Origin of the sequence: Georgenia sp. H159, assembly GCF_035607575.1 — a bacterium.
GTDB lineage: Bacteria > Actinomycetota > Actinomycetes > Actinomycetales > Actinomycetaceae > Oceanitalea.
Window position 1 is genome coordinate 281,309 of the sequence record NZ_JAYDZY010000001.1, and the last position, 230,686, is coordinate 511,994.

At 72.3% G+C, this 230,686-nt stretch carries 200 protein-coding genes, 5 tRNA genes and 2 riboswitches (2 of these 207 cut by a window edge); of the genes, 158 read left to right on the forward strand and 47 right to left on the reverse strand.

The annotated features are described in order from the left end of the window. The 3 genes from VR894_RS01375 to VR894_RS01385 form a co-directional block, all read right to left on the reverse strand. A protein-coding gene (locus tag VR894_RS01375) for a SelB C-terminal domain-containing protein (protein WP_324649508.1) crosses the window boundary here: on the reverse strand, window positions 1–1,644 show its 5' portion. 111 nt of this gene lie to the left of the window's left edge; only the first 1,644 of its 1,755 coding nucleotides appear in the window; it begins with the start codon at window positions 1,642–1,644; its stop codon lies beyond the left edge, outside the window. Beyond that, the gene (selA, locus tag VR894_RS01380; protein ID WP_324649509.1) at window positions 1,644–2,945 is read right to left on the reverse strand and encodes an L-seryl-tRNA(Sec) selenium transferase; all 1,302 of its coding nucleotides are present in this window, start codon (window positions 2,943–2,945) and stop codon (window positions 1,644–1,646) included. Before selA ends, VR894_RS01375 begins: the two co-directional genes overlap by 1 nt. Window positions 2,946–2,966: 21 nt before the next feature. Then, window positions 2,967–3,061, reverse strand: a tRNA-Sec gene (locus VR894_RS01385). An 80-nt stretch (window positions 3,062–3,141) separates the two neighbouring features. Here VR894_RS01385 and selD point away from each other — a divergent pair. From selD to VR894_RS01410, 5 genes are all read left to right on the forward strand, one after another. Next, window positions 3,142–4,137: a selenide, water dikinase SelD gene (selD, locus tag VR894_RS01390; RefSeq protein WP_324649510.1), complete on the forward strand. Its 996-nt coding sequence runs from the start codon at window positions 3,142–3,144 to the stop codon at window positions 4,135–4,137. 88 nt (window positions 4,138–4,225) lie between these two features. Then, on the forward strand, window positions 4,226–7,561 hold the full coding sequence (gene fdh, locus VR894_RS01395; RefSeq protein WP_324649511.1) for a formate dehydrogenase: 3,336 nt from the start codon (window positions 4,226–4,228) through the stop codon (window positions 7,559–7,561). A 1-nt stretch (window position 7,562) separates the two neighbouring features. Further along, window positions 7,563–8,555, forward strand: a complete 993-nt coding sequence (locus VR894_RS01400; RefSeq protein WP_324649512.1) for a 4Fe-4S dicluster domain-containing protein — start codon at window positions 7,563–7,565, stop codon at window positions 8,553–8,555. Beyond that, on the forward strand, window positions 8,552–9,589 hold the full coding sequence (gene nrfD / locus VR894_RS01405; RefSeq protein ID WP_324649513.1) for an NrfD/PsrC family molybdoenzyme membrane anchor subunit: 1,038 nt from the start codon (window positions 8,552–8,554) through the stop codon (window positions 9,587–9,589). Before VR894_RS01400 ends, nrfD begins: the two co-directional genes overlap by 4 nt. Before the next feature lie 53 nt (window positions 9,590–9,642). Further along, the gene (locus tag VR894_RS01410) at window positions 9,643–11,631 is read left to right on the forward strand and encodes an ABC1 kinase family protein (RefSeq protein WP_324649514.1); all 1,989 of its coding nucleotides are present in this window, start codon (window positions 9,643–9,645) and stop codon (window positions 11,629–11,631) included. A gap of 15 nt (window positions 11,632–11,646) precedes the next feature. On the opposite strand, the gene fdhD is transcribed toward VR894_RS01410, so the two are convergent. After that, on the reverse strand, window positions 11,647–12,477 hold the full coding sequence (gene fdhD, locus VR894_RS01415; RefSeq protein WP_324649515.1) for a formate dehydrogenase accessory sulfurtransferase FdhD: 831 nt from the start codon (window positions 12,475–12,477) through the stop codon (window positions 11,647–11,649). A gap of 154 nt (window positions 12,478–12,631) precedes the next feature. On the opposite strand from fdhD, the gene VR894_RS01420 reads away from it, so the two are divergent. Continuing rightward, on the forward strand, window positions 12,632–14,128 hold the full coding sequence (locus VR894_RS01420; protein WP_324649516.1) for a S1C family serine protease: 1,497 nt from the start codon (window positions 12,632–12,634) through the stop codon (window positions 14,126–14,128). Window positions 14,129–14,309: 181 nt separating this feature from the next. Here the strand turns inward: VR894_RS01420 and VR894_RS01425 are convergent, their stop codons facing one another. Together VR894_RS01425 and VR894_RS01430 are read right to left on the reverse strand one after the other, a co-directional pair. Beyond that, on the reverse strand, window positions 14,310–15,602 hold the full coding sequence (locus tag VR894_RS01425; protein ID WP_324649517.1) for an isochorismate synthase: 1,293 nt from the start codon (window positions 15,600–15,602) through the stop codon (window positions 14,310–14,312). 16 nt (window positions 15,603–15,618) lie between these two features. Further along, on the reverse strand, window positions 15,619–16,308 hold the full coding sequence (locus VR894_RS01430) for a demethylmenaquinone methyltransferase (protein WP_324649518.1): 690 nt from the start codon (window positions 16,306–16,308) through the stop codon (window positions 15,619–15,621). 144 nt (window positions 16,309–16,452) lie between these two features. On the opposite strand from VR894_RS01430, the gene VR894_RS01435 reads away from it, so the two are divergent. The 18 genes from VR894_RS01435 to htpX all read left to right on the forward strand — a co-directional run bounded on the left by VR894_RS01435 (window position 16,453) and on the right by htpX (window position 37,581). Then, window positions 16,453–17,745, forward strand: a complete 1,293-nt coding sequence (locus VR894_RS01435) for a geranylgeranyl reductase family protein (RefSeq protein ID WP_324649519.1) — start codon at window positions 16,453–16,455, stop codon at window positions 17,743–17,745. 73 nt (window positions 17,746–17,818) lie between these two features. Beyond that, a complete protein-coding gene (locus VR894_RS01440; protein WP_324649520.1) occupies window positions 17,819–18,178 on the forward strand; it encodes an NADH-quinone oxidoreductase subunit A in 360 nt (119 codons plus the stop codon). 10 nt (window positions 18,179–18,188) lie between these two features. Further along, on the forward strand, window positions 18,189–18,743 hold the full coding sequence (locus VR894_RS01445) for an NADH-quinone oxidoreductase subunit B family protein (protein WP_324649521.1): 555 nt from the start codon (window positions 18,189–18,191) through the stop codon (window positions 18,741–18,743). After that, complete coding sequence (locus VR894_RS01450; protein WP_416380787.1) at window positions 18,740–19,546, forward strand: NADH-quinone oxidoreductase subunit C; 807 nt, start codon at window positions 18,740–18,742, stop codon at window positions 19,544–19,546. Before VR894_RS01445 ends, VR894_RS01450 begins: the two co-directional genes overlap by 4 nt. Then, window positions 19,546–20,883 (forward strand): NADH-quinone oxidoreductase subunit D, encoded by a 1,338-nt coding sequence (locus VR894_RS01455; protein ID WP_324649522.1) that lies wholly within the window; start codon window positions 19,546–19,548, stop codon window positions 20,881–20,883. Before VR894_RS01450 ends, VR894_RS01455 begins: the two co-directional genes overlap by 1 nt. Beyond that, entirely contained in the window at window positions 20,883–21,704 is an 822-nt protein-coding gene (nuoE, locus tag VR894_RS01460) for an NADH-quinone oxidoreductase subunit NuoE (protein WP_324649523.1), read from the forward strand. Before VR894_RS01455 ends, nuoE begins: the two co-directional genes overlap by 1 nt. Then, window positions 21,701–23,017 carry an NADH-quinone oxidoreductase subunit NuoF gene (gene nuoF / locus VR894_RS01465; RefSeq protein ID WP_324649524.1) on the forward strand — a complete coding sequence of 439 codons (1,317 nt, stop codon included), beginning with the start codon at window positions 21,701–21,703 and terminating at the stop codon, window positions 23,015–23,017. Before nuoE ends, nuoF begins: the two co-directional genes overlap by 4 nt. Beyond that, a complete protein-coding gene (locus VR894_RS01470) occupies window positions 23,014–25,647 on the forward strand; it encodes an NADH-quinone oxidoreductase subunit G (RefSeq protein ID WP_324649525.1) in 2,634 nt (877 codons plus the stop codon). The genes nuoF and VR894_RS01470 overlap by 4 nt, the downstream gene beginning before the upstream one ends. Beyond that, window positions 25,644–27,029: an NADH-quinone oxidoreductase subunit NuoH gene (gene nuoH, locus VR894_RS01475; RefSeq protein WP_324649526.1), complete on the forward strand. Its 1,386-nt coding sequence runs from the start codon at window positions 25,644–25,646 to the stop codon at window positions 27,027–27,029. The genes VR894_RS01470 and nuoH overlap by 4 nt, the downstream gene beginning before the upstream one ends. 91 nt (window positions 27,030–27,120) lie before the next feature. Next, window positions 27,121–27,747 carry an NADH-quinone oxidoreductase subunit NuoI gene (gene nuoI / locus VR894_RS01480; RefSeq protein ID WP_324650035.1) on the forward strand — a complete coding sequence of 209 codons (627 nt, stop codon included), beginning with the start codon at window positions 27,121–27,123 and terminating at the stop codon, window positions 27,745–27,747. Continuing rightward, a complete protein-coding gene (locus VR894_RS01485) occupies window positions 27,744–28,706 on the forward strand; it encodes an NADH-quinone oxidoreductase subunit J (RefSeq protein ID WP_324649527.1) in 963 nt (320 codons plus the stop codon). Before nuoI ends, VR894_RS01485 begins: the two co-directional genes overlap by 4 nt. Further along, window positions 28,703–29,002: an NADH-quinone oxidoreductase subunit NuoK gene (gene nuoK, locus VR894_RS01490; protein ID WP_324649528.1), complete on the forward strand. Its 300-nt coding sequence runs from the start codon at window positions 28,703–28,705 to the stop codon at window positions 29,000–29,002. The genes VR894_RS01485 and nuoK overlap by 4 nt, the downstream gene beginning before the upstream one ends. 17 nt (window positions 29,003–29,019) lie before the next feature. Then, window positions 29,020–30,978 (forward strand): NADH-quinone oxidoreductase subunit L, encoded by a 1,959-nt coding sequence (gene nuoL, locus VR894_RS01495; RefSeq protein WP_324649529.1) that lies wholly within the window; start codon window positions 29,020–29,022, stop codon window positions 30,976–30,978. Window positions 30,979–30,992: 14 nt separating this feature from the next. After that, entirely contained in the window at window positions 30,993–32,582 is a 1,590-nt protein-coding gene (locus VR894_RS01500) for an NADH-quinone oxidoreductase subunit M (protein WP_324649530.1), read from the forward strand. Beyond that, the gene (gene nuoN, locus VR894_RS01505; RefSeq protein ID WP_324649531.1) at window positions 32,579–34,141 is read left to right on the forward strand and encodes an NADH-quinone oxidoreductase subunit NuoN; all 1,563 of its coding nucleotides are present in this window, start codon (window positions 32,579–32,581) and stop codon (window positions 34,139–34,141) included. Before VR894_RS01500 ends, nuoN begins: the two co-directional genes overlap by 4 nt. Continuing rightward, window positions 34,138–35,142, forward strand: coding sequence for a polyprenyl synthetase family protein (locus tag VR894_RS01510; RefSeq protein WP_324649532.1), 1,005 nt, complete (start codon window positions 34,138–34,140; stop codon window positions 35,140–35,142). The genes nuoN and VR894_RS01510 overlap by 4 nt, the downstream gene beginning before the upstream one ends. Window positions 35,143–35,335: 193 nt before the next feature. Further along, the gene (locus tag VR894_RS01515; protein ID WP_324649533.1) at window positions 35,336–36,706 is read left to right on the forward strand and encodes an FAD-dependent oxidoreductase; all 1,371 of its coding nucleotides are present in this window, start codon (window positions 35,336–35,338) and stop codon (window positions 36,704–36,706) included. 2 nt (window positions 36,707–36,708) lie between these two features. Continuing rightward, window positions 36,709–37,581 (forward strand): zinc metalloprotease HtpX, encoded by an 873-nt coding sequence (gene htpX / locus VR894_RS01520; protein ID WP_324649534.1) that lies wholly within the window; start codon window positions 36,709–36,711, stop codon window positions 37,579–37,581. A 34-nt stretch (window positions 37,582–37,615) separates the two neighbouring features. Here htpX and VR894_RS01525 read toward each other — a convergent pair whose 3' ends face one another. Next, entirely contained in the window at window positions 37,616–38,119 is a 504-nt protein-coding gene (locus VR894_RS01525; RefSeq protein ID WP_324649535.1) for a YajQ family cyclic di-GMP-binding protein, read from the reverse strand. A gap of 99 nt (window positions 38,120–38,218) precedes the next feature. Here VR894_RS01525 and VR894_RS01530 point away from each other — a divergent pair. From VR894_RS01530 to VR894_RS01565, 8 genes are all read left to right on the forward strand, one after another. Further along, window positions 38,219–38,300: transfer RNA gene (locus VR894_RS01530), tRNA-Tyr, on the forward strand. A 160-nt stretch (window positions 38,301–38,460) separates the two neighbouring features. After that, window positions 38,461–38,533: transfer RNA gene (locus tag VR894_RS01535), tRNA-Thr, on the forward strand. Between the two features lie 60 nt (window positions 38,534–38,593). Next, window positions 38,594–38,667, forward strand: a tRNA-Met gene (locus VR894_RS01540). 31 nt (window positions 38,668–38,698) lie between these two features. Then, window positions 38,699–38,884, forward strand: coding sequence for a 50S ribosomal protein L33 (gene rpmG, locus VR894_RS01545; protein ID WP_324649536.1), 186 nt, complete (start codon window positions 38,699–38,701; stop codon window positions 38,882–38,884). A gap of 18 nt (window positions 38,885–38,902) precedes the next feature. Then, window positions 38,903–39,376 carry an FAS1-like dehydratase domain-containing protein gene (locus tag VR894_RS01550; RefSeq protein ID WP_324649537.1) on the forward strand — a complete coding sequence of 158 codons (474 nt, stop codon included), beginning with the start codon at window positions 38,903–38,905 and terminating at the stop codon, window positions 39,374–39,376. After that, a complete protein-coding gene (locus VR894_RS01555) occupies window positions 39,376–39,789 on the forward strand; it encodes a MaoC/PaaZ C-terminal domain-containing protein (RefSeq protein ID WP_324649538.1) in 414 nt (137 codons plus the stop codon). Before VR894_RS01550 ends, VR894_RS01555 begins: the two co-directional genes overlap by 1 nt. Beyond that, a complete protein-coding gene (locus VR894_RS01560; protein ID WP_324649539.1) occupies window positions 39,786–41,015 on the forward strand; it encodes an MFS transporter in 1,230 nt (409 codons plus the stop codon). Before VR894_RS01555 ends, VR894_RS01560 begins: the two co-directional genes overlap by 4 nt. A 35-nt stretch (window positions 41,016–41,050) precedes the next feature. After that, a complete protein-coding gene (locus VR894_RS01565) occupies window positions 41,051–42,163 on the forward strand; it encodes a UDP-N-acetylmuramate dehydrogenase (RefSeq protein WP_324649540.1) in 1,113 nt (370 codons plus the stop codon). Here VR894_RS01565 and VR894_RS01570 read toward each other — a convergent pair. Then, window positions 42,160–43,182, reverse strand: coding sequence for an adenosine deaminase (locus VR894_RS01570; protein WP_324649541.1), 1,023 nt, complete (start codon window positions 43,180–43,182; stop codon window positions 42,160–42,162). The genes VR894_RS01565 and VR894_RS01570 overlap by 4 nt on opposite strands. Window positions 43,183–43,262: 80 nt before the next feature. Between VR894_RS01570 and VR894_RS01575 the strand changes: the two genes are divergently transcribed. The 3 genes from VR894_RS01575 (at window position 43,263) to VR894_RS01585 (ending at window position 45,601) form a co-directional block, all read left to right on the forward strand. Beyond that, on the forward strand, window positions 43,263–44,474 hold the full coding sequence (locus tag VR894_RS01575) for an aminoglycoside phosphotransferase family protein (RefSeq protein ID WP_324649542.1): 1,212 nt from the start codon (window positions 43,263–43,265) through the stop codon (window positions 44,472–44,474). 115 nt (window positions 44,475–44,589) lie between these two features. Beyond that, a complete protein-coding gene (locus VR894_RS01580) occupies window positions 44,590–45,021 on the forward strand; it encodes a hypothetical protein (protein WP_324649543.1) in 432 nt (143 codons plus the stop codon). Between the two features lie 97 nt (window positions 45,022–45,118). Then, entirely contained in the window at window positions 45,119–45,601 is a 483-nt protein-coding gene (locus VR894_RS01585; protein ID WP_324649545.1) for a hypothetical protein, read from the forward strand. A gap of 112 nt (window positions 45,602–45,713) precedes the next feature. Here VR894_RS01585 and VR894_RS01590 read toward each other — a convergent pair whose 3' ends face one another. From VR894_RS01590 to VR894_RS01600, 3 genes are all read right to left on the reverse strand, one after another. Further along, window positions 45,714–46,388: a response regulator transcription factor gene (locus tag VR894_RS01590; protein WP_324649546.1), complete on the reverse strand. Its 675-nt coding sequence runs from the start codon at window positions 46,386–46,388 to the stop codon at window positions 45,714–45,716. Next, window positions 46,389–47,894 carry a sensor histidine kinase gene (locus VR894_RS01595; protein ID WP_324649547.1) on the reverse strand — a complete coding sequence of 502 codons (1,506 nt, stop codon included), beginning with the start codon at window positions 47,892–47,894 and terminating at the stop codon, window positions 46,389–46,391. It abuts the gene before it with no gap. A gap of 97 nt (window positions 47,895–47,991) precedes the next feature. Continuing rightward, window positions 47,992–49,218 (reverse strand): pyridoxal phosphate-dependent aminotransferase, encoded by a 1,227-nt coding sequence (locus tag VR894_RS01600; RefSeq protein WP_324649548.1) that lies wholly within the window; start codon window positions 49,216–49,218, stop codon window positions 47,992–47,994. Between the two features lie 201 nt (window positions 49,219–49,419). Here VR894_RS01600 and VR894_RS01605 point away from each other — a divergent pair. The 44 genes from VR894_RS01605 (at window position 49,420) to VR894_RS01820 (ending at window position 91,275) form a co-directional block, all read left to right on the forward strand. After that, window positions 49,420–49,492: transfer RNA gene (locus VR894_RS01605), tRNA-Trp, on the forward strand. A 60-nt stretch (window positions 49,493–49,552) separates the two neighbouring features. Further along, window positions 49,553–49,822: a preprotein translocase subunit SecE gene (gene secE / locus VR894_RS01610; RefSeq protein ID WP_324649549.1), complete on the forward strand. Its 270-nt coding sequence runs from the start codon at window positions 49,553–49,555 to the stop codon at window positions 49,820–49,822. 45 nt (window positions 49,823–49,867) lie between these two features. After that, entirely contained in the window at window positions 49,868–50,686 is an 819-nt protein-coding gene (gene nusG / locus VR894_RS01615; RefSeq protein WP_324649550.1) for a transcription termination/antitermination protein NusG, read from the forward strand. A 91-nt stretch (window positions 50,687–50,777) separates the two neighbouring features. Further along, window positions 50,778–51,209, forward strand: coding sequence for a 50S ribosomal protein L11 (gene rplK, locus VR894_RS01620; protein WP_324649551.1), 432 nt, complete (start codon window positions 50,778–50,780; stop codon window positions 51,207–51,209). A gap of 100 nt (window positions 51,210–51,309) precedes the next feature. Further along, on the forward strand, window positions 51,310–52,026 hold the full coding sequence (gene rplA, locus VR894_RS01625) for a 50S ribosomal protein L1 (protein WP_324649552.1): 717 nt from the start codon (window positions 51,310–51,312) through the stop codon (window positions 52,024–52,026). A 338-nt stretch (window positions 52,027–52,364) separates the two neighbouring features. Further along, complete coding sequence (gene rplJ / locus VR894_RS01630; protein WP_324649553.1) at window positions 52,365–52,889, forward strand: 50S ribosomal protein L10; 525 nt, start codon at window positions 52,365–52,367, stop codon at window positions 52,887–52,889. A gap of 80 nt (window positions 52,890–52,969) precedes the next feature. Further along, a complete protein-coding gene (gene rplL / locus VR894_RS01635; protein WP_324649554.1) occupies window positions 52,970–53,362 on the forward strand; it encodes a 50S ribosomal protein L7/L12 in 393 nt (130 codons plus the stop codon). Window positions 53,363–53,697: 335 nt separating this feature from the next. Further along, entirely contained in the window at window positions 53,698–57,213 is a 3,516-nt protein-coding gene (gene rpoB, locus VR894_RS01640) for a DNA-directed RNA polymerase subunit beta (RefSeq protein WP_324649555.1), read from the forward strand. Between the two features lie 92 nt (window positions 57,214–57,305). Further along, window positions 57,306–61,196 (forward strand): DNA-directed RNA polymerase subunit beta', encoded by a 3,891-nt coding sequence (locus VR894_RS01645; RefSeq protein ID WP_324649556.1) that lies wholly within the window; start codon window positions 57,306–57,308, stop codon window positions 61,194–61,196. 354 nt (window positions 61,197–61,550) lie between these two features. Then, the gene (rpsL, locus tag VR894_RS01650) at window positions 61,551–61,925 is read left to right on the forward strand and encodes a 30S ribosomal protein S12 (RefSeq protein ID WP_110852524.1); all 375 of its coding nucleotides are present in this window, start codon (window positions 61,551–61,553) and stop codon (window positions 61,923–61,925) included. After that, a complete protein-coding gene (rpsG, locus tag VR894_RS01655) occupies window positions 61,925–62,395 on the forward strand; it encodes a 30S ribosomal protein S7 (protein WP_324649557.1) in 471 nt (156 codons plus the stop codon). Before rpsL ends, rpsG begins: the two co-directional genes overlap by 1 nt. A gap of 48 nt (window positions 62,396–62,443) precedes the next feature. Further along, window positions 62,444–64,546 (forward strand): elongation factor G, encoded by a 2,103-nt coding sequence (fusA, locus tag VR894_RS01660; protein WP_324649558.1) that lies wholly within the window; start codon window positions 62,444–62,446, stop codon window positions 64,544–64,546. Between the two features lie 115 nt (window positions 64,547–64,661). After that, window positions 64,662–65,855, forward strand: a complete 1,194-nt coding sequence (gene tuf, locus VR894_RS01665; RefSeq protein ID WP_324649559.1) for an elongation factor Tu — start codon at window positions 64,662–64,664, stop codon at window positions 65,853–65,855. A gap of 760 nt (window positions 65,856–66,615) precedes the next feature. Then, window positions 66,616–66,924 (forward strand): 30S ribosomal protein S10, encoded by a 309-nt coding sequence (gene rpsJ / locus VR894_RS01670; RefSeq protein WP_110852528.1) that lies wholly within the window; start codon window positions 66,616–66,618, stop codon window positions 66,922–66,924. 10 nt (window positions 66,925–66,934) lie between these two features. Further along, window positions 66,935–67,603 (forward strand): 50S ribosomal protein L3, encoded by a 669-nt coding sequence (gene rplC / locus VR894_RS01675; RefSeq protein WP_324649560.1) that lies wholly within the window; start codon window positions 66,935–66,937, stop codon window positions 67,601–67,603. Window positions 67,604–67,605: 2 nt separating this feature from the next. Next, window positions 67,606–68,262: a 50S ribosomal protein L4 gene (gene rplD, locus VR894_RS01680; protein ID WP_324649561.1), complete on the forward strand. Its 657-nt coding sequence runs from the start codon at window positions 67,606–67,608 to the stop codon at window positions 68,260–68,262. Next, a complete protein-coding gene (gene rplW, locus VR894_RS01685) occupies window positions 68,259–68,564 on the forward strand; it encodes a 50S ribosomal protein L23 (RefSeq protein ID WP_324649562.1) in 306 nt (101 codons plus the stop codon). Before rplD ends, rplW begins: the two co-directional genes overlap by 4 nt. A 34-nt stretch (window positions 68,565–68,598) precedes the next feature. Further along, complete coding sequence (rplB, locus tag VR894_RS01690) at window positions 68,599–69,435, forward strand: 50S ribosomal protein L2 (RefSeq protein ID WP_324649563.1); 837 nt, start codon at window positions 68,599–68,601, stop codon at window positions 69,433–69,435. A gap of 18 nt (window positions 69,436–69,453) precedes the next feature. After that, window positions 69,454–69,735: a 30S ribosomal protein S19 gene (gene rpsS, locus VR894_RS01695; protein ID WP_324649564.1), complete on the forward strand. Its 282-nt coding sequence runs from the start codon at window positions 69,454–69,456 to the stop codon at window positions 69,733–69,735. 52 nt (window positions 69,736–69,787) lie between these two features. Further along, window positions 69,788–70,189 (forward strand): 50S ribosomal protein L22, encoded by a 402-nt coding sequence (rplV, locus tag VR894_RS01700; protein WP_324649565.1) that lies wholly within the window; start codon window positions 69,788–69,790, stop codon window positions 70,187–70,189. Then, on the forward strand, window positions 70,189–71,010 hold the full coding sequence (rpsC, locus tag VR894_RS01705; RefSeq protein WP_324649566.1) for a 30S ribosomal protein S3: 822 nt from the start codon (window positions 70,189–70,191) through the stop codon (window positions 71,008–71,010). Before rplV ends, rpsC begins: the two co-directional genes overlap by 1 nt. 5 nt (window positions 71,011–71,015) lie before the next feature. After that, a complete protein-coding gene (gene rplP, locus VR894_RS01710; protein ID WP_324649567.1) occupies window positions 71,016–71,435 on the forward strand; it encodes a 50S ribosomal protein L16 in 420 nt (139 codons plus the stop codon). Next, window positions 71,435–71,674: a 50S ribosomal protein L29 gene (gene rpmC / locus VR894_RS01715; protein WP_324649568.1), complete on the forward strand. Its 240-nt coding sequence runs from the start codon at window positions 71,435–71,437 to the stop codon at window positions 71,672–71,674. Before rplP ends, rpmC begins: the two co-directional genes overlap by 1 nt. A gap of 8 nt (window positions 71,675–71,682) precedes the next feature. Further along, window positions 71,683–71,967: a 30S ribosomal protein S17 gene (rpsQ, locus tag VR894_RS01720; RefSeq protein ID WP_324649569.1), complete on the forward strand. Its 285-nt coding sequence runs from the start codon at window positions 71,683–71,685 to the stop codon at window positions 71,965–71,967. 130 nt (window positions 71,968–72,097) lie between these two features. Then, window positions 72,098–72,466 (forward strand): 50S ribosomal protein L14, encoded by a 369-nt coding sequence (gene rplN / locus VR894_RS01725; protein WP_324649570.1) that lies wholly within the window; start codon window positions 72,098–72,100, stop codon window positions 72,464–72,466. Between the two features lies 1 nt (window position 72,467). Beyond that, window positions 72,468–72,809, forward strand: coding sequence for a 50S ribosomal protein L24 (gene rplX / locus VR894_RS01730; protein WP_324649571.1), 342 nt, complete (start codon window positions 72,468–72,470; stop codon window positions 72,807–72,809). A gap of 1 nt (window position 72,810) precedes the next feature. Then, complete coding sequence (rplE, locus tag VR894_RS01735) at window positions 72,811–73,377, forward strand: 50S ribosomal protein L5 (RefSeq protein WP_324649572.1); 567 nt, start codon at window positions 72,811–72,813, stop codon at window positions 73,375–73,377. Between the two features lies 1 nt (window position 73,378). Beyond that, window positions 73,379–73,564 carry a type Z 30S ribosomal protein S14 gene (locus tag VR894_RS01740; RefSeq protein WP_043498176.1) on the forward strand — a complete coding sequence of 62 codons (186 nt, stop codon included), beginning with the start codon at window positions 73,379–73,381 and terminating at the stop codon, window positions 73,562–73,564. A 58-nt stretch (window positions 73,565–73,622) separates the two neighbouring features. After that, window positions 73,623–74,021: a 30S ribosomal protein S8 gene (gene rpsH / locus VR894_RS01745; RefSeq protein WP_324649573.1), complete on the forward strand. Its 399-nt coding sequence runs from the start codon at window positions 73,623–73,625 to the stop codon at window positions 74,019–74,021. Between the two features lie 18 nt (window positions 74,022–74,039). Next, complete coding sequence (rplF, locus tag VR894_RS01750; RefSeq protein WP_324649574.1) at window positions 74,040–74,579, forward strand: 50S ribosomal protein L6; 540 nt, start codon at window positions 74,040–74,042, stop codon at window positions 74,577–74,579. Beyond that, the gene (rplR, locus tag VR894_RS01755; RefSeq protein WP_324649575.1) at window positions 74,579–74,950 is read left to right on the forward strand and encodes a 50S ribosomal protein L18; all 372 of its coding nucleotides are present in this window, start codon (window positions 74,579–74,581) and stop codon (window positions 74,948–74,950) included. Before rplF ends, rplR begins: the two co-directional genes overlap by 1 nt. Window positions 74,951–74,984: 34 nt before the next feature. Next, on the forward strand, window positions 74,985–75,656 hold the full coding sequence (gene rpsE, locus VR894_RS01760) for a 30S ribosomal protein S5 (RefSeq protein ID WP_324649576.1): 672 nt from the start codon (window positions 74,985–74,987) through the stop codon (window positions 75,654–75,656). Continuing rightward, window positions 75,656–75,838, forward strand: a complete 183-nt coding sequence (gene rpmD, locus VR894_RS01765) for a 50S ribosomal protein L30 (RefSeq protein ID WP_324649578.1) — start codon at window positions 75,656–75,658, stop codon at window positions 75,836–75,838. The genes rpsE and rpmD overlap by 1 nt, the downstream gene beginning before the upstream one ends. 2 nt (window positions 75,839–75,840) lie before the next feature. Continuing rightward, complete coding sequence (gene rplO, locus VR894_RS01770; protein ID WP_324649579.1) at window positions 75,841–76,320, forward strand: 50S ribosomal protein L15; 480 nt, start codon at window positions 75,841–75,843, stop codon at window positions 76,318–76,320. A gap of 151 nt (window positions 76,321–76,471) precedes the next feature. After that, window positions 76,472–77,776, forward strand: a complete 1,305-nt coding sequence (gene secY / locus VR894_RS01775; RefSeq protein WP_324649580.1) for a preprotein translocase subunit SecY — start codon at window positions 76,472–76,474, stop codon at window positions 77,774–77,776. Further along, the gene (locus VR894_RS01780; protein WP_324649581.1) at window positions 77,773–78,348 is read left to right on the forward strand and encodes an adenylate kinase; all 576 of its coding nucleotides are present in this window, start codon (window positions 77,773–77,775) and stop codon (window positions 78,346–78,348) included. The genes secY and VR894_RS01780 overlap by 4 nt, the downstream gene beginning before the upstream one ends. After that, entirely contained in the window at window positions 78,348–79,175 is an 828-nt protein-coding gene (gene map / locus VR894_RS01785) for a type I methionyl aminopeptidase (RefSeq protein WP_324649582.1), read from the forward strand. The genes VR894_RS01780 and map overlap by 1 nt, the downstream gene beginning before the upstream one ends. 115 nt (window positions 79,176–79,290) lie before the next feature. After that, complete coding sequence (locus tag VR894_RS01790) at window positions 79,291–81,660, forward strand: LuxR C-terminal-related transcriptional regulator (RefSeq protein WP_324649583.1); 2,370 nt, start codon at window positions 79,291–79,293, stop codon at window positions 81,658–81,660. A 107-nt stretch (window positions 81,661–81,767) separates the two neighbouring features. Next, on the forward strand, window positions 81,768–84,176 hold the full coding sequence (locus VR894_RS01795) for a LuxR C-terminal-related transcriptional regulator (RefSeq protein ID WP_324649584.1): 2,409 nt from the start codon (window positions 81,768–81,770) through the stop codon (window positions 84,174–84,176). A 128-nt stretch (window positions 84,177–84,304) separates the two neighbouring features. Further along, entirely contained in the window at window positions 84,305–85,324 is a 1,020-nt protein-coding gene (locus VR894_RS01800; RefSeq protein WP_324649585.1) for a glycosyltransferase, read from the forward strand. A 173-nt stretch (window positions 85,325–85,497) separates the two neighbouring features. After that, entirely contained in the window at window positions 85,498–86,910 is a 1,413-nt protein-coding gene (locus VR894_RS01805; protein WP_324649586.1) for a hypothetical protein, read from the forward strand. Window positions 86,911–87,207: 297 nt separating this feature from the next. Beyond that, window positions 87,208–88,662 (forward strand): lipopolysaccharide biosynthesis protein, encoded by a 1,455-nt coding sequence (locus tag VR894_RS01810; RefSeq protein WP_324649587.1) that lies wholly within the window; start codon window positions 87,208–87,210, stop codon window positions 88,660–88,662. 35 nt (window positions 88,663–88,697) lie between these two features. Continuing rightward, window positions 88,698–89,429 (forward strand): aspartate/glutamate racemase family protein, encoded by a 732-nt coding sequence (locus VR894_RS01815; protein WP_324650036.1) that lies wholly within the window; start codon window positions 88,698–88,700, stop codon window positions 89,427–89,429. Beyond that, window positions 89,419–91,275 carry an asparagine synthase-related protein gene (locus VR894_RS01820; RefSeq protein WP_324649588.1) on the forward strand — a complete coding sequence of 619 codons (1,857 nt, stop codon included), beginning with the start codon at window positions 89,419–89,421 and terminating at the stop codon, window positions 91,273–91,275. Before VR894_RS01815 ends, VR894_RS01820 begins: the two co-directional genes overlap by 11 nt. Here the strand turns inward: VR894_RS01820 and VR894_RS01825 are convergent. The 7 genes from VR894_RS01825 to VR894_RS01855 are packed head-to-tail and all read right to left on the reverse strand — an operon-like array spanning window position 91,236 to window position 103,188. Then, entirely contained in the window at window positions 91,236–92,213 is a 978-nt protein-coding gene (locus VR894_RS01825; protein ID WP_324649590.1) for a glycosyltransferase family 2 protein, read from the reverse strand. The two genes, VR894_RS01820 and VR894_RS01825, sit on opposite strands and share 40 nt — an antisense overlap. A gap of 5 nt (window positions 92,214–92,218) precedes the next feature. Further along, window positions 92,219–93,064: a glycosyltransferase family 2 protein gene (locus VR894_RS01830; protein ID WP_324649591.1), complete on the reverse strand. Its 846-nt coding sequence runs from the start codon at window positions 93,062–93,064 to the stop codon at window positions 92,219–92,221. Continuing rightward, on the reverse strand, window positions 93,061–94,299 hold the full coding sequence (locus VR894_RS01835; RefSeq protein WP_324649592.1) for a Coenzyme F420 hydrogenase/dehydrogenase, beta subunit C-terminal domain: 1,239 nt from the start codon (window positions 94,297–94,299) through the stop codon (window positions 93,061–93,063). The genes VR894_RS01830 and VR894_RS01835 overlap by 4 nt, the downstream gene beginning before the upstream one ends. Continuing rightward, window positions 94,296–95,624 (reverse strand): polysaccharide pyruvyl transferase family protein, encoded by a 1,329-nt coding sequence (locus VR894_RS01840; RefSeq protein ID WP_324649593.1) that lies wholly within the window; start codon window positions 95,622–95,624, stop codon window positions 94,296–94,298. The genes VR894_RS01835 and VR894_RS01840 overlap by 4 nt, the downstream gene beginning before the upstream one ends. A gap of 52 nt (window positions 95,625–95,676) precedes the next feature. Further along, on the reverse strand, window positions 95,677–100,776 hold the full coding sequence (locus tag VR894_RS01845; RefSeq protein ID WP_324649594.1) for a kelch repeat-containing protein: 5,100 nt from the start codon (window positions 100,774–100,776) through the stop codon (window positions 95,677–95,679). Between the two features lie 2 nt (window positions 100,777–100,778). Beyond that, complete coding sequence (locus tag VR894_RS01850; protein WP_324649595.1) at window positions 100,779–101,672, reverse strand: glycosyltransferase; 894 nt, start codon at window positions 101,670–101,672, stop codon at window positions 100,779–100,781. A 31-nt stretch (window positions 101,673–101,703) separates the two neighbouring features. Beyond that, complete coding sequence (locus VR894_RS01855) at window positions 101,704–103,188, reverse strand: sugar transferase (protein WP_324649596.1); 1,485 nt, start codon at window positions 103,186–103,188, stop codon at window positions 101,704–101,706. A 737-nt stretch (window positions 103,189–103,925) separates the two neighbouring features. On the opposite strand from VR894_RS01855, the gene VR894_RS01860 reads away from it, so the two are divergent. Together VR894_RS01860 and VR894_RS01865 are read left to right on the forward strand one after the other, a co-directional pair. Next, the gene (locus tag VR894_RS01860; RefSeq protein WP_324649598.1) at window positions 103,926–104,648 is read left to right on the forward strand and encodes a hypothetical protein; all 723 of its coding nucleotides are present in this window, start codon (window positions 103,926–103,928) and stop codon (window positions 104,646–104,648) included. Continuing rightward, complete coding sequence (locus VR894_RS01865) at window positions 104,645–106,162, forward strand: O-antigen ligase family protein (RefSeq protein ID WP_324649599.1); 1,518 nt, start codon at window positions 104,645–104,647, stop codon at window positions 106,160–106,162. The genes VR894_RS01860 and VR894_RS01865 overlap by 4 nt, the downstream gene beginning before the upstream one ends. A 6-nt stretch (window positions 106,163–106,168) precedes the next feature. Here the strand turns inward: VR894_RS01865 and VR894_RS01870 are convergent, their stop codons facing one another. Further along, complete coding sequence (locus tag VR894_RS01870; protein WP_324649600.1) at window positions 106,169–107,077, reverse strand: glycosyltransferase; 909 nt, start codon at window positions 107,075–107,077, stop codon at window positions 106,169–106,171. Between the two features lie 229 nt (window positions 107,078–107,306). Between VR894_RS01870 and VR894_RS01875 the strand changes: the two genes are divergently transcribed. The 12 genes from VR894_RS01875 to VR894_RS01930 all read left to right on the forward strand — a co-directional run bounded on the left by VR894_RS01875 (window position 107,307) and on the right by VR894_RS01930 (window position 123,702). Then, window positions 107,307–111,950, forward strand: coding sequence for a vWA domain-containing protein (locus tag VR894_RS01875; protein WP_324649601.1), 4,644 nt, complete (start codon window positions 107,307–107,309; stop codon window positions 111,948–111,950). Between the two features lie 630 nt (window positions 111,951–112,580). Continuing rightward, window positions 112,581–115,265, forward strand: a complete 2,685-nt coding sequence (locus VR894_RS01880) for a hypothetical protein (protein ID WP_324649602.1) — start codon at window positions 112,581–112,583, stop codon at window positions 115,263–115,265. A 69-nt stretch (window positions 115,266–115,334) separates the two neighbouring features. Beyond that, window positions 115,335–116,741, forward strand: coding sequence for a SpaH/EbpB family LPXTG-anchored major pilin (locus tag VR894_RS01885; RefSeq protein ID WP_324649604.1), 1,407 nt, complete (start codon window positions 115,335–115,337; stop codon window positions 116,739–116,741). 25 nt (window positions 116,742–116,766) lie between these two features. Continuing rightward, window positions 116,767–117,804 (forward strand): class C sortase, encoded by a 1,038-nt coding sequence (locus tag VR894_RS01890; RefSeq protein WP_324649605.1) that lies wholly within the window; start codon window positions 116,767–116,769, stop codon window positions 117,802–117,804. Window positions 117,805–118,129: 325 nt separating this feature from the next. Further along, complete coding sequence (infA, locus tag VR894_RS01895) at window positions 118,130–118,351, forward strand: translation initiation factor IF-1 (protein ID WP_324649606.1); 222 nt, start codon at window positions 118,130–118,132, stop codon at window positions 118,349–118,351. A 56-nt stretch (window positions 118,352–118,407) separates the two neighbouring features. Continuing rightward, window positions 118,408–118,521 (forward strand): 50S ribosomal protein L36, encoded by a 114-nt coding sequence (rpmJ, locus tag VR894_RS01900; RefSeq protein WP_043501488.1) that lies wholly within the window; start codon window positions 118,408–118,410, stop codon window positions 118,519–118,521. Window positions 118,522–118,658: 137 nt separating this feature from the next. Continuing rightward, entirely contained in the window at window positions 118,659–119,033 is a 375-nt protein-coding gene (gene rpsM, locus VR894_RS01905; protein WP_324649608.1) for a 30S ribosomal protein S13, read from the forward strand. Between the two features lie 69 nt (window positions 119,034–119,102). Beyond that, window positions 119,103–119,510 (forward strand): 30S ribosomal protein S11, encoded by a 408-nt coding sequence (gene rpsK / locus VR894_RS01910; protein WP_324649609.1) that lies wholly within the window; start codon window positions 119,103–119,105, stop codon window positions 119,508–119,510. Between the two features lie 140 nt (window positions 119,511–119,650). After that, window positions 119,651–120,664, forward strand: coding sequence for a DNA-directed RNA polymerase subunit alpha (locus VR894_RS01915; RefSeq protein ID WP_324649610.1), 1,014 nt, complete (start codon window positions 119,651–119,653; stop codon window positions 120,662–120,664). 30 nt (window positions 120,665–120,694) lie between these two features. Beyond that, a complete protein-coding gene (gene rplQ, locus VR894_RS01920) occupies window positions 120,695–121,312 on the forward strand; it encodes a 50S ribosomal protein L17 (protein ID WP_324649611.1) in 618 nt (205 codons plus the stop codon). Between the two features lie 241 nt (window positions 121,313–121,553). Beyond that, on the forward strand, window positions 121,554–121,805 hold the full coding sequence (locus tag VR894_RS01925; RefSeq protein ID WP_324649612.1) for a PqqD family protein: 252 nt from the start codon (window positions 121,554–121,556) through the stop codon (window positions 121,803–121,805). Between the two features lie 19 nt (window positions 121,806–121,824). Beyond that, entirely contained in the window at window positions 121,825–123,702 is a 1,878-nt protein-coding gene (locus tag VR894_RS01930) for an ABC transporter ATP-binding protein (RefSeq protein ID WP_324649613.1), read from the forward strand. On the opposite strand, the gene VR894_RS01935 is transcribed toward VR894_RS01930, so the two are convergent. The 4 genes from VR894_RS01935 to VR894_RS01950 form a co-directional block, all read right to left on the reverse strand. Next, window positions 123,690–124,667 (reverse strand): hypothetical protein, encoded by a 978-nt coding sequence (locus tag VR894_RS01935; RefSeq protein WP_324649614.1) that lies wholly within the window; start codon window positions 124,665–124,667, stop codon window positions 123,690–123,692. The genes VR894_RS01930 and VR894_RS01935 overlap by 13 nt on opposite strands. Next, a complete protein-coding gene (locus VR894_RS01940; RefSeq protein ID WP_324649615.1) occupies window positions 124,664–125,119 on the reverse strand; it encodes a lasso peptide biosynthesis B2 protein in 456 nt (151 codons plus the stop codon). Before VR894_RS01940 ends, VR894_RS01935 begins: the two co-directional genes overlap by 4 nt. Continuing rightward, window positions 125,116–126,303, reverse strand: coding sequence for an asparagine synthase-related protein (locus VR894_RS01945; protein WP_324649616.1), 1,188 nt, complete (start codon window positions 126,301–126,303; stop codon window positions 125,116–125,118). The genes VR894_RS01940 and VR894_RS01945 overlap by 4 nt, the downstream gene beginning before the upstream one ends. A gap of 86 nt (window positions 126,304–126,389) precedes the next feature. Further along, window positions 126,390–126,542 (reverse strand): lasso RiPP family leader peptide-containing protein, encoded by a 153-nt coding sequence (locus VR894_RS01950; RefSeq protein ID WP_324649617.1) that lies wholly within the window; start codon window positions 126,540–126,542, stop codon window positions 126,390–126,392. 326 nt (window positions 126,543–126,868) lie between these two features. On the opposite strand from VR894_RS01950, the gene VR894_RS01955 reads away from it, so the two are divergent. Then, window positions 126,869–128,002, forward strand: a complete 1,134-nt coding sequence (locus tag VR894_RS01955) for a nucleotidyltransferase family protein (protein WP_324649618.1) — start codon at window positions 126,869–126,871, stop codon at window positions 128,000–128,002. A 75-nt stretch (window positions 128,003–128,077) separates the two neighbouring features. Then, entirely contained in the window at window positions 128,078–128,824 is a 747-nt protein-coding gene (locus tag VR894_RS01960; protein WP_324649619.1) for an alpha/beta hydrolase, read from the forward strand. Here the strand turns inward: VR894_RS01960 and VR894_RS01965 are convergent. After that, window positions 128,796–129,599 (reverse strand): ROK family protein, encoded by an 804-nt coding sequence (locus VR894_RS01965; protein ID WP_324649620.1) that lies wholly within the window; start codon window positions 129,597–129,599, stop codon window positions 128,796–128,798. The two genes, VR894_RS01960 and VR894_RS01965, sit on opposite strands and share 29 nt — an antisense overlap. A 27-nt stretch (window positions 129,600–129,626) precedes the next feature. Between VR894_RS01965 and VR894_RS01970 the strand changes: the two genes are divergently transcribed. From VR894_RS01970 to VR894_RS01995, 6 genes are all read left to right on the forward strand, one after another. Next, window positions 129,627–130,532: a tRNA pseudouridine synthase A gene (locus VR894_RS01970; protein ID WP_324649621.1), complete on the forward strand. Its 906-nt coding sequence runs from the start codon at window positions 129,627–129,629 to the stop codon at window positions 130,530–130,532. A gap of 53 nt (window positions 130,533–130,585) precedes the next feature. Next, complete coding sequence (locus VR894_RS01975) at window positions 130,586–131,053, forward strand: DUF5709 domain-containing protein (protein ID WP_324649623.1); 468 nt, start codon at window positions 130,586–130,588, stop codon at window positions 131,051–131,053. A 218-nt stretch (window positions 131,054–131,271) separates the two neighbouring features. Beyond that, complete coding sequence (gene rplM / locus VR894_RS01980; protein ID WP_324649624.1) at window positions 131,272–131,715, forward strand: 50S ribosomal protein L13; 444 nt, start codon at window positions 131,272–131,274, stop codon at window positions 131,713–131,715. Window positions 131,716–131,759: 44 nt separating this feature from the next. Next, window positions 131,760–132,251: a 30S ribosomal protein S9 gene (gene rpsI, locus VR894_RS01985; protein WP_324649625.1), complete on the forward strand. Its 492-nt coding sequence runs from the start codon at window positions 131,760–131,762 to the stop codon at window positions 132,249–132,251. Window positions 132,252–132,400: 149 nt separating this feature from the next. Beyond that, window positions 132,401–133,753, forward strand: coding sequence for a phosphoglucosamine mutase (gene glmM / locus VR894_RS01990; RefSeq protein WP_324649626.1), 1,353 nt, complete (start codon window positions 132,401–132,403; stop codon window positions 133,751–133,753). Window positions 133,754–133,834: 81 nt separating this feature from the next. Next, window positions 133,835–134,578: a DedA family protein gene (locus VR894_RS01995; RefSeq protein WP_324649628.1), complete on the forward strand. Its 744-nt coding sequence runs from the start codon at window positions 133,835–133,837 to the stop codon at window positions 134,576–134,578. Between the two features lie 7 nt (window positions 134,579–134,585). Here the strand turns inward: VR894_RS01995 and coaA are convergent, their stop codons facing one another. Continuing rightward, the gene (gene coaA, locus VR894_RS02000) at window positions 134,586–135,557 is read right to left on the reverse strand and encodes a type I pantothenate kinase (RefSeq protein ID WP_324649629.1); all 972 of its coding nucleotides are present in this window, start codon (window positions 135,555–135,557) and stop codon (window positions 134,586–134,588) included. 120 nt (window positions 135,558–135,677) lie between these two features. Here coaA and glmS point away from each other — a divergent pair, with 120 nt between their 5' ends. The 8 genes from glmS (at window position 135,678) to rimI (ending at window position 143,222) form a co-directional block, all read left to right on the forward strand. Then, a complete protein-coding gene (gene glmS / locus VR894_RS02005; protein ID WP_324649630.1) occupies window positions 135,678–137,528 on the forward strand; it encodes a glutamine--fructose-6-phosphate transaminase (isomerizing) in 1,851 nt (616 codons plus the stop codon). A 4-nt stretch (window positions 137,529–137,532) separates the two neighbouring features. Continuing rightward, window positions 137,533–137,883 carry a holo-ACP synthase gene (locus VR894_RS02010; protein ID WP_324649631.1) on the forward strand — a complete coding sequence of 117 codons (351 nt, stop codon included), beginning with the start codon at window positions 137,533–137,535 and terminating at the stop codon, window positions 137,881–137,883. Window positions 137,884–137,924: 41 nt separating this feature from the next. Next, the gene (locus tag VR894_RS02015) at window positions 137,925–139,463 is read left to right on the forward strand and encodes a bifunctional ADP-dependent NAD(P)H-hydrate dehydratase/NAD(P)H-hydrate epimerase (protein ID WP_324649632.1); all 1,539 of its coding nucleotides are present in this window, start codon (window positions 137,925–137,927) and stop codon (window positions 139,461–139,463) included. 67 nt (window positions 139,464–139,530) lie between these two features. Beyond that, entirely contained in the window at window positions 139,531–140,679 is a 1,149-nt protein-coding gene (gene alr, locus VR894_RS02020) for an alanine racemase (RefSeq protein WP_324649633.1), read from the forward strand. Further along, window positions 140,676–141,224, forward strand: a complete 549-nt coding sequence (gene tsaE / locus VR894_RS02025) for a tRNA (adenosine(37)-N6)-threonylcarbamoyltransferase complex ATPase subunit type 1 TsaE (protein ID WP_324649634.1) — start codon at window positions 140,676–140,678, stop codon at window positions 141,222–141,224. Before alr ends, tsaE begins: the two co-directional genes overlap by 4 nt. Further along, entirely contained in the window at window positions 141,221–142,027 is an 807-nt protein-coding gene (locus VR894_RS02030; protein ID WP_324649635.1) for a hypothetical protein, read from the forward strand. Before tsaE ends, VR894_RS02030 begins: the two co-directional genes overlap by 4 nt. A 32-nt stretch (window positions 142,028–142,059) precedes the next feature. Further along, complete coding sequence (gene tsaB / locus VR894_RS02035) at window positions 142,060–142,764, forward strand: tRNA (adenosine(37)-N6)-threonylcarbamoyltransferase complex dimerization subunit type 1 TsaB (RefSeq protein ID WP_324649636.1); 705 nt, start codon at window positions 142,060–142,062, stop codon at window positions 142,762–142,764. Then, on the forward strand, window positions 142,761–143,222 hold the full coding sequence (gene rimI / locus VR894_RS02040; protein WP_324649637.1) for a ribosomal protein S18-alanine N-acetyltransferase: 462 nt from the start codon (window positions 142,761–142,763) through the stop codon (window positions 143,220–143,222). Before tsaB ends, rimI begins: the two co-directional genes overlap by 4 nt. Window positions 143,223–143,237: 15 nt before the next feature. On the opposite strand, the gene VR894_RS02045 is transcribed toward rimI, so the two are convergent. Further along, a complete protein-coding gene (locus tag VR894_RS02045) occupies window positions 143,238–143,849 on the reverse strand; it encodes a malonic semialdehyde reductase (RefSeq protein WP_324649638.1) in 612 nt (203 codons plus the stop codon). Between the two features lie 94 nt (window positions 143,850–143,943). Between VR894_RS02045 and tsaD the strand changes: the two genes are divergently transcribed. After that, entirely contained in the window at window positions 143,944–144,987 is a 1,044-nt protein-coding gene (tsaD, locus tag VR894_RS02050) for a tRNA (adenosine(37)-N6)-threonylcarbamoyltransferase complex transferase subunit TsaD (protein WP_324649639.1), read from the forward strand. 109 nt (window positions 144,988–145,096) lie between these two features. On the opposite strand, the gene VR894_RS02055 is transcribed toward tsaD, so the two are convergent. Together VR894_RS02055 and VR894_RS02060 are read right to left on the reverse strand one after the other, a co-directional pair. Further along, entirely contained in the window at window positions 145,097–146,233 is a 1,137-nt protein-coding gene (locus VR894_RS02055; RefSeq protein ID WP_324649640.1) for a glutamate--cysteine ligase, read from the reverse strand. A 43-nt stretch (window positions 146,234–146,276) separates the two neighbouring features. Beyond that, window positions 146,277–147,476: a class I SAM-dependent methyltransferase gene (locus tag VR894_RS02060; protein WP_324649641.1), complete on the reverse strand. Its 1,200-nt coding sequence runs from the start codon at window positions 147,474–147,476 to the stop codon at window positions 146,277–146,279. Between the two features lie 215 nt (window positions 147,477–147,691). Between VR894_RS02060 and groES the strand changes: the two genes are divergently transcribed. Then, entirely contained in the window at window positions 147,692–147,988 is a 297-nt protein-coding gene (groES, locus tag VR894_RS02065; protein ID WP_324649642.1) for a co-chaperone GroES, read from the forward strand. Between the two features lie 144 nt (window positions 147,989–148,132). On the opposite strand, the gene VR894_RS02070 is transcribed toward groES, so the two are convergent. After that, window positions 148,133–148,423 carry a WhiB family transcriptional regulator gene (locus VR894_RS02070; RefSeq protein ID WP_324649643.1) on the reverse strand — a complete coding sequence of 97 codons (291 nt, stop codon included), beginning with the start codon at window positions 148,421–148,423 and terminating at the stop codon, window positions 148,133–148,135. A gap of 241 nt (window positions 148,424–148,664) precedes the next feature. Here VR894_RS02070 and VR894_RS02075 point away from each other — a divergent pair, with 241 nt between their 5' ends. The 3 genes from VR894_RS02075 to VR894_RS02085 all read left to right on the forward strand — a co-directional run bounded on the left by VR894_RS02075 (window position 148,665) and on the right by VR894_RS02085 (window position 152,098). Continuing rightward, on the forward strand, window positions 148,665–149,585 hold the full coding sequence (locus tag VR894_RS02075; RefSeq protein ID WP_324649644.1) for a MerR family transcriptional regulator: 921 nt from the start codon (window positions 148,665–148,667) through the stop codon (window positions 149,583–149,585). Window positions 149,586–149,627: 42 nt separating this feature from the next. Further along, window positions 149,628–151,136 carry an IMP dehydrogenase gene (gene guaB / locus VR894_RS02080; protein WP_324649645.1) on the forward strand — a complete coding sequence of 503 codons (1,509 nt, stop codon included), beginning with the start codon at window positions 149,628–149,630 and terminating at the stop codon, window positions 151,134–151,136. A gap of 221 nt (window positions 151,137–151,357) precedes the next feature. After that, complete coding sequence (locus tag VR894_RS02085; protein WP_324649646.1) at window positions 151,358–152,098, forward strand: exonuclease domain-containing protein; 741 nt, start codon at window positions 151,358–151,360, stop codon at window positions 152,096–152,098. A 93-nt stretch (window positions 152,099–152,191) separates the two neighbouring features. Here VR894_RS02085 and VR894_RS02090 read toward each other — a convergent pair whose 3' ends face one another. Further along, complete coding sequence (locus tag VR894_RS02090; protein WP_416380788.1) at window positions 152,192–154,030, reverse strand: phosphoenolpyruvate carboxykinase (GTP); 1,839 nt, start codon at window positions 154,028–154,030, stop codon at window positions 152,192–152,194. Window positions 154,031–154,153: 123 nt separating this feature from the next. On the opposite strand from VR894_RS02090, the gene VR894_RS02095 reads away from it, so the two are divergent. Beyond that, complete coding sequence (locus VR894_RS02095) at window positions 154,154–155,599, forward strand: helix-turn-helix domain-containing protein (RefSeq protein WP_324649647.1); 1,446 nt, start codon at window positions 154,154–154,156, stop codon at window positions 155,597–155,599. 395 nt (window positions 155,600–155,994) lie between these two features. Here the strand turns inward: VR894_RS02095 and VR894_RS02100 are convergent, their stop codons facing one another. Then, the gene (locus VR894_RS02100; protein WP_324649648.1) at window positions 155,995–156,414 is read right to left on the reverse strand and encodes a Rieske (2Fe-2S) protein; all 420 of its coding nucleotides are present in this window, start codon (window positions 156,412–156,414) and stop codon (window positions 155,995–155,997) included. Window positions 156,415–156,452: 38 nt separating this feature from the next. On the opposite strand from VR894_RS02100, the gene VR894_RS02105 reads away from it, so the two are divergent. The 4 genes from VR894_RS02105 to aspA all read left to right on the forward strand — a co-directional run bounded on the left by VR894_RS02105 (window position 156,453) and on the right by aspA (window position 160,870). Further along, a complete protein-coding gene (locus VR894_RS02105; protein WP_324649649.1) occupies window positions 156,453–157,601 on the forward strand; it encodes a GuaB3 family IMP dehydrogenase-related protein in 1,149 nt (382 codons plus the stop codon). A 9-nt stretch (window positions 157,602–157,610) separates the two neighbouring features. Further along, a complete protein-coding gene (locus tag VR894_RS02110; RefSeq protein ID WP_324649650.1) occupies window positions 157,611–157,880 on the forward strand; it encodes an HPr family phosphocarrier protein in 270 nt (89 codons plus the stop codon). A gap of 75 nt (window positions 157,881–157,955) precedes the next feature. Next, window positions 157,956–159,317, forward strand: coding sequence for a class II fumarate hydratase (locus VR894_RS02115; RefSeq protein WP_416380801.1), 1,362 nt, complete (start codon window positions 157,956–157,958; stop codon window positions 159,315–159,317). After that, a complete protein-coding gene (aspA, locus tag VR894_RS02120) occupies window positions 159,314–160,870 on the forward strand; it encodes an aspartate ammonia-lyase (RefSeq protein WP_416380802.1) in 1,557 nt (518 codons plus the stop codon). The genes VR894_RS02115 and aspA overlap by 4 nt, the downstream gene beginning before the upstream one ends. Before the next feature lie 3 nt (window positions 160,871–160,873). On the opposite strand, the gene VR894_RS02125 is transcribed toward aspA, so the two are convergent. The 3 genes from VR894_RS02125 to VR894_RS02135 all read right to left on the reverse strand — a co-directional run bounded on the left by VR894_RS02125 (window position 160,874) and on the right by VR894_RS02135 (window position 166,752). Further along, a complete protein-coding gene (locus VR894_RS02125; protein ID WP_324649653.1) occupies window positions 160,874–162,061 on the reverse strand; it encodes an acetate kinase in 1,188 nt (395 codons plus the stop codon). Beyond that, window positions 162,058–164,130, reverse strand: coding sequence for a phosphate acetyltransferase (gene pta / locus VR894_RS02130; RefSeq protein ID WP_324649654.1), 2,073 nt, complete (start codon window positions 164,128–164,130; stop codon window positions 162,058–162,060). The genes VR894_RS02125 and pta overlap by 4 nt, the downstream gene beginning before the upstream one ends. A 138-nt stretch (window positions 164,131–164,268) precedes the next feature. Beyond that, a complete protein-coding gene (locus VR894_RS02135) occupies window positions 164,269–166,752 on the reverse strand; it encodes a phosphoketolase family protein (RefSeq protein WP_324649655.1) in 2,484 nt (827 codons plus the stop codon). A 99-nt stretch (window positions 166,753–166,851) separates the two neighbouring features. Between VR894_RS02135 and VR894_RS02140 the strand changes: the two genes are divergently transcribed. After that, a complete protein-coding gene (locus VR894_RS02140) occupies window positions 166,852–167,688 on the forward strand; it encodes an SURF1 family protein (protein ID WP_324649656.1) in 837 nt (278 codons plus the stop codon). 111 nt (window positions 167,689–167,799) lie between these two features. After that, window positions 167,800–168,270, forward strand: coding sequence for a nitroreductase family deazaflavin-dependent oxidoreductase (locus VR894_RS02145; RefSeq protein WP_324649657.1), 471 nt, complete (start codon window positions 167,800–167,802; stop codon window positions 168,268–168,270). Between the two features lie 8 nt (window positions 168,271–168,278). On the opposite strand, the gene VR894_RS02150 is transcribed toward VR894_RS02145, so the two are convergent. Together VR894_RS02150 and VR894_RS02155 are read right to left on the reverse strand one after the other, a co-directional pair. Continuing rightward, window positions 168,279–170,012, reverse strand: coding sequence for an ABC transporter ATP-binding protein (locus tag VR894_RS02150; RefSeq protein ID WP_324649658.1), 1,734 nt, complete (start codon window positions 170,010–170,012; stop codon window positions 168,279–168,281). Beyond that, complete coding sequence (locus tag VR894_RS02155; protein WP_324649659.1) at window positions 170,012–171,787, reverse strand: ABC transporter ATP-binding protein; 1,776 nt, start codon at window positions 171,785–171,787, stop codon at window positions 170,012–170,014. The genes VR894_RS02150 and VR894_RS02155 overlap by 1 nt, the downstream gene beginning before the upstream one ends. Before the next feature lie 112 nt (window positions 171,788–171,899). Between VR894_RS02155 and VR894_RS02160 the strand changes: the two genes are divergently transcribed. The 4 genes from VR894_RS02160 to VR894_RS02175 all read left to right on the forward strand — a co-directional run bounded on the left by VR894_RS02160 (window position 171,900) and on the right by VR894_RS02175 (window position 175,719). Beyond that, a complete protein-coding gene (locus tag VR894_RS02160; protein ID WP_324649660.1) occupies window positions 171,900–172,316 on the forward strand; it encodes a DUF3817 domain-containing protein in 417 nt (138 codons plus the stop codon). Window positions 172,317–172,318: 2 nt separating this feature from the next. After that, window positions 172,319–173,911, forward strand: a complete 1,593-nt coding sequence (guaA, locus tag VR894_RS02165) for a glutamine-hydrolyzing GMP synthase (protein WP_324650038.1) — start codon at window positions 172,319–172,321, stop codon at window positions 173,909–173,911. Continuing rightward, entirely contained in the window at window positions 173,908–175,077 is a 1,170-nt protein-coding gene (locus tag VR894_RS02170; RefSeq protein WP_324649661.1) for a glycosyltransferase family 4 protein, read from the forward strand. Before guaA ends, VR894_RS02170 begins: the two co-directional genes overlap by 4 nt. A gap of 129 nt (window positions 175,078–175,206) precedes the next feature. Further along, window positions 175,207–175,719, forward strand: coding sequence for an aromatic ring-opening dioxygenase LigA (locus VR894_RS02175; RefSeq protein WP_324649662.1), 513 nt, complete (start codon window positions 175,207–175,209; stop codon window positions 175,717–175,719). Between the two features lie 80 nt (window positions 175,720–175,799). Here VR894_RS02175 and VR894_RS02180 read toward each other — a convergent pair whose 3' ends face one another. Together VR894_RS02180 and VR894_RS02185 are read right to left on the reverse strand one after the other, a co-directional pair. Beyond that, window positions 175,800–176,006 (reverse strand): hypothetical protein, encoded by a 207-nt coding sequence (locus VR894_RS02180; RefSeq protein WP_324649663.1) that lies wholly within the window; start codon window positions 176,004–176,006, stop codon window positions 175,800–175,802. Further along, entirely contained in the window at window positions 176,003–177,715 is a 1,713-nt protein-coding gene (locus VR894_RS02185; protein ID WP_324649664.1) for a PspC domain-containing protein, read from the reverse strand. Before VR894_RS02185 ends, VR894_RS02180 begins: the two co-directional genes overlap by 4 nt. A 145-nt stretch (window positions 177,716–177,860) precedes the next feature. Between VR894_RS02185 and VR894_RS02190 the strand changes: the two genes are divergently transcribed. The 12 genes from VR894_RS02190 (at window position 177,861) to VR894_RS02245 (ending at window position 191,173) form a co-directional block, all read left to right on the forward strand. Further along, window positions 177,861–179,105 carry a PspC domain-containing protein gene (locus tag VR894_RS02190; protein WP_324649665.1) on the forward strand — a complete coding sequence of 415 codons (1,245 nt, stop codon included), beginning with the start codon at window positions 177,861–177,863 and terminating at the stop codon, window positions 179,103–179,105. 1 nt (window position 179,106) lies between these two features. Next, window positions 179,107–179,787: a response regulator transcription factor gene (locus tag VR894_RS02195; protein WP_324649666.1), complete on the forward strand. Its 681-nt coding sequence runs from the start codon at window positions 179,107–179,109 to the stop codon at window positions 179,785–179,787. Window positions 179,788–179,858: 71 nt separating this feature from the next. After that, on the forward strand, window positions 179,859–180,668 hold the full coding sequence (locus VR894_RS02200) for a class I SAM-dependent methyltransferase (RefSeq protein WP_324649667.1): 810 nt from the start codon (window positions 179,859–179,861) through the stop codon (window positions 180,666–180,668). 9 nt (window positions 180,669–180,677) lie between these two features. Continuing rightward, window positions 180,678–181,019 carry a hypothetical protein gene (locus tag VR894_RS02205; protein ID WP_324649668.1) on the forward strand — a complete coding sequence of 114 codons (342 nt, stop codon included), beginning with the start codon at window positions 180,678–180,680 and terminating at the stop codon, window positions 181,017–181,019. A gap of 7 nt (window positions 181,020–181,026) precedes the next feature. Further along, on the forward strand, window positions 181,027–181,512 hold the full coding sequence (locus VR894_RS02210; RefSeq protein WP_324649669.1) for a DUF456 domain-containing protein: 486 nt from the start codon (window positions 181,027–181,029) through the stop codon (window positions 181,510–181,512). A gap of 40 nt (window positions 181,513–181,552) precedes the next feature. Next, window positions 181,553–184,003: a DNA helicase PcrA gene (gene pcrA, locus VR894_RS02215; RefSeq protein ID WP_324649670.1), complete on the forward strand. Its 2,451-nt coding sequence runs from the start codon at window positions 181,553–181,555 to the stop codon at window positions 184,001–184,003. Between the two features lie 115 nt (window positions 184,004–184,118). After that, window positions 184,119–186,062 carry an acyltransferase family protein gene (locus tag VR894_RS02220; RefSeq protein WP_324649671.1) on the forward strand — a complete coding sequence of 648 codons (1,944 nt, stop codon included), beginning with the start codon at window positions 184,119–184,121 and terminating at the stop codon, window positions 186,060–186,062. Next, the gene (locus VR894_RS02225; RefSeq protein WP_324649672.1) at window positions 186,059–186,658 is read left to right on the forward strand and encodes a DNA-3-methyladenine glycosylase I; all 600 of its coding nucleotides are present in this window, start codon (window positions 186,059–186,061) and stop codon (window positions 186,656–186,658) included. The genes VR894_RS02220 and VR894_RS02225 overlap by 4 nt, the downstream gene beginning before the upstream one ends. A gap of 51 nt (window positions 186,659–186,709) precedes the next feature. After that, the gene (locus VR894_RS02230; RefSeq protein WP_324649673.1) at window positions 186,710–187,315 is read left to right on the forward strand and encodes a class I SAM-dependent methyltransferase; all 606 of its coding nucleotides are present in this window, start codon (window positions 186,710–186,712) and stop codon (window positions 187,313–187,315) included. 150 nt (window positions 187,316–187,465) lie between these two features. Next, window positions 187,466–188,626: an ADP-forming succinate--CoA ligase subunit beta gene (gene sucC / locus VR894_RS02235; RefSeq protein WP_324649674.1), complete on the forward strand. Its 1,161-nt coding sequence runs from the start codon at window positions 187,466–187,468 to the stop codon at window positions 188,624–188,626. 17 nt (window positions 188,627–188,643) lie between these two features. Beyond that, the gene (gene sucD, locus VR894_RS02240; RefSeq protein ID WP_324649675.1) at window positions 188,644–189,564 is read left to right on the forward strand and encodes a succinate--CoA ligase subunit alpha; all 921 of its coding nucleotides are present in this window, start codon (window positions 188,644–188,646) and stop codon (window positions 189,562–189,564) included. A 328-nt stretch (window positions 189,565–189,892) separates the two neighbouring features. After that, window positions 189,893–191,173 (forward strand): DUF6350 family protein, encoded by a 1,281-nt coding sequence (locus VR894_RS02245; RefSeq protein WP_324649676.1) that lies wholly within the window; start codon window positions 189,893–189,895, stop codon window positions 191,171–191,173. Between the two features lie 19 nt (window positions 191,174–191,192). On the opposite strand, the gene VR894_RS02250 is transcribed toward VR894_RS02245, so the two are convergent. Together VR894_RS02250 and VR894_RS02255 are read right to left on the reverse strand one after the other, a co-directional pair. Beyond that, a complete protein-coding gene (locus tag VR894_RS02250) occupies window positions 191,193–191,741 on the reverse strand; it encodes a type 1 glutamine amidotransferase domain-containing protein (RefSeq protein WP_324649677.1) in 549 nt (182 codons plus the stop codon). A gap of 76 nt (window positions 191,742–191,817) precedes the next feature. Next, complete coding sequence (locus VR894_RS02255) at window positions 191,818–192,237, reverse strand: hypothetical protein (protein WP_324649678.1); 420 nt, start codon at window positions 192,235–192,237, stop codon at window positions 191,818–191,820. Window positions 192,238–192,276: 39 nt separating this feature from the next. On the opposite strand from VR894_RS02255, the gene purN reads away from it, so the two are divergent. From purN to purH, 3 genes are all read left to right on the forward strand, one after another. Further along, window positions 192,277–192,882: a phosphoribosylglycinamide formyltransferase gene (gene purN, locus VR894_RS02260; RefSeq protein ID WP_324649679.1), complete on the forward strand. Its 606-nt coding sequence runs from the start codon at window positions 192,277–192,279 to the stop codon at window positions 192,880–192,882. Window positions 192,883–192,911: 29 nt separating this feature from the next. Continuing rightward, window positions 192,912–193,502, forward strand: a complete 591-nt coding sequence (locus tag VR894_RS02265) for a DUF6434 domain-containing protein (RefSeq protein ID WP_324649680.1) — start codon at window positions 192,912–192,914, stop codon at window positions 193,500–193,502. A gap of 4 nt (window positions 193,503–193,506) precedes the next feature. Beyond that, window positions 193,507–193,602: riboswitch (ZMP/ZTP riboswitch) on the forward strand. Between the two features lie 30 nt (window positions 193,603–193,632). Beyond that, window positions 193,633–195,201: a bifunctional phosphoribosylaminoimidazolecarboxamide formyltransferase/IMP cyclohydrolase gene (gene purH, locus VR894_RS02270; RefSeq protein WP_324649681.1), complete on the forward strand. Its 1,569-nt coding sequence runs from the start codon at window positions 193,633–193,635 to the stop codon at window positions 195,199–195,201. 213 nt (window positions 195,202–195,414) lie between these two features. Here the strand turns inward: purH and VR894_RS02275 are convergent, their stop codons facing one another. Then, entirely contained in the window at window positions 195,415–196,686 is a 1,272-nt protein-coding gene (locus tag VR894_RS02275) for an NAD(P)/FAD-dependent oxidoreductase (RefSeq protein ID WP_324649683.1), read from the reverse strand. A gap of 24 nt (window positions 196,687–196,710) precedes the next feature. On the opposite strand from VR894_RS02275, the gene VR894_RS02280 reads away from it, so the two are divergent. The 13 genes from VR894_RS02280 (at window position 196,711) to VR894_RS02340 (ending at window position 216,826) form a co-directional block, all read left to right on the forward strand. Further along, the gene (locus VR894_RS02280; RefSeq protein ID WP_324649684.1) at window positions 196,711–196,977 is read left to right on the forward strand and encodes a hypothetical protein; all 267 of its coding nucleotides are present in this window, start codon (window positions 196,711–196,713) and stop codon (window positions 196,975–196,977) included. 40 nt (window positions 196,978–197,017) lie between these two features. Next, entirely contained in the window at window positions 197,018–198,412 is a 1,395-nt protein-coding gene (locus tag VR894_RS02285; RefSeq protein ID WP_324649685.1) for a hemolysin family protein, read from the forward strand. Between the two features lie 131 nt (window positions 198,413–198,543). Further along, window positions 198,544–199,761, forward strand: a complete 1,218-nt coding sequence (locus tag VR894_RS02290) for an NADP-dependent isocitrate dehydrogenase (protein ID WP_324649686.1) — start codon at window positions 198,544–198,546, stop codon at window positions 199,759–199,761. Window positions 199,762–199,784: 23 nt separating this feature from the next. After that, window positions 199,785–200,768, forward strand: a complete 984-nt coding sequence (locus VR894_RS02295; protein ID WP_324649687.1) for a malate dehydrogenase — start codon at window positions 199,785–199,787, stop codon at window positions 200,766–200,768. Window positions 200,769–201,002: 234 nt separating this feature from the next. After that, the gene (locus tag VR894_RS02300; RefSeq protein WP_324649688.1) at window positions 201,003–201,734 is read left to right on the forward strand and encodes an AIM24 family protein; all 732 of its coding nucleotides are present in this window, start codon (window positions 201,003–201,005) and stop codon (window positions 201,732–201,734) included. A gap of 162 nt (window positions 201,735–201,896) precedes the next feature. After that, window positions 201,897–207,914: a pullulanase-type alpha-1,6-glucosidase gene (pulA, locus tag VR894_RS02305; protein ID WP_324649689.1), complete on the forward strand. Its 6,018-nt coding sequence runs from the start codon at window positions 201,897–201,899 to the stop codon at window positions 207,912–207,914. A 164-nt stretch (window positions 207,915–208,078) separates the two neighbouring features. Beyond that, window positions 208,079–208,936, forward strand: coding sequence for a formyltetrahydrofolate deformylase (purU, locus tag VR894_RS02310; RefSeq protein ID WP_324649690.1), 858 nt, complete (start codon window positions 208,079–208,081; stop codon window positions 208,934–208,936). A 248-nt stretch (window positions 208,937–209,184) separates the two neighbouring features. Then, the gene (locus VR894_RS02315; RefSeq protein WP_324649691.1) at window positions 209,185–209,673 is read left to right on the forward strand and encodes a GNAT family N-acetyltransferase; all 489 of its coding nucleotides are present in this window, start codon (window positions 209,185–209,187) and stop codon (window positions 209,671–209,673) included. A 29-nt stretch (window positions 209,674–209,702) separates the two neighbouring features. Further along, window positions 209,703–209,791: riboswitch (ZMP/ZTP riboswitch) on the forward strand. A 54-nt stretch (window positions 209,792–209,845) separates the two neighbouring features. Further along, window positions 209,846–211,144 carry a serine hydroxymethyltransferase gene (glyA, locus tag VR894_RS02320; RefSeq protein WP_324649692.1) on the forward strand — a complete coding sequence of 433 codons (1,299 nt, stop codon included), beginning with the start codon at window positions 209,846–209,848 and terminating at the stop codon, window positions 211,142–211,144. Then, window positions 211,141–212,016, forward strand: coding sequence for a bifunctional methylenetetrahydrofolate dehydrogenase/methenyltetrahydrofolate cyclohydrolase (locus VR894_RS02325; protein ID WP_324649693.1), 876 nt, complete (start codon window positions 211,141–211,143; stop codon window positions 212,014–212,016). The genes glyA and VR894_RS02325 overlap by 4 nt, the downstream gene beginning before the upstream one ends. Window position 212,017: 1 nt before the next feature. Continuing rightward, on the forward strand, window positions 212,018–213,223 hold the full coding sequence (locus VR894_RS02330; RefSeq protein WP_324649694.1) for an MFS transporter: 1,206 nt from the start codon (window positions 212,018–212,020) through the stop codon (window positions 213,221–213,223). Between the two features lie 192 nt (window positions 213,224–213,415). Next, entirely contained in the window at window positions 213,416–215,866 is a 2,451-nt protein-coding gene (ggt, locus tag VR894_RS02335; RefSeq protein WP_324649695.1) for a gamma-glutamyltransferase, read from the forward strand. Window positions 215,867–215,959: 93 nt separating this feature from the next. Then, window positions 215,960–216,826 carry an exodeoxyribonuclease III gene (locus tag VR894_RS02340; protein ID WP_324649696.1) on the forward strand — a complete coding sequence of 289 codons (867 nt, stop codon included), beginning with the start codon at window positions 215,960–215,962 and terminating at the stop codon, window positions 216,824–216,826. Between the two features lie 284 nt (window positions 216,827–217,110). On the opposite strand, the gene galK is transcribed toward VR894_RS02340, so the two are convergent. The 3 genes from galK to VR894_RS02355 are packed head-to-tail and all read right to left on the reverse strand — an operon-like array spanning window position 217,111 to window position 220,359. Beyond that, window positions 217,111–218,343 (reverse strand): galactokinase, encoded by a 1,233-nt coding sequence (galK, locus tag VR894_RS02345; protein WP_324649697.1) that lies wholly within the window; start codon window positions 218,341–218,343, stop codon window positions 217,111–217,113. Next, window positions 218,340–219,533 carry a galactose-1-phosphate uridylyltransferase gene (gene galT, locus VR894_RS02350; protein ID WP_324649698.1) on the reverse strand — a complete coding sequence of 398 codons (1,194 nt, stop codon included), beginning with the start codon at window positions 219,531–219,533 and terminating at the stop codon, window positions 218,340–218,342. Before galT ends, galK begins: the two co-directional genes overlap by 4 nt. After that, the gene (locus VR894_RS02355) at window positions 219,526–220,359 is read right to left on the reverse strand and encodes a DeoR/GlpR family DNA-binding transcription regulator (RefSeq protein WP_324649699.1); all 834 of its coding nucleotides are present in this window, start codon (window positions 220,357–220,359) and stop codon (window positions 219,526–219,528) included. The genes galT and VR894_RS02355 overlap by 8 nt, the downstream gene beginning before the upstream one ends. Before the next feature lie 179 nt (window positions 220,360–220,538). Here VR894_RS02355 and VR894_RS02360 point away from each other — a divergent pair, with 179 nt between their 5' ends. Further along, window positions 220,539–221,831 (forward strand): YihY/virulence factor BrkB family protein, encoded by a 1,293-nt coding sequence (locus tag VR894_RS02360; RefSeq protein ID WP_324649700.1) that lies wholly within the window; start codon window positions 220,539–220,541, stop codon window positions 221,829–221,831. 48 nt (window positions 221,832–221,879) lie between these two features. Here VR894_RS02360 and VR894_RS02365 read toward each other — a convergent pair whose 3' ends face one another. Genes VR894_RS02365 through VR894_RS02375 form a run of 3 tightly spaced genes read right to left on the reverse strand, consistent with a single transcriptional unit; the run spans window position 221,880 to window position 225,304 of the window. After that, on the reverse strand, window positions 221,880–222,623 hold the full coding sequence (locus tag VR894_RS02365) for a succinate dehydrogenase/fumarate reductase iron-sulfur subunit (RefSeq protein WP_324649701.1): 744 nt from the start codon (window positions 222,621–222,623) through the stop codon (window positions 221,880–221,882). Beyond that, entirely contained in the window at window positions 222,620–224,590 is a 1,971-nt protein-coding gene (locus tag VR894_RS02370; protein ID WP_324649702.1) for a fumarate reductase/succinate dehydrogenase flavoprotein subunit, read from the reverse strand. Before VR894_RS02370 ends, VR894_RS02365 begins: the two co-directional genes overlap by 4 nt. A gap of 21 nt (window positions 224,591–224,611) precedes the next feature. Next, window positions 224,612–225,304 (reverse strand): succinate dehydrogenase cytochrome b subunit, encoded by a 693-nt coding sequence (locus VR894_RS02375; protein WP_324649703.1) that lies wholly within the window; start codon window positions 225,302–225,304, stop codon window positions 224,612–224,614. Between the two features lie 79 nt (window positions 225,305–225,383). Here VR894_RS02375 and VR894_RS02380 point away from each other — a divergent pair, with 79 nt between their 5' ends. The 4 genes from VR894_RS02380 to VR894_RS02395 all read left to right on the forward strand — a co-directional run. Beyond that, window positions 225,384–226,475, forward strand: coding sequence for a mannose-1-phosphate guanylyltransferase (locus tag VR894_RS02380; protein ID WP_324649704.1), 1,092 nt, complete (start codon window positions 225,384–225,386; stop codon window positions 226,473–226,475). 38 nt (window positions 226,476–226,513) lie between these two features. Continuing rightward, entirely contained in the window at window positions 226,514–227,803 is a 1,290-nt protein-coding gene (locus VR894_RS02385) for an amidohydrolase (protein WP_324649705.1), read from the forward strand. Window positions 227,804–227,956: 153 nt separating this feature from the next. Further along, window positions 227,957–229,084, forward strand: a complete 1,128-nt coding sequence (locus VR894_RS02390; protein ID WP_324649706.1) for a BMP family ABC transporter substrate-binding protein — start codon at window positions 227,957–227,959, stop codon at window positions 229,082–229,084. A 142-nt stretch (window positions 229,085–229,226) separates the two neighbouring features. Then, window positions 229,227–230,686, forward strand: the 5' portion of a protein-coding gene (locus VR894_RS02395; protein WP_324649707.1) for an ABC transporter ATP-binding protein. The gene runs 118 nt beyond the window's last position; the window shows 1,460 of its 1,578 coding nt (coding positions 1–1,460); the start codon lies at window positions 229,227–229,229; the stop codon falls past the right edge of the window.

Genomic DNA, 230,686 nt, shown 5'->3' on the forward strand with positions numbered 1-230,686 from the left:
TCGCGCCTCGCTCACCGTGAAGGGCTGAGGGAGCCCGCCCAGCCGCTCGACGGCGAGGTCGTCCGCGCCGGCGAGGAGCAGCACCCCGGGAGCGGGACGCAGCAGGAGGCCGGCGCGCACGGCTGCTGCCTGGACCTTGGCGTCCAGCCCGAGCGCCGCGAGCTCGTCGGCGCCCGGAGCCGCGAACGGGTCCGGTGCCAGCCGGCCGCGCAGGGCGCCCACCGCCGTGAGGACGTCGGCAGGGACGGCGTCGGCGTCGGGGAGCCGCACCCGGCCCGCCTCCACGCGGAGCGACGGGACCACCACGGCCGCGACGACCTCCGGGCCCGGCAGCCCCAGACGCTCGGCGAGCGCCGCGAGCGTGAGCGGCGGCTCCAGCGGCGCGGACGACGCATGTCCCCGCACGACGTCCTCCGCCGCCCGGGCTGCCTCCGCGGCGCGGGCGGGGCTGAGCAGCCAGTCCTCGGCCGCCACCACGCCGTCGGGCAGGTCCCCGGCCGGCACACCGATCCGGGTGAGGAGCGCGGCGGAGACCACACCCCGCCGGTCGAGCTCGGCCGCGAGGTCCGCCCGGCCGTCGGCACCGGCCAGGGCCCGGGCGCGTGCCCGCGCGGCACCCCGCCGCCCCAGCGGCGGGGGAGCGGGGTCGAGCACCGTGACCGCCCACAGCCGCCGGGTGCCCGGGTCGCGCAGGAGCGCACGGTCCCCGACGCGCAGCGGCAGCGGGCGTCCCACGGTGAGGCGGGACAGCCCCTCGCCCAGGGGTCGGTGGTGGGCGGCGAGCACCGCGGAGCCGATGTGGAGCAGCGGCCGCTGCGGCGGCTCGCCGGTGCCGAGCCGAGCGGGGCCGAGCCGCACGTCGAGCACCTCGGTGTGGTGCCACGCCCCCGGGGTGACGAGCACGTCGGAGCGCTCCACGTCGCCGGACAGGTTGAGGGCCACCCGTGCCACGCCGGTCGCCACCCCCACCGGCCGCCCGAGCGACTGAACCTCGCGGACCCGGTGCTCACCGTGCGCCGACCGCAGCCTGTCCCCGGCACCCACCCGGCCCGCCGGCAGCGTGCCGGTCACGACGGCACCGGCGCCCGTCATGGTGAAGCTGCGGTCCACCCACAGCCGGACGGGCTCCTCGGGTGAGGGCTGCGGCAGGCCCGCGACCATGTCCCCGAGCGCACGGCGCAGCTCGTCCAGGCCGTCCCCGGTGCGCGCGCTGACGGCCACCGCGCGGACGCCCCGGAGCGAGGTCGCCCCCAGCTCCGCCAGCGCCCGCGCGCGGGCCGGGGCGGGGTCCGCGAGGTCCGCGCGGGTCACGGCGAGGACCCCGTGCTCCACGCCGAGCGCGTCGAGGGCGGCGAGGTGCTCGGCGGCCTGCGGCATCCACGGGTCGTCCGCGGCGACGACGAACAGCACGGAGGGCACCGGGCCGAGGCCGGCCAGCGTCGTCGTGATGAACCGCTCGTGGCCGGGGACGTCGACGAAGGCGACCTTACCGGCGCCGGGCAGCGTCGTCCACGCGTAGCCGAGCTGGATCGACAGGCCGCGCCGCCGCTCCTCCTCCAGCCGGTCCGGCTCGGTGCCGGTGAGGGCGGTGACGAGGGCGGACTTGCCGTGGTCGACGTGCCCCGCCGTGGCGACGACGTGCATCACGTGCGCCCGGAGGCGGCCACCGCCCGGAGCGCCCCGAGGAGCACGGCGTCCTGCTCGGGCGGCACGGCGAGCAGGTCGAGCAGCAGCCGGCCGCGGTAGGAGCGACCGAGGACGGGCGTCCGGCCGGTCCTCAGCGGGACCGCCCAGGCCTCGTCCACGGCCACCGCGGCGCTCGCGAGATCGACGCCGGGTGCGCCACCGCCTCCGACGGCAGCCACGCTCTCCACCGCCTCCGCCGCGAAATCCGGCGCCAGCGCGGAGGCGAGTGCCCGCGCGCGGCGCAGCAGCTCCGCCGGGTCGGTGCCGAGGGCCGCCGGCACCGGGGGCGGGGGCCCGACGAGGGTGGCCTCGAGAGCCGCGAGGGTGAGCTTGTCGACCCGCAGCGCGCGGGCGAAGGGGTGGCGTCGCAGGGCCGCGACGGCGCCGGCGTCACCGAGCAGCAGCCCGCACTGGGGGCCGCCGAGCAGCTTGTCCCCGGACGCGGTCACGACCGTGGCCCCCGCGCGCAGCGCCGCCGCCGCCGAGGGCTCGTCCGGCAGCCGCGGGTGCGGCGCGAGGAGACCCGAGCCGATGTCGGCGACGACGGGCACCGGCAGCGTCGCCAGCCGGTCGACAGGCACGCTCGAGGTGAAGCCGGTGACCCGGAAGTTGGACGGGTGGACCTTGAGCACGAAGGCGACGTCGTCGTCGACGGCGTCCGCGTAGTCCTCCAGCCGCACCCGGTTCGTCGTGCCGACCTCCCGCAGCCGGGCCCCGACGGACTCGACGAGCTCGGGGATGCGGAACCCGTCGCCGATCTCGACGAGCTCGCCGCGGGCGACGACGACCGAGCGGCCCGCCGCCCAGGCGAGCGCCACGAGGGCCAGGGCCGCGGCCCCGTTGTTGACGACGTGCACGCCGCCCGCGTCCGGCACGGCCCGCGCGAGCGCCTCCAGTGCACCCCGCCCGCGTCTGCCACGCCGCCCGGTGGCGAGGTCGAGCTCGACGTCCGTGGTCCCGGCCGCGACCTCCAGCGCGCGCACGGCAGCGGCCGACAGCGGCGCCCGGCCGAGGTTGGTGTGGACGAGCACGCCGGTCGCGTTGACGACGGGTCGCAGCGTCGTCGTCGTCGCCGGGAGCCTCCCGAGCGCGACGGCGACGACGTCCGCCGGCTTGACCCGTCCCTGCCGGCACTCCTCGATCGCCTGCCGGGCGGCGTCTCTCACGAGGGTCGCCCCGAGGCGCTCGGCCGCCTCGGCGAGTGCGGGGTCCGCGAGGACGGCGTCGGTGCGCGGCGTCGCGCGCCGAGGATCGGGCACCACGGGCCTCCCTGGGGTCGGTGGCGGAGGCGGACGGGAATCGAACCCGCCTGGCCGAGCTGCTCGACCACTACGGCTTTGAAGACCGCGCCCGTCACCAGACGAGGTACGCCTCCGCGTGCAGCCTAACCAGCAGCACGCCCCGCCACCCGCGAACCGGGCCCCGGCGGCGGGGAGGCGACGTAAGGTCGCCCGTGTGACGACCCTCACCTACCCCGAGCTCCGCCTCACCCAGCACGCCTCCGGAGGAGGGTGCGCGTGCAAGGTGCCGCCCGGCGAGCTCGAGCGGGTCCTCGGGGCACTTCCCGTGACCGCCCACCCCGACCTCCTCGTCGGGATCGAGAACGGCGACGACGGCGCCGCCGTCCGCATCGACGGGAGCCGCGCCGTCATCGCGACCGCCGACTTCTTCACCCCCGTCGTCGACGACCCCTACGACTGGGGACGCATCGCCGCCGCGAACGCCCTGTCCGACGTCTACGCGATGGGCGGGACGCCGATCGTGGCGGTCAACCTCCTGGCCTGGCCGCGGGACCGGATCCCCTTCGACGTCGCCGCCGAGGTGCTGCGCGGCGGCGCGGCGGTCTGCGCGGAGGCCGGCACCGTCCTCGGCGGCGGCCACAGCGTCGACGACCCCGAGCCGAAGTACGGGCAGGCGGTCACCGGGATCGCCGACGCCGACCGGCTGCTGCGCAACGACGCGGGGCGGGCCGGCCTGCCGCTCACCCTCACCAAGCCGCTGGGCCTGGGGGTCCTCAACAACCGGCACAAGGCCACCGGGGAGCACTTCGCGGAGGCGGTCGCCGTGATGACGGCCCTCAACCGGGACGCCTCGGTGGCGGCGCTCGCCGCGGGTGTCCGGGCCGCGACCGACGTCACGGGGTTCGGGCTGCTCGGCCACCTGTACAAGCTGGCCCGCGCCAGCGGGGTGAGCGCCGTCGTCGACTCCGCGGCGGTGCCCTACGTCGGCGGCGCCCGGGAGTCCTACGCCGCCGGCTACGTGCCCGGCGGCAGCCGGCGCAACCTGCAGTGGGTGCGCCCGCACCTCGCCTCCGACGTCGACGACGACGAGCTCGTCCTCCTCGCGGACGCCCAGACCTCCGGCGGGCTGCTCGTCGTCGGGGAGCTGCCCGGCCACCCCGTCATCGGCGAGCTCGTCCCCGCCGAGGAGTGGACCGTCCGCGTGCGCTGACGCGGCCCGGCGCCGCCCGGACCGGGACTGCGATCTTGCCGAGCGGTGGAGGACAGGACGGGCGCCATGTGCGGTGCGTCACGCCGCGATGGGCGCTACGGTGGCCGGACTCGGGAGGGGGTGGGCAGTGGCGACGTTCCTCAGCTGGCCCGTGCTGCGCCAGCTCACCGGCACCGACGTGCTCGGGCGCGGCAAGGCCGCCCGTTCGCGGCGCACCGAGGAGCTCGTCCCCCGCACCGCCACCGCGGACCGCGTGGCCCGTAGCGTCTGCCCCTACTGCGCCGTCGGCTGCGGGCAGCGGGTCTTCGTCAAGGACGAGAAGGTCGTCCAGATCGAGGGTGACCCGGACAGTCCCATCTCCCGGGGCCGGCTGTGCCCCAAGGGCTCGGCGAGCAAGAGCCTGGTGACGAGCCCCGACCGGCTGGAGAAGGTCCGCTACCGGCGTCCCTACGGCACCGAGTGGGAGGACCTCGACCTCGGCACCGCCGTCGAGATGATCGCCGACCGCGTCCTGACCACCCGGGCGGCGACCTGGCAGCAGACCGACGCCGACGGCCGCCACCTGCGCCGCACCATGGGCATCGCGGCGCTCGGCGGGGCGACCCTGGACAACGAGGAGAACTACCTCATCAAGAAGCTCTTCACCGCGATGGGCGCGGTGCAGATAGAGAACCAGGCCCGTATTTGACACTCCGCCACGGTCCCCGGTCTGGGGACCAGCTTCGGCCGAGGAGGGGCCACCAACTTCCAGCAGGACCTCGTCAACGCGGACTGCATCGTCATCCAGGGGTCGAACATGGCCGAGGCGCACCCGGTGGGCTTCCAGTGGGTGATGGAGGCCAAGCGGCGCGGCGCCAAGGTGATCCACGTCGACCCCCGGTTCACCCGCACGAGCGCGCTCGCGGACACATTCATGCCGATCCGCGTGGGTACCGACATCGTCTTCCTCGGCGCGGTCATCAACTACATCCTCAGCAACGAGCTCGACTTCCGGGAGTACGTGCTCGCCTACACGAACGCCGCGTCGATCGTGTCGGAGGACTTCCTCGACACCGACGACCTCGACGGGCTGTTCTCCGGCTTCGACCCCGCGACCCGCACCTACGACACCGCGACCTGGCAGTACGCCGGCGCCGAATCCACCGGCGAGGACGAGGGGGAGGCCGCCGCGGACCGCGCGACCGCCTCCGGTATGCAGCACGAGTCCCACGGCATGCCGGTGCCCGAGGAGCCGCAGCGCGACGAGACGCTGCAGGACCCGCGCACCGTCTACCAGGTGCTCAAGCGCCACTTCGCGCGGTACACCCCGGAGCTCGTCGAGGAGACGTGCGGGGTCAGCCCCGAGCAGTTCCACGAGGTCGCCGAGGCCTGGGTGGCGGCCTCGGGCCGCGAGCGCACCACCGCCCTGGTGTACAGCGTGGGCTGGACCCAGCACAGCGTGGGTGCCCAGTACATCCGCACCGGCTCGATCATCCAGCTGCTGCTCGGCAACATGGGGCGCCCCGGCGGCGGGGTCATGGCACTGCGCGGCCACGCGAGCATCCAGGGCTCCACGGACATCCCCACGCTCTTCAACCTGCTGCCCGGCTACCTCGTCATGCCCGACGCCGCGCAGCACCCCGACTTCGGGGCGTGGGTCGAGGACATGAGCATGCCCGGCAGGAAGGGCTTCTGGGGCAACGGCGCCGCCTACGCCGTCAACCTGCTCAAGGCGTACTGGGGTGAGGCCGCCACCGCCGAGACCGACTGGTGCTACGACTACCTGCCCCGAATCGACGGGGACCACGGCACCTACCGCACGGTGCTCGACATGATCGCCGGCACCGTCAAGGGCTACTTCCTGCTCGGGCAGAACCCCGCCGTCGGCTCCGCCCACGGCAAGGCGCAGCGGCTGGGCATGGCCCAGCTTGACTGGCTCGTCGTCCGGGACCTCTACGAGATCGAGAGCGCCTCCTTCTGGAAGGACTCCCCGGAGATCGAGACCGGGGAGATCGTCACCGAGGAGTGCGCCACCGAGGTGTTCCTCCTGCCGGCCGCCTCCCACGTGGAGAAGGAGGGCACCTTCACCCAGACCCAGCGGATGCTCCAGTGGCGTGAGCAGGCGGTCGAGCCCACCGGTGACCGTCGCTCGGAGCTGTGGTTCTTCTACCACCTGGGCCGGATCCTGCGGGAGCGGCTGGCGGCCGAGAACCTCGAGCGCGACCGCCCGCTGCTCGACCTCACCTGGGACTACCCGGTCCACGGCGAGCACGACGAGCCCAGCGCCGAGGCCGTCCTCAGGGAGATCAACGGCTTCGAGGTGGCGACCGGGCGGCCGCTGTCCACGTTCACCGAGATGCGGGACGACGGCTCCACCGCCGGCGGCTGCTGGATCTACACCGGTGTCTTCGCCGACGGTGTCAACCAGGCCGCCCGCCGCAAGCCCGGCTCCGAGCAGAGCCTGGTCGCGCCGGAGTGGGGCTGGGTCTGGCCCGCGAACCGGCGCATCCTGTACAACCGTGCCTCGGCCGACCCGGAGGGCCGCCCGTGGAGCGAGCGCAAGGCCTACGTCTGGTGGGACGAGGAGCTGGGGGAGTGGACGGGCCACGACGTCCCGGACTTCGAGCGGACCAAGCCGCCGTCCTACCGCCACGAGCCCGGCGCCGTCGGTGTCGACGGCCTGGACGGGACCGACGCGTTCATCATGCAGGGCGACGGCCGCGGCGCCCTGTTCGTCCCGAGCGGGCTCATCGACGGCCCGCTGCCCACGCACTACGAGCCCGTCGAGTCACCCTTCCGCAACGCGCTCTACGGGCAGCAGGCCAACCCCACCCGCATCGAGTACCGGGAGGCGGTCAACCCGATGCACCCCAGCCCGCCGACGGCAGGTGCGGACGTCTTCCCCTTCGTCTTCACCACGAGCCGGCTCACCGAGCACCACACCGCCGGCGCGATGAGCCGCACCCTGGAGTACCTGGCCGAGCTGCAGCCCGAGATGTTCGTCGAGGTCTCCCCTGCGCTCGCGCGGGAGCGTGGGCTCGAGCACCTGGGCTGGTGCCACGTGGTCACCGCCCGGGCCGCGGTCGAGGGACGCGTGGTGGTCACCGACCGGCTGCGCCCCCTGCGCGTCGCCGGCCGTGTCGTCCACCAGGTGTGGCTGCCCTACCACTGGGGGAGCAAGGGGCTGGTCACCGGCGACTCGACGAACGACCTCTTCGGCATCAGCCTGGACCCCAACGTGCTCATCCAGGAGACCAAGGCCGGCACCTGCGACATCCGCGCCGGCCGCCGGCCGCGGGGCCGGGAGCTGCTCGCGCTGCTCGACGGCTACCGCCGTCGCGCCGGGACGGACACCGCCCGCCCGATCGTCACCGCCGACCCGCGGGCCGTCACCCGCTCCGACGGTGGGGACGCCGCTCCGTACCGACCACTGGAGGGCAGCTGACATGGCCGGGAGGAACAGCCTCTTCGGGCCGGTGGACCCCGCGCTGGACGCGGGGTACGTCGACCCGCCGCCGCGCAAGGGCTTCTTCACCGACACGAGCGTGTGCATCGGCTGCAAGGCCTGCGAGGTCGCCTGCAAGGAGTGGAACCTCATCCCGGGTGGGGAGGACTACGACCTCCTGGGCATGTCCTTCGACAACACCGGCGCCCTGGGGGCCAACACGTGGCGCCACGTCGCCTTCATCGAGCAGCAGCGGCCCACGGTCAACCTCGGGATGCCCGGCAGCGGGCCGCCGGCCCCGACCGGCGGCCATGGGACGAGTATGCCGACCGGCACCGTGGGCTCCGCCTCGCAGACCGACACGGGCAGCGAGGACGGCCCGCTCATGGCCGACGAGGAAGGCGCGCAGGCCGACTTCCGCTGGCTCATGTCCTCCAACGTGTGCAAGCACTGCACGCACGCCGGCTGCCTGGACGTGTGCCCGACCGGGGCGCTGTTCCGGACCGAGTTCGGCACCGTCGTCGTCCAGGACGACGTGTGCAACGGCTGCGGGTACTGCGTCCCGGCCTGTCCCTACGGCGTCATCGAGCGGCGTCGCGGCCCAGCGGGCGCGCTCAACGTCGGTATCGCCCAGAAGTGCACGCTGTGCTACGACCGGCTGGGTGACGGGCTGCAGCCGGCGTGCGCGCAGGCCTGCCCGACGGCGTCCATCCAGTACGGGGACGTCGACGAACTCCGCGAGCGGGCCGAGCGGCGCCGCGCCGAGCTGCACGAGCAGGGGGTGGCCGAGGCGCGGCTCTACGGCCACGACCCCCACGACGGCGTAGGCGGCACCGGTGCGTTCTTCCTCCTGCTCGACGAGCCGGAGGTCTACGGGCTGCCGCCGGACCCTGTCGTCCCGACGCGCTACCTGCCACAGATGTTCAACCGGGCCACCGCCGCCGCCGGCGCACTGCTCGCCGCCGCGGCGCTCTCCTTCGTGGGGAAGCGGTGAGCGCGTCGAGCAGGCGCCCGCGCACGCGGCGCGACCGCGCCGAGGCTCAGCCCGTCCCGGAGGCCGAGTTCACGTCCTACTACGGGCGCCAGGTGGTCAAGCCCGCGCCGTGGGACGTGCGGATCCCGCTGTACATGTTCGCCGGCGGCCTCGCCGCCGGCGGCTCGCTGCTCGCGGCCGGTGCCCAGCTCACCGGCCGTCCGGCGCTGCGCCGGACGGGCCGGCTCTCGGCGGCCGGGGCGCTCGGCGTCAGCCTCGCCGCGCTCGTCAGCGACCTCGGCCGGCCCGAGCGCTTCCTCAACATGCTGCGCACCGTCAAGCTCACCTCGCCGATGTCCGTGGGCACCTGGCTGCTCAGCCTCTACGGCGCACCGGCCGCCGTGGCCGCCCTCGACGAGGTCGTCGGGCTGCTCCCCGTGCCCGCGGACGCCAGGGCGGTCCGGCTGCTGCGGGTCGTCGGGCCGCCCGCCGGTGTGGCGGCTGCGCTCACCGCGCCGCCCGTCGCGGCGTACACCGCCGTGCTCCTCTCGGACACGTCCACCCCGTCCTGGCGCGAGGCCTACCGCGAGCTGCCCTTCGTGTTCTGCGCGTCGGCGGCGGCGGCCGCGGGCGGCATGGGCATGGCGGTGACGTCGGTCGCCCAGGCGGCGCCCGCCCGCCGGCTGGGGGCGCTCGGCGCCGTCGTCGAGCTGGTGGCGGAGCAGGTGATGGAGCGCTCGATGGGCCTGACGGCGGAGCCGCTGCACACGGGCAGGGGCGGGTCCTACATGCGTGCCGCCAAGGTGCTGACGGCGGCGGGAGGGCTCGGTGCGCTGGTCCTCGGTGGCCGCCGGTGGGGTGCCGTCCTCAGCGGGGCGGCGCTGGTCGGGGGGTCGTTCTGCACCCGGATGGGGATCTTCGAGGCGGGTCAGGCCTCGGCCCGCGACCCGAGGTACACCGTCGTCCCCCAGCGCGAGCGGCTCGAGCGCGGTGAACCGGTGCGCTTCACCCCGCGAGGCGCAGGAGCTCACACGGACGCGGAAACCGGGGCCTGACACCGCCCCGGGGCGCCCCTAGACTCGGCCCGAGCCGACGAGAGGGACGCGACGTGGAGGTCATCACCGGCGGGATCACCATCCTGCTCCTGGGCTTCGTCACCCGCCGGCTGCTCGGTGTCCCGGTGGGCTGGCCGCGCACGATCGTCGTCAGCCTCACCGTCCTCAGCGTCATGGGGGGCGTCGGTGCGCGCCTGGGCAACGACCTCGGCTGGATCGACGCCCAGCGCCAGCTCACGCCCGGCACCGACCCGCTGGCGATGTCCCTCGTCTACGTCCTCGTCATGGCGTGGTCGGTCGCGGTCGGCCTGGGCGTGCTCGTCATCCTCGAGGCGATGGTGCCGACCGGCAGCCTTCCGTCGCCGGTCGGCGTGCTGCGCGACCTCCCGGCCCGCCAGCGACGGTCCCGTCGGTACGTGCGGATCGTCGCGATCGCGGCACGCCACGGGCTGGGGGGTTTCCTCCGCGCCCGCGGTCCTGTCCGGGTCGGTGACGACGCGCCCCGGGTGGCGCGCTCGCTGCGACTGGCCATGAGCGACGCCGGGGTCACCTTCGTCAAGCTCGGGCAGATGCTCTCCACCCGCCCCGACGTCGTCGGCCCGGCCTTCGCCGACGAGCTGGGCAGGCTGACGTCCCAGGTCGCGCCGCAGCCGTGGGCGGAGGCGGAACGGACGCTGCGGGAGGAGCTCGGCGCGCCCCCGGCCGAGGTGTTCGCCCACATCGACCCCGAGCCGCTCGCCGCCGCCTCGGTCGGCCAGGTGCACGCGGCCCGGCTGCACGACGGCTCGTCCGTCGTCGTCAAGGTCCAGCGCAGCGACGCGCGCCGGCAGGTCACGGCCGACCTGGACATCATGCGTCGGCTGGCGCGGCAGCTGGAGCGGAGCACCCGGTGGGCTCGCAGCCTGCGCGTCGTCGCTCTCACCGAGGGCTTCGCCGCCAACCTCGACGAGGAGCTCGACTACCGGGTCGAGGCCGAGAACACCGAGGCCGTGCGCAGGGCGACCACCGGGACCGTCCAGGTGCCCCGCGTGCACCACGACCTCTCCGGCCCCCGGGTGCTCGTCATGGAACGCGCACGGGGCCGGGAGCTGAGCCGCGCCGGCACCGTCCTGGCGGGACTGGCACCGCCGGTTCGCGGCGAGCTCGCCCGTGCCCTGCTCGCGGCGGTCCTGCGGCAGATGTTCGGCACCGGGGTCTTCCACGCGGACCTCCACGCCGGCAACGTCCTGCTCGACGACGACGGCACGCTCACCCTGCTCGACCTCGGCTCCGTCGGGCGCCTGGACAAGGTCGCCCGCACGGCCCTCGGCCGGATGGTCCTGGCCGTCGACCGCGGCGACCCCGTGGCGGCGACGGACGCGCTCATCGACGTCCTCGGTCGGCCCCACGACCTCGACGACCGGGAGCTGGAGCGTGAGCTCGGCATCCTCGTCGTGCGTTACGGCAGCGGGCCGGCCGGTTCGACGCGCCTCTTCGGTGACCTCATGTCCGTCGTCGTCCGGCACGGTTTCGCGGTACCCGCCCAGGTCGCGGCCGCCTTCCGGGCGCTCGCGGCGCTGGAGGGGACGCTGCGGCTGCTCGACCCGGACGTCGACGTCGTCGGAACGACCCGTGCGCTGGGTGAGGACCTCTTCGGCGACCGGCTCGAGCCCGCGCAGCTGCGCGCCGGCCTGGAGGAGCAGCTCATGCGTGTCCTGCCGGTGCTCGAGCGCCTGCCGCGCCGGATCGACGCGATCGCCGACGCCGCCCAGCACGGCGAGCTCCGCCTGGGCGTGCGGGTCCTCGCCGACCCCGCCGACCGCTCCTTCCTCACCGGGATCGTCAGCCAGCTGGTCATGACCCTGCTCGCCGGGGCGGCGGCGGTGTGCGCGGTCCTCCTCGTGCTCGCCGACGGCGGTCCCCTGCTCGCCGAGGGGGTGCGGCTGCTCCCGGTGCTCGGCGTCACGCTCTTCCTCTTCGCCTTCGTCCTCGCCGCCCGTGCGCTCGCACTCGCCTTCCGCCACACCGGCGAGCACGAGTGGGGCGCGCGGCCACGCCCGTGACCCGGGACGGGGCGCTCACACGATGCGCTCGGCCCCGGCGTAGACGTTCGCGGAGTCGCCGCGGCTGAAGCCCACGAGCGTCATCCCCACCTCCGTCGCGAGGTCGACCGACATCGCCGACGGCGCGCTCACCGCGGCGAGCACCGCGATGCCGGCCATGTGCGCCTTCTGCACGAGCTCGAAGGACGCGCGGCCGGAGACCTGCAGGACGCAGCGCCGCAGCGGCAGGCCCCGCTCGCGCAGCGCCCAGCCCACCACCTTGTCGACGGCGTTGTGCCGGCCCACGTCCTCGCGGAGGCAGACGAGCTCGGCCCGCCCCGCGTCGTCGAGCCGGAACAGGGCGGCCGCGTGCACGCCCCCGGTGTCCGCGAACAGCCGCTGCCGCTCCCGCAGTCGCTCGGTCATGGCGAGCAGCTCGGCGAGGGGCACCCGGACGTCGTCGGCGAGCGGGAAGCGGGAGGCGCGGGTGACGGCGTCGATCGAGGCGGTCCCGCAGATGCCGCACGAGCTCGAGGTGTAGACGTGGCGCTCGTGGGAGCTGTCGGGTGGCGCGACACCCGCGGCCAGCCGGACGTCGACGACGTTGTAGCTCAGTGTCCCGTCGGCGTTGACACCCGGCCCGTAGCCGACGGCAGCGACGTGGTCGGCCTCCCAGACCACGCCCTCGGAGACGAGGAAGCCGAGGGCGAGATCGAAGTCCTCGCCGGGTGTGCGCATGGTCACCGTCCACGCCCGGCCGTCGACCCGCAGCTCCATCGGCTCCTCACCGGCGAGGACGTCGCTGCGGCCGCGGCTCGTGCCGTCGAGGTTCATCCGCACGACACGATGACGCCTGGTCCGTCGCACCCGTCCTCCTCGCCCGCGGCCGTGGGTGCCGATCGTATCCGCGGCGCCGCCGTGCCCGCCCGCTGTCGACGTGCTCAGCAAGCTCCCAGGCTCCCGTCAGAACGACACCAGGTCGGCGGTGTTCCCTGGTCCCAGGACGCACGAAGGAGGAGACATGTCGGAGCACAGCACGGACGGCGCCGCGCGCCTCGCCCGGATCGAGCGGGAGCGCCGCGAGCACGAGGCGAGGGTGCGCGCGGAGACGGCCCGCGAGGCCGGCGGCGCCCGGGAGGCCGCGCCGGTCACCGCCCCGGAGGCGCACCGGCCCGCGGTGACGGCGGAGCAGGAGTCGCGCGATCAGGAGCCGTACCGGCCCGCGGCGACGGAGCGGGCCCGCCGCGAGCAGGAGGAGGTCGACGCGCTGCTGCTGGGCGGGAGCGCGCCCGGCGAGTCGCCTGCCGCGACCCCCGGCCCGGCCGCGTCCCCCGCCGCACCGGACCCCGCGACGCGGGTGCCCTTCGCCGGTGAGCGGCCGGTGCTGCACCAGGTGCCCCCGCGCCAGACGTCCCCGTACCAGGTTCCGCGGGAGCGACGGCGCGGCTGGGTGGCGGTCGGCGGGGCGGCGGCCACGGCCGCGCTCCTCGCCAGCCTCGGCACCGCCACGGTCACCGGTGCCTTCGAGTCCCCGGCCCTCGACCCGTCGACGACGGCGGCCCCCGCCCAGGTGGTCCCCGCGAGCTCGACGTCGACCACCCCGGACTGGCAGGCCGTCACGGCCGCGGTGCGGGACTCGGTCGTCGCGCTCGACGTCGTCACCGGCCGGGGCCAGGGGCAGGGCTCCGGCGTCATCATCGACACGGACGGCACCATCCTCACCAACAGCCACGTCGTCGCCGGCGCTCGCGAGGTGACGGTCACGCTGGCCGACGGCCGGCTCCACGAGGCGGAGCTCGTCGGCCAGGACGAGACGACCGACCTCGCGGTCGTCCGCCTCGTCGACCCACCCGCCGACCTCACCCCCGCGACGCTCGGCAGCTCCGCCGACCTCGCCGTCGGGCAGGCGGTGCTCGCCGTCGGCAACCCGCTGGGGCTGGACTCCACCGCGACCACCGGCATCATCTCCGCCCTCGACCGGCCCGTGGTCACCCAGAGCCGGACCGAGTCCGTGGTGACGAACGCGATCCAGGTGGACGCGGCCGTCAACCCGGGCAACTCCGGCGGGCCGCTGTTCGACGCCCGCGGGGAGGTCATCGGCATCAACAGCTCGATCGCGACGCTGTCCGGGGGTCAGCCCGCAGGCAGCATCGGCCTCGGCTTCGCGATCCCGGTGGACCAGGCCGCCGACGTCGCCGACCAGCTCGTCGAGGACGGGAGGGTCGAGCACGCCTTCCTCGGGGTGGCACTCAGCGACGCCACGGCCGAGGCCGACGGCATCACCCGTGCGGGCGCGCGCATCGAGAACGTCGAGCCCGGGTCGCCCGCCGCGGACGCCGGCCTCGAGCGGGGCGACGTCATCACCGCGGTCGACGGCCGCCCGGTCGACAGCTCTGCCGCCCTCACCGGCTACGTGCGGCAGTACTCCGCCGGTGAGGAGGCCGTGCTCGACGTCGTCCGGGACGGCGAGGTCCGCGAGCTGACGGCCGCCCTGGCCACCCGCGAGGTCCGCGCCTGACGCTCTGCGGTGCCCGACGACGGCTGCCGCCGGGCACCGGATGGGTCGCCCCTTCGGCTCCTCCTGACCTGCGCAGAGGGGCGGACGAGTACCGAAAGGGGCGACACACGCTGACGCAGGACCACGCTGACGCAGGACCACGCTGACGCAGGAATGCGCGGGAGCGGGGCTGCGCGGGCGCTCAGGACGTGAGCGCGGAGCGCATGGGGCGCAGCTTGGCCTCCGACTCGGCCGTCTCGGCGACCGGGTCGGAGGCCGCGACGATCCCGCAGCCGGCGAAGATGCGCACCGCACGGGGACCGGTGACCTCGCCGGAGCGCAGCGCGATGCCCCACTCGCCGTCACCGTCGGCACCCATCCAGCCGACGGGGGCGGCGTAGCGGCCGCGGTCCATCCGCTCGGCGGTCGCCAGGACCTCGACGGCGCGCGAGGTCGGGGTGCCGCCCACGGCGGCGGTCGGGTGCAGCGCGGCGGCCAGCGCCAGCGAGCTCGGCCCGTCGGACGAGGATCGGTCGATGACGCCGGTGACGTCGCTCGCCAGGTGCATGACGTTGGGCAGGTGGAGCACGAAGGGCGACTCGGGCACGTTGAAGCTCGAGCAGTACGGGCCCAGCGCGTCGGCGACGGACTCGACCGCCAGCTCGTGCTCCCCGAGGTCCTTGGACGAGCGCGCGAGCTCGGCGGCGTGCCGGAGGTCCTCGGCGTCGTCACCCGTCCGCTGGATCGTGCCGGCGAGCACGCGGCAGGCCACGAGGCCCTGGTCGCGGCGCACGAGCAGCTCCGGGGTGGCCCCGACGAGGGAGTCGACGGCGAAGGTCCAGCACGTCGGGTACTGGTCGGCGAGGTTGCGCAGCAGGTGCCGGACGTCGAGGTCCGCGGTGGTGCGGGCGACGACGTCGCGGGCCATGACGACCTTCTCGACCTCACCGGAGCGGATCGTGGCGATGACCTCGGCGACCGCCTGCTGCCACTCCTCGCTGGTGAGCGCGCCGTCGGTGAAGCTCACCTCACCGGGCGCCGTGACGGGCGTGACGTCGCCCCGGCTCTGTGCGAGCGAGGGCGTCGGCCCCAGTCCCGCGGGCCCGACGACGGTCAGCCAGCTGCGGCCGTCCCGGCGGCCGACGACGACCTGCGGCACGATCAGCGTGCCGCCGGACGCCGACCGGCGCGAGAAGGAGAAGGAGCCGAAGGCCACCGGCCCGGTGCCGGGCACGCGGACGTCGTCGCGCACCACCATCGACGCGGCCGTCCGTCGCCACCAGGCGTCCGCGTCGATCATCCGGGTCCGGCCGAGCGTGTCGACACGGGCCGCCACCCCCCACCCGACCAGGCCGTCACCGCGGCGCACCCAGCTCGCCGTCGTCGCGGCGTCGGGAGCCGGGAGGAGGTCGAGGAGGTCGCCGGGGTCGGCGATCGGGACGGTGCGCGCGAGCAGGGGGGCGCGCGCCGGGTCCCCGGCGGGTGCAGTGGACATCGCGGTGATCCTACGGTCAGCGGGTGGCGCGGTGCAGCGCGACGATGCCGCCGGAGAGGTTGCGGTAGGCCACCGAGCGCCACCCCGCGGCGGCGACGAGCCGCGCGAGCCCGCGCTGGTCCGGCCAGTCGGTGATGGACTCCGCGAGGTAGCCGTACGCGGGGGTGTTGGAGGAGACCAGCCGCGCCACCCGGGGCAGCACGTGCGTGAGGTACCAGGTGTAGAGCACCCGGAAGGGGCCGAACGTGGGCCGGGAGAACTCGCAGACGACCAGACGCCCGCCGGGCCTCGTGACGCGACGCATCTCACGCAGCGCGCGCTCGGTGTCGACGACGTTGCGCAGCCCGAAGGAGATCGTCACGACGTCGAAGGACTCGTCGGCGAACGGCAGCCGGGTCGCGTCACCGGCGACGAAGCTGAGGTCGGGCCGGCGGCGCTTGCCCACCCCGACCATCCCGGTGGAGAAGTCGCACGGCACGACGTCGATCCCGGCGTCGGCATAGGCCTCGCTGGAGGTGCCGGTCCCCGCGGCGAGATCGAGCACACGCATGCCCGGCTCGGCTGCGACGGCCCGCCGCGTCGCCACCCGCCACGCGCGGTCCTGCCACAGCGAGAGGATGTCGTTGGTCACGTCGTAACGACTCGCGACGGCGTCGAACATCCGGGCCACGTCGCGCGGCTGCTTGTCCAGGTCGGCTCGGCTCATGCGGGCCATTGTCCCAGGGCGGCGGGGTGCCGGCGGGTTAGGTGAGCCTTAGCAGATTGCCCGCCGCGACCTTTGTAGACTGCGTAGGCATCCCGGCGCCCGCTCTGGCGCCGGTGAGCGCCACAGCGAACCGGGAGTAGTGACGTGCGCCAAGCCCACGATGACGCCGATGTCATCGTCGTCGGCGCAGGCCCCGCGGGGGCGGCCACGGCCCACTACCTCGCGCAGACGGGCCTCGACGTCCTGCTCCTGGAGAAGGCGACCTTCCCGCGCGACAAGATCTGCGGCGACGGCCTGACCCCGCGTGCGGTCGCCGAGCTCATCCGCATGGGGGTGCCCACGCCCGAGTCGGAGGGATGGATCCGGAACTGGGGGCTGCGCACCTACGGCGCCGGTCACCGCATCGAGATCCCGTGGCCGGAGCTCGCGGAGATGCCCGCCTACGGGCTGGCGCGCTCGCGGATGAACCTCGACGAGACCCTCGCCCGGCACGCGCAGGCGAGCGGTGCGCGGCTCCACGAGGGGGTCGCCGTCACCGGGCCGGTGCGCCACGAGCGCTCCGGGCGCATCCTCGGCGTCACCGCACGGATCGTCGACGGGAACGGCCGCCGCACCGGTGAGGAGCGCACCTACCGGGCTCGCGTCGTCGTCGACGCCGGCGGGGTCTCGGCACGTCTCGCCACGACGATGGGGATCGAGAAGAACGACAACCGCCCGATGGGCGTGGCGATCCGCACCTACTTCAGGACCCCGCGCCACGACGACCCCATGATGGAGTCGCACCTCGAGCTGTGGGACGGCGAGCCGGGCAGGTCCAACCTCATGCCCGGCTACGGCTGGATCTTCGCCCTCGGTGACGGCACCGCCAACGTGGGCCTCGGCTCGCTCAGCTCGACCGCCAAACCGACGAAGCTGGACTACCGGGCGCTGTTCGCGCAGTGGATGCGCAACGCGCCGCCGGAGTGGGAGTTCACCCCCGAGAACCAGGTCGGTGACCTGCGCAGCGCGGCCCTTCCGATGGCCTTCAACCGCAAGCCGCACTACTCGCAGGGTCTCCTGCTCGTCGGCGACTCCGGCGGCATGGTCTCCCCGTTCAACGGCGAGGGCATCGCCTACGCGATGCAGTCGGGACGGATCGCGGCCGACGTCGTCGGGCAGGCCCTCGCCCGGCACACGCCCTACGCGATGGAGAAGGCGCTGCGGACCTACCCGACGATCCTCGCCGAGGAGCTGGGCGGCTACTTCACCCTCGGGCAGGGCTTCGCGCGGCTCATCGAGCGCCCGGAGATCATGCGCGCCTGCGTGAAGTACGGTCTCCCCAGGCCAGTGCTCATGCGCTTCGTCATGAAGCTGCTGTCCGACGGCTTCGATCGTCGTGATGGCGACTGGATGGATAGGCTCATCGCGGCACTGAGCAAGGCGGCACCGGCATCGTGAGCCGACCAGAGATGCACACCACCGGCCGGGCGGGCCTGGCACCGACCGCGCACCGAGCAACAGCGGAGGCACGATGAACCCCTTCGTCCCCATCCTCGTCATGGCGGCGGTCGCTGCCGCCCTGGCGATCGGCGGCCTCGCGGCGAGCGCGGTCATCGGGCCCAAGCGCTACAACCGGGTCAAGGTCGCCAACTACGAGTGCGGGGTCGAGGCCACGCCGCGCGCCACGGACGCCGGCCGTTTCCCGATCAAGTACTACCTGGTGGCGATGACCTTCATCGTCTTCGACGTCGAGGTCATCTTCCTCGTGCCGTGGGCCATCGCCTTCACCGAGCTGGCGGCCTTCGGCCTCATCGCCGCGCTCGCATTCATCGCGATCATCACGGTGCCCTTCGCCTACGAGTGGCGGCGCGGGGCACTGGAGTGGGACTGAGGAGATAGACATGGGTCTGGAAGAGAAGCTCCCGGCGGGGTTCATGCTCACGACGGTCGAGAAGGCCGTCGGGCTGGCCCGCAAGGGCTCGATGTGGCCCGTCACCATGGGCCTGGCCTGCTGCGCCATCGAGATGATGGCCACCGGCACGCCCCGCTTCGACATCTCCCGCTTCGGCATGGAGGTGTTCCGCGCCTCGCCCCGCCACGCCGACCTCATGATCGTCTCCGGCCGCGTGAGTCAGAAGATGGCGCCGGTCGTGCGGCAGATCTACGACCAGATGGCCGACCCCAAGTGGGTCATCTCCATGGGGGTGTGCGCCTCCAGCGGCGGCATGTTCAACAACTACGCCGTCATCCAGGGCGTCGACCACCTCGTGCCCGTCGACATCTACCTGCCGGGCTGCCCGCCCCGCCCGGAGATGCTCATCAACGCGATCATGGCGCTGCACGACCAGGTCAAGCACACACCGCTCGGCGCCAACCGGGAGGCCGCGGTCCGTGCCGCGGAGGAGGCTGCGCTGGCAGCCACCCCGACCCACCAGATGAAGGGGCTGCTGGCGTGAGCGAGCGCGACGACGAGAAGCAGGCCGCCGCCGACACGGTCAAGCCGGGCACCGGCGAGGTGGGCGCGCAGTCGGCCACGGCCGCCGCGCTCGAGGCGGGCGCCCAGAACATCCCCGCCGGCCCCGTCGGTGGCCGCACCGAGCTCGAGGTCGTCGACGTCCGGCGCGGCATGTTCGGCGTGCACGGCTCCGGCGACACCTCCGGGTTCGGCGGGCAGGTCACCACCATCGCCATGCCGCCGGCCTCCGAGCGGCCCTACGGGGGCTGGTTCGACGAGGTCGTCGACATCCTCGTCGAGCTGCTCGAGGGGGAGGGCATCGACCCCGACGCCGCGATCGAGAAGGTCGTCGTCGACCGCGGCGAGCTCACCGTCTTCGTCGCCCGCGACCACCTGCGACGCATCGCCCAGTGGCTGCGCGACGACCAGGACCTGCGTTTCGAGATGTGCCTGGGCGTCTCCGGCGTGCACTTCCCGCACGACGCCGGCCGCGAGCTCCACGCGGTGTACGCCCTGATGTCCCTCACCCACAACCGGCAGCTGCGCATCGAGGTCACCGCACCCGACGCCGACCCGCACGTGCCCACGGTCGTGGACATCTACCCGGGCAACGACTGGCACGAGCGGGAGACCTGGGACCTCATCGGCATCGTCTTCGACGGACACCCCTCACTCGCACGGACCGCGCTGCCCGACGACTGGGTCGGCCACCCGCAGCGCAAGGACTACCCGCTGGGCGGGATCCCGGTCGAGTACAAGGGCGGGACCATCCCGCCGCCCGACACCCGGAGGTCTTACAGCTGATGGCCACCAACCTGCACGCCACGGGGCCTGCGCTCGACTCTCACACCGGACCGGAGTTCACCGCCGACGGCGGGGACTGGGCGTCCATCGCCGCCGAGGCCGAGCGCCTGGGCGAGGAGCGCATCGTCGTCAACATGGGCCCGGTGCACCCCTCGACCCACGGGGTGCTGCGCCTCATCCTCGACATCGAGGGTGAGACGGTCAACGAGATGCGCGTCGGTACCGGGTACCTGCACACCGGCATCGAGAAGAACATGGAGTACCGCACCTGGACCCAGGGCGTGACGTTCTGCACCCGCATGGACTACGTCGCCCCGCTGTTCCAGGAGGTCGCCTACTGCCTCGGGGTGGAGAAGCTCCTCGGCATCACCGACGAGATCCCCGAGCGGGCCACCCTCATCCGGGTGCTGCTCATGGAGCTCAACCGCATCGCCTCGCACATCGTGGCGATCTCCACGGCCGGCAACGAGCTCGGCGCGACGACGATGATGACGATCGGCTTCCGTGCCCGTGAGGAGATCCTGCGGATCTTCGAGCACATCACCGGCCTGCGGATGAACCACGCCTACATCCGTCCCGGTGGCGTGGCACAGGACATCCCCGCCGACACCGTCGCGATGGTCCGTGAGCTGCTGCCGAAGGTCCGCCGCGACATCGGCGAGCTGCAGGACCTCACGATGGCCAACCCCATCTACAAGCTGCGCCACGAGGACGTCGGGTACATCTCGCTCTCCGCGGCCCTGGCCCTGGGTCTGACCGGGCCGTGCGTCCGGGCGGCGGGCTACCCGCTCGACCTGCGCCGGATGCAGCCGTACTGCGGGTACGAGACCTACGACTTCGACGTCATCACCGAGGACGCCTCCGACGCGTTCGCCCGCGTGAAGGTCCGCTGGGCGGAGTGCTACGAGTCGATGAAGATCGTCTACCAGGTGCTCGACCGGCTCGAGGCCACCCCCGGCCCGGTCATGGTCGCGGACAAGAAGGTGGCCTGGCCCGCGCAGCTGTCGATCGGCAGCGACGGGCAGGGCAACTCGCTGGACCACATCCGCGAGATCATGGGTACCTCGATGGAGTCGCTGATCCACCACTTCAAGCTCGTCACCGAGGGCTTCCGGGTCCCGGCCGGGCAGGTGTACCAGACCGTCGAGCACCCCAAGGGCGTCATGGGTGTGCACCTCGTGTCCGACGGCGGCACACGGCCCTACCGTGCGCACTTCCGTGACCCGTCGTTCTCCAACCTGCAGTCACTGTCGATCATGACCGAGGGGGGCCAGCTGGCCGACGTCGTCGTCACGCTTGCGTCCCTCGACCCTGTTCTCGGAGGGGTGGACCGCTGATGAGCGTCACCGGATACGCGTCGGACGTGGAGGGGCGCCTGCGTGAGGAGGCTGCCCAGATCGTCGCCCGCTACCCCCAGGCGCGCTCCGCGCTGCTGCCGATGCTGCACCTCGTGCAGTCGGAGGACGGCTACGTCAGCGCACGCGGCATCACGCTGTGCGCCGACATCCTCGGCCTGACCCGCGCCGAGGTCTCGGCCGTGGCGACCTTCTACACCCAGTACAAGCGCCACCCCAACGGTGAGTACACCGTCGGCGTCTGCACGAACGCGCTGTGCGCCGTCATGGGCGGCGACATCATCTACGAGACGGTCTCGCAGCACCTGGGGATCGGGCACGACGAGACAACCGAGGACGGCCGGATCACCCTCGAGCAGGTCGAGTGCAACGCGGCGTGCGACTACGCGCCGGTCGTCGTCGTCAACTGGGAGTTCTTCGACAACCAGACCCCGACGTCGGCGGTCGAGCTCGTCGACGAGCTGCGTGCCGGCCGGTCGGTGAGCCCCACCCGCGGCGCGGCCACGGTGGGCACCTTCAAGGAAATCTCCCACGTCCTCGCGGGCTTCGAGGACGGTCGCGCCGACGAAGGGCCCGCAGCGGGCCCGGCAACGCTCGCCGGCCTCACCCTGTCCCGCGAGAACAACTGGCGCGCCCCCGCGATGGGTGGCCAGGCGGACGGCGGTGCGGGGGACACCACCAGCGACGTCCCCGACCCGTACGGCAGCGCCGAACGGCCGCCGACCACCCCTGACGACACCGACCCGGCGGGCAAGCGCGGCCCGGCGGGCGAAGGCGCCACGGCCGAGGAGGGCAAGCAGTGAGCACGACGCAGCTGACGCCGGTCCTGTCCGACACCTGGGACGCGGAGCGGCCCTGGAACCTGGACACCTACCGGTCCCGCGGGGGCTACGAGGCCCTCGCCACGGCCTTCAGCATGGACCCACGTGACATCGTCGAGACCGTCAAGTCCTCGGGACTGCGCGGTCGCGGCGGCGCCGGGTTCCCCACCGGCCTCAAGTGGTCCTTCCTGCCCCCGAACGACGGCGGACCGCGGTACCTCGTGGTCAACGCCGACGAGTCCGAGCCGGGCGCCTGCAAGGACATCCCGCTCATGATGGCCAACCCGCACGCCCTCATCGAGGGGGTGGCGATCACCTCGTACGCCATCGGTGGGCACCACGCCTTCATCTACCTGCGCGGCGAGGTCGTCCACGTCTACCGACGACTGCTCGCCGCCGTGCGGGAGGCCCGCGAGGCCGGCCTCATCGGCAAGGGGATCGGCCCGAACGGTGACTACGACCTCGAGATCACCGTCCACGCCGGTGCCGGCGCCTACATCTGCGGTGAGGAGACGGCGCTGCTCGACTCGCTCGAGGGGCTGCGCGGCCAGCCGCGGCTCAAGCCGCCGTTCCCCGCAGTCGCGGGCCTGTACGCCCGCCCCACCGTGGTGAACAACGTCGAGTCCGTCGCCAGCGTCCCGGGCATCGTCCGCGGCGGCGCCGAGTGGTTCACGTCGATGGGGACCGAGAAGTCCGCCGGTCACGGCTTCTTCTCCCTCTCCGGTCACGTCACCCGGCCCGGTCAGTACGAAGCGCCGCTCGGCATCACGATGCGCGAGCTCCTCGACATGGCCGGCGGGGTCCGGGCGGGACACCGGCTGAAGTTCTGGGTGCCAGGCGGGTCCTCGACCCCGATCCTCACCGAGGAGCACCTCGACGTGCCGCTCGACTACGACTCGGTCGGGGCCGCCGGCTCGATGCTCGGCACCCGCTCCCTCATGGTCTTCGACGAGACGGTCTCCGTCGTGCGGGTCGTCTCCCGGTGGACCGACTTCTACCAGCACGAGTCCTGCGGCAAGTGCACCCCCTGCCGCGAGGGCACGTACTGGATGAAGCAGGTCATGCACCGGCTCGAGGCCGGCAAGGGCCTGCCCAGCGACATCGACCTCCTGCTCGACGTCTCGACGAACATCGCCGGGCGCTCGTTCTGCGCCCTCGGTGACGCGTCCGCCGTGCCGATCCAGAGCGGCATCCAGCACTTCCGCTCCGAGTTCGAGGCGGGCACCCACACGCCCGCCGCCGAGCTCTTCCCGTACGAGGCCTCGGCCGTGTTCTCCGAAGTAGGTGCCCGATGACGACGACCGCTTCCAGTCCCGCGACGGTGGGGGAGGAGCTCCTCACCGTCACGATCGACGGTGTCGAGGTCGAGGTCCCCAAGGGCACGCTCGTCATCCGGGCGGCCGAGCGCGTGGGCATCCAGATCCCGCGGTTCTGCGACCACCCGCTGCTCAAGCCCGCCGGTGCCTGCCGCCAGTGCCTCGTCGAGGTCTCCACCCCGGACCGGGAGGGCAACCTGCGGGCCATGCCCAAGCCGCAGACCTCGTGCACGCTCGAGGCCACCCCGGGCATGGTCGTGGCGACCCAGCACACCTCCGCCGTCGCCGACAAGGCGCAGCACGGGATGATCGAGTTCCTGCTGGTCAACCACCCGCTCGACTGCCCGGTCTGCGACAAGGGTGGGGAGTGCCCGCTGCAGAACCAGGCGATGAGCAACGGCCGGGCGACCAGCCGGTTCGTCGACGTCAAGCGGACCTTCCCCAAGCCGCTGAAGATCTCCAGCGAGATCCTCCTGGACCGCGACCGCTGCATCCTGTGCCAGCGCTGCACGCGCTTCTCCGACCAGATCGCCGGTGACCCGTTCATCGCGCTCCAGGGCCGGGGCGGCGGCACGCCGGGACGCGAGGTCCACGCGACGCACGGCTCCCAGATCGGTACCTTCGACGCCGACGTCCTCGACTTCGCCTACGCGGGCGGGGACGCGCCGCACGACACCGACGGGTCGCTGAGCGGTCCGCTCCAGGGTGAGCCCGGTGTCGAGGTGGGCCTGTCCGTAGGCCCGATCGGCGTCGCGGAGACCGACACGACCGGTCGTCCCTTCTCGTCGTACTTCTCCGGCAACACCATCCAGATCTGCCCGGTCGGCGCGCTCACCTCGGCGACCTACCGCTTCCGCTCGCGGCCCTTCGATCTCGTGTCGACGGAGTCTGTCGCGGAGCACGACGCCGGCGGGTCGGCCATCCGCGTCGATCACCGCCGCGGCGTCGTCGTGCGCCGCCTCGCGGGGGACGACCCCGAGGTCAACGAGGAGTGGATCACCGACAAGGACCGCTTCGCCTTCACGTGGCAGAGCGCCCCGGACCGCCTCGAGTACCCCCTCGTGCGGGACGAGGACACCGGCGAGCTCGTCGAGACCAGCTGGTCCGAGGCGCTGCACCTCGCCGCCCGGGGACTCGAGCGCGCCCGCGCCGCCGGTGGCGTCGGCCTCCTGCCCGGCGGCCGGCTCACCCTCGAGGACTCCTACGCCTGGTCGCGGTTCGCCCGCACCGTGCTCGGTACCAACGACGTCGACCACCGCGCACGCCCCGCGTCCGCCGAGGAGGCCGGCTTCCTCGCCCGCCGCGTCGCCGGCGCCCCGATGGACGTCACCTTCTCCGCCCTCGAGGAGGCCGGGCACGTCCTGCTCGTCGCCCTCGAGCCCGAGGAGGAGAGCGGCACGATCTTCCTGCGGCTGCGCAAGGGGGTGCTCGCCGGGAAGGTCGCCGTCACCACCCTCGCGCCCTTCGCCACCCGCGGGACGACCAAGCTGCGTGCCTCGCTGCTGCCCACCGCGCCCGGCGCCGAGCCGGGCGTCCTGGACGCCATCAGCCCCGACTCCGAGGACGTCGCCCTCGCGACGGTCGCCGAGGCCCTGGCCCAGCCGGGCACGGTCATCCTCGTCGGTGAGCGGGCCGGCGCGCTGCCGGGCGTGCTGAGCGCCGTCGAGCGGCTCGCCGACCGCACGGGTGCCCGCCTCGCGTGGGTCCCGCGCCGCGCCGGTGAGCGTGGCGCCGTCGAGGCCGGACTGCTCCCCGGGCTGCTGCCCGGGGCGCGGCACGTCTCCGACGCCGAGGCCCGGGTGGACGCCGCGGCCGCCTGGGGCGTGGACCGCCTGCCCGCCGAGGAGGGCCGGGACCTGCCCGCCATCCTCGCGGCCACCGCGGCCGGTCGACTGGCCGGCCTCGTCGTCGGCGGTGTCGACGTGCGCGACCTGCCCGACCCGGCGCTGGCCCGCGAGGCCCTGGCCGCGGCCGGGTTCGTCGTCCAGCTCGAGGTGCGCCGCAGCGAGGTCACCGACCACGCCGACGTCGTGCTGCCGGTCTCCCCGCCGGTCGAGAAGGGCGGGACGTTCGTCAACTGGGAGGGACGCCACCGGCCCTTCGGCCAGGTGCTCGTCTCCCACCATCAGCCCGACCACCGGGTGCTCCACGCCCTGGCCGCCGAGATGGGGGTGCAGCTCGACTGCGGCTCGCTCGACGACGTCCACGCGCAGCTCACCGAGCTCGCGGGCTGGCAGCCCGCCCAGGCCCCGGTCACGGCGCCCGCGACGGCGGAGCCCGCCCCGGCCGCCGGTGCCGGCCAGGCCGTTCTCGCGACCTGGAAGCTCATGCTCGACGACGCCCGCGGCCAGGACGGTGAGCCGCACCTCGCGGGCACGGCCCACCGGCCCGTGGTCCGCCTGTCGCCGGCCCGCGCGGCCCGGCTCGGTGCCGTCGACGGCGCCGCGGTCACCGTCCGCGGCCCGGCCGGTAGCATCACCCTGCCGCTGGCGGTGACGACCATGTCCGATGACGTCGTCTGGCTCCCGGAGAACTCCCCGGGGTCCCACGTGCACGAGATGCTCGGTGCCAGCGCCGGTGCACTCGTCGACCTGGAGGTGACGCGATGATGTTCGCGCCCATGGTGGTCAGCGACCCCACGGCCGGTCCCACCGCCGACTTCAGCAACGACACCTGGTGGATCTGGGTCATCAAGGCCGTGGCGATCATCGTCATGCTCCTCGTGTTCGTCATCCTGGCGATCTGGGCCGAGCGCAAGGTGCTGGCCCGGATGCAGACGCGGCCCGGGCCCAACGTCCACGGCCCGATGGGTCTGCTCCAGCCGGTCGCCGACGCGCTCAAGCTGCTCCTCAAGGAGGACATCAACCTCAAGGGAGCCGACCGCTTCGTCTACCTGCTCGCGCCCTTCATCGCGGCGCTGTGCGCGTTCCTCATCTACGCGGTCATCCCGTTCGGGCCCGAGGTGTCGATCTTCGGGGTCGAGACACCGCTGCAGCTCGCGGACTCCTCCGTCTCGGTGCTCTACATCCTCGGCATCACCGCTCTGGGCGTGTACGGCATCGTGCTCGGTGGCTGGTCCTCCAACTCGACCTTCCCGCTGCTCGGCGCGGTCCGCTCCTCCGCGCAGGTCATCTCCTACGAGCTGGCGATGGCCCTGGCGCTGGCCTCGGTCTTCCTCGTCTCCGGCTCCGCCTCGACCTCGCAGATCGTCGACTCCCAGACCCGGCTGTGGTGGGGGATCGTCCTGCTGCCCGCGTTCATCGTCTACCTCGTGTCGATGGTCGGTGAGGTCAACCGGCTGCCCTTCGACCTGCCCGAGGCCGAGGGCGAGCTCGTCGCCGGCCACATGGTCGAGTACTCCTCGATGAAGTTCGCCTGGTTCTTCCTCGCCGAGTACATCAACATGTTCAACGTCTCGGCGGTCGCGGCCACGCTCTTCCTCGGCGGCTGGCGCGCGCCCTTCCCGATCTCGGCGATCAACGACGGCATGTTCAACGAGGGCTGGTGGCCCCTGCTGTGGATGGTCGCCAAGATCTGGCTCGTCATGTTCTTCATGTTCTGGCTGCGCGGCACGCTCCTGCGCTTCCGCTACGACCAGTTCATGAACCTCGGCTGGAAGATCCTCATCCCCGTCGCGCTGGCCTGGCTGGTCGCCGTCGCCGTGGTGCAGGGACTGCTCCAGTTCACCGGCCTGGACCTGCGCAACCTGCTCTTCGTCCTCGCCGCGGTCCTCGTCGTCGTCCTCGTCCTCACCCTCGTGTGGCCGGAGAAGAAGACGGAGCCGGAGGCCGAGGCAGCGGGCCCGTCCGACGGCACGAGCGGCGACGTCGTCGTCGACTCGCAGTTCGACGCCTTCGCCGGCGGCTACCCCGTGCCCCCGATGCCGGGGCAGCAGCTCCCGCCCTCGCCCCGGCGCCGGCTGCGCGAGCAGCAGGCGACCACCGCCACCCAGACCATTTCGGCACCCGCACAGGAGGCCACCGATGAGTAAGCGGCAGGATCACGAGCCCGGCAAGGAGCGCCTGCGCAAGCAGCTCGCCAAGCCGGACAAGAGCCGCGGTGAGGTCGGTAAGCGGCTCCCCATGGAGTACGCGCCGGACAAGAAGGGAGCGATCGGCGAGCTCCTCGCCCCCGTCGCGGGCTTCGGCGTCACCTTCTCCTCGATGTTCCGTCCCACGGTCACCGAGCAGTACCCCTTCGAGAAGGTGCCCACCCAGCCGCGCTACCACGGGCGTCACCAGCTCAACCGGTACGCCGACGGCCTGGAGAAGTGCATCGGCTGCGAGCTGTGCGCGTGGGCCTGCCCCGCGGACGCGATCCTCGTCGAGGGCGCGAACAACGCGCCCGACGCCCAGTTCTCGCCCGGTGAGCGCTACGGCCGCGTCTACCAGATCAACTACCTGCGCTGCATCTTCTGCGGGTACTGCATCGAGGCCTGCCCGACGCGCGCCCTGACGATGGGCAACGACTACGAGCTCGCCGGCCCCACCCGCGAGGGCATGATCTACGAGAAGCAGGACCTCCTCGCCCCGCTCGCGCCCGGCATGCTCGCTCCGCCGCACCCGATGGTCGAGGGCAGCGACGACGACGACTACTACCGCAACGAGATCACCGGCCCGACCGAGACGCAGGTCGGCTGGGTGCGCGAGCGCCGCCCGGAGGACCCGAGCCTCGAGACGGTCCGCCCGGTCAAGGGGGCCACGGCATGACGCTGCCGATGAGCCTGGCCGAGACCGGCCTGACGAGCACGGGGGAGGAGGTCTTCTTCTGGGTCGTGGCGCCGCTCGCGGTGCTCGCCGCGCTGGGCCTTCTGTTCGCCCGCAAGGCGATCTACGCCGCCATGTGCGTCGTCTTCGTCATGATCGCCCTCGCCGGCTTCTACATCGTCCAGGAGGCGATCTTCCTCGGTGTCGCGCAGATCGTCGTCTACACCGGCGCGATCATGATGCTGTTCCTCTTTGTCCTCATGCTCGTCGGTGTGGACTCCTCCGACTCGGTGGTCGAGACGCTCAAGGGCCAGCGCTGGATCGGCTTCCTCGCCGGTGCCGGGCTCATCGCCCTCATCGCCGCGGTCGCCATGCGCGCCACGATGCCGGCGCCGGTGGGCCTCGAGCAGGTCAACGCGGACACCAACCCGGTGGGCGTCGCGCGCCTGCTCTTCTCCGACTACGTCCTGGCGATGGAGGTCTCCGGCGTCCTGCTCGTCACCGCGGCGGTCGGGGCCGTCGTCCTGACCCGCGCGGAGCGGCTGCGCAAGCGCACCACCCAGCGGGACGTCGCCCACGCGAAGATGGCTGCCTACGCCGCCGAGGGCGGCCGGATCCGCGGCCTGCCCGCACCCGGTGTGTACGCCCGGCACAACGCGGCGGACGTGCCGGCCCTGGGCGCCGACGGCACGCCGATCGACGAGTCCGTCCCCCGGGTGCTGCGCATCCGCGGGCAGCAGCGCACCATCGCCTCGGTCAGCCCCGAGCTCGCCGCCCAGCTGGCGACCTCCAGCAGCACCCACGCCGGTGACCACGGTGCCCGGTCCGTCACCCAGTCCGGCCTCCCGGGCATGCCCGGGACAGCGCCCTCGCCGGGGTCGCGGACCACTGACGGTGAGGTCCCGACGAGTCAGAGCACCGAGGACACCCGCACCAAGAGCGAGCCGGAGGAGCAGCGATGAGCCTCGTCAACTACCTCGTGCTGTCGGGGATCCTCTTCTCCATCGGCGCGACGGCCGTGCTGCTGCGACGCAACAGCATCATCGCCCTCATGGGGGTGGAGCTCATGCTCAACGCGGCCAACCTCACGCTCATCACCTTCGCCCGGTGGCACGGCAACCTGCACGGAGAGGTCTTCGCCTTCTTCGTCATGCTGGTGGCCGCCGCCGAGGTCGTCATCGGCCTGGCGATCGTGGTCTCCATCTTCCGAACCCGCCGGTCGGCGTCCATCGACGACGTCAACCTGCTCAAGAACTGACGGGGAGCAACGTGCACATGCTGGGAACTCCGGCACTGACCGTGCCCACTGCCGTGGCGGACGCCGCCACGGCGGGTGGGGCTGCCTCCTACGCCTGGCTCATGGTGGCCCTGCCGCTGCTGGGTGCGGCGGTGCTGCTCCTCGCCGGTCGGCGCTCGAACTCCTGGGGCCACTGGCTGGGGGTGCTCGCCTCGGCGGGCTCCTTCGTCGTCGGGCTCCTCGTCGTCGTGCAGCTGTTCGGGCTGGACCCCGAGCAGCGGGTCATGGGCCTGCACCTGTTCACCTGGCTGCCGGCCGGTGACCTCACGGTGGACGCCGGGCTGCGGCTCGACCCGCTGTCGATGACCTTCGTCATGCTCGTCACCTTCGTGGGCACGCTCATCCACGTGTACTCGGTGGCGTACATGGACCACGACATCGACCGGCGCCGCTTCTTCGCCTACCTCAACCTGTTCGTCGCCGCGATGCTGCTGCTCGTGCTCGCCGACTCCTTCGTGCTGCTCTTCGTCGGCTGGGAGGGCGTGGGCCTGGCGTCCTACCTGCTCATCGGCTTCTGGAACTTCCGCACCGACTACGCCGTCGCCGCGAAGAAGGCGTTCGTCATGAACCGCGTCGGTGACGTCGGGCTGCTCCTGGCGATGATGACGATGTTCGCCGCCTTCGGGGCCGTCGACTTCGACGGCGTCTTCGCCGAGGCGTCCGGGGCGAGTCAGGGGCTGCTCACCGCGATCGGGCTGCTCCTCCTGCTCGCCGCCTGCGGTAAGTCGGCGCAGTTCCCGCTGCAGGCCTGGCTGGGTGACGCGATGGCCGGCCCCACCCCGGTCTCCGCGCTCATCCACGCCGCGACCATGGTGACGGCGGGCGTCTACCTCATCGTCCGCTCCGCGCCGATCTTCGACGGGGCGCCCACCGCGCAGCTCGTCGTCGTCATCGTCGGGGCGATCACCCTGGTGTTCGGGGCGATCGTCGGGTCCGCCAAGGACGACATCAAGAAGGTCCTCGCGGCCTCGACGATGTCCCAGATCGGCTACATGATGCTTGCCGCGGGCCTCGGCCCGGTCGGCTACGCCTTCGCGATCTTCCACCTCGTCACCCACGGCTTCTTCAAGGCCGGGATGTTCCTCGGTGCCGGCTCGGTCATGCACGGCATGGACGACCAGGTCGACATGCGCCGCTTCGGTGGCCTCGGCAAGCACATGAGGATCACCTGGCTGACCTTCGCCGCCGGCTGGCTGGCGATCATCGGGTTCCCGGGCCTGTCCGGCTTCTGGAGCAAGGACCTCATCATCGAGGCCGCCTTCGTCGGCGAGGGCTGGCGTCCCTGGGTCTTCGGCACGGTGACGCTGCTCGCCGCCGGCCTCACCGCCTTCTACATGTCCCGGCTGTTCTTCATGACCTTCCACGGCAAGGAGCGCTGGGCGCCCACCCGGGAGGGCACGGAGCAGCACCCGCACGAGTCGCCGCTGCTCATGACGGTGCCGATGGTCATCCTCGCCGTCGGGTCCGTCGGCCTGGGCGCGCTGCTGGCCGCCGGGGACACCTTCGTCACCTGGCTGGAGCCGGTCACCGGCCACGTCGAGCACCACGACCCCGTGCTGCCGATCCCGGCCATCATGGGCGCCACCGTCGTGCTCATGGCCATCGGTGTCTTCCTGGCCTGGCGCCAGTACGCCGCATCCGCCGTCCCCGTCGAGGCCCCCCGCGGCTCGGTGCTCACCCGCGCCGCCCGTCGGGACCTCTACCAGGACGCCGTCAACGAAGGAGTGTTCATGCGCCCCGGGCAGTACCTCACCCGCGCCCTCGTCTACGGCGACTCCGCGGTGGTCGACGGCGCGGTCATGGGCCTGGCCCGTGGCACGTCCGGGTCCGGTGGCTGGCTGCGTCGCCTGCAGACCGGGTACATCCGGTCCTACGCCGCGGTCATGCTCGTCGGCGTCGTCGTCGCCCTTGTCGTCGTCCTCGCCGCGCGCGGCTGAGCTAGGAAGCGAATATGCAGACCATCAGCGACCTTCCCTGGCTGAGCATCCTCATCGTCGTGCCGCTCGTCGCGGCCGCGGTGATCTGGCTCGTGCCCGGCCTCCAGCGCGCCGCCCGGACCATCGGCGTCGCCGTGTCCCTCGTCGTCCTCGCCGGCTTCGTCGTCATGGCGACCGGCTTCGACCTCGGCGCGGCGTCCCAGTACCAGTTCACCGAGCAGCTGTCCTGGATCCCCCAGCTCGGGGTCTCCTACGCCCTGGGCATCAACGGCCTGGGCCTGGCCATGGTCGGCCTGTCGGTGTTCCTCGTGCCGGTGGCGCTGCTCGCCGCGTGGCGTGAGCAGGAGGTGGTGCCGGAGGGCGCCGTCGTCGCCCGCCGCCAGGCCGGCTTCGTCGCCCTCGTGCTGCTCCTCGAGGCCACCATGGTGGCCGTCTTCGCGGCGCGTGACGTCTTCCTCTTCTACGTCGTCTTCGAGGCGATGCTCGTCCCCGTCTACTTCCTCATCGGGAGCTACGGGGGACCCAAGCGCCGCTACGCCGCGATCAAGTTCCTCATCTACTCCCTGGCCAGCGGCCTCATCATGCTCGTCGGCGTCATCGCGCTGGGGATCCTGGGGCCCGGCGGCGCGGACGGGTTCCTCATCGAGAACCTCGCCGGCTCCGAGCTCGGCGTGTGGGCGGAGCGGTGGATCTTCATCTCCTTCTTCATCGCCTTCGCCGTCAAGGCGCCGATGTGGCCGGTCCACACCTGGCTGCCCGACGCCGCCCAGCAGGCCTCGCCCGGCACCTCGGCGCTCCTCGTCGGCGTGCTCGACAAGGTCGGCACCTTCGGGATGCTTGCGCTGTGCCTGCCGCTGTTCCCCGAGGCCTCCCGCTGGGCCGCACCGGTCATCATCGTGCTGGCCGTCGTCTCGATCCTCTACGGCGCCTTCGTCGCGCTGGGACAGCGCGACGTCATGCGCCTCATCGCCTTCACCTCGGTGTCGCACTTCGGCTTCATCGTGCTCGGCATCTTCGTGCGCGAGGAGGTCGCCCTCACCGGCGCGATGCTCTACATGGTGGCGCACGGCGTCTCGACCGCCGCCCTGTTCCTCATCTCCGGCTTCCTCACCCAGCGCGGTGGGACGCAGACCATCGCCGGGTACGGCGGGATGCAGCGCGTGACGCCGGTGCTCGCCGGCACCTGGCTCACCGCGGGCCTCGCGACCATCGCGCTGCCCGGGCTGTCCGGCTTCGTGCCCGAGTACCTCGTGCTCCTGGGCACGTTCCGGGTGAACATCGTCGCCGCGGTGTTCGCGGTGCTGGCCGTCATCATCGCCGCGCTGTACATCCTGCTGCCCTACCAGCGGATGTTCACCGGACCGCGCAACGAGACCCTCGCGGCACTGCCGGACCTCGGCGCCCGCGAGAAGTGGGTGGTGGCCCCGCTGGTCGCCGCCATGCTCGCGCTGGGCCTCGTGCCCGGCCCGGTGATGGACGTCCTGCGACCGGTGGCCGAGGAGGCCGCGATCGAGCAGCCCAGCGCGCTGGACGCGGCAGCTGTGGCCGGACCTGACGGATCGAGCGACGCGGCACCCGCGATCGCCGAGGGGAGCGAGCAGTGAACTTCGTCGCACCGCACATCGACTGGGCGGCCCTGACGCCCGTCCTCATCGTGCTCGGCGCGGGCCTCCTCGGCATCCTCGTCGCCGCGTTCGTGCCCCGCCGCGCACGCCGCGGCACCCAGGTCGCCCTGGCCGCCGTCGCCGTCGCCGCCGCGCTCGTCGCGGTGGTCTGGCGGTGGACGGTCGTCAGCGTCGACGGCCCGCAGGAGATCGCCGGCGGCTCCCTCATCGAGGACGGGCCCGCCCTCGTCGCGCAGGGCATCATCGCGCTCGTCGCGCTCATCGGCCTGCTCGTCATCGCCGACCGCTCCGAGTGGGGCGAGGACGCCTTCGCCGCCCAGGCCGCGACGCGGCCCGGTGGTCCCGACGAGGACGAGGCCCAGCGCGCCGGGCTGAGCCAGACCGAGGTGTTCCCGCTCGTGCTGTTCGCGACGGGCGGCATGCTGCTGTTCCCCGCCGCGGGGGACCTCCTCATGATGTTCATCGCGCTCGAGGTCCTCTCGTTGCCGCTCTACCTCCTGTCCGGCATGGCACGGCGCCGCCGGCTGCTCTCGCAGGAGGCCGCGCTGAAGTACTTCGTGCTCGGTGCCTTCTCCTCGGCGTTCTTCCTCATGGGCGCGGCGCTGCTCTACGGCTTCTCCGGGAGCGTGCGCCTGTCCGAGCTGGCCGTCGCCGTGCCGAGCACCGTCGGGATGGACGGCCTGCTCCTCGCGGGCAGCATGCTCGTCATCATCGGGCTGCTGTTCAAGGTCGGTGCGGTGCCCTTCCACATGTGGACCCCCGACGTGTACCAGGGCGCCCCCACCCCGATCACCGGCTTCATGGCGGCGGCCACCAAGATCGCCGCCTTCGGTGCCCTGCTGCGCTTCGTCTACGTCGTCGTGCCGGGACTGGGCTGGGACCTCGAGCCGGTCATGTGGGGCATCGCGATCCTCACCATGCTCGTCGGCACGGTCATCGCGCTCGTCCAGACGGACGTCAAGCGGATGCTGGCCTACTCCTCGATCGCCCACGCCGGCTTCGTCCTCGTCGGAGTCATCGCGCTCGTCCAGGAGAGCATCGGAGCGGTCCTCTTCTACCTCCTCGCGTACGGGCTGGCCACCGTCGGCGCCTTTGCCGTCGTCACGCTCGTCCGTGAGCGCGACGCGGCCGGGACCGTCACCGGCGAGGCGCTGCACCTGTCCCAGTGGGCGGGCCTGGGCCGCCGCAGCCCCGGTCTCGCCCTGGCGATGACGCTGTTCCTCCTGTCCTTCGCGGGGATCCCGCTCACCGGTGGCTTCATCGGGAAGTTCGCGGTGTTCGCCGCGGGTGTCGCCGGGGGCGCGACCGTCCTCGTCGTGCTCGCCGTGCTCGCCAGCGCCGCCGCCGCGTTCTTCTACATCCGGCTCGTCGTGCTCATGTTCTTCACCGAGCCCGACGGCGAGCGCACCGCCGTCGTGAAGTCGGAGGGGATGACCTCGGTCGCCGTCGCCGTCTGCGCGCTCGGCACGGTGCTCCTGGGTGTGGTGCCCGGGCCGGTCCTCGACCTCGCCGGGCAGGCGGCGACGTTCCTCCCGTGACGACGTCCAGCCTCCCGCTCGGGGACGACGAGCTGCAGGACCGCCTCGCCGGCCGCATGGCCGCCGTCGAGGAGGAGCTCATGCGCGCCGTGACGGGCGCCGACGAGCTCGTCGACGGTCCGCTCAAGCACCTGGCCGCGGCCGGAGGCAAACGGCTACGGCCGGCGCTGACCCTGCTGACCGCCGAGCTGGGCAGCGGCGGCCACGATGAGGTCCGGCGGGCCGCCGTCGCCGTCGAGCTCACCCACCTCGCCACGCTCTACCACGACGACGTCATGGACTCCGCGGCCCTGCGCCGCGGTGCGCCCACCGCCCACGCGGTCTGGGACAACTCGATCGCCATCCTCACCGGCGACCTGCTCTTCGCCCGGGCGTCCCAGCTCGTCGCCTCGCTCGGCGCCGAGGCGGTGCGGGTGCACGCCGAGACCTTCGAGCGCCTGTGCCTGGGCCAGCTGCACGAGACCCTGGGCCCGCGCGACGGGGAGGACCCGATCGCGCACTACATCCAGGTGCTCGCGGACAAGACGGGCTCCCTCATCGCGGCGTCCGCCCGGTACGGCGCCGTCTTCAGCGGTGCGGGGCAGGAGATCGCCGCGGTGCTCGAGCGGTACGGGGAGAAGGTCGGCGTGGCCTTCCAGCTCGCCGACGACGTCATCGACCTCGCGTCCGACGCGGAGACCACCGGCAAGACTCCCGGCACCGACCTGCGTGAGGGCGTCGCGACCATGCCGGTGCTGCTGCTCCAGCGGCGTGCGGCCGAGGGTCGGCTCGACGACGCCGGCGCCGCGGTGCTCGAGCGGCTGCGCAGCGACCTCGGGTCGGACGCCGCCCTGCGCGCCGCCGTCGAGGAGCTGCGGGACCACGAGGTGCTCGAGGAGGCGCGTGAGCTCGCCCGCCGGTGGGCCCGCGACGCCGTCGCCGAGCTCGAGCCGCTGCCGGACGGCACCGTCAAGGACGCCCTGACGGACTTCGCCGGCCTCATGGTCGACCGCCTCGCCTGACCCTGCAGCCCCCTCGTTGCCGCCGAGAGCGGAGTTGTTGACGCGCGTCGGTGCAACAACTCCGCTCTCGGCGAGGGTGGTGAGGGGCTGGGGCACGGCCGTGATGCGGCGCACAGCGGGCGGTGGGTCGCGCGGCACCGCATAGACTGGACGCCGGATTTCGTACCGTCCCTCCACGACCAGACGAGGCTTTGTGACCAGTCCACTGCGCGTTGCCCTCATCGGTGCCGGCCCGGCCGGCATCTATGCCGCCGACATCCTGTCCAAGAGCGGGCTCGAGGTCTCGATCGACCTGTACGAGCGACTCCCGGCGCCCTTCGGACTGGTCCGGTACGGCGTGGCCCCCGACCACCCGCGGATCAAGCAGATCATCGTCGCGCTCCAGAAGATCCTCTCCCGCGGCGACGTGCGCTTCGTCGGCAACGTCGACGTGGGGACGGACGTGACGATCGAGCGGCTGCGCGAGCACTACGACGCCGTCATCGTCTCCACCGGTGCCGACCGCGACGCCCCGCTGCCCATCCCGGGGATCGACCTGCCGGGCAGCTACGGCGCGGCCGACTTCGTCGCCTGGTACGACGGCCACCCCGACGTGCCGCGCACCTGGCCGCTGGAGGCGCAGAGCGTCGCCGTGCTCGGGGTCGGCAACGTCGCGCTCGACGTCGCACGGATCCTCGCCAAGCACGTCGAGGACCTCATGCCGACGGAGATCCCGGAGAACGTCGCCGAGGGGCTGCGCAGCAACCCGGTGACCGACGTCCACGTCTTCGGCCGCCGCGGCCCCGCACAGGCGAAGTTCACCCCGCTGGAGCTGCGGGAGCTGGGCAAGGTGCCCGACGTCGACGTCGTCGTCTACCCCGAGGACTTCGAGTTCGACGAGGGGTCGATGTCCGCGATCCGCTCCACCAACCAGACCAAGCAGGTCGTCAAGACCCTCACCGACTGGACGCTGCGCGACCCGGAGGAACTCACCGCCTCGCGCCGCATCCACCTCCACTTCCTCCACCGGCCGGTCGAGGTCCTCGGCACCGACCGGGTCACCGGGATCCGGACCGAGCGCACGGAGCTGGCGGGGGACGGCACGGTCCGCGGGACCGGCGAGTTCGTCGACACCCCCGTCCAGGCGGTCTACCGCGCGGTCGGGTACTTCAGCTCCTCGCTGGACGGGGTGGCCTTCGACGACGTCGCGGGAGTCATCCCCAACGACGAGGGCCGCGTGCTCGACGGGGACGGCGTCATCGTCCCGGGCCTGTACGCCACCGGCTGGATCAAGCGCGGGCCGGTCGGCCTCATCGGCTCGACGAAGTCCGACGCCCAGCAGACCATCGGTCACCTCGTCAGCGACGTCGAGCAGGGCACCGTGCGCCCCGGGAGCGCCCCGAGCGATCCGGATGCGCTCATCGCCGAGCTCGAGGACCGTGGGACTCGGACGACGAGCTGGGCGGGCTGGGAACTGCTCGACGCCTACGAGCGTTCACTGGGAGAAGCGGAGGGGCGCGAACGCATCAAGGTCGTGCCCCGCGACGAGATGACCCGTGTCTCACGGGGTGAGGAGAACACCTGAGGATGGACAGCAGTCGACGGCACCTCAACGGCGTCAAGACTGCTGCCCTGTTCGGCCTGATGTGGGCGGTCCTCCTGGGTATCGGAGCCCTCGTCGCCGGCGGGACGGGCTCCAGCTCGTTCATCTGGATCTTCGCGCTCATCGGGCTGGGCACGACCTTCTACAGCTACTGGAACTCGGACAAGATCGCGCTGCGCGCCATGGGTGCCCGCCCGGTCTCCGAGGCCGAGGCGCCGGGCATGTACCGCATCGTGCGGGAGCTCTCCACGACCGCCCGCCAGCCGATGCCGCGCCTGTACATCTCGCCCACCGCCCAGCCCAACGCCTTCGCCACCGGCCGCAACCCGCGCAACGCGGCGGTGTGCTGCACGGTGGGGATCCTGCAGATCCTCGACGAGCGCGAGCTGCGCGGGGTGCTCGGGCACGAGCTCATGCACGTGTACAACCGCGACATCCTCACGTCGTCGGTCGCCGCGGCGATCGCCGGGCTCATCACCTCTGCCGCCCAGTTCATGCTGTTCTTCGGCGGTGGGCGCGACCGTGGCGGCAACGTCCTGGCGATGCTCGCCACGGCGATCCTCGCGCCGATCGCCGCCTCGCTCATCCAGCTGGCGATCTCCCGCACCCGGGAGTTCGACGCCGACGAGGACGGCGCCCAGCTCACCGGTGACCCGATGGCGCTGGCCTCGGCGCTGGCGAAGCTGGAGCGCGGGACCGCGGCGTCCCCGCTCCGGCCCGACCCGCGCCTCGAGGACGTCTCGCACATGATGATCGCCAACCCCTTCCGGGGCGGCGGGATGGCCAAGCTCTTCGCGACGCACCCCCCGATGGCCGAGCGCATCGCCCGCCTCGAGGCGCTGGCCGGCTACCGCTGACCTCGCGGGCCGGCTCCCGGGCAGTGCCGGACGGCTACCGGTAGTTGACGAACTGGAGGGCGGCGTCGATGTCGTCGGCGTCCTTGAGGAGGGCGATGACCTCCTGGAGGTCGTCGCGCTTCTTGCCCGACACGCGCACCTCGTCGCCGGTGATCTGGGTCTTGACGCCCTTGGGGCCCTCGTCGCGGATGAGCTTGGTGATCTTCTTCGCGTTCTCCGAGCTCAGCCCCTCCTTGAGGGTGCCGACGAGGCGGTACTCCTTGCCGGAGGCCTGCGGCTCGTTCTCGCCGGTGTCCAGCGCCTTGAGGGACACGCCACGGCGGATGAGCTTGCTCTGGAGCACGTCGAGGACGGCGAGCACGCGCTCCTCGGAGTTGGCCTTCATGAGGATGGCGTCGTCGCCGCTCCACTCGACGGAGGCGCCGACCCCCTTGAAGTCGTAGCGCTGGGCGATCTCCTTCGCGGCCTGGTTGAGGGCGTTGTCGACCTCCTGACGGTCGATCTTGCTCACGACGTCGAACGACGAGTCGGCTGCCATCGCTGTCTCCTTGGGTCGGTGCGAGGGGGATCACGCAGGCGCCGGTTAGGAGCACCCGCCGCGGCTTGCTATTCTTCCATCGCGTCCTTCACGGACCAAGGCGGGTTGCCCGAGCGGCCAAAGGGAGCTGACTGTAAATCAGCCGCGGAATGCTTCGCAGGTTCGAATCCTGCACCCGCCACGCGAGCCGCAGCCCGGACCCCTAGGGGTCCGGGCTGCTGCCGTCCGGGCTGTCCGGGTCCGCGGGCAGCGGGCCCGCGCCGCCGGTGCCGCAGCGTGAGGAAGGGCACTCCTGCCCGATTTCCTCCTGGCCCGGTCGAGCATGTACGCTCGTCAGCGCCGCCCCGATAGCTCAGTCGGCAGAGCGTCTCCATGGTAAGGAGAAGGTCAAGGGTTCGATTCCCTTTCGGGGCTCCGATCGACGTCAACGTCGTGCGTCACGTACTATGGCGTGCCGGCCATGGCGCCGATCGTGGCGGGGTAGCTCAGGTGGTTAGAGCACACGGCTCATAATCGTGGTGTCGCGGGTTCGAGTCCCGCCCCCGCTACTGCACGACACGGCTCCTCCCGGGGCCCCCGATGAACGCGAGGAAACACGTGGCCAAGTCCAGCGACGTTCGCCCCAAGATCACGCTCGCTTGCGAGCAGTGCAAGGAGCGCAACTACATCACCAACAAGAACCGTCGGAACAACCCCGACCGGCTCGAGATGAAGAAGCACTGCCCCCGCTGCAACGCCCACACGGTGCACCGCGAGACCCGCTGACTGGCCTACGCTGACCGGGTGACCGACAGCCCAGCCCGCCCCACCAGCGTCAACACGACGCTCGTGGGGCGTTCCTATGCCCCGAGCGAGACCTACCCCGTCTCCGCGGTGAAGATCGCCGAGATGGCTGCCGCCACCGGCTCGCAGCACCCGGCCCACACCGACAGGGACGCCGCCCGGCAGCTCGGCTACGACGACGTCGTCGCACCGCCGACCTTCGCCGTCGTCGTCGCCCAGCGCGCCGAGCAGGCCTACATCGCCGACCCGGAGTCCGGGATCGACTTCTCCCGCGTCGTCCACGCCGAGGAGCGCTTCACCCACCACCGGCCGATCGTCGCCGGGGACCTCCTGCGCACCACCGTCCACGTCGACTCCGTCACCGAGCGGGCCGGCATCGCCATGGTCAGCACCCGCGCCGAGATCGTCGACGACGACGGCGCCCCGGTCGCCACCGTGCGCTCCACGCTCGCCGTCCGTGGGGAGGGTCGCTGATGGGCACCGCGCTCACCGTCGGGGACGAGCTCTTCACCCGCAGCTTCACCGTCGACCGCGCGCTGCTCGTGCGGTACGCCGGCGCGTCCGGCGACTTCAACCCCATCCACTACAACGAGCGCGTCGCCCGGGAGGTCGGCCTGGACGGCGTCATCGCGCACGGGATGGCCACGATGGGGCTGGCCGCCGCCGCCGTCACCGACTGGGCGGGTGACCCCGGCGCCGTCGTCGACTACGGCGTGCGCTTCACCCGACCCGTCGTCGTCCCGGACCCGGGCGAGGTCGGCCTCGACGTCACGGGGCGGGTCGGGGCGGTGGACGACGACGCGGGCACCGTGCGCGTCGACCTCACCGTCGCCGTGGCAGGCACCAGCGTCCTCGCCAAGGCGCAGGCCGTGGTCCGCCTGCGGTGAGCCGGACCGCCGCGCAGGACGTCGGACGGCGCGCCGCCACCGCCGTCCTCGTCGTCTTCGCCCTCAACGGGTTCCTCTTCGCGAACTGGGTCTCGCGGCTGCCCGCGGTCCGGGACGCGCTCGGGCTCAGCCCCGGCCAGATGGGGCTGCTGCTCCTCGTGGGCTCCGTCGGGTCCATGCTCGCGCTTCCCCTGACGGGTGGGGTCGCGCAGCGCTTCGGCAGCACCCGCACGGTCCTCGGCGCGACCCTGGTGTCCTCCGGCGGGTTCGTCGTCGTCATGCTCGGCCTCCAGCTCGACGTCGTGGGCCTGCTCGCGGCCGGGCTGCTCCTGGCGATGGTGGGCGTGGCGGGCTGGGACGTGGCGATGAACCTCGAGGGCGGTGCCGTCGAGCACGCCGTCGACCGCCAGATCATGCCCCGGTTCCACGCGGGGTTCTCGCTCGGGACGGTGGCGGGCGCCGGGGTCGGGGCGCTCGCCGCGTTCCTGCACGTCTCCGTCGTCGCCCACCTCGCCGTCGTCCTCCTCGCCATCGTCGTCGGGACCACGGTGGCCACCCGCGGGTTCCTCCCGCACGCCCCGGGTGAGCCTGCCGCGGGTGGAGGACGGCGACGGCGCCTCGCCGCGGCTCTCGGCGGCTGGCGCGAGCCGCGGACGATCCTCATCGGTGTCATGGTGCTGGCCTTCGCGCTCACCGAGGGCGCGGCCAACGACTGGCTGGCGCTCGGCGTCGTCGACGGCTTCGGCACGTCCAACGCCGTGGGGGCGCTCGGCTTCGGGGTCTTCGTCACCGCCATGACCGTGATGCGCCTCGCGGGGGAGTGGCTGCTCGCCCGTTTCGGCCGGGTGGCGGTGCTGCGTGGCACGACCCTCCTGGCGCTGGCCGGGCTGCTCGTCTTCAGCCTCTCGCCGTGGCTGTGGCTCGCGCTCCTGGGCGGGGTGCTGTGGGGGCTCGGCGCGGCGCTCGGCTTCCCGGTCGGGATGAGCGCGGCCGGTGACGAGCCCCTCAAGGCCGCGATGCGGGTGTCGGTCGTCGCATCGATCGGCTACCTCGCGTTCCTCGCCGGGCCCCCGCTCCTCGGGCTGCTCGCCGAGCACGTCGGCTACCGGCGCGCGATGCTCGCGATCGCCGTCCCGCTCCTCGTGGGCTTCGTCGTCAGCAGGGTCGCGCAGCCGCCGGCCGACACCGTCGCTGCCCGCCCGGCCGGGGGCGCGGCCGCCTCCTGACGCGCGCGACCACCGCGCCCGTCTAGATTGGACGGGTGACGAGCAGCAGCGTCCGCGAGCAGGCCGCGGCCCCACCGACGACCCTGGCCGGGCTCACCACCTTCCGTGTCGGCGGCCCGGTGACCGACGTCGTCGACGCCACGTCGGAGACCGAGCTGGTCGAGGCGGTGCGCGACGCCGACGACGCCGGCACGCCGCTCCTCGTCCTCGGCGGCGGCTCCAACCTGCTGGCGTCCGACGCCCCGTTCCCCGGACGCGTGGTGCGGGACGGTAGACGCGGGCTGCGGGTGGAGGACGCCGCCGCCTGCTTCGGGACCTCCGTCGTCGTCCCGGCGGGGGAGCCGTGGGACGACGTCGTCGCGACCGCCGTCGCCGAGGGGTGGCGGGGGGTGGAGGCCCTCTCCGGCATCCCCGGCTCGACCGGCGCGACACCGGTGCAGAACGTCGGGGCCTACGGCCAGGAGGTCGGCGAGACGCTCGCCTCCGTGCGCGTGTACGACCGCCTCACGCAGCGCACCCACACCCTTGCCGTGGGCGAGCTCGGCCTCGGGTACCGCACGAGCGTCCTCAAGCGCTCGCTGGCCGACCCGGACGCCGGCGGTGGGCGCACGTGGGGACCCACCGGGCGCTACGTCGTCCTGGAGGTCGGTCTCCAGCTCGCCCAGGGCTCCGCGTCGATGCCGGTGCGGTACGCCGAGCTGGCCCAGGCGCTGGACGTCGACCTGGGGCAGAGCGCGCCCGCGGCGCGCGTGCGCGAGGCGGTCCTGGCGCTGCGGCGCGGCAAGGGCATGGTGCTGGACTCCGGTGACCCGGACACGTGGTCGGCGGGGTCGTTCTTCACCAACCCGGTGCTCCCGGCGGAGGAGGCCGACTCGCTCCTGCCACCGGACGCCCCGCGCTTCCCCGCGGGACAGGGCCGGGTGAAGACCTCCGCGGCGTGGCTCATCTCCCGGGCCGGTTTCGAGCGCGGGTTCGGGGACCCGCAGCGGGCGGCGCTCTCCGGCAAGCACGTCCTCGCGCTCACCAACCGCGGCGCCGCGTCCGCGCAGGACCTGCTCGGGCTCGCCCGGACCGTCCGCGACGGCGTCCGGCAGCGGTTCGGGGTCGAGCTCGTCCCCGAGCCCGTCCTCGTGGGCCTGGCGCTCTAGCCGTCCGCCGGCGGCGTGGCGAGCCAGCCGTCGATCTCGGTCAGCCACCGCCGCTTGCTGGCCTCACTCGCCAGGCTCGCCCGCACCGAGCTGCGGGCGAGGCCGGCGAGCATGGCGTCGTCCATCCCGTGCTCCTCGCGCCCGATGCGGTACTGGTCGGTGAGCCGGGAGACGAACAGCAGGGGGTCGTCGGCGCTGAGCGCGATGATCGCGCCGGCCTCGTACAGCCTGCGCAGCGGGACGTCGGCGGCCGTGGGGTAGACCCCGAGGGCGACGTTGCTCGCGGGCGCCAGCTCCAGCGCGATGCCCGCCTCCGTCACCTTCTCCAGCAGCGGCAGGTCGTCGGCGAGACGCACGCCGTGGCCCAGCCGCGCGGGGCCGAGGTGCGCCAGGACGTCACGCACGTGGTCCGGACCGAGCAGCTCACCGCCGTGGGGCAGGCTGGCCAGGCCGGCCCGCCGGGCGATGGAGAAGGCCCCGGCGAACTCGCTCGTGTCGCCGCGCCGCTCGTCGTTGCTCAGCCCGAAGCCGACGACGCCCTCGTCCTGGTACGCCACGGCGAGCCGCGCGAGCGTGCGGGCGTCCAGGGGGTGGCGGGTGCGGGAGGCGGCGACGACCACGCCGACCTCGACGCCGGTGGCCCGGCTCGCGGCGCGCGCCTCGTCGAGCACGATCTCCAGCGCGGGGGTCAGGCCACCGACGAACGGCGCGTACGACGTCGGGTCGACCTGGATCTCCAGCCGCCGCGACCCCTCCGCGGCGTCGTCCGCCGCGGCCTCCCGCACGATCCGTCGCATGGCCCGCTCCGACCGGACGGCGGCGCGGGCGGCGTCGTACAGACGCTGGAAGCGGAACCAGCCGCGCTCACCCGCCGGTACCCGCAGGGCGACGCCGTCCAGCAGGGCCGGCGGCAACCGGATGCCGGCCTCCTCGGCGAGCTCGGCCAGCGTCGTGGGCCGCATCGAGCCGGTGAAGTGCAGATGCAGGTGGGTCTTGGGCAGCGTCGTGAGGTCCCGCACCCGCCGAGTCTCCCACGGGCCCGGAAGGCGGGCCGCCGACGCGACTCCCGGCCGCGCCCGGACGTGGTGGACTGTTCCTCATGGACGAGACCGTGTCGCGGACCGAGCGGGACGACGTCGCCCTGCTCACCGGCCCGGAGGCCGGGGAGGTCCTCCAGGCGGCGCTCGCGGCCGAGGGCGCCACGCTGGGGCCGTGGAGCGTCCACGCCGTCCACCACCGCCCCGGGGCGGGCGTGACCGTCGGCTACACCGTCCGAGCCGGCGAGGGCGGCGAGGAGGACTACCTCTGCGCCACGACCGGCAGGGTCACCGCCCCGCCCGGCCTCGGCCTGGTGCGGCTGGAGAGCGGGCGCAGCGTCGTCCACGTGTGGCGCCACCCCGCCGACCCGGAGCTGCCCGCGCTCGCGGACGCCTGCTCGCCCGCCCGGCTCGCCGAGCGGCTGGGTGTGGCCGAGGCGCCGTCCGTCGAGCTGCTGGCCTACCGCCCGCTGCGGCGCGCGGTCGTCCGCGCCAGGGGTGCGTCGCTGAGCGACGGTGAGGTCTACGTCAAGGTCGTGCGCCCCAAGACGTTGCGCGACCTCGCCTCGCGGCACGTCATGCTCACCGAGGCGGGGGTGCCCGCGCCGCAGGTGCTCCACGCCGACGACGACGGCCTGCTCGCCATCCGCGCCGGCCGGGGCACGTCGCTCGCGGGGGAGCTCGCACGGGGGATGGACGTGACGCGCGCGCGGTCCGTGCTGAGCGACGTCGTCACCGTCCTCGACCGGCTCCCCGCTACGGCGCTGGGACTGCCACGCCGATCCGCGTGGGCCGAGAGGTCGGGACACTACGCGCACGCCGCGAGCGTCGTCCTGCCCGAGCACGCGGACCGCATCGAGCGGCTCGCGGACGGCATCGCTGCGGCGCTGGCGAGGACCGACCCGGGGCCGGTCGCGCCGACGCACGGTGACCTCTACGAGGCGAACCTCCTCATGACGGAGGGCCGGGTGAGCACCGTGCTCGACGTCGACGCCCTCGGCCCCGGGCACCGCGTGGACGACCTCGCGTGCCTGCTCGCGCACGTGAGTGTGCTGCCGCACCTCGCGCCGCGGACCTACCCCGGCGTCCCCGTGGTCCTGGAGACGTGGACGGCCATGTGCGGTCAGTGGGTCGACCCCGGCGCGCTCCACGCCCGAGCGGCGGGAGTGGTGCTCTCCCTCGTCGCGGGCGCCCGTCGCCGTGGCGCCCCCGACTGGCGCAGTGACGCCGAGGGGCGTCTCGCCGAGGCCGAGCGCTGGCTCGCCGGCCCGTGAGGGTCCCACCGACCGGCCAAGATGAGAGAGCTCTCATCCTTCGCTCCTCGGCGTCTCATCTGCGCGGACTTGGCTGGAGCGAGGTGCGACGGACGCACACGAGGAGGACCGGACGATGACGGCACGCCGTTGGCTCACGACGGGCGCGCTCGGTGTCCTGGGCGCGGGGGCCGCCACCTGGGCGGCAGGGGCCATGACCACGCCCCCCGAGTACGCGCCAGTACCCGCGGTGCGGGTGTCCGTGCAGGAGACGAAGTCGCCGACGACGGGCCCGGACACCCGCGCGACGGACCCGGCGGAGGCGACGAGCGACACGAGCGCCCAGACCGTCCCGTCCGCGCCGACACCCGACCCCGCACCGCCCGCGCCCCCCGCGCAGCCGCCGGCTGCCCCACCGCCGGCGCAGCAGCCGCAGGCCCCGGCGGTGCAGCAGCCCCAGCCGCAGGCCCCGGCCGCGCCGGCCGGCGCGCCGACGACCGTCTCCGCCCCGACCCCGGTGACCGCCCCCAGCCCGCAGACCGCCCCCAGCGCCGACTCCGGCGACTGATGAGAGACCCCTCATCCGCGGCTCCTCGTCGTCTCACGAGAGCCGGGTTGAGTGGGGGTCATCAGGCAGTCCGCCGATCGACGACAGGAGACACATGATGAACTCGCGCAGGACCTGGGTGATCACTGGAGCGCTCGGTGCGGTCGCCGTCCTCGGTGGCAGCGTCATCAGCGCCACGGCCGACGAGCCGGAGGAGGCCGCCGGCCCCGGCATCGACCTCGCCGCCCCCTCCGCGCGGACCGGTGTCCCGACCGCCACCGAGCAGGCCGACGCCCGGGCCACCGATCCCGCCTCGCCCTCCGCGGGCTCCGCCGTCACCGCCCAGACGACGCCGTCCGCCCCCACGCCTCAGACGGCCCCGAGCCCCGCGACGCCGGCGAGCGCCCCGAGCCCCGCGACGCCGGCGAGCCCGGCGAGTGCCACCACACCCGTGACCCCGGCCAGCGCCGCCAGCCCCGCGAGCCCGGTCAGTGCCACGACGCCCATGACCCCGGCCAGCGCCGCGAGCCCCGCCTCGGCCGGCTCCGCGGCCAGCGCGGCGTCGTCGGGCAGCGCCGTGTCCGCGGACTCCGCCGACTGACCGGGTGAGGCCCGGCACCCGCGTGGTGCCGGGCCCGCTGGTGCGCGCGACGACGTCGCACGCAGCACGGGAGGCGGCCCGGTCGTCGGGAGCAGCGTGAGACCGGGGCGACTCAGCGGGTGATGTCGACGAGGCGGTAGCCCATGCCGCGCACCGTGACGATGCGCTCGGCGCCGACCTTCTTGCGCAGGTAGCGGACGTAGACGTCGACGACGTTGGAGCCGGGGTCGAAGTCGTAGCCCCACACCCGGTCGAGCAGCTGCTCGCGGCTGAGCACCTGCCCGGGGTGGGACAGGAAGGTCTCCAGCAGGGAGAACTCACGGGCGGAGAGCTCGACCTCCGTGCCCGCCACGGTGGCGTGCCGGGTGCGCAGGTCGAGGGAGAGGTCGCCGAAGGCGAGCACGCTGGTGTCCTGGCCGGTCTGCTCACCCTGCCGCAGCCGCAGCCGGATCCGGGCGAGCAGCTCCTCGAAGCGGAACGGCTTGGGCATGTAGTCGTCCGCCCCACCCTCGAGCCCGGCGACGGTGTCGTCGACCGATGTCCGCGCGGTGAGGATGACGACCGGGATCGTCGAGCCCGCCTCGCGCAGCCGGCGCAGCACCGTGAAGCCGTCCATGTCGGGCAGGCCGATGTCGAGCACGAGCAGCTGGACGTCCCCGCTGAGCGCGAGCACCAGCGCCTCCTGCCCCGTGGTGACCGCCGTGGACGCGTACCCGGCGGCGCGCAGGCCCTTGGTGATGAACGAGGAGATGCCCGGTTCGTCCTCGGCGATGAGGATCTGCGACATCTACCTGCCTCCGTCCTGGTCGACGCGGGATGCGGCGACCTCGTCGTCGGGGTCGACGACGACCTCGTCGTCGGGGATGGTGCTGGGCTCGATGCCGGGAGCGGGCAGGAGCAGGGTGAAGCGGGAGCCCCTGCCCTGCTCGGAGCTGACGTCGACCCGGCCGCCGTGGGCGGCAGCGATGGCCGCCACGATCGAGAGCCCGAGCCCCGAGCCCGGCCCCGAACGCCCCTGCTGGCCGGTGACCTGGGCGAACCGCTCGAAGATGCGCTTCACCTGGTCGGCCGGGATGCCGATGCCCTCGTCCTGGACCCACAGGGCGACGTTGCCGTCACGCAGGCCGGCACCCAGGCAGACGGTCGTGCCCTCGTCGGAGAACTTCACCGCGTTGGCGGCGAGCTGCAGCAGGGCCTGCGTCACGCGCTGCGCGTCGAGGTCCGCGACCGCCTCCACCCGCTCGGTCACCCTCCAGTGACGCGGGCCGAGCTGGCGGGCCTGGTCGAGGACGTTGTCGAGGAGCGTGGCGATCTGCGTGGGCTCCGGCTGAACGAAGTCCGGCGCCTCGGACTTGGCGAGCATGACGAGGTCGTCCGCCAGCCGGTGCATCCGGTCCAGCTCGCGCAGCGCGAGCTCGCGCGTCTCGGCGGCGTCGTGGGTGTCCGTCGGGTCCATGAGCTCGAGGTGCCCGCGCACGATGGTGATGGGGGTGCGCAGCTCGTGACCGGCGTCGTCGAGCAGCTGCTGCTGCGAGCGGAAGGCGGTCTCCAGGCGGGCCAGCATGTCGTTGAACGTGCGTGCCAGCTCGGCGAGGTCGTCGCGGCCGTCGACCGGGATCCGCCGGGACAGGTCGGTGTCGCTGATCTGCTCGGCCGTCTCCCGCAGGGTCCGCATCGGGCGCAGGAGCCGGCCGGAGAGCACCCAGGCGACGACGGCGAGGACGGCGAGCGAGACCGCGGCGACGATCGCGTAGGTCCGGAAGGTGTCACCGACCTTGGCCTGCTCGGCACCCCGGTCGAAGGCCAGGACGATCGAGCCCGGCGTGGAGTCGCCGACCTGGACCGGCACGGCGGCGTACCGGTACTCGCGCAGGGAGGTCGTGACGTCACCGAAGACGACCGTGTCGGACTGCCACGCGTCCGCGACGGTGTGGACGAACTCGGGGTCGAGGGCGAGCGGCACCCCGATGTCCTGGGTCCGGTAGCGCAGGTTGTCCCGGACGAAGGCGACCATGCCCTCGTTGGTCGCGGGGACCTCGCGGCTCATCATCGTGAACAGGAGGCGGTCGGAGTCCCGGAACGGCTCACCGGTGTCGGGGTCGAGACCGGTGTCGGCGAGCGTCCGCAGCTCGGTGATCGTGCGGTCGAACGAGGCGCGGATGTCCTGGTCCACCCGGTTGCGCTGCAGTGCCCACGCCGTCCCGCCTGCCGTTGCCAGCGCGAGTGCGCTGAGGACCAGAACGGCCGCGAGGATGCGGGCGCGGACGGTCAGCGGACGGCGGCGGAGGCTCACCCGCCCAGTATTGGGGACCGGCATGAGACCAGGATGAGAACGGGGGGCCCGGGCGCATCGCCCGGGCCCCCCGTGTCGCCGCTGCCCCGCTGAGCGGTCAGGCGAGCAGCTGCTGGATCCTGCCGATGCCCTCGACGAGGTCGTCCATGCTCAGCGCGTAGCTCAGCCGCAGGTACCCGCTGGGGCCGAACGCCTCGCCGGGCACGACCGCCACCTCGACCTCGTCGAGGATGAGCGCCGCGAGCTCGGCCGAGGTCTGCGGGGTGCGGCCGCGGATGGTCCGCCCGAGCAGTCCCTCGACGTTGGGGTAGGCGTAGAACGCGCCCCGCGGGGTGGGGATCTCCACGCCGTCGATCTCGCCGAGCATGCGCACCATCGTGCGGCGGCGCTCGTCGAACGCGGACCGCATCGTCTCGACCGCGCTGAGGTCGCCGGCCACCGCGGCGAGCGCGGCGCGCTGGGACACGTTCGCGACGTTCGAGGTGAGGTGGGACTGGAGGTTGGTCGCGGCCTTGATGACGTCGGCCGGGCCGACCATCCACCCCACGCGCCAGCCGGTCATCGCGTAGGTCTTGGCGACACCGTTGACGACGATGGTCGTGTCGGCGAGCTCGGGAACGGCCCGCACGATGGGGGTGAACTCGGCGTCGTCGTAGACGAGGTGCTCGTAGATCTCGTCGGTGATGACCCACACGCCGTGCTCGTGGGCCCAGCGCCCGATCGCGGCCGTCTGCTCGCCGGAGTAGACCGCGCCGGTCGGGTTGGAGGGGGAGCAGAACAGCAGTGCCTTCGTGCGGGGCGTGCGGGCCGCCTCGAGCTGCTCGACGGTCACGAGGTAGTCCTGGTCCGAGCCGGCGACGACCTCGACGGTGGTCCCACCCGCGAGGGCGATCGCCTCCGGGTACGTCGTCCAGTAGGGGGCGGGCAGCAGGACCTCGTCACCCGGGTCGATGATCGACGCGAACGCCTGGTAGACGGCCTGCTTGCCACCGTTGGTCACCAGGACCTGGTCGGGGGAGATCTCGTAGCCGGAGTCGCGCAGCGTCTTGGCGGCGATCGCCTCGCGCAGGGCCGGCAGGCCCTTGGCGGGGGAGTAGCGGTGGTTCGCCGGGTCCTGGGCCGCGGCGACGGCCGCCTCGACGATGTACTGCGGGGTGGCGAAGTCCGGCTCGCCGGCGCCGAACCCGATGACGGGGCGTCCTGCGGCCTTGAGTGCCTTGGCCTTGGCGTCGACCGCCAGGGTGGCGGACTCGGCGATCGCCGAGAGGCGCGCGGAGACGCGGGCGGGGGACGGGGTGGTCGGGGTGCTGGTGTGGTCGCTCACCGGACTATCGTGTCATGTCGGCTCGCTCGGCCGTCGCGCTGCTCGCTCCCCGGCGCGACGAGCGTCACGACGTGTCGGGTTCGACCCAGCGCGCCGGGACGCGTACACTCGATGCCTGGTGGCTCTCGTCCGCCAGGTTGGATCGTGCGCTCGTCCGCTTCGCGGGGGGTCGCGACCGGCCCGGTGGCAGGGTTCATCCGAAGGGCAGTGGCGCAATTGGTAGCGCACCGGTCTCCAAAACCGGCGGTTGTGGGTTCGAGTCCCTCCTGCCCTGCAGCAGCGGCGTCGGTGCGACGTCTCGGCCCGAATACCCCAGACCAGTGAGGAACCGCCAGTGAGTGAGTCCGCGAGCACGACGTCGGGCAAGCCCGAGCGTGCCGGCCGCGCCGGATCCGGGGCGACCAAGAAGCGTGGCCTCTTCGCGCGGATCGCGCTGTTCGTCCGGCAGGTGATCGCCGAGCTGAAGAAGGTCGTCCGACCGACCCGCAACGAGCTGTTCACGTTCTTCGTCGTCGTCATCGTCTTCGTGCTGGCGATCATGGCCTACGTGGGCCTCATCGACCTGGCGTTCGGGCGGCTCGCCCTCTGGGTCTTCGGCGGCTGACGCCGTCGCCCACAGCCGAACTACGACGCAGAAAGTTGGTACCCCGTGACTGAGGAGACCGTGCAGCCCACGGCCCAGGACGAGGCTCCTGACGACCTCCCCACCACCCTCCCCGGCGCCGAGGCGGAGACCGCCGCCGCCCAGGACGAGAGCGACGCGGCCGGCGAGGACACCACCCCCGCCGACGACGCGGCTCCGGCCGACGAGGGCGCCCCGGTCGACGACGCGGCTCCCGCCGACGAGGCCGCCCCGGTCGACGAGGTCTCCCCCGAGGAGGAGTTCCGCCGCGACCTGCGCGCCCAGCCGGGTGACTGGTACGTCATCCACTCCTACGCGGGCTACGAGAAGCGCGTGAAGGCCAATCTCGAGAACCGCATCCAGAGCCTCAACATGGAGGAGCACATCTTCCAGGTCGAGGTGCCGATGGAGGACGTCGTCGAGATCAAGAACTCCCAGCGCAAGCTCGTGAGCCGGGTCCGCATCCCGGGCTACGTGCTCGTGCGCATGGACCTGACCGACGAGTCGTGGGGCGCCGTGCGCCACACCCCGGGCGTCACCGGCTTCGTCGGCCACACCCACCAGCCGGTCCCGCTCACCGAGGACGAGGTCTTCTCGATGCTCGCCCCGACCCTCGCCCCGAAGGAGTCGGCCAAGGCCGAGTCCGGTGGCGGCGCGGCGAGCGCCCCCATCGAGGTGGAGTTCTCCGTCGGCGAGTCCGTGACGGTGACCGACGGGCCCTTCGAGACCCTCCCGGCGACGATCTCCGAGATCAGCCCGGAGTCGCAGAAGCTCAAGGTGCTCGTCTCGATCTTCGGCCGGGAGACCCCGGTCGAGCTGTCGTTCTCGCAGGTCGCCAAGATCTGAGCGGACGACTCCCCGACGCACGCCTCTGCTGCGCCGGGTCCCGCAAGGCGGCGTCGGCGGTCACCGACGCCCAGGAACAAAAGGACGCACCATGCCTCCCAAGAAGAAGGTCTCCGGCCTGATCAAGCTCCAGATCCAGGCCGGCGCCGCGACCCCCGCGCCGCCCATCGGCCCCGCGCTGGGTCAGCACGGCGTCAACATCATGGAGTTCTGCAAGGCGTACAACGCGGCGACCGAGTCGCAGCGTGGCAACGTCATCCCGGTGGAGATCACGGTGTACGAGGACCGTTCCTTCACCTTCATCACCAAGACCCCCCCGGCCGCCGAGCTCATCAAGAAGGCGGCGGGCGTGGCGAAGGGTTCCGGCACCCCGCACACCGCGAAGGTCGGCTCCCTCACCCAGGCGCAGGTGCGTGAGATCGCCGAGAACAAGATGGTCGACCTCAACGCGAACGACGTCGACGCCGCGGCGAAGATCATCGCCGGCACCGCCCGTTCCATGGGCATCACCGTCTCGGACTGAGGCGACGGACGCTCGCGTCCACCGTTCCCGGCGTCCTGACGCCAGTGGCAGGGTCCGCGCGGACCCGCAGACCACACCTGCTCGATCAAGGAGAAGCAGCATGACCACGCGCAGCAAGAACTACCGCAAGGCGGCCGAGACGATCGACCGCTCCCGGGTGTACGCACCCCTCGAGGCCATCCGCCTCGCCAAGTCGGGCTCGGCCACCAAGTTCGACCCGACCGTCGAGGTTGCCTTCCGCCTCGGGGTCGACCCCCGCAAGGCCGACCAGATGGTCCGCGGCACCGTGAGCCTGCCCCACGGCACCGGCAAGACCGCCCGCGTCATCGTCTTCGCGGTCGGCGACCGGGCCGCCCAGGCCGAGGCCGCCGGCGCCGACGAGGTCGGCGGGGACGAGCTCATCGAGAAGGTCGCCGGCGGGTACACCGACTTCGACGCGGCCGTCGCCACCCCGGACCTCATGGGCAAGGTCGGCCGCCTCGGCCGCGTGCTCGGTCCCCGTGGCCTCATGCCCAACCCGAAGACGGGCACGGTGACCATGGACGTCGCCAAGGCCGTCAACGAGATCAAGGGTGGGCGGATCGAGTTCCGCGTCGACAAGAACTCCAACCTCCACTTCATCATCGGCAAGGCGTCCTTCTCCGACGAGCAGCTCGTCGAGAACTACGCCGCCGCCCTCGAGGAGGTCCTGCGTCTCAAGCCCTCCTCCTCCAAGGGCCGGTACATCTCCAAGGCGACCCTCGCGACGACGATGGGCCCGGGCATCCCGCTCGACGCCACCCTCACGCGCGGTCTGACGACGGAGAACCCCTCCTGACCTGACCTACGCCTCGCGCAGCGCCCCGATCCGACACCGGACCGGGGCGCTGCGTCGTCCCGGGCGGCGGCCCTGCGCGTGGCCGGAGCGGAGGCACCTGTGTGCTCGCCCACAGCGGACCGGTACGGCTTGGACGGCGGGCGGCGGGGAGGTAGTGTTGCCGGTGCCCAAGACCGCCGGTCTCCTCGTCGCATGACGGGGCGAAGTCCGCAGCAGCGGAGCCAGCGCAGGTGAACCATGAGACGTCGTCCCCGGACGTGCGCCCCGTGCAGACCCTGCGCGGGGCTTTTTTGTTGCTCGTGCCTCACTCTCCGGCGGCACGATCGAAAAGGAGGGCCATGGCGAGGCCTGACAAGGTGGCGGCAGTCACCGAGCTCACGCAGCAGCTGCGTGAGGCGAACGCCGTCGTGCTCACCGAGTACCGCGGGCTCAGCGTCGGCCAGCTCAAGGAGCTGCGTCGGTCGCTCGGCACCAATGCCAGGTACACCGTGGTGAAGAACACGCTCACCGCCATCGCGGCCAAGGAGGCCGGGCTCGACGAGCTCGCGTCCGAGCTGACCGGTCCGACGGCGATCGCCTTCGTGACCGGGGAGCCGTCCGAGGCTGCCAAGGGCCTGCGTGACTTCGCCAAGACCAACCCCCAGCTCGTCATCAAGGGCGGTGTCCTCGAGGGACGCGCGCTGTCGGCGTCCGACGTCGGCAAGCTCGCCGACCTCGAGAGCCGTGAGGTCCTGCTGGGCAAGGCCGCTGGCGCAATGAAGGCAGCGCTCTTCCAGGCTGCATACATGTTCACCGCGCCGGCCACCCAGGCTGCGCGCACCATCGAGGCTCTGCGCGAGAAGCAGGCCGCCGACGCCGCCTGAGGCGTCAGCACCCCCACCCCAGCCCTGCTTGACGCAGTACGCCTGACGCAGGACAGACAACCCAGGAAGGAACGCCCACCATGGCGAAGCTCACCACCGACGAGCTCATCGAGGCTTTCAAGGAGCTCACCCTCATCGAGCTCTCCGAGTTCGTGAAGCAGTTCGAGGAGACCTTCGAGGTCACCGCTGCCGCCCCGGTCGCCGTCGCGGCTGCCGGCGCCCCGGCCGGCGGCGGCGACGCCGGCGCGGCCGAGGAGGAGCAGACGGAGTTCGACGTCGTGCTCGAGTCCATCGGCGACAAGAAGATCCAGGTCATCAAGGAGGTCCGCGCGCTCACCAGCCTCGGCCTCAAGGAGGCCAAGGACCTCGTGGACTCGGCCCCCAAGGCCGTCCTCGAGGGTGTCGACAAGGACGCCGCGGACAAGGCCAAGGAGGCCCTCGAGGGCGCCGGCGCCACCGTGTCGGTCAAGTGACCTCGTAGCACCACCAGCCCCAGGCTCGCTCACGGCCCGGCACCCCACGGGTGCCGGGCCGTCGGCGTTCCCGGGGCCGCGTGGCGGGTGTCCGGGCGCCCCGCGCCACGCCGGTACTTCCGGCCCGCGACGTGATGGCGTATGGTGGCGCCGTTGGCCCAGGCCGCAGCGCGACGGTGCGCTGGACATTTCCCTGGCTAGCCCTGTATGCTATCGCTTTGCGCTGGCTTCTGCCTGCCCGCCTGTCGCCCCAGCCCCCTGCCCGCCACGGCTGCTGCGACGAGGAGCAGGCTCCGCCGCGCAGTGTGCACACAATTCGCAGGGAAGGACCCCCTTTGGCTGCCTCGCGCACCTCTTCTGTTCCCACCGCTGAAGACATCGCCACACGGCTCGCATCGCGCCGTGTCTCGTTCGCCAAGATCCGAGAGCCGCTCCAGGCTCCCGACCTCCTCGGGCTGCAGACCGAGAGCTTCGACTGGCTCCTCGGTAACCCGGCGTGGCGCGACCGCGTCGCCGCTGCCATCGAGCGGGGTGAGAAGAACGTCCCCCAGACCTCCGGCCTGGAGGAGATCTTCGCCGAGATCTCGCCGATCGAGGACTTCGGCCAGTCGATGTCCCTCTCCTTCAACGACCACCGCTTCGAGCCGGCGAAGTACACGCCGGAGGAGTGCAAGGAGAAGGACTTCACCTACGCAGCCCCGCTGTTCGTCACGGCGGAGTTCACCAACTACGAGACCGGCGAGATCAAGTCGCAGACGGTCTTCATGGGTGACTTCCCGCTCATGACCGAGCGCGGCACCTTCATCATCAACGGCACCGAGCGTGTCGTCGTCTCCCAGCTCGTCCGGTCCCCGGGTGTCTACTTCGAGCGCACCCCGGACAAGACCTCCGACAAGGACGTCTTCACCACGAAGATCATCCCGTCGCGCGGTGCGTGGCTCGAGTTCGAGATCGACAAGCGTGACGCCGTCGGTATCCGCATCGACCGCAAGCGCAAGCAGTCGATCACCGTCTTCCTGCGCGCGCTCGGCATGACCGAGAGCGAGATCCGCGAGGAGTACGCCGACTACCCGGTCCTCCTGGAGACCCTCGAGAAGGACAACGTCACCACGCAGGACGAGGCGCTCCTCGACATCTACCGCAAGGTCCGCCCCGGCGAGCCGCCGACGGTCGAGGCCGGGCGCAACCTGCTCGAGAACTACTACTTCAACCCCAAGCGCTACGACCTCGCGAAGGTCGGGCGGTACAAGGTGAACAAGAAGCTCGGTACGAGCGGTGACCTCAGCGAGTCCGTCCTGCGCCTCGAGGACATCAAGGCCGCTGTGCGCTACCTCCTCGCCCTGCACAAGGGGGAGACGGAGTACACGGTCGACCAGGACGGCGAGCAGGTCGCGGTGCGCGTCGAGACCGACGACATCGACCACTTCGGCAACCGGCGGATCCGTTCCGTCGGCGAGCTCATCCAGAACCAGATCCGTACGGGTCTGTCCCGGATGGAGCGGGTGGTCCGCGAGCGGATGACCACGCAGGACGTCGAGGCGATCACGCCGCAGACGCTCATCAACATCCGCCCGGTCGTCGCCTCCATCAAGGAGTTCTTCGGCACCTCGCAGCTGTCGCAGTTCATGGACCAGAACAACCCGCTGGCCGGGCTGACGCACAAGCGGCGTCTCAACGCCCTCGGCCCGGGTGGTCTGTCCCGTGACCGCGCGGCGATGGAGGTCCGTGACGTCCACCCGTCGCACTACGGCCGCATGTGCCCGATCGAGACCCCTGAGGGCCCGAACATCGGCCTCATCGGCTCGCTCGCGACCTTCGCGCGGATCAACCCCTTCGGTTTCGTCGAGACGCCCTACCGGCGGGTCGTCGACAACCGCGTCACCGACGAGGTCGACTACCTCACGGCCGACGACGAGGACCGCTACGTCATCGCGCAGGCCAACGCCAAGCTCGACGACGAGGGCAACTTCGTCGAGGAGCAGGTGCTCGTCCGCGCGAGCGGTGGTGGCGGTGAGATGGCGACCGTCCCGGCCGGCGACATCGACTACATGGACGTCTCCGCACGCCAGATGGTCTCCGTCGCGACCGCGATGATCCCGTTCCTCGAGCACGACGACGCGAACCGGGCGCTCATGGGCGCCAACATGCAGCGTCAGGCCGTGCCGCTGGTGCGCAGCGAGGCCCCGCTCGTCGGGACCGGCCTCGAGCGCCGTGCTGCCGTCGACGCCGGTGACGTCATCACCGCCAGCAAGCCGGGCGTGGTCACCGAGGTCTCCGCGGACGCGATCCACGTGGCCGCCGACGACGGCTCGAACCAGATCTACCGTGTCGCGAAGTTCCGCCGCTCGAACCAGGGCACGTCCTACAACCAGCGGGTGCTCGTCGACGAGGGCGACCGCGTCGAGGTCGGCTCCGCGCTGGCCGACGGCCCCGCGACGGACGACGGCGAGCTCGCACTGGGCAAGAACCTCCTCGTGGCGTTCATGTCCTGGGAGGGCCACAACTACGAGGACGCGATCATTCTGTCGCAGCGCCTCGTCGCCGAGGACGTGCTGTCCTCGATCCACATCGAGGAGCACGAGGTCGACGCCCGCGACACCAAGCTCGGTGCCGAGGAGATCACCCGGGACATCCCCAACGTCTCGGAGGACGTGCTCGCCGACCTCGACGAGCGCGGCATCATCCGCATCGGCGCCGAGGTCACGGCCGGTGACATCCTCGTCGGCAAGGTCACGCCCAAGGGTGAGACCGAGCTGACCAGCGAGGAGCGCCTGCTGCGCGCGATCTTCGGCGAGAAGGCCCGCGAGGTGCGCGACACGTCCCTCAAGGTGCCGCACGGTGAGTCCGGGACCGTCATCGGGATCCAGGAGTTCAACGCCGACGAGGACGACGAGCTGCCCGCGGGCGTCAACCAGATGGTGCGCGTCTACATCGCGCAGCGTCGCAAGGTGACCGACGGCGACAAGCTCGCCGGCCGCCACGGCAACAAGGGTGTCATCGCCAAGATCCTGCCCGAGGAGGACATGCCCTTCCTCGAGGACGGGACCCCTGTCGACATCATCCTCAACCCGCTGGGCGTGCCCGGCCGGATGAACGTCGGGCAGGTGCTCGAGACCCACCTCGGGTGGGTCGCCAAGCACGGCTGGGACGCCTCGGACGCACCGCGCGGGGAGGGGACCTGGACGGAGAACCTGCCCGAGGCCGCGCTCCGCGGGGAGCCGGGCACCCCGGTCGCCACCCCCGTCTTCGACGGCATCCACGAGCACGAGCTCACCGGCCTGCTGGGGACGACCGTCCCCAACCGGGACGGCGAGCGCATGGTCGGCACCGACGGCAAGGCGCGGCTGTTCGACGGCCGCTCCGGTGAGCCCTTCCCCGAGCCGGTGGCCGTCGGCTACATGTACATCCTCAAGCTCCACCACCTCGTGGACGACAAGATCCACGCCCGGTCCACCGGTCCGTACTCGATGATCACCCAGCAGCCGCTCGGTGGTAAGGCGCAGTTCGGTGGCCAGCGCTTCGGTGAGATGGAGGTGTGGGCGCTGGAGGCCTACGGCGCCGCCTACGCGCTGCAGGAGCTCCTGACGATCAAGTCCGACGACATCCCCGGACGCGTCAAGGTGTACGAGGCCATCGTCAAGGGCGAGAACATCCCCGAGCCCGGCATCCCGGAGTCCTTCAAGGTGCTCATGAAGGAGATGCAGTCGCTGTGCCTGAACGTCGAGGCACTCGACGCGGAGGGCAACCCCATCGAGCTGCGTGACGCCGACGAGGAGGTCTACCGGGCTGCCGACGAGCTCGGCATCGACCTGTCCCGTCGTCCCGACGCCAGCAGCGTCGACGACATCTAAGAGGCCGCGGCTGCCGTGGCGTCCGCGCCACGGCAGCCTCGCCGGCCCTGTTTGGATTCCACACGGTGACACACCGAAGGAAGTAGGAAACCTTGCTCGACGTCAATGTCTTCGACCAGCTCCACATCGGCCTGGCCACGGCATCTGAGATCCGCGGCTGGTCGCACGGGGAGGTCAAGAAGCCCGAGACGATCAACTACCGCACGCTCAAGCCGGAGAAGGACGGCCTGTTCTGCGAGCGGATCTTCGGTCCCACCCGGGACTGGGAGTGCAACTGCGGCAAGTACAAGCGCGTGCGCTACAAGGGCATCATCTGCGAGCGCTGTGGTGTCGAGGTCACGCGCTCCAAGGTGCGCCGTGAGCGTATGGGGCACATCGAGCTCGCCGCGCCCGTCACCCACATCTGGTACTTCAAGGGCGTTCCCTCGCGCCTCGGGTACCTGCTCAACCTCGCGCCGAAGGACCTCGAGAAGGTCATCTACTTCGCGGCCTACATGATCACCGAGGTCGACGACGCCGGCCGGCACGAGGACCTGGCGAGCCTGCAGAACGAGATGGACCTCGAGAAGCAGGACGTCGAGCGCAAGCGGGACACCGACATCGAGGCGCGCGCGAAGCGCCTCGAGCAGGACCTCGCCGAGCTCGAGGAGGCCGGTGCGAAGGCCGACGCGCGCGAGAAGCTGCGCAAGTCCGCCGAGCGCGAGATGGCTCAGCTGCGCAAGCGCGCCGACCAGGAGCTCGACCGGCTCGCCACCATCTGGGACCGCTTCAAGGGCCTGAAGGTCGGCGACCTCGAGGGCGACGAGATGCTCTACCGCGAGCTGCAGGCCCGCTACGGCATCTACTTCAAGGGCTACATGGGCGCCGAGGCGATCCAGAAGCGCCTGGAGACCTTCGACCTGCAGGCCGAGGCCGAGTCGCTGCGCGAGACGATCTCCACCGGCACCGGGCAGCGCAAGACCCGCGCCCTCAAGCGCCTCAAGGTCGTCAACGCGTTCCTCACCACCGAGAACTCCCCGCTGGGCATGGTGCTGGACGCGGTCCCGGTCATCCCGCCGGACCTGCGCCCGATGGTCCAGCTGGACGGTGGCCGCTTCGCGACCTCCGACCTCAACGACCTCTACCGCCGCGTCATCAACCGGAACAACCGCCTCAAGCGGCTGCTCGACCTCGGCGCGCCGGAGATCATCGTCAACAACGAGAAGCGGATGCTCCAGGAGGCCGTGGACTCGCTGTTCGACAACGGCCGCCGTGGCCGTCCGGTCACCGGACCCGGCAACCGCGCCCTCAAGTCGATCTCCGACATGCTCAAGGGCAAGCAGGGCCGCTTCCGGCAGAACCTGCTCGGGAAGCGAGTCGACTACTCGGGCCGTTCGGTCATCGTCGTCGGCCCGCAGCTCAAGCTGCACCAGTGCGGCCTGCCCAAGCAGATGGCGCTCGAGCTGTTCAAGCCCTTCGTCATGAAGCGGCTCGTGGACCTCAACCACGCGCAGAACATCAAGGCGGCCAAGCGCATGGTCGAGCGCGCCCGCACCCAGGTGTGGGACGTCCTGGAGGAGGTCATCACCGAGCACCCGGTGCTGCTCAACCGCGCACCGACGCTCCACCGCCTCGGCATCCAGGCCTTCGAGCCGCAGCTCGTCGAGGGCAAGGCCATCCAGCTCCACCCGCTCGTGTGCGGCGCCTTCAACGCCGACTTCGACGGTGACCAGATGGCCGTGCACCTGCCCCTGAGCACGGAGGCGCAGGCCGAGGCCCGCGTCCTCATGCTCTCGAGCAACAACATCCTCAAGCCCTCGGACGGCCGTCCGGTCACCATGCCCACCCAGGACATGATCATCGGGCTGTTCCACCTCACCGGTGACAGCACCGACGCGACGGGCGCGGGACGCACCTTCGTCTCGCCCTCCGAGGCGCAGATGGCCTTCGACGCCGGCGAGCTCGACCTCAACGCCACCGTCGGTATCCGCTTCACCGACGTCGTCCCGCCCCGCGGCTGGACGGCTCCGGAGGGCTGGGAGGAGGGTGACTCCATCACCCTGGAGACCTCCCTCGGGCGGGCGCTGTTCAACGAGGCGCTGCCGGTCGACTACCCCTTCGTCAACGAGGTGGTGACCAAGAAGGAGCTCTCCGCGATCGTCAACGACCTCGCCGAGCGCTACCCGAAGGTCGAGGTCGCCGCGAGCCTGGACGCGCTGAAGGAGGCCGGGTTCTACTGGGCCACCCGCTCGGGCGTGACGATCGCGATCTCCGACGTCGTCGCTCCCGAGGAGAAGGCGCGGATCCTCGAGGCCTACGAGGAGAAGGCACAGAAGGTCCAGCGCGAGTACGACCTCGGTCGCCGGAGCGAGGACGAGCGCCGCTCAGAGCTCATCGACATCTGGACCCAGGCGACCAACGAGGTCGACGAGGTCATGCGGGAGAACTTCCCGGCGGACAACAACATCTTCCGGATGGTGTCCTCCGGTGCCCGTGGAAACTGGCACCAGGTCCGTCAGATCGCCGGTATGCGCGGTCTGGTCGCGGACCCGAAGGGCCAGATCATCCCGCGCCCGATCAAGTCGAACTACCGCGAGGGCCTGTCCGTCCTCGAGTACTTCACCGCGACGCACGGCGCCCGTAAGGGACTGGCGGACACCGCCCTGCGGACCGCCGACTCCGGCTACCTCACCCGACGCCTCGTCGACGTCTCCCAGGACGTCATCGTCCGCGAGGACGACTGCGGGACGTCGCTCGGCCTCACCATGCCGATCGCGGAGCCGGACTCCTCCGGCGCGCTCCACCGCGTCGACACGGTCGAGACCAGCGTGTACGCCCGGACCCTCGCCCAGGACGTGACGTCCGAGGACGGCACGATCGTGGCCGAGTCGAGCGAGGACATCGGCGATGTCCTCATCGCCCGGCTCATCGACGCCGGCGTCACGCAGGTCAAGGTGCGTTCGGTGCTCACCTGCCAGTCGCGGGTCGGGACCTGCGCGCGGTGCTACGGCCGCTCGCTGGCCACCGGCAAGCTCGTCGACATCGGCGAGGCCGTCGGCATCATCGCCGCGCAGTCCATCGGTGAGCCCGGCACGCAGCTGACGATGCGGACCTTCCACACCGGTGGTGCGGCGTCCGCCGACGACATCACCCAGGGTCTGCCGCGTATCCAGGAGCTCTTCGAGGCCCGCACCCCGAAGGGTGAGGCACCGATCAGCGAGGCCGCCGGCCGCGTGAAGATCGACGACACCGAGCGCACCCGCAAGATCGTCGTCGTCCGCGACGACGGCGGGGAGGACCTGTCCTACCCCGTCTCCAAGCGCGTGCGGCTGCTGGTGGAGGACGGCGAGCACGTGGCCGTCGGTCGCCAGCTCGTCGCCGGTGCGGTGGACCCCAAGAAGGTCCTGCGCATCCTCGGCCCGCGCGCCGTCCAGAAGCACCTCGTCGACCAGGTCCAGGAGGTCTACCGCTCCCAGGGCGTGGACATCCACGACAAGCACGTCGAGGTCATCGTGCGCCAGATGCTGCGTCGGGTCACCGTGCTCGACTCCGGCGACTCCCGGCTGCTGCCGGGTGAGCTCGCCGAGCGTGGCCGCTTCGAGGACGAGAACCGGCGCACCGTGTCGGAGGGCGGCACCCCCGCCTCCGGGCGGCCGGAGCTCATGGGAATCACCAAGGCCTCGCTGGCGACCGACTCGTGGCTGTCGGCGGCCTCCTTCCAGGAGACCACCAAGGTGCTCACGGAGGCCGCGATGAGCGGTCGCCGTGACCCGCTGCTCGGCCTCAAGGAGAACGTCATCCTGGGTAAGCTCATCCCCGCCGGCACCGGGCTGCCCCGGTACCGCAACGTGGAGGTCGAGCCCACCGAGGAGGCGAAGGCCAAGGCCTTCTCCCAGCTGGGGTACAGCGAGCTGGACTTCGTCCAGGGCGGCTCGGACCCGATCATGCTCGAGGAGCTGGACTTCGGTCCCGACTCCTTCGGCGTGGACTTCCGGGGCGTGTGAGACCCGCCGTGGGGCGGCCTTCTCGGCCGCCCCACGGCACACCGGAGTGACCCAGGTCAAGCCGCCACGCTTTGACGCGGGAAACCGCGGCAGAGTACGCTACTGGGCGGTGCCCGCGACATCGGGGCCCTCGTGCGTGCTCCGGCGCGGCTGCGGACGGTTGGGGGAGTTCTCCGGCCGGACGGTGCCATCGTCGGCGGGAGACAAAGGCCGGCGGTCACGACCGTGCACGGCCCGCGACACTCCCGAGCGCGGGGGGCAGGGAAGCAGGAAGCCGCCGCGGCGGTGACCCGGACGCCCACCCGGTACGCCGGGCAAACATCAAGCGAAAGACACATCCGAGACGGAGACGTAGTGCCCACGATTCAGCAGCTGGTCCGCAAGGGCCGCAGCGTCAAGACCTCGACGTCGAAGACGCCCGCCCTCAAGGGCAGCCCGCAGCGGCGCGGGGTGTGCACCCGCGTGTACACGACGACCCCCAAGAAGCCGAACTCGGCTCTCCGCAAGGTCGCGCGCGTGCGCCTGTCCAGCGGTATCGAGGTCACGGCCTACATCCCCGGGGTCGGCCACAACCTCCAGGAGCACTCCATCGTGCTCGTCCGCGGCGGGCGCGTGAAGGACCTGCCCGGCGTGCGTTACAAGATCGTGCGCGGCGCGCTGGACACCCAGGGTGTCCGTGGTCGCCAGCAGGCTCGCAGCCGTTACGGCGCGAAGAAGGAGAAGAAGTAATGCCGCGCAAGGGCCCAGCACCCGTACGGGAGCTCGTCGTCGACCCGGTCTACGGCTCGCCGACCGTCACCCAGCTCGTCAACCGCATCCTCCAGGACGGCAAGAAGTCGACCGCCCAGCGGATCGTCTACGGCGCCCTCGAGGGTGTCCGCGACAAGACCGACAGCGACCCGGCAGCCGTCCTCAAGCGGGCGCTCGACAACGTGCGTCCCTCGCTCGAGGTCCGCTCGCGCCGCGTCGGTGGCGCGACCTACCAGGTGCCCGTCGAGGTCCGGCCGTCCCGGCAGACCACGCTGGCCCTGCGCTGGCTCGTCGACTACGCCCAGGTCCGTCGTGAGAAGACGATGACCGAGCGGCTGATGAACGAGATCCTCGACGCCTCCAACGGCCTGGGTGCCGCGGTCAAGCGCCGCGAGGACACCCACAAGATGGCCGAGTCCAACCGGGCCTTCGCGCACTACCGCTGGTAGCAGCAGCGCCCCGTTGCCCTCACACGAATCGACTGAAGAGAGTCTCCTGTGGCACTTGACGTGCTGACCGATCTGACCAAGGTCCGCAACATCGGAATCATGGCGCACATCGACGCCGGCAAGACGACGACCACCGAGCGGATCCTGTTCTACACGGGCATCAACTACAAGATCGGGGAGACGCACGACGGCGCCTCCACGATGGACTGGATGGAGCAGGAGCAGGAGCGGGGCATCACCATCACCTCCGCCGCCACCACCTGCTACTGGCACGACAACCAGATCAACATCATCGACACCCCCGGTCACGTCGACTTCACCGTCGAGGTGGAGCGCTCGCTGCGCGTCCTCGACGGCGCGGTCGCCGTGTTCGACGGCAAGGAGGGTGTCGAGCCGCAGTCCGAGACCGTGTGGCGGCAGGCGGACAAGTACAACGTCCCGCGCATCTGCTTCGTCAACAAGATGGACAAGCTCGGCGCGGACTTCTACTACACCGTGCAGACCATCAAGGACCGCCTCAAGGCGACGCCGCTGGTCATGCAGCTGCCGATCGGCTCGGAGTCCGACTTCATCGGCGTCGTCGACGTCGTCTACAACCGCGCGCTCACCTGGCGCGGCGAGGTCAGCAAGGGCGAGGACTACACCATCGAGGAGGTCCCCGCGGACCTCGTCGAGAAGGTCGAGGAGTACCGCGCACTGCTCATCGAGCAGGTCGCCGAGTCCGACGAGGAGCTGCTCGAGAAGTACCTCGGCGGCGAGGAGCTGTCGCCCGAGGAGATCAAGCGGGGCGTGCGCGCGCTCACCGTCGCCGGTGAGGCCTACCCCGTGTTCTGCGGCACCGCCTTCAAGAACAAGGGCGTGCAGCCGATCCTCGACGCCGTCATCGACTACCTCCCCTCGCCGCTCGACGTGCCCCCCATGGTGGGCCACGCCGTCGGCGACGAGGAGAAGGAGCTGACCCGCAAGCCGAACGAGGACGAGCCGTTCTCGGGGCTGGCCTTCAAGGTCGCGGTCCACCCCTTCTTCGGCAAGCTCACCTACGTCCGGGTGTACTCGGGCAAGGTGTCGCAGGGCAACATGGTCCTCAACTCGACCAAGGGCAAGAAGGAGCGCATCGGCAAGCTCTTCCAGATGCACTCCAACAAGGAGAACCCGGTCGAGGAGGCCCACGCCGGCCACATCTACGCGTTCATCGGTCTCAAGGACACCACCACCGGTGACACGCTGTGCGCGCAGGACGCGCCCATCGTGCTCGAGTCGATGAGCTTCCCGGAGCCGGTCATCCACGTCGCGGTCGAGCCGAAGACCAAGGGTGACCAGGAGAAGCTGGGCACCGCGATCCAGAAGCTCGCCGAGGAGGACCCGACCTTCACCGTCCGACTGGACGAGGAGACCGGGCAGACCGTCATCGGCGGGATGGGTGAGCTCCACCTCGACGTGCTCGTCGACCGCATGCGCCGCGAGTTCAAGGTCGAGGCGAACGTCGGCAAGCCGCAGGTGGCCTACCGCGAGACGATCCGCCGCAAGGTGGAGAAGATCGACTACACCCACAAGAAGCAGACCGGTGGCTCCGGCCAGTTCGCCAAGGTCCAGGTCACCCTGGAGCCGCTCGACACGGCCGAGGGCGAGCTGTACGAGTTCGAGAACAAGGTCACCGGTGGCCGGATCCCGCGCGAGTACATCCCCAGCGTGGACGCCGGTATGCAGGACGCCATGCAGAACGGTGTGCTCGCCGGCTACCCGCTGGTGGGCATCAAGGCCACGCTGCTCGATGGTGCCTACCACGAGGTCGACTCCTCGGAGATGGCCTTCAAGATCGCAGGCTCGATGGTGATGAAGGAGGGCGTCCGCAAGGCCGACCCCGTTCTCCTCGAGCCGGTGATGGACGTCGAGGTGCGGACGCCCGAGGACTACATGGGCGACGTCATTGGCGACCTCAACTCCCGTCGTGGAATGATCCAGTCCATGACGGACGCGACAGGCATCAAGGTCGTTCGCGCCCTGGTGCCGCTGTCGGAGATGTTCGGCTACGTCGGTGACCTGCGGTCCAAGACCCAGGGTCGCGCGGTGTACTCGATGCAGTTCGACAGCTATGCCGAGGTTCCTCGGAATGTCGCCGAGGAGATCATCAAGAAGACCCGGGGCGAGTAAGTCCCACAGGTCGACCAGCAGTACCCATAACCAACCGACCGTAGGGCTCGCTCCCCCGCAGGCGCATCCGCACCTGTAGAGAGCAGACAACTACCCGAGTCCCAGGAGGACACAAGTGGCGAAGGCCAAGTTCGAGCGGACCAAGCCGCACGTCAACATCGGCACCATCGGTCACGTCGACCACGGAAAGACGACGCTGACCGCTGCCATCTCGAAGGTGCTGGCGGACAAGTACCCCGACCTGAACACGTTCAGCTCGTACGACCAGGTCGACAACGCTCCGGAGGAGCGTCAGCGCGGCATCACGATCAACGTCTCGCACGTGGAGTACCAGACCGAGGCGCGCCACTACGCCCACGTCGACGCCCCTGGTCACGCTGACTACATCAAGAACATGATCACCGGTGCCGCCCAGATGGACGGCGCGATCCTCGTGGTCGCCGCGACCGACGGCCCCATGGCCCAGACGCGTGAGCACGTGCTGCTCGCCCGTCAGGTCGGCGTGCCCTACGTCCTCGTCGCGCTGAACAAGTCCGACATGGTCGACGACGAGGAGATCCTCGAGCTCGTCGAGGTCGAGGTCCGCGAGCTGCTCTCCAGCCAGGAGTTCCCGGGCGACGACGCGCCGGTCGTGCGCGTCTCGGCGCTCAAGGCCCTGGAGGGTGACCCGAAGTGGGTCGCCGCCATCGAGGAGCTCATGACCGCTGTCGACGAGAACGTCCCGACCCCGGAGCGCGACGTCGACAAGCCCTTCCTCATGCCGATCGAGGACGTCTTCACGATCACCGGTCGTGGCACCGTCGTCACCGGTCGCGTCGAGCGTGGCGTGCTGAACGTCAACGAGGAGGTGGAGATCGTCGGCATCAAGGAGAACTCGACCAAGACGATCGTCACCGGCGTCGAGATGTTCCGTAAGCTGCTCGACACCGCCGAGGCGGGCGAGAACGTCGGCCTGCTCCTGCGCGGCACCAAGCGTGAGGACGTCGAGCGCGGCCAGGTCGTGTGCAAGCCGGGTTCCATCACCCCGCACACCCAGTTCGAGGCCCAGGTCTACATCCTCAACAAGGACGAGGGCGGGCGCCACAACCCGTTCTACTCGAACTACCGTCCGCAGTTCTACTTCCGCACCACGGACGTCACCGGCGTCATCCAGCTGCCCGAGGGCACCGAGATGGTCATGCCCGGTGACAACACCGAGATGACGGTCGACCTCATCCAGCCCATCGCGATGGAGGAGGGCCTCGGCTTCGCCATCCGTGAGGGTGGCCGCACCGTTGGCTCCGGCCGCGTCACCAAGATCCTCAAGTGATCTCCCGCCGGACCTGAGTCCGGCACACCGAAGGGCCCGGCGGACACCGCCGGGCCCTTCGGCGTCCCCTGAGCCGGAGGACCCGGGGGAGGACCGCGCCGTGGCGGCCGTACCGCCGGCGGCGGCTCGCCGACCACGTCAGAGACCGGGAGGTGGCGACGCTGCCGGGGCCGGCGCGGTCCGGCGGGGCAGGTGTGCGCCGGCGCCCCGTTGCGGTGAGCCCGCGCGCCGGCCCGGTCGCCAGCTGCGCCTGGTCCGGCCGGTGACCCCGGTCCGGTGCCCGGTCCGGCAGGCGGGTGCGCCGGGGGCGCAGCTGTCCGGGGCACGCCTCGCGGAGGGCCGCGAGCCGGCGCTGCCGGGCCCGTGGTCCGGCGGTGAGCGACAGGTCACGCGGGACGGCCTCGTCAAGGAGCCACGCCTGCTGTTAGAGTAGATCGGCCGGGTGAGAGCCCGGTGCGTGCGTGGGCGGCCCAGCTGCCGCCCGGACACGACGGCGGGGCCCCGGCCCCGTGATGATCAAGAACACACTGGTTCACGCCGGACCGATTCGCCATGCGGCGGGGGTGTCTGGCAGACTGTACCGGTTGCCTGGGGCTGCGACCCCGGGTGTCAGGCCGAGTCGGACCGTAAGCTCCGGCTCCACAAGCAAGCTACAGGCCCCGCATCGACGATGCGCCGCGGTCAGGTGTGTCCGCCAAGCGCGACACGCCCGAGCGCGGGGGACGGTAACAGAGCGGTACGAGAGAGGTTAGACGACGCCATGGCGGGACAGAAGATCCGCATCCGGCTCAAGTCCTACGACCACGAAGTCATCGACAGCTCGGCGCGCAAGATCGTCGACACGGTGACACGCGCTGGTGCAACGGTCGTGGGTCCGGTGCCGCTGCCGACGGAGAAGAACGTCTTCGTCGTCATTCGCTCACCGCACAAGTACAAGGACAGCCGCGAGCAGTTCGAGATGCGCACCCACAAGCGCCTCATCGACATCATCGACCCGACGCCCAAGGCCGTTGACTCGCTCATGCGGCTCGACCTGCCCGCAGACGTCAACATCGAGATCAAGCTCTGAGGTTCCCCCAATGACTACCTTTACCAAGCAGGCTGCAGGCAGGCCGGTCACGGCGCTGCTGGGCACGAAGCTCGGCATGACCCAGGTCTGGGACGACGCCGGACGACTGGTCCCGGTGACCGTTCTGCAGGTGGGCACCAACGTGGTGACCCAGCTGCGCACCCAGGAGACCGACGGGTACAACGCCGTCCAGCTCGCCTACGGCGAGATCGACCCGCGCAAGGTCACCCAGCCCCTCAAGGGCCACTTCGAGAAGGCCGGCACGACGCCGCGTCGCTTCGTCGCCGAGGTCCGCACCTCCGAGGCCGACGACTACAGCGTCGGACAGGAGCTGCGCGCCGACGCCTTCGAGGCCGGCACCGTCGTCGACGTCATCGGTACGACGAAGGGCAAGGGCACCGCCGGTGTGATGAAGCGTCACGGCTTCTCCGGCGTGGGCGCCTCCCACGGTCAGCACCGCAACCACCGCAAGCCCGGTTCGATCGGTGGGGCCTCGACGCCCGGCCGCGTGTTCCGTGGGCAGCGGATGGCCGGTCGCATGGGTCACAAGCGCCAGACCACCCAGAACCTCACGATCCACGCCGTCGACGCCGAGAGGGGCCTGCTGCTCATCGCCGGGCCCGTCCCCGGCCCGAAGCGCGGCGTCGTCGTCGTCCGTACCGCTGTGAAGGGGGCGTGACCGTGGCCGAGACCCAGTCCGTCGATGTCCTGGACGCCGCAGGCAAGAAGGCCGGCTCGGCCGAGCTGCCCGCCGCGATCTTCGACGTCCCGACCAACGTGCCGCTGATCCACCAGGTCGTCGTCGCCCAGCTCGCCGCGGCGCGCCAGGGCACGGCCAAGACCAAGACACGCGCCGAGGTCCGCGGTGGCGGCAAGAAGCCGTACCGCCAGAAGGGCACCGGCCGCGCCCGCCAGGGCTCGATCCGCGCCCCTCAGTACGCCGGTGGTGGCGTCGTCCACGGCCCGGTGCCGCGCGACTACAGCCAGCGCACCCCCAAGAAGATGAAGGCCGCCGCCCTGCGTGGCGCCCTGTCGGACCGGGCCCGCGCCGGCCGTCTGCACGTCGTCAGCGAGCTCGTCTCGGCCGACGTCCCCTCCACCTCGGCGGCGCTCACCGCGCTGCGCAACGTCGTGGAGAACCGCAGTGCACTGGTCGTGCTGCAGCGCGGCGATGAGCTCACGCTCAAGTCGCTGCGCAACGTGCCGACCACGCACCTCATCTGGGTCGACCAGCTGAACACCTACGACGTCCTCGTCAACGACGACGTCGTGTTCACCGCCGCCGCCCTCGAGGACTTCCTCGGGACCGCCGGGCCGCGCGAGGAGGATGACAAGTGAGCGTCGAGCACAACAAGAACCCCCGGGACGTCATCATCGCCCCCGTGGTCTCTGAGAAGAGCTACAGCCTCATCGACGAGGGGAAGTACACCTTCCTCGTCGACCCGCGCTCGAACAAGACCGAGATCAAGAACGCCGTCGAGGCGATCTTCCAGGTCAAGGTCGGCTCGGTGAACACCGCGAACCGTCAGGGCAAGACCCGGCGGACCCGGACCGGCACCGGCAAGCGTAAGGACACCAAGCGCGCGATCGTCACGCTGCGCGAGGGCACCATCGACATCTTCGGTGAAGTGGCCGGCTGACGCCGGGCGCCGGAGAGATTGAGGATCGACACCCATGGCAATCCGTAAGTACAAGCCGACGACGCCGGGCCGCCGCGGTTCCAGCGTGGCCGACTTCGTCGAGATCACCCGCTCGGAGCCGGAGAAGTCGCTGGTGCGCCCGCTGACCAAGAGCGGTGGCCGCAACAGCACCGGCCGGATCACCACCCGGCACAAGGGCGGTGGCCACAAGCGCGCCTACCGCGTCATCGACTTCCGTCGCCACGACAAGGACGGCGTCCCCGCGAAGGTCGCGCACATCGAGTACGACCCGAACCGGACCGCCCGCATCGCGCTCCTGCACTACGCCGACGGCGAGAAGCGCTACATCCTGGCGCCGAACAAGCTCGCTCCGGGCACGGTCGTGGAGAACGGCGCCGGCGCGGACATCAAGCCCGGCAACAACCTCCCGCTGCGCAACATCCCGGTGGGTACGGTCGTCCACGCCATCGAGCTGCGGCCCGGCGGCGGCGCGAAGATCGCCCGCTCCGCCGGTGCGTCGGTCCAGCTCGTCGCCCGTGAGGGCACGATGGCCCAGCTGCGCATGCCCTCCGGGGAGATCCGCAACGTCGACTCGCGCTGCCGCGCCACCATCGGTGAGGTCGGCAACGCCGAGCAGTCGAACATCAACTGGGGCAAGGCCGGCCGCATGCGGTGGAAGGGCAAGCGCCCCACGGTCCGCGGTGTCGCCATGAACCCCGTCGACCACCCCCACGGTGGTGGCGAGGGCAAGACCTCCGGTGGTCGTCACCCGGTCAGCCCCTGGGGTCAGGTCGAGGGCCGCACCCGCCGTCCGAACAAGCCGAGCGACCAGCTCATCGTGCGCCGCCGGCGCACCGGCAAGAAGCGCTGAGAGTAGGAGAGCGACGCGATGCCTCGCAGCCTCAAGAAGGGTCCGTTCGTCGACGACCACCTGATGAAGAAGGTGGACACGGCCAACGAGACCGGCTCCAAGAACGTCATCAAGACCTGGTCCCGCCGGTCGGTCATCACGCCCGACTTCCTGGGCCACACCTTTGCGGTGCACGACGGCCGCAAGCACGTCCCGGTCTTCATCACCGAGTCGATGGTCGGCCACAAGCTGGGGGAGTTCGCCCCGACCCGCACCTACCGCGGGCACGACAAGGACGACCGTAAGGCCCGGCGCCGCTGAGGCGCCTGGCGAACCCAGCAACCCGCACATCCGACAAGTAAGGCAGGAATCGATGGAAGCCAAGGCGCAGGCGCGATACGTGCGCGTCACGCCCCTCAAGGCTCGGCGCGTCGTGGACACGATCCGTGGACAGCGTGCCACCGAGGCCGTGGGCGTGCTCCGGTTCGCCCCGCAGGCGGCTGCCGAGACGGTGCGTAAGGTCGTCGAGAGTGCGATCGCGAACGCTCGAGTCAAGGCGGACCAGGCCGGGGAGGCGTTCGACGAGAACGCTCTCGTCATCAGTGCTGCATACGTGGACGAAGGGCCGACCCTCAAGCGGTTCCGGCCTCGCGCCAAGGGCAGTGCCAGCCGAATCCTCAAGCGCACCAGCCACATCACGGTGTTCGTGGGCGACGACAGCAAGAACGGCGCGAGCTCATCCGCCGCTGGTCCGAAGAAGGGGAGGACCCGATAGTGGGTCAGAAGGTCAACCCGACCGGGTTCCGGCTCGGCATCACCACCGACCACCGTTCCCGGTGGTTCGCTGACAGCACCAAGCCGGGTCAGCGCTACAAGGACTACGTCCGCGAGGACGTCGCCATCCGCAAGCTCATGGCCACCGGTCTCGAGCGCGCCGGCATCTCCAAGGTGGACATCGAGCGGACCCGTGACCGGGTGCGCGTCGACCTGCACACCGCCCGTCCGGGCATCGTCATCGGTCGCCGCGGCGCCGAGGCCGACCGCCTGCGCGGCGAGCTGGAGAAGCTCACGGGCAAGCAGGTGCAGCTGAACATCCTCGAGGTGAAGAACCCCGAGATCGACGCTCAGCTCGTCGCCCAGGGCATCGCCGAGCAGCTCGCCAGCCGCGTGTCCTTCCGCCGTGCGATGCGCAAGGGCATGCAGTCCGCGCAGCGCGCCGGCGCCAAGGGCATCCGGGTCCAGTGCTCCGGCCGACTCGGCGGCGCCGAGATGTCGCGCTCGGAGTTCTACCGCGAGGGCCGCGTGCCCCTGCACACGCTCCGCGCGAACATCGACTACGGCTTCTTCGAGGCCCGCACCACGTTCGGGCGCATCGGCGTCAAGGTGTGGATCTACAAGGGCGACCAGACCGAGCGCGAGTTCGCTCGCGAGCAGGCTGACGCCACCCCGCGCGGCCGCGGCCGCGCAGCAGCAGCGGACCGCCCCCGTGGCGCCCGCCGGGGCGAGGGCCGTGGCCCGCGTCCGGCCGAGCAGACCGAGGGTGCGCCTGCCCAGGCGCCGGCCGCTGCCCCCGCCGAGTCAGGAACGGAGGCCTGAGCGAGATGCTCATCCCCCGGCGGACCAAGTTCCGCAAGCAGCACCACCCCAAGCGCTCCGGCGTGGCCAAGGGTGGCACGGAGATCGCCTTCGGTGACTTCGGGATCCAGGCCCTGGAGCCCGCCTACGTCACCAACCGGCAGATCGAGGCCGCCCGTATCGCCATGACCCGTCACATCAAGCGTGGCGGCAAGGTGTGGATCAACATCTTCCCCGACCGTCCCCTCACCAAGAAGCCGGCCGAGACCCGCATGGGTTCCGGTAAGGGTTCCCCCGAGTGGTGGGTCGCCAACGTCAAGCCCGGCCGCGTGCTCTTCGAGCTGGCCGGTGTCCCCGAGGAGCTGGCCCGCGAGGCACTGTCCCGCGCGCAGCACAAGCTCCCGATGAAGACTCGCTTCGTGAGTCGTGAGGGTGGTGAAGGCTGATGGCCATCGGATCCAAGGGCCTGAGCCCGTTCGACCTGGACGGGATGACCGACGAGACCCTGGCCGAGGAGCTCGCCAAGGCCAAGGAGGAGCTCTTCAAGCTGCGCTTCTCCTCGGCGACCGGGCAGCTCGAGGACCACGGTCGGCTCAAGGCCGTGCGTCGCGACATCGCCCGCATCTACACGATCGTGCACGAGCGTGAGCTCGGCATCCGCACCGCGCCCAGCAGCGAGAAGTGAACGAGGTCATGACCGAGAACACCGAAGAGATCACCACCGAGGTGCGTGGCAACCGTAAGGTGCGTCGCGGCTACGTGGTGTCCGACAAGATGGACAAGACCGTCGTCGTCGAGGTCGAGGACCGCGTCAAGCACCCGCTCTACGGCAAGGTCATCCGCCGCACGAGCAAGGTCAAGGCGCACGACGAGGCCAACGCGGCCGGCGTCGGCGACCTCGTCCGCATCATGGAGACGCGTCCGCTGAGCGCCACCAAGCGCTGGCGTCTGCTCGACATCGTCGAGAAGGCCAAGTAGCCGACGAGGCGTCGAGCCCCGCTCGACGGAAACAAGACAGGCAGCCCGGCGCAGCCGGACCACGCTGTAGAGATGACGAGTTCACCAAGGCTCGCGACCGTGCGAGAACCAGGTTGACAAGGAGAGACCAGTGATCCAACAGGAGTCGCGACTCAAGGTCGCCGACAACACCGGCGCCAAGGAGATCCTTTGCGTCCGTGTGCTCGGAGGCTCCGGCCGGCGCTACGCCGGTATCGGTGACGTCATCGTCGCCGCTGTCAAGGACGCGATCCCGGGCGGCAACGTCAAGAAGGGCGACGTCGTCAAGGCTGTCGTCGTGCGGACGTCCAAGCAGCGCCGGCGCCCCGACGGTTCCTACATCCGATTCGACGAGAACGCCGCCGTCATCCTCAAGGCCGACGGCGAGCCGCGCGGAACCCGCATCTTCGGCCCCGTGGGCCGCGAGCTGCGCGACAAGAAGTTCATGCGCATCGTCTCCCTGGCTCCGGAGGTGATCTGAGATGGCACGGATCAAGAAGGGCGACCTCGTGGTCGTCATCGCCGGCCGCGACAAGGGCAAGCAGGGTCGTGTCCTCGAGGTCGACACCGAGCGTGACCGCGTCGTCGTCGAGGGCGTGCAGCGCATGAAGCGCCACACCAAGGTCGGTCAGTCCGGCCGCGGCGCCAAGACCGGCGGCATCGAGACGATCGAGGCCCCCGTGCACGCGAGCAACGTCATGGTCGTCGACCCGGAGACCAAGAAGGGCACCCGGGTCGGGATCCGCACCGAGACGGTCGAGCGCGACGGCGTGACCCGCACCCAGCGGACGCGGGTGGCCAAGCGCTCCGGTAAGGACATCTGAGATGAGCGAGAACACCGCAACCCTGACCCCGCGGCTGAAGCAGCGCTACCGCGAGGAGATCCTCGGCGCCCTGCGCGAGGAGTTCCAGCACGCGAACGTCAACCAGGTCCCGACGCTGACGAAGGTCGTCGTCAACATGGGCGTGGGGGACGCAGCGCGCGACTCCAAGCTCATCGAGGGCGCGATCAACGACCTGTCCCTCATCACCGGCCAGAAGCCGCAGGTGACCCGGGCCCGCAAGTCCATCGCGCAGTTCAAGCTGCGTGAGGGCCAGCCGATCGGCGCCCACGTCACCCTGCGCGGCGACCGGATGTGGGAGTTCCTCGACCGCCTGCTGTCGACCGCGCTGCCCCGCATCCGCGACTTCCGCGGCCTGTCGCCTAAGCAGTTCGACGGCAACGGCAACTACACCTTCGGTCTGACCGAGCAGTCGATGTTCCACGAGATCGACCAGGACAAGATCGACCGCGTGCGCGGCATGGACATCACGGTCGTCACCACGGCCACAACCGACGACGAGGCGCGTTCGCTGCTCAAGCGCCTCGGCTTCCCGTTCAAGGAGAACTGACGTGGCGAAGACTGCCCTGATCCAGAAGGCGAACCGCAAGCCGAAGTTCGCGGTGCGCGCCTACACCCGGTGCCAGCGGTGCGGTCGTCCGCACTCGGTCTACCGCAAGTTCGGCCTGTGCCGCATCTGCCTGCGTGAGATGGCCCTTGCCGGCCAGCTCCCGGGCGTCACCAAGAGCAGCTGGTAAACGACTACGTCGCAGGTCCGGTCACCGGAAACCGCGACGAGGAAGGGCCGAGGCCCCGATGACAATGACAGACCCCATCGCAGACATGCTCACGCGTCTGCGCAACGCCAACTCGGCGTACCACGAGTCGGTGACCATGCCGTACTCGAAGCTCAAGGCGAACATCGCCGAGATCCTTCAGACCGAGGGTTACATCGCCGGCTGGGACGTCGAGGACGCCCCGGTGGGCAAGAACCTCACCCTTCAGCTGAAGTTCGGCCCGCAGCGTGAGCGCTCGCTCGCCGGCGTGCGCCGGGTGTCGAAGCCCGGACTGCGCGTCTACGCGAAGTCCACCAACCTGCCCCGCGTGCTGGGCGGCCTTGGCGTGGCGATCCTGTCCACCTCCTCCGGTCTCCTCACGGACCGCGAGGCACAGACCAAGGGCGTTGGCGGGGAAGTCCTCGCCTACGTCTGGTGATCGGGAAGGAGTAGAGACATGTCCCGAATCGGAAAGGTCCCCGTCCCGGTCCCCGCAGGTGTCGACATCACCATCGAGGGGTCGACCGTGACCGTCAAGGGCCCCAAGGGCACCCTGAGCCACACGATCGCCGAGCCCATCTCGGTCGACCGTGGTGAGGACGGCGCCCTCGTGGTGACACGCCCCGACGACGAGCGCGAGTCGCGCTCTCTGCACGGGCTGACCCGCACCCTGCTGGCCAACCTCGTCACCGGGGTCACCCAGGGGTACGAGCGCAAGCTCGAGATCGTCGGCACGGGTTACCGCGCCGTCGCCAAGGGCAGCTCCGTGGAGCTCGCGCTCGGCTTCTCCCACCCCGTCGTCGTCGACCCGCCTGCCGGCATCACGATCACCGTCGAGAGCCCCACCAAGCTCACGGTCGCGGGGATCGACAAGCAGGCCGTCGGCGAGACCGCCGCGAACATCCGCAAGATCCGCAAGCCCGAGCCCTACAAGGGCAAGGGTGTGCGCTACGCCGGCGAGCAGGTCCGCCGCAAGGCCGGAAAGGCAGGTAAGTGATGGCACTGTCCGTCAAGGGCAAGAGCAAGAGCGCCGCTCGGTCGCGCCGTCACCTGCGCGTCCGCAAGAAGGTCAGCGGCACGCCGCAGCGCCCGCGTCTCGTCGTCACCCGCTCGTCGCGCCACATGGTCGCGCAGCTGGTCGACGACACCACCGGCACGACGATCGCGTCGGCCTCCACCCTCGAGGCCGACCTGCGTGCGGCCGAGGGAGAGAAGGTCGACAAGGCGCGTCGCGTCGGCGAGCTCGTCGCCGAGCGGGCCAAGGCCGCCGGTGTGGAGGTCGCTGTCTTCGACCGGGCCGGCAACAAGTACCACGGTCGCGTCGCGGCCGTCGCTGACGGCGCCCGCGAGGGCGGGCTGGCCCTGTGAGCAGCGTGAACGAACGAGAGCAAAGGAACATCTGATGGCTGCACCGCAGCGAAGCAGGACCGGTTCCGGTACCGGCACCGGCAGCGCCGGCGGCGAGCGTTCCGGCGGTCGCCGGGGCGAGGGCCGTCGCGGGGCCGAGCCGAGGAACGAGTTCATCGAGCGCGTCGTCACGATCAACCGCGTCTCGAAGGTCGTCAAGGGTGGTCGTCGCTTCAGCTTCACCGCCCTCGTCGTCGTCGGCGACGGTGACGGCACCGTCGGCGTCGGCTACGGGAAGGCCAAGGAGGTGCCCGCGGCGATCGCCAAGGGCGTGGAGGAGGCGAAGAAGAACTTCTTCCGCGTCCCCATGATCCAGAAGACCATCCCGCACGCCGTCACCGGCGAGGCGGCGGCAGGCGTGGTCTTCCTGCGCCCCGCGGCCCCGGGTACCGGTGTCATCGCCGGTGGACCGGTGCGCGCCGTGCTCGACTGTGCCGGGATCCACGACGTGCTGAGCAAGTCGCTCGGCTCGGAGAACGCGATCAACATCGTCCACGCCACCGCCCAGGCGCTGCGTGACCTCGAGCAGCCGGAGGCCGTGGCCGCGCGCCGTGGTCTGCCGCTCGAGCGGGTCGCGCCGGCAGCCATGCTGCGCAACCGCGCCAAGGGCGAGGAGCAGGCGCGCGAGCAGAAGCAGGCCGAGACCGCCGGAAAGGTCGGTGCGTGATGGCACAGCTGAAGGTCACGCAGACCAAGTCCGCGATCGGTGGCAAGGACAACCAGCGCCAGACGCTGCGCACGCTCGGCCTCGGCCGCATCGGGCGAAGCGTCGTGCGTGAGGACCGCCCCGAGGTCCGCGGCATGATCACGACGGTGGCCCACCTGGTCAGCGTCGAGGAGGTCGAGTAACCATGGCAGAGTCCAAGCAGACTCCCGAGCAGGCCGCGCGCCCGCTGCAGGTGCACCACCTGCGTCCCGCACCGGGTGCCAAGAGCGCCAAGATCCGCGTGGGTCGCGGTGAGGGTGGCCGACGCGGCAAGACCGCCGGTCGCGGCACCAAGGGCACCAAGGCCCGCTACCAGGTTCCCGCAGGCTTCGAGGGTGGGCAGATGCCGCTGCACATGCGGCTGCCCAAGCTCCGCGGCTTCAAGAACCCGTTCCGGGTCGAGTACCAGGTCGTCAACCTCGACCGGCTCTCCGCCCTCTACCCCGAGGGTGGCTCCGTCACCGTCGAGGACCTCGTCGCGAAGGGCGCCGTCCGCGGTGGCCAGCTCGTCAAGGTGCTCGGCAGCGGCGAGGTGAGCGTCAAGCTCGACGTCGTCGCCGACGCGTGGTCGGCCTCGGCCAAGCAGAAGATCGAGGCAGCCGGCGGGTCCCTGACCCAGGGCTGAGCTGTCGCCCGACGGGCGGCCCGGACATCCGGGCCGCCCGTTCGTGTTCCCGAAGCACAAAAGGTGGGGCGCGAGAAGGTACAGTACGTGGCGGTCCCGGCGCGGGCCGCAGTCGCCCGGCGTCGTCACGAAGAAGCATCCAGGAGGAAGATTGCTCAGCGCATTCGCCCAGGCGTTCCGCACGCCGGACCTGCGGCGCAAGCTGCTCTTCACGCTGGGGATCATGGCGATCTTCCGCCTCGGGTCCGTGATCCCCACCCCGGGGGTCTCCTACCCGAACGTGCAGCAGTGCCTCGAGGCCGTCGGGAGCACGAACGACCTCCTCGGCCTCGTCAACCTGTTCTCCGGCGGGGCCCTGCTCCAGCTGTCGATCTTCGCGCTGGGCATCATGCCCTACATCACCGCGAGCATCATCACCCAGCTGCTGCGCGTGGTCATCCCGCGCTTCGAGGCGCTCCAGAAGGAGGGCCAGCAGGGCCAGGCCAAGCTCACGCAGTACACGCGCTACCTCACGATCTTCCTCGCCGTCCTGCAGTCGACGACGATGATCACGATGGCCCGCAGCGGGAACCTCATCCCCGGCTGCCCCGTGCCGCTCATCCCGAACGACTCGGCGATGACGATCGTCCTCATGATCATCACGATGACGGCCGGCACCGGCCTCATCATGTGGCTGGGTGAGCTCATCACCGAGCGCGGTGTCGGCAACGGCATGTCGCTGCTCATCTTCACCTCGATCGCGGCGGGCTTCCCCTCGGCGCTGTGGTCCGTCGGCGGCGCCGCCAACGGCGTCGCGAACGTGACGATCGTCGTCGCGCTGCTCCTCGTCATCACGCTGCTCGTCGTCTTCGTCGAGCAGTCCCAGCGGCGCGTGCCGGTCCAGTACGCGAAGCGGATGGTCGGGCGCCGCATGTACGGCGGGTCGAGCACCTACATCCCGATCAAGATCAACATGGCGGGCGTCATCCCGGTCATCTTCGCCTCGTCGCTGCTGGCGCTGCCGGGCCTGTTCGCGCAGTTCGGTGACCAGACCGAGGGCTGGGTGCAGTGGATCTCGCTCAACCTGCTCTCCCCGTCGGCGCCGCTGTACATGGTGATCTACTTCTTCCTCGTCCTGTTCTTCGCCTTCTTCTACACCTCGATCACGTTCAACCCCGACGACGTCGCGGACAACATGAAGCGCTACGGCGGCTTCATCCCGGGAATCCGGGCCGGGCGCCCGACGGCGGAGTACCTCCAGTACGTCATCTCCCGGATCACGACCGCCGGTGCGCTGTACCTCGCGCTCGTCGCGATCTTCCCGGTCATCGTCTTCGCGGCGCTCAACCTCGACGACTCCGTCGGTTTCGCGCTCGGCGGCACCTCGATCCTCATCGTCGTCGGTGTCGGGCTGCAGACCGTCAAGGAGATCGACTCCCAGCTCCAGCAGCGTCACTACGAAGGGTTCCTGCGATGACCGGCCGTCGTCTCGTCCTCCTCGGGCCCCCCGGAGCGGGCAAGGGCACCCAGGCCGCGCGACTGAGCGCGGAGCTGGGGATCCCGGCCATCTCGACGGGGGACATCTTCCGCAGCAACGTCGCCGAGCGCACCGAGCTCGGCCAGCGGGCGCAGCGGTACATGGACGCGGGGGAGTACGTCCCCGACGAGATCACCAACGACATGGTCCGCGACCGGCTCGCCCGTGAGGACGCCGCGGAGGGCTTCCTGCTGGACGGGTACCCGCGCACGCTGGACCAGGTCCGTGAGCTGGACACGATGCTCGCCGCGAGCGGTCTGGAGCTCGACGCGGTCGTCGAGCTCACGGCCGACGACGAGGTCGTGGTCGAGCGGCTGCTCGGCCGAGCGGCGGAGCAGGGCCGCGCGGACGACACCGACGTGGTCATCCGCCGTCGTCTCGAGGTCTACCACGAGCAGACGGCCCCGCTCGCGGACCACTACGCCGGCCGCGGACTGCTCGTGCGGGTCGACGGGATCGGTGCCGTCGAGGAGGTCACCGAGCGGCTGCTGGCCGCGCTGAACGCGGGCTGATGCGCGAGCGCATCGAGTACAAGACGCCGGACCAGGTCCGGGTCATGCGTCGCGCCGGCCTCGTCGTCGCCGACATCCACGGGGCGCTGCGTGACGCGGCCGCCCCCGGGGTGACCACCGCCGAGCTCGACGACGTCGCCCGTGAGGTCCTGGACCGTGCGGGCGCGCGATCGAACTTCCTCGGCTACCACGGCTACCCGGCGCACGTGTGCATCTCTGTCAACGAGGAGGTGGTCCACGGGATCCCGGGGGACCGGGTCCTCGCGGACGGGGACGTCGTCTCCTTCGACTGCGGCGCCGTCGTGGACGGCTGGCACGGCGACGCGGCGTTCACCATGGTGCTCGGCGCGGCCGACCCCCAGGACCTGGCGCTGAGCGAGACGACCCGCAGGGCGATGTGGGACGCGATCGCGGCCCTCGCCGGCGGTGGGCGCATCGACGTCGTCGGCGCGGCCGTCGAGGACGCCGTCGCGGCTCACGCAGCGGCCGGCTACGAACCGCTCGCCGTCGTCGAGGACTACGTCGGCCACGGCATCGGGTCGGCCATGCACCAGCCGCCGGACGTGCTGAACTACCGCGCCGCGCGGCGCGGAGTGCGCCTGCGTCCCGGGATGTGTCTCGCGGTGGAGCCGATGCTCACCCGCGGCACCATCGAGACGACCGTGCTCGCCGACGACTGGACCGTCGTCACCGCCGACGGTGCCCGCGCCGCCCACTGGGAGCACACCGTGGCACTCACGGACGAGGGCATCTGGGTCCTCACGGCACCGGACGGTGGCGCGGCCGAGCTCGAAAGCAGGAACGTGCTCATCGCCCCTCTGTCATGATATGAGCATGGGTGGCCTGGGGCGGCGGGTGCAGGGGCCACTTCCGCGCGCCAGCAGGAGCGCTCACGTCGCGCCGCGTGTGCTCGCTGCGCTCGAGTCACGCGCCCCTCTCACCGTGCTCCGCGGCCCACGCGGCTTCGGGAAGACCACCGCGCTCGTCGAGTGGCTGACCTCCCGCGAGGACGACGGCGTCCCCGCCGTCTACGTCCCGCTCGACGCCGAGGCGCGGCTGGCGTCCGGGTTCTGGCTCACGCTGCACGACGCCCTGGTCGCGGCCGGGGTCACCGTCGACCAGGACGCCGTACAGAGCGGCGACCCGGAACGCGACTCCGTCCTGCGGGCGCTGCTGCGCCGCGCGGAGCCGCTGCGGGTCATCATCGACAACTTCCACGAGGCCGGTCACCTCGAGGGACGGGCGGAGGTCGACGAGGACCTCCTCGAGCTCGTCCGTACGAGCCCGGCCATCGAGCTCGTCGTCGCCACCCGGGCACTGCGCTCGCTGGAGACGACGGGCGCGCTGTCGGTCGACCTCACCGTGCTGCGACCCACGGACCTCGCCATGCGGGCGGAGGACGTCATGGCACTCGCGGCGCAGCACGGGGTCGGCATGACGGAGGACCACGCGAGCAACCTCGTCGTCGAGCTCGGGGGCTGGCCAGCTGCCGTGCGCACGTGCATCGCCACCGCCTCGGTCGGCGGAAGGGAGGCCACGGTCGAGGCAGGGACGGTGGACGGGTACATCCAGGCGCTGCTCGCGGACGTGCGCTCGCCCGCGCTGCGGGAGTTCCTCATGCGGACGGCCGTCCCCGAGGAGTTCTCCGTCTCCGCCGCCCGCGCGATCGTCCCGGACGGCACTGCGATCCGGGAGCTGCGCAACCTCCGGCTGGGAGGGCTGCTGCGGGAGCGGGAGACGGTCGACGGCCTGCGCTACTCCTACCCGCCGGCGATCCGGGAGGCGCTGCGGCGCGTGACGGGCGAGCTGCGTCCCGAGATCGAACGGGAGGTCCACATCGCCCTGATGGCTCTCGCCGCCCAGGAGGAGGGACCGGTCGGCGTGCTGGGCCACGCCGTGCGCGCGAAGGAGTGGGACACCGCCCTGCGGATCATCGAGGAGGAGTGGACGACCCTCGTCACGCGCCACCCGCAGAGCCTCGTCGAGATCGCGATGCTGTTCCCGCGGGAGTTCGCCGACGCCGACCCGCGGCTGCAGGTCGTCCGGCGCCACCTGCCGCGCATGGCCCCCACACCCGGCTCCGGCGAGACCGGCTGGGCACTGACCGGGGCGCACTTCGTGGACGCCGCTGTGCGGCAGCGCTGGCAGGAGATGAGGGAGACCACCGACGAGGTCCTCGTGCTCGTGCAGTCCGGGGTCGCGGCCATCTTCGCGGGCGAGAACGAGGCAGCGGCGTACGCCTTCGAACGGGTGCGTGACCACGGCATCGCCGAGGACGACCGCACGGCCCGCCTGCTCGGCATCGGCGGGATGCTCACGGCCAAGACCGTGCACGGTGAGGTGAACCTCGCGCTGCGCCTGTTCGAGGACCCCGAGCTCGCCGACGTCGTCTCCGGCGGGGACGACGACGACGTCAGCACGCTGGTCCGGGTGGGCGGCCGGATCATGCGGGCGATCGCCGCGGCGGACGGCATGCGCCCCGAGGTGCACGACGCCATCGCCGCGGTCGTCGAGCCGCCGCGGCGCGACGAGCTGTGGGCCCTGGCGGTCAGCGCACGCGCCACCTACGCCTCCGTCTACGGCGACGAGGAGGACCAGGCCCGCGCCGTCGGGCAGCTCCGGGCGGCGCTGCGCCACCTCCAGCCGGGTGGGATCGCGGAGTCGACCCTGGCGACCCAGCTGGTCGAGCTGCTCGTCGCCGGCGGCATGGTCGACGTCGCGGAGCAGGTGCTCGACCGGCTCGCCGACACCTTCGTCTCCACCTCCACCCGCGCCTACCTGCTCCACGCCCGGGGCCGGGAGCAGGAGGCGATCGACGTCGCGGAGCGGGGGCTCGCCGACCGGCGGATGACGGCCCGCAGCCGGCTGCTCAGCGAGCTCATCATCGCCGCGGCGCTGTACCGCCTCGGGCAGCGCACGGCGGCGCGGCGTCGCTTCGCACGGGGCGTGCGGATCGCCCACGAGACCGGTCAGCGACGCCCCTTCGCCCTCATCCCGCCGGACGTGTTCGGTGCCCTTGCCGGGCAGGACCTCGAGCTGCTCGCGCTGCGGCCGCTGCCGTCCACCGTCGCGGCGCCGCAGTCGCAGGCGTCCAAGGTCACCGCGCCCGCGACCGACGAGCTGAGCACGAGGGAGCTGCAGGTGCTTGCCGCGCTGCACGACAACTCCGGTCCCGCCGGGGTGGCCGCAGCGCTCGGGATGTCCGTCAACACGGCCAAGACCCACCTGAGGCACGTCTACCGCAAGCTCGGTGCGTCGAGTCGTGACGAGGCACTGGTGCTCAGCCGTGGCCTCATCACGGAGCGGCGGTAGACGTGTGGGAGCGCGGAAGCCACCGCAGCCGGCTGCCGCGTGTCCCCAGCGTCTTCTGTCCGACGCCGGCCGCTGAAGCAGTCGTCCGCCACCTGCCACCTCTCGTCGTGCTGCGCGCACCTCGCGGTTTCGGCAAGTCCAGCACCGTGGCGTACTGGTTGCGCAGCGGCCAGCTGGACGACCGATCCGCCGCGTGGCTCACGCTCTCGAGGCCGACCACGCAGACCGACCTCTGGCGCGCGATGCACGACGCGCTCGTCGCCGCGGGCCTCGCGGCCGCGGACGAGAGTCCCGGGCGCGCCTCGGTCGACGGGGCCCTGCGCACGCTCACCCGCCGTCTGGTCATCGTCATCGACGGCCTGCACCACCTCGAGCCGGCAGTCGACACCGAGCTGGTCGAGCTCACCCAGGCTCACGACCTGCTCCACCTCGTCGTCATCTCGCGGGTCGAGCGTCCGATCGTGAGCATCGGGCCGGCCACGGTGGACGCCGCCGTGCTCGGGGTTCCCGAGCTGCTCATGACGACCGTCGGGGCAGGTCTGCTCGCCTCGCGACTCGGGCTGGACGTGACGGAGGAGGAGGTCAGCCGGGTGGTCGGGGAGTACGCCGGCTGGCCGGCGCTCGTCCGCGCTGCGCTCCTGGACTCACGCCGCGCGGCCGACGGGCGGCTGGTGACGGACCCCGCCGGAGTGTCCCGGTACGTCGCGCTCATCCTCGCCGACGCCGAGCACGAGCAGTGGTGGGACGTCGTGACCGCCCTGGCCGTGCCCGAGCGTCTGCGCCCCGATGATCTTGGTGTGCTCCTCGACCGCCCCGAGCAGCGCTCCGCCGCCGAGGTCGTGCTCGCCGAGTCCTTCACCATGGTGCGGTCGAACGGGACGGCCGGCTACCCGGCGGGCATGCGGCAGGCCCTGCTGGAGAACTTCGTCGCCAAGCATGCCGAGCGGTACCGCGAGCTCAACGAGCGCCTGAGCAGGCGGCGCCGGGAGCAGCGCGAGCCCGCCGAGGCGCTCACCTACGCCCTGCGCGCGAAGGCGTGGCCGCTCGTGCTGACGATCCTCGAGGAGAACTGGGCCGAGCTGCTGCGGCGGCACGCCGCGCAGGTCAACGCCGCGGTCCGGGCGCTGCCGGCGGAGATGGTCGCGGCGAGCCCGCGACTCATCGTGGCCCGTGACTACGTGCTGGACAGCGGCGCGGCGTCACAGGCGGAGGCCGCCCTCCGTGAGGGGCTCCTCCGGCCCGGTGGCAGGATCCTGGTCAGCTCGCTGACCACGACGCAGCGCCTGGCGCTGCGCTTCGACGGCACGCCGACCTACGGCGCGCCGGAGATCCTGCTCGGAGGCCTCGATGGCACGCCCGGTGGTGCGGTCCCACGGCGCCCGGCGGAGGTCGAGCGGGCCGTGCCGGAGCTGCTCACGCAGTGGGGACTGTCGATGCTCTACGACAACGACGGTGTGGGCGCCGCGTACGGGTTCGCGCTGGCCTGCCAGGAGGCCATGCGCCGGGACGACGAGGTCGCCGCCCGGGAGGCGGCGAGCGGGACCGCCCTGGCGATGGCCCTGCTCGGTCACACCCAGGCGGCGGACGCCTGGATCCAGTACGCGTCGCGCTGCGCAGCCGCCCCGTCCGCCCTCGAGGCGGTCGCGCGACCCCTGACGGACACCATGCTCGCAGCGCTGAGGCTCGATGACGTGACGTGGCCGGAGGTCGCGCCGGCGAGCGTCGAGCACGGTCTGCGACCGCTCCTCCTGCTCAGCCAGGTGGCGGCGGGCTTCGCCGACATCCTCCACGGCCGCCTCGAGCACGCGCGCATCAAGCTCCAGCGGCACGCCGCCGACCACGACGACGAGCAGGAGGAGGTCGTCCGTGCCTCCGTCGCGGCACTGCAGGTGGACCTCGCGCTCGCCGAGGGCCGCATCGACCGTGCCGGGGCGCTGCTCGCCGCCACGGACGCTGGCGGCGCGTGGACACTCGCCACCCGGGCTCGGCACGCCTTCTACGTCGGTGCCTACGCCGAGGCCATCCGCCTCACGGAGGATGCGGCATCCTTCGCCGGCGCACGCCCTCGGGTGGGACTGGAGCTGCTCCTCATCCTGGCCTGCGCGTCCTGGCGCGCCGGTCACCACGACGTCGCGGTCGACCAGCTGGCCACGGCCGTGGGTATCGCCGCCGACACCGAGCTCCGCAGCCCGTTCCTCACCGTGCCCCGTGCCGATCTGGAGGCCATTGCCCAGCAGGGGTCGCTGGCCCGTGTGTTCCTCGACCGGCCGCCACTCGCCGGCACGGACACCGTCTTCCCGGAACCGCTGCAGGCCGGCCAGCTCAGTGCCGCGGAGCTGCGGGTCCTCCGCGAGCTGCGCAAGGGATCGCCGCTGGCGCACATCGGCCGGCGCCTGTACCTGTCGGAGTCCACGGTCAAGACCCACGTCCGTCGGATCTACCGCAAGCTCGGGGTCTCGGACCGGACCCACGCGCTGGAGCGTGCCCGGGAGCTGTCTCTCTTCGACGAGTCCTGACGGGGCCGGCGCGGCTCACCCCGTCATCCTCGGTCGGCACCCGATTCGGGTGCCGATCACCCGCTGACGCACCTCGGCGAGGGCACCCGGATGATGGGCTGGCACGAGCATCCCAGGGGGAGGTCCTCGTGAGCTCGACCAGCTTCGCGTCGGCGCCTGAGCCGACACACCTGCACTCGTCGCGCCTCGGGCGCGCGCTCCTCGTCGCGTCCACCGGCGGGCACCTGGAACAGCTCTGGCGGTTGCGGCTGAGGTTCCGGCCACAGCTCGACGACGTGGAGTGGGCGACGTTCGACGAGGCACAGTCGCGGTCGCTGCTCAGCGGCGAGACCGTCCACCACGTGCCCTACATCCCGCCGAGGGGATACGGACAGGTGCTGCGGGCCGTCCCCGAGGCGCGCCGGATCCTGCGCAGGGGGCACTACGACTGCGTCGTCAGCACGGGCTCGGGTATCGCGCTCGCCTTCCTGCCGGTCGCCCGCACGCTCGGGATACGCACCCACTACGTCGAGAGCGCAGCGCGCGCGGACGGACCGAGCCTGACGGGGCGGATCGTCTCCAGGGTCCCCGGCACCCGGACCTACAGCCAGTACCCGGGGTGGGCCGGCGGGCGGTGGCAGTACCGCGGGTCGCTGTTCGACGGGTACGAGGTCACCGCGGACCGTCCCACGGTGCAGGCCAGGAGGGTCGTCGTGACGCTCGGCACGATGAGGCGGTACGGGTTCCGTCGGGCGCTCGAGGCGATCGTCCGGGTGCTGCCGGACGTCCTGGCACCGGACGCGGAGGTCCTGTGGCAGGTCGGGGTCACCGACTGCACTGGGCTGCCGGTGGACGGGCGGGTCGACGTCCCGGCGGCCGAGCTGCACGAGGCGATCGGACGCGCGGACCTCGTCATCGCGCACGCCGGCATCGGATCCTGCCTCACCGCACTGGACGCGGGCCGCTGCCCGGTTGTCCTGCCTCGCAGGCAGAGCTTCGACGAGCACGTCGACGACCACCAGGAGCTCATCGCCCGCGAGCTCGACCGCAGGGGACTGGCCGTGCGCCGACTCCCCGAGGAGCTGCGGGCGGTGGATCTGGTCGACGCGATGTCGCGGGTCGTGGCGCGCACCGAGAGGGTGAACGACTTCGTGCTGGGGGGTGTGTGAGGCGGTCCACCCTGGCGCTCTGGCCAGGGGTTTCGCCGGTCTCTGAGCTCAAGCGGAGCGAAACCGGTCATCCATTGATAACGATATGGTTACGATGGGCCGGTCCACGTGGGGAGTTCGGGCGGATTCCCGCGGCGGTGCACTCACCGCTGTCCGCAATGAGAAGAGAATTGATGCGAGTCACACACGCGCTCACGAGCCTGGCCGTCGCCGCCGGCGTCAGCCTCATGACAGTGCCCTCCACAGCAGCAGTAACGGCAGGCGTCCCCGACGGCGTCAACCTGGTCCCGTCCGGAAGCCTGACCATCACCGAGCCTGGGACCGTGGTCGACGGCCGGCACGTCGACGGCAGCATCTACATCCGCGCCGACGACGTCACGGTCAAGAACACCAAGGTCACCTACGGGGGCTTCCACAGCATCCGCGTCGACTCCGACGTCGACAACGCGCGCATCATCGACTCCACCGTCGAGTGCGAGGTGCCCGGGAAGACGAACGGGATCACGTTCGGCAACTACTACGCCGAGGGTGTCGCCCTCGAGGGGTGCCGCAACGACTTCATGTCGTCCGGGGACAACCCGGCCGTCGTCGTGGACAGCACGGTCGACGGGCGCGCGTTCAGCCTCAACGCCGGCGACCGTCCGGAGGCCGCGCCGGAGCCCGCCCCCGAGCCCACGCCGGAGCCGACCCCGGAGCCGACCCCGGAGCCCGCGCCCGAGCCGGAGCCCGCGCCGGAGCCGGAGCCGGAGCCCGCGCCGAAGCCTGACCCGAAGCCGCAGCCCGGCGACGGTGAGTACGGACCGTGGCCGACGCCGGAGACGACCGGTCCTCGGCACGAGCCCACGCGCAGCGTCACGGACGGATTCTCGAGCTCGCACGACGGTCAGGTCATCGAGCGGATGGAGGTCGAGGGCCGCCTCACCGTGACGCACGACAACGTCACCGTCCGCGACGTCACCGTGAACGGGACGGGCACGTACATGGTGCAGGTGAAGGAGGGTGCCGACGGGACGTGCCCGGAGAACGTCCGGTTCGAGTACGTCGAGATCGACGGCGCCAAGGCGGCCGAGAACGACATCCCGCTCTACTCGCCCGACTGTGGCTACACCTTCGACCACGGTCACGTTCACAACGTGGGCAGGGCGTCGCGGGTCGTTCATGACACGACGATCAGCAACTCCTACATCATCTCCGACCGGACCGGTAACTCCGGGGCCCACCGAGGTGGAGTCGGCAACAACGGCGGTACGAACAACGCCCTGGTCAACAACGTCATCAAGTGCGAGGGCAAGGGCTGCTCCGCGGCGCTGCCGATGTACGGAGACTTCAACACGGTCGACGGCTACCTGATCGAGCACAACCTCCTTGCCTCGACCGGCTCGTACTGTGCGTACGGCGGCAGCCTCGGCAGCAAGCCGCACCCCCACGGCCGTAACATCAAGTTCATCGGCAATCACTTCTCGACCGAGTACTTCGACACCTGTGGTCGCTACGGCCCGATCAGTGGGTTCGACGAGGGTGTGCGTGGCAATGTCTGGGAGGGCAACGTCTGGCATGAGACCGGCGAGCTCCTCCGCGAGAACTAGCAGTACCCAGCACAGCAGGCAAGGGCCGTCCCGAAGTACTCGGGGCGGCCCTCCTGCATGAGCGGGTGAGCGGTGGTCCCACGCTCACCCCTCTGCTCTCGCGCAGTCATCCGGTCGTCGGTCTGTGCCTTACGACGCTCCGCGGGACACGCTGGGGACCGTTGTCGGTCGGCGTCGAGGAGGTGTGTGTTGCGGCTCCAGGCACACCGAGCGCACGCCGAACCCGACGCTTCGCTCGACAGGTGGCTGGAGCGGTCAGTTCGCGACGGAGACCTCGGGCGTACGGTCACCAGCGGTGTGAGCTGGACGTTGCTGAGCAACTGGCTCTCGGCGGCCCTGCAGATCGGCACCACGATGGTGCTCGCCCGGCTGCTCACGCCGGAGGACTTCGGGCTGATGGCGATGGCACTCACCCTGACCGTCCTGGTCACACAGTTCCGTCAGCTCGGCCTGAGTCAAGCGGTCGTGCAGCGTGAGAACTTGCGGTGGAGCGAGGTCAACGCGCTCTTCTGGATCAACGCGGCGGCCGGCGTAGCGCTCGCCGCGATTGTCGCGGCGGCGGGATTTCCACTTGCGGCGTTCTACGGCGAGCCGGCGATCATCCCGATCTGCGCCGCTCTCGGTGCCGGGTTCATCGTCTCCGGACTGTCGGTGCAGCACGGTGCACTTCTCAACCGCGCGATGCAGTTCCGTCGGATCTCGTTGCGGAACGTCACAGCCGGTGCCCTGTCCAGTGTTGCAGCGGTGGCAGCTGCCTTCCTCGGGATGGGGGTGTGGTCTCTCGTCGTTCAGAGTGTGAGCACGGTGGTCCTGGCCACAGCACTCAACTGGTGGGCCGTACCGTGGCGGCCGAGCAGGCCGAGGGGGCTACGCGCCGCACTCCCGCTGGTTGCCTTCGGTGCTCATGTGTCGGTCGCCAACCTGTTCCACACACTGTCGCGCCAGGGCGACAACATCATCATCGGACGCGCCCTCGACGCTGGGGCGTTGGGACTGTACAGCCGCGCCTACGGCTTGCTGATGCTCCCGCTGCGGCAGCTCAAGACCCCGATCCAGGCCGTCATGGTGCCCACGATGGCCGCCCTGCAGTCAGAACCTGCACGCTACCGCCACGCGTACCGTCGAGCGGTCAGTGCCCTGAGCCACGCAGGGATGCCGACCGTCGTCGTCATGGCCGTCATGGCGCACGAGATCATCCTCGTCACCCTCGGTGACCAGTGGACCGGAGCCGCCCCCATCTTCCAGCTCTTGGCGCTCGCCGGCTTCGTCCAGCTCGTGTCGACGACCACCGGCTGGATCTACACCAGCACCGGGCGCGGGCGGGCCTACGCGGGCTGGGCGGTGGTCAGTGGCATCGTCACGGTCGGTGGTTTCCTCATTGGTGTCCGGTGGGGTGTCGAGGGTGTCGCCGCGTCCTACGCCGTGAGCCAGGTCCTCCTCCTCCCCCCCGCCTTCGTGTTCGCGTGCCGTGACACTCCCCTGTCTCTTGGCGACCCTTTCCGTGCGATGGTGCGACCGGCGATCCTCTCGCTCGTCGTCCTGCTGACATGCGTGGTCGCGCGCTCCCTCACAGCCGACCTTCCCGCACTGGCAGCCCTCGTCGTGGTGGGAGCGGCTGCCCTTGTGTCGTGGGGGGCATGTCTTGCGATCTGGCCGAGTGCGCGACGCGAGGTGGCCGAACTCGTGTCGATGGCGAAGCGTGGAAAGCGTGGGAGAGGCCCCAGCAGTCGCGATGGCGGTGATGGCGGATGACTGACTCGCTGACGCGCCCCTCCCATACGACGGACATGCCGTCGACACGCACAGTCGGGATCCTCGGTGGGATGGGCCCTCTCGCCACCGCCGAGGCTTACCGGCGCATCGTCATGGCGACGCCCGCCGAGCGCGACCAGGACCACCTGCACGTCGTCATCGATTCCAACCCCGCCGTCCCCGACCGGACCGCCGCTCTCCTGCACGGCGGTCCTGACCCTCGGCCGTTGCTCCTTGAGGGCGCCCACCGGCTGTTGTCCATCGGGGCTGAGGTCATGTGCATCCCCTGCAACACGGCGCACGCCTACCATCAGTGGCTGCAGGACCGTGTGCCGGTGCCCATCGTCCACATGCTTCGCGAGAGCGCGCTCGCGGCTTCCGGGACGGGTGCCGCGCGCTTCGGTCTGCTCGCCACGACAGGTACCGCCGCCACCGGCTTGTACCAGAGCGAGTTCGAGCGGTTGGGACTGCACCTGACGACGCCCGACAGCGATGCGCAGCGGCTGGTCATGGCGGCGATCAACGCGATCAAGGCGGACGGTGCTCCCGAGCCCATACTCGCCGCGCTCCTGTCAGCGGTCCACGCACTCAAGGAAGGTGGCGCCGAGTACGTCTTGGTGGGATGTACCGAGCTCTCCCTCGTCGCGACTCGACTCGGCTCGGTCCTCCCGTACGTCGACGCACTGGACTCTCTGGTCAGCGCGACAGTCCGCCTCGCACGGCCTGTCGGAGCGGCGCCGCCCGAGGTGGTGGCACATGTCCTGTGAGCTCCTCGTCATCGCCGGTTCACGCTCGCACGGTTCGATCGAGACGCGACGTGCGGCGCTGATGCATGCCACCGAGGCGGTCCCGGGCTTTGTCGGGAGCTCCGTCAAGGAGAGCGAGAGTGCCTGCGCCGCTCTGGTTGCCACGGCTCCAGACGCCGGCACACTGTCCCGTTGCGAACAGTCACCCGCTGGTGAGCGGCTGACCATCGCGACGAACCGTCGCGGACTTGCCGCCGCGGGGACGACGAGGGTCGTCGGTGCCGAGGGCGGGCACGTCAGCATCCTGCTCGCACCTGACGGTCGCGTAGAGCTCAGCACGGACGGTGTGGGCTTCATCCCCTGCTACTGGGGACCTCTGGCGGGCGGCATCGCCATCTCCACACACCTGGCGTCACTCGTCAGTCTCGGGGTCGCGGCGGACGTGGATGAACGAGGGGTGATCGAGTACCTGGCGATGCACCATCCGCTAGGGACGCGCACCCTGCTGCGCGACGCTCGCATGCTCGCGGCGGGCGGGCGGCTCCGGTGGGAACCCGGGTCGCAGCCGTTCATCGACGTACGACCGATCTTCGTCCCGAGCGACGAGGCTCTCGACGACGACGAGGCCGTCGCGGCGTTCAGGACGAGGTGGCCACAGGTCGTCGTCGATGCTCTCGAAGGTCCCGGGACGGTCGCGCTGGGACTGAGCGGTGGGCTGGATAGCCGTGCGATAGCGGAGGCAGCGGTGCAGTCCGGGATCCGTCCGTTGACCTACACCTACGGCACCCCGCCGACCCATGAGCCGGTCGTGGCCGCCCGGGTCGCCGACGCCCTCCACCTGCAGCACGTCCGCATCCCCGTCACCTCCGACGACATGCTGGCTGGGGGCCTGAGCGCGGTCGACCGCCTCGACGGGGCGCACAGTCCCAGTGAGATGTACGAGCTGTGGTTCCAGGACGCGTTGCGCGCGATGACCGGCACGGTGATCAATGGACTCGCAGGTGGACCGCTGTGGGGTGACGACAAGGCGGTGGGCCTCACCGATCCCGCTGCCGTGCTCGAGCGGCAGTGGAGACGGTACGCAGCTGACGCGCGGACCGTGTCCCGATTCCTCGGGAGCGGGCTTGGCGAGGACGTCGACCGCGTCCTTCGGGACTCACTGAGGGAGTCCCTCTTCGAATGGGACCTGGAAGGGCGTGACGACACCGTCCTGTACTGGAAGGTGGCCAACCGCCAGTTCCGCTGGGGCAACATGCTCACCAACGCGCTACGGCGCTCCGGTCTGCGGACCGAGGCACCCTTCCTGGACTCTCGTTCGCTCGAGCTGACGGCTCGTCTGACACCCGCGCAGCGCAGAAACGGTGGCCTGTACCTTCGTATCCACCGTGAAATGTTCCCGGTGACCGCGGCGATCCCGCGAAGTGATGACGGCAACCCTCCGCGCGCCCTGAACCACGTCTACTGGTCGGGTGAGACGTCGTACCTGCAACAGCTCACGGGGCTAGCGCGCCGGCATCCGATCGCGGCGATGAGGCGGGGCACCAGGTTGGGAAGCCACATGGTCCGGGAGGCGTTGCGGGACCGGACCGGGATCGCAGGACCGGCGGACCGCAGCGATCGTCGCCGGTCCGTGTTCCCGGCGGACGTGTGGCTGCGAACGAGCAAGGCGTACGCCGATCGCCTGTGCTCGCTTCTCGAGCTGGGCGACCACCCTCTCTTCAGCGAGAGCGCCGTGGCAGCGGAGCTGGCAGCGGTCCGTGCCGGTCGGCCCACTGTTCCAGCCCTCGCGTTGGGTCGGGTGGCGGCCGCCCGTGCGTGGCTCTCCGACTACGAGCGCCGGGCCGCTGCCAGAGGAGCCGCGGGCTGAGGGGAGCGGGGGACGTCACGAGCTCCACGGATCAGCGCTCGAACGGCGGCCCGGTGCGTCGGACGCCCGAGCAGTGAACGGCTGCCCTCGTTGAGCAGCACGATCAGCCAGTAGACCGACCCGGCGACGGCGCCATGGCGTCTGCGGTACAGGCGGGTGCGATTGACCGCTACCAGGCTCCACAGCCACGGTGACACCGACATGTCACCACCCGGATGGACGACGTCCGCGTCGCCCACGAGTCGGACGTGCAGGCCGACATCGCGTGCCCGCAGGGCGTAGTCGGTCTCCTCGGAGTAGAGGAAGTAGTCCTCCTCCCACTGCCCGACCGCGTCAAGAGTCCGAGGGGCGAGGAACATCGCCGCGCCTGTCGCCCAGTCGGCCCTTGCACCGTCCGCGTAGTACTCGGCGTCGCGGATCATGTCTCCCCACGCGGTGAAGCGGGCGGCGCGGTGGCCGCCCAGGACGGCTTCTCCGAGCGCGCGCCGGATGGTCGGCTCGCGCCGCAGTGAGAACTTCAACCGTCCGGCCCTGTCGACGATGCGGGGGACGGCGATACCGACGTCGGGATGGTCCTCAACCGCCTGGGCGAGACGCGCCACGCTCCCAGGCGAGGGTACGGCGTCGGGGTTCAGCACGTAGACACCGCGGCGTGCCCGTGTGTGGCGGAGCGCCACGTTGATGCCGGCGCCATAGCCCCGGTTCGCACCCGGCTCGACGACGTCCACCCAGGGCGCGAGCGTCCGCACGAGATCGGGTGTGCCGTCGGCCGAGTCGTTGTCCACGACGACGACCGTTGCCGTCCCGGCGCCGGTGAGGGCGGCGGGAAGAGCGCGGAGGAAACGCTCGATGAGGCCGGCGCTGTTGTACGTCACGACTGCGATGAGCACGTCCGGGCGCTCGCCCGGTGCTGGTCGCAGTGGCGCCTTGATGGACACGTCGCTCACCATCGGGCAGGCCGCCCGACCAGACGACGTGCTCGCTTCCGTGCGGACGTCACCCGCCGACGCCAGCCCGCGTATGCCCGCGGGTCCAGCGATGCTGTCTGGAGCACCCGGGCACTCTGCTCGAGCTGTGCGGTCCAGTCCGCCACGGTGGTCACCCCGTTCGCGCGGGCGGAGAGAGGCATCCTCTCCCGGAGGTCAGCATCGCTCCTGATGAGCGTGTAGGAGGAACGAGGGTCGTCCATGTGGTCCTCCCGGACGAAGGGAAAGTAGAAGCCGTTGACGGCGCCGGCACGGGCGATGCGGATGCAGTAGCCGGTGAACGACTCCTCCTCACGGATGCCGTCATGTCGCTCAACCAACTCTCGTCGCAGCAGGTAACCGCTGCCTTGGACCCAGAGGTTCCGCATGAGGCGGTGACCACCGGCAAGTGAGGTGATCTTGCGTTCGGCGAGCTCGGGGAAGAAGTCCGACTCCGGGTGACGCCAGCTTCCGACCACGCCGAGCTCGGGGTTGTCCTCATGGGCGGCGGCGAAGGTGTCGAGCCAGCCGGGACTGACCCGGCAGTCGTCGTCGACCTTGGATACGTAGGTCGCTGCGGACTCCTGCCACAGCCAGTTGGTCGGTTCGCGCAGCCGGACGTTCTCGCGGCTGTGGTGGAAGCGGTGCACGCGGTCGTCGGCGAGGAAGGGGCGCAGCGCCTCGAGCGTCGCCTCGTCGTCACCGTTGTGCCACAGCCACACGCGGTCACGTTCCCCGAGCGTCTCGAGCAGACGCGGCAGGCTGAGGTCGAGATACCCCGCGCTGCGGTAGGTGATCATGAGGATGTCGGCGCGGTGGCTCATACCGAGCTCACCTCCGGCTGCCGCAGCCCCCGGAGTCGTGCGCGACGGTAGGTGCCACCGATCGAGGTGATCTTCCCGCGCAGCGGGAGGCGCCACCAGAGCCGCAGGGCGGGCATCCGGCGGTAGCTCGGGGCGGCCAGGCCCATGAGCCTCATCGTGAGGACGCGTCCCCACACCGCACCCCGGGTGTCGGCGAGGTTGGGCTGCGACCGAGGGAGCAGGTCCAGCGGCACCTCCCCGCCGGCCAGTGAGCCGTCCGCCAACGCCGCGAGAAGCGCGTCCCGGCCGGCCTCGGTGCGCACGACGACGAGCGAGCGCCCTGCCTCCCCGGGTCCGACCTCGCGGTACCACGGGTCGCCCACCGACAGGTCGGCGAACTCGCCCGTGTGGTCGGGGCAGATGAGGCACCGCCACTGCCTGTGCTTGGTCAGGGTGCCGCCCCAGGACTCCGCGTACGACATGCTCCGGACGTCCCCGGACCGGGAGCGCACGCGGAAGCTCCCGGGCCACCCCTCGCCGCGGTAGTCCACGGACACGACGTCGTCGGGGTCGGTGCCCAGCTCCCGCACCAGCATCTCGGTCGCCGCCGTCGACGGGGTACCGGCACAGAAGATGGCGATCGTGATGTCGAGCTTGTCCCGCAGTGCGGGCCGGATCGCGGCCACCCGCCTCACCGCGGCCACGTCGCACGGCTTGCCGACGAACACCGTCCGGCCGTCGGCCTCCTCGACGAGGTCGAGCCGCTCGCACGGGCTCGCCGGTGCGTACCGGGACCCGGCGGCGCCGGTGATCGACGCGTAGGTCGTGTTCCGCACGGTGACGTTGCGCAGCGGGTCGAGCGGGTCCGCCTGGACCTGGAGGGCCCCGGTCGCCCGGCCGGAGGAGACGGCATGGGCGGCCAGCGTGGTCGTCACGCCGCCCGACGAGCCGCGGTACCGGACGTCGGGGTCGGTGGACCAGCACTCGTACAGTGCCAGCACGGGGCCCCACTCGCCGCGCAGCGGGGCGCCGGTGAGGGCGTCGGGCTCGTGCGCGAGCTCCCGTCCCGGACACACGGCGAGCGCCTCCCCGGCCACCCGCCCGTTGACGGCGGCGATCGGCAGCGGGCGTCGACCGACCTCGGTGACGTCGTGCATCGCCAGCTGGTCCGGGGCGACGTGGGCGCATGCCCCGCACCCGAGGCACAGGTGCGAGGCGACGACCTCCTCGATCGACTGCGGCAGGCGCCCGATCACGCGACCACCCCCACCGCGTCCGAGCCGCGCCAGGCGGTGACGGCGCCGAGGACCTCGTCGAGCTGGCCGTGCGCCCGGTCGACGACGGCCGGGACGTTGGCCGCCAGCGCCCGTCTCGTCGTGTCGCGGGCGGCGAAGGAGTCCAACGCCCTCTCCACGACCTCCAGTCCGGTGACGGACCGTGCGTCCGTCACGTGGTCGGCGACCCCACAGGTCCCGAAGACGCCGTGCGTCTTGTCGCTGTACGCGTAACCGAACGTGGGCACACCCGAGCTGAGGGCCGCGATCGTCGCGTGCATGCGGGAACCGGTGAACCAGTCCATCCTCGCGATGCACCACTTGAGCTCGGCAGCACGCAGCCGCGGGGACAGCCGCCAGACACGCTGCCGGTCGCGCTCGTCCAGGGACGCGCGGACCCGGTCGAGCGCGGCCGCGTCGTTCTCCTTCGGGTCGCTCCCGTGGACGTGCGAGACGAGCACGACGAAGGCCCCGGCAGCCACGAGGGCCCGCACCACTGCAGTGAGCGTTGCGATGTAGTCACCGGCGAGCCCGAACCGGCGGGCGGCGTCCGCGTCCCGCAGCAGGCCGCTGACGTTCACCCCGACGACCGGCTCTCCTGCCAGCGTGGTGAGCCGGGCGACGATCGCGGCGTCGGGCTCCTGTGGACGCAGCCCGAAGGCGACGTCGACCCCCCTCCTCAGCCGTGCCGGGTCGACGTCGGGCCCGGCGAGCTCGAGCAGCCGGTCGTGGCTCCACTCGTCACGGGAGTAGGCCAGCGCCGTCGCGCGGACGATCCGCTCAGCCCGGCGCCGGCCGTCGACGGTGGAGAACGGGCCGAAGGTCTGCGGCAGGAGCACCAGCGGGCGTCCTGCTCGGATGGCCGCCTCCTTCGGCGCACAGATGGTCGCGAGCCTGAAGGGGCCGTACAGGTCGGTGAAGCTGTCCCCGCCGCTGAGGTCGGCCACGGCGTCCGCCTCCGTGAGACGCCCGAGGACGGGGTTCCCGAGGCCGCCGAGCGCCTGGTCGAAGCGGATCCGCGCCCAGCTCTCCCGGCGGTGCCACCGGCGCGAGTTGCGCACCCCGACGCGTTCCACCCGGGTGGCGACCTGCGTCCAGCCGTGGTCGGGTCGGACGCCCCAGCCGTCGTCGAGCACGCTGACCCGGTCCACCGTCGGTGAGCGGGTGAGGTGGGCGACGACGGACGTGCCCAGTGCCTCGACCCCGCGGTTGTCGTTGTCGAGTGCTGCACCCGCCAGGATGATCCGCGACCCTCTCGAGGGCGTCCCGGGGTCCGAGTCCGTCACGGTGGTCGTGTGGTGTGTCATGCCTTGCCTTCCTGGTGGCTCGACGGGGTGGTCCCGCCGGTCGGGTGCGTGCTCACGGCGTCGTCGGCAACGTGAGGGCCTCGTGGACGGAGCTCGCGCTCGCGCCGGCGAACTCACCGCCACCGACGACGTGCAGCCGTCCGTCGATGACGCCTGCTGCGGCGCCGTGCCGAGGGGTCGGTACCCGGCGCAGCGACGTCCACTCGTCGGTCGCCGGGTCGTACAGCTCGGTGGCGTCGAAGGGCAGACCGTCCGCGCGGGCCTCACCGCCGACCACGACGACCGTGCCGTCGATGACGCCGGTGGCCATCGTGCGACGCGCGGTCGGCATCGGCGCACGGCCCGTCCACGTCCCGGCGACGAGTGCCTCGACCGAGCCGAGGGTCGGTGCGGGCGACTGGCCGTTGGCCAGGCGGGTCCGTCCGCCGAAGACGTACAGGACGCCGTCGACGACGGCCGAGCCCGGGTTGTCACGTGCCACCGACAGCGGGGGAGCGGCCGCCCAGGTGCCCGTGGCGAGGGTGAGCCGTTCGACGACGGCCGTGGACGCACCGTCGTTCGTCATGCCACCGACGACGTGCACCACCCCGCCGACGACCTGCGCCGTCGCGCCTCCGCGTGCCGTGGGCATGGCGGGGAGCGCCTGCCACGTGTTCGTGGCCGGGTCGTAGGACCAGGCGGAGGTGACGGCACCGGAGAACGGCGCGGTCGACCCGCCGAACACGAGGAGCTTGCCGTCGGCGGTCGTCACCGCGGGGTTCTCGACGCCGGGCCCGGGAAGGTCGGCGACGCGCGCCCACGTGCCGGCAGGAGCGTCGTACCGGTAGACGCGGTTGGAGTGTCCGCTGGCGCCCTTGCCACCGACGACGTACAGCGCGTCCCCGATGGCCGTACCGCCGGCGTCGAGAGTCTCGACGGGCAGCGGAGCCTCCTCGCTCCAGCACCCGATGTCGCGCGGGGTGAGGAAGGTGACCTTGCCTCCGGTCCCGGCGAACTCGCCGACCACGATGCGGCCGTCCGGGGCCTGGGCGATCGGCAGCGGGTCCGTGAACCCTCCGACGATGCTGCGCGCGCGGACGACAGACCGGCCGTCCGGCGAGAGCGTCACCGCGGTGACGTCGTCGCCGACCGAGTAGTTGGTGATGAGCAGGTCGTGGTCGAGCGCCCCGCAGAAGGCGTCCCCCTGGAACTCGACGATGCCGTTCGCGGACCGGTTCGCACCGAGGTCCGCGATCGGCGGGCTGTAGTTCGGGAGGGGGGCCACCCCCTGATAGCTGCCGTCCTTGAAGACGCACTCGCCGCGTGTCGGGTTCGGTGACCCGTAGTACCGTCCCTCCTCCAGGAGGTTGAGGGAGTCGTTCTGGTGACCTGGGTTGTTCCCGCCCTGGAGCCAGGACCGGGTGTCCCCGAAGCCGGGGCACGGTGCCGTGGGAGAGGGCGGGTAGCTGCCCACGACCCCGAGCCCGTTGTCCGGTCCGTACAGGTGGCCGTTGGAGTGCTCGACCACGTCGTAGGTGTTGCGCAGGCCGGACGCGAAGACGTCGACGTCGCAGTCCCCGGAGAGGTAGATGTCGGTCGGGTGTGCGCAGGTGCCGTCGAAGCCGGCTGCCGTGACGTCGGCGACGAGCAGGGCAGCGGAGAGCGGCTGCTCGCCGCGCTCGCCGAACTCGGTGTTCGCCGTGTTCGGGGCACCGGCTCCGGTGTTGCCGCCCTGGGCGATGTACAGCCTGCCGTCGCTGCCGAACTGGATGGCGTTGGTGCCGTGGTTGGCGATGGACCGTGGCAGGCCGGTGATGACGTCCGTGCGCTGGGTGAGGCCCGGTCCGGACAGCCGGGAGATGACGCCGGAGTCAGCCTCGCCGGCGTCGGCCGACGGCGAGGAGTGCCCGGCCCAGATGATGACGTTGGTGGGAGTCGAGGCGGGGTCGACGGTGAGTCCCAGGGCGAGGCGCGTGCCCAGGGTGGAGATGACCTCCTGGCCGGAGACGGTCCCGTCGGGGGCGAAGGACAGGGCGTGGATCTTGCCGAACATCGACTGGACGTAGAGCTTGCCGTCAGGTGCGAAGGCCATGGACGTCGGGAACGGGACGCTCACCGAGTAGCGGTCGAAGGGGTAGTCCGCGACGTCGGAGGGGTCCTGCTCGCCCGTCACGGAGAACTGGGAGAAGCGGAAGACCGGGGCCACGGTGGCGTCCCGGCGGCTGGCGAAGATGCCGCCGAAGCTGCGGGTGGCGATGAGCGGGTCGATGCCGGCGGCGTCGAAGCTGAAGAACTCCCCGGGGACGCTCGCGGTCATCAGGGGTGACAGGCCGCCGTCACCGACCCGGTAGAAGCCGGTGGCCTGGCGGGTGCCCGGGTCCAGCCGGAGCTGCAGCTCGACCGGGGTGTCGGTCGGGATGGTGAGGTAGGGGGAATTCCGGCGCGCGACCTCGACACCGTCGACCTCGAGCACGTGCTCCACCCGCCAGCCGAGCGGTGCGCGGACGAGCGCCAGCCGGTCGACGTGGTTCTGGTCGTACCCGAACCACAGGCCCGCCTGCTCGTACTTGCCGGTCGCGGCCGGAGTGCCGGCGATCGTGGTGGACAGCACGGTGGTGGACGTGGGGCCGTCAAAACCGACGCCGACCGCGTTGTCGAGGGTGTTCTCCTTGACCGACCCGTGCGTCCCGGTGATGTCGAGCGTGCCGTCGCCGAGGTCGACCCGGAGGTTGTTGCGTCGGTACTCACTGCCGTCGTCGCGCGGGAGGAGGGTGGTGAACCCGGTGCCGACCCCGGCGGTGTCGATGATGCCGCCGCTCTCGTACCGGAAACCGAGGTTGTACGGCGTGCCGACCTTGATGAGCTCGCAGGAGACGGGCTCACAGCCGCCCGGGTCACCGACGACGAGCTCGACGGGGAGCGCGGCGGTGAACGCCCCCGGCGCGGTGGCGAGGACCTGGCCGTGCCACACGCCTGCCGTGAGGCCGGTGGGGTCGACCGTGACGTCGACGGTGGTCGGCGTCGTCGCGCTCGCCGGGGCCACCCGGAGCCACGGGGCGGTGGCCTCGACCGTGACCGCGGTGCCGGGCGTCGTCGCGGTGAGCGATGCCTGGCGCACGGTCGGCCCGGCGGACTCGGGCACCTCGACGCGCAGCGAGGCCGGGTCGAAGGTCAGTGTGTTCGTGTCGTTGACCGTGGTGAACGCCGTGTGGACGACGTGGGTGGTTCCGTCGGACGTCAGGACCGTGGTGGTGATCGTGTGCTCGCCGTCGGACACCAGGGCCGTGTCGAAGGGCGCCGCGGCGTGGGCGACGGACCCGGGGCCGAAGTCGAACGGCGCCGCGGAGTCGGTCCGCAGCGGCTGTCCCGTCATCGCCGGGTCGTCGAACCACCAGGACGTGGAGGACACGCCGTCGGTCTGGGCGAGGAAGGCGTAGATGTCCCCGCTGACGGTCCGGCCGGCGAGGGGTTCGGGGGAGGTGCGCTTCGCGTCCACGCCGGTGACGACTTGGAACGTCGAGGTGTCGCGCACGGTGAGCGTCACGGGCACGACGACGTCCGGCAGTCCGGCGGAGGAGAGCGTGAGCTCTCCCGTGTGCCCCCCGGGGGCGAGGCCGGCCGGGCCAGCGGTCACGGTGAGCTGAGCAGGGGTGGTGGTCGTGGTCGGGTCGACGGTGAGCCACGTGCTCGAGCTCGAGGCGGCGAAGGGCAGTGCCGAGCCGTCCCCCGCGGACACGACGAGCGGGGTGCTGACGGCGGCCCCGTCAGCGACGGCCTCGAGGGTGAGCGCCCCCGGGTCGACGACGAGTCCGGGAGCGGCGTCGACGACGAGGGAGACGGTGAGCACCGCGGACGTCGCGCCCTCCGCCGTCGCCGTGAGACGCCCGGTGTGGGTGCCCCCGGACAGGCCTGCCGGGTCCGCCGTGACGGTGACAGTGCCGGGGGCGGTGACGGACGACGGCGCGGAGAGCCACGGCACGTCGCCGGCCAGCGTGACGACCGTGCCAGGATCGGACGCGCCGAGTGCGACGTCGCGGGTCAGTGGCCCGCCGCCCTCGGCGGCCTCGAGCACGACGGAGGCGGGGTCCCACACGAGCGCGTTCGAGCCGTTCGCCGTGGTGAAGGTGGCCGTCGCGACGTGCTGCGCGCCGCTGGTCGTCGTCACGCGCACGGTGACCGTGTGCTCGCCGTCCGCGAGCGTCGTCGTGTCCAACGGTGCCGCCCGGTGCTTGACCGAGCCGGGCCCGTAGTCGAACGGCGCGACACCGTCCGTCCGGACGGGAGTACCGGCCATCGCCGGGTCGTCGAGCCACCACGTCGTGCTCGTGACGTCCGTCTCCGGGGCGAGGAACGGGTAGATGTCACCCGACACCTCCGTGCCGTGGAGCGGCACCGGGCCGGTGCGCTTGGCGTTGAGGCTGCGCACGACGGTGAACTGCTCGAGCGGGGCGGGCGACACGGTGAGGGTCACCGCGACGGTCGCGCTGGGCAGGCCCGGCGCCTCGAGGAGGACGGCGGTCCGGTACGTGCCGACGTCGAGATCGGTCGCCGCCGTCAACGACACCTGAGCGGGCGTCGTGGTGGCCCCGGGCGCCACGGTCAGCCAGTCCGCGGTGCTCGTCGCGGTGAAGGCACGGGCGACGCCGTCCGAGGTGCCGACGTCGACCGAGGCGCCGGGCGCGGGGCCGCCCACGGTCGCCGCGAGGGTGACGGTGGACGGGGACGTGGTGAGCAGGGCCGCGACGTCGTTGGCGGAGACGAACGTCGCGTGCCGGACGATGACGCCGGCGGCCGTGGTGACGTGCGCGGTGATGGTGTGGTCACCGTCGGGCAGGGTCGCCGTGTCGAACGGCGCCGACGCGTGGGTCACCGAGCCGGGGGAGAAGTCGAACGGGGACGTCGTGTCCGTGCGGACCGCGTCACCGGTCATCGCGGTGTCGTCGAGCCACCAGCTCACCGCGGTGACGCCGGTGTCACCGGTGAGGAATGGGTAGATGACGCCGTCGACGGTGGTGCCGTCGAGGAGGGTGGGAGAGCCCCGCTTCTGGTCGAGGCTGAAGGAGATCTGTGCGTCGTCGGCAGCGGACGCAGGGAGGGTGCTCGCTGCCAGGAGGGAGAGCAGTGCGGTGAGTGCGGTGAGGAGGGCCCAACGACCTGTGGTGGCGGTAGCCATGGTCAGTGCTCCGGTGCGGGTCGCGCGATGGAGGTCGCGCTGAGGAGGGTGGTGGGAGCGGTCCGGCTGCTCTCGTCCCGCAGCCATTCGGTGTTTCCTCGGGCGACCGCCCACCGGGCTCGGGCGCGAGAGACGACGGCGGTGCCGAGGAACACGGCGATCGCCGGGAGGGTTGCGGGCTCGCGGCGGGCCAGCGTCGCCAGCGTGCCGATCCCGGTACGGGAGGCACGGAGGCCGGGAGCGCCGGTGTCACGGGTGAGCTGTCGGTTGCCGGTCATCGCCCGGACGCGACGGCGGAGCAGGTCGCGGTAGTGCCGCGGCGGTCGGATGAGGACGCGCGCCGTGTCGACGACCCGCAGCTCGTCCGGCGCGAAGCTCATGGCCGCGACGAGGTCGTCGGACATGGCGGCGCGCCAGGCGGCCAGCCGGCCGTGCCCGACCTCGTCGACCGCGATGACCCCGCGGCCGTAGAGCTCGGTCGCCACGCCGGGCAGGCGGCTCCACACGGTGTAGTAGGCGCGCACGGTCCAGCTCACGCCGTCCATGACCAGGTGGCGCGTCGGACCCGCAGCATGGACGCCGGGCAGCCGGAGCGCCGCGCCGAGCTCGCGGAGGTCGGCGGACCCCAGCACGACGTCGGCGTCCACGTAGAAGCGGGGGAACCGGCTGGCCTCGCGGTCGCCGAGCGCCAGCGCTCCCATCTTGGAGGGCACCGGGGTCTCGAGGACCCGGACGCCGGGGAACGTCCGGGCAGCGCGCGCGGTGCCGTCCGTGCAGCCGTTGGCCACCACGACGATCTCCGCGTCCGTCCGCTCCGCGGTGAGGGCCGTGAGGAGCGCGCCGATCACCGACTCCTCGTTGTGCGCCGGGATGATGATCGATCCGGTACCGCCCATGTCGCCCGCCCTCTTACCGTGTCGGTCGCGGTCAGTACGCACCGTTGCCGCTCAGCACCGCGTGGGCGGTGCGCCACAGGATGGCGACGTCCATGCGGACGGACCAGTTGTCGGTGTAGCGCAGGTCGAGGCGGACCGACTGCTCGACGGTGAGGTTCGACCGTCCGCTGACCTGCCACAGACCGGTGAGCCCGGGCTTGACCCGCAGGCGCTGGGTCACGTCCCCGGTGAACTGCGCGACCTCCGACGGCAGGGCCGGCCGGGGCCCGACGAGCGACATGTCGCCCTTGACGACGTTCCACAGCTGGGGGAGCTCGTCGATCGACAGGCGGCGCAGGACCGCCCCCACCCGGGTGACCCGCGGGTCGTCGTGCAGCTTGAAGAGCAGGCCGTTGCCGTCGTTGTGGTCCCGCAGCTCGGCGAGCCGCTCCTCGGCGTCCACGTACATCGAGCGGAGCTTGTGCATGGTGAAGGCGCGACCGTCGATGCCGATGCGGGTCTGTGCGAAGAAGGCGGGCCCGGGAGAGGTCAGCCGGACCGCCATCGCCGCCGGGAGGATGATCGGGGCCGCAGCGATGAGCAGGACGGTGCCGAGCACCCGGTCGAAGACCGCCTTGCCCCACCTGCTCGGGCCCGGGGTGGTGAGCGCGACCCCGAGCAGCGGGGTCCCGCCGAGCGCCTCGACGTGGAGACGGCGGGGGACCACCTCGCTGATCGAGGGCAGCACGAGCAGGTCCGTGGGCAGCGCGGCCAGCTGCCAGCCGAGCCGCCGCAGGTCGGCGGCGCCCATCGCGTCTGCGGACACGAGCACGGCATCGAGGTCGAGTGTGCGGACGAGGTCGGCGATGTCGGCGTAGCGCCCGAGCACCGGGCTGCGTCCGCCGGCGTCGTCGGCCGTCGTCGGCGTGCAGACCCCCACGACCACCAGACCGTGGGACTGTGCCTCGTCCAGGACGTCGAACAGGTGGTTGAGGCCGCTCATGGGTCCCACCAGCAGGGTGCGCCGGACGAAGAGACCACGGGAGCGGAGGCGCCGCAGGACGAGCCGTGAGCCCCACCGTCCCGCCGCTGCCACGGCGAGGGTGAGGACGAGCGCCTCGAAGAAGAGGGAGCGGGGAACCTGGGCGACGCCGACGTAGTGCACGACGAGCGAGGCCACGGCGAGCACGCCCGCGACGTGGAGCAGGCTGCGGAGCTCGCGGCTGCCTGTGGCGACGCCGGACGGCTGGTAGCCGCGGCAGGCCAGCATCGTGAGGACGAAGCCCAGACCGGCGGCAACGGCGAGGGCGGCAGCGATCCCGGCGGGGTGCTCCTGCGCCGTCAGCGCTCCCACCACCAGGGCGGCGACGAGGAAGTCGGTCGCCGCGAGGAGGGTGAGGTACCTGCTGACGGAGGAGCGCCAGGGCAGCCCCGGGCGGGTGACCCGTGAGCGGACCGGGCGGGTCACCGCGGTGGGCGTGCCCTCGGGGTCGGTCTGCTCGTCGCCGGTGTGGAAGCTGTCGGTGCGGAGAGTCATCGCGACCACCCCGTGAGACGTGACGGTGCCGGCGTCGGGTCAGACCATGACGACGTGGCGAGCCAGCGGCACGTGGAGGGTGGTGACGGGAGGGCGTAGCGAGGGATGTTCACGTCGGAAAGTCGCCCTCCATCGTCGTCGTGGTGCTTGAGCATCGGCCGACCCACCGTTGGAGCGCCCGAGCAGCGGTCTCAAATCTGGCACGGCCGCATCCGGGCCGTAAGGATGACCGACGGATGACGACGGGAGGATGAGAGAAGCCGCGGGGGTGAGCGCGGCGACGGGGGTGCCACGAGCTCGCCGGGCGCTCACCCCGGAACTCACCCGAGGGCCCTCGCCGGTCATCTGCCCGTCACCCGTCAGCCGGTACCGGGGAGCCGTGGCGTGGTGCTGTGCTTGTCGCATGTCGGGCCGCTGTCCCTTGCTGGGCAGTGCCCGAAGCGCTCAGCTCTGTCGCCGGCACCGCCCGGCTGGCGACAGAGCTGAGGTCCGCCCGCGGGTACGACAGAACGACGCTTGTGATCGGCGAAAGTCTGGCGTCGACCCGAGCGTGCGGCCAGCGGGTGGGGACACGCAGTGTCCCCACCCGTTCCGCATTCTGTGCGTCCGGCCCGCTCCGGCGTCCCAGCCGGCGGTACGCGGCGTGACGACTCGTGGCGATCTCGTGAAGGCACTACCTGGACCCCCGCGCCGATGACACTATGGCGCACATCACACCGACTGCCGATGGAGGCTCCGTGGACGTCTGGCGCATCACCGTGGCGACCCTGCGCCGCTGGTACATCTTCCTCCCGCTGCTCGCCCTCACCGCAGGCGCGGTGTATGCCGCCGGTGCCGGTGTGCAGCCGGAGTACGAGGTCTCCGGGTCCGCCCTCATCACGCCCGGCCGCACGCAGTCGCCCGTGCCGAACCCCTACGGCGGGGAGCAGCAGGCCAGCTCCGCGGTGGCGATCGTCCTCAACAGCACCGACGTGCGCACCCGTGTCCAGGAGGAGGGACTGGTGCCGGACTACGAGGTGTCCGGTCAGTCCCGCAGCACCATCCTGTCCGTCACCGTCCGGGGCGAGAGCTCCGACCAGGCCGTCGCGACGGCGCAGCACGTCTTCGAGCTGGCCGTCGAGGAGCTGCAGGACAGGCAGACGAACGCGGGCATGCCACCGTCCACGCAGTACGGGCTGGACATCCTCGCCGCACCCTCGCTCACCAACGTCGTCTACGACGGCAAGATGCAGGTGCAGGCGGTCGTCGGCCTGCTCGGCGCGAGCCTCGCGGTGCTCGTCGCGGTGCTCTTCGACGACATCGTCGGCCTCTACCGCAGACGGCGGGCCCGGCGCCTCGCGAAGCAGGACGACCTTGAGGCCACCGAGGGCGCCGCGGACTGGCAGCCTGACGAGAGTCCCGACAGCGGTGACGAGGAGCTCGAGCTCCGGCCGCGGGACAGAGACCACGCCCACGCGTGAGCACGACGACGGGAAGCGCGGCGCCGGTCGCCGGCCGACGCCGGACGCAGCGCCCGGCCGACCTCGAGTTCCGCCCGGTGCTGCTCCGGCGGCCGGACGTCGTTGCTCGCTGGCGCCCGCTCCTCGTCCGCCCGTGGCGGCTGACCACCTTTGCCGTGCTCGTCGTCTTCCTCTGCCTGCAGTTCCTCATCCCCGCCCGCCTGGTCATCGGCGGTCTCGGCTCGGTCGGGCGTCCGTCCGTGGCGGTCGCCGTCCTGCTGACCTTTCTCTGGTGCGTGTCCGCTCGACGGGCCGGCGGCCTCCCGCCAGGACGTCAGCCCGTGCGCTGGCTGCTCGGTGGCTACCTCGCCGTCCAGCTCGTGGGGTACGCCGTCGCCTACGACCGCCAGCTCCCCGAGCTGGAGGCGAGCAGCGCCGACCGGTGGCTCATCTTCAACGTCGCCATGGTGGGCGTGGCGCTCGCGGTGACCGACGGCGTCCGGACGCGCAGGCAGCTGGACGTCCTCCTGCAGACGATGGTCGGTCTGGCAACGGTCATGGCGGGGGTCGGCATCCTGCAGTTCCTCCGGATCTTCGACCTCACCCGCTTCATCCGGATCCCCGGCCTCCAGCTCAACCGTGACCTCATCGGCGTCAGTGCCCGTGGTGACGCCGACTTCGCGCGGGTGGCGGGCACGGCCAACCACTACATCGAGTTCGGCGTCGTGCTGGCCCTCATCCTGCCGGTCGCGCTCCACTACGCGTTCTTCGCGCCGAGGGGACGGTCGTCCGCGGGACGGTGGCTGTGCGTGGCGCTCATCGCCTCGGCGATCCCGCTGTCGATCTCCCGGTCGGCGGTCGTCACCGTCGCCGTCGCCATGGGGCTCCTCGCCCTGGCCTGGCCGTGGAGGCGTCGCTACAACGTGCTCGTCATCGCGGTGGCGGGGACCGCGGTCTTCCACGTCGTCAACAGGGGAGTGCTCGGGACGATCCGAGCACTCTTCACCAACATGGACAACGACCCGAGCATCCAGAACCGCCTCGCCGACCAGGCGTTCGTCGAGCGCATGTTCGCGCAGCGGCCGTGGCTCGGGCGCGGCGCAGGCACCGTGATGCCGGAGCGCTACGTCCTGCTCGACAACCAGATCTACGGCACCCTCGTGGCGGGGGGAGTGGTCGGGCTGGTCGCGCTGGGTGCGCTCTTCCTCGTCCCCTACGCACTGGCGCGGAGCACCCGCCTCCGGGCCGAGAGCGAGGAGGCCCGCCACCTCGGTCAGGCGCTCGCGGCCACCATGCCGGCGGGCCTGGTCGCGAGCGCGACCTTCGACTCCTTCAGCTTCGCCACCTTCGTCGGCGTCACGGTCGTCCTCATCGGCGCGGTCGGTGCGCTGTGGCGGCTCGAGCACATGCGCCCCGGCCTGCCGCTGCGGCCCGCCGCGCCGGGAGACACGGTCGTCACCACGCCGCTCACGGCGAACCTGCGCGACCGGTTGGTGGCCGGCTGGCGGGCCGGTGCACCGGTCGGCCGGCCCTGACCACCCTCAGGACGATCGACGCCCGCTCCCGCGACGCCGCCACCGGTCCCGCACCGCCAGGTCGGTCGCGACCCACGCCGCGGCGTAGCGGTGGTAGACCTCCCCGACGAGGAACGCCCCCCGCGCGCGTGCCCCCACCAGCTGCGGGGCGCTCCGCGCGCGGCGGAACGCGCCCAGCGGAGGGACGAACGCGCGTGGCGGTGGCCACGGGACCGTGGTCGGGCCACCGTCGAGGACATCACGCTCGTGCCGCCCGGTGATGACGCGGCGCAACTTGCCGAGCAGGGCGGCGTAGGACTCCCGGGCAGGGTGGCGCACGACCGCGGTGGGGCAGTACACGGTGCGCAGGCCGAGCGAGCCGGCCCGCTGCGACCACTCGATGTCGGCCCCCGAGTAGAGCTCGGGACGGAAGGGACCGGCGCGGTCGAACGCTGCCCGGGTGGTGCACATGTTGGCGGTCACCGAGGCGCCACCGCGACTGACGTAGACCTCCTGCGGGAAGGCATGGACCAGCTCGTACGCCTCGACCGGGTGCGGGCGTCGGGCGTCGCGGGCGTACACGGTGACGTGACCGGCGACGACGTCCGCGCCCGCCTCCAACGCCGCGACGGCCTCCTCCAGCCAGGACTCCTCGGGCAGGCAGTCGGAGTCGGTGAAGGCGAGCACGGCGCCGCTGCTCGCCAGGACCGCGGCGTTGCGGGCGGCGTAGGACCCGCCCGCCGGCTCGTGGACGTACCGCACGTCCGGCCACCGCTCCAGCAGGGGCCGGACGGGGGAGGAGCTGCCGTTGTCCGCCACGACGACCTCGACGAGGTCGGCGGGGTAGGTCTGCCGGTGGACTGCCTCGAGGCACGCGGTCAACCGGGGGTCGTCACGCACGGGGATGATGACCGACACGCGGTGCGGGGTGTCCATGCGGTCAGTGTGGAGCAGGGGACGTCCGTCCGGCCACGGAACGTGGCCGGCAACGCAGGGTGATGACGGGCGCATGCGACCGCCGCTGCGCTGTCCGCGGGGAGTCGCAGCGGTCCGTCACCCCCGGCCGACGATCCTGATCAGCCGACGATCATCCCCGGCCGCAGGCGCTCGCACCCCGCTCCGGTGGTGGGCTGGCAGCGCCCTGCCGATCACAAGGAGCGTCGCCATGTCCCGTCGTCCACAGTCCCGGATCCACCCCGTATGGCGCCGCGGAGCACGCGGCGTGCTCGTGGGCCTCACCAGCCTCACCCTCGTCCTCTCGGGGGGCGCCTCGTTGGCCGCGCCCCAGGACGAGCCGGACCTCACCGACGCGGTGGAGCAGGTGGAGCCCGCCCTCGCGGAGGCCACGACGCCCGCCACGGACACCACCGCACCCGGTGCCACCGAGGAGCCGGACGGCACGGCGACGGACACTGCCGAGCCCGCGCCCCAGGACGCGACGGAGGCCGACGGCGCCGAGGACGGCGCGGCCGACCTGCCGGCAGCAGTAGCCCCCGCCGACGACGCCGCCACGGACGACGCCGCCACCGACGACGCCGCCAATGACGACGCCGTCGACGCCGACGACTCCGTCACCCCCTTGCTCGTGCCGCCGGGCGACCCCGGCCCCGGTGAGGTGAAGCTCATCGCGCGCGCTGGTGGTGACCGGACGGGCACGGGAGCCGGGACCTCGACCGCGACGCCGCTCGCCGGCGCCAGCTTCGAGTTCTTCCGCATCACGTCCCTGCCCGACGACGGGCCGCCCACCGGCACCTCCGTCGGGACGTGTACCACCGACGCCAGCGGCGAGTGCGGCATCTTCGCCGACCTCACCGGTGAGCTCGACGGCTCGGACGCCTTCTACGCCGTCCAGACCGGCGCGCCCGCGGGCTGGGTGGCCCCCTCGCAGTGGGCGCCCGGACCCGAGGGTGCCTACATCTTCGCGTCGGGCTTCATCACCGCCGACGCGAGCGTCGACGACCGCATCGTCGAGCTCCCCCTCGCCTTCAACGACTCGGTCACCGAGCCCGCCTGGGCCAGCGTGCGTCCCAACAACACCGCACCACCCCAGTGCGGCATCGACGTCGCCATGGTCGGTGACCTGTCCAACTCGGTCACCGAGTCCGAGGCGCTCCTCGAGCAGCACAAGGAGGCCGCGTTCGACTTCATCGACGCCCTGACCGGCACGCCGTCGAGCATCGCCCTCTACACCTTCGCCAGCCTCGCGCCGGCGGAGGGCGCGGGGAACAGCGGGTACCCCCTGACCAGTGTGGCGACCCAGGCGGGTGCCCAGGAGCTCAAGACCCACATCGAGGGCAACAGCCAGCCGCCCGCCGGTGGCGGCGGGACCAACTGGGACCGCGGCTTCCACCAGGTCGTCGAGTCGGGTGAGACCTACGACGTCGTCCTGTTCCTCACCGACGGCCAGCCGACCTTCCACCGCGACCGGCAGGGTCCCGGTGACGTGTCGACCATCGCCGAGGTGAACGAGGCGATCCTGTCGGCCAACGCCGTCAAGGCCACCGGCGCGCAGGTCATCCTCGTCGGCATCGGACCGGAGGCGTTCCTCGAGGGAGCGAGCATCCGGATCCCGCTCGTCTCCGGGCCCACCGAGGGCACCGACTTCTACCGCACCAACCTCGAGGACCTCGGGGCGACCCTGCAGGAGATCGCCTCCGCCAACTGCGCGGGCACCCTGACGGTCGTCAAGGAGGTCGCGGAGCTCGACGGCGACGTCGTCCCGGGCGGTGCCGGGTGGACCTTCAGCACCGACACCACCGACGTCACACCGGCCTCGGCCACGACGGACGACACCAGCGCGGTGAACTTCCAGGTCGGCTACACCGGCAGTGACCTCACCCGGCCCGTCACCATCACCGAGACCCAGCAGGAGGGGTTCGAGCTCTCCCCGGTCGACGGCCAGAACGCGGTCTGCGTCAATACCCTCGACGGCACAGTGCTCCCGGTCACCGACGCCGGTGCCCTCGGCTTCACCGTCGACGTCGCCGCCGAGGACATCGTCAGCTGCACCGTCCGCAACACCGTGGTCCCGCCGGACTACGCCGACCTCACCGTGACGAAGACGGCCGTCCCGACGTTCGACCGCGACTGGGACTGGGACATCACCAAGGTGGCCGAGGAGGACTACCTCGAGGTGCCCGCCGGTGAGGACGGCACCTTCACCTACGACGTCACCGTCACCCCCGACGGGCCGACCGACTCCGGCTTCCAGCTGGCCGGCACCATCACGGTGACCAACCCCAACGACGTGCCGTTCACCGGCGTCGGCGTGGCCGACTCGGTCGGCGCGCCACCGGGTGGCACGTGCACGGTCCCCGGCGGCACGGACGTCACCGTCGGCGCCGGCGCGTCGGTCACGCTGCCCTACACGTGCACCATCACCGACGTGACGGCGACGACGACCGGCACCAACGAGGTCACCGCCACCTGGGACGCCGCGGCGTACCCGGGAACCAGCGGCTCGGCGACCGCGACGGCCGCCTTCGACTTCGACGAGGCCGTCGTGGCCGAGACCGACCGCTACGTCACCGTCACCGACTCCGAGCTCGACCTGTCCACCTTGCCCGGCGGCAACACCTTCGACGCCGCGGACGGCGAGCAGGTCCTCACCTACGACCTCACGTGGCCCAGCACGCCCGGCCAGTGCGAGACCTTCGAGAACACCGCGACGATCGGGAACACGCCCGGGCTGGAGATCGGCCCGCTCGCGGTCACCGGATCGAGCACCGAGACCGTCGAGCTGTGCGCCGGTGTCGACCTCGAGGTCGAGAAGAACGTCGTGCTGTCCTTCGACCGCACCTATCTTTGGGAGATCGACAAGGAGGCCGACGAGACGACGGTGACGGTGGACCCGGAGACCGGGACGGCCACCGTCGACTACACCGTCAGCGCCACCCCGACCGGGAGCGAGGACGGGGACTGGGCCATGACGGGCGTCGTCACGGTGACGAACCCGAACGAGTGGCTCGCCATCACCGCGGACGTCACGGACACGGTCGACGTCGGGGGTGGTGCCGTGTGCGTCGTCGCCGGCGGCACCGCGGTGGAGGTCGCCGCGGGCGCCTCCGTGGACCTCACCTACACGTGCACCTTCATGACCCAGCCGAGCTACTCCGGGACCAACACGGCGACCGCGACGTGGGCCGACACCGTGCCGACACCGAGCACCTCCGCCGTCGGGACCGCGGAGATCGCGTCCGGTGGCTGGAGCCAGACCCCGGTCAACTCCAGCGTCCTCGTCATCGACGACCAGACCGACCCGGCCAACCCGGTCGAGCTCGGGACGGCCACGTGGAACGCCGAGGGCACCCCGACGGTGTTCACCTACTCCCTCGAGCACGAGGGTGTCCCCGGTGAGTGTGTCGAGTACACCAACACCGCGTGGATCCAGCAGACCGAGCAGTCCGCGGAGGAGACCGTCGAGGTCTGCTCGCCCAACCTCGAGCTCGACAAGACGGCGGTCTCCGCCCACCAGCAGGCCGACGGCAGCTGGGAGGTCCGCTACGAGATCGACGTCGTCAACGACTCGGAGTACCCGGGCGTCTACGACCTGAGCGACACGATCGAGTACGGCGAGGGCATCACACCGACCCAGGCCGTGTGGTTCCCCGAGGACGAGCCCGAGGCGGGCGGCAGCTGGACCGGGCTGCCCGAGGACCGCACCGAGGTGCTCGCCACCGCCGTCGAGATCGCCCCAGGCGAGACGCACACCTACGTCGTCATGGTCACCGCCGACGTCGCCGCGGGAGTCGTCGGCACCGACGCCGGGCAGTGCGACGACGAGGACGAGGCGGACGGCGGCGGGTTCCTCAACGCGGCGACCCTCACCGCTGCCGGGCAGGAGGACACCGACCGTGCCTGCGCCGAGCCGGTGGCCCCGTCGGTCGCCAAGACCGCTGGGAATCTCACCGACAACGACGACGGCACGTGGGACGTCAGCTACACGATCGACGTCACCAACGGCGACGCCGACCAGAGCGTGACCTACGACCTGCGTGACGAGCTCGGCTTCGCCGAGGGGATCGACATCCTCGCGGCCATGGTCGAGCGCGACGGCACCGGCTACCCCGGCTGGGACGGCGTGACGCAGACCGAGATCGCCACGGGGGTGGAGCTCCCCGCAGGCACCACCCACACCTACTCCGTCGTCGTCAGGGTCGACCTCTCCGAGGTGACCGGGTCCGCCGGGGACGGTGTGCGGGAGTGCGGCGAGGAGGCCGAGGCCGGGAACGGTCTGTTCAACCGGGCGGTCATCACGTCAGGCGGCGACGAGTACGACGACGACGCCTGCCTCCCGGTCCCGGACCTCAGCTGGACGCTCAGCAAGAGCTCGGACCCCGTGTCCGGCAGCCTCGTGCGACCGGGTGACCGGATCGACTACACGGTCACCGCGACGCCGACCGGTGACGCGGCGCCCACGCACCTCGTCGTGCGGGACGACGTCTCCCGCGTGCTCGACCACGCCCGCGGCACCGGGACCATCGAGGTCAGCACCGGCACCTTCGAGTGGGACGGCGACGTCCTCGTCTGGCACATCCCCGAGCTCGCCGGGCCCGCGACCCTCACCTACTCGGTGGTCGTGGACGACGGCGCCTGGGGCGTGACCCTGCGCAACGTCGTCACCGGAGAGGGGCCACCGCCCCCGACCTGTGTCGACGACTGCACGACGTCGCACACGACGCCGCCCGTCGCGCAGCTGCCCGACGACGATCTGCCACGGACGGGGTCGGAGCTCCTCGGTGCAGCCCTGCTGGCCGTCGTGCTGTCCCTCGGCGGGGCCGCCCTCATCAGGCGTCGAGAGGAGGCCTGACCAGAGCCGGTGCCGGCTGGCGGCGGTCCCCCCGCTGAGGCCAGTCGGCACCACCCTCGCCCCGCGTCCCCGCCGGCACCGCCCGGTCGGTGGGGACGCGGGCGGCCGACCGTCGGACGCGCGGTGCAGTGATCGGTGCCGCGACTGCGTCCACGTGACGGCGGCCGGCGAACGGGGTCGTCCTTGACGGCCCCGTTCGTGCTGTCCGGGGGCCGCCTCGGTGAGTGCGGCAGCGAGCCGCTTCACGGATCCGGCCGCACCCGACGACGGACGAGCCGGTCACAGGTGAGCCGCGGACGAGGCCGCCCTTGACGGCCGGGCTCCCGGTAACGGCGCCGTCGTGGCGTCGAGCGGCTTGACCCTCCGAAAGTCGGGGGTGAGCCGGGGGTGATGTCCTTCGAAAGGAGGGGTCACCCTCGCTCGTTCGCAGGATCCTGCGGAAGCCGGGTGAGGCACGTGTCCCGCGGTTCCGCGGCACGCACGAAACGCTCACCCCGGCCGGCCCGCGGTGGAGGGCCGGCTAGCCCGAGTGGCGCGCCGCGGTCATCTCGTGGTCACTCGTCGATGATCTCCGTGCCACCTGCCCGGACTGGTGTGCTCCAGGGACATCGATCCGGGGAGTGATTTCTCATGAGGCACAGGGCTTCGAGCGGCGGCCGGCGCACCGCGCGCTTCGGTCTGGCGGCCCTGGTGAGCTTGGCACTCGTCAGCGGCACCAGCTCGGGCGCCGGCGGGTGGGCCGCCGACGGCCCTGGTGGCGTTCCGGACGTCACCACCACCGCGTCGTCCGCCACCGCCGTGAGCGACGAAGAGGCCGGCGAGAGCGCCGCGGACGCTCCTGCGCCCACCGCGCCAGCCGGGGTGGCCGCGCCGGGGGAGGCACTCGCGGAGACACCGGCGCCCGCCCCCACGGACGAGCCCGCCGTCGAGACCGCCACCTCCTCCGCCACGGATGACGAGCCGGCCGCCGGTTCCGCACCGGCCGTCGCCGTGGTGGGTGAGCCCACCGTCGCCGCCCCCCTGTCCGAGCCCGCCGGCTACTGCAACCCGCAGCCGGGCAGCCTCCTCGGCTACGAGCACCAGCAGGCCAACGGCAGCTGGACCAAGGGCAACCTGGGCACCGGCTACTCCGAGGGCGACTGGATCCCGCAGCGGGCTCGGCTGAGCCTCAGCGCCGGCCGCAACGAGGTCGTCATGTCCTACGCCATGAACGACGGTCCGATCTACGGCTACGACGGTCTCCGCGCCGTCGGCGTCACGAACGGCACCGACGTGCTCGGGGCGGACGCCATCATCGTGCAGGAGACGGTGAGCGGGCCCGTGAGCGCCCGGACCGTCACCGTGACTATGCGCTTCGAGCTGCCGACGGCGGGCGACTACCACCTCCTGTGGGACGTCCACGTCGCCAGCGCTCTGGACTGGGGAGCCGGGCACGGCGCCGGCTCCTACAGCGGCTCGTCGCTCCACGCCCGCATCGTGCAGCTCAACTGCGCGAAGCTCGGCAACAACACCCTGCCGGCCCCGTTCAAGGACATCGCGTACGGCACGCTCACGGTCGACAAGGTCACCGACCCCGGCGGCTCGCTGGACGAGTTCACCTTCACGCTCAGCGGACCTGGCTACGAGGGCGAGGACGCGGTCGTCCTCACCCTGTCCGACGCGGCCTCCCCGTGGACGAACCAGCTGCCGACGGAGACCTTCACGATCAGCGAGGTCGACCTGCCGCCCGGGTGGGAGCTCACCGACCTGGCCTGCACCGGGGGAGTGACGGCGACCTACTCGGGCACGTCGGCAACCTTCACCGTCGTCGACGAGGCGGACGTCGTGTGCACCTTCACCAACACGATGGACCTGGACGAGCTGGTCGTGACGACGACGGCGACGGCCTCCTTCGCCCGCGCGTACGACTGGGAGGTGGCCAAGGCCGTTCAGGGGGAGGACCGGGTCGACGCGGCGGCCGACCAGGACGAGGCCCGCTTCGGCTACGAGGTGGTCGCCACCCCCACGGCCACCGACTCGGCGTTCGCCATCGGTGGCACGATCACCGTCGCGAACCCCAACGACGTCCCGTTCACCGACGTCGACGTCGCCGACTTGGTCCCCGGCGCGACGTGCACCGTCACGGACGGCACCGGGCGCACCGTCCCGGCGCAGGGCTCCATCGAGCTGGACTACGCCTGCGCGCTGCCCGACACCACACCGGCCGACAGCACCGTCTCGATGACGGCCACGGCCACGTGGGACGCCGGCTCGCACCCCGGCACGGGCGGGACCGCAACGGGGACCGCGGCGGTCGACTTCGGTGCGGTGGCGCCGGCGACCACCGACCGGAGCGTCGCGCTGAGCGACAGCCACCACGAGCTGCCCGGTGCCCCGGTCCTGCTCGACGCCGAGGACGGCGCGCGGACCTTCGCCTACGACCTCGCCTGGCCCGTCACCGCGGGCTGTGTCGAGTACACGAACACGGCCCGGCTGACCAACGACGAGAACGTCGACGTGTCCGCCGCCGCGACCGTCACCGTGTGCGCCCAGACCCTCACGCTCGTCAAGGAGGTGGCCGGCGGCACGGAGAACCCGGCCCGGTGGACGCTCAGCGCGACCGCCGACGGCCCGAGCGGCATCACCGGCACCGGCCGCGCGACCGGCCGGGTGGACGCCGGAGCGCCCTACGCACTGCAGGAGAGCGACGGCCCTGCCGAGTACGTCCAGGACGGTCCCTGGCGGTGCGAGCTCGCCGACGGCCTTCCCCTGCCTCTCGCGGCCGACGGCGCGGTCGTCGTCCCCGGGGGCGGTGACGTGACGTGCACGGTCACCAACGCCACCGCGACCGTGACGCTCCTCAAGCACGTCGTCGGCGACACGGTTCTCGTCCCCGCGGACTGGGAGCTCACCGCGACCCCGGTCGACGGCCCCACCGGCCTGGACGCCCGGACCGTCCCGGGCTCCCAGGGCATCTCCGAGGGCAACTCCTTCCACGTCCGCCCGGAGCAGCGCTACACCCTCAGCGAGACGGCGGTCGCCGGGAACCCGCTCGCCTACCGGCACCTGGCCGTCCAGGAGTACGTCGGCGCCACCCCCGAGAACCCGGACCACGACGCCGCCGCCGACTGGGTCGACGTCGACCCCTCGGCAGTCACGCTCGGGACTGGCGACCGCGCGGTCTACCGCTTCGTCAACGCCCCGGTGGCCGCCCTCGCCCTGCCCCTCACCGGCGGGACCGGCCCCGCCGGCTACCTCGGCGTGGGTGCGCTCTGGCTGGCGCTCGCCGTCGGTGCCGGAGCCGCGCACCACGTGCGCACCCGGCGCACCACCTGACCCCTTCCCTACAACCCGATCACCCCCCCCATCGGCCACACCGGTCGAGCACTGGAAACGGAGACAACGATGAACTCATCGACTGGACGGCTCGCCCGCTGGGCCGTCGCGGCGGCCGGAGCGCTGACGCTCGGCCTCCTCGGTGTGGCAGCACCGGCGACCGCCACCGGCGGTCCGAACCTCGAGACGGATGCGAGCGGCTCGATCACCGTGCACAAGTTCGCGGAGCCGGCGGCCCCCACGGGGCTGCCCCACGACGGCTCGCCGGTCGACACGACCGGGCTCACCGCACTCGAGGGCGTGACCTTCACGGTTCAGCGCGTGACGACGATCGACCTCGCGACGAACCTCGGCTGGGACGCCGCCGCCGGGCTCACTGCCGGCGACGTGCTCGACGCACCCGCGGACTACCCGCTGGACGCCGGGACGAACCTCGCCACCGACGCCGCGGGCACGGCCGCCTTCACCGGGCTGCCCATCGGGGTCTACCTCGTCGCCGAGACGGGCGTGGGCGACAACCCCGTCGCCGTCAAGGCGGAGCCGTTCCTCGTGTCGGTGCCACTGCCGACGGCCGACAACACCTGGCTCTACGACGTGCACGTGTACCCGAAGAACTCGGTCACCGGCATCGCCAAGGACGTCTCCGACGCCGAGGCCTACGGCCTGGGCGACATCGTCACCTGGAAGGTCTCGGTCGACGTGCCCGAGCTCGCGGCGGGCAAGACCTTCACCGAGTTCCGGATCGTCGACGACCTCGACCCCCGGCTCGAGCTCCGTGGCACGACCGTGCGGCTCGGGGACACAACTCTCACGGAGGACGTCGAGTACACCGTCACCGAGGACGGAAGCGCCGCGTCGGTCGTCCTCACCGCGGACGGACGCGACCTGCTCCTCGCCGAGGGACAGGGAGGGACCGTCACCGTCGAGCTCACCACGGCCGTCATCGAGATCGGTGACGGCATCATCACCAACGACGCCGAGGTCCACGTCAACGAGTTCACCGGCACGACGAACACCGTCGACACCCGCTGGGGTGGCCTGGAGATCGTCAAGGTCGGCAAGGCCGGCGACGTCACGTCCCACCTCCAGGGCGCCGAGTTCCAGGTCTTCCGCACGGCGGCGGCCGCCGAGGACGCATCCGGACCGGTGGCGGTGAACGGCGAAACCACCTTCACCACCGAGGAGGACGGCAGGATCCTCATCGAGGGGCTCAAGGCGGGCACCTACTGGATCGTCGAGACCAAGGCCCCCGTGGGGTACGTGGGCACGACCGACCCGATCGAGGTCACGGTCACCGCCGGGTCGCTCGCCGAGGCCGCCTCCTACGAGGTCCTCAACAGCCAGCGTGCCGCCTTCGACCTACCGCTCACCGGTGCGGCCGGCACCGTGCTGTTCTCGATGGCCGGCCTCGGCCTCATCGCCGTCGCTATCGGTGCCGCGATGCGGCACCGCAGCCGCACGCCGCTGGCCGCCTGACCCCGCAAGACCGCTGGGTGGGTACATGCCCCCCGCGTACCCACCCAGCACCCAGGAGGAGGAAGACCAGATGGCCGTCCTCACTGCAGCACGGGCCGCTCCGCCCAGCAGGCGCCGTCGGCGGTGGAAGGTCCCGGCGGTCCCCCTGGGGATCGCCCTGGTCTTCCTCCTCGGCGTGCTCGTCCTCGGCTACCCGTCGGCCTCGAGCTGGCTCGCCCACTACCGACAGTCCCAGCAGATCCTCGGGTACACGCACGTCGTCGACACCGTCGGTCCGGAGGGCCGAGCCGAGGTCCTCGCCGCGGCCCACCGGTACAACGAGAGCCTCACCGGTGGTGCCGTCGTCGACTCATACGCCCGGCTGCCGGTGGCCGCCCCGGGGGACACCGCCCTCGACTACGCCGACCTCCTGACGGCGGACGACCGGGGCCTGATGGCCCGGCTACGGATCCCGACCATCGACGTCGACCTCCCGGTCTTCCACGGCACCAGCGAGCGGGTGCTGCTCGAGGGGATCGGCCACCTCCAGGGCACGTCACTGCCCGTCGGCGGACCGAGCACGCACGCGGTGCTCACCGGCCACCGCGGCCTGGCCGAGGCGACCATGCTCACCCACCTCGACGAGGTCGCCGTCGGGGACGGCTTCACGCTCGAGACCTTCGGGGAGGTGCTCACTTACGAGGTCGTCGACGTCGCCGTCGTCGAGCCGCACGAGACCCAGACGCTGTACCCGGCGCCGGGGGCGGACCTCGTCACCCTCGTCACCTGCACGCCGATCGGTGTCAACAGCCACCGGATCCTCGTCACCGGCGAGCGCGTGACGCCGACTCCCGTCGAAGACCTCGCGGTCGCCGGCGAGCAGCCCGCAGGTGCGCCCTTCCCGTGGTGGGCGGCAGCGGTGGTGGTGACGGTGCTCGTCCTCGCCCGCTACGTCTGGCGCGCGGGACGGCGCGCGGCCGCCGGTCCGCCGCCGGTACAGGTGACGGGTCGGGACCCCGCACCGCCGGGCGTCCGCCCGGCGGCTGAGACGCGCCCCGCCGGATCGCCCGCCGGCGGGGTGTGAGGACGTGCCCGGCGTGGCCGCGCACCAGGTGCTCGTGATCGGCACCGGTGCTGGCCGGACCCGGACACGTCCAGCGGGCGGGGCCGTCCCCCGGCGGCTCCGCCCGCACCCTCGACCCGGTACGGTCGAGGGTGGTCCGGACGGCGCACCTGTGAGCCACCTCATGGACGCGATGGTGCCGCTGATGTCGTATGATGGAGCGCTGGACGAGCGTGCCTGCCCACATCCCTGCCTGGAACCGGGGGACGGGTGAGTCTCACGGCGCGCCACCGTCGTCGTCATCCCAGACGCCGACGGCCACAGCAGAGAAGAGTTAGCGGAGGACATGGCGAAGAAGGACGGCGTCATCGAGATCGAGGGCAGCGTTGTCGAAGCGCTGCCCAACGCGATGTTCAAGGTGGAGCTGAGCAACGGCCACAAGGTGCTCGCACACATCTCGGGCAAGATGCGTCAGAACTACATCCGGATCCTGCCGGAGGACCGGGTCGTCGTCGAGCTCAGCCCGTACGACCTCACCCGGGGTCGCATCGTCTACCGCTACAAGTAACCACCCGACCAGCGCCGTCGCGGCGCGTACACGCCCAGCGGCGGCGGAGGAATGCCATGAAGGTCAAGCCCAGCGTCAAGAAGATCTGCGACAACTGCAAGGTCATCCGTCGTCACGGTCGCGTGATGGTGATCTGCACGAACGTGCGGCACAAGCAGCGTCAGGGCTGACCTGACGCCGGCGGCAAGCCTGCCGCCAGACGTACCACCAGCACCCTGCGTGCAACCCCCGGTTCGGAGGCCGGGGCTCGTCCGACCCGGACGGGAGGGTGGTGCGGAGGACCTCCGAGCAGCAAGAGGAGAACAAGGTGGCACGACTCGTCGGCGTCGACCTCCCCCGCGAGAAGCGGCTTGAGGTTGCGCTCACCTACATCTACGGCGTCGGACGCACCAGCGCCAAGCAGGCGCTGGAGGCCACGGGCGTGAGCCCGGACCTGCGCGTCAAGGACATGACGGACGGCGACCTCGTCGCCCTGCGTGACTACATCGAGACCAACCTCAAGGTCGAGGGAGACCTGCGGCGCGAGGTCCAGGCGGACATCCGTCGCAAGGTCGAGATCGGGTCCTACCAGGGCCTGCGCCACCGCCGCGGGCTGCCCGTGCACGGTCAGCGCACCAAGACCAACGCACGTACCCGCAAGGGCCCCAAGCGCACGGTGGCCGGCAAGAAGAAGGCCCGTTAAGTAGTCCGGTCGCACGTCTCGGCGTCACCGCCGAGCGCACCGGTCCGACGACCAGGAGAGAAGCACGACATGCCCCCCAAGACCCGCACGGCCACCTCGGCCCGCAAGCCGCGCCGGAGCCAGCGCAAGAACGTCACCCACGGCCACGCCTACATCAAGAGCACCTTCAACAACACGATCGTCACCCTCACCGACCCCACCGGCGCCGTCATCGCCTGGGCGTCCTCGGGTCAGGTCGGGTTCAAGGGCTCGCGCAAGTCCACTCCGTTCGCGGCGCAGATGGCGGCCGAGGCCGCCGCCCGCCGCGCCCAGGAGCACGGCATGAAGAAGGTCGACGTGTTCGTCAAGGGTCCCGGCTCCGGCCGCGAGACCGCGATCCGCTCCCTCACGGCCGCCGGCCTCGAGGTCGGCTCGATCCAGGACGTCACGCCCCAGGCCCACAACGGCTGCCGCCCCCCGAAGCGCCGCCGCGTCTGACCCCCATCGTGCGCCGGCCTGCGGGCCGGCGCTCGGTGTCCCAGAGGTGCCCGGCACCTCGCCTCCCGCCGGTCGGACCGATGACCGGCGGGTGCCCTGCACGGCGTCATATAGCGGATGCCTGCTGAAAGGAACACATCGTGCTCATCGCACAGCGCCCCACCCTGACCGAAGAGGTCGTCTCCCCGCAGCGCTCGCGGTTCGTCATCGAGCCGCTGGAGCCGGGCTTCGGCTACACGCTCGGCAACTCCCTGCGTCGCACCCTCCTGTCCTCGATCCCCGGTGCCGCCGTCACGAGCATCCGGATCGACGGCGTCCTCCACGAGTTCTCCACCGTGCCGGGCGTCAAGGAGGATGTCACCGAGATCATCCTCAACATCAAGAACATCGTCGTCTCCTCGGAGCACGACGAGCCCGTCGTCATGTACCTGCGCAAGCAGGGCCCGGGCGTCGTCACCGCCGCTGACATCACCCCGCCCGCGGGCGTGGAGGTCCACAACCCCGACCTGCACCTGGCGACGATCAACGCCAAGGGCAAGCTCGAGGTCGAGCTCACCGTCGAGCGCGGGCGCGGCTACGTCTCCGCCGCGCAGAACAAGAGCTTCGACTCCGAGATCGGTCGCGTCCCGGTGGACTCGATCTACTCCCCGGTCCTCAAGGTGACCTACAAGGTCGAGGCCACCCGCGTGGAGCAGCGCACCGACTTCGACAAGCTCATCGTCGACGTCGAGACGAAGAACGCGATCACCCCGCGGGACGCCCTCGCCTCCGCCGGCAAGACCCTCGTCGAGCTCTTCGGCCTGGCCCGTGAGCTCAACGTCGAGGCCGAGGGCATCGAGATCGGTCCCTCGCCGACCGACGCGGCCCTGGCGGCCGACCTCGCCCTCCCGATCGAGGAGCTCGGGCTGCAGTCGCGCTCGTACAACTGCCTCAAGCGCGAGGGCATCCACGCCGTCGGCGAGCTCGTCGCGCGCAGCGAGGCCGACCTGCTCGACATCCGCAACTTCGGCGCGAAGTCGATCGGCGAGATCCGCGAGAAGCTGGCCGCGCTCGGCCTGAGCCTCAAGGACAGCCCGGTGGACTTCGACATCAACGCCGTCGAGGACTCGGCGTACGAGGGCGACGTCGAGTTCAGCGACGACGCGCGCGACTGACGCCACCAACGATTTACGACAGGAGAGATCATGCCCACTCCCGCTAAGGGTCCCCGTCTTGGTGGCAGCCCCGCCCACGAGCGTCACATGCTGGCGAACCTCGCCACCGCGCTGCTCGAGCACCGCGCCATCACGACGACGGAGCACCGCGCCAAGCGGCTGCGCCCCGTCGTCGAGAAGCTCATCACCCTCGGCAAGCGTGGCGACCTCCACGCCCGCCGCAAGGTGATGACCACCGTCAAGGACAAGAGCGTCGTCCACGAGCTGTTCACGGAGATCGCGCCGGCCATGGCCGAGCGTCAGGGTGGCTACACCCGGATCACCAAGACCGCTCCGCGCAAGGGCGACAACGCGCCCATGGCCGTCATCGAGCTCGTCATGGAGCCGGTGAGCCCCAAGCAGGCCACCGTCCGTGAGGCCGAGAAGGCCGTCGAGCGCGCCGCCAAGGAGGCGACCACGCCCGTCGTCGAGGAGCCGGAGACCACCGTCTCGGACGAGGCCGCCGACGCCGTCGAGGAGGCCAAGGCCGCCGAGACCACCGAGGCGCAGCAGGCAGCCGCCGAGTCCTCGGCCGAGGCCGCGACCGAGGACGCCACGGACGCGCAGCCCGGCGCGGCCGACACCGGTCACGCCAACCCCCGCGGCTGACCCGCCGACGGGCTCGGCACCCCGAGCCCGTCCCTCGGCGCACCGGCACGGAGAGCCCACGGTCACGAGGCCCGCAGCTTGCTGCGGGCCTCACGTGTGCTCTGCGGCGGCCGTCCGGTCTCGGAAAGGCACGCCCCGCTCCCGGCGCGGGCAGTACGCTGGTGCGACGGCCGCGTCGAGCAGCGGGGCGGTGAGATCGCGGCCGGGCTGCGTCCCGGCCGTCCGACGTGAGGGAGCCCGCGTGAAGCTGCGAAGCGACGACATCACCTGGCAGGAGATCGACGGCGAGCTCGTCATCCTCGACACCGCCCGGTCGGTGTACCTGACGACGAACGTCGCCGGAGCCCACCTGGCCAAGCTGCTCACCGAGGACCGCACGCTCGGCGACCTCGCGGACGCGCTGGTGGAGGAGTACGGGATCGACCGGGCGACGGCACAGGCCGACGCGGAGGCCTTCGTCGCGGACCTGCGCGAGAAGGACCTGCTGCGGTGACCACGTGCGGGGTGGCCCGGTGACCGACGGGGGCCCCGACCCGCTCGACCCGCTCGACCTCCGGATCGAGAGCCGCAACCAGCGGCGCTCCGCCGGGCGGCTCTGGCAGCTGCTCAGGCGGTCGACCCGCCTCGTGTGGGCCGCGGGCCGCCTTCTGTTCGTCGGCCTGCTCGTCGTCCAGGTCGTCGCGGCCCTCGTGCTGGCCGGCCAGGTCCTCGTCGTGGAGGCGTTCCTCACCGCGGTGCTCGACCTGGGCCCGGGCGAGGGAGTCCCGCAGGGGCTGGTGCTCGCCACCCTCGCGCTGGCCGGCCTCATGGCGGCGGCCGCGCTCCTGGACTCGGTGCGTGGCAGCATGAGCCGCTACCTCGGCGAGTCCGTGGCCCGGCGCACCTACCAGGACGTCCTCGACGCCGCGACGGGCGTCTCCCTGCGCTACTTCGAGTCGGCGGCGTTCTACGACCGGCTGCAACGCGTGGAGGGAAGCGCGACCACCAGGCCGTTCCAGGTCACCCAGGCCCTGCTGGGGATCGTCGGCGGGCTGACCGCGACGGTGGGCGTGGGCGCCGTCCTCGTCGGCATCCACCCGGCCCTGCTCCCGCTGCTCCTGCTCGGCGGGCTGCCGATGATCCTCACCAACCGTCGCGAGAGCCGACTGGAGTTCGGCTTCACCGTCGACCAGACCCCGCACCAGCGGCAGCGGTTCTACCTCGGCTACCTGCTCACGGCCCGGGACGAGGCCAAGGAGGTCCGCGCCTTCGACCTCGGCCCGCCGCTGCGGGCGCGCTTCGACACCCTCTACGGGCGCTACCTCGCCGACCTCGCCCGCCACCTCCGCCGACGGATGGCGCTGAGCACGGCCGGCAACCTCGGCGCCGCCGTCGTGCTCACGGGCACCCTGCTCGTCCTCGTCTGGCTCATCGGCGAGGGCTCCGTCTCGGTCGCCGAGGCGGGTGCGGCGATCGTCGCCATCCGCATGCTCCAGAGCCAGGTGCAGGCGCTCCTGCGCGGCATGCAGTCGATCTTCGAGGCCGGGCTCTTCCTCCAGGACGTCGACCAGTTCCTGGAGCTCGGCGCCGCGGCGCACGGTGAGGAGGCGGGTGCCCCCGCACCCGAGAGCTTCGCGGAGATCGTCGTCGACGACGTGCACTTCGGGTACCCGGGCAGCACGAGTGAGGCGCTGCGGGGAGTGGACGTGCGGATCCGTCGCGGACAGGTCGTCGCCCTCGTCGGGGAGAACGGGTCCGGCAAGACGACCCTGGCCAAGATCCTCGCCGGGCTCTACGACCCCACGTCCGGCGCGGTGCGGTGGGACGGGCGCGACACCCGCGAGTACTCCAGGGTGTCCGTCCGGGAGCGGGTCGCCGTCATCTTCCAGGACTTCGTCCGGTACGCCTTCACGGCCCGGGAGAACATCTCCGTCGGGCGCCACACCGTGGAGCCGGACGACGGCCGGGTGGCGGAGGCCGCCGGGCGCGCCGGTGCCGCCGGCTTCCTCGAGTCGCTGCCGAAGGGGTACGACACCATCCTGTCCCGCCTCTTCAAGGGGGGCCGGGACCTCTCGGGTGGTCAGTGGCAGCGGGTCGCCATCGCCCGCGCCTTCTACCGTGACGCCCAGCTCATGATCCTCGACGAGCCGACGGCCGCGCTGGACCCGCGCGCCGAGAGCGCCCTGTACGAGTCGTTGCGGGCCGTGCTGGCGGGCCGCACCGCGGTGTTCATCTCCCACCGCTTCTCCTCGGTGCGGTCCGCCGACGTCATCTACGTCCTCGACCAGGGACGCGTCGTCGAGGCCGGGTCGCACGAGGAGCTCATGGCGCGGGAGGGCAGGTACGCCGAGCTGTTCCGGCTGCAGGCGGCGGCGTACCTCGAGGACCCCGGAGTGGCTCAGCCGCGGTAGGCGAGCGCGTGGCGGTGGACCGCCGCCCAGATGGTCGGCGCGATGTCCTCGCGGAACGGCGGGCCCCACGGCACGTGCGCGACCATCACCGGAACGCTGCGGGCGAGCCACGAGAGGTGGGTGAGCACCTGGCCCAGCACCACCGGGTCCCGCCACCCCATGAGCCGCGGGAAGCTCATGAGCGCGAAGGCGGCCGTCTTCCGGTCGAGCAGCTCCAGCTCCATCCGACCGTCGCGGTTGGGACGGGGGATGACGACGGCGCCGAGGGGGACGGCCTCGGTCGCGGGGGAGGGGAGCCCGACGACCGTCCTGTCGTCCGCGCTCAGCCGCGTCCGGAAGGAGCCCGCGGCCAGGTCGGCGGTCACCGCCTCCGCACCGGGCCGCAGCCGGAGCTCCGTCGCCCCCAGCGGGACCCGTGGCTCCTCCCCGGTGGCGACGGGGACGACGTCGTCGCTGACCACACGCGCCCCCGAGGCGCACATGAGCGCGGCCAGCGTGCTCTTGCCCATCCCCGAGTGTCCGAGGAAGGCGACGGCGGTGCCGTCCCGCTCGACGGCGCTCGCGTGGAGGACGGCGCTGCCCCGCAGGTAGAGCTGCAGGGCCAGCAGGGTGCCCGTCGTCATGATCGCGCGCATGCCCGGGTCGGTGCCGTGCACGAGGTGGAGGGTGACGTCGGACAGGTCGGGGCTGATGACGAAGTCGCACACGCCGTGCACGCGGAGCAGCACCGACGAGTCCTCCCGGCGGACCGCCGTGTACCAGCGGTCCGGCTCCTCGCCGAAGTCGAGCAGCACCTGCCCGGCGGGGGTCTGCCGGTTCTCGGCGATCGGCTCGCCGTCGATGACCGTGAGGTGCACGCGCTCGCCGGGCGGCGCGGGGCGATCCTGGTGCAGGACGAAGTCGGCGGCGACCGTGAGGCCGTAGAGACGCTGCGGCGGCTCCCCGGTGGCGGTGGTGTCCGTCATCGTCGTCCCCTCGTCTCCAGCACCTTGAAGCTCTCGACGCCGTCGGGGTCCAGGACGACGCCGTCGAGCTCCACCCAGGCGTGCGCCTTGACCTCACCACCGATCTTCTGCACACCGATCCGCACCGCGTGGTCGCGTCGCCGCAGCACGTGCGCGCCGAGCAGTGCCCGCCGCAGGCAGGTGCCGTTGAAGGGGCGGTGCCGCAGGACCCGCCAGGTGATGTCCAGGTCTGCGCGCTCGCGGTCGGTCAGCCGGAGCCCTGAGACGTCGGTGACCTGGCCCGGCCGACCGTCCAGCACGAGCCGGACGCGGAGCAGGCGGGCCAGCCGCGGCACCGGCATGGTGCGCAGGCCGACCTCGACGACCCCGGCCAGTGCGACGGTGCGGGCGGCCCGCCACCACGCGGACGGAGGGCGGCGCAGGATCGCGCGGACGGTGCTGTGGACGCTCACGACCACGCCTCCGGCTCCGCCGGGATGCCGTGGGTGTGGGCCCAGGCCAGGTGGAGCAGGAAGTCGGCCCCGGGGTGGGGGTCCGCGACGAGCCAGGCGGCCCGGAGCTCGTCGGGGTCGACCCACTCGGGGTCGATCCCGAAACCGTCCCAGAGGCGGGCGAACTCGCGTTCCTCCGGGCCCCAGCGGGTGGAGTTGAACCAGGCCTTGGAGGTGCGGCTGAGCACACGGTCGGGGAGCACGTCGGGGAACAGCCGCCGGAACAGCGCCGTCCGGTTCCCCCAGCCCAGCGGCCCCGCCTCGCGGGCCAGCGCCTCGACGACACGGCCGTCGGCGAAGGGCGTGACGGGCCGGGAGCCGTACTCGGCGATCGCGGCCTCGACGTTGGCGATGAAGACCGTCATCGGTCGGGAGTACATCAGTGCCCTCGTCGCGGCGTCCCACCGGAGCGGCTCCACGCTCGCGGACACGGCGTCGTGCACGTACGCGGCGACGGCCGGTGGGCGCAGCCAGGACGGTGCACCGGAGCCGGCGTGGGTGCGGGCCGCGCGTCGTCGCGCGACACCCGGCTGCGCGGCCTGCAGCCCTCGACGGAGGTGGCGGCGCCGTGGCCGGCGCAGCGCGAGTGCGTCCCGCAGCGCACCCGTCCGCCGTCCGCTGAGCAGCATGTCGCCGCCCTCCCCCGTGACGATCGTCCCCGGGTCCAGGTCGCGGTAGATCGCGCCGTGCAGCTGGACGGCCTCCGGCCACACCGGTCCGTGGCGCCGCAGCGCTCCCGTGGCGGCGTCCGAGAGGAGGCGCTGCTCGTGCTGGAACTCCAGGACGACGCCGTGGCGGAGGCCAAGATGCTCGAGCACGAGCTCCTGCCACCAGGTCTCGTCCGCCTCCGGGGCGTGCGGGTGGCGGACCGTCACGGGCACGGGGAGCGGGAGCGCGTGCTGCCGCGCCAGCGTGACGGCGAGCGCCAGCAGGGCCGAGGAGTCACGGCCCCCGGAGAAGAGGACGTAGCAGGGGGGCGCGGCGAGCGCCTCCAGGAGGACCTCCTCGATCGCCTCGCGCGCGGTGAGGCCGGTCGCCGGGCCGGCGACGTCCGCGACGCCCGCGCCGTCCGACCGCGGTGTGGCGAGGAGGAGCTCCTCGCGGGAGAGCCGCTCGAAGGTGGCGTGGACAGTGGGTGTGCTCACTGGTGAGCGGCTCCTTGGGTGATCGTCCCCGGACAGAGCGCTGCGGGTCGGACGGCCCGGTGGACCCTCCGACCCGCAGTGCGTGGTCAGCGCGAGCCGACGGGCGGGTGGCCCGGGTTGCCCGGGTCACCCCAGATGTCGAACCAGTTGGAGTTGTCCTTCCTCGGGCCGTGCTTGGGGTTGCCGAGGGTCAGACCGTGGACGCTGCCGACCTCGGTCATCCGTGGCGCTTCGTACATGTGAGTCTCCTTCGTGCTCGGGGTGAGGAGCTGATGCCCTGAGTGGGCCCACCGCCAGTGGACGGAGGTCGTCATTGACGTGAGACCGAGCCTACGGACGCCCGTCCTCCACGGCGACGACTGTCGCCGGATAACGTGGATGATGCCCGGGTGACCAGCCCGGACGTGGGCGGCTCACCCGGCGGCTCACCCCTCCCGTGGCGAGCCCTCCGCCCGGTCGGCTCCGAACGACGGCGACCGTTCCCGTGCCTGCTCGTCGGCCCGCTCGCTAGGCTCGCGGGTATCCGCCGGTGGGGATGCGGCGACCGGGCGACGACGGGACGGCGATGAGCGACAGCACCACCCGCGACCGTGCGGTGTCCGAGCTCCTGGTGGCCGTGTGCCGCGGAGACGTGGTCGACGGAGCGGCGGTGTCCCCGGAGGCCGTCGTCCCCGCCGCCCGCCACCACCGGATCGCCCCGCTCACCCACGTCCGCCTGCGGGAGAGCGCACCGGAGGTCGCCGAGGCGCTCCGCACGGATCGAGACCTGGCCAAGTCCCTGCACATTCGCGCGGCGATGCTGCTGCGGCAGGTCGACGAGCTCCTCGCCGACGTCCGGTGGGTCGTCTTCAAGGGACCGGTGCTCGCCGAGCTCGCCCACCCCGTGCCCGGGCTGCGGCCCTACGGCGACCTCGACCTCCTCGTCGACCCCCAGGACCTCCGTGCCGTGAGCCGGACCCTCCTCGCGGCCGGGTGGGAGGTCGGTGACTACGAGGACATGCTGCGCAACCCCGAGACCCCGGGAGAGATGCACTGGTTCACTCCCGCGGGCATCCAGGTCGACCTCCACTGGTCGATGATCAACATGCGGTCCCGCCGCGGCGAGTTCGACATCTCGACCGCCGGGATCCTCGGGCGCCGCAGACGGGTCCGGATCGGGCTCGGTGAGGCGTGGACGATGGACGAGGCGGACACGCTCGTGCACGTCGCCCTGCACGCGGCGCTCGCGGGGGCGAACAGGCTGTGCTGGATGCTCGACGTCGACCAGCTCTGCCGCCAGGTCGGTGACTGGGGCGCCGTCTGCCGTCGTGCGGCGGAGTGGGGTGCGCAGGCGCACGTGGCCCTGGCGCTGCGCCGGGCCGGTGCCACCCTGGGAACGCCCGTCCCCGCTCGGGTGTACCGGGCACTGGGGGCGTCGCTCCCGCTGCGCGCCCTTCTCGACTGCGTCGACCGTCTCTCACCGGTGGCCCGCCAGCGCCGGGACGCGTCGGTGTCCCGGCTCGTCGCCCGGGCGGTCCGCCCGGGCGCCGGGCGGACCGTCGCGCAGGTGGCGCAGAACGCCGCCAGGGGGGTGGTGGACCGGGTGCGGCCCGCCCGGGCCGCCGGACCGGCACGTGTGCAGGCGGGAGAGGCTGCGCTGGAGGACTTCCTGCTGGCCGTGGAGGCAAGTGCGCGGGCGAGCGCCTCTCCCGTCCGCTGAGGAGCCCAGCCTCCCGGGGGCGGGCCTCGGTGCCCACCGTCGTCACCCGCGCCGGTGGCGTGGGAAGGTAAACGGGTGAGCTCTGTGACGGTGGTTCTCGTCCACGGCATCCGCGCCTCCCGCACGATGTGGCTGCGCCAGCTCGCGGCGCTGGAGGAGGCCGGTGTCCCCGCCCTCGCGCCGGACCTGCCCGGGCACGGTGAGCGCGCCGGCGAGGACTTCACCATGGACGGCGCCCTGGCGACGGTCGAGGAGGCCGCCCGGTCGGCCGGCGGGGACGTCGTCGTCGTCGGCCTGTCGCTCGGTGGGTACCTCGCCCTGCACTGGGCGGCGCGGACCGAGCAGCGGGTGGTCGGGGTGCTGGCCGCCGGCTGCTCCACCCGACCACGGGGGGTCGGGCTCGCGGGCTACCGGCGGGTGGCCGCGCTCATCGCGCGGCTGCCCGACGGCGGGCGGTGGCTCAACGACACCATGGCGCGCCTCGCGCTGCCCGCGGCGGCGGTCGAGGACCTCGGCGCGGGCGGCATGGAGCTGGGCGCGATGGACGCCGCGCTCGCCGCCATGGCGGGCATCGACCCGGTCGCCGACCTCCGGGCGGTCGGCGACGTGCCCGTCCGGCTCGTCAACGGCCGCTGGGACCACTTCCGCCTCGAGGAGCGCCGGTTCCTCGCCGCCTGCCGGAACGGGCGGCTCCACGTGGTGCCCGGCGCCCACCACCTCGTCTCGCTGGTCCGCCCCGCCGAGTTCAACGAGATCCTGCTCGACCTCGTCGCGGAGACGAGCCGCGGGAGCGTCACTGACCGGCGTGCCGACTGGGACTGATCCCGCCGAGCTCCCACGCCCTCACCCCGCCGACGATCCCCGCGCTGTTCGGGACGATGACGACCTCGTCACCCAGCCGGTCGAGGGTCGGTGCGGTGATCCGCCGGGAGTTCCCGCCTCCGAGGTAGAGCCGGTCCCAGAGGAAGACCGGACGCAGGGAGTCCACCACCTGCCGCACCCGGCGCGACCACATCGCATCGCCGAGGCGCAGCCGCTCGTGCTCGCCGATGTACTCGTCGTAGGTCAGTCCCCAGCGGGCCGGGCCCCGGGACAGCTCGAGGTGCGGGGCGAGCCGGCTCCCGTCGAACAGCGCGTTGCCGAGCCCGGTCCCCAGGGTGACGACGAGCTCCAGGCCCGCGCCGGCGATGACGCCGGCGCCGTGCACCTCCGCGTCGTTGAGCAGCAGCACCGGCATCCCCAGCGTCCCGGTGAGGGCCTCCTGGAAGTCCAGGCCGGTCCACGCGTCGACGAGCTCGGGCAGCGCCCTCGTGCGGGGACCTGCCCGGGTGACGTAGTGGGGCGTGCTCACCACGACCCCGTGGCGGATCATCCCGGGCATGCCGACGGTCGCGCGGTCCGCGGCGGGCAGCTGCTCGGCGAGGGCGCGGATCGTGTCGAGGAGCCGCTGCGGCGGCAGCGGGTACGGCGTAACGGCACGCACCGGGTGGGCGCGCATCGTGCCCGCGGCGTCGAGCACCGACGCCTTGATGCCGCCGCCGCCGCAGTCGACGGCGAGGGTGGCCGGCTCCGGCAGCTCCGGGCTCACTGTGTCCACCCGCGCGACGGTACTAGCCTCCGAGGAGTGAGCGCAGCGACAGGCGACGTCCGCCGGCCCGCCGACGACCTCGTGCGGGTGCGGCTGGACCTGCGCTACGACGGCACCGGCTTCGCCGGGTGGGCGAGCCAGCCCGGTCTGCGCACGGTCCAGGGGACGCTCGAGGCGGCCCTGGCGACCGTCCTGCGCCTGCCCGGCGCCGCGCGGCTGACGGTCGCCGGCCGGACCGACGCCGGCGTCCACGCGCGCGGTCAGGTCGCGCACGTCGACGTGCCCCGGGCCGCCTGGGACGCGGTCCCCGGCCGCAGCGACCGCTCACCCGGTGAGGCGCTCGTGTCGCGGCTCGCCGGCGTGCTCGGCCGGGACGCGCGGCCCCGGGGCGCCGGGGACGTCGTCGTCGTGCGGGCGGGCCTCGCGCCGCCGGGCTTCGACGCGCGCTTCTCGGCGGTCTGGCGCCGGTACGTCTACCGGGTGGCCGACACGGCGGCGGCCCGCGACCCGCTGCGCCGGCACGACGTCCTGTGGCACGGGCGCCCGCTCGACGTCGGCGCCATGGACGTCGCCGCCGGGCTCCTGGTCGGCGAGCAGGACTTCGCCGCGTACTGCAAGCCACGCGAGGGGGCGACGACGATCCGCACCCTCCAGGCGATGCGCTGGGAGCGGGAGGGCGACGACGGGCTGGTGGTCGCCACGGTGCGCGCCGACGCCTTCTGTCACTCGATGGTCCGGGCGCTCGTCGGGGCGGGCCTCGCCGTCGGGGAGGGACGCCGCCCGCTCGACTGGCCCGCTGCGGTGCTCGCGGCCCGACGGCGCGACCCCGCGGTCACCGTCGCCCCCGCCCACGGGCTCACCCTGGAGGAGGTCGGCTACCCGCCGGAGGAGGCGCTCGCCGCCAGGGCCGCCGAGGCACGCGCCGTGCGCACGCTGCCCTGAGGCCGGCCGGGCTCACCGTGCGACGCCGCCGGAGCGGTGGCAGCCTGGAACGCATGACCGAGCCAGCAGAGGACACCCCGGCAACCAGCCCCGACCCGCAGTGGCCGGGAGAGGGCGACCACAACCAGCTCCCCAAGGAGGACACCCTCGAGCAGCGCGGTGTCGATGACCTCGTGGAGGAGGGGTACTCCCCGCCGGAGCGCGACCCGCTGCGTGGCCAGAACCTCACCGAGGCCGAGCTCATCGAGGGCGACACGATCGACGAGCGGGTCGACGCGGAGCAGCCGGAGGTCTGGGAGGAGCCGCAGGAACCGGACGCCAGCCGGGAGCCCGACCGGGCGGGACGGATCGAGGCCGTGACGGAGGATGCCGCCGGTCCGTCGGGCGAGCGCGAGCAGGACGTCTTGGCCCAGGACGTCGGCGTGGCCGGCGGTGCGGCGAGCGCCGAGGAGGCCGCCGTGCGGGTCCGCGACGAGGACGAGGCGATCGGCCTCACCGACGAGGGCGGCACGCCCGGGTGACCGGGTGGCACGTCTCACTCGGGAGCGTTCGCCGCTCCTTTGACCCGGTACCGCTGCCAGCGGTACTCTAGGACGTCGTTGTGCATCCCTTTGCGCTCCCCGGTGCTTCCCACTCGCCGGAGCAGCGGCGCGGATGCGCGCAGCGAGCATCATCAGACCATGGGCGGCAACGCGCTTCACGCACGTCGCCCTCGAGAAGAGAAACGAAGGCTACGCCCGTGCGCACGTACACACCGAAGCCCGGCGACGTCGAGAAGAACTGGTACGTCATCGACGCTACCGACGTCGTCCTCGGCCGACTGGCGACCCACGTCGCCACCCTGCTCCGTGGGAAGCACAAGCCGAGCTTCGCTCCGCACGTCGACAACGGTGACTTCGTCATCGTCGTCAACGCCGCGAAGGTCGCCCTCACCGGCAGCAAGCTCAACGACAAGATCGCCTACAGCCACTCCGGGTACCCGGGCGGGCTCAAGGCGACGAGCTACGCCCAGCTGCTCGAGCGCTTCCCCGAGCGCGCCGTCGAGAAGGCCATCCGCGGCATGCTGCCCAAGACGACCCTCGGTCGGGAGCAGCTGAAGAAGCTCAAGGTCTACGCCGGCCCGGAGCACCCCCACGCCGCGCAGCAGCCGCAGGCCTTCGAGATCACCCAGGTTGCCCAGTAGTCCGTCGGGACCAGGCAGCATCTGAACAGGACACGAGGAGAACCGTGGCTGAGACCACTTCCGAGATCGAGCTGGACGACGAGAACGTCCCCAGCAGCTACACCACCGAGACCGACGCACCCGCCGCCGGTGCCGGTCAGAGCCTCACCGCCCCGGGCCAGGCGCTCGGTCGCCGCAAGGAAGCGGTCGCCCGCGTCCGTCTCGTCCCCGGGACGGGCCAGTGGACCATCAACGGTCGGACGCTCGAGGACTACTTCCCCAACAAGCTCCACCAGCAGCTGGTGAGCGCGCCCTTCGACCTGCTCGACATCGCGGGCCGCTTCGACGTCGTCGCCCGCATCCACGGCGGCGGCATCTCCGGCCAGGCCGGCGCCCTGCGCCTCGGTGTGGCGCGTGCCCTCAACGAGATCGACGCGGACTCCAACCGTCCCGCGCTCAAGAAGGCCGGGTTCCTCACCCGCGACGCCCGCGCCGTCGAGCGCAAGAAGGCGGGCCTCAAGAAGGCCCGCAAGGCCCCGCAGTACTCCAAGCGCTGATCGACCCGCGCTCGACCACGGCCCCGTCGGCACCAGCCGGCGGGGCCGTCGTCGTCGCGGCGCGGACAGCGCGCACTCCCGGCCGCGAACACCTGGCACCATAGGTGCGGCGCCCACCCGGCCCCCAGCACCGAGACGAAGGACCACCCATGCCCCGACTGTTCGGAACCGACGGCGTCCGCGGACTCGCCAACAGGGACATCTCCGCCGAGCTGGCGCTCGGGCTGGGAGCGGCCGCGGCACGCGTGCTGACCGCGACCGCGGCTCCCGAGGGGCGTCGCCCGCGCGCGGTCATCGGTCGGGACACCCGGATCTCCGGTGACTTCCTGGCCGCCGCGATCTCGGCCGGGCTGACCAGCGCGGGCGTCGACGTCGTCGAGGTCGGGGTGCTCCCGACGCCCGGTGTGGCCCACCTGACGGCGACGACGGACGTCGACCTCGGGGTCGTCATCTCGGCCTCCCACAACCCCATGCCCGACAACGGCATCAAGTTCTTCGCGCGCGGCGGGTTCAAGCTCGAGGACGCCATCGAGGACGCCATCGAGGAGAGCCTCGGCTCGTCGTGGGACCGTCCCACCGGTGACGGCGTGGGCCGCATCGAGGAGGACGCGCGTGCCGCGGACCGCACCTACATCGACCACCTCGTCGCGGCGACCGGCCGACCGCTCGAGGGCCTGCGGATCGCCATCGACTGCGCCAACGGCGCGGCGAGCGACATCGCGCCCCTCGCGCTGCGTGAGGCCGGTGCGGACGTCGTCGTCATCAACGCCTCGCCCGACGGCCGCAACATCAACGACGACTGCGGCTCCACCCACCCCGAGCAGCTGCAGGCCGTGACCGTGGCCTCCGGCGCCGCGCTGGGGGTGGCGTTCGACGGGGACGCCGACCGGTGCATCGCGGTCGACCACGACGGTGCGATCGTCGACGGGGACCAGGTCATGGGGGTGCTCGCGACCGCCTTCAAGGAGCGGGGGCACCTCGCCGACGACACGCTGGTCGTCACCGTGATGAGCAACCTCGGGCTGCTGCTCGCCATGCGCGACGCCGGCATCAGGACGGTCCAGACCGCCGTGGGGGACCGGTACGTCCTCGAGGCCATGCGGGCCGGTGGCTACGCCCTGGGCGGCGAGCAGTCCGGTCACATCATCGCCTCCGAGCACGCCACGACCGGTGACGGGCTGCTCACCGCGCTGCTCCTCGCCGCGCGCGTCGTGGAGACCGGGCGCTCCCTCGCCGACCTCGCCGCCTTCGTCACCCGCCTGCCCCAGGTGCTGGTCAACGTCCCGGACGTCGACAGGAGCCGGGCGGGCACCGACGAGGGCGTGCAGGCCGCCGTCGCCGCGGCCGAGCAGCGCCTCGGCGAGACCGGCCGGGTGCTGCTACGCCCGTCGGGCACCGAGCCGCTCGTGCGGGTGATGGTCGAGGCCGCCACCCAGGCGGACGCCGACACCGTCGCCAACGAGCTCGCGGACGTGGTCCGCGCTCGCCTCGGGCTGGGCTGAGCGTCCTCGCTCAGGGATTTCCCCGATGACACCGACGCCCTCGGCGCGCTTCAATGAACCGGTGACGCAAATGAGCCCCTCATGACGGAGGTCATGGCGGCCGTCGAGGCGTGGGTGCTCGGCATGGCCGACTCGCCGTGGCTGCTGGTCGCGGTCCTGGCCCTGGCGGCCATCGACGGGTTCTTCCCGCCGGTGCCGAGCGAGTCGGTCGTCATCGCCGTGGCCGTCCTGGCGATGACCGGGGACGGCCCCAACCTCTGGCTGCTCATCCTCGTCGCGGCGGCGGGTGCCTTCACGGGTGACGTCATCGCCTACACGATCGGCACCAAGGTCCCCATCGACCGGTTGCGCATCCTCCAGGGCAGACGCGGGCGCGCCAGCGTCGCCTGGGCCGGCCGCGCCCTGGCCAGCCGCGGGACCGTGTTCATCCTCTCCGCCCGCTTCATCCCCATCGGCCGCGTCGCGGTCAACATGACGGCCGGGGCGGTGGGCTACCCCCGCCCGCGCTTCCTCCTCGTCGCCGGGATCGCGGCCGTGACGTGGGGCGTCTACTCCACGCTCCTCGGCGTGGGGGCCGGCGTGTTCCTCCACGACCACCCGCTCGTCGCCATCGCGGTCGGGATGACGGGCGGGGTGCTGCTCGGCTTCGTCGTCGACTCGGTCCTGCGCCGCTTCCACGGCCGGCTCGGTCGGCTGGACCACGGCCTGGAGGAGCTCGAGCAGCTCGCGAGCGACAACGACCCCGCGAGCGCCACGGCCGACGGCGTGCCGCGCGACGGCGAGGAGCGCAGCGGGTGCGACGAGCGGACGTCCACGTCCGGCTGAGGCGCCGTCAGATCTTGCGCAGGCGCATCCGGTGCATCCGGTGGTCACCCGACTTGGTGAGGACGAGTGACGCGCGGCCGCGCGTCGGCAGGATGTTCTCCTCGAGGTTCGGCTCGTTGATCGAGCTCCAGATCCCCGTGGCCGTCGCGACCGCCTCGTCGTCGCTCAGCGCCGCGTAGCGGTGGAAGTAGGAGCGCGGGTCGGAGAAGGCGGTCTGCCGCAGGGACAGGAACCGGTCGACGTACCAGCGGCGCACGTCGGTGGTACGGGCGTCGACGTAGATCGAGAAGTCGAAGAAGTCGCTCACCGCCAGGCTCGGTGAGCCGTCCGCCGTCGTCCGGGCCGGCTGCAGGACGTTGAGCCCCTCGACGATGAGGACGTCGGGACGCCGCACCGCGATCTGCCGGCCGGGCACGATGTCGTACGTGAGGTGGTCGTAGACGGGGGCGGTGACCTCGGGCAGGCCGGACTTGACCGCGCTGAGGAAGCGGAGCAGCGCGCGCTGGTCGTAGGACTCGGGGAAGCCCTTGCGTGACATGAGCCCTCGTCGCTCGAGCTCGGCGTTGGGGTGGAGGAAGCCGTCCGTGGTCACGAGCTCCACCCGCGGGGTCCCCGACCAGCGGCGCAGCATCTCGCGGAGCAGCCGGGACGTCGTCGACTTGCCCACCGCGACCGAGCCGGCGACACCGATGACGAAGGGGGTGCGGCCCATCCGCTCCCCGAGGAACGTCGACGTCACCGAGCCCAGCCGCCGCGAGGAGGCGACGTAGAGCGACAGGAGCCGCGACAGTGGCCGGTAGACGGTGTCGACCTCGGTGAGGTCGACGGGGTCACCCAGCCCGCGCAGGCGGTCGATGTCCGCCGCCGTGAGCGGCTGGGGCGTCGAGGAGGACAACCGGCTCCAGGCCTTGCGGTCGAACTCGAGGAACGGGGAGACCGCCGGCTGCGTTGCCGGCGGCGCTGGGTGCGGAGACGTCACGGCACCAGTGTGGACCACCGCCGGCCCTGTCTCGCGCACGAGCGCCGCGAGGCACGAGGCCGTGCGGCGCCCTCGCCGCGTGCACGGCCGCGGCGCCCGCGGCCACTACCCTGGTGACCCATGTGCGGAATCGTGGGTGCAGTCACCAACGGCGCGGCCGGAGCCGGGCCCGCCGACGCCGTCGTCGACGGCCTGGCCCGGCTCGAGTACCGGGGCTACGACTCCGCGGGCATCGCCGCGGTCTCGGGCGGCGACGTCGTCGTCCGCAAGCGTGCCGGCAAGCTCCGCGGGCTCCTCGACGAGCTGGAGCGCAACCCGCTGCCGGACGCGCGCGCCGCGATCGGGCACACGCGGTGGGCGACGCACGGTGGCCCGACCGACGAGAACGCCCACCCGCACCTCTCCGGGGACGGGCGCCTCGCTCTCATCCACAACGGCATCATCGAGAACTTCCACTCCCTGCGGAACGAGCTGGTCGCCGACGGCGCGACCTTCGCCTCGGAGACCGACACCGAGGTCGTCGCCCACCTGCTCGGCCGCGCCTACGGCGGCGACCTCACCGCCGCCATGCTCGAGGTCACCAAGCGGCTCGAGGGCGCCTTCACGCTCCTCGCCGTCCACGCGGAGCACCCGGGCACGATCGTCGCCGCCCGCCGCAACTCCCCGCTCGTCATCGGCCTCGGCGACGGCGCGAACTACCTCGGCTCCGACGTCGCCGCCTTCGTCGCCCAGACCAAGTCGGCGCTCGAGGTCGACCAGGACCAGGTCGTGACGATCACCGGGGACTCCGTCGCCGTCGTCGACGCCGACGGCCGGCCCGTCGAGAACCGGGCGTTCACGGTCGAGTGGGACGCGGAGGCCGCGGTCAAGGGCGGCTTCGACTCCTTCATGGACAAGGAGATCCACGACCAGCCGCAGGCCGTCGCCGACACGCTGCGCGGACGCACCGACGAGCTGGGGCGGCTGCAGCTCGACGAGCTGCGCATCGACGAGACGATCCTGCGGAGCATCGACAAGATCATCGTCGTCGCCTGCGGCACCGCCGCCTACGCCGGTCACGTCGCCAAGTACGCGATCGAGCACTGGTGCCGGATCCCGGTCGAGGTCGAGCTCGCCCACGAGTTCCGCTACCGCGACCCGGTCGTCAACGAGAAGACCCTCGTCGTCGCGATCTCCCAGTCCGGGGAGACGATGGACACGATCATGGCGGTCCGGCACGCCCGCGAGCAGGGTTCCAAGGTGCTCGCCGTCGTCAACACCCACGGCTCGACGATCGCCCGCGAGTCCGACGCGGTGCTCTACACCCACGCCGGCCCGGAGGTCGCGGTCGCCTCGACCAAGGCGTTCCTCGCCCAGATCACCGCGACCTACCTGCTCGGGCTCTACCTCGCCCAGCTGCGCGGCAACAAGTACATCGACGAGGTCGCCGACTACCTCGCCGAGCTCGGCAGGATCCCCGCGAAGGTCACCGAGGTGCTCGAGCGGCAGGACCACGTCCGCGACGTCGCCCGCTCGATGAAGGACACCACCTCGGTGCTCTTCCTCGGCCGCCACGTGGGCTTCCCCGTCGCCCTCGAGGGGGCGCTCAAGCTCAAGGAGCTCGCCTACATCCACGCCGAGGGCTTCGCCGCGGGCGAGCTCAAGCACGGGCCGATCGCGCTCATCGAGGACGGCCAGCCGGTCTTCGTCGTCGTGCCGACGCCCCGCCGGCCCACCCTGCACGCCAAGGTCATCTCCAACATCCAGGAGATCCGCGCCCGGGGCGCCCGCACCCTCGTCATCGCCGAGGACGGGGACACCGACGTGGAACCCTTCGCCGACGTCGTCTTCCGCTACCCGGAGACGCCCACCCTCATGACGCCGCTCGTGTCGGTGGTGCCGCTGCAGATCTTCGCCTGCGAGCTGGCCAAGGCCAAGGGCTACGACGTCGACCAGCCGCGCAACCTGGCCAAGTCCGTCACCGTGGAGTGACCCGGTGATCATCGGCGTGGGGATCGACGTCGTCGACGTCGCCCGCTTCATGCTCACCCTCGAGCGCACCCCCCGGCTGCGGGACAAGCTCTTCACCCCCGAGGAGCGCGAGCTGCCGCCGGCCTCCCTGGCCGCCCGGTTCGCGGCGAAGGAGGCGATCGCCAAGGCGCTGGGCGCGCCGGGCGGGATGTCCTGGCAGGACTGCACCGTGGAGCGGGTGCCCGGGGGAGCCCCCATCGTCCACGTGCGCGACTCGGTGGCGGCCCGGGCGGACGAGCTCGGGGTGCGCAGCTGGCACCTGTCGATCTCCCACGACGCGGGCATCGCCTCGGCCATGGTCGTCGCCGAGGGCTGACCGTCCTGTAGCGGGGCCGTGCTCGTGGCAAGAATGGTGCCATGATCCGTGCGTACGAGGCCGAGGCCGTCCGGGCCGCCGAGGCGCCGCTGCTCGCGGCCACGGCCCCCGACGAGCTGATGAAGCAGGCGGCCTTCGCCGTCGCGACCGCCGTGCTCGACGAGCTCCGCCGGCTGGGAGCGCGGCGCAGCGGCAGCACCGTCCTCCTGCTCGTCGGGGGTGGCAACAACGGGGGCGACGCGCTGTACGCCGGTGCGTACCTCGCGCGGCGCGGCCTCCAGGTGGCCGCGGCGCTGTGCACCGACCGGCCGCACGAGCGGGGCCTGGCCGCCGCCCGTTCCGCCGGGGTCCGCTGCCACGACGTCCTCGACGACGCCGGGCGCCCCCGCTGGGTCGTCCTCGGCGCGCTCGCCGACCGCGGCGGCGTGTGGGTCGACGGGCTCACCGGCATCGGCGCCACCGGTGGGCTGCGCCAACCGCTGGCCGACGTCGTCACCGGCCTGTGGGAGCGGCGCACCGCCATGCCGGACGAGCCGACCGTCGTCGCCGTCGACGTCCCGTCCGGGATCGGGGTCGACGACGGCACCCTCCCCGGCCCCGTCCTGCGCGCGGACGTCACCGTCACCATGGGTGCGGCGAAGCCCGGGCTGCTCGTGCGGCCCGCGGAGGCCTGCGTCGGGCGGCTCGTCGTCGTCGACATCGGGCTGACGGCCGGCCTCGGGACCCCGGCGGTCCGGCGGCTCACCGCTGCCGACGTCGCCGACCTGCGGCCCGCGCCGGGACCGGCCGACCACAAGTACACCCGCGGCGTCCTCGGGCTCCTCGCCGGCTCGACGACGTACCCGGGGGCCGCAGTCCTCGCCGCGGCCGGCGCCCTGCGCGCCGGTCTCGGCATGGTGCGCTACCTCGGCCCCGACACCGTGGCCCGGCTCGTCCACCAGCGCTTCCCGGAGGTCGTCGTCGGCAGCGGCCGGGTCCAGTCGTGGACGGTCGGCAGCGGTGTCGACCCGGACGACGCCGAGCGTGCCGATGACGTGCGCGGCGTCCTCACGCAGGCGCTCGCCGACGGCGTCCCCGCCGTGCTCGACGCCGGCGCCCTCGCCCTCGCCCCCGAGCGGCTCGCGCCGAACGTCGTCCTCACGCCGCACGCCGGTGAGCTCGCCCGGCTGCTCAGTGACCGCGGCGAGGAGACGGCGCGCGGCGACGTCGACGCCGAGCCGTTGCGCCTGGCCCGCCTCGCAGCAGGCCTCACCGGTGCCGTCGTGCTCCTCAAGGGCCCGACGACGGTCGTCGCGGCCCCCGGCGGGGCGACCTTCGCCCAGGCGGACGGCACGCCGTGGCTCGCCACCGCCGGGACCGGCGACGTGCTCGCCGGCGTCCTCGGCGCGCTGCTCGCCGGTCACGGGGAGGAGCTCACCACCGACGAGGACGCCGACGGTGCGCGTACCGCGGAGCTCGCCGCGGCGGCCGCGTACCTGCACGGCCGGGCAGGGCTGCGCGCGTCGGGCGGCGGACCGGTCACGGCACTGCAGGTCGCCGACGCGGTCAGCGCCGTCGTCGCCGAGCTCGGCGGGACGTGAGCGCTCGGCCGGACGTGCGCTGCCGGTGGTGGGGGCCTGCCCGACGGTGGTGGGAGACTGGGGCGCTGTGAGCTACTACCCGGCCCGGGCGGTCGTCGACCACGCCGCCATCCGCGCGAACGTCGAGCGGCTGCGCGCCGCCGCGGGCAGCGCCGAGGTCATGGCGGTGGTCAAGGCCGACGCCTACGGCCACGGCATCGTCCCGGTCTCGCGCAGCGCGCTCGCCGCCGGGGCGACCTGGCTCGGGGTGGCGCAGCTCGGCGAGGCCCTCGGCCTGCGGGCCGCCGGGATCGAGGCGCCGCTGCTCACCTGGATCTTCGGCCCCGGCGCGCCCCTGGCCGACGCCGTTGCCGCGGGCATCGACGTCTCGGCCGCCGCACCGTGGGCGCTCGCCGAGCTCGCGGCCGCGGCCGTCGCGGCCGGCCGGCCCGCCCGGGTGCACCTCAAGGTGGACACCGGCATGGCACGCGGAGGTGCCCGGCCCGAGGCCTGGGCGGAGCTCGTCGACCACGCCGCCCGCCTCGCCGCGGACGGCACCGTGGACGTCGTCGGTGTCTGGTCGCACCTCGCCCGCGGCGACGAGCCGGCCGAGCCGACCACGGCTCAGCAGCTCGACGTGTTCCGCGCGGCGCTCGCCGTCGTGTCCCGCGCCGGCCTGCACCCGGCCGTGCGCCACCTCGCGGCGTCGTCCGGCACCCTCTTCCACCCCGACACCCACTTCGACCTCGTCCGCCCCGGCATCGCGCTCTACGGGCTCTCACCCGCACCGGAGGTCTCCGGCGCCGTCGAGCTCGGGCTGCGGGCGGCGATGCGCCTCGAGGCCGACGTCATCCTCACCAAGGACGTGCCCGCCGGGACGCCGGTCGGCTACGGCCACACGCACACCACGGCGTCCGCCGGTCGCCTCGCGCTGCTGCCGCTGGGCTACGGCGACGGCATCCCCCGGCACGCCGGCAGCGGCGGCCCTGTCCAGCTCGGTGCGCACCGCGCCCACGTGGCAGGACGGGTGAGCATGGACCAGATCGTCCTCGACCTCGGCCCGGGCGGCACGGACGCGTCCGTCGGCGACGTCGCCGTCCTCTTCGGCGACGCCCGCGACGGCGTGCCGACCGCCCAGGACTGGGCCGACGCCGCCGGGACGATCAGCTATGAGATCGTCACCCGCCTGGGCACCCGCGTCCCGCGCACCCACGTCTCGCAGGAGGTCACCCCATGAGCACCTGGCAGCTGCCCGACCCGGAGGCCACGCGTGAGCTCGGCCGCCGGTTGGCCGGGGTCCTGCGCGCCGGGGACCTCGTCGTCCTCACGGGGGACCTCGGAGCCGGGAAGACGACGCTGACGCAGGGCATCGGCGCCGGTCTGGGGGTGCGCGGCCAGGTCGCCTCGCCGACCTTCATCATCGCCCGGGCCCACCCCAGCCTGGGGGAGGGGCCCGACCTCGTCCACGTCGACGCCTACCGGCTGACCTCGCTCGCCGAGGTCGACGCCCTGGACCTCGACAGCTCCCTCGAGGACTCCGTCACCGTCGTCGAGTGGGGCGAGGGGATGGTCGAGGGTCTCGCCGAGGACCGGCTGGAGGTCACGGTCGCCCGCCCCCGCGGCGGCCTGGTGGCGCGGGACGAGGCCGACGACGCCGGGACACGCACCGTGACCATCGAGACGCACGGGGCGCGGTGGGACGGGGTCGACCTCCGCGCCGCCCTCGGGGAGCTCGTCCGGCCGGCCGACGACGCACGGGCCGACGGCGGGAGCGCGGGGTGAGCGCGGGGCTCGCGCTCCTGCTCGCGGTCGCGCTCACCCTGCCGGTGGCCACCCCGGTCGCCGACGCCACCGAGGCTCCCAGCCCCTCGCCCACCGCGGCGCCCGAGCCGCGCGCGCCCGAGGCCGTCGCCGCCTGGTTCGCCGAGCAGGGCCCGGAGGCGGCCGGTGACCTGGCCGAGCCGGAGGACCTCGCCGTCGGGGTGCCGCGGCAGGTCGGGACGTGGAGCGAGACCTACATCGCCGGGGAACAGCTCGACCAGCCGGCACAGCCCGTCGAGGAGTGGGTCGCGCCGGTCGTGGCTCGGTCCGCGGACCAGCCGGTGCCCCTGGGTGTGGTCCGGGCGGCCGCGGAGGACGGGTCCGAACCACAGCTGGTGGCGGTGACCGAGGACCTCGAGCTCGCCGCGGCACTCCACCGGTCGGCCGACGGCGTGACGTTCGTCTACGACGCGGACGTCGACGGCTGGTTCGGGCTGCTCGACGGTGAGGTGTGGCCCGTCACCGAGGGCGCCCGCACGGTCCTCCAGGGGGCGCTGTCCACCGCGGTCTTCCAGGAGTTCCTCGCTGCATGGCGCGGCCAGCCGGTCGCGACGGCCCCGCCCGTGCCCGAGGACGAGCGCGCCGGCGCGGTGTCCCCGCTCCTCCCGATCGGGATCATCGTCGTCCTCGGCGCCGCGGCCGCCTGGCTGCTGCTGCGCCAGTACCGGCAGGCGGACTCCCGCATCGCCGCCGACGTCCGTGCCGGAGTCGCGCCGCCCCACGAGGGGGCCGACGGCCCGGACGAGCTCGCCGAGCGCGGGTGACCGTGCCCGCGGCACCGCACTACCCTGGTCGGGTGCGAACCCTGTGCATCGACACCTCGGCCGGGAGCGCCGTCGCGCTCCACGACGACGACGGCGGGGTCCTCGCCCGGGCGCGGAGCGCCGACCACCGCGGTCACGCCGAGCGGCTCGCTGCGCTCATCACCGAGGTGCTCGAGACGGCCGGAGTCGGTGTCGCGGACCTCGACCGGGTGGCTGCCGGCACCGGTCCGGCGCCCTACACGGGGCTCCGTGTCGGGCTCGTCACCGCGCTCGCCCTCGGCCGGGCACGCGGGGTGCCCGTGCACGGCGTGAGCAGCCTCGACGCCCTGGCGCGCCAGGTGCTCGATCTCCACCCCGCCGCGACCGTGCTCGTCCTCGGCGACGCCCGCCGCAAGGAGGTGTACTCGGCGCGCTACCGGGCGCTGGGGGACGACGACGTCCAGCTCCTCGAGGGGCCCCGGGTCGGCCCCGCGTCCGACGTCGCGAGCGACCCCGTCGGTGCCGCCGTGGACCGGGGCCACGTCGTCGTCGCCGGGGCCGGAGCGGTGCTGTACGCCGACACGGTGCCGCCGACGCCGGGGGCCCCCGACGAGGTCGACGCCGCGGTGCTCGCGCGGATCGTGCGGGCCCGGCTCGCCCGCGCGGAGGCCGGCGAGGAGGTCTCGCTGAGCACCGAGCCGCTGTACCTGCGCCGCCCGGACATCTCCCCGGCAGCCGCGCGCAAACGCGCATCGTGACGCTGCGGCCGCTGCGGACGGAGGACCTCGACAGGGTGCTCGAGCTCGAGGTCGAACTCTTCGGGCGCGGGGCGTGGTCGCGGGAGGCCTACCTCGCCGAGCTGGCGCACCCCGGGCGGTACTACGTCGCCGCCGAACGGGCCGGTGTCGTCGTCGGCTACGCCGGGATCGCGCTCGCGGAGGACGCCGAGGTGATGACCGTCGGGGTGGCGGACGCCCACCGCGGGCAGGGTATCGGGACCGAGCTGCTCGCGGACCTGCTCGCCCGGGCCCGAGCCGCACGCGCCCGCCACGTGTTCCTCGAGGTCCGGGTGGGCAACGCCGCGGCGCAGCGCCTGTACGAGCGAGCCGGCTTCGTCCCCGTCGGGACGCGGCGCCGCTACTACGGCGACGAGGACGCCCTCGTCATGCGTCTCACGCTCCGCAGGGGACAGGGAGACCTCACCGCCGGGCCGTGAGCCGGACGGCGTCCGTCAGAGGACGACGGCGGCCGTCGCGAAGTCGAGCCGGCCGGCGCGGGGCCGGACGGCGCCCTCCGTCTCCGCCGGGGCGCGCCCGGCGTTGACGACGGCCATGGTGCGCCACCCGGACGTCGCGAAGAGCTCGGCGTCGATGCCTGCGGCGTCCATCCCGGTCATCGGCCCCACGTGCAGGCCGGCGCCGCGCAGGCCGAGGATGAAGTAGCCGAGCTGGATGAGCCCGTTCGTCCGGGCGAAGGAGTCGCGGAACTCGGGGTCGCCGTCCAGCTTCTCGCGGGCGCCGGCACGGTGCGGGGCCAGCACGTCGAGGTGCTCGTGGAACGCGGGGTCGTAGGCGGCGACGACGGTGAGCGGGGCCGCGAGCGTCTTGGCCCGGTTGCCCTCGCTCATGTGGGCCACGAGGCGCTCGCGGGCGTCGCCGGACCGGACGACGGCCAGCCGCAGCGGCTGCGCGTTCATCGCGGTCGGAGCCCAGCGGACCGCCTCGTACACCTCACGCACGACGGCGGCGTCGACCGGCTCGTCGACGAACGTGTGCGTGGTGTGGGCGTCGTGGAAGATCTCGCGGGGCAGCGCGGCGGCAGCGGGCAGGGCATCGGTCCTCATGCCGACGACAACCTCCGGGGTGGCCCGAACCATCCGGACCGGGCCGTGAGACCGGCCACAGGTGTCGCCACCGGCGGCGCACTACCCTGTGGGGGTGAGTGAACCACTGGTCCTGGGCATCGAGACGAGCTGCGACGAGACCGGCTTCGCGCTCGCCCGCGGGCGCGAGCTGCTCGCCGACGTCACCGCCTCCTCGATGGACGAGCACGCGCGCTTCGGCGGCATCGTCCCGGAGGTCGCCAGCCGCGCGCACCTCGAGGCCTTCGTCCCGACGCTGGACGCCGCCCTCGACGCCGCCGGCTGCCGGCTGGAGGAGATCGACGCCGTCGCCGTCACCGCGGGCCCCGGGCTCGTCGGCTCCCTGACGGTGGGGGTCGCCGCCGCCAAGTCCCTCGCGCTCGGGCTGGGCAAGCCGCTGTACGGGGTCAACCACGTCATCGGCCACATCGCGGTGGACGAGCTGGTCCACGGCCGGTTCCCCGAGCACTTCGTCGGGCTCGTCGTCTCCGGCGGCCACACGAGCCTCCTCGAGGTGCGCGACATCGCCACCGACGTCGTCGAGCTTGGGCAGACCCTCGACGACGCCGCGGGCGAGGCCTTCGACAAGGTCGGCCGGCTGCTCGGGCTGCCCTACCCGGGAGGACCGCACGTCGACCGGCTCGCCCAGCAGGGCGACCGCGCGGCCATCCGCTTCCCGCGTGGCCTGTCCAAGGGGAAGGACGCCGTCCGGCACCCCTACGACTTCTCCTTCTCGGGCCTGAAGACCGCCGTCGCCCGGTACGTCGAGGCAGTCGAGGACGCGGGGGAGGAGCTGGCGGCCGCCGACGTCGCCGCCTCCTTCTCCGAGGCCGTCGCCGACGTCCTGGTGAGCAAGACCCTCGCCGCCTGCCAGTACAAGGGCTGCGACACCGTCGTCATCGGCGGGGGCTTCTCCGCCAACTCCCGGCTGCGGGAGCTCGCCGCCGAGCGCGGGGAGCGCCACGGCATCGAGGTGCGCATCCCCCCGATCCGCTACTGCACCGACAACGGCGCGATGATCGCGGCGCTCGGTGCGGCGATGCTGCGCTCGGGCGTGGCGCCGTCGCCGGTGGAGTTCCCGGTCGACTCCGGCATGCCGCTGGCCACGGTGCGCGCCTAGCGGATCCCTCCCTCGGTCGTCCCTTCCAGTCAACGGAGGGCGCCGCAGGGGGCGACCCACGATCGAAAGGGGCGACCGACGCGCCGCTGGACTGCGGCGGACGCCGTCGTCACAGGGGGCGGCCGGCCTTCATCTCCGCGACCAGGGAGGCGACGACGGCGTCGAGGTCCCCGTCGTTGCGGCGCGCCACCCGCCGCTGCCGCTGATAGGAGGCGCCCCGGCGCATGATCGTGCGCACGCCGTCGAGCTCCTCGAGGCACCCGAGCCGGGCGGCCACCGGTTCCAGGACCGGTAGCAGCTCGGCGAGCGAGTCGGTGACGAGCTGCTCGTTGCCGGCGGCGTCGAGGATGACGATGGCGTCCATCCCGTAGCGCGCCGACCGCCACTTGTTCTCCTGGAGGAACCACGGAGGCATCCGCGGAAGCTCCCGCCCCTCGTCCAGCATCGTGGAGAAGTGCTCGACCAGGCAGTGCGTGAGCGCCGCCAGTGCCAGGACCTCGGTGAGGTTGGAGGCACCGTCGAACACCCGCATCTCCAGCGTCCCCAGGTGGGGCGCCGGGCGGATGTCCCACCGGACCTCGTTGAAGTGGTCGATGACCCCGGTGTGGAGCATGTCGCGGGTGTAGGCCTCCAGCTCCGCCCACTCCTCGAAGACCTGCGGCAGCCCGGCCGTGGGCAGCTGCTGGAAGAGCAGCGCACGGTTGGAGGCGTACCCCGTGTCGCGCCCGGACCAGAACGGGGAGGACGCCGCCAGGGACTGCAGGTGCGGGAGGTAGGAGAGCATGGCGCGCAGCAGCGGCAGCACTTTGCGCCGGTCCTCGACGCCGACGTGCACGTGGACGCCGTAGATGACCATCTGCCGGCCCCACCACTGGGTGCGCTCGATGAGCGTGGAGTAGCGCTCCTTGTTCGTCACCCGCTGGTAGTCGTAGCGGGCGAAGGGGTGGGTCCCGGCGCACATGAGCTCGACCCGGAGTGGCTCGATGACCCCACGCAGCTCCTCGATCGTCCGCTCGAGGTCCGCTCCCGCACCGCGGACGGTCGTCGCGACGTCGGAGACCACCTCGATCGTGTTGAGGAGCAGCTCCGGGTGGATGTTGGGGTGCGCGTCGGCGCCCGGTGGCCGGACGGCGTCGAGAACCGTCTGTGCCACCTGCCGGAGGTCACCGGAGTCGGCGTCGACGAGGGCGAGCTCCCACTCGATGCCGACGGTCGACCGCGCTGACGGCGCGAACGGGATCTCCATGGCGCCATCATGCCGTCCGGGGGCGGGGGTGACGACAGGAGGCTCAGAGCGGCTCGACGACGATGACGCTCTGCCGCCCCGCGAGCCTGGTGAGGATGATCGTCGCGCTGTTCGGTCCGGTGAGGGAGAGCTGGCGACGCAGCTGTCCCGGCTCGACGGCGGTCCCCCGCTTCTTGATCGTCACGGTGCCGACCTGCCGGTCGCGCAGGTAGCTGCGCAGCGGCTTGAGCCCGAACGGCAGGGTGTCGAGGACCCGGTAGGGGGTGAGGAACGGGGTCCGCTCCAGGCGGGGCCCGGTGAGGTAGGCGATCGACTCCGCGACGAGCCCGGCCCCCACCTGCTCCCCGGCAAGGGCGACGAGGCCCGCCCGGATGACTGCGCCGTCGGGCTCGTAGAGGTAGGTGTCGAGCGGTCGGACCCGGCCCATGCGGACCGGGGCGTCGGCGGAGGTGAGCTCCCGGTCGGTGAGGCGGTGCGTCCCGCCGTCGTGGGTGAGCGCCATGGCGCTGCGCCCGGGCCCCTCCGGCGCGAGCGGGCCGAACCACAGCCCGGCCTCGACGACGTCGCCCGCCACGCTCACCCACTGCGCGTGGGCGTCGGGCGGCAGCATGCCGTGGGGGATGCCCGGCCCCACCTTGAGCCCGAGTGCCGGGACCTGGCGGCGCAGGGCGAGCAGCTCGTCCAGGGAGGGGGAGTAGGCGCGCGGGTCGAACACGCGCCGCCCGCCCCGGGTGCGGCGCGCCGGGTCGGCGAAGATCGCGTCGAAGCCGGTGAGGTCGAGGTCGAGGGCGTCGCCGTGCTGGACGGTCGCCTCGGGGAAGTGGCGCAGGTTGACGGTCGCGACGGCGGCAGTGAGCTCGTCCCGCTCGACGGCGACGACGCTGAGACCCAGGGCCCCCATCGCCATCGCGTCGCCGCCGATGCCGCACCCGAGGTCGGCCACGCGCGTCGCGCCGGCGGCCGCGTACCGCGCGGCGTGGTGGGCGCCGACCGCGAGCCGTGTCGACTGCTCCAGCCCCTCCGGGGTGAAGATCATGCCGTCGGCGAACTCGAGGAACTTCCCGCGCGCCTTCGCGCGGAGCCGGGACTGGGTCATCGCGGCCGCGACCAGCTCGGCGTCCACGCCGCGCTCGCGCAGACCCGTCGCCAGCCGCAGGGCGGCGGACTCGTCGTAGGGGGGAAGCTGGCCGAGCAGGGCCCACCCCTCGGGGGAGAGCAGCTTGGTCAGCGCTGAGGCGTCCACCCGTCGATACTAGGTGCGGGCACCGGTGCGCACCCGCAGCTGCTGGCACTCGCCTTGACCGAGTGCTAACCGCGGGCATAGATTTGGGGCTGCTGCGGCCGCGAGGTCGCAGCGCCAGCACCCGGACCCACTGGCCGACCCCCGCGACGGCGGCCACGTGGCGAGGGTGCGATCTGACCTTGTCCGTTACCCACTCAGCGAAGGGGAGGTCCGCAGTGTCGGTCTCCATCAAGCCCCTCGAGGACCGCATCGTCGTGCAGACCCTCGAGGCCGAGCAGACCACGGCGTCTGGCCTCGTCATTCCTGACACCGCTCAGGAGAAGCCCCAGGAGGGCACCGTCGTCGCCACCGGCCCCGGCCGCGTGGACGACAACGGCAACCGCGTCCCGCTGGACGTCGCCGTCGGCGACGTCGTCATCTACAGCAAGTACGGCGGTACCGAGGTGAAGTACGCGGGCGAGGAGTACCTCATCCTCTCCGCGCGCGACGTCCTCGCCGTCGTCCAGAAGTGACGTTCGGCTAGCCGAACGACGAGAAGGGGCCCCGGTCGACGACCGGGGCCCCTTCTCGTGTGCGTCGTGACGCGCGTGCGCAGACACGGCGACGGGCCCCGGTCGACGACCGGGGCCCGTCGCTGCGCGCGTGGTGCGACGCGGTCAGCTCGCGCGACGCAGGGGGGTGGTGAGGATCTGCTGACGCTCGTCCTCGGACAGGCCGCCCCACACGCCGTAGGGCTCGCGCACCTTCAGGGCGTGCTCGCGGCACTGCTGGATGACGGGGCACTCGGCGCACACAGCCTTGGCGGCCTCGTCGCGTCGCCGCCGCGTGCCACCCCGCTCGCCCTCGGGGTGGAAGAAGAGGTTGGGGTCGGCCTCGCGGCACTTCCCCTCGTACTGCCACTCCCACAGGTCCATCACTGGGCCGGGAAGCCTTGAGAGCTCTGCCATGATCGCGCTCCTTCTGTCCGGGGTGCGACTGCTGTGCCGCGGGGCGAATGAGATGAACCTAGCAACCGATGCATGGGTTGTTCAAGCCCCTTGCGCAAGTGATTCGCAAATCGCGTCACGGGTGGGTGTCGACCGAGCCGGGAGCGATGCACCGCGCCGGGGTCCGGTGCCCGTCGGCGCGCCGGACGTGCCGTAGTGTCCGCACAGGTGCAGAATCGAGGCCGGACGACGAGGAGGACTGGTGGCTCGAGCGACCCCCGGCGCGGGCGGCGGGGACCCGCGGCTGGATGCGGCACCGCTCACCGTGGCCGCTGTCGCGCGGACCCTGGGCGTCGCCGCCTCGACCCTGCGGACCTGGGACCGTCGGTACGGCCTGGGACCGTCGGGCCACCAGGCCGGCAGCCACCGGCGGTACACCCCCGAGGACGTCGCCCGCCTGCAGACGATGCGGCGGCTGACCCTGCGCGGCGTCGCGCCGGTCGACGCGGCACGGATCGCCACGGAGTCGGGGAGCGGGGACGGCCGGCCCGGGGTCGAGGAGAGCCCCGGTGAGGAGAGCGACGACGAGTCCCTCGTGCTGGACCCGCTCACCCTCGCGGCGGCCGCCGTCGAGCCGGACCTCCGGCGCGTCCACCGCATGCTGCAGCGCGCCGCCCGGGAGGCCGGGATCGTCGCGGCATGGACGGACCTCGTCACGCCCGCCGTCGAGATGCTCGACCAGGGCCGGCAGCGGCTGGCGGAGCGACCCGGCAGCGACCCGTACGGCGTCATCCAGGTCGGTCTCATGCAGGCGATCCGCCAGCTCGTCGTCTCCGGCCCGGCCCCGGTCCGGATCCTCGCGCCCGCGCAGGACCGCGTGCGGGCCCACGTCATCGCCGGGGGGCTGGCCGAGCACGACGTCGGGGCGCTCGTCGTGAGCGCGGAGCAGGTGGTGCGGGAGGACGGCAGCCTCGGCTGGCTCCCTCCGGGTGAGACGGCCGTGCTCGCCGTCATCGGCAACCCGCCCGGTACCGAGGAGGTCGTCACCCGGGCCTCCGAACGGGGCGACGCGACCGTCTTCCTGCTGGGGGACGAGAGTCCCTCGATCTGGCTGAGGCACGTCCACCGGGTACGCACCGCCCAGGCGGCGGTCGCGGAGATCATCGCGACCGTACGTGAGTAGCCACACCTGTGACCCGCTCGCCCGCGCACGTAGGATCGAGGGGTGAGTGACTCCTCTTCGACCGATCCCTTCGGTCTCACCGGCCTGACCTACGACGACGTCCTGCTGCTCCCCGGGCCGACGGACGTCATCCCGTCCGAGGTGGACACCACGGCACGGCTGACCAAGGACATCACCCTGCGTGTGCCGCTGCTGTCGGCGGCGATGGACACCGTCACCGAGGCGCGCATGGCGATCGCCATGGCCCGCCAAGGCGGGATCGGCATCCTGCACCGCAACCTGTCCATCGAGGCGCAGGCCCAGCAGGTCCAGACGGTCAAGCGGTCCGAGTCGGGCATGATCACCGACCCGGTGACGGTCGCACCGGACGCGACGCTCGCCGACCTCGACGCGCTCTGCGCCCGCTACCGCGTCTCCGGCCTGCCGGTCGTCGACGAGCGGCGCGTGCTCCTGGGGATCATCACCAACCGGGACACCGCCTTCATCGACCCCGCCGAGTTCTCCTCCCGACTCGTCCGCGACGTCATGACCCCGATGCCCCTGGTGACCGGCCCGGTGGGCATCAGCCGCGACGACGCGGCCGGGCTGCTCGCCCGGCACAAGATCGAGAAGCTCCCGCTGGTCGACGACGACGGCGTCCTCCAGGGCCTCATCACGGTCAAGGACTTCGTCAAGTCCGAGCAGTACCCCCACGCCACCAAGGACGGTGAGGGCCGGCTCCGCGTGGGCGCGGCGATCGGCTTCTTCGGCGACGCGTGGGAGCGTGCCACCGCGCTCGTCGAGGCCGGTGTGGACGTCCTCGTGGCCGACACCGCCAACGGGCACGCACGGCTGCTGCTCGAGATGGTCACCCGGCTCAAGACGGACCCGGCGATGAGGCACGTCCAGGTGATCGGTGGGAACGTCGCGACCCGTGAGGGTGCGCAGGCGCTCGTCGACGCGGGCGTGGACGCCGTCAAGGTCGGCGTCGGACCGGGGTCGATCTGCACCACCCGCGTCGTCGCCGGTGTGGGCGTGCCCCAGGTGACGGCCATCCACCTCGCCGCCCAGGCGTGCAAGCCGGCCGGGGTCCCGGTCATCGGTGACGGCGGCCTGCAGTACTCGGGGGACATCGCCAAGGCGCTCGTCGCCGGCGCGGACACGGTGATGCTCGGCTCGCTGCTCGCGGGGTGCGACGAGAGCCCAGGCGACCTCGTCTTCGTCAACGGCAAGCAGTACAAGCACTACCGGGGCATGGGGTCGCTGGGCGCCATGGCCTCCCGCGGGCGGGTGTCCTACTCCAAGGACCGCTACTTCCAGGCCGACGTCGACACCGACGACAAGATCGTGCCCGAGGGCATCGAGGGCCAGGTCCCCTACCGTGGCCCCCTGTCCGCGGTGGCCTACCAGCTCATCGGCGGCCTGCACCAGTCGATGTTCTACGTCGGCGCGCACACGCTCACCGAGCTCGCGGAGAAGGGGCGCTTCGTGCGCATCACCCCCGCCGGGCTGCGGGAGTCCCACCCGCACGACGTCCAGCTCACCGTCGAGGCCCCGAACTACACCCGCTGACGACGGGCCCGCGTGCCCGCCGTGCGCCCGTTCGGCTGACCGTGCGCGCCGTCACGGGCGCGGGGACGGCGCACCGGGTGGGTCGTCGCGCCGTCCCCTGCCACGGCGACCGCCGGCGGGGCGGTGCGTCTCCCCGGCGTGTGCTGACCGGCGATGTCAGTGCCCGCTGGCACAGTGGCCGCCATCGACGACGGCGCACTCGGCGCCCGATGGGAGAGGTCATGAACACCTGGGCGACGGGGCCGTTCCTCGGGTTCGACACCGAGACCACCGGCGTGGACCCACGCCACGACAGGATCGTGACGGCGGCGCTCATCATGCGTGACGCCCGGGGTGTGCGGCAGCGCACCTGGCTCATCGACCCCGGTGTCGAGATCCCCACGGCGGCGAGCGACATCCACGGCATCACCACCGACCACGCGCGTGCCGAGGGCGCGGCCCCGCGCACCGCCCTGGAGGAGATCGCCGCCGAGCTCGTGCGAGCGATCGCCGCGGGCGTGCCCGTCGTTGCCTACAACGCCTGCTTCGACGTCACCCTGCTCGAGCACGAGCTCGCGCGCTGGCAGCTCCCGACCCTCGCCGACCGTCTCGGCAGGGCGCCCGGCCCGGTGCTGGACCCGCTCGTCATCGACCGGGCCCTCGACCGCTACCGGCCGGGCAAGCGCAAGCTCGTCGACCTGTGCGGGCACTACCGGGTCGAGGCGCTGGACCGGCTGCACACGGCCGAGGTCGACGTGCTCGCCACGCTCGAGGTGCTCGACTGCCTGCTCCGGGCGTTCCCCGAGCTGGGCGTGCGCACGCCGGAGGAGCTGCACGAGTGGCAGCGCGCCTGCCACCGGGAGTGGGCCACCGGGTTCAACGACTGGCGCACGCGCCGGGGCCTGGACGGTCCGGGTGCCGACCTCGAGTGGCTGCCATCGCTGGAGCCGGCCGCCCTCAGCGCTGCGGCGCCGGTCGCCTGACGCGGGGCCCGGCCCGGCCGACCGGTGGGTCGAGCCGGGCCGGGCCCGGCGCCGGGACGCGCCGCACCGGGGGTGCGCCCGGCGCGGCGCGGGTCACTCCGCCGACGCGAGCCGCTCCCGCAGCGCCGCCAGCTGCTCGGGCATCTCCGCGGGCAGCCTGGCGCCGAAGGTGGCGAAGTACTCCTCGGTCTGGGCGGCCTCGTCCGCCCATGCTCGGCCGTCGACCGCGAAGAGCTCGCGGACGTCGGCCTCGTCGATGTCCAGCCCCTCGAGGTCGAGGTCCCCGTCGAGCGGCAGCCGCCCGGTGACGCCGTCGCGCGCGTCGACGGTGCCGGCGACCCGCCCGGCGATCCAGGCGATCACCCGGGAGTTCTCACCGAAGCCGGGCCACAGGAAGCGGCCGTCCTCACCCTTGCGGAACCAGTTCACCTGGAAGATCCGCGGTGCCCGCTCGCCGAGACGCTCACCCATGCGGAGCCAGTGGGACCAGTAGTCGGCCATGTTGTAGCCGCAGAACGGCAGCATGGCGAAGGGGTCGCGGCGCAGCGCCCCGACGGTGCCCTCCGCGGCCGCGGTCTGCTCGGAGGAGACGGTGGCGCCCATGAACACCCCGTGCTCCCAGTCGTAGGCCTCGGCGACCAGCGGCACGTTCGTCGCGCGGCGCCCGCCGAAGAGGATGGCGTCGACCGGAACCCCGGCCAGGTCCTCCCACTCCGGTGCGATCGACGGCGCCTGGTCGGCGCGGACGGTGAAGCGCGAGTTGGGGTGCGCCGCCGGGCGCCCGCTGTCGGGCGTCCAGTCGTTGCCCTGCCAGTCGACGAGGTGGGCGGGAGGCTCGTCGGTGAGCCCCTCCCACCAGACGTCGCCGTCGTCGGTGAGCGCCACGTTGGTGAAGATGACGTCGCGCCCCAGGGCGGCGACCGCCGTCGGGTTGGTGGACTCGCCGGTGCCCGGGGCAACGCCGAAGAAGCCCGCCTCCGGGTTGATCGCGCGCAGCCGGCCGTCCGGGCCCGGGCGCATCCACGCGATGTCGTCACCGATCGTCTCCGCCGTCCAACCGGGGACCGTCGGGTTGAGCATCGCGAGGTTCGTCTTGCCGCACGCCGACGGGAAGGCCGCCGCCACGTGGAAGGTCTTGCCCTGCGGGTCGGTGACCTTCAGGAGCAGCATGTGCTCGGCCAGCCAGCCCTCGTCACGGCCCATCACCGAGGCGATGCGCAGCGCGTAGCACTTCTTGCCGAGCAGGGCGTTGCCGCCGTAGCCGGAGCCGTAGGACCAGATCTCCCGCGTCTCGGGGAAGTGGGTGATGTACTTCGTGTCGCTGCACGGCCAGACGACGTCGGGGCGCTCCACGCCGTCGTCGTCGACGAGCGGGTAGCCGACGGAGTGGACGGCGGGCACCCAGGGTGCGCCCTGCTCGATCTGCTCGAGGGCGGCCGCCCCCATCCGGGTCATGATGCGCATGGAGACGACGACGTAGGGGGAGTCGGTGATCTCGACGCCCAGCTGGGAGATCGGCCCACCGATCGGTCCCATCGAGAACGGCACGACGTACATCGTGCGCCCGCGCATCGAGCCGGCGAACACCCCGGCGAGCTCCTCGCGCATCGCCGCCGGCTCGGCCCAGTTGTTCGTCGGGCCGGCGTCCTCCTTCCGCTCGGAGCAGATGAAGGTGCGTGACTCGACCCGCGCGACGTCCGAGGGCGCGGAACGGGCGAGGTAGCTGCCCGGCCGCTTCTCCTCGTCGAGGGCGATGAAGGTGCCGGCGGCGACCAGCTCGGCGTTGAGCCGGTCGCGCTCGTCCTGGGACCCGTCGCACACGTAGATGCTGTCCGGCTGCGTGAGGTCGGCGATCGTGGCGATCCACTCGACGAGCTCGGGCGACTCGACGGTCAGGCCGTGCATGACGGGGGCGGGCGTGGCGGTGATCATGGGTCTCCTCCGTGCGGCGGAGCGCCGGTCGGCACCCCGTGTGTTCCACCCTCCTCGCCATTCCAGGGGGTTTCCACTGGTGGTGCACGACAAAAACTGCGAAAGTTTCGTTACAGTCAACCCATGTCGCCGGCAGACCCCCTCGTCCTCGGACGTCGCATCCGGCACGCGCGGGGGCGTGCCGGTCTGACGCTGCGGGAGCTCGCCGCGGCAACGGGGTCGACGACGAGCCACCTGTCCCTGCTCGAAAACGGGCACCGTGAGCCCCGCCTGTCCCTGCTCACCGCGATCGCGGGCGCGCTGGACGTCGCGGTCGCCGACCTCCTCGCCCCCGAGCCGCCGCCGGACCGGCGTGCCGAGCTGGAGATCGAGCTCGAGCGGGCGCAGCGCTCGCCGCTCTTCGCCTCCCTCGGCGTGCCACCGGTCCGGCCCGGGCGCCGGCTGCCGATGGACGCCCTGGAGTCGCTCGTCGCGCTCCACCGGGAGGTCGACCGCCGTGCCCGAGCCGTGATCGCGACCCCGCTCGAGGCACGGCGGATCAACACCGAGCTGCGGCTCGAGATGCAGCGCCGGAACAACTACCTGCCCGAGATCGAGGAGGTGGCCGAGGAGTGGGTGCGAGCGGCCGGGTACCGGGGCGGTGCCCTCACCCACCACCAGGTCGCCCTCATGGCCGAGCGTCTCGGCTTCACGATCATCCACGTCGACGATCTGCCGCACTCCACACGCACGGTCACCGACCTGCGCAACGGGCGGATCTACCTGCCGCCGGCATCCATCCCCGGCGGCTACGGGCTGCGCTCGCTCGCCTTGCAGGCGATGGCGCACCGGCTCTTCGGGCACCAGCGCCCCGGCGACTACGGCGACTTCCTGCGCCAGCGCCAGGACATCGCCTACTTCACCGCCTGCTGCCTCATGCCCCGCTTCGCCGCGATCACGCACCTCACCGCGAAGAAGAAGGACAAGGACCTCGCGATGGAGGACTTCCGTGACTCCTTCGGGGTCACCCACCACTCCGCGGCGCAGCGCTTCTCCAACCTCGCGACCGAGCACCTGGACATCCCGGTCCACTTCATCCGCGCCGGCGACGACGGCGCCCTGTACCGCGGGTACGAGAACGACGGCGTACCGCTGCCCACCGACGCCTCCGGGGCGATCGAGGGGCAGCCGCTGTGCCGCCAGTGGGCGGCGCGGGCAGCCTTCACCCGACGCAACCGCACGACCGAGTTCGCTCAGTACACCGACACGCCGGCCGGCACCTACTGGTGCAGCACCCAGACCGGGACCGGACGCGAGTCGCAGTTCTCCATCACCCTCGGCGTTCCCTTCGCGCACGCGAAGTGGTTCCGCGGTCGGGAGACGACCCGGCGCGCGGCGTCCACGTGCCCGGACGAGGCGTGCTGTCGCCGTCCGGCTCCCGACCTCACCGAGCGCTGGCGCGACCACTCCTGGCCGAGCGCGAAGATGCACGCCCACGTGCTCAGCCCGCTGCCGTCGGGCTCCTTCCCCGGGGTCGACGACACCGAGGTGTTCGAGTTCCTCGAGTCCCACGCCGCCGAGCACGACTGAGCAGCGCCCCGCTCCGCCTTTGCTCGCCGACAGCAGACTTGTTGTGCTGGAGCCTGCCTGCCCAGTCGGAGTTGCCACGAGCGCAACGAGACACGAGCGCAACGAGACCTGGCGCCGAGAGCGGACTTGTTGTCAGCACGGCTGAGCTCGCGGCGAAGGTGGATCCGTCGCAGCACGACGAGCTTGCGCCGAGGTGGACCAGTCGCTGCGAGTCAGCCGTTCGGCAACAACTCTGCTGTTGGCGAGGGGGTGGGGGGGGGGAACAACTCTGCTATCGGCGAGCGGGTGGGGGCAACAACTCTGCTGTCGGCGAGAGGGGTGGGGGGCAACAACTCTGCTGTCGGCGAGCGGGTGGGGGGCAACAACTCTGCTGTCGGCGAGAGGGGTGGGGGTGGTCAGCCGACGACGACGTCGCCGGACTCGATCCGGGCGGGCACCCGGGTGAGGGGCTCCTCCGCCGGGCCCTGGAGGACCGCCCCGTCGACGGCCGCGAAGGTCGAGCCGTGGCAGGGGCACACGAGGTTCTCCCGCTCCCGCCGCACCGTGCAGCCCTGGTGGGTGCACACCGCGCTGAGGACGACGACCTCGTCCTCGGCCGGCCGCGTGACGACGAGCTCGGCGCCCTCGCTCGTCGTCACCGCTGCCGACTGCCCGACGGGCACCTCCGACACCGGCAGCAGGCGCTCACCGGGTCGAGGCAGCGGTGGGGCCTCCTCCTCGCCCGCGCAGGACGCGAGGGCGAGGGTCGCGGCCCCGGCGCCGGCCCATACGAGCACCTGGCGCCGGGACGGGTGACGGGGAGGAGGACAGGCCATGGGCCGCAATCTACCGACCGCCGGGTAACCTGGCGTGCGTGAGCAACGAGATCGAGATCGGCCGCGGCAAGCGGGGGCGACGGGCCTACTCCTTCGACGACGTCGCCGTCGTCCCGTCCCGGCGCACGAGAGACCCCCAGGACGTGTCGGTCGGCTGGCAGATCGACGCCTACTACGTCGACATCCCGGTGCTCGCCGCGCCCATGGACTCGGTGATGAGTCCCGCGACGGCCATCCTGCTCGGCAAGCTCGGCGGCATCGGGGTCCTCGACCTCGAGGGGCTGTGGACCCGCTACGAGGACCCCGAGCCGCTGTTCGCGGAGATCGCCTCCCTCGAGGGGGGTGCCGTCACGTCCCGGATGCAGGAGATCTACGCCCAGCCGATCGTTCCCGAGCTCATCACCCGCCGGCTCCACGAGATCCGCGCCGCGGGCGTCACCGTCGCCGGCAAGCTCTCGCCGCAGAGCACCCAGGAGCACTGGCGCACCGTCGTCGAGGCCGGGGTCGACCTCTTCGTCATCCGCGGGACGACGGTCTCCGCGGAGCACGTCTCCTCCACCGCCGAGCCGCTCAACCTCAAGCGCTTCATCTACGAGCTCGACGTGCCCGTCGTCGTCGGCGGTGCCGGCACGTACACGGCGGCGCTGCACCTCATGCGGACCGGCGCGGCCGGTGTGCTCGTCGGCTTCGGGGGCGGTGCCGCCCACACGACCCGCACCTCGCTCGGCATCCACACCCCGATGGCCACCGCCGTCGCCGACGTCGCCGCGGCCCGCCGCGACTACCTCGACGAGTCCGGCGGGCGCTACGTCCACGTCATCGCCGACGGTGGCGTCGGCCGCTCCGGCGACCTCGTCAAGGCCGTGGCCTGCGGTGCCGACGCCGTCATGCTCGGCTCCTCCCTCGCCCGCGCCCAGGAGGCGCCCGGCCGGGGCTGGCACTGGGGCTCGGAGGCCCACCACCCGCAGCTGCCCCGCGGTGAGCGGGTCCGGGTCGGGACCGTCGGCTCCCTCGAGCAGATCCTGCACGGCCCCAGCGACCAGCCGGACGGGACCGTCAACCTCATCGGTGCGCTGCGACGTGCCATGGCCACCACCGGGTACTCCGACCTCAAGGAGTTCCAGCGGGTGGAGGTCGTCGTCTCGCCGTACGCCCCCAACAGCCCCTACACCCCCAACAACCGGTAGGAGTCACCCATGGCAGAGCGCACTGTCACCATCGGCTCGAAGGTCGGGCTCCACGCCCGGCCGGCGTCCCTCTTCGTCAAGGCGGCCGGCGAGACCGGTCTCCCGGTCAAGATCAGCAAGGACGGCAGCGACCCGGTCGACGCGACGAGCATCCTCGGCGTCATGACCCTCGGCGCGAAGTACCAGGAGAGCGTGACGATCACGGCCGAGGGCGACGGCGCCGACGAGGCCCTGGACTCCCTCGCCGAGCTGCTGAGCTCGGACCTCGACGAGAAGTAACCCCCCCGCACCCCCACCAGCTTTGGAGCAGCAGTGACGCAGGACGAAGCCGACTTCCGGATCGAGCACGACACGATGGGGGAGGTGCGGGTCCCCCGCGGGGCGCTCTACAGCGCGCAGACGCAGCGTGCGGTGGAGAACTTCACCATCTCCGGGACGCGGCTGTCACGTCACCACATCGCGGCGCTGGCCCAGATCAAGCGCGCAGCGGCGCTGACCAACGCCGAGCTCGGCGTCATCGAGGAGGACGTCGCTCGCGCCATCGCCGAGGCCGCGGAGCAGGTCATCACGGGGGAGCACGACGAGCACTTCCCGGTGGACGTCTTCCAGACCGGCTCCGGCACGTCGTCGAACATGAACACCAACGAGGTCGTCGCCAACATCGCGGCCACCCTGCTGGGACGGTCGGTCCACCCCAACGACCACGTCAACGCCTCGCAGTCGTCCAACGACGTCTTCCCCTCCTCGATCCACATCGCCGCGACCGAGGCGGTCGTCAAGGAGCTGGTCCCGGCCCTGCAGGCTCTGGCCGCCTCCCTCGAGGCCAAGGCGGCGGAGTTCACCGACGTCGTCAAGGCGGGGCGCACCCACCTCATGGACGCCACCCCCGTCACCCTCGGGCAGGAGTTCGGCGGCTACGCGGCGCAGATCCGCCTCGGCATCGAGCGCGTCGAGGCAGCCCTGCCCCGTCTCGCCCAGCTCGCGCTCGGTGGCACCGCCGTGGGCACCGGCATCAACACGCCGCTCGGCTTCGCCCCCCGCGTCATCACGCTCATCGCCGAGCACACCGGCCTGCCGGTCACCGAGGCGAAGAACCACTTCGAGGCGCAGAGCGCCCAGGACAGCGCCGTGGAGATGTCCGGTGCGCTGCGGACCGTCGCGGTCTCGCTCGTCAAGATCTGCAACGACCTCCGCTGGATGGGCTCCGGCCCGAACACCGGGCTGGGCGAGATCGCCATCCCGGACCTGCAGCCGGGCTCCTCGATCATGCCGGGCAAGGTCAACCCGGTGATCCCCGAGGCCACCGCGATGGTCTGCGCCCAGGTCATCGGCAACGACGCGACCATCGCCTTCGCGGGCACCACCGGGTCCTTCGAGCTCAACGTCATGCTCCCGGTCATCGCCCGGAACCTGCTCGAGTCGATCACGCTCCTGGCCAGCTCGAGCGTCGCGCTGGCCACCCGCACGGTGGACGGCATCACCGCGAACGTCGAGCGTGCCCGCGCCCTGGCGGAGTCCTCGCCGTCGATCGTCACGCCCCTCAACCGGGTCATCGGCTACGAGGCCGCCGCGGCCATCGCCAAGCACGCGGTGGCCAACGGCACGACCGTCCGCGAGGCCGTCGAGGCACTGGGCTACGTGGAGCGCGGTGAGATCACGCCGGAGCAGCTCGACGCCGCCCTCGACGTGGCCTCGATGACCCGCCCCGCGCGCTGATGGCGGCCACGCGGACCGAGGAGGACCTGCTCGGCCAGCGCGAGATCCCCGGCGAGGTCTACTGGGGCATCCACACGCTGCGGGCGGTGGAGAACTTCGCGCTCTCCGGGACGAGGGTGCGCGACCTGCCCGACCTCGTGCGGGGCATGGTGCTGGTCAAGAAGGCCTCGGCACTGACCAACCGGGAGCTGCGCACCCTGCCGCGGGACGTCGCCGACGCCATCGTCGGCGCGTGCGACGAGATGCTCGAGACCGGCCGGTGTCTCGACCAGTTCCCCGTCGACGTCTACCAGGGCGGCGCGGGCACCTCGGTGAACATGAACGTCAACGAGGTCATCGCCAACCTCGCCCTCGAGCGGCTCGGGCTGCCCAAGGGACGCTACGACGTCGTCCACCCCAACGACCACGTCAACAAGAGCCAGTCGACCAACGACGCCTACCCGACCGGGCTGCGGATCGCGGTCCACCAGGCCGTCGACCGGCTCAAGGACCGCCTCGAGGCGCTCGCGGCCACGCTCACCGCCAAGGGCCACGAGTTCTCCCACGTGCTCAAGATGGGCCGCACCCAGCTGCAGGACGCCGTCCCGATGACGCTGGGGCAGGAGTTCGCGGCCTTCGCCGCGCTCATCACCGAGGAGCTGCTCAACCTCCGGCGCAACCAGGCGCTGCTCCTGGAGGTCAACCTCGGCGCGACGGCGATCGGCACCGGGCTCAACACCCCGCCCGGGTACACCGTGCGGGCGGTCGCGAACCTCGCCGAGGTGAGTGGTCTGCCCGTGGTCCGCTCGGAGAACCTCATCGAGGCGACGTCCGACACCGGTGCCTACGTCTCGATGCACGCCGCGCTCAAGCGGGTGGCGGTCAAGGTCGGCAAGATCTGCAACGACCTGCGGCTGCTCTCCTCCGGGCCGCGGGCCGGCCTGGGTGAGATCAACCTGCCGGAGATGCAGGCCGGCTCCTCGATCATGCCGGCCAAGGTCAACCCGGTGATCCCCGAGGTCGTCAACCAGGTGTGCTTCAGCGTCATCGGCAACGACACGACGGTGACGATGGCGGCCGACGCGGGCCAGCTGCAGCTCAACGTCATGGAGCCGGTCATCGCGACGGCGACCTTCGAGTCGATCTCCCTGCTCACCCGGGCGTGCGACACCCTCGACCGGCGGTGCGTCGCCGGCGTCACCGCCAACGAGGACGTGTGCCGGGAGAACGTGATGAACTCGATCGGCCTGGTGACCTTCCTCAACCCGATCATCGGGCACCACAACGGTGACCGGGTGGGCCGCGAGGCCGCCCGGACCGGGCGGGGGGTGCGCGACATCGTCCTCGAGTGGGGCCTGCTCACCGAGGAGGAGATCGACGAGGTGCTGTCGGCCGAGAACCTCATGCGCCCGCGGTTCCGCGGCACCTACTACGGCGAGGACCCGCTCGTCATCGCACCGACGGCCGACGACGCCGACGACGACGGCACGCCAGCGCGCGAGGACGGGTCAGCGTCCGACCCGGACTCGACCGAGGGGGGCGAGCTCGAGGAGGAGTCCGGCACCGCCGGCTGACGGTCAGAGCAGCGAGAGGGTCTGCTGGGCGATCTCCTGCTCCTCGCGGGTGGGCACGACGAGCACGGTGACCGCCGAGGAGTCGGTGGAGACGACCTTCGGCTCCTTCACGCGCCCGGCGTTGCGCTCGGGGTCGAGCTCGATGCCGAGGAACTCCAGGCCCGCCAGCGCCTCGGAGCGGACGATGTCGTCGTTCTCCCCGATGCCCGCGGTGAAGGTCAGCACGTCGAGGCCACCCATGACGGCGGCGTAGGCGCCGATGTACTTGCGCAGCCGGTGGCTGTAGACGTCGAGCGCGAGGCGGGCCGCGGCGTCCCCCTCGGCGACGAGCCGGTGGATCTCGCGGACGTCGTTGTGCCCCGCGAGCCCCTTGAGCCCGGAGCGGCGGTTGAACAGGTCGTCGATCTCGTCGACGCCCATCCCGGCGTTGCGGTGCAGGTGGAAGATGACGGCGGGGTCGATGTCGCCGGTGCGCGTGCCCATGACGAGGCCCTCGAGGGGCGTCATCCCCATCGACGTGTCGACGGCCCGGCCACCGACCACGGCGGAGGCCGACGCGCCGTTGCCGAGGTGCAGGACGATCTGGCGCAGCTCGGCGAGCGGTCGCCCGACGACCTCGGCCGCCGTGCGGGACACGTACTGGTGGGAGGTGCCGTGGGCCCCGTAGCGGCGGACCCGGTACCTCGTCGCCACCTCGCGGTCGAGCGCGTAGGTCGCCGCGGAGTCGGGGAGCTCGGAGAAGAACGCGGTGTCGAAGACTGCGACGTGGGGGACGTCCGGGAGCAGCTCACGGGCCACCTCGATGCCACGCAGGTTGGCCGGGTTGTGCAGCGGCCCGAGCGGGATGAGCTCCTCGATGTCGGCGAGCACCTTCTCGTCCACGAGGACGGGCCCGGAGTAGCGGGCACCGCCCTGGACCACCCGGTGTCCCACCGCGACGATCCCCGCGCTGGCGAGGTCGGGCCCGACCTCGGCGAAGAGCTCGAGCACCCGGCGCAGGCCGGCGCCGTGGTCGGGCACCGGCTCGGCGAGCGTGGTGTCCTTGCCGCGGTAGGTGTGGCGCAGGTGCCCCGAGCCCTCGCCGATGCGCTCGACGAGGCCGGAGGCGACGACGGTGCCCTCGTCCGGCTCGATGAGCTGGTACTTGATCGAGGAGGAGCCGGAGTTGATGACTAGGACGGTGCTGCTCACTGCTGCTCCTCGCTGGCCTGCGCCTGGATGGCGGTGATGGCCACGGTGTTGACGATGTCGCCCACGAGGGCGCCCCTGGACAGGTCGTTGACGGGCTTGTTCAGGCCCTGGAGGACCGGTCCGATCGCGACGGCGCCCGCCGAGCGCTGCACCGCCTTGTAGGTGTTGTTGCCCGTGTTGAGGTCGGGGAAGATGAAGACGGTCGCGCGCCCCGCGACGTCGGACTCCGGGAGCTTGGTCTGCGCGACCGAGGCGTCCACGGCGGCGTCGTACTGGATCGGTCCCTCGACGGAGAGGTCGGGGCGGCTCTCGCGGACGATCGTCGTGGCGGCACGCACCTTGTCGACCTCCGCGCCGCTGCCGGACGTGCCCGTCGAGTAGGACAGCATCGCGATCCGGGGCTCGATCCCGAACTGGGCGGAGGTCTCCGCGGAGGAGATCGCGATGTCGGCGAGCTGCTCGGCGTCGGGGTCGGGGTTGACGGCGCAGTCGCCGTAGACGAGGACGCGGTCGGCCAGGCACATGAGGAACACCGAGGAGACGATCGAGGTGCCCGGACGGGTCTTGATGATCTCGAAGGACGGCTTGATGGTGTGCGCCGTCGTGTGCCGCGCGCCGGAGACCATGCCGTCGGCGTGACCCAGGTGCACCATCATCGTGCCGAAGTACGAGACGCTCGGCATGATCTCCAGTGCCCGCTCCATCGTCATGCCCCGGTGGGCACGCAGCGCCGTGTACTCCCGCGCGAAGGGCTCGAGGAGCTCGCTCGTGCGCGGGTCGACGACGGCGGCGGCGTCGATGTCCAGGCCCAGCTCGCTCGCCCGGCCGCGGACGTCGCTCTCGACACCGAGGAGGGTGAGGTCGGCGACGCCCCGGGAGAGCAGCGTGCTCGCCGCCCGTAGGATGCGGTCGTCGGTCCCCTCCGGCAGCACGATGTGTTTGCGGTCCGTGCGGGCCCGCTCGATGAGCTCGGCCTCGAACATCAGGGGCGTGACGACGCTGCTGCGGGGCACGTCGAGGGCCGCGAGCACCGACTCACCGTCGACGCTGCGCTCGAAGGCGCTCAGCGCGAGGTCCCGCTTGCGCTGGCTGCCGCGCGAGATGAGCCCGCGGGTGGTCGAGGCGATGCGGGCCGACTCGTAGGTGTTGTGCTCGGTGGTGACGATCGGCAACGACCGGCCCAGCCCCTCGACGAGGGTGCCGACGGCGGCGTTGGGCTGGTACCCGCCGTTGAGGACGATGCCCGCGAGCGAGGGGAAGTTCTGGGAGGCGTGCGCGGCGGCCAGCGCGATGAGGACCTCGGAGCGGTCACCGGCGGCGATGGCCACCTGCCCCTCCTTGAGCCGCTCGAGGATGTGCTCGACGTTCATGCCGCACACGAGGATCGACTCCGCCTCACGGGCGAGGAGGGCGTCGTCACCCGCGATGACCGTGCCGTCGAGCGCCTCGACGAGGTCCCCCATCGTCGCGGCGGACAGCAGGGGCAGCTCGGGGAAGGTCCAGACGGGCACGCTGAGCCGCGACAGGGCCTGCTGCACCTCGTCGACGCGCTCCGGCTCGCAGCGGTTGATGGCGACGGCGGCGATGCTCGCGTGGTCGGAGCGCAGCTCGCTGCTGGCGATGTCGACGACCTGCTCGATCTCCTCGACCGTGCGGTCCAGCGCACGGACCGCGAGGAGGACGGGCGCCCCGAGGTTCGCGGCCACCCGCCCGTTGAACGCCAGCTCGGCCGGTCCGGCGACGTCGGTGTAGTCCGAGCCGACGATGACGACGATGTCGCTGCGCTGCTCCACCGCGTGGAAGCGCTGGACGATGCGGCTCAGCGCCGCGTTCTCGTCGGCGTGGACCTCGTCGTAGGTGACCCCGACGCAGTCCTCGTAGGGCAGGTCGACGCCGTCGTGCGAGAGCAGCAGCTCCAGGACGTTGTCCCGCTCGGTGCCGGCGGGCACGACCGGTCGGAAGATCCCGACGCGCTCCACCCGCCGGACGAACAGGTCGACGAGCCCGAGGGCGATGATCGACTTGCCGGTGTGCCCCTCCGGTGAGGCGATGTAGATGCTGCGCGCCACGACGTCTCCTTCCGTGCTGGCCGGACGACCGCCCAGCCAGTCTCTCCCGCCGGTCCGAGCGGGCCCCGGGACTTTGTCCCGGTTGTCCGTGTGTGTCGGGCCACACCGGCCGCGCTGCGCGGCCGGTGCGGCGACCGCCTACTCGTTGTCCGCCCCGGTGTCGTACTGGGGGCCGCCTGCCGCGGTCCCCGTCTCCCCGACGTCCGGCCACTGCCACTCGGCGACCTCGGGGATGTCGGTGCCGTGCTCGCGGGTGTACCGCCGTGCCGCCAGCCGGGCGTCGGACATCCGCTGCCGCAGCCCCGCGTGCCGCGACCCGAGGCCGGGCACCCGGTCGATGACGTCCATGACCAGGTGGTAGCGGTCGAGGTCGTTGAGCATGACCATGTCGAAGGGGGTGGTCGTCGTGCCCTTCTCCTTGTAGCCGCGCACGTGGAGGTGCTTGTGGCCGGTGCGGCGATAGGTGAGCCGGTGGATGAGCCACGGGTAGCCGTGGTAGGCGAAGATCACCGGCTTGTCGGTCGTGAAGACCGTGTCGAAGTCCCGGTCGCTCATCCCGTGCGGGTGCTCGGTGACGTCCTGGAGGCGCATGAGGTCGACGACGTTGACCACCCGCACCCGCAGCTCCGGCAGGTGGCGGCGCAGCAGGTCGGCCGCCGCGAGGACCTCCAGGGTGGGGATGTCGCCGGCGCAGGCGAGGACGACGTCGGGGTCGCTGCCCTCCTCCTCGGTGCCCGCCCACTCCCAGATGCCCACCCCGCGGCTGCAGTGGTCCAGGGCCTCCTCCATCGTGAGGAAGTCCGGGCCGGGCTGCTTCCCGGCGACGACGACGTTGACGTACTGGCGGGTGCGCAGCACGTGGTCGTAGGTCGCGAGCAGGGTGTTGGTGTCCGGCGGCAGGTAGACGCGCACGACGTCGGCGCCCTTGTTGACGACGTGGTCGATGAACCCCGGGTCCTGGTGGGAGAAGCCGTTGTGGTCCTGGCGCCACACGTGCGAGCTGAGCAGGTAGTTCAGCGAGGCGATGGGGCGTCGCCACGGCAGCTCGCCGGTCACCTTGAGCCACTTGAGGTGCTGGTTGACCATCGAGTCGACGATGTGGATGAAGGCCTCGTAGGACGTGAACAGGCCGTGGCGGCCGGTGAGGAGGTAGCCCTCGAGCCAGCCCTGGCACTGGTGCTCGGAGAGCACCTCCATCACCCTCCCGACGCGCGCCAGGTGCTCCTCGCGGTCCGTCGGAAGGAGGTCGGCGTTCCACTGCTTGGCGGTGACGTCGTAGACGGCCTGGAGCCGGTTGGACGCCACCTCGTCCGGCCCGAAGAGCCGGAAGTTGTCCGGGTTGCGCCGCATGACCTCGGTGAGCCACTGGCCCAGCACCCGGGTGGACTCGGTGACCGACGCGCCCGGTGCGGGGACGTCGACGGCGAAGTCACCGACGTCCGGGAGGCGCAGGTCGCGCAGCAGCAGCCCGCCGTTGGTGCTCGGGTTGTCGCTCATCCGCAGTGGTCCCGCGGGGGCGAGGGAGGCGACGTCCTCGACGAGGCGGCCGTCGTCGTCGAAGAGCTCCTCGGGCCGGTAGCTCCTCATCCAGTCCTCGAGGACCTGCATGTGCTCGGGGGTGTCGCGTGCGTTCGCCAGCGGCACCTGGTGCGACCGCCACGAGCCCTCGACCTGCTGGCCGTCGACGGTGTCGGGGCAGGTCCAGCCCTTGGGGGTGCGCAGCACGATCATCGGCCACCGGGGCCGCTCCACCTCCTCCGGGTCGGTCTCCGCGGCCTGCTGCTTGATCTGGGCGATCTCGTCGAGGACCTCGTCGAGGAGAGCCGCGAACCGGGCGTGGACGGAGGCGTGGCCCTCGTCGTCGAAGCCGGCGGTGAAGACGTAGGGCCGGTGGCCGTAGCCGCGCATGAGGTCGGTGAGCTCGTCCTCGTCGATGCGGGCGAGCACCGTGGGGTTGGCGATCTTGTACCCGTTGAGGTGCAGGATCGGCAGCACGACGCCGTCGGTGCGCGGGTTGAGGAACTTGTTGGAGTGCCAGCTCGCGGCGAGCGGACCGGTCTCGGCCTCGCCGTCGCCCACCACCGCGAACGCGAGCAGGTCGGGATTGTCGAAGACGGCGCCGTAGGCGTGTGACAGCGCGTAGCCGAGCTCGCCACCCTCATGGATCGAGCCGGGGGTCTCCGGCGCGACGTGGGAGGGGATGCCGCCGGGGAAGGAGAACTGGCGGAAGAGGCGGCGCAGCCCCTCGGTGTCCTGGGTGATGTCGGAGTAGATCTCGGAGTACGTGCCCTCGAGGTAGGTGTTGGCCACCAGGCCCGGCCCGCCGTGGCCGGGGCCGGTGATGTACATGGCCGGCTGCTCGTGGTCGCGGATCGCGCGGTTGGCGTGGGCGTAGATGAAGTTGAGACCGGGCGTGGTGCCCCAGTGACCGAGGAGCCGGGCCTTGACGTGGTCCGCCTGCAGGGGGTCGCGAAGGAGCGGGTTGTCGCGCAGGTAGATCTGCCCGACCGACAGGTAGTTGGCGGCGCGCCACCACGCGTCGATGCGGGCGAGCGTGGCGTCGTCGGTGCCCTGCTCGTTGCGGCGGCGCCACACGGCGGCGGAGACGGGGGCGGTGGTCATGGGTGAGCTCTCCCTGTGTCGTCGGTCACGGTCCAGCCTTGCGGCTCATTCTGCCCCCAGCCACCCGAGACGGTGTGCCCCGCGAACTACCCTGGGTGGGTGTCCACCTCCGCGCGCCCCCGGGCCGACGCCCGTGACTGGCTGCGGGCAGCGACGACCACGCGCATGGTCGTGCTGCTGCTCGCCGTGGTCGTCGTCGCGGCCGTGTGCACGCGGCTGGGTCTCTGGCAGCTCGACCGGGCCGGGATCCGCGGGGCCGAGGCCGCGCGCATCGAGCGCGAGGAGCTCCTGGCCGCCCCCGCGGTCCCCGTCGAGGAGGTGCTCGCACCGCAGAGCCGCTTCACCGGCGAGCACCTGGGCAGGCGCGTCAGTCTCCAGGGCAGCTTCGACCCCGCCCAGCAGGTGCTCGTGCCGGGACGGAACGTCGACGGGCGGGACGCGCTCCTCGTCGTCAGCGCCTTCCACGTCGACGGCGGGCCGCACGACGGCGCCATCATGCCGGTCCTGCGCGGCTGGCTCCCCGAGGAGGGGGCGCTCGCCGACCGGCTGGAGGCCGGGGCCGTCACGGACGGGCAGGTCACGGCACCGGCGCCACCGGCCGGCCGGCTGGAGGTCGTGGGCATGCTCAGCGACTCCGAGGCCGCGGGCGACGCAGGCCTCCCGGACGGCTTCGCGGGCGGCATCAGCGCCGGTGAGCTGGCCGGGACGTGGGGGACGCCGATGTACAGCGCCTACCTCGTCCTCGAGCAGCCACCGCAGCCGGGCGGGCTCGCGCCGGCACCCTCCCCGCTGGAGGAGCTCGACACCGACCCGAACGTGCAGAGCCTGGCGTACGCCGTCGAGTGGTGGGCGTTCGCGCTGTTCGCCGTGGTCTTCTGGCTCAAGGTGCTGCGTGACGACGTGCGGGAGAGGCGGCTCGCCGGGTCCGGCGACTGACGGACGAGGCCCCGGCTCACAGCCGGTGCGCGAGGAGCGAGCAGACGTGCAGGACACTGCCCAGCGCAGTATTCGGTCGAGCGGCGGGGTGGGCCGTGCCAGCCTGGACGGGTGAGCCCGTCGTCACGTCCCGCCCGCCGTATCCCGCGCGCCCTCGCCCGAGCTCCGATCTGGGTCTTCCGACTGGGGCTCGGGGGAGTGTTCGGCGGTCGACTGGTCCTCGTCGACCACCGCGGCCGACGGTCGGGGCAGGTGCGGCACGTCGTGCTCGAGACCGTGGTGCGTGAGGGGCCCGCGCACGTCGTCGTCTCGGGCTACGGGTGGTCGGCGCAGTGGCTGCGCAACGTCAGCGCGGACCCTCGGGTGCGCCTGTGGTCCGGTTGGGGAGCAGGACGCAGCGCCCGCGCCGAGGTGCTGGAGCCGGCCGAGGCGGTTGCAGTCCTCGAGCGCTACCGGCGCCGGCACCCCCGCACCGCCCGCGCGCTGAGCCGCGCCCTGCGGCTGGACCCGCTCGAGCCGGGGCAGCCGTGGCCGGCCGACGTGGGCGAGCGGCTGCCCGTCGTGCGGATCACGCCTCGCTGAGCGTCGGGCTACTCCTGCTGCCAGGACTCCCACAGCGCGGCGTACTCGCCGCCGGCGGTGACGAGCTCGTGGTGGGGGCCGATCTCGGCGATGCGGCCGTCCTCCATGACGGCGACCCGGTCCGCGTCGTGGGCCGTGTGCAGCCGGTGGGCGATGGCGACGACGGTGCGGCCGGTGAGCAGCGCGGACAGCGAGCGCTCGAGGTGCCGGGCCGCGCGGGGGTCGAGCAGGCTGGTGGCCTCGTCGAGCACGAGGGTGTGCGGGTCGAGCAGGACGAGCCGCGCCAGGGCGAGCTGCTGAGCCTGTGCCGGTGTCAGCGTCACCCCGCCGGAGCCGACCGCGGTCTCCAGGCCGTCCGGGAGGGCGGCCACCCACTCCGCCGCGTCGACCGCGGCGAGGGCGCGGGCCAGCTCGTCGTCGTCGGCGTCGTGCTTGGCGAGGCGCAGGTTCTCGGCGACCGACCCGACGAAGACGTGGTGCTCCTGGGTGACGAGCGCGACGTGCCGGCGCAGCTCGTGCTCCGGGAGGTCGACGAGCGGGACGCCGTCGATCGTCACCCGGCCCCCGGTCGGGGGGTGGATGCCGGCGAGCATCCGCCCGAAGGTCGACTTGCCCGCCCCGGACGGGCCGACGATCGCCAGCCGCTCGCCCGGGGTGAGCGCCAGGTCGATGCCGTGCAGGACGTCCTCACCCGCCCGGTAGGCGTACCGGACCGACGCGGCGCTGATCTCCTCGCGCTCGGGCCGGGCCGGGCCGGGGCGGCGGTCCGGCTCGACGAGCTCGATGCCGATGATCCGGGCCAGGCTCGCCGTCGCCACCTGGATCTCGTCAACCCACATGAGCAGCTCGAACAGCGGCCCGCGGATCTGGATGACGTAGAGCGCGACCGTCGTCACGGCACCGATCGTCGACAGGCCCGCCGCGGTGAGGTGGGCGCCCCACAGCACGACGGCCGCGACGGGCAGCGCGAACGAGACCACGGACCAGAAGAACACGAACATCCGCAGCCGCAGGGTCACCTTCTCCGTCTCCCAGGCCGCGCCGACGGCCCCGTCGAGACGTGCCCGGCGGCGGCGTCCCAGCGCCAGCGCGTCGACCGTCGCGGCGTGCTCGACGGACTCGGTGAGCGTGCCGTTGAGGTCCGCGTAGGCGGCGGCGTTCGCGCGGTAGGCCGGGGCGGACCTGCGCAGGTACCGGCGGGTCGCCTCGACCAGGACGGGCAGCCCGACGAGCATCGCCAGGGCGACGAGGGGGGCGGCGAGCAGCGCCGCACCGAAGGTGAGCGCGATGGTCGTGGCGGTGACGAGCACGCGGGGGACGCCGAAGCGCACCGCCCACTGGATGCGGTCGATGTCGTTGGTGGTCCGGCCGAGCAGGTCGCCGGTGCCGGCGCGCTCGACGGTGGACAGCGGAAGGTGCGTGACACCGGACAGGAAGCGCTCGCGCAGCTCGGCGAAGACCTCCTCACCGAGCACCATGGCGTTGCGCTGGGCGAAGCGGGTGATGACGGCCTGGGCGACGACGACACCCACCAGCCACAGCGCGACGGTGTCGACGTACCGGCGGGTGGTCCCGGTGACGACGGCGTCGACGAGCCCGCCGAGCAGCCACGGCAGGGCGAGTGCGGCGACGGCCGCGAGCGCCTGGAGCAGGACCACCCCGACGAGCCGTCCCCGGTAGGCGCGCAGCAGGCGGCCGGCGACGGACCGGACGCGGGCGGCGTCGGCGACGGGCAGCTGCATCAGCGCACCTCCGTGGTGGCGAGGGACCGACCGACGACGTCGTGGTAGGCGAGGGCCTCCGGGTCGCCGGCCGCGGCGCGGGTGAGGAGGTCCCGGTGACGTCCCCGGGCCCGCACGGCACCGTCGTCGAGCAGGACGACGTCGTCGGCGTGCTCGAGGACGAGCGGGGACGCGGTGAGGACCACGGTCGTGCGGCCCCGCCGGTAGTTGGCGAGCCGCGCGGCGATCCGCGCCTCGGTGTGGGCGTCGACCGCACTGGTCGGCTCGACCAGCACGAGGACCTGCGGGTCGGTGAGCAGGGCCCGGGCGAGGGCGACGCGCTGGCGCTGCCCGCCGGACAGCGAGCGGCCCTTCTCGGTGATGGCGCCGTCCAGGCCCTCCGGCAGGGACTCCAGGACGTCGTGGGCGTCGGCCGTGTGGAGGGCGCGCAGCAGCTCGCCGTCCTCCAGGGCGGCGTCCCGGGCGTCCAGCGCCTCACGCAGCGTGCCCGTGAACAGCTGCGGCGTGGCGGAGGCGACGACGACGCGGTGGCGCACCTCCTCGAGCGGGAGGTCGTGCAGCGGCACGCCGTCGAGCAGGACCGTCCCCGGGACGCGGTCGTCGAGCCTGCCGAGCCGGCCGGCGAGCTCCTCGGCCTCACCGGGGCTCGGGGCGACGACGGCGGTGAGCGCGCCGGGCAGCGGCGCCAGGCCGGTGCGCTCGTCGACGACCGTGCCGGGTCCCTCCGGCACGGCGGGGCGGGGCAGGGAGTCGGCGGCCTCCGACTCGGCCAGCGTCCCGGCCTCCGGCGTCACCGACAGGACCCCGATGAGTTTGCGTGCGGCCACCCGGGCCCGGGTGAAGAAGTTGATGAACTGGGTCACCCAGCGCAGCGGCTCGGACAGGAAGGCGGTGAAGCCGTAGAAGGTGACGAGCTCACCGGGGGAGATCTCCCCGGTGATCGCCAGCCGCGCACCGAGCCACACGACGCAGGCGAGGAACAGGCCAGGCAGCAGCACCTGGAGCGCCTCGAGCACCGAGGACACGCCGGCCACCCGCACCCCCGCCCGGCGCACGCGCTGGGACTGGGCGTGGTAGCGCTCGGCGAAGACGTCCTCGCCGCCGATGCCCCGCAGGATGCGCAGGCCGGAGACGGTGTCGGTCGCGAGCGTGGCCAGCCTCCCCGCCGCGTCGCGCTGGGCCCGCTGACGGGCCTGGAGCGGCTTGATGAGGAGGGAGACGATGACGGTGACGACCGGGAGACCGAGCGCGACGACGAGGCCCAGGGTGGGGGAGGCCTGGAGCATGTAGATCGTCACGGCGAGGTAGCCGGCGACGCCCCCGACGAAGGCGGGCAGCAGCTCCAGGACGTTGCCGATGTGGAAGGAGTCGTTGGCCACGGCGCTCACGACCTCGCCAGTGGGCAGCTCCTCCCCGATCGCCGGACCCGTACGCGTGACGTGGTGACCGACGAGCCGGGAGCTGGTGAAGGCGCCGTGCAGCCAGCCGCCGACCTCCGCCGCGTGCCCGAAAGTGGTGGCCACCGCGCTCACCAGGCCGACCCCGACGAGCGCGAGGGCGAGCCACAGCAGCCGGGCGGAGACGCCCTCCTCCAGACCGGTGTCGAGCGCGAGACCGAGGAGCAGGGGCACGGCCGCGCCCGAGAGGGAGACGGTGGAGGCGAGCAGGCAGGCGACGGCGAGCGTGCGCCATCCCCGCCGGGCGGTCCAGGTGAGGAACGCCATCGGGGAGGTGAGCGGGGGGTGACCGGGATGGCCGGTCGGAACGTCGAGCACGAGACGGCAGCCTATGCCGCGGCGGAACCCACGGGCAGCCTGTTTTCGTCGGGCCCGGGCGGCCTGAGACACTGGGACGGCGGCCCGCGCGCGCGGGCGCAGGGGAGGACCAGTGACCGAGAACACGACGGCCGCACCGGGCGGACCGAACGCGGCGTTGCGCGCCGAGCGCGAGCGCAAGGCACGGGGCGCGTGGCGCTTCTACCAGGTGATGGCGTTCGTCACCGGCGTCATGCTGCTGCTGCTCTGCGTGGAGATGATCCTCGTCTACCTCGTCGGGGTCGGGCCGGACGTCGAGGCCTGGATCGGGTGGGTCCCCTTCGCCCACGGCTGGATCTACGTCGTCTACCTCATCAGCGTGTTCAACCTGTGGTCGACGATGCGGTGGGGTCTGGGCCGGATGGCGGCACTCGTCGTCGCCGGTGTCGTGCCCGTCCTGTCCTTCGTCATGGAGCACCGGGCTGCGGCATGGTTCGCGGCGGACCTCCCGAGTGTGGTCTCCCGCCACGCGACTACGCTGGCCCGGTGAGCATGACCGACGCCCCCACCACCGCAGAGCGGGCCAGCACGCCCCGCCCCGTCCTCGTCGTCGACTTCGGCGCCCAGTACGCCCAGCTCATCGCCCGCCGCGTCCGCGAGGCGGGGGTGTACTCCGAGATCGTGCCGCACACGATGCCCGTCGAGCGGGTGCTGGCCAAGGACCCGGCGGCGCTCATCCTCTCCGGCGGCCCGGCGTCGGTGTACGCCGAGGACGCCCCGGGCGTGGACCCCGCCCTGTTCGCGGCCGGGGTGCCGGTGCTGGGCATCTGCTACGGCTTCCAGGCGATGGCCTCGGCCCTCGGCGGGACGGTGGCACGGACCGGCGAGCGCGAGTACGGCGCGACCGTCGTCGAGCTGTGTGCCGCGGGCTCCCTCCTCGAGGGCACCCCCGAGCGGCAGCAGGTGTGGATGAGCCACGGGGACGCCGTCCAGCAGGCGCCCGAGGGCTTCGAGGTGCTGGCCACCTCGCCCGGCGCACCCGTCGCAGCCTTCGAGGACCGCGAGCGGCGGCTCTTCGGGATCCAGTGGCACCCGGAGGTCAGGCACTCCGACTTCGGCCAGGCCGCCCTCGAGCGGTTCCTCTACGACGGCGCCGGCCTGAAGCCCACCTGGACGGCCGGCAACGTCATCGCCGAACAGGTCGCCGCGATCCGTGAGCAGGTCGGCAGCGCACGCGTGATCTGCGGACTGTCCGGGGGAGTGGACTCCTCGGTCGCCGCCGCGCTCGTCCAGCGTGCCGTCGGTGACCAGCTCACCTGCGTCTTCGTCGACCACGGCCTCCTGCGGGCCGGGGAGGCCGAGCAGGTCGAGGAGGACTTCGTCGCCGCCACGGGCGTCAACCTCAAGGTCGTCGACGCCACCGACCAGTTCCTCGACGCCCTCGCCGGGGTCTCCGACCCCGAGACCAAGCGGAAGATCATCGGCCGTGAGTTCATCCGGACCTTCGAGCAGGCTGCGCGCGAGATCGTCGCCGAGGGCGGCCACGACGAGGAGGTGCGCTTCCTCGTCCAGGGCACGCTCTACCCCGACGTCGTCGAGTCCGGCGGCGGTGAGGGCGCGGCCAACATCAAGTCCCACCACAACGTCGGCGGGCTGCCCGACGACCTCCAGTTCGAGCTCGTCGAGCCGCTGCGCACCCTGTTCAAGGACGAGGTGCGGGCCGTCGGCCTCGAGCTCGGCGTCCCGGAGAGCATCGTGTGGCGCCAGCCGTTCCCAGGCCCGGGTCTCGGCATCCGGATCGTCGGCGCCGTCGACGCGGAACGACTGGGCGTGCTCCGCGCGGCCGACGCCATCGCCCGCGCCGAGCTCACCGCCGCCGGCCTGGACCGCGACATCTGGCAGTGCCCCGTCGTCCTCCTCGCCGACGTCCGCTCGGTGGGCGTGCAGGGCGACGGCCGCACCTACGGGCACCCGATCGTCCTGCGCCCGGTGAGCTCGGAGGACGCGATGACCGCCGACTGGTCCCGGCTGCCCTACGACGTGCTCGCCCGTATCTCCAGCCGCATCACCAACGAGGTCCCCGAGGTCAACCGGGTGGTGCTCGACGTCACGAGCAAGCCGCCGGGCACCATCGAGTGGGAGTGAGGGTCCTCCACGTCTCGGACTGCTTCCCCCCACGCACGGGAGGCATCGAGACGCAGGTGCACGACCTCGCGGGCCGTCAGGTCCAGGCCGGGCACCAGGTCCACGTCGCGACGGCCACGGCGGGCGCGGACGGGACGCGCCGCGCCACCCGCGTCCTGGACTCCGGCGTGCGCGTCCACCGGATGGCGTCGGCCGTCACCTTCGGGCTGCCGGTCAACCCGCGCGGTCCCTGGCTGCTGCGGGAGGCGATGACGCGGCTGCGCCCCGACGTCGTCCACGTCCACGCCGGTGTCGTCTCACCGTTCGCGGTGGACGGGATGGTCGCGGCCCGCCTCACGGGCGTGCCTCTCGCGGTCACCTGGCACTCCATGCTCGACGGCGTCGTCGGCCTCTACGGGGCCGTCCTGCGGGTCCCCGGGATGTCGCACCGACCGGCCGCAGTCTCGGCCGTCTCGCGGGTGGCGGGCGAGCGCGTCGCCCGGATGCTGGGGCGCGACGACGTCCTCGTGCTGCCCAACGGGCTCGCCGTCGCGGACTGGCGGCCCTCGGCGCCCCCGGACGTGTCCTCCGGGCCGCTGCGCCTGGTGGCGACCCAGCGGCTGGCACCCCGCAAGCGCGTGGCACCCCTCGTCGAGCTCGTCGCGGCCGCGCACCGCAGGCTGGGGGCCGACCCGTCCGGCGCGCCGCGCGTCCACCTCACCGTCATCGGGGCGGGGCCCGAGGAGGCGCGGGTCCGCACCCTGGTGAAGCGGCTGGGCCTCGGCGAGGTCGTGTCGCTCGTCGGGCGGCTGGAGCGCGCCGAGCTCGCCCGGCGGTACGCCGATGAGCACGTGTTCATCGCCCCGGCGCGGCTCGAGGCCTTCGGCATCGCCGCCCTCGAGGCGCGCGCCGCCGGTCTGCCCGTCGTCGCCGGCCGTGGCACCGGCGTGAGCGAGTACATCACCGACGGCGTCGACGGGCTCCTCACCCCCGACCGGGGCGACGGCCTGGACGACGCGGCTGCCGACGGGGCCCTGACCGACGCGATCGTGCGCCTGGCCGAGGACCAGGACCTGCATCGCCGACTCCGTCAGCACGCGCACAGGACGCCGCCGGCCGCCGACTGGGCCGACGTGCTCGCGGCCTGCGACCGGCTCTACGAGCGAGCGCTGCACCCGGCGCAGTGACGCGGCTCACGGTGTGCTGAGGCCCCGAACCGGGACGTCTGGGACCATCGACCCGAAAACGGACAATCCGGAATGTCAGAGTTGTCCTCAGGACCTCACGACGAGTTCCAGTACCGAAAGGGAAACATCATGAGCACCACTCGCGGCACCGGTCTCGCCCGTACGGCAGGCCTCCTCGCCATCATCGCCGGCATCGTCTTCATCCTCGCCGGCGGAGTCACCTGGGGTCTGGTGACCAGCCAGCTCAAGGCGGAGGAGATCACCGTCCCGGAGGACGCCGCGTTCCTCGCCGGGGCCGAGGTCAAGGGTCCGTTCTCCGCCTACGCCCAGGCCGACATCATCAACACCCACGCCCTGGCCGGGACCGAGGGCCGCACCTACGCCGAGCTCGGCGCCGCGATGCGCGAGGTCGAGCCGGGCACCCCGGAGCACACGGAGCTGCAGGAGCAGCGCACCTCGGTGATGAACGCCTCCTTCCTCCGCGCCTCGCTGTTCACCTCCGTCGTCTCCTACGGCGTGGCCGCCCTCGTCATCGGCCTGGGTGTCCTGCTCGTCTTCCTCGGCCTGGGCATGAACCAGCTCGCCAAGGCCCCGGTGGCCCTGGAGCCGGCGCGTGAGCCGGTTCGCGAACCGGTCGCCTGACGACCCAGCCTCCACATACGCCGAGAGCTGGACCCCTCCTCGGAGGAGTCCAGCTCTCGGCGTATGTGCGGCCTGCGTGCTCAGCTCTCGCGGCCGACGAGGGCCTTGACGAGCAGTCCGACGCCGGCGAGGGCGAGCAGCCCGATGAGGGCGGCCTGCAGGTCGATGGTGAGACCGAGCCCCACGCCGGCCACGCCCAGGCCGAGGAGGACGAGGATGACGCCCCACACGATGGTGCCCACGCGGGGGCCGGTGCGGTGGGTCAGGGTGTCGTGGTGGTCGCTCATGATGTCTCCTCGATGTGGATCTGGCCGAAGCTGACCTCGGCGTCGACGACGATCTCCGGGCCCCGCCCGTCGTCGTCGCGGCTGAACATGGCGTTGACGCCGGCTCCGTTGGTCAGGGACTGCTCACCGGAGCCCGACATCGGCAGGCCCGGGCCGTCCCAGTCCTCGCCGAGCCGTCCCACGACCTCGCCGCCCCCGACACTGGCGTGGACGGTGACGTCCCCGTCCTCCGGGACGATGAGGTGCAGGTTCCCGAACGTCACGCCGACGGGGATGGTGACGTCCTCGTCGGCGTCCAGGTCGCTGAGGTCGACGACGAGCTCACCGGCGACGAGGGAGTAGCCGGCGGAGGCGTGGTCGGCGGTCGTGGGCGCCCACGTCGGGTCACCGGCCCAGGTCGTCGCCGAGGACCCGAGGCGTGCGAAGCCGGGCAGCGCGGCCGTCGCGGCGGCCGCGGGCACCATGACCAGGGCGAGGAGCAGCGCGAGCACCCCCAGGCCGCCCTGGGTGCGGCCGCGCATCCCGCTGACGAGGACGCCGAGGCCGAGCAGCGTGAGCACCGCGCCACCGCCGACGAGCCAGGCGTTGCCGTCGAGTGCACCCTGCTGGTGGGCGAGGGCCACGCCGGCCGCGCCGAGCAGGCTCAGCGCGAGGACGAGGTTGGTCGTGCGCGAGCCGGGCCCCGGGACGGGGGGCTGCACCGGCACCGGAGGCCGGGGCGGACCGGGAGTGCCCGGCTCGCCGGCGTTCCAGCCACCGCCCGAGCCCCACCCCGATCCCCAGCCGGACCCTGCCCAGCCTGCGCGCTCCTCGGTGCCGTCGGTCCACGCCTCGTCGGCGCTCGCGGTCGACGACTCGGGCGCCGCGGGGTGGTCGCCCGGGAGCTGCTGGGTGACGTCCGGCGCGGCGAGGGGCTCGGTCGGAGCGTAGGTGGGCTGGTCGTCCGGCAGCTGCTGGGTGACGTCCGGGCCGTGCGGTGCGCTCGCGGTGAGCGGCTCCGTGGCTGCGCCGGCCGGGAGGAGGCCGGCGACGTGCCCCGGCGGGGAGGCCGGTTCGCCGGTGGTGGACGGGGGTCGGGACACGTGGTCCTCCGGGATGTCGTAGGCGGGCCGGGACGCCGACCCGGACTGGGCGGCGTCTGCCGCGGTGCTCGTGGGGTCGGGCTGGACGAAGGCCGCTGCACCGGCCGGGTGGCCGGGGTGGGGAGGTGGGGGGTACGAGGGTCCGGGAGAACCGGCGGCGGTGGCCGCGGGTGCGGTGCGGGTCCTGCCGTCGCGGCTCACCACGACGACGGCGATGATCCCGGCGAGCACGACGACCCACGGCACGGCCCACCACGAGGCACTCCACCAGAAGACCGGCCGGCTGAGCCCGATGATGAGCACCGCCAGTGCGCCGGCGAGGGCGATGTCGAAGTGGCCGCGGACGGCCTGCTCGAGGTGGATGCGCCCGTCGGAGGCCTCGGGGAGCAGTGCCCAGGCGACCCCGTACAGGACGAGCCCGAGCCCGCCGAACATGGTGGCGACGACGAACAGGCCACGGACGAGGATCGGGTCGAGCCCGTAGCGCTGCGCGATGCCGGCAGCCACGCCGGCACCCCAGCGGTCCTGGGAGCGCCAGATGCCGAGGCGGCGGACGGAGTCGAAGAAGCCGCCGGGGGGTGAGGGCGGCGGTGGGGAGGGGGTGTGCGGAGCACTCTGACCGTTCATGCTCCCAGCCAACCGTGCCGGGGATGCCACCGGTATCGGGGAAGCCCCTGATCCCACCCCGGTGAGGAGCGGGATCGGCCGGGGATGCCCCTGGAACCGTGCGGGAGCCCTCCCGCGCGGGCGGCCGACGTGTGACGATCGGACCGTGACGACGTCCTCCCTCGAGCGGCTGCCCCTCCGCCGGCCGATGGCCGGGCGCCGCGTCGGCGGCGTGTGTGCCGGTCTCGCGGCGCACCTCGACCTGCCCGTCTCCCGGGTGCGGGTGGCGCTCGTGCTCGCCGCGCTCGCGTTCGGCGCCGGTGTGGTGCTCTACGGCTGGCTGTGGGTGCTCGTCCCGAGCGGTGACCCCCGCGACGCCGCGAGCGCCGCCCGTCCGGCGGCGACCGTCCGACTGGCCCCCCGGCTGCGGGGGGTCTCGCGGGCGGTCTCGGCGAGCGACGTCGTCGTCGGCCTGCTGCTCCTCCTGGCCGCGGTCGCGCTGATCCTGTGGCGGGTGGGCGTGACGCTGCCCAACCAGTGGCTGGTGCCGCTCCTCGTCGTCGTCGGTGGCGCCGCGCTCGTGTGGACGCAGCTCGACTCGTCCCTGTCCGGGGAGGACGGGCCGCCGGCGTCGCGCTGGCAGCGGGCCGCCCGGGTCGGGGGCGGCCTGCTGCTCGCCGTCGTCGGGGTCGTCCTGCTCCTCGGCCGCGGGCTGGGCGGGGACGAGCTGCTGTCCGGGATCGTCGCGAGCACCGCGATCCTCGTCGGCGTCGCGGTCGTGCTCGCGCCGGTGTGGCTGCGCCTCGTGCGCGACCTCAGCGCCGAGCGGACCGCCAGGGCACGCGAGGCGGAGCGCGCCGACATCGCCGCCCACCTCCACGACTCCGTCCTCCAGACCCTCTCCCTCATCCGGGCCCGTGCCGACGACCCCGACCAGGTCGCCCGCCTCGCCCGCGCCCAGGAGCGCGAGCTGCGGCACTGGCTGTACTCCGACCGCCCCGCCGCGGGCACCTCCGTCGCCGCCGCCCTCCGGGAGGTCGCCGGGGAGGTCGAGGACCAGCACGGAGTCGCCGTCGACGTCGTCACCGCGGGGGACCGGCCCCCGCACGCGACCACCGAGGCCCTCCTGGCAGCCACCCGTGAGGCGCTGCGCAACGCCGTCGTCCACGGGGAACCGCCGGTGTCCCTCTACGTCGAGGTGGGGGAGGATACGACCGAGGTGTTCGTGCGCGACCGCGGTGCCGGGTTCGACCTCACGACGGTCCCGGCCGACCGGCACGGCGTGCGGGACTCGATCATCGGCCGCATCGAGCGGCACGGTGGGAGCGTGACGATCCGGACGGGGCCCGCCAGCGGGCTGGAGGGCACGGAGGTCGTCCTGCGGATGCCCGAACCACGGACAGGAGAGTGACATGAGCTCGACGCAGGAGCAGGCCACGCAGCAGCTGAGGGTCGTCGTCGTCGACGACCACTCCCTCGTGCGCAGCGGTGTGCGCAGCGAGCTGGAGGCCCACGCCCCCGACCTCCTCGTCGTCGGGGAGGCGGCGGACGTCGAGTCGGCCGTCGCCGTCGTGCGGCAGACCCAGCCCGACGTCGTCCTGCTCGACGTCCACCTGCCCGGCGGGCGCGGCGGGGGAGGTATCGACGTCATCACCTGGTGCCGCGACGTGCCGTCGCGGTTCCTCGCCCTGTCGGTGTCGGACTCCAGCGAGGACGTCGTCGGCGTCATCCGGGCGGGCGCCCGTGGCTACGTCACCAAGGCGATCACCCCGACCGAGCTCGCCGACGCCGTGCGACGGGTCGCCGGGGGAGACGCGGTCTTCTCCCCGCGGCTGGCCGGGTTCGTCCTCGACGCCTTCGGCACGGCGGCCAAGGACATCGCCACGACCGACGACGAGCTCGACCGGCTCTCCGCCCGCGAGCAGGAGGTCATGCGGCTCATCGCCCGCGGGTACTCCTACAAGGAGGTCGCCAGCGAGCTGTTCATCTCGGTCAAGACGGTGGAGACCCACGTCTCGGCGGTGCTCCGCAAGCTCCAGCTCTCCTCCCGCCACGAGCTCACCCGCTGGGCGGCGGTTCGGCGGCTCATCTGACCGCTGCTCCTCGCGCGGCCGCCGTGCCGCGGCCGGGGCTCCCGACCCTCTTCGCCGGTCTAGCCTGAGGCATGAGCATGCGTCAGCTCGCGTGGCGGGCCCTGTACGAGGTGCTCGCGGCTCGGGTGCGCCGACCGGAGTGGGCCTTCATGAACTACGGCTACGCACCTCTCGACCCGCGGCAGGAGCCGCTGGCGCTCGAGCCCGCCGACGAGCCGGACCGGATGTGCATCCAGCTCTACGACCACGTCGTCGGGGACGCGGACCTGCGCGGCGCCGACGTGCTGGAGGTCGGCTGCGGGCGCGGTGGGGGTTCCTCATTCCTCGCCCGTTACCGCGCCCCGCGGAGCATGACCGGGGTCGACCTCTCGCATGCCGCGGTCGCCCTGTGCCGGCGCCACCGGCGCGCACCGGGCCTCGGCTTCGTCCAGGGCGACGCCCTCGACCTGCCGTTCCCGGACGGGTCCTTCGACGCCGTCGTCAACGTCGAGTCCTCGCACTGCTACCCCTCGATGGAGACCTTCCTCGGTGAGGCGCACCGGGTGCTGCGCCCCGGCGGGAGCCTGCTGTTCGCCGATCTCCGAGGGGCGCAGGAGATGGTCGAGCTGTGGGGCACGCTGCGGGACAGCTCGCTGGAGGTGGTGGACCTCCGCGACATCACCCCGAACGTCTGCGCAGCGCTCGAGCGCGACGACGACCGCCGCCGTGCCCTCCTCGACGCGTGGATCCCGCGGCCTTTGCACCGGCCCTTCGAACGATTCGCCGCGTTCGAGGGAAGCGGCACCCACGCGCGGCTGCGGGCCGGTGAGAACCGGTACACGAGCGCCCTGCTGGTCAAGGCCCCGGCACCGCGGGACGGGACGACGACGGCACTCGCCTAGGCTGGCGCCATGACCTTCGTGTACTACCTCCTCCTCTTCCTCCACTTCGTCGGCTGGGCGATCGTGCTCGGCGGGACCGTGACCAACCTGCGCACGCCGAAGCTCGCCACCGGCGTCCTGCACGGCGTCCTCACCGCGCTCATCACCGGCATCCTCATGGTGGGAGTCGCCGAGGCGGCCCTCGACTTCGACGTCAACCACATGAAGATCGGCATCAAGCTCGTCGTCGCCGCCGTCGTCACCGCGCTGGTCGTCGTCGCGAGCCGCAAGAAGGACCCGAGCCGCGCCCTCATCGGCTCGATCGCCGCGCTCACGACCCTCAACATCGCCATCGCGGCGCTGTGGCGCTGACCCGCTGATGGGCGTCCTCGGCGAGGCGATCGTCCTCATCGTCGTCATCATCGGGCTCGTCGGCGCCGTCGTGCAGGTCGTCCCGGGTGGCGGCTTCCTCGTCGGCGCCGCCGTCGTCGTCTGGGCGGTGGTCACCGGCGGGCAGGTCGGCTGGACCGTCGGGATCATCGCCGCGGTCGCCGTCGTCGCCGCGGAGGTCGGCAAGTACCTCCTCGCGGGCCGCTACCTCGGCAAGGGCGGTGTCCCGACCCGCACCCTGGTGATCGGCGCGGCAGCGGGCGTCGTCGGCTTCTTCGTCATCCCGGTGATCGGCCTGCCGATCGGCTTCGTCGCCGGCGTGTACGCCGCCGAGAGCGCGCGGGTGCGGAACCAGCGGGAGGCCCGACGCTCCACCGGCCTGGCGATGCGGGCCGTGGGCCTGGCGATCCTCGTCGAGCTCAGTGGCGCACTCATCGCCACCGGCGCGCTCCTCATCGGCATGTGGCAGACCTGATAGCGGCACTGTCGGTGCCAGGACCTACCCTTGAGAGGCCATGACCTCCCTCTTCGACAACCTGCCCGGCCTCCTCGGCGGGGAGCACCCACCGCTCCCGGCCGCCGTCCCGCCCCGTGACGACGACCGCGCCGACGACTCGCCCGCGGTCGACCACGGCGCCGACCTGCTCGAGGGGCTCAACCCCCAGCAGCGCGCTGCCGTCGCCCACGCGGGCGGGCCCCTCCTCATCGTCGCGGGGGCGGGCTCGGGCAAGACCCGCGTCCTCACGCACCGCATCGCCCACCTCCTCGCCACCCGCCGCGCGCGAGCGGGGGAGGTGCTGGCCATCACCTTCACCAACAAGGCGGCCGCCGAGATGCGCGAGCGCGTCACCGACCTCGTCGGGCCGGTCGCGCGGCACATGTGGGTCTCGACCTTCCACTCGGCCTGCGTGCGGATCCTGCGCCGCGAGCACGCCACCCTCGGGCTGCGGTCGAACTTCTCGATCTACGACGCAGCGGACTCCCAGCGGCTCATGACGCTGGTCGTGCGCCAGCTCGACCTCGACCCCAAGCGCTACCCGCCGAAGGCGTTCTCCCGGAAGGTCTCCGACCTCAAGAACGAGCTCGTCGACCCCGACTCCTTCGCCGCCGGGATCAGCGGGGGCAACGCCTTCGACTCCGCCCTGGCCCAGGCCTACCGCGACTACGACGCGCGGCTGCGTCAGGCGCACGCCCTCGACTTCGACGACATCATCATGCAGACGGTCACCATGCTGCAGGCCTTCCCGCACGTCGCCGAGCACTACCGCCGCCGCTTCCGGCACGTCCTCGTCGACGAGTACCAGGACACCAACCACGCCCAGTACGTCCTCATCCGCGAGCTCGCGGGAGTGACCGGCACCGACGACGCAGGGCTGCCGCCGGCCGAGCTCACCGTCGTCGGTGACGCCGACCAGTCCATCTACGCCTTCCGCGGTGCGACGATCCGCAACATCCTGGAGTTCGAGGCCGACTACCCCGACGCCACGACCATCCTCCTCGAGCAGAACTACCGCTCCACCCAGACGATCCTCACCGCCGCCAACGCCGTCATCTCCCGCAACCCCAACCGGCGCGCGAAGAACCTGTGGACCGACAGCGGGGACGGCCCCCAGGTCGTCGGGTACGTCGCCGACTCCGAGCACCAGGAGGCCCGGTTCATCGCCGAGGAGATCGACCGCCTCGGCGACTCCGAAGGTGTCCGGCCCGGTGACGTGGCCGTCTTCTACCGCACCAACGCCCAGTCCCGGGCGCTGGAGGAGGTGCTCGTGCGTGTCGGCATCCCCTACAAGGTCGTCGGCGGCACCCGCTTCTACGAGCGCAAGGAGATCAAGGACGCCCTCGCCTACCTCCGGGCCGTCGCCAACCCCGACGACGCCGTCAACCTGCGTCGCATCCTCAACGTGCCCAAGCGCGGGCTCGGGGAGCGGGCCGAGGCGATGCTCGCGGCCCACGCCGAGCGCGAGCGCATCTCCTTCGGGCAGGCCATCGAGCACGCGGCGGCTCCCGACGGCGCCGCCCCCGAGGTCCTCGGCCTCGCCACTCGTGGGCGCACCCAGGTGCGCGGCTTCCACGAGCTGATGACCGGCCTGCGGGACATGCTCGCGGCCGGGGAGGGGCCCGCCGAGATCCTCGACGCCGCCCTCGACCGCTCCGGCTACCTCGCCGAGCTCCGGGCGAGCGAGGACCCGCAGGACGCCACCCGGGTGGAGAACCTCGCCGAGCTCCACGCCGTCGCCGCCGAGTTCGCGCAGAGCGACCCCGACGGGGACCTCGGCGACTTCCTCGAGCGGGTCGCTCTCGTCGCCGACTCCGACCAGATCCCCGACGACGACGCCGCGAACCAGGGACAGGTCACGCTCATGACCGTCCACACCGCCAAGGGCCTGGAGTTCCCGGTCGTCTTCGTCACCGGCCTGGAGGACGGCACCTTCCCGCACCAGCGCTCGCTCATCGACGAGGACGAGCTCGCCGAGGAGCGGCGGCTGGCCTACGTCGCCCTGACCCGCGCCCGGCGGCGGCTCTACCTGTCCCGGGCCGCGGTACGCACGGCCTTCGGCATGCCGCAGCAGCTGCCACCCAGCCGCTTCCTGTCCGACATCCCCGAGGAGCTCCTCGACTGGCGCCGCGCCGAGTCGTCCACCGACGTGCTGCGCGGCGGTGGCTGGGGAAGCAGCGGCGGTGGCTGGGGGTCCGGCGGCCGCTCCGCTGGACACGGCCGCAGCGGACCCGTCCGCACGAGCCGTCGCGAGCAGGAGCCCCCGGCCCCGAGCTTCGGCGCCGCACCCCGGCCGGCGGGTGACATCCCCGGCTTCGAGCTCGGCGACAAGGTCACGCACGACTCCTACGGCCTGGGCACCGTCGTGGGTCTGGAGGGCTCGGGCTCGAGCGCCGTCGCCCAGGTCGACTTCGGCGGCGGCCAGGTCAAGCGGCTGCTCCTGCGCTACGCCCCGGTCAGCAAGCTCTAGCCGGCCACCTCGCGCCCTACGCTCGACGGGAGTGGCGGCGTGGTGCGGCGCGGCTCCCACAACCGCCGGCGCGCGCGACCTAGCCTGACCCCGACACGACTGTCGAGGAGGGCGGATGGCCCAGACCACCGCGCCGGTACGCCCCGCGCGCACGCAGGCCACTCCACGGCGCCCGGCCACCGGTCGCACCACCCCGCAGGCCGGTCACATCCACGGCCTGGACGGGCTGCGCGCGATCGCCGTGGGGGCGGTCCTCGTCTACCACCTGCGGCCCACCTCGCTGCCCGGAGGCTTCCTCGGCGTCGACGTCTTCTTCGTCATCTCCGGCTTCCTCATCACCACCCTCCTGCTGCGCGAGCTGGGCAAGCGCGGGCGACTCGACCTCCCGCAGTTCTGGCTGCGGCGGGCCCGTCGGCTGCTGCCGGCGCTCGTCAGCGTCGTCCTGCTGAGCGTCAGCCTCGCGGCCGTCGTCGGCGGGGACCTCCTCGTCAACATCGGGCGCCAGGTCCTGGGCGTGCTCACCTTCTCCAACAACTGGCTGGAGATCGGCGCGGGCGCGAGCTACTTCGCCCAGACGAGCCCGCTGCTCTTCGTCAACTTCTGGTCCCTGGCGGTCGAGGAGCAGTTCTACCTGCTGTGGCCGGTCGCGCTCGTCGTGCTCGTCGCGGTGACGAGGGCGAGCCGCCACCGCGTGTGGGTCGCCCTGGGCCTGGCAGCGGCGTCCGCGGCCCTCATGGCTGTGCTGTTCACTCCCGGTGAGGACGCCACCCGCGTCTACTACGGCACCGACACCCACCTCTTCGGCCTCATGATCGGTGTGGCGCTGGCCTTCACGTGGGCCGCGCCGACCAGCTGGCTCCACTCCCCGGCCTGGCTGCGGTGGCGCCAGCGGGTGGCGGCCGGCGCCGCCGTGGGTCTGCTCTGGCTGATGACGGCGCTGGACGCCGAGTCGGCCCTCACCTTCCGCGGCGGCATCCTCGCCGCGTCACTGCTCACGGCACTCCTCGTCGCGGCGCTCCTCGGTCCCGTGACCCTCTACCAGCGGCTGATGAAGATGCCGCCGGTCGCGTGGGTGGGGGAGCGCTCCTACGGCATCTACCTGTGGCACTGGCCGCTCATCCTCATCCTCACCGAGCTGCTGCCGGCCACGACGTACGACTCCCTGCTGAGCTGGACCACCCGGGTGCTCGCGCTCGCCCTCACTCTGGTCGTCGCCGGGGCCTCCTACCGCTGGCTCGAGCAGCCCGTCCGCAGGTACGGCTTCTCCGGGGTCTGGCGCGGCTGGCGCACCGCGCTGAGCGGCGGACGCCGCCGGGCGGCACAGGTCGTCGCCGGGGCGACGGCGGTGCTCCTCGTCACGACGGCGGTCGCGGTGGCGACCGCGCCGCGGACCTCCCTCACCCAGCAGCAGATCGAGGCGAACGAGGAGCTCGTCGCGGACTCCGCCGCGCAGGCAGAGGAGGAGGAGCTCCCCGCGGACGCGGACTGGACCGTGCCCGACGGGGAGGAGATCACCGGGTTCGGCGACTCGATCATGGTGACCAGTGCGCACGGCCTCACCTACCGGTGGCCCGAGATCGCCATCGATGCCAAGTCCAACCGCCAGTGGCCCGACGGGCTCGCCGCGATCGAGCAGGCCGTGGCCGCGGGGACGGTGCGCCGCGCCGTCGTGCTCGACTTCGGGACCAACGCCGGCGTGGGCGAGCCCGACGTCGTCCGCGCGGCCCTCGACGCCCTCGGGCCGGGGCGGATGGTCGTCGTCGTCAACCTCTACGGCGGCTCCCACTGGATCCCCGAGGCCAACGCGGCACTCGCCGACGTCGTCGCCGACTACCCGAACGCGATCATCGCCGACTGGTACGCCGCGATCGACGCCGAACCGGACAAGCTCCAGTCCGACGGCATCCACCCGGACATCGAGGGTGGGCACCTGTACACCGACGTCGTGGCCGAGGCCTTCGTCGAGCTGTCCGAGCGGCTCCTCGGGGAGGGCGGGGACCGGGACGCGGACCTCCCCGCGGTCGAGCCCGCCGATGACTCAAGCCGCCCGCTGAGGTGAGCGGCGTCGTCGTCGGCGAGGACGGCCTCGCGCGACCCGCGTGGGCAGCCCACGACCCCCTGCTGCGGGAGTACTACGACACCGAGTGGGGCATGCCGGTGCGGGACGAGCGTGGCCTGTTCGAGCGGCTCAGCCTCGAGGCGTTCCAGTCGGGCCTCGCGTGGGTGACCATCCTGCGCAAGCGCCCCGCGTTCCGGGAGGCCTTCGCCGGTTTCGACCCCGACGCCGTGGCCGCCTTCCACGACGACGACGTCACCCGGCTCATGGCGGACGCGGGGATCGTGCGCAACCGCCGCAAGATCGAGGCGACGATCGCCAACGCGCAGGCGACCGTCGCCCTGCGCCCCGACGGCGGCCTCGCCCAGCTCGTCTGGTCCTTCCGACCCGCCGACACCCCGCGCCCGCGCACCATCGCCGAGGTCCCGACGACGTCCCCCGAGTCGGTCGCGCTGGCGAAGGCGCTGAGGACGCGCGGGTTCCGGCACGTCGGCCCGACGACGATGTTCGCGCTCATGGAGGCCGTGGGCATCGTCGACACCCACCTCCTCGACAGTCACCGGCGGGGGAGCTCGGGGGTCTGGCCCGGCCGAGCGTGACCCCGACGGCTGCGTTGTGGCACGGCCGCGGGCGGGGGAGAGGATGGAGTCATGACCGAGCAGAGCAAGTGGGTGCAGATCACCGAGGCCAACCCCGACCACTCCCGGTGGTACGTCGAGCGGTTCCGCCAGATGGCCGCGTCCGGGGCGGACCTCGTCGGGGAGGCGCGGCTCGTCGACGCGATGGTGCCGCGCGGGGCCCGGGTGCTCGACGCCGGCTGCGGTCCCGGCCGCCACGGCGGCTACCTCGCGGAGCGGGGGCACACCGTCGTCGGCGTCGACGTCGACCCGGTGCTCATCGCCGCAGCGGAGGAGGACTTCCCGGACGCGACGTGGGTGGTCGAGGATCTTGCCGAGCTCGACCTGCCCGCGCGGGGCATCGCCGAGCCTTTCGACGCGATCCTGTGCGCCGGTAACGTCATGACCTTCCTCGCGGCGAGCACCCGGCGGGAGGTGCTGCGTCGGATGGCCCTCCACCTCACGCACGACGGGCGCGCGGTCATCGGGTTCGGGGCTGGACGGGGCTACGACTTCGACGACTTCCTCGGCGACGCCCGCGCCGCGGGACTGGTGGCGGACCACCTGCTGTCCACCTGGGACCTGCGCCCGGCTGCCGAGGACTCCGACTTCCTCGTCGCCGTGCTCCGCCGGGACTGACCCCAGCCGCCACCCCCCGACGAGGTGTCCGCGAGCGTCCGCCGGCCCATGCGCACCCGGGTGCGCCCTCCTCGGGGCGGGCGGGTACAGTGGGCCGAGATGTCTCGATGTCGAGGCATTCCGATAGACGTCGATGAGAGGACTCACCTGGTGGACCTTTTCGAGTACCAGGCACGGGACGTGTTCGAGAAGCACGGCGTACCCGTCCTGGGCGGAATCGTGGCGACCACGCCGGCGGAGGCACGTGCCGCGGCCGAGCAGCTGGGCGGCGGGACCGTCGTCGTCAAGGCGCAGGTCAAGACCGGCGGGCGGGGCAAGGCGGGCGGCGTCAAGCTGGCCCACAGCCCCGAGGAGGCCGAGGCCCGCGCGAGCGAGATCCTCGGCATGGACATCAAGGGGCACACCGTCCACCGCGTGATGATCGCCGAGGGCGCCAAGATCGCGGAGGAGTACTACTTCTCGGTGCTCCTCGACCGCGCCGAGCGCCGATACCTGGCGATGGCGAGCGTCGAGGGTGGCGTGGAGATCGAGCAGCTGGCCGTCGAGCGTCCCGAGGCGCTCGCGCGCGTCCCCGTCGACCCGATCGTCGGCATCGACGGCGCCAAGGCGCGCGAGATCGTCGAGACCGCGGGCTTCGCCGCTGACGTCGCCGACGAGGTCGCCGGCGTCATCGAGTCGCTCTGGCGCGTCTACGCGAACGAGGACGCCACCCTCGTCGAGGTCAACCCGCTCGTGCGCACCGAGGACGGCACGATCATCGCCCTCGACGGCAAGGTGACCCTCGACGAGAACGCCGCCTTCCGCCAGGAGGAGCACGCCGCGCTGGAGGACAAGGAGGCCGCCGACCCGCTCGAGGCGCAGGCCAAGGCCCTGGACCTCAACTACGTCAAGCTCGACGGACAGGTCGGGATCATCGGCAACGGCGCGGGCCTGGTGATGAGCACCCTGGACGTCGTCGCCTACGCGGGCGAGCAGTACGGCGTCGGCCCGGCGAACTTCCTCGACATCGGTGGCGGCGCCAACGCCGAGGTCATGGCCAACGGACTCCACGTCATCCTCGGTGACGAGCAGGTCAAGAGCGTGTTCGTCAACGTCTTCGGCGGCATCACCGCGTGCGACGAGGTCGCCAACGGCATCGTCAAGGCGCTGGAGATCCTCGGCGACGAGGCGACCAAGCCGCTCGTCGTCCGCCTGGACGGCAACAACGTGGTCGAGGGACGCCGGATCCTCGACGAGGCCAACCACCCGCTGGTCACCATGGTGGACACGATGGACGACGCCGCGGCCAAGGCCGCCGAGCTCGCGAAGTAAGGACGGGACTACAGCACATGTCGATCTTCCTCGACGCGAACTCGCGCGTCATCGTCCAGGGCATGACCGGTGCCGAGGGGCAGAAGCACACCCGCCGGATGCTCGGCGCCGGCACCCAGATCGTCGGCGGCGTCAACCCGCGCAAGGCCGGCACCAGCGTCGACTTCGACGTCACCCCGCTCGGCCCCGGCGCCGAGGACCGCTCCGCCGGGACGGTCTCCGTGCCGGTGTTCGGCACGGTCGCCGAGGCGAAGGAGGCGACGGGCGCGGACGTGTCCGTCGTCTTCGTCCCGCCGCCGTTCGCCAAGGGCGCCGTCATCGAGGCCGTCGACGCGGGCATGCCGCTCGTCGTCATCATCACCGAGGGCATCCCGGTCGCCGACACCGCCGAGTTCTTCACCTACGCGCAGGGCAAGGGTGTGCGGCTCATCGGCCCGAACTGCCCCGGGATCATCAGCCCCGGGAAGTCCAACGTCGGCATCACCCCGGCCGACATCACCGGCCCCGGCCGCATCGGCCTGGTGTCGAAGTCCGGCACGCTGACCTACCAGATGATGTACGAGCTGCGGGACATCGGCTTCACCACCGCGATCGGCATCGGCGGCGACCCGGTCATCGGGACCACGCACATCGACGCCCTCGAGGCGTTCGAGGCGGACCCGGACACCGAGGTCATCGTCATGATCGGTGAGATCGGTGGTGACGCCGAGGAGCGGGCCGCGGAGTTCATCAAGGCGAACGTCACCAAGCCGGTCGTCGGCTACGTCGCCGGGTTCACCGCGCCCGAGGGCAAGACCATGGGCCACGCCGGCGCCATCGTCTCCGGCTCCTCCGGGACCGCCGAGGCCAAGAAGGAGGCCCTCGAGGCCGCCGGCGTCAAGGTCGGCAAGACCCCCAGCGAGACCGCGCGCCTCGCCCGGGAGATCCTCCAGGGCTGACGCCAACCACCCGAACGGCCCGCCGAGTGCTCGGCGGGCCGTTCGTCGTCCGCCCACCGTGCGCCCCGTGACGAGGGGTCCCCACCCCGGGCGCACGGTGGAGGTCGAAGGGCTGGGCGCCCCTCGGCCGACCGCCCCGTCGTCCAGACCGCTCAGCGCTGGGTGGCCGGCACCGTGCTGGGAGCCTTCGCGGTCCGGACCGCGTTCGCCAGGTGCCCGGCAGCGGCCTGAGCCGGCGGGCCGGTCGGATGGTGCGCCCCGGCACACGTCGCGCGACACGCCGCCGCCTTCGCGCGCCGGCGCCCCGCCTGGACGCACCATGGGTCAGATGACGACGACGGTGGAGCCCCGGGTGGCCGGACCGGCCGGGCGGGCGCGCAGGCTGCCGGAGGCCTGGCTGCGCGCCACCCTCGCCGGTATCGAGGCAGCGATCCTCAGCTGGCTGCTCGTCGTCGTCCCCACCATCGCCGCCTACGTCGCGACCGCCGCGGCGCCCCTCCTGGGCGAGGCGAGCTGGGACGACGCGGCCGTCGTCGGCACCGGCGTGTGGCTGCTCGGGCACGGCGGGGCGATCGACATGGGGGACGGTGGTGTCGTCTCCCTCGCACCGCTCGGCACCAGCCTCGTCAGCGCGGCGCTCGTCTACGGGGGCGCCCGCCGTGCGCGCCTGCGTCGTCCCGCCACCGCTGCCTTCGCTCTGGCGGGCTGGGTGCTCAGTGTGCTCGCCCTGTCCGCCGTGGTCCCCGGACCGGCAGGGCGCCCGGCCGTGGCGCTCGGCGCGCTGCTCATTGGGGCCGTGGCACTGACCCTCGCCCTGTGGCGCGCGGGAGCGACCCGGCCGGCCTGGTGGCTCGCGCTCCTGGGCCGGACACCCCCGTGGTGCCGTGCCGGTGTGCGCGCTGCGTGGCTCGTCCTGCTCCCGCTGCTCGCCTCCGCGGCGCTGCTCGTGGCCGTCGCCCTCGTACAGGGTGTGGTGACCGTCCTCGACCTGCACGAGGACCTGGCACCGGGCCGGCTCGGGACGGTCGTCCTCCTCCTCGGCCAGCTCGCCTACCTTCCCACCATGGTCGTGTGGGCGGTCGCCTGGCTCGCGGGACCGGGCTTCGCCGTCGGCGCGGGCACGCTGTTCTCACCGAGCGAGGTCGTCGCGGCACCACTGCCGGCGTTCCCCGTGCTCGGCGTGCTCCCTCAGCCCGGCACGGCCGGCACGGGCTGGGTGGTCCTCCTGCCGGTGCTCCTCGGAGTGGGCGTGGGCGTGTGGCTCCACCGCCGGCGCTTCCAGGAGTCCTGGTGGCGGGCGGCGCTGAGCGGCGTCGTCACCGCCGCGACCGTGGCGGTCCTCGCGGCTGCGCTCAGCCACGCCGCGTCCGGCGGGATCGGTCCCGGGCGGCTGGCGACCGTGGGCGCGTCCGCGCCCGCCGTCGCCGGCGCCCTGGCGTGGCAGGTGGGCGCGGGGTCCGTCATCGCGCTCGTCGCCCTGCACCCGCAGGTGCACGCCGCCACCGTGCGTGGCTACCGCTCGCTCCGCGGGCGGCTCACCGGCTCCCGGGACGACGACGGCGGCGCGGGCTCGTCGCCCACGCCGCCGCTCGACCGGGACAACGGCTGAGGTCGTCAGGCCCGTCGTCTCAGGCCGTCTGGCCCTCGTGCTTGCCCTCGCCGATCTCCTCGACGAGCTTGTCGCAGAAGGCCGGGAGGTCGTCCGGCGTCCGGCTGGAGACCAGACCCGCGTCGACGACGACCTCCTCGTCCACCCAGGTCGCCCCGGCGTTGGACAGGTCGGTCTTCAGGCTCGGGTAGGACGTGATCGTGCGGCCGTGGAGCACGTCGGCGTCGGTGAGGATCCACCCGCCGTGGCAGATGACGCCCACCGGCTTGTGCTGGGCGAAGACCTCGCGGACGAACGCGACCGCGGGCCCGTCCATCCGGAGGTGGTCACCGTTCGCCACGCCGCCCGGGAGGACGAGTGCGTCGTAGTCGCCGGGGGCGGCGTCCGCGGTCGTGAGGTCGACCTGCTGCTCGTGCCCCTTCTTGCCGCTGATCGAGCCGGACTCGGGGGCGATGAGGACCGCCTCGGCGCCCTGGGCCGTCACGGCCTCCCACGGGGCGGTGAGCTCGGAGTCCTCGAAACCGTCGGTGGCGAGGAACGCCACCTTCTTGCCAGTCAGCTGGGCCATGGGTGTGCCTCCTGTGTTCTCGGGGGTTCACCCACCAACCTACGAGCGTCCCGTCGATCCCGCTTCTCGGGCGGGGCTAACGCGCGAGGTCGAACAGGAAGGACTGGGCACGGTCCTCGAGCTCGCTGAGGCACGCGTCCTCGGCACGGTGGGTCAGCGCCCGGTCGAGGCAGGCGTGGAAGTCCGCGTACACCGGCCACAGGAGCGCCTGCACCCCCGTGAGGAGGACCATCGCGGCCGCCACGCCCATCCCGATGACGACGAGGACGGTCATCCCACCGCGGAGCCGCGCGCGCCTGGCGCGGACGAGCCCGACGACGCCGAGGACGATCGCGAGGAGCGCCAGCAGGCCCGGGACGAGAGGCAGCGGCCACGGGGGCCGGGTGACCGAGAGCCACAGCGCCGCGAGCAGCACGAGCGAGAACCACAGCAGCGGCCGGTTCGCGGCACGCACCTGCTCCTCGGTCGGCGCCTCGCGCAGCTCCTGGGACGGCATGGTGCCCAGTCTTCCATCCCGGCGGACTACCCTCGGCACGTGCCCACTCGCGTCGTCGTCCTCATCTCAGGCGGGGGATCCAACCTCGCGGCCCTCCTCGACGCGGCCCGGGACCCGGCCTACGGGGCCGAGATCGTCGCGGTCGGGGCCGACCGGCCCACGGCCGGAGGGCTCCAGATCGCCGAGCGCGCGGGTGTCCCGACCTTCGTCGAGCGGCTCTCCGACCACCCGGACCGTGAGTCCTGGGACCGTGCGCTCACCGCCTCGGTCGCGGCGGCCGAGCCCGACCTCGTCGTCTCCGCCGGCTTCCTCAAGCTGTGCGGGCGGCACTTCCTCGAACGTTTCGGCGGGCGGTACGTCAACACCCACAACTCCCTGCTCCCCGCCTTCGCCGGCATCAACGGCCCGCGTGACGCCCTGGAGTACGGGGTCAAGATCGCCGGCGCCACGCTCTTCGTCGTCGACGACGGCGTCGACACCGGCGCGATCATCGCCCAGGTGGCAGTCCCGGTCCACGACGACGACACGGTGGAGACCCTCACCGAGCGGATCAAGGTGGCCGAGCGAGTCCAGCTCGTCGAGCAGGTCGGGCGCCTCGCGCGGCTGCCGTGGCGGGTCGAGGGGCGGCGCGTCGTCGTCGGCTGAATGTCGGTGGCCGGTGCGAGCATCGACCCGTGGACACCGGGACACGCGAGACCAGGCCGCCGATCGCGACCGTGCGGACGGGCGTCGAGCTGCGGCGCTGGTACTGGCTGCGGACCGAGCTCGCGGAGCTCGCCGGGGTGCTCGGGCTCCCGCGGGGCGGCAGCAAGGAGCAGCTGCTCGAGCGGGTCGCCGCGGTGCTCGACGGTGCGCCACCGCCCGCCCAGGCGCCCCGCCGGGCCGTCGGTGCCCAGCTCGAGGAGCCGGTCGGGCCGGGCACGGTGATCCCGCCCGGTCAGCGCTGCGGCCAGGTGCTGCGGCGCTTCTTCACCGCACAGATCGGCCCGCACTTCCGCTTCGACGAGCACATGCGCGAGTTCGTCGCCCACGGCACGGGCCGGACGTTCGGTGAGGCCGTGCAGCACTGGTACCGCACACGGGACGCGCCGGCAGGCCCGATCGGGCAGCAGTTCGAGTACAACCGCTTCACGCGCGCGTGGTTCACCGAGCACCCCGGTGGCAGTCAGGCGGAATGCCGTGCGGCCTGGCAACGGCATCGCGCCCGGCCGGTCGACCAACGCCCGCCGGTACGGGGAGGAGGAGGAGCGCAGGGAGCGCGGTAGACTCTGACCCGGCCGTGACTGGCGCAACCGAGGTGGAGCGACACCACCGGGGAGCGGCCGGAAGTCCCCTGCAAGGGCACCGCACGCCTGGGTGCCCGGGTCCGTCCCACCGAACCCAGGAGTGACCTTCGTGACCGACACGCTTCCCATCCGCCGGGCCCTCGTCTCCGTCTACGACAAGACCGGACTCGAGCCCCTCGCCCGCGCCCTGCACGACGCCGGGGTCGAGATCGTCTCCACCGGCTCCACCGCCCGCACGATCGCGGCCGCCGGTGTCCCCGTCACCCCGGTCGAGCAGGTGACCGGCTTCCCCGAGTGCCTCGACGGCCGGGTCAAGACCCTGCACCCCCGGGTCCACGCGGGGATCCTCGCCGACCGCCGCAAGCAGGCGCACCGTGAGCAGCTCGACGAGCTCGAGGTCGCCCCGTTCGACCTCGTCGTCGTCAACCTCTACCCGTTCACCGACACCGTCGCGTCGGGCGCCGGGCCCGAGGAGTGCGTCGAGCAGATCGACATCGGCGGGCCGACCATGGTGCGGGCCGCGGCGAAGAACCACGCGAGCGTCGCCGTCGTCGTCGACCCCGCCGGGTACGACGACGTCGCTGCCGCCCTCGCGGGAGGCGGCTTCAGCCTCGCCCAGCGTCGCCGGCTCGCTGCCGCCGCCTTCCGGCACACCGCCGACTACGACGTCGCCGTCGCGTCCTGGCTGGGCAACGTCGTCGCACCCGACGACGAGAGCCGCTTCCCGGCGTGGATCGGCGGGACCTGGCAGCGCGCCGACGTGCTGCGCTACGGCGAGAACCCGCACCAGCCCGCCGCTCTGTACCGCTCCGGCCAGCCCGGTCTGGCCCAGGCCGAGCAGCTGCACGGCAAGGCGATGAGCTACAACAACTACGTGGACGCCGACGCCGCGTGGCGCGCGGCCCACGACCACAGCGAACCGACCGTGGCCATCATCAAGCACGCGAACCCGTGCGGGATCGCGGTCGGGGCCACGATCGCCGCGGCGCACGCCGCCGCGCACGCGTGCGACCCGGTCTCCGCCTTCGGTGGCGTGATCGCCGCGAACCGGACGGTCACCGCGGAGGCCGCGGCGCAGATCGCGCCGGTGTTCACCGAGGTGGTCGTGGCGCCCGGGTTCGACGCGGAGGCGGTGGAGATCCTCACGGCGAAGAAGAACATCCGCCTGCTCGTCGTTCCCGAGGCACCCGCGGGCGCGGTCGAGTCCCGGCCGATCAGCGGCGGGCTGCTCGTCCAGGCGGCCGACCGCATCGACGCCCCCGGGGACGACCCCGCGGACTGGACCCTCGCCGCCGGCGAGCCGGCCGACGACGCGACGCTCGGCGACCTCGTCTTCGCCTGGCGCTCCGTGCGTGCCGTGCGGTCCAACGCGATCCTCCTCGCGGCGGGCGGCGCGAGCGTCGGCGTCGGCATGGGCCAGGTCAACCGGGTGGACTCCTGCCGCCTCGCCGTCGAGCGGGCCAACGCTCTCGGTGAGGGGCAGCAGCGAGCCCGGGGCGCCGTCGCCGCCTCCGACGCCTTCTTCCCTTTCGCCGACGGCCTCCAGGTGCTGCTCGACGCCGGCGTGCGCGCCGTCGTCCAGCCCGGAGGGTCGATCCGCGACGAGGAGGTCGTCGCCGCGGCCCAGGCGGCCGGGGTGACGATGTACTTCACGGGCACCCGCCACTTCGCCCACTGACACGGACACCGGCTCGCGCACCGGCCCTCTCGCGCATCGTGTGTGGTTCGGGTCCCCCGAGGACCCGGACCACACACGATCGCGGGGCCTCGGGCCGGGGCCGGCGGCTTCGGGGCGCCGGGGCTCGGGGCCGGGCGGGCGTGGGGCGCCGGGGGCGGGAGCCGGCGGCATGCGACGCCGGGGGACGCTGCCGACCGCCGCCGGCGTGCGTCCTCAGGCCGGGGTCAGGGTCTTGCGCAGCTGGACCGACGGGTCGGACGCGGCGGCGACGTCGACCGCCGGGTGGCGCGGCGCCGAGAGCGCCTTACGGAGCGGACCGACGTCGCGCGGCCGGTCCACGGTGAGGCCCGCGCGGAGCCGTGACGTGCCGTCGGCGTCGCGCGTGACGTACAGCGCCGTCCACGGTCCGGCTCCGGGCTCGCCGCGCAGCACGACCTCCGCGCCGGGCGGGACCTGCCCGACGACGGTGAGGTCGTGGCCGAGCTGGGTGGAGAAGACGTAGGGGGCCGGGTCCGGCGCCGGGGCGCCCGACGTGCCGAGGAGGTCGGCGACGAGCGCCGACGGGTGGTTGAGGGCGCCGTCCCAGTGCGCGCCCGCCACCAGGCCGTCGCGCGGTGAGGTCCGGTCCGCGCAGTCGCCGACGGCCCGCACGGAGGCCGGCCCGCCGCGCACCCGCCCGGCGAGGTCCACCGGCACCGCCCCGCGCGGGGTGAGCGGCAGGGCACCGGACAGCCACCGGGTGTGCGGCCGCACCCCGACGGCAGCGACGACGACGTCCGCCGCCAGCCGCTCACCGTCCGCCAGCTCCACCCCCTCCGCGTCCGCGCCGGTCACGGTCGCGCCGCAGCGCAGCTCGACGCCGTGCGCCTCGTACCAGGGCACGACCAGCTCCCCGACGTCCGGGCCCAGCACGTGGCCGAGCGGGACGGGTCCACCCTCGAGCACGGTGACGTGCGCGCCCTGCTCGGCGGCCACGGACGCGAGCTCGGCTCCGATCCAGCCGGCCCCGATGACGGCCAGGCGGACACCCGGCCGGAGCCGCTCCCGCAGCCGCTCGGCGTCGTCGGGGTCGTGCAGGGTCAGGACGTCGCGCCACCCCGGGACGGTGAGGGCACCCGCGCCGGTCGCGAGGACGACGACGTCGGAGGCGACCTCCCGGCGGCCGTCGGGGCTGTCGACGGCGAGCCGGGCGTCGTCGTCGTCCGCCTCGAGGTGGACGGCACGGTGCCCGACGAGGAGCTCGTCCGCCAGGGCGGGCAGCTCCCCGTACCCCTCGTCGGCGAGCCAGACCGGCTCGGTCCGGGAGAAGAGCTCCTTGCTCAGCGGTGGGCGGTCGTACGGCGGCAGCGACTCGGCCCCGACGACGGTGAGGACGCCCGCGAAGCCCTGGGCGCGCAGCTCGGCAGCGGTGCGCAGGCCCGCGAGTCCCGTCCCGACGACGGTCACCCGGGACGGCGGCGGCGCGGGGCGGGAGGGAAGGCTCACGGGACCCACGGTAGCCTCGGTGCCATGGAGCGGACGCACGGCAGGAGCACGGCGGTGCTGTGGATCGTCGTCGTCGGCGTCGCCCTCGCCGGGGTGGCCGCCGTCCTCGTCAACGTCCCTGCCGGCGTCGTCGTCCTGGCGCTGCTGTGCGCCGTGCTGGCCGTCGTCCGGGGCACCGACCGCAGGTCCCCCGAGACGTTCCGGGCCCGGTCGACCCCCTTCGACGTCACCGTGCTCGCCGTCGCCGCCATCGCCCTCGCCGTGCTCGCCCCGGCGGGCAACCTCACCTGACCCGTCCTGCGCGAGCGGGTCATCCTGGGAGAATGGCCCGATGAACGGCCTCGTCGTCGACATCGCCCTCGTCTTCCTCTTCGTCCTCATCGGTGGGGTCTTCGCCGCCTCGGAGATCGCCCTCGTCTCGTTGCGCGACGGCCAGGTGCGGGCCATGGAGGACAAGGGGGGCGCCGGGGGGCGCGTCGCCCGGCTCACCCGGAACTCCAACCGCTTCCTGTCCTCCGTGCAGATCGGTGTCACGCTCGCCGGCTTCTTCTCCGCCTCCTTCGGCGCCGCCCAGATCGCGCCGCAGGTCTCACCGGCGCTGGAGAGCCTCGGCCTGGCGAGCGGCGTGGCGAGCACCGTCGCCTTCGTCGGTACCACCGTCGTCATCTCCTACCTCTCCCTCGTCTTCGGCGAGCTCGTGCCCAAGCGGCTCGCGATGCAGAGCGCGGAGCGCTTCTCGCTCCTCGTGGCGACCCCGCTCGACTGGATCGCCACCGCGATGCGCCCGGTCATCTGGCTGCTCGGTGCGTCCACCGACCTCGTCATGCGGCTGCTGGGCCGCGACCCCACGGCTCAGCGCGAGGAGATCGGTCCCGAGGAGCTGCGCTCGATGGTGGCCGAGCACGAGTCCCTCGGCGCGGTCGAGCGGGAGATGGTCGTGGACATCCTCGCCGTGGGTGACCGGGGGGTGGAGGAGATCATGACCCCCCGCACGGAGGTCGAGTTCCTCGACGCCGACCTGCCCGTGACCGAGGCGCAGGCGCGGGTCTCCACGCTGGAGCACTCCCGCTACCCCGTCCGTGGCCGCAACGACGACGACGTCCTCGGCTTCGTCCACGTCCGCGACCTCATCCACGTGCGGGCCGGCGCGCGGGTCGTCGCCGACCTCGTCCGGCAGGTGCCCTTCTTCCCGACCGGGAAGCGCGTGCTGTCGGCGCTCACCGACATGCGGGCGCAGAACGCCCACCTCGCGATCGTCGTCGACGAGTACGGCGGCACCGACGGCATCGTCACGCTCGAGGACGTCGTCGAGGAGTTCGTCGGCGAGATCCACGACGAGTACGACCGGGAGGACCCCGGCGTCACGGTGCGCGGCACCGCGGGGGAGCTCGCCGGGCTGCTCGGCCGCGCCGACGTCGCCAAGGTGCTCGACCGGGAGCTGCCCGAGGGGCCGTACGACACGCTGGCCGGGTTCATCATGACGAGGTTGGGGCGGCTCCCGCAGGTCGGGGACACGGTGCTGTGGGACGGGCTCGCGCTGACGGTGACCGAGCTCGACGGCCGGCGGGTGGACCGGGTCCAGGTGCGGCAGGCCGAGGGCGAGCCGGCCACCGGTGAGACGGCCGAGGGCGAGCCGGCCACCGGTGAGACGGCCGAGGGCGAGCCGGCCACCGGTGAGACGGCCGTAGGTGCGGTCGACCCGGGGGCCGCCGGGCAGCACCCCTGAGGCGCCGGAGGGACGGTCTGCGTGTAGCCCATTTATCTCGATGTCGAGTAATCTGGAGGTCGCGGTGCCGGCGCCCCGGCGCCGAGCACGCCGAGCACACCCCTCGCGGTGGTCAGGAGAGACGCAGGAACATGGCGAAGATCAAGGTTGCGAACCCGGTCGTCGAGCTCGACGGCGACGAGATGACGCGGATCATCTGGCAGTTCATCAAGGACCGCCTCATCCACCCGTACCTCGACATCGACCTCAAGTACTACGACCTCGGCATCCAGAACCGTGACGCCACCGACGACCAGGTGACCGTCGACGCCGCCCACGCCATCCGGGAGCACGGCGTCGGCGTCAAGTGCGCGACCATCACCCCCGACGAGGCGCGCGTCGCGGAGTTCGGCCTCAAGAACATGTGGCGCTCGCCCAACGGCACCATCCGCAACATCCTCGGCGGCGTCATCTTCCGTGAGCCGATCATCATCTCCAACGTCCCGCGGCTCGTCCCGGGCTGGACCAAGCCGATCATCATCGGCCGCCACGCCCACGGTGACCAGTACAAGGCGCAGAACTTCAAGGTGCCCGGCCCCGGCACCGTGACGATCACCTACACCCCCGACGACGGCAGCGAGCCGATGGAGCTCGAGGTCGCCAAGTTCCCCGAGGACGGCGGCGTCGCGATGGGGATGTTCAACTACAACAAGTCGATCGCCGACTTCGCCCGCGCCTCCTTCTCCTACGGGCTGCAGCGGGGCTACCCGGTGTACCTCTCGACGAAGAACACCATCCTCAAGGCCTACGACGGCGCCTTCAAGGACATCTTCCAGGAGGTGTTCGACGCCGAGTTCAAGGACCAGTTCGACGCCGCGGGCCTCACCTACGAGCACCGCCTCATCGACGACATGGTCGCCGCCGCCATGAAGTGGGAGGGCGGCTACGTCTGGGCCTGCAAGAACTACGACGGCGACGTCCAGTCCGACACCGTCGCCCAGGGCTTCGGCTCGCTCGGCCTCATGACCTCGGTGCTCATGACCCCGGACGGCCGCACGGTCGAGGCCGAGGCCGCGCACGGCACCGTCACCCGGCACTACCGCCAGCACCAGGCCGGCAACCCGACGTCCACGAACCCGATCGCCTCGATCTTCGCGTGGACCCGCGGCCTGGCCCACCGGGGCAAGCTCGACAACACCCCGGAGGTCACCGGCTTCGCCGAGACCCTCGAGGACGTCGTCGTCAAGACGGTCGAGTCCGGCAAGATGACCAAGGACCTCGCGCTGCTCGTCGGCCCGGACCAGGAGTGGCTGACCACCGAGGAGTTCCTCGCCGCGCTCGACGAGAACCTCGCCGCGCGCCTCGCCTGACTCGTCCCGAAGGAGAGAACGCCATGAGCACCCAGCCCGTCAACGTCACCGTCACCGGTGCAGCCGGCCAGATCGGCTACGCCCTGCTCTTCCGCGTCGCCTCGGGCCAGCTGCTGGGGCCGGACGTGCCCGTCAGGCTGCGCCTGCTGGAGATCCCGCAGGCCGTCAAGGCCGCCGAGGGCACCGCGATGGAGCTCGACGACTGCGCCTTCCCGCTGCTCGCCGGGATCGACATCCTCGACACCCCCGAGGCCGGCTTCGAGGGCACGAACATCGCCCTGCTCGTCGGCGCGCGTCCCCGGACGGCCGGCATGGAGCGCGGTGACCTCCTCGAGGCCAACGGTGGGATCTTCGGCCCCCAGGGCAAGGCGATCAACGACCACGCGGCGTCCGACGTCCGCGTGCTCGTCGTCGGGAACCCGGCCAACACCAACGCGCTCATCGCGCAGCGGCACGCACCGGACGTCCCCGCCGAGCGCTTCAACGCGATGACCCGGCTGGACCACAACCGGGCGCTGAGCCAGCTCGCGCAGAAGACCGGCACCCCGGTGAGCCAGATCGAGAACCTCACGATCTGGGGCAACCACTCGGCGACCCAGTACCCGGACGTGTTCCACGCGACCGTCGCCGGGCGCCCGGCCACCGAGCTCGTCGACGAGGCCTGGCTGGCCGACGACTTCATCCCGACCGTCGCCAAGCGTGGCGCGGCCATCATCGACGCCCGTGGTGCGTCGTCGGCGGCCTCGGCAGCCAACGCGGCCATCGACCACGTCCACGACTGGGTGCGCGGCACGGGGACCTCGTGGACCTCGGCAGCGATCCCGTCCGACGGCTCCTACGGCGTGCCCGAGGGCATCATCTCCTCCTTCCCGGTCCGCTCCGCGGGCGGCGAGTGGGAGATCGTCCAGGGCCTGGAGATCAACGACTTCTCCCGGGAGCGGATCGACGCCTCCGTCGCCGAGCTCACCGGCGAGCGCGAGGCCGTGGAGCAGCTCGGCCTCATCTGAGCACCCGGCGCGCAACAACTCCGCTCTCGACGGGAAGGGATTCGCCCTTTCCCGCCGAGAGCGGAGTTGTTTCGGCTCGCGGCGGGAGGGGATTCGCCCTTTCCCGCCGAGAGCGGAGTTGTTTCGGCTCTCGCCGGGAAGGGATCGCACTTTCCCCGCCGAGAGCGGAGTTTTTTCCGATGCTCCGGCAGTACGCTGCACCCGCCCGCGAGACCCACGACACAGGGAGCGACCATGCCCATCCACGGCACCTTGTTCAGCGAGTTCCAGGAGACCACCTCCCAGGACCCGTTCACCCTCCAGAACAAGAAGCTGCTCAAGATCAACATGGGCTACGGCCCCGTGTGGGCGAAGTCCGGCTCGATGGTCGCCTACCAGGGCGACGTCCGGTTCCAGAACAAGGGCTCCGGCGGCCTCGGACGCATCGTCAAGTCCGCGGTGACCGGTGAGGGCGTGAGCATGATGGAGGCCACCGGCCAGGGCGAGCTGTTCGTCGCCGACCAGGCCGCGGACATCCAACTCGTCTACCTCGAGAACGACATGATCTCGGTCAACGGCGCCAGCGTGCTGGCCTTCTCGGCCTCCATCGAGTGGGACATCCAGCGACTCCAGGCCCGCGGCGCCGCGATGACGGGCGGCCTGTACAACGTCTCGCTGCGCGGCACCGGGTACGTCGCGGTCACCACCCAGGGCGAGCCGGTGGCACTCGACGTCGCCAGCGCGCCGACCTTCGCCGACGCCCAGGCCGTGGTCCTGTGGACCTCCGGAGTGAGCATGGACATCCGCGTCGACACCGGCGGGCTGAAGTCGCTGGTGCGCGGCGGGACGGGCGAGACGTTCCAGATGGCCTTCGGTGGCCAGGGGTACGTCGTCGTCCAGCCCAGCGAGTCGGTCATCACGGGCGGGCACCAGGAGAACCGCTCCAAGAGCAGCGGCGGCGGGCTCGGCGGACTGCTCGGCGGCTGACCCTGCCGACGCGCATCGGCCGGGGGAGGCCCCGGCCGATCGCGTCGTGCTGCCTGCGTGATGGCTGGGACCGCAACCCCGTGAAACGGGTTGCAAGCCTTGCATCGCCTTTCAGGCGGGTCTAGGCTGCGGACACCGATCATCTGGAGACGAGGGAGTCCCATGTCCGCGAGATCTGCTCGCCCGCGCGCCGCCGTCGCCCTGCTCGCAGCCGCGGGTCTGGTGGCCTCAGGTCTGGCCGCCGCCACGACCGCGCTGCCCGCTGCCGCGGACGACACGCTCGTCGTCGTCGCCGGTGACCTCCAGTCCGAGCTCGGCTGCCCGGCCGACTGGGCCCCCGACTGCACCGACACCGCGCTCGAGCCCACGGGGACCGAGGGCGTCTATGCGGCCGAGCTCACCGTGCCCGCGGGCAGCTGGGAGTACAAGGTCACCGTCGGTGGCTCGTGGGACGAGGCCTACGGCGTCGGGGGAGGGGAGGCGAACTACGCGCTCCACCTCGCCGGCGAGACCGACCTGCGCTTCACCTTCGACCACGCCGACGGCCTCGTCGCCCTCGAGGTGGTCGGGCTGGACCAGGGGCACACCGACGCCGACGACGCCCTCGTCACCGAGCCGGTGCGCCAGCCGGGCTCCGACGAGCAGTTCTACTTCGTCATGACCGACCGCTTCGCCAACGGCGACGAGGCGAACGACACCGGTGGCCTCGACGGTGACCGTCTGGACCACGGCTTCGACCCAGCGGACAAGGGCTTCTACCACGGCGGGGACATCGCCGGGCTGCACGAGAACCTCGACTACATCCAGGGTCTGGGCACGACGGCGATCTGGCTCACCCCGTCGTTCAAGAACAACCCCGTCCAGGGCGAGGGCGCGAACGCCTCGGCCGGGTACCACGGCTACTGGATCACCGACTTCACGCAGATCGACCCGCACCTCGGCACGAACGCCGAGCTCGAGGCGCTCATCGACGACGCCCACGCCCGCGGCATCAAGGTCTACTTCGACATCATCACCAACCACACCGCCGACGTCATCGACTACGCGGAGGGCGAGTACTCCTACATCGACATGGCCACCTCGCCCTACCGCGATGCGGAGGGCAACGTCTTCGACCCGGGTGACTACGCGGGAACCGGGACCTTCCCGGAGCTGGACGCCCAGACGTCCTTCCCCTACACGCCGGTGCCGAACGAGGACATCACCCTGGCCCCCGAGTGGCTCAACGACGTGACGCTCTACCACAACCGCGGTGACTCGACGTGGGAGGGCGAGTCGGTCACCTTCGGTGACTTCGTCGGCCTGGACGACCTCATGACCGAGCACCCCACCGTCGTCGAGGGCTTCGTCGACGTCTACCAGGACTGGGTCGACCTCGGCATCGACGGCTTCCGCATCGACACCGCCAAGCACGTGAACATGGAGTTCTGGGAGGAGTGGACCACCGAGGTCCTCGACTACGCACGCGCTCAGGGCCGCGACGAGTTCTTCATGTTCGGTGAGGTCTACGACGCCGACGCCCGCCTGCTGTCCCCCTACGTGCGCAACACCGACATGAACGGCGTGCTCGACTTCGCCTACCAGTCCGCTGCCGTCAACTACGCCAAGGGCTTCACCGCCGAGGGCCTGTCCGGCCTGTTCTCCGCGGACGCCTACTACACGACCCCGACGACGAGCGCGCACGCCCTGCCGACCTTCCTCGGCAACCACGACATGGGTCGCGTCGGCTACTTCCTCCAGGGCACGGGCGACGAGCGTGACCGCTCGATGCTCGCGCACTCCCTCATGTACCTCACCCGCGGCCAGCCGGTCGTCTACTACGGCGACGAGCAGGGCTTCGTCGGCCAGGGCGGGGACAAGGACGCACGGCAGTCGCTCTTCGCCAGCCAGGTCGAGCAGTACCAGCAGGACTGGACGCTGCACGGGGACCAGATCGGGGCGCAGGACCGGTTCGACACCGACGTGCCGCTGTACACCCACATCGCCGAGCTCGCCGAGCTGCGCTCCACCACGCCGGCGCTCGCCGACGGCGCGCAGATCGAGCTGTACGCCGCCGACGGGGCCGGCGTCTACGCCTTCGCCCGGGTGGACCGCGAGGACAAGGTCGAGCACGTCGTCGCCGTGAACAACCAGGCCGGCGACTCCACCGTCACCTTCACCACGCTGACTCCCGGCGCGAGCTACTCCGTGCTCCACGGTGACCACGGCCCCGTGACGGCGGACGCGTCCGGGCAGCTGACGCTCACCGTGCCGGCCCTCGACGCCGTCGTCCTCGTGGCCGACCGGACCGTCGGTGCGCCGGACGAGCCGGGTGAGATCACGCTGCTGCCCGCCCACGGTGGCGCGCTCGACGGCGTCGCCCCCGTCAGCGCCGACGTCGCCGACGACGTGTGGGCGGAGACCTCCTTCGCCTACCGGCTCGTCGGTGCCGAGGACTGGACGCCGCTCGGCACCGCCGAGGGCGACGCGCCACAGGTCTTCCACGACGTCTCCGCACTGCCGACCGGAACCCTCGTCGAGTACCGGGCCGTGTCCGTCGACGCCGCCGGCCACCGTGTCGCGGCCTCGACCGTCGGCTCGGTCGGCCAGGCCGTCGACGGCACCTCCGGGGCCGAGCAGCCGGGCGGGGACCTCGTCACCGTCCCCGGCAGCCACAACGCCGCGATGGGCTGCCCGGGCGACTGGCAGTCCGACTGCGCGGCGGCGGCACTCACGCTGGGAGCGGACGGCATCTACTCCGGCACCTTCGACATCCCGGCCGGCAGCTACGAGTACAAGGTCGCAGTCGGTGGCAGCTGGGACGTCAACTACGGCGCCGGCGGCGTGCCCGGCGGGGACAACGTCTCCTACACCCACGACGGCGGACCGGTCACCTTCTTCTACGACCCGGTGACCCACTACTTCTCCAGCACCGCCGAGGGCCCGATCGTCACGCTGCCGGGCTCGTTCAACGCCCAGGTCGGCTGCCCCGGTGACTGGCAGCCCGACTGCATGGCCACGTGGATGAGCGACCCGGACGGCGACGGCACCTACGAGTGGTCGACGACGGAGCTGGCGACCGGGAGCTACGAGGTCAAGGTGGCCCACGGCCGCAGCTGGGACGAGAACTACGGTGCGGACGGCGTGCCGGGTGGGGACAACATCGCGTTCAGCGCCACGGCCGGCAACCTCGTCGCCTTCAGCTACGACATCGCCACGCACGTGCTCACCGTCGACGTCACCGACCCGCCACTGGCCGGCACCGGGCAGGACGCCGCCTACTGGCTGGACGAGACGACGATCGCGTGGCCGACCTCGCTGCTGCCCGCTGGTGCGGCACCCGCCGAGCTCGAGTGGTCGGTGCACTGGGCGCCCAAGGGTGGTCTCGACGTGGTCGACGGCACCGTCACCGGAGGGGCCGGCTCGGCCCAGCTCACCCTCAGCAGTGAGGGGCTTCCGCAGGCGCTCGCCGACCGCTTCCCGCACCTGGCCGACCACCTCGCGCTGACCGTCGAGGGGCTCACCACCGAGCAGGTCGAGGAGATCCTCACCGGGCAGCTCCGGGTGCTGCAGGTCGACGGGGAGACACCCAGCGCCTTCACCGGGCTGCAGGTCCCGGGTGTGCTCGACGACCTGTACGCCGGCGCGGCGGCCGACCGCACCCTCGGCGCGGACTGGTCCGCAGCCGGCGTGCCCACGCTCGCGCTGTGGGCACCGACCGCCACGGACGTCGACCTCCTGCTGTGGGACGAGGGTGCCGACCTGGCGGCCGCGCCGCAGGACACCGTGCCCATGGAACGGCAGGCGGACGGCTCGTGGACCGTCACCGGGGACGTCGGGTGGACGGGCATGTCCTACCGCTACGCCGTCGAGGTCTACGTCGACGACGAGGGCGAGGTCCTCGTCAACGAGGTCACCGACCCCTACTCGGTGGGCCTGACCCTGAACTCCACCCACTCCGTGCTCCTCGACCTCGACGACGAGCAGTGGGCACCGGAGATCTGGGCCGAGACCCCGGCGCCCGTCGTTGAGGACCCGGTCGACCGGACGATCTACGAGCTGCACGTGCGCGACTTCTCGATCAGCGACGAGACCGTCCCCGAGGAGCTGCGCGGCACCTACGGCGCGTTCGCGCTGGAGGACTCCGCCGGTGTCACCCACCTGCGCGACCTCGCCGAGGCGGGCATGAACACCGTCCACCTGCTCCCGACGTTCGACATCGCCACCATCAACGAGGACCGCTCCGAGCGGGTGGAGCCGCAGGTCCCCGACGCGGCGCCGGACTCCGAGGAGCAGCAGGCCGCCGTCAGCGAGGTCCGCGACCTCGACGGCTTCAACTGGGGCTACGACCCGCTGCACTACTCCACCCCGGAGGGCTCCTACGCCGCCGACGGCTCCCAGCACGGCGGGGACCGCGTCGCGGAGTTCCGCACCATGATCGGCGGCCTGCACGACGTCGGCCTGCAGGTGGTGCTCGACAAGGTCTACAACCACACCAACTCCTCCGGACAGGCCGAGCTGTCGGTCCTCGACCGCGTGGTGCCCGGGTACTACCACCGGCTCGACGCCGTCGGGAACGTCACGACGTCCACCTGCTGCCAGAACGTCGCCACCGAGCACGAGATGGCCGAGAAGCTCATGGTCGACTCCGTGGTCACCTGGGCCGCGGACTACCACGTCGACGGCTTCCGCTTCGACCTCATGGGCCACCACTCGGTGGACAACATGCTGGCCGTGCGCGAGGCGCTGGACTCCCTGACGCTCGCGGACGACGGCGTGGACGGCGAGTCGGTCTACGTCTACGGCGAGGGCTGGGACTTCGGCGAGGTCACCGGCAACGCGCGCTTCACCCAGGCCATCCAGGGCCAGCTCGGCGGCACCGGCATCGGGACGTTCTCCGACCGGCTGCGTGACGCCGTCCGTGGCGGCGGACCCTTCGACGAGGACCAGCGCACCATCCAGGGCTTCGGGTCCGGGTCCTTCACCGACCCGAATGCCGTGGCCGAGGGCACGCCGGAGGAGCAGGCAGCGCGTCTGGCCCACCAGACCGACCTCGTGCGACTGGGGCTGGCCGGCAACCTCGCGGACTTCTCCTTCGTCACCGCGGCCGGTGAGGAGCAGACCGGGGCACAGCTGGACTACAACGGCCAGCCCGCCGGGTACGCCACCCAGCCCGACGAGGTCGTCACCTACGTCGACGCGCACGACAACGAGACGCTGTTCGACAACCTCACCCTCAAGCTGCCGGTCGACACGTCGATGGCGGAGCGGGTGCGGATGAACACGCTGTCGCTGGCGACGACGGCGCTGGCCCAGACGCCGTCGTTCTGGCACGCGGGCACCGACCTGCTGCGCTCCAAGTCGCTGGACCGCAACAGCTACAACTCCGGTGACCACTTCAACCGGCTCGACTGGTCGATGCAGACGAACAACGTCGGTGTGGGCCTGCCGCCCGCGGAGGACAACGCCGACGCGTGGGAGATCATGCGGCCGTTGCTCGCCGACCCGGACCTGGCCCCGACGCCCGAGGACATCGCCCGGTCCGCGGCGATGGCGCAGGACCTGCTCGAGCTGCGCTTCTCGACCGACCTCTTCCGCCTGGGCTCGGCCGAGCTCATCCACGAGAAGGTCACCTTCCCGGGCTCCGGACCCGATGCGACGCCGGGGCTGCTCGTCATGGCGATCGACGACACGGCGGGGGAGAGTGACGTCGACCCGGCACTGGACAGCGTGCTCGCGGTCTTCAACGCCTCACCCGAGCCGGTCATCGAGCAGGTCGAGGGGTTCGCCGGGCGTGGGCTCGCGCTCTCTCCGGTGCAGGTCGCCGGGGCCGACGACGTCGTCCGGGCAACAGTGTGGGACGCCGAGACGGGCACGGTGACGGTCCCGGCGCGCACGGTGGCAGTGCTGGTCGAGCAGCAGGACGAGCCGACGCCGACGCCCACCGACCCGCCGGTCGACCCGACCGACCCGCCGGTCGACCCGACGGACCCGCCGGTCGACCCGACGGACCCGCCGGTCGACCCGACGGACCCGACCGACCCGCCCGCCCGTCCCGGCGGCGGGCCGGGTGACGGCGACGACGGGGCTCCCGGCGGGAAGCTGCCGCAGACGGGCCTCGACGCGGCGGTGCCCGTCGTCGTCGCGCTGCTCCTCCTCCTGGCCGGGGCCACGCTTCTCGCCACCCGTCGTCGGGCCTAGCGGACGGCAGGGCGAGCACGGACGCACCCGCGCACCGCGCCCGGCGCACCGTGTGGGGTTCGGGTCCCGGGAGGACCCGAACCCCACACGACGTCGTCGGCGCCCCTCGCCCGGGCGGCGGACCGGGGTGAGGCGGCACCGCCGGGTCGGCTAGCCTCTGCCGGGTGACCCACGACGGCGACCAGCACCTGGTTCTCTCCCTGTCCTGCCCCGACCGGCCCGGCATCGTCAGTGCCGTGGCCGGCCTGCTCGCGGAGCACGGCGGGAACATCACCGAGTCCCAGCAGTTCGGTGACCCGTCCACGGGCCTGTTCTTCATGCGGGTCCAGGTCCAGACGGCCGCTCCCCGCGAGGAGCTCGAGCAGGTCCTCACCGAGCTCGCCGGACGTTTCGAGATGGACTGGCAGCTCGACGTCGTCGGCCGTCCGGTCCGGACCCTCGTCCTCGTGTCGAAGGCCGGTCACTGCCTCAGCGACCTCGGGTACCGGCAGCGCAACGAGCGGCTGCCGATCGACGTCGTCGGGGTCGTCTCCAACCACCGTGACCTCGAGTCGATGGCCGACTTCTACGGCTACGACTTCACCCACATCCCGGTGACGAGGGAGACGAAGCCGCAGGCCGAGGCCCGCCTCCTCGAGCTCGTCGAGCAGCACGACGTCGAGCTCGTCGTCCTCGCCCGCTACATGCAGGTGCTCTCCGACGACCTGTGCCGCAAGCTCGAGGGCCGGGTCATCAACATCCACCACTCCTTCCTGCCCAGCTTCAAGGGCGCCCGGCCCTACGCCCAGGCCCACCAGCGGGGCGTCAAGCTCATCGGGGCGACCGCGCACTACGTGACCGCGGACCTCGACGAGGGCCCGATCATCGAGCAGGACGTCGAGCGGGTGGACCACAGCGACGACGAGCGCGAGATGGTCTCGCTCGGTGAGGACGTCGAGCGTCGGGTGCTCGCCCGCGCCGTGCGCTGGCACGCCGAGCACCGCGTCCTGCGCGACGGCGCCCGCACCGTCGTCTTCCGCTAGCCCCGCCGCCCCCGCGAACTGGCGCCCCCCGTAAACCGGCGTCGCCCGCGAACGGGCGCACACCCTCGTCCCGGCGCCGAGAGCGGAGTTGTTGTCCGAGCAAGCGGGGCGACCGCCGGAAACAACTCCGCTCTCGGCGAGAGGGGAGCGCGGGGCTGGCCGACCGCCGGAAACAACTCCGCTCTCGGCGGGGGGATCGCTGGGTGGACCTGTGCGCGACGTCGGGTGCGTGGTGCGAGGATGACGCCATGGACGACGTTCGTATCGATGTGGTCGACGACGACGCTGCCGGTGAGCTGCTCACGGTGCGGCGCGCGGCCTTCGTCACCGAGGCACAGCTCTACGGTGACCCCAACATCCCGGCACTGACCCAGACCCTCGCGGAACTCCGCACGGACCTCGAGCGGCCCGACGTCGTCACCCTGGGCGCGTGGCTCGGGACGCGGCTCGTCGGGTCGATCCGGGTGGAGCTCGAGGGCGAGCGGGCCAACCTCGGCCGCCTCGCCGTCGTCCCCGACCTCCAGGGTCAGGGGCTGGGGACCCAGCTGCTCATGGCCGTGCTCGAGTACCTGCCCGAGCAGACGAAGGAGGTCTGGGTGTTCACCGGCCAGGACTCCAAGCAGAACCTGTCGATGTACGCGAAGCACGGGTACGAGCACCAGTACGACCAGCACACCGGGGACCTCACCTACGCCTACCTGCGGCGCATCCTCGGTGAGGACGAGCCGAGCGACTGACCGCACCGTCCGCCGGAGGCGTTAGGCTTGGTCACTGTCGCGACTGGCGCCACAGGTGGATCACCACCGGGGAGCGACGAACCACGCAGACCTCAGGTCGCCCGCCTGGGCCGAGGGTCACCGGCACTGCATGCTCCGGCGTGCGTCAACCAGTGAGACTTGCGGAGGAACCATGAGCCAGCCCACCGAGACCCGTCCGGTCGCGGACCAGTCGCTGTCCGAGCTCGACCCCGAGATCGCCGCCGTCCTCGACGGCGAGCTGGTCCGCCAGCGCGAGACGCTGGAGATGATCGCCAGCGAGAACTTCGTCCCCCGCGCGGTGCTCCAGGCCCAGGGGTCGGTGCTCACCAACAAGTACGCCGAGGGCTACCCGGGCCGCCGGTACTACGGCGGCTGCGAGCAGGTCGACATCGCCGAGAACCTCGCCATCGAGCGGGCGAAGTCCCTCTTCGGTGCCGCGTACGCCAACGTCCAGCCGCACTCCGGCGCCACGGCCAACGCGGCGGTGCTCCACGCCATCGCCCGCCCCGGCGACAAGGTGCTAGGCCTGTCGCTGCCCCACGGCGGCCACCTCACCCACGGCATGAAGATCAACTTCTCCGGCCGGCTCTACGACATCGCCGCCTACGGCGTCGACGAGCAGACCCACCGGATCGACATGGACCAGGTCCGCGAGCAGGCGCTCGCCGAGCGGCCCAAGGTCATCATCGCCGGCTGGTCCGCCTACCCGCGGCAGCTGGACTTTGCGGCGTTCCGCGCGATCGCGGACGAGGTCGGCGCCTACCTGTGGACCGACATGGCGCACTTCGCCGGCCTGGTCGCCGCCGGTCTGCACCCGAACCCGGTCGCCGAGTCCGACGTCGTCTCGACGACGATCCACAAGACCCTCGGCGGCCCCCGCTCCGGCATGATCCTGTCCCGCGACGCCGAGGAGCTGGGCAAGAAGCTCAACTCCGCGGTCTTCCCCGGCCAGCAGGGCGGCCCGCTCATGCACGTCATCGCCGCCAAGGCGGTGGCACTCAAGGTCGCGGCCGGTGAGGAGTTCGCGGAGCGGCAGCGCCGCACCCTCGAGGGTGCCCGCATCATCGCCGAGCGGCTCATGGAGCCCGCGGTCCGCGAGGCCGGCGTCTCCGTCGTCACCGGGGGCACCGACGTCCACCTCGTGCTCGTCGACCTGCGCGACTCGGCGCTCGACGGCCAGCAGGCCGAGGACCTCCTCCACTCCGCCGGCATCACCGTCAACCGCAACGCGGTGCCCTTCGACCCGCGCCCGCCGCGGGTGACCTCCGGCCTGCGGATCGGCACGCCGGCCCTCGCCACGCGCGGGTTCGGCGCCGCCGAGTTCACCGAGGTCGCCGACATCATCGCCACCACCCTGACCCAGGGGGCGTCGGCCGACGTCACCGCCCTGAGCGCACGCGTCAAGGCACTGACGGACACCTTCCCGCTCTACGAGGGCCTGCAGCAGTGACCGTGCGCATCCTCGACGGCAAGGCCACCGCGGCGCAGATCAGGAGCGAGCTCACCACCCGGGTCGGCGCGCTGCGCGAGCGAGGCGTGATCCCCGGGCTGGGCACCGTCCTCGTCGGTGACGACCCGGGCTCCCGGAGCTACGTCGCGGGCAAGCACCGCGACTGCGCCGAGGTGGGCATCGAGTCGATCCGCGTCGACCTGCCGGCGACCGCGACCGAGGAGGAGATCCTCGCGGCGGTCGACCGGCTCAACGCCGACCCCGCGTGCACCGGGTACATCGTCCAGCTCCCGCTGCCCGCGGGAGTCGACACGAACGCCGTCCTCGAGCGGATCGACCCCGCCAAGGACGCCGACGGCCTGCACCCGACGAACCTGGGCCGCCTCGTGCTTCGCGTCAAGGAGCCGGTCACCAGCCCGCTGCCGTGCACGCCTCGCGGGGTGCTCGAGCTGCTCGACCGGTACGACGTCGACCTCGAGGGCGCGCACGTCGTCGTCGTGGGCCGGGGGACCACCGTCGGACGCAGCATCGGCCTGCTCCTCACCCGGAAGGACGTCAACGCGACCGTCACGCTCACCCACACCGGCACCCGTGACCTCGCCGCCCACGTCGGCCGGGCCGACGTCGTCGTCGCGGCGGCGGGCGTCCCGGGGATCGTCACCGCGGACATGGTCCGTCCGGGCGCGGTGGTGCTCGACGTCGGGGTCAGCCGCGTCGTCGACCCCGAGACGGGCAAGGCACGGCTGCGCGGGGACGTCGCCGACGGCGTCGCCGACGTGGCCGCCTGGCTCTCACCGAACCCGGGAGGCGTCGGTCCGATGACCCGCGCCATGCTGCTGGCGAACGTCGTGGACGCCGCCGAGCAGGCCTGACTTGGCCAGACCCGGCCCGGAGCGGCGCACCGCCGTCGCTGCCGTGGTCGCCGTCCTGCTGCTCGGGGTCTGCCTGCGCGCGCCCGTGACCGCTGTCGGGCCGCTCATCGAGCGGATCGGCGCGGACACCGGACTGGGCACGACGGCGCTCGGGCTCCTCGGCGCGGTACCGGTCATCGGCTTCGGGATCGGCTCGGCCCTCGTCCACCGGCCCGCCGTGCGCTTCGGGCCGGAACGGGTCGTCGCCGTCGCCCTCATGGTGCTGGCGGCCGCCGTCGTGCTGCGGTCGCTGCCCGTGCCGGGGGCGCTGTGGGTCGGCACAGCGGGGCTCGGCGTGGCCATCGCCGCCGGGAACGTGCTCGCCCCGGCGGTGATCAAGCGCGAGCAGCCGCACCGCATCGCGCTCGTCACCGCCTGCTTCACCGCCGTCATGACGACGACGGGGGCGACGGCGTCGGGGCTGGCCGTCCCCGTCTCGGACGCGTGGGGCGGCGGCTGGCGGCTGCCGCTCGCGGCGTTCGCCGGCGTCGTCGCCGTCGTCGCGGTGCTCTGGGTGGTGCGGGCGAGGAACTCACCGCCGCAGCCGGGCCCGACGACGGCGGCGGCGCCCGGAGGGGTCCGCCAACCGGTCGTCGCCCGGATGTGGCGCAGCCGCAGCGCATGGCTCGTCAGCGTCTTCATGGGGCTGCAGTCCAGCGTCTTCTACATCCTCGTCACGTGGCTGCCGACGGTCGAGGCGGAGCTCGGCCTGGACCCCCGCGCCGCCGGGTGGCACCTGTTCGTCTACCAGGTCGTCGGCATGGTCTCCGGGCTGCTGCTCACCGTCCTCATGCGCGGGCGGGCCGACCTTCGAGGGCTGGGCGTGGGGATCAGCCTCTTCTCGGTGACCGCCATGACCGGGCTCTACCTCCTCCCCGGAGCTGCGCTCCTGTGGGTCGCGCTCGCGGCCGTGGGCTCGGGCAGTGCCCTCGTGCTCGCGCTCAGCCTCTTCGGGCTGCGGACCGCGCACCCGGGCCACACCGCCCAGCTGTCCTCGATGGCGCAGACCGTCGGCTACGGGATCGCCGCCGGCGGGCCGTTGCTCGCCGGCTGGGTCGGCGGCACTGCGGGCTGGGAGCTCGTCCTCGTGCTGGCCGGCTCGATCGCGGTCGTCCAGACGGTCGTCGTGCTCGGCGCGGCCCGTCCCGGGCTGATCCTGGGCCGCTGACAGCCGCCGGGCGTGGCCGCCCGACCACCCTCGGATCACCCGTCCCGGGGGGTGTCCCGTGCGCTGAGGGCGGCAGTAGCATGCCCGGCACCGGAGGGGCCACGGGGGTCCCCGATCCAACGGAGGACGACGATGTCACACGCGTGGAGAGGGCCGGGGAGAACGGCCACGTCACTGTTACCCGCACTGCTGGTGTCGGCACTGCTCGTCGGTGCCCAGGCACCGGCCGCACACGGCCTGCCGCAGGAGTACGACAAGGAGGCGACCGCAACCGGGTACGACGGTGCGGTCGCCTCGCTCGACCCGTACGCCTCGCTCGCGGGCCTGGAGATCCTGCGTGCCGGCGGCAACGCGGTCGACGCCGCCGTCGCGGCGTCGGCGACGCTCGGGGTCACGCGCCCCTACGACGGCAGCATCGGCGGCGGTGGCTTCATGGTCATCTACTCCGCGGACACCGGCGAGGTCACGACCATCGACTCGCGGGAGGAGGCGTGGGCGGCGATGGAGCCGGACGTCTTCCTCGAGGACGGCGAGCCGATCCCGTTCCAGGAGCGCCGGGTCTCCGGCCTGTCCCAGGGCGTGCCCGGGCTCGTCCACGGGTGGGAGCTGGCGCTGTCCGAGCACGGGACGATGCCGCTCGAGCGCGTCCTGGAACGCGCCACCGCCGTCGCGGAGGACGGCTTCGTCGTCGACGCCGAGTACCAGTCCCGCACCCAGGACAACCTCGAGGTCTTCCGCGACTTCACGTCTACCACGGAGACCTTCCTCGTCGACGGCGAGGCGCCGCAACCGGGCACCGTCATCACCAACGAGGAGCTCGCGCACACCTACCGGCTGCTCGCCGAGCACGGGCCCTCGGTGTTCTACGAGGGGGAGATCGCCGAGGCGATCGTCGCGACGAACACCAACCCGCCCGTCGTGGAGGACGCCGACCGTCCGGTGCGCCCGGGCGCGATGACCCTCGCGGACCTCGCCGCGTACGAGGCCCTCGAGCGGGAGCCCACGATGGTGGACTACCGCGGGTTCGAGGTCTACGGCATGGGCCCGCCGTCCAGCGGCGGCTCGACCGTCGGTGAGGCGCTGAACATCCTCGAGGGGGTCGACCTCGCCGACCTGACGCCGGAGGAGGTGCTCCACCAGGTGGCGGAGAGCTCGGCGGTCGCCTTCGCCGACCGCAACGCCTACGTGGGCGACGACGCGTTCGTCGACGTGCCACTGACGGGGCTGCTCTCCCAGGAGTTCGCCGACGAGCGCCGCGAGCTCATCGGTGAGGACGCGCTGCCCCGCCCCGTGCCGGCGGGCGACCCCTGGCCGTACGACGGGACCGACGGGGCGGCTGCGGACGCCGGCTCGGACGAGGGGCCCGGCTCGACGACGCACCTCACGGTCGCCGACCGGTGGGGCAACGTCGTGAGCTTCACCTTCACCATCGAGCAGATCGGCGGCAGCGGGATCGCCGTCCCCGGGTACGGGTTCCTGCTCAACAACCAGCTCACCGACTTCGAGCCCGATCCCGAGCACCCGGCCAACGCGCCGGCGCCGGGCAAGCGGCCACGCAGCAGCATGAGCCCGACCATCGTGCTGGGCGAGGACGGCTCACCGGTCGCCGCGTTCGGGTCGCCCGGAGGATCGACGATCATCACCACGGTGCTGCAGGTGGCCGTCAACCACCTCGACCTCGGCCTGTCGCTGCCGGACGCCATCGCGGCACCCCGGCTGTCGAACCGCAACACGACGGCCACGCTGGCCGAGGCGGGGATCCACGACACGGCGCTCGGGGACGCGCTGCGGGCACGCGGCCACCAGGTCGATGCCACGGACACGCTCGGCAACGTCACCGGCGTGGCCTTCCTGCCGGGCGGCCGGTTGCAGGCGGCCGCCGAGCCGGAACGGTCGGGTGGCGGGAGCGCCATGGTCGTGCGGCCCTCCGGCGTCGCGGGGCCGCAGGACCCGGGGCAGGCGTACGGGTTCTTCCTGACCAACGGCTGGCAGGGTGGTGCTGCGGACTACGCCTTCATGTACGGGCGGCACACCGACGAGGTGCTCATCGGCGACTGGGACGGTGACGGCGCCGACTCCATCACGGTGCGTCGCGGCGCCCGGTACTTCGTCAACAACCACCCGCGCGGGGGTCCGGCCGACTGGGAGTTCACCTACGGCAGGGCCGGCGACGACGTCCTGGTTGGCGACTGGGACGGTGACGAGGTCGACACCCTGGCCGTGCGCCGGGGGAGGGCCTACTTCGTGAAGAACTCCCTCAGCGGCGGGGAGGCGGACGTGGTGGTCCACTACGGCCGGGAGGGCGACGCCGTCGTCGTCGGTGACTGGGACGCCGACGGGCGCGACACCCTCGCCGTGCGCCGGAGCACCGCGTACCACGTCCGGAACACGATGACGTCCGGGCCGGCCGACACCGTGTTCCACTTCGGGCGACCGGGCGACGTCACGCTGGCCGGGGACTGGGACGGTGACGGGCAGGACACCATGGCCGTGCGCCGGGGGGCGGAGTACCACATGCGCAACACGCTGAGCGACGGGCACGCGGACATCATCGTCGTCTTCGGCCGCGCGACGGACGAGGCCCTCGTCGGTGACTGGGACGGCGACCACACCGACACGCTGGGGGTGCGTCGGACCCCCTGAGGAGGCGGCACCGCTCCGGCAGCGGGGCTCGCGGCCACGACGGCCGCGGGCCCCGCTGTCCGGCGATGTCGGTGGCTCGGTGAGAATGGAGGCATGCTGAGAATTGCCACCGTCAACGTCAACGGGATCCGCGCCGCCTACCGCAAGGGGATGGACGCGTGGATGGCCCGCCGCACCCCCGACCTGCTCCTCCTCCAGGAGGTCCGCGCCCCCGACGACGTGCTCGAGGAGCTGCTCGGTGACGGCTGGCACGTGGCCCACCAGGCCAGCGACATCAAGGGCCGCGCCGGCGTCGCCGTCGCCTCCCGGCTGCCGGTCACGGCGGTGCGGGTGGGGCTGGGGACCGACGAGCCACCGGTGGACACCGGGCGGTGGGTGGAGCTGGACGTCGAGGTCCCGGGCGGCGACCGGCCCCTGACCCTCGCGTCCGTGTACGTCCACTCGGGGACCGCCACCGACCCGGAGCGGATGGCGGCGAAGTACACCCACCTCGACAAGGTCACCGCCCGGCTCGCCGAGCTCGCGCGGCAGGCGGCGGCGGGGGAGCGGGACGTCGTCGTCGGCGGGGACGTCAACATCGTGCACCGGCCCGTCGACATCAAGAACTGGAAGAGCAACTACAACCGGACCTCCGGGGTGCTCGACGCGGAGATCGCCTACCTCGACCACTGGTTCGACGAGCTGGGCTGGGTCGACCTCGGGCGCCGCCTGGGAGGGGAGGGCCCCGGCCCGTTCACGTGGTGGTCGATGCGCGGGAAGGCCTTCGACAACGACGCCGGCTGGCGGATCGACTACCTCCTCGCCACCCCGCGGGTCGCCGAGCTCGTGCGTGAGGCGGTGGTCGACCGCGCCCCGGCCTACGACCAGCGCTTCTCCGACCACGCGCCCGTCGTCGTCGACCTCGTGCCCACCGCCGAGCGGGCGGCGAGCGACTCCCTCGCGGTGGCGCGCGCGACCTGAGCCGACGCGGCTCCACTCCCCGGCTCTCGACCCGGCGCGGCAGCCATCCCTGCCTCCGACCCGGCGCGCCGCTCCAGCCGGCCACGCTCGCCCGCCCCGGTGGGCGCCACCGGTCTCGACCGGGAGCGGGCCGACGGGGGACCTCGTCGCGGGACGTCAGATTGACTCACCTGGTGAGTCAATCTGACGTCCCGCACAACCTCTCCCCCCTCCGGTCACCGGCCCGGTGGCCGGAGCGAGGCGTGGCGCCGAGCGCGGGTGCCTCCGGCCGGCGCGCGGCGCCGCTACCCGCTCGTCGCGGACACCGCCGCGGCCGGGGCGCTCGCGGGCGAGAGCAGGAAGGCGGGCCGGGCGAAGCCGGCTGCGGCGAACGCGTCGGTGACCTCGCGGGCCACCCGGTCGGCGCTCCCGGCGGGCAGCAGCGCGATCGCCGAGCCGCCGAAGCCACCGCCGGTCATCCGGGCGCCGTGCGCGCCGACGGCGGTGGCCGTGTCGACGGCGAGGTCGAGCTCCGCGCAGGAGATCTCGTAGTCGTCGCGCATGGAGACGTGCGAGCCCGCCATGAGTGCGCCGAGCCCGGCGACCCGCTCGGCGTCCAGGGGACCGCCCTGAAGCAGCTCGGCGAACCGTGCGACGCGTTCGATCTCCGTGACGACGTGGCGGACCCGGCGGCGCACGACCGGGTCGTCGAGCGCGGACAGCGCGCCCTGGAGGTCGGTGACCTCGCGCAGCGTCGCCACCCCCAGCTGCCGGGCCGCCGCCTCGCAGCTGTCCCGCCGCTCGGCGTACTGCCCGTCGACCAGCGCGTGAGGCGCTCGGGTGTCGATGACGAGCAGCTCGAGCCCGACGGGCGCCAGGTCGAAGGGTAGCTGCCGCGTGCCGCCGTCCCGGCAGTCGAGGAGCAGCGCATGGCGCTCCTGCGCGCGGAGCGACGCGGACTGGTCCATGCCGCCGGTGGGCGCCCCGGCCACCTCGTTCTCCGCGCGGACGCACGCTGCGGCGAGTCGGGAGCGGCCCGCGTCGTCGGCGCCGAGGCCCAGCCCCCACACGTCGTCGAGCGCGATCGCGACGGCGGACTCGAGCGCCGCGGACGAGGAGAGCCCGGCCCCGTACGGCACGCAGCTGTCGACCGCGACGTCGAAGCCGACCGCGCGGTCCCGGGAGGCCAGGCCCTCCGCCACCAGCGCCCACGCGACGCCGACGACGTACGCGGGCCAGCCCTCGACCGTCCCCGGCCCGACGTCGTCGAGGGACACCGAGCGTGTCCCGCTCTCCTGGGCGGAGACGAGCCGCACGGTCCGGTCCTCACGCGGCCGCAGGGCCACGAAGGTGCGGTGCGGCAGGGCGACGGGCAGGCACAGGCCACCGTTGTAATCGGTGTGCTCGCCGATGAGGTTCACCCGCCCCGGTGCCGACCACACGCCCTCCGGCGCCGCACCGAAGGTCGCGCCGAACAGGTCGGCGGCACGGTGTGCGCCGTCGTCGGCGGTCCACGCGGGGAGGAGCCGAGCGGTCATCGCAGCGCCTCGCGGAACCGGTCGGCGATGGTCTCGGGGGTGGTGTCCCCGATCCAGGCGCCCATGCCGGACTCGGAGCCGGCGAGGTACTTCAGCTTGCCGGGCGCGCGCAGGATCGAGAACAGCTGCAGGTGCAGGCGCAGGTCGTCCCGTCCCTCGTGGACCGGGGCCTGGTGCCAGGCGGAGATGTAGGGCAGCGGGACGCTGCGGGCGTCCTCCCCCTCACCCGTGGTGAAGAACCGGTCACCGGCCCGCAGCAGACGCTGGTAGATCGTGGCGAGGTCGGCGCGCTCGTCGTCCTGCAGCGCGGGCAGGTCGGGGACGTCCCGGCGGGGGGCGAGGTGGACCTCGACCGGCCAGCGGGCCGCGGCGGGGACGTAGGCCACCCAGTGCGCGGACTCGGCCACCACCCGCCGTCCGGAGCGCAGCTCGGCCTCGAGCACGTCGCGCAGCAGGTTCCGGCCGGTGCGCGCCCGGTGCGCCCGCGCCTGGCCGAGCATCTGCGCGGTCCGGGGCGGCAGGTAGGGGTAGGCGTAGATCTGGCCGTGCGGGTGGTGGAGCGTCACCCCGATCTCCCTGCCACGGTTCTCGAAGCAGAACACCTGCTCCACGCCGGGGAGGGCGGAGAGCTCGCGCGTGCGGTCCACCCACGCCTCGATGACCGTGCGCAGCCGCCGGGTGCCGACCGTCGCGAGCGAGCCGGCCGGGTCCGGCGAGAAGCAGATGACCTCCGCGCGCCCGGCGGCCGGTCGGGCCGGCCACAGCTCCTCCCCGTCGACGTACCACGCCTCGTCGGCCTGGCCCGGGATGCGCAGGAGCGAGGGGAAGCGGTTCTCGAAGACGACGACGTCGTAGTCGGTGTCCGGGATCTCCCCGTCCTGGTAGGTGGCGCCCGGCTTGGCCGGTGCCAGCGGGTTCGCGTCGGCGGGCGGCAGGAAGGTCCGGTTCATCCGGTGCGCGGCCATCACCACCCACTCGCCGGTGAGCACGTCCCACCGCATCTCCGGCCCGGTGACCGCGCGCGTCCGGCCGTCGTGCCCCTCGACGGGGGCGAAGCGGTCGGGGAGGGGCCGCGGGTCGTCCAGCCGTCTCGTCGCCCCGCCCGAGACGTAGGGCTCGGAGTCGTCGAAGTAGATGATCTCGCGTCCGTCCGCGAGGGTTCCACGGGTCTTGCGCACGGTGTCAGTCATCTGAGGCGATCTCCAGGGAGAAGTCGTAGGTGGTGGCAGCCGCGAGGGTCTCCTCGTCGGGCCGGGTGTCGGTGACGAGGGCGGCGAGGTCCTCGACCCCGCAGAAGGAGCGCAGTCCCCGCACCCCCCACTTGCTCGCGTCGAGGACGGCGACGGCGCTGCGTCCCGTCGCCAGGAGCGCGGCGTTGGTCGCGGCCTCCTGGAGGTTGGGGGTCATGAGGCCGACGGCCGGGTCGAAGCCGTGGGCCCCGAGGAACACCCAGTCCACCCGGACAGCGCGCAGGTAGTCCACCGTCGCCGGGCCGACGAGGGCGTCCGACGGTGTGCGCTCCCCGCCGGTGAGGACGATCGTCGGGCTCGGTCGGGAGTTCTCCCGCGCCTGCATGGAGGCCCGGTGGAGGACGTCCGCGGCCGGCAGGGAGTTGGTGATGACGGTGAGCGTGGCGAGGTCCGGGTGGGCGGTGAGCGCGCGTGCGACGGCGAGCGTCGTCGTCCCCGCCGAGAGCGCGACGGCGTCGCCGGCCTCGACGCGCGACGCGGCCACGGCACCGATCCGGGCCTTCTCCGCCTGGTGCTGCCCCTCCTTGACGGCGAAGGCCGGCTCCAGCGCCGAGCGGCTGGGTGCGACGGCGCCCCCGTGGACGCGGGCGACCAGCCCGCGGCGCACGAGGATGGTGATGTCGCGACGGATGGTCATCTCCGAGACGCCGAGCTGCTCGACCATGTCGGCGACCCGGACCCCGCCGTGTTGACCGACAGCCGCGAGAATCTGCTGCTGGCGCTGTCGGGCCAGCAGCGGTGGGGAGTCGGGTCCCTCGGCGCTCATAATTACCAGTCTGCCACCAAAAAGCACACAACCGAACATCGCCGACCATCCCCCCTCCCTTCTCGCCGACAGCAGACTTCTGTCCGGGCCTGTGGACGAGACCTCCCTCCACATCGGCGCACCCGCGGGGTCATGACCGCGCTGATGCCGCGTCACGGGTCCGTCCCTAGGGTTGCCCCATGAGCACCGCGGCGCAGCGCACCGACAAGCCCACCCTCGGCGAGCGGCTCAAGGCGCTGCTGTCGTGGTGGGAGCACTCGCGCCCCGGACGCGGCCTGGCCCGGTACGCCAAGGCCCGCGGCGGTCTGCTCGCCGGGGGCATCACCTACTCCGCGCTGTTCTCCGTCTTCGCGGCGCTGACCATCGGGTACACCGTCTTCATGACGGTGCTCGGCAACAACGCCGAGCTGCGCCAGACCGTCCTCGACGGCGTGAACGACGCCCTGCCGGGCATCATCGACACCGGGACGAACGGGGGTCTCGTCGCCCCGGAGAACCTCATGCTCGAGACCGCACTCAACCCGGCGAGCATCGGGGCAGCCGCGGTCCTGCTGTGGACCGCCATCACGGTGATGAACGCCCTCAAGCGGTCGATCCGGGCGATGTTCGGGATCGTCACCCCCAAGGAGAGCCCGGTGCTCACCCGGGTGCGAGACCTCGGCGGGTTCCTCACGCTCATGCTCGCCGTCGTGCTCACGGCGGCCCTGGGGATCGCGGCCGGCACGGCCGGGGGCTGGGTGCTCGGCCTCATCGGGATCGAGGGGACCGTCGCGTCGGTCGCGCTGCGGATCGCCGGCTTCCTCGCGGCCTTCGTCGTCGACGCCCTCGTGTTCGTGCTCCTCTTCCGGGTGCTCGCCGGAGTCCACGTGCCCGGCCGCGACCTCCTCGTCGGTGCCGTGATGGGCGGGGTGGCCTCCGGGGTGCTGCGCGCCTTCGGCACCACGCTCGTCGGGGGCGCCGACGACCCGATCCTGGCGACCGCCGCGGCGCTCATCACGCTGCTCCTGTGGATCAACCTGCTGTCCCGGGTCACCCTGATGATCGCCGCATGGACCGCGAACCCGCCCGCACCGCCGAAGCCGGAGGACCCGGCGACGACGAACTTCGACGAGCACCCCAACTACGTCACGCTCTCGGCGCCGCGCACGCTGGAGTGGGAGTACGAGGCGATCACCGGCACGGTGGAGGCCGCCGACGACGTCCGGGAAGCCACCCTCGCCGCGGACCTCGAGCACCTCGGGGAGGAGGGGCAGCAGGTGCTGGCCGCGCGGCGCGAGACGGCGGAGCGGCGACGGGAGGAGGACCGCATCCTCGCCGAGGCCCGGGAACGCGAGGACCACTGGGGCGGGCTCGTCGGACGGGTTCGTCGCTGGAAGCACCGCCGCAGCGACCGTCGCCACGCCCGCAAGGACGCCTACGTCGACCGCGCGGCCCGGCGCCGCGAGGCCCGCGGCGAGACGCCCCGTCGCTGACGCGGCCCGAGCACGCGACGGCCCGGTCCGGGTGGGGGCCGGTCGTGCTCAGTGACCGGCGCGAAGAGCCGTGCGCAGGTCGAAGTTCAGCTGGTTGATCGTGTCCAGCGGGATGCCCTTGGGGCACACGGCCGCGCACTCGCCGATGTTCGTGCAGCCGCCGAAGCCCTCGGCGTCCTGCTGGGCGACCATCGAGACGACCCGCCCGTGGCGCTCCGGCTGACCCTGGGGCAGCCGACCGAGGTGGGTGACCTTGGCGGCGGTGAACAGCATCGAGGACCCGTTCGGGCAGGCCGCGACGCAGGCGCCGCAGCCGATGCACGCGGCGGACTCGAAGGCGGCGTCGGCGTCGATCTTGGGCACGGGGGTGGCGTGCGCGTCGGGGGCCGCACCGGTGTTGGCCGAGACGAAGCCGCCGGCCTGGATGATCCGGTCGAAGGCGGAGCGGTCGACGACGAGGTCCTTGATGACCGGGAACGGGTCCGCGCGCCACGGCTCGACGGTGATGGTGTCGCCGTCGGAGAAGGAGCGCATGTGCAGCTGGCAGACGGTGGTGACCTCCGGCCCGTGCGCGACGCCGTCGATCATGAGGCCGCACGAGCCGCAGATGCCCTCGCGGCAGTCGTGGTCGAAGGCGACCGGCTCCTCGCCCTTCTCGATGAGCTGCTCGTTGAGGACGTCGAGCATCTCGAGGAAGGACATGTCCTCCGAGACGTCGTCGAGCTGGTAGTCGACCATCCGGCCGCGGGTGGCGGCGTTGGGCTGGCGCCAGACCTTGAGGGTGATTCTCACTTGTAGCTCCGCTGCTTCATCTCGACGTACTCGTACACGAGGTCCTCCTTGTGGAGCACCGGTGCCTCACCGGCCCCGGCCCACTCCCAGGCCGCGGCGTAGGCGAACTCGTCGTCGTGCCGCAGGGCCTCGCCGTCCTCCGTCTGGCTCTCCGCGCGGAAGTGCCCGCCGCACGACTCGCGGCGGTGGAGGGCGTCGATGCACATGAGCTCGCCGAGCTCGAGGAAGTCGGCGACGCGGTGCGCCTTCTCCAGTGACTGGTTGAAGTCGTCGGCCGAGCCGAGGACCTTGACGTCGCGCCAGTACTCCTCGCGCAGCGCCCGGATCTTCTCGACGGCGGTGCGCAGGCCCTCGGCCGTGCGCTCCATCCCGCAGTACTCCCACATGATGAGCCCGAGCTCCTTGTGGAAGGAGTCCACCGAGCGCTTGCCACCCGCGTTCATCAGCCGGTCGATCCGGTCGGTCACGGCCGCCCGTGCCTCGAGGACCGCGGGGTGGTCCTCGGGGACCTTCTCGAAGGGCCCGTCGGCGAGGTAGTCGTTGATCGTGTTCGGCAGCACGAAGTAGCCGTCCGCGAGGCCCTGCATGAGTGCCGAGGCGCCGAGCCGGTTGGCGCCGTGGTCGGAGAAGTTCGCCTCGCCGGTGACGAAGAGCCCCGGGATGGTGGACTGCAGGTCGTAGTCGACCCACAGGCCGCCCATCGTGTAGTGCACCGCCGGGTAGATGCGCATCGGCACCTCGTAGGGGTTCTCCCCGGTGATCTGCTTGTACATGTCGAAGAGGTTGCCGTACTTGGCCTCGACCGCCTTGCGGCCCATGCGGCTCATCGCCTCGGCGAAGTCGAGGTACACGCCGCGGCGCACGCCGTCCACCGCGGGGCCCACGCCGCGCCCCTCGTCACACATGTTTTTCGCCTGACGGGAGGCGATGTCACGGGGGACGAGGTTGCCGAACGCCGGGTAGATCCGCTCGAGGTAGTAGTCGCGGTCCTCCTCGGGGATGTCGCGCGGGTCCTTGTCGCAGTCCTCGGCACGCTTGGGCACCCAGATGCGGCCGTCGTTGCGCAGCGACTCGCTCATCAGCGTGAGCTTGGACTGGTAGTCCCCGGAGACCGGGATGCACGTGGGGTGGATCTGGGTGAAGCACGGGTTGGCGAACATCGCGCCCTTGCGGTGCGCCCGCCAGATGGCGGTGGTGTTCGAGCCCATCGCGTTCGTCGAGAGGTAGAAGACGTTGCCGTAGCCACCGGTCGCCAGCACGACGACGTCGGCGAGGTGGGTCTCGATCTCACCGGTGACCATGTCCCGGACGATGACCCCGCGGGCCTTGCCGTCGACGACGACGAGCTCGAGCATCTCGTGGCGGGCGAACATCTGCACCGTGCCGGCCGCGACCTGCCGCTCGAGCGCCTGGTAGGCGCCGATGAGGAGCTGCTGGCCGGTCTGGCCGCGGGCGTAGAACGTGCGGGAGACCTGCACGCCGCCGAAGGAGCGGTTGTCGAGGAGCCCGCCGTACTCCCGGGCGAAGGGCACGCCCTGGGCGACGCACTGGTCGATGATGCTCGCGCTGACCTCGGCCAGGCGGTAGACGTTGGACTCGCGGGAGCGGAAGTCGCCGCCCTTGACCGTGTCGTAGAAGAGCCGGAAGACCGAGTCGTTGTCGTTGCGGTAGTTCTTGGCGGCGTTGATGCCGCCCTGCGCGGCGATCGAGTGCGCGCGGCGGGGGGAGTCCTGGTAGCAGAAGGACTTCACCTGGTAGCCGGCCTCGCCGAGCGTGGCGCCGGCCGAGGCCCCCGCCAGCCCGGTGCCGACGATGATGGCGCTGAGCTTGCGACGGTTGGCCGGGTTGACGAGCCGGGCACCGAACTGGCGCTCCTGCCAGCGACGCTCGATCGGGACGCCGGGGGCCTTGGTGTCGGCGATCGGAGCGCCCTCACGGTAGAGGCCGTCGATGAGCTGGTCAGTCATGGGGTGCACTACTCCGCAGTCTTAGACGAGGCCGAAGGCGATGGCGAGCGGCGGGACGAGGAAGCCGACGACGACGACGAGCGCCACGACCAGGGCGGTGGCCTTGATCGCCGGCTGGCGCTTGCGGTTGGACCAGCCCAGGGTCTGCACCGCGCTCCACACGCCGTGGCGCAGGTGCATCCCGAGCGCGATCATCGAGAGGACGTAGATGGCGAGCAGCCACCAGGTCTCGAAGGCCGCGACGAGCCGGTCGTAGGGGCTGTCGAAGGAGCCGCCGACCTCGATCGTCAGGGTCGTGAACTGCAGGATGTGGAACACGATGAACAGGAGCAGCGCGAGCCCGCCCCACCCCATCGTGCGGGAGGACAGCGTCGACGTCACCGACTTCTTCATCACGTACTTCTGGCTCCGCGCGCCGCGGTTGCGGCGGTTGAGCTGGAGGGCGCTCCACACGTGCAGCACCAGGCTGACGATGAGGCCGATCCGCATGATCCACAGGAAGCCCGAGTAGGGGAGCAGCGGCTCGCCGAGCACCCGCAGGTGGTGGGCGTAGTCGTCGAAGGCCGACTGCCCGGACAGTGCCTTGAGGTTCCCGTACATGTGGGCCAGCACGAAGAGCAGGAAGATGATCCCGGTCACGGCCATGACGATCTTCAGGGTGACCGTCGTGCGGCGACCCATAGCCTGCCGCGCTGCAGTGTGAGTGGTGGACACCCCAGCATCGTATCCACTTCTTTGCGATGGTCGGGACCATGGCCCCGGCCGGGCGGCGCCCGCTGTCTAGGCTGCGCACATGTCCTCGATCGCTGGGTTCCACGCCGTCGTGCCCGCCGGTGGTGCCGGCACGCGGCTGTGGCCGCTGTCCCGCCGCGCCCACCCCAAGTTCCTGCTCGACCTCACCGGCAGCGGTCGCACGCTGCTCCAGGGCACGTGGGACAGGCTGCTCCCGCTCACCGGTCCGGACGGGGTGGTCGTTGTCACAGGGGAGGCGCACGCGGGGGCGGTGCGGGCCCAGCTGCCCGACCTGCCGCCGACGGCGTTGCTCACCGAGCCGTCCGGGCGCGACTCGATGGCCGCGATCGGGCTGGCGGCAGCGCTGCTCAGGGAGCGTCACGGGGACGTCGTCGTCGGCTCCTTCGCGGCCGACCACGTCGTGCGTGACCCCGCGGCCTTCCACGCCGCGGTCCGGGAGGCGGTCGACGTCGCTCGTGCCGGGTTCGTCGTCACCCTGGGGATCGCGGCCGACCACCCCTCCACGGCCTTCGGGTACATCGAGTCCGGAGCACCCCTCGAGGGGGCGCCCTCGGCCAGGCGCGTCCGGTCCTTCGCCGAGAAGCCCGACGCCGCGACCGCCGTCGAGTACCTCGCCACCGGGCGGTACCGCTGGAACGCCGGCATGTTCGTCGTGCGGGCACAGGTGCTGCTCGAGCACCTCGAGCGGCTCCAGCCGCCGCTGCACGACGGGCTGGTCGCGATCGCCCGTGCCTGGGACACCGCCGAGCGGGCCGAGGTGCTCGCCCGCGAGTGGCCGCGGCTCACCCGCATCGCCATCGACCATGCCGTCGCCGAGCCCGTCGCGGCGGACGGTGGCGTGGCCGTCGTCCCCGCCGAGCTGGGCTGGGACGACGTGGGGGACTGGCGCTCGCTCGGTGCGCTGCTCCCCGCCGGCCCCGACGGCGTGACGCACCTGGGCGACGAGGATCTGGCCCTGGTCCTCGCCAGCCCGGGATCCGTCGTCGTGCCCGGTGGCGAGCGACTGGTCGCGCTGCTCGGCGTCCCGGACGCCGTCGTCGTCGACACCCCCGACGCGCTGCTCGTCACGACGACGGCGCAGGCCCAGCGGCTCAAGGAGGTCGTCGACAGGGTCCCCGACGCGCTGCGCTGAACGGCGCCCCCCGCCCGTGGAGGACTAGGGTCGCTGGGGTGAACGCAGCACCCACGCCCGACCGCATCGTCCAGCTCGCAGCGGAGCTCGAGGACGAGCTCATCGCCATCCGCCGCGAGATCCACGCCAACCCGGAGCTCGGGTGGATGGAGCAGGAGACGACAACCCTCCTGTTCGACCGTCTCGCCGCCGCCGGGCTGTCCCCGCGGCGCACCGCGGGCAGCGGCCTCGTCTGCGACATCGGCCCCGACCCGCGTGAGCGCGGCCGCCGCCGCATCGCCCTGCGTGGTGACATCGACGCGCTGCCGGTCCAGGAGAGCACCCGGCTGCCCTTCCGCTCCCGGCGCCAGGGCGTCTCCCACGCCTGCGGGCACGACGTGCACGCCACCGCGGTCCTCGGTGCCGGCCTCGTCCTCGCCCGGCTCGACGAGGAGGGGCAGCTGCCCGTCGGGGTCCGACTCGTCCTCCAGCCCGCCGAGGAGGTCCAGCCCAGCGGTGCCCAGGCGCTGCTCGACGCGGGCGTGCTCGACGGCGTCGAGCAGATCTACGCCCTGCACTGCGCGCCGAAGATCGACTGCGGCAAGGTCGGCTCCCGCATCGGGCCGATCACCGCGGCCTCGGACAACGTGACGATCACGGTGCGCTCGACCGGCGGGCACACGTCCCGGCCGCACCTCACCGGCGACGTCGTCTACGCCCTCGGGCACATCATCACCCAGCTCCCCGCCGTGCTCGACCGCCGCCTCGACCCCCGCTCGGGCGCCAACCTCACGTGGGGCGCCGTCAACGCCGGCAAGGCCCCGAACACCATCCCGTCCGTCGGGACCGTCACCGGGACCCTGCGCTCGCTCGACGTCGAGACCTGGGAGCGTGCCGGGGCGCTCGTCGACGACGTCGTCCAGGACCTCCTCTCCCCGCTGGGCGTGGAGGTCGAGCTCAAGCACCAGCGCGGGATGCCGCCGGTCGTCAACGACGAGCAGTGCGTCCGGATGCTCGACAGCGCCACCCGTGAGGTCATCGCCGACGACGCCGTCATCCTCACCGAGCAGTCGCTCGGGGGTGAGGACTTCGCCTGGTACCTGTCCCGGGTGCCCGGCGCGATGGTGCGTCTGGGGACGCGCGTCCCCGGCGGTCCGGCGCACGACCTGCACCAGGGCGACCTCGTCGTCGACGAGCGCGCGATCGGCATCGGGGTCCGCGTCCTCGCCCGCACGGCGCAGCGGGCGGGCTACGAGGCGCGTGTCGCGGCCCCGGTCAGACCCGGTGGCCGGGGCGGTGCGCCGCTCCGCGGAGGCGGGCGGGGAGGCGCGCCGGTGCGCGCGCCATAGCAACGTTTCTGTAACAGACCGGCACGACATCTCACGATGCGGCCAGATTCGAGGCTCGCGAGGCTTAAGGTCGGCTCTACACAGCCGATGACGTAGGTAGGGCGCCCCCATCGCCCGCCGGACCACCGGCACAACGATGACCAGGAGACAAGCGTGAAGAAGAGCATCTACGCGACCGCTCTCGCGGCCGTGGCCACGCTGGCCCTCGCGGCGTGCGGCGACGCACCCGAGGACGACAGCCCGGAGCCCGCCGGCGACGCCACCACGACGGCCGCCGACACCGAGACCGGCGACGCCGGTGACGACGCGGCGAGCGACTTCCTCGCCTGCCTCATCTCCGACCAGGGCGGCTGGGACGACCAGTCGTTCAACCAGTCGGCGATGGAGGGCGGCCAGCGCGCCGAGGCCGAGCTCGGCATCCAGCTCAACAACGCGGAGTCGCAGAGCGACGCGGACTTCGGGCCCAACGTCGACTCCATGGTGCAGCAGGGCTGTGACATCACGGTGGGCGTCGGCTTCCTCCTCGAGGACCCGATCCAGGGCGCGGCCGAGGCCAACCCCGACCTCAACTTCGGCCTCGTCGACGCGACCTTCTCCGAGGGCGACCCGCCCGAGCCGGTCGAGCTCGACAACGCCAAGCCGATCATCTTCAACACCGCCGAGGCCGCCTTCCTCGGCGGGTACCTCGCCGCGGGCATGACCGAGACCGGCACCGTCGCCACCTTCGGCGGCCTCCCGATCCCGTCGGTGAGCATCTTCATGGACGGCTTCGTCGACGGCGTGGCCAAGTACAACGAGGACAACGGCGCCGACGTCACGGTGCTGGGCTGGGACAAGGAGGCGCAGGACGGCACCTTCTCCGGCGGCTTCGAGGACCAGGGCCAGGGCCAGGCGCTGACCGAGGGCTTCATCGCCCAGGGCGCGGACATCATCATGCCGGTCGCCGGCCCGGTCGGCCTGGGTGCCGCCGCCGCCGCCGAGAACGCCGGCAACGCGTGGATCGTCGGTGTGGACTCGGACTGGACCCAGTCCACCGACTACGCCGACATCATCCTCGGCTCGGTCGTCAAGGAGATCGGCGCCGGTGTCTTCGAGACCATCGAGGAGGCCGTCAACGGCAGCTTCTCCGGCGAGCCCTACGTCGGCGACCTCGCCAACGGCGGTGTCAGCCTGGCCCTCGGCACCGCCGAGGTCCCGCAGGAGCTCCAGGACCAGCTCGACGCGCTCCAGGAGCAGATCGTCTCCGGTGAGCTCATGGTCGAGTCGCCGAACTCTCCGTGACCACCCCGCAGTGACCGCGTGACGGCCCGGCCACCGGCCGGGCCGTCACCACACTCGGGCGCCGCAGCCCGACCCCTCCACATCCCGCGGTCCCGGGCCACCGGGTGCCGTCGGCCGCCTCACCCACCCATGGAGCAGCCCAGTGAAGCTCGAGCTTCGAGGCATCACCAAGCGCTTCGGCACCCTCGTCGCCAACGACGCCATCGACCTCGTCGTCGAGCCGGGGGAGATCCACGCGCTTCTCGGGGAGAACGGTGCCGGCAAGAGCACGTTGATGAACGTGCTCTACGGCCTGTACGACCCCGACGACGGCGAGATCCTCATCGACGGGGAGCCCGTGCGGTTCTCCGGCCCGGGCGACGCCGTCGCCGCCGGGATCGGGATGGTGCACCAGCACTTCATGCTCGTGCCCGTCTTCACCGTCGCCGAGTCCGTGTCCCTCGGGTACGAACCTGCCGGACCGCTGGGCATCATCGACCAGCGCACCGCCCGCAAGCGGGTCAAGGAGATCTCCGACCGCTTCGGCTTCGACGTCGACCCCGGCGCGGTCATCGAGGACCTCCCGGTAGGCGTCCAGCAGCGCGTCGAGATCATCAAGGCGCTCTCCCGTGACGCGAAGGTCCTCATCCTGGACGAGCCCACCGCGGTGCTCACGCCGCAGGAGACCGACGAGCTCATCGCGATCATGCGGCAGCTCAAGGCGGAGGGCACCTCCATCGTCTTCATCACCCACAAGCTGCGTGAGGTCCGCGCCATCGCCGACTCCATCACGGTCATCCGCCGCGGGAAGGTGGTCGGCGAGGCCAGCCCCACGTCCTCGGAGACCGAGCTCGCCTCCCTCATGGTGGGGCGCAGCGTGAGCATGGCGGTGGACAAGAGCCCGGCCCAGGCAGGCGAGGAGGCCCTCGTGCTGTCCGACCTCACCGTGCTGGACGGCAAGGGCAACGTCGCCGTCGACCGCGTCGACCTCACGGTGCGGCGGGGGGAGATCGTCGTCATTGCCGGCGTCCAGGGCAACGGGCAGACCGAGCTCACCGAGACGGTCCTCGGGCTCACCGACCCGCTGCACGGATCCATCCGCCTCGGCGACGAGGACGTCGTCGGGAGGAGCGTCAAGCAGCGCCTGCGGTCCGGGCTCGGGTTCATCCCCGAGGACCGGTCGACCAGCGGTGTGCTCTCCAGCTTCACGGTCGCGGAGAACTTCATCCTCGACGTCTACGACACCGCGCCCTACGCCCGGTGGGGGACCGTCCTGCCCGGCGTCGTCGAGCAGCACGCGCGCCAGCGGGCCGAGGAGTACGACGTCCGCCTCACCGACGTCAACGACCCGATCTCCACCCTGTCCGGCGGCAACCAGCAGAAGGTCGTCGTCGCCCGGGAGATGTCCCGGCCGCTGCGGGTGCTCGTCGCCTCGCAGCCCACCCGTGGCGTCGACGTCGGCTCCATCGAGTTCATCCACGAGCGGCTCGTCGCCGAACGTGACAACGGCACCGCCGTCCTGCTCGTGTCCAGCGAGCTCGACGAGGCGATGGCGCTCGCCGACCGCATCGCCGTCATGTACCGGGGCCGGATCGTCGGGATCGTCCCCGGGGACACCGACCG

Bases quoted from the DNA above. Each gene is read 5' to 3' on its own strand.
- VR894_RS01400 (WP_324649512.1), top strand. From the start codon at position 7,563: ATGGCCGGGAGGAACAGCCTCTTCGGGCCGGTGGACCCCGCGCTGGAC.
- VR894_RS01420 (WP_324649516.1), top strand. From the start codon at position 12,632: ATGTCGGAGCACAGCACGGACGGCGCCGCGCGCCTCGCCCGGATCGAG.
- VR894_RS01425 (WP_324649517.1), bottom strand. From the start codon at position 15,602: ATGTCCACTGCACCCGCCGGGGACCCGGCGCGCGCCCCCCTGCTCGCG.
- VR894_RS01430 (WP_324649518.1), bottom strand. From the start codon at position 16,308: ATGAGCCGAGCCGACCTGGACAAGCAGCCGCGCGACGTGGCCCGGATG.
- VR894_RS01440 (WP_324649520.1), top strand. From the start codon at position 17,819: ATGAACCCCTTCGTCCCCATCCTCGTCATGGCGGCGGTCGCTGCCGCC.
- VR894_RS01445 (WP_324649521.1), top strand. From the start codon at position 18,189: ATGGGTCTGGAAGAGAAGCTCCCGGCGGGGTTCATGCTCACGACGGTC.
- VR894_RS01455 (WP_324649522.1), top strand. From the start codon at position 19,546: ATGGCCACCAACCTGCACGCCACGGGGCCTGCGCTCGACTCTCACACC.
- nuoE (WP_324649523.1), top strand. From the start codon at position 20,883: ATGAGCGTCACCGGATACGCGTCGGACGTGGAGGGGCGCCTGCGTGAG.
- VR894_RS01470 (WP_324649525.1), top strand. From the start codon at position 23,014: ATGACGACGACCGCTTCCAGTCCCGCGACGGTGGGGGAGGAGCTCCTC.
- nuoH (WP_324649526.1), top strand. From the start codon at position 25,644: ATGATGTTCGCGCCCATGGTGGTCAGCGACCCCACGGCCGGTCCCACC.
- nuoI (WP_324650035.1), top strand. From the start codon at position 27,121: ATGGAGTACGCGCCGGACAAGAAGGGAGCGATCGGCGAGCTCCTCGCC.
- VR894_RS01485 (WP_324649527.1), top strand. From the start codon at position 27,744: ATGACGCTGCCGATGAGCCTGGCCGAGACCGGCCTGACGAGCACGGGG.
- nuoK (WP_324649528.1), top strand. From the start codon at position 28,703: ATGAGCCTCGTCAACTACCTCGTGCTGTCGGGGATCCTCTTCTCCATC.
- nuoL (WP_324649529.1), top strand. From the start codon at position 29,020: ATGCTGGGAACTCCGGCACTGACCGTGCCCACTGCCGTGGCGGACGCC.
- VR894_RS01500 (WP_324649530.1), top strand. From the start codon at position 30,993: ATGCAGACCATCAGCGACCTTCCCTGGCTGAGCATCCTCATCGTCGTG.
- htpX (WP_324649534.1), top strand. From the start codon at position 36,709: ATGGACAGCAGTCGACGGCACCTCAACGGCGTCAAGACTGCTGCCCTG.
- VR894_RS01525 (WP_324649535.1), bottom strand. From the start codon at position 38,119: ATGGCAGCCGACTCGTCGTTCGACGTCGTGAGCAAGATCGACCGTCAG.
- rpmG (WP_324649536.1), top strand. From the start codon at position 38,699: ATGAACGCGAGGAAACACGTGGCCAAGTCCAGCGACGTTCGCCCCAAG.
- VR894_RS01555 (WP_324649538.1), top strand. From the start codon at position 39,376: ATGGGCACCGCGCTCACCGTCGGGGACGAGCTCTTCACCCGCAGCTTC.
- VR894_RS01575 (WP_324649542.1), top strand. From the start codon at position 43,263: ATGGACGAGACCGTGTCGCGGACCGAGCGGGACGACGTCGCCCTGCTC.
- VR894_RS01580 (WP_324649543.1), top strand. From the start codon at position 44,590: ATGACGGCACGCCGTTGGCTCACGACGGGCGCGCTCGGTGTCCTGGGC.
- VR894_RS01585 (WP_324649545.1), top strand. From the start codon at position 45,119: ATGAACTCGCGCAGGACCTGGGTGATCACTGGAGCGCTCGGTGCGGTC.
- VR894_RS01590 (WP_324649546.1), bottom strand. From the start codon at position 46,388: ATGTCGCAGATCCTCATCGCCGAGGACGAACCGGGCATCTCCTCGTTC.
- rplK (WP_324649551.1), top strand. From the start codon at position 50,778: ATGCCTCCCAAGAAGAAGGTCTCCGGCCTGATCAAGCTCCAGATCCAG.
- rplA (WP_324649552.1), top strand. From the start codon at position 51,310: ATGACCACGCGCAGCAAGAACTACCGCAAGGCGGCCGAGACGATCGAC.
- rplJ (WP_324649553.1), top strand. From the start codon at position 52,365: ATGGCGAGGCCTGACAAGGTGGCGGCAGTCACCGAGCTCACGCAGCAG.
- rplL (WP_324649554.1), top strand. From the start codon at position 52,970: ATGGCGAAGCTCACCACCGACGAGCTCATCGAGGCTTTCAAGGAGCTC.
- rpsG (WP_324649557.1), top strand. From the start codon at position 61,925: ATGCCGCGCAAGGGCCCAGCACCCGTACGGGAGCTCGTCGTCGACCCG.
- rpsJ (WP_110852528.1), top strand. From the start codon at position 66,616: ATGGCGGGACAGAAGATCCGCATCCGGCTCAAGTCCTACGACCACGAA.
- rplC (WP_324649560.1), top strand. From the start codon at position 66,935: ATGACTACCTTTACCAAGCAGGCTGCAGGCAGGCCGGTCACGGCGCTG.
- rplB (WP_324649563.1), top strand. From the start codon at position 68,599: ATGGCAATCCGTAAGTACAAGCCGACGACGCCGGGCCGCCGCGGTTCC.
- rpsS (WP_324649564.1), top strand. From the start codon at position 69,454: ATGCCTCGCAGCCTCAAGAAGGGTCCGTTCGTCGACGACCACCTGATG.
- rplV (WP_324649565.1), top strand. From the start codon at position 69,788: ATGGAAGCCAAGGCGCAGGCGCGATACGTGCGCGTCACGCCCCTCAAG.
- rplP (WP_324649567.1), top strand. From the start codon at position 71,016: ATGCTCATCCCCCGGCGGACCAAGTTCCGCAAGCAGCACCACCCCAAG.
- rpmC (WP_324649568.1), top strand. From the start codon at position 71,435: ATGGCCATCGGATCCAAGGGCCTGAGCCCGTTCGACCTGGACGGGATG.
- rpsQ (WP_324649569.1), top strand. From the start codon at position 71,683: ATGACCGAGAACACCGAAGAGATCACCACCGAGGTGCGTGGCAACCGT.
- rplX (WP_324649571.1), top strand. From the start codon at position 72,468: ATGGCACGGATCAAGAAGGGCGACCTCGTGGTCGTCATCGCCGGCCGC.
- rplE (WP_324649572.1), top strand. From the start codon at position 72,811: ATGAGCGAGAACACCGCAACCCTGACCCCGCGGCTGAAGCAGCGCTAC.
- rpsH (WP_324649573.1), top strand. From the start codon at position 73,623: ATGACAATGACAGACCCCATCGCAGACATGCTCACGCGTCTGCGCAAC.
- rplF (WP_324649574.1), top strand. From the start codon at position 74,040: ATGTCCCGAATCGGAAAGGTCCCCGTCCCGGTCCCCGCAGGTGTCGAC.
- rplR (WP_324649575.1), top strand. From the start codon at position 74,579: ATGGCACTGTCCGTCAAGGGCAAGAGCAAGAGCGCCGCTCGGTCGCGC.
- rpsE (WP_324649576.1), top strand. From the start codon at position 74,985: ATGGCTGCACCGCAGCGAAGCAGGACCGGTTCCGGTACCGGCACCGGC.
- rpmD (WP_324649578.1), top strand. From the start codon at position 75,656: ATGGCACAGCTGAAGGTCACGCAGACCAAGTCCGCGATCGGTGGCAAG.
- rplO (WP_324649579.1), top strand. From the start codon at position 75,841: ATGGCAGAGTCCAAGCAGACTCCCGAGCAGGCCGCGCGCCCGCTGCAG.
- VR894_RS01780 (WP_324649581.1), top strand. From the start codon at position 77,773: ATGACCGGCCGTCGTCTCGTCCTCCTCGGGCCCCCCGGAGCGGGCAAG.
- map (WP_324649582.1), top strand. From the start codon at position 78,348: ATGCGCGAGCGCATCGAGTACAAGACGCCGGACCAGGTCCGGGTCATG.
- VR894_RS01805 (WP_324649586.1), top strand. From the start codon at position 85,498: ATGCGAGTCACACACGCGCTCACGAGCCTGGCCGTCGCCGCCGGCGTC.
- VR894_RS01815 (WP_324650036.1), top strand. From the start codon at position 88,698: ATGCCGTCGACACGCACAGTCGGGATCCTCGGTGGGATGGGCCCTCTC.
- VR894_RS01820 (WP_324649588.1), top strand. From the start codon at position 89,419: ATGTCCTGTGAGCTCCTCGTCATCGCCGGTTCACGCTCGCACGGTTCG.
- VR894_RS01830 (WP_324649591.1), bottom strand. From the start codon at position 93,064: ATGAGCCACCGCGCCGACATCCTCATGATCACCTACCGCAGCGCGGGG.
- VR894_RS01840 (WP_324649593.1), bottom strand. From the start codon at position 95,624: ATGACACACCACACGACCACCGTGACGGACTCGGACCCCGGGACGCCC.
- VR894_RS01845 (WP_324649594.1), bottom strand. From the start codon at position 100,776: ATGGCTACCGCCACCACAGGTCGTTGGGCCCTCCTCACCGCACTCACC.
- VR894_RS01850 (WP_324649595.1), bottom strand. From the start codon at position 101,672: ATGGGCGGTACCGGATCGATCATCATCCCGGCGCACAACGAGGAGTCG.
- VR894_RS01855 (WP_324649596.1), bottom strand. From the start codon at position 103,188: ATGACTCTCCGCACCGACAGCTTCCACACCGGCGACGAGCAGACCGAC.
- VR894_RS01870 (WP_324649600.1), bottom strand. From the start codon at position 107,077: ATGGACACCCCGCACCGCGTGTCGGTCATCATCCCCGTGCGTGACGAC.
- VR894_RS01875 (WP_324649601.1), top strand. From the start codon at position 107,307: ATGTCCCGTCGTCCACAGTCCCGGATCCACCCCGTATGGCGCCGCGGA.
- VR894_RS01880 (WP_324649602.1), top strand. From the start codon at position 112,581: ATGAGGCACAGGGCTTCGAGCGGCGGCCGGCGCACCGCGCGCTTCGGT.
- VR894_RS01885 (WP_324649604.1), top strand. From the start codon at position 115,335: ATGAACTCATCGACTGGACGGCTCGCCCGCTGGGCCGTCGCGGCGGCC.
- VR894_RS01890 (WP_324649605.1), top strand. From the start codon at position 116,767: ATGCCCCCCGCGTACCCACCCAGCACCCAGGAGGAGGAAGACCAGATG.
- infA (WP_324649606.1), top strand. From the start codon at position 118,130: ATGGCGAAGAAGGACGGCGTCATCGAGATCGAGGGCAGCGTTGTCGAA.
- rpmJ (WP_043501488.1), top strand. From the start codon at position 118,408: ATGAAGGTCAAGCCCAGCGTCAAGAAGATCTGCGACAACTGCAAGGTC.
- rpsK (WP_324649609.1), top strand. From the start codon at position 119,103: ATGCCCCCCAAGACCCGCACGGCCACCTCGGCCCGCAAGCCGCGCCGG.
- rplQ (WP_324649611.1), top strand. From the start codon at position 120,695: ATGCCCACTCCCGCTAAGGGTCCCCGTCTTGGTGGCAGCCCCGCCCAC.
- VR894_RS01935 (WP_324649614.1), bottom strand. From the start codon at position 124,667: ATGACGGACACCACCGCCACCGGGGAGCCGCCGCAGCGTCTCTACGGC.
- VR894_RS01950 (WP_324649617.1), bottom strand. From the start codon at position 126,542: ATGTACGAAGCGCCACGGATGACCGAGGTCGGCAGCGTCCACGGTCTG.
- VR894_RS01955 (WP_324649618.1), top strand. From the start codon at position 126,869: ATGAGCGACAGCACCACCCGCGACCGTGCGGTGTCCGAGCTCCTGGTG.
- VR894_RS01975 (WP_324649623.1), top strand. From the start codon at position 130,586: ATGACCGAGCCAGCAGAGGACACCCCGGCAACCAGCCCCGACCCGCAG.
- glmM (WP_324649626.1), top strand. From the start codon at position 132,401: ATGCCCCGACTGTTCGGAACCGACGGCGTCCGCGGACTCGCCAACAGG.
- VR894_RS01995 (WP_324649628.1), top strand. From the start codon at position 133,835: ATGACGGAGGTCATGGCGGCCGTCGAGGCGTGGGTGCTCGGCATGGCC.
- glmS (WP_324649630.1), top strand. From the start codon at position 135,678: ATGTGCGGAATCGTGGGTGCAGTCACCAACGGCGCGGCCGGAGCCGGG.
- VR894_RS02015 (WP_324649632.1), top strand. From the start codon at position 137,925: ATGATCCGTGCGTACGAGGCCGAGGCCGTCCGGGCCGCCGAGGCGCCG.
- tsaE (WP_324649634.1), top strand. From the start codon at position 140,676: ATGAGCACCTGGCAGCTGCCCGACCCGGAGGCCACGCGTGAGCTCGGC.
- VR894_RS02045 (WP_324649638.1), bottom strand. From the start codon at position 143,849: ATGAGGACCGATGCCCTGCCCGCTGCCGCCGCGCTGCCCCGCGAGATC.
- VR894_RS02055 (WP_324649640.1), bottom strand. From the start codon at position 146,233: ATGGAGATCCCGTTCGCGCCGTCAGCGCGGTCGACCGTCGGCATCGAG.
- VR894_RS02070 (WP_324649643.1), bottom strand. From the start codon at position 148,423: ATGGCAGAGCTCTCAAGGCTTCCCGGCCCAGTGATGGACCTGTGGGAG.
- VR894_RS02085 (WP_324649646.1), top strand. From the start codon at position 151,358: ATGAACACCTGGGCGACGGGGCCGTTCCTCGGGTTCGACACCGAGACC.
- VR894_RS02090 (WP_416380788.1), bottom strand. From the start codon at position 154,030: ATGATCACCGCCACGCCCGCCCCCGTCATGCACGGCCTGACCGTCGAG.
- VR894_RS02095 (WP_324649647.1), top strand. From the start codon at position 154,154: ATGTCGCCGGCAGACCCCCTCGTCCTCGGACGTCGCATCCGGCACGCG.
- VR894_RS02100 (WP_324649648.1), bottom strand. From the start codon at position 156,414: ATGGCCTGTCCTCCTCCCCGTCACCCGTCCCGGCGCCAGGTGCTCGTA.
- VR894_RS02110 (WP_324649650.1), top strand. From the start codon at position 157,611: ATGGCAGAGCGCACTGTCACCATCGGCTCGAAGGTCGGGCTCCACGCC.
- VR894_RS02115 (WP_416380801.1), top strand. From the start codon at position 157,956: ATGGGGGAGGTGCGGGTCCCCCGCGGGGCGCTCTACAGCGCGCAGACG.
- VR894_RS02135 (WP_324649655.1), bottom strand. From the start codon at position 166,752: ATGACCACCGCCCCCGTCTCCGCCGCCGTGTGGCGCCGCCGCAACGAG.
- VR894_RS02150 (WP_324649658.1), bottom strand. From the start codon at position 170,012: ATGCAGCTGCCCGTCGCCGACGCCGCCCGCGTCCGGTCCGTCGCCGGC.
- guaA (WP_324650038.1), top strand. From the start codon at position 172,319: ATGACCGACGCCCCCACCACCGCAGAGCGGGCCAGCACGCCCCGCCCC.
- VR894_RS02175 (WP_324649662.1), top strand. From the start codon at position 175,207: ATGAGCACCACTCGCGGCACCGGTCTCGCCCGTACGGCAGGCCTCCTC.
- VR894_RS02180 (WP_324649663.1), bottom strand. From the start codon at position 176,006: ATGAGCGACCACCACGACACCCTGACCCACCGCACCGGCCCCCGCGTG.
- VR894_RS02185 (WP_324649664.1), bottom strand. From the start codon at position 177,715: ATGAACGGTCAGAGTGCTCCGCACACCCCCTCCCCACCGCCGCCCTCA.
- VR894_RS02195 (WP_324649666.1), top strand. From the start codon at position 179,107: ATGAGCTCGACGCAGGAGCAGGCCACGCAGCAGCTGAGGGTCGTCGTC.
- VR894_RS02200 (WP_324649667.1), top strand. From the start codon at position 179,859: ATGAGCATGCGTCAGCTCGCGTGGCGGGCCCTGTACGAGGTGCTCGCG.
- VR894_RS02205 (WP_324649668.1), top strand. From the start codon at position 180,678: ATGACCTTCGTGTACTACCTCCTCCTCTTCCTCCACTTCGTCGGCTGG.
- VR894_RS02210 (WP_324649669.1), top strand. From the start codon at position 181,027: ATGGGCGTCCTCGGCGAGGCGATCGTCCTCATCGTCGTCATCATCGGG.
- pcrA (WP_324649670.1), top strand. From the start codon at position 181,553: ATGACCTCCCTCTTCGACAACCTGCCCGGCCTCCTCGGCGGGGAGCAC.
- VR894_RS02220 (WP_324649671.1), top strand. From the start codon at position 184,119: ATGGCCCAGACCACCGCGCCGGTACGCCCCGCGCGCACGCAGGCCACT.
- VR894_RS02230 (WP_324649673.1), top strand. From the start codon at position 186,710: ATGACCGAGCAGAGCAAGTGGGTGCAGATCACCGAGGCCAACCCCGAC.
- sucD (WP_324649675.1), top strand. From the start codon at position 188,644: ATGTCGATCTTCCTCGACGCGAACTCGCGCGTCATCGTCCAGGGCATG.
- VR894_RS02245 (WP_324649676.1), top strand. From the start codon at position 189,893: ATGACGACGACGGTGGAGCCCCGGGTGGCCGGACCGGCCGGGCGGGCG.
- VR894_RS02250 (WP_324649677.1), bottom strand. From the start codon at position 191,741: ATGGCCCAGCTGACTGGCAAGAAGGTGGCGTTCCTCGCCACCGACGGT.
- VR894_RS02255 (WP_324649678.1), bottom strand. From the start codon at position 192,237: ATGCCGTCCCAGGAGCTGCGCGAGGCGCCGACCGAGGAGCAGGTGCGT.
- VR894_RS02280 (WP_324649684.1), top strand. From the start codon at position 196,711: ATGGAGCGGACGCACGGCAGGAGCACGGCGGTGCTGTGGATCGTCGTC.
- VR894_RS02285 (WP_324649685.1), top strand. From the start codon at position 197,018: ATGAACGGCCTCGTCGTCGACATCGCCCTCGTCTTCCTCTTCGTCCTC.
- VR894_RS02290 (WP_324649686.1), top strand. From the start codon at position 198,544: ATGGCGAAGATCAAGGTTGCGAACCCGGTCGTCGAGCTCGACGGCGAC.
- VR894_RS02295 (WP_324649687.1), top strand. From the start codon at position 199,785: ATGAGCACCCAGCCCGTCAACGTCACCGTCACCGGTGCAGCCGGCCAG.
- VR894_RS02300 (WP_324649688.1), top strand. From the start codon at position 201,003: ATGCCCATCCACGGCACCTTGTTCAGCGAGTTCCAGGAGACCACCTCC.
- pulA (WP_324649689.1), top strand. From the start codon at position 201,897: ATGTCCGCGAGATCTGCTCGCCCGCGCGCCGCCGTCGCCCTGCTCGCA.
- VR894_RS02315 (WP_324649691.1), top strand. From the start codon at position 209,185: ATGGACGACGTTCGTATCGATGTGGTCGACGACGACGCTGCCGGTGAG.
- glyA (WP_324649692.1), top strand. From the start codon at position 209,846: ATGAGCCAGCCCACCGAGACCCGTCCGGTCGCGGACCAGTCGCTGTCC.
- VR894_RS02340 (WP_324649696.1), top strand. From the start codon at position 215,960: ATGCTGAGAATTGCCACCGTCAACGTCAACGGGATCCGCGCCGCCTAC.
- galK (WP_324649697.1), bottom strand. From the start codon at position 218,343: ATGACCGCTCGGCTCCTCCCCGCGTGGACCGCCGACGACGGCGCACAC.
- galT (WP_324649698.1), bottom strand. From the start codon at position 219,533: ATGACTGACACCGTGCGCAAGACCCGTGGAACCCTCGCGGACGGACGC.
- VR894_RS02355 (WP_324649699.1), bottom strand. From the start codon at position 220,359: ATGAGCGCCGAGGGACCCGACTCCCCACCGCTGCTGGCCCGACAGCGC.
- VR894_RS02360 (WP_324649700.1), top strand. From the start codon at position 220,539: ATGAGCACCGCGGCGCAGCGCACCGACAAGCCCACCCTCGGCGAGCGG.
- VR894_RS02370 (WP_324649702.1), bottom strand. From the start codon at position 224,590: ATGACTGACCAGCTCATCGACGGCCTCTACCGTGAGGGCGCTCCGATC.
- VR894_RS02380 (WP_324649704.1), top strand. From the start codon at position 225,384: ATGTCCTCGATCGCTGGGTTCCACGCCGTCGTGCCCGCCGGTGGTGCC.